We start from the raw sequence: 224,495 nt of genomic DNA, 5'->3' as shown, positions 1-224,495 counted from the left end.
CACAGGGTGAAGACCTGCGCCCGCGTGGAGGTCAGATAGGGGGCCAGGGGCCGCATGATCTGCTCCGTGATACCGGAGCGCGCGACGGCCGCGCTGACGAGAAGCGCCGTCGCCACGATGATCACCACGTCGTCGCTGAACCCGGAAAACGCCTCCTTCGCCGGGACGATCCCGGTGAGGACCGAGGCAAGGAGTGCAAGCATCGCGACCACGTCGTAGCGCAAGCGCCCCCAAACGAAGAGCCCCATCATGGCGGCGACGATTGCGAATGTGAAAGCCTGCGGCAGCGTCATGGTCGGGGCCGGCTTTGGCTTGCATGGGACGGCGCAGGCCGAGTGCGCTTCGGGCGAGACGTGGTCGACATCGGCGGTCCTGGAGGGGGCCGGACCCCGGCCCGGATGCGTTGAACAACGCGGGCCGGGGCGGAAAGTCTCCCGGGATCGAGCGGCGGGCGGCGCGAACAGCTCGATTCCTGAGCTTACCCTCGTTGTCGCATCCGCGCCGATCGAGAGAACCGGATCGCACGTGGGGCGTTGAAGTGACGAGTTCTTTTATCCCACAGCACCGGTCGACCGTTTCGGCGGACATGCCATGCTCGCTCGCGGTCCAGACTTCTCCAGACTTCCCGATCTTTCGCTAGCGCGTCTCGACGCGTCTTTCCCACGCCCGGTCCGCGGGGGTTCTCGGGCCGCAATGCCATTCGAATGATCCGGCCGGCCTCCACGATCCGGCACAGGGATGCTGCCCAAGGGAAGAGTCGATGATGCATACGTTCCTCGCGGCGTTGGCCGGCTCCGCTCTCCTGGCCGGTACCAGCCTGAATCCGCCTCCCCCCAAGCAGCCAGCGGATCGGACCTCGCTTTGGGCTCCCGTCGAGCCGCACGCGCCCGCGACTGACCGCCCCCTCTTGCACCTCGCGAAGGATGGCGGCGGAGGCGGAGATGGAGGAGGCGGTAACGGCGGTGGCAATGGTGGAGGCAACGGGGGAGGAAACAGCGGCGGTAACGGCGGCGAGAACGGAGGTGGTAACGGCGGCGGGCATGGTGGAGGCAACGGTGGAAGCGGAGGTGGAGGTCACGGAGGAGGCTCCGGCGGCAGCGGTTCGGGCGGGAGCTCATCCGGCGGGGGATCGAGCGGTGGTTCGGCCGGAGGATCCGCCGGAGCGGGCGGCGCTGGCGGTGGTTCGGCTGGGGGATCCTCCGGAGCGGGCGGCGCTGGCGGCGGTTCGGCCGGGGGTAGCGGATCAGCCGGGGGCAGCGAATCGAGCGGCGGTTCGTCGGCTGGGGGCTCGGGCGGGGGCTCCTCGAACGGCGGCTCGGCAGGCGGGGGGGCCTCCGGCAACGGCTCCGGCAGCAGCACCTCGGGTGGCGGATCGTCCGGTGCGGGCGCCGCAGCAGGATCCGGGAGCACCGGATCGGGAAGCGCCGGTGCGAGCGGCTCGACCGGCTCCTCGGCTGCCGGTGGCGCTGCGGGGCGCGGAGCGTCGGCCGTCGGAGCTACGGCCTCACCCGATGTGACCTCGAGCCTTGGCTCGGACAGCGGTGGAAACCGGCTTCCGGATGCGTTGTTGCCGCTTGGTCCGCTTGCCGGCTTCGCTGCGGCCGTTCCGGGATATGGGCTTCTGTTCGGCACCCGGCGTGATCTGGAGAACGTGAGCTACGCGCTCGCCCGGCAGGGCGATGCTCCACCTCGGATGATCGCGGCTTGCCGCAACTCGATTCGCCAAGCGGCGGAGCCGCACGGCGTCGTCGAGATCGAGGCGGTGAGCGCGGGCCGGGTGCAGCGGGACCGGCGGGGCCTGAGCGCGGCGCCAATCGAGGTGCGGATCATCTACGCACGCCAAGGCGGGCATGAGGTGCGGCAGTCGCGGATCACCTGCCGGACAGACGGGAGAGGAACAGTGGTCGCTTTACGGTGAACGGTTTGGTACCCTGGGGCGTTAACCATAGCTGGACCTTCTGCCTCGCTGCATGCGCGGGGCCACCCGCCCCCGCCTGCTGACCCACCACTGAATTTCCCGCCCAGGAGCCATTTGAAATGAGCGTTTTCAAGGAGCGCACGAGGTCCTGGACCCTCGTCGGCCTTGCGGCTGCGGCCGCGATCGGCTGGCTCGGCTTCGTCACCGTGTTCGTTCGGGCTTCGCAGACCGAGCAACGCGGATTCGAGCTCGCGCAACGGCTCCAATCGTCCCAGCGCAGCCTGAAGGCGGAGCTCGAGCACCTGCGCCGGGCGAGCGGCACGGCGGCCGAGCTCGAAGCCCGCATCGCCGAGGCCAGCCAGGAGTTCCGGCGCGTGGCCGCCGACCGCGACGACGCGCGCATGCAGCAGGCCGTCGTACGGGCACAGGTCGAGAACGAGCGTCGTAACCTGACCGAGATCGAGGCCCGGGCCGCGGAGGAGCGCCAGCGTGTCGATTCGCTGCGCTTCGAGCTGGCGAACGCCGAGCAGGCCCTCACGGCACGCCGCAAGGAGATGACGCGGGCCGCCGCGCCGACGCCCGCGGCAGCGCCTGCCCCCGTGCCGGCAGCCCCGCCCGTTGACACCTCCGCGGGGCAGGCCGAGCTCACCCGGCTCGAGGGGCTCGTCCGGGCGAAGACGGCCGACCTCGCGCGGACCGAGGATCAGATGCGCGAGGCGCAAGGCCGCAAGGCAGCGCTCGACGGCGAGCTCACCACCGTCTCGGCCCGCGTCGATGACCTCGGCCGTCAGCGCACGGCGCTGGAGTCTGGCTTGGCCGAGCTGCAGGCGAACCGGGACCGGATCGGAGCGGAGATCGAGACCGCCACGGCACAGCGCGACGCCCTTCAGACCGAGGTGGCCTCGCTTACTGAAGCCGTCGCATCCCGCAAGTCGGAGGTCGCGGCACTCGCCGACCAGCTGACGATCACACGCGGCGAGCTGACCGCGAAGCAGGGCGAGCTGTCGGAAGCGACCTTGAAGCTCGATGCCATGCGCGCCGCGCGCGAAAGCGCCCTCGTACCCTCGCCTAGCCCGGCCGAGCCGAAGGCGGAGGCCGCCCTGGCGCCCGAGTCACCGGCTCCGAAGGAGACGGCAGCCATCCTCGATCCGGCGTTCCCGGAGATCGGCACCGTGATGCCCCCGCCGCGTCCGCCGACGCGGACCCTCCAGCGCAGTCCGGCGCGTCCTGCGGTGCGCCAGGCCGCCCTGCCCCAGCGTCCGACGGTGCCGAAGACGCCCGCGCGCCGGGTGGAGCCCGAGCAGACGGCTGAAGACGCGGAGCCTGAGGAGGATGTCCGCGAGGCGCCGGCTCCTGCCCGGTCCGCGCCTGCGCGGCGCAACCGGAACCGGCCCGTCGCGGCGGAAATTCCGCGCGAAGCCGTCGAGAGCACGGCTGCCCTGGAACTCCCCGACTCCCTCATGCCGCTGCGGCCGCCAGCCGGGAACTCACGCTTCCAGTTTCCCTGAAAGCAAAAAGGGCCGCCCCTCACCGGGGCGGCCCTTTTCTCATGGGACGCTCTTCCTCCTGCGGTGGATCGACATCAGTGACGACGGGCCCAAGCCTTTGAAGGTGGTCAGGCGAGCAGCGCCGTCTCGGGCGGACCCGATGGGCCGGTGCGCGGCGGCGGACGTCCATGCTCCGGACGGCAGCCCTGTCGAGGAGCCGCTGGGCCCATCTTGCCTCGAAGCCCGCCGCGAATGGCCGTTCGGAGCGTTCCGCTCGGGTCTCGTCCTCTGCCTGATGTCCTGTCAGGTCACCCGGCCCGAAACAGTCGCCCCCACTCCCGCCTGATCTGACGACGGGACCGGTCCGACCCAACCGGGCGCCGCCGTCCGTGCGCTCCTCCCGCGTCTCGAGAGAGGAGCGCACGAGCCTTATGCCGGCTCGTGCTGCGCGTCCGCTACTTGCGGCGGTAATAGACGTCCACGGAGACGGCGGCGAGGAGGACGAGGCCCTTGATGACCTGCTGGTAGTCGATGCCGATGCCCAGGATCGACATGCCGTTGTTCATCACGCCCATGATGAGCGCGCCGATGACAGCACCCGTCACCTTGCCGAAGCCGCCGGAGGCGGATGCACCGCCGATGAAGCAGGCGGCGATGACGTCGAGCTCGAAGCCCAGGCCGGCGCGCGGCGTCGCCGTGTTGAGCCGCGCCGCGACGATGAGGCCCGCCAGCGCGGCCAGGACACCCATATTGGCGAAGGTGAGGAAGGTCAGGAACTCCGTGCGCACGCCCGACAGCTTCGCCGCCTTCTCGTTCCCGCCCAGCGCGTAGATCCGACGGCCGATGGTCGTGCGGTTCGTGATGAAGGCATAAACCGCGACGAGCGTGATCATCAGGAGGAAGACGTTCGGCAGGCCGCGATAGGTGGCGAGCAGGTAGCAGAAGCCGAGCACGAGCAGGGCCAGCAGGCCGGACTTGAAGGCGAACAGCCCAAAGGGCGCGGGGGCCACGCCGTGGCGGTTCTGGTTGGCGCGATGGCGCAGGCCGAACCAGCCGATGGCGACCACCGCGGCGATCCCGAAGAAGATGGCTGGCAGGTTGAAGCCGGGATTCCCGATCGGGTCCGCGATGAAGCCGGAGCTGATGCGCTGGAACTCGATCGGGAACGGGCCCACGGATCGCCCGCCGAGCAACGCGAGCTGGAGCCCCTTGAACACGAGCATGCCCGCCAGCGTCACGATGAAGGACGGGACCCGCAGATAGGCCACCCAGTAGCCCTGAATCGCCCCGATGATGCCGCCGACCACGAGGCAGACCGCGATCGTGGGCACGAAGTGCCAGCCATATTGCACGATGAGAACCGCCGCGAGACCGCCGACGAAGCCCACCACCGATCCCACCGAGAGATCGATGTGCCCCGACACGATCACCAGCAGCATCCCCAGCGCCATGATGACGATGTAGCTGTTCTGGAGGACGAGGTTCGTCACGTTCAGCGGGCGCAGCAGCGTCCCGTCCGTCATGATCTGGAAGAACGCCATGATCACGAGCAGAGCGAGGAGCATGCCGTAATCACCGAAATGCGTCCGCACCGCGCTTAGCGCGGGCATCCGGCGCGTTCCGGCGTCCTCCTTCACGAGCCCCGTATCCATGTCAGCGCCTCCCCGCGCGCACGATGGCGTTCATGATCTTCTCCTGCGAGGCCTCGGCCACGGGAAACTCCGCAACCAGCGAGCCTTCGTTCATGACGTAGATGCGGTCGCACATGCCCAGAAGCTCCGGCATCTCGGAGGAGATTACGAGGAGTCCCCTCCCCTCCTCGGCGAGCCGGTTCATCAGGGCGTAGATCTCGTATTTCGCGCCGACGTCGATGCCGCGGGTCGGCTCGTCCAGGATGAGCACCTGCGGATCGGCGAACAGCCACTTGGCGAGGACGACCTTCTGCTGGTTGCCGCCCGACAGGGTGACCGTGTCCTGGTGGACGCCGGCCGAGCGGATGCGCAGGCGGGAGCGGTAGTCCGTCGCCACCGCGAGCTCGCGCATGTCGTCGATGATGCCGCCCTTGGCGACCCCGCTCAGGTGCGCGAGCGTCACGTTGGTCGCGATATCGCGTTCGAGCACCAGGCCGTAAGTCTTGCGGTCCTCGGTCACGTAGGCGAGGCCGTTCTCGACCGCGCGACCGACGGTGCTGACGTCGATCTCGCGCCCGGCGAGCCGGACCTTGCCCGTGACGTTCCGGCCCCACGAGCGGCCGAACAGGCTCATGGCGAACTCGGTGCGGCCCGCGCCCATGAGCCCGGCGATGCCGACGATCTCGCCCCGGCGCACGTTGAGGGTGATGCCTTTCACGACCCGCCGGTCGGTGTGGAGAGGGTGATCGGCGCTCCACCCCTCGACCTCGAGGAGGAGGTCGCCGATCCGGGACTCGCGGGGCGGATAGCGGTCGGCCATCTCGCGGCCCACCATGCCCTTGATGATCCGGTCCTCGCTCACGGGTCCTCCCCGGCAGTCGAGGGTCTCGACGGCCGTGCCGTCGCGCAGGACCGTGATTGAATCCGCCACCTTCGCGATCTCGTTGAGCTTGTGCGAGATCAGGATGGAGGTGATGCCCTGCGCCTTGAAGCGCAGGAGGAGCTCGAGCAACGCGTCGCTGTCGCGCTCGTTGAGGCTCGCGGTGGGCTCGTCCAGGATGAGGAGCTTCACGCGCTTCGACAGAGCCTTCGCGATCTCCACGAGCTGCTGCTTGCCGACCCCGAGATCCTCGACGAGGGTATCGGGCGATTCCGACAGTCCGACCGTCTCCAGGAGCGCCTTCGTGCCCGCATAGGTCGCTCCCCAGTCGATGATGCCGCCCCGCGCACGCTCGTTGCCGAGGAACACGTTTTCGGCAATCGACAGGAGCGGAACGAGCGCCAACTCCTGGTGGATGATGATGATCCCGACGGCCTCGCTGTCGTTGATGCCTGAGAACCGGCGTTCCTCGCCCTCGAAGACGATCTCGCCCTCGTAGGACCCGTGCGGATAGACGCCGCTGAGCACCTTCATGAGCGTGGACTTACCGGCGCCGTTCTCGCCGACGAGCGCGTGGATCTCGCCGGCCTCGACGGAGAAGCTCACGTCGCTCAGCGCTCGTACGCCGGGGAAGGTCTTCGTGATTCCCCGCATTTCCAGGATGGCGGCCATGATGAACTCTCGGCGGAAGGGCCCCGCGCGGCATGCGCGAGGCCGAAATGTCGGCGACCGCCTACTTGATCTGGTTTTCCTTGTAGTAGCCGCTGTCCACGAGGACCTGCTTCCAGTTCGTGGCGTCCACGGTGACGGGCTTGAGGAGCTGGGCCGGGATCACCTTGACGCCGTTCTCGTAGGTTTTCGTGTCGTTGACCTGCACCGGACGGCCGGACAGCATGTTGTCCACCATCTCGGCGGCCACCTTCGCGAGCTCGCGCGTGTCCTTGAAGATGGTCGAGGTCTGCTGGCCCGCGAGGATCGACTTCATCGACGGAACCTCGGCGTCCTGCCCCGTGATCACGGGCATCTTCTGGTTTCCGCTGCCGTAGCCGACGCCGCGCAGCGACGAGATGATGCCGATGCTCAGCCCGTCATAGGGCGACAGGACCGCGTCGACGCGCTGGTTCGCGTAGAAGGCGCTCAGCAGGTTGTCCATGCGCGCCTGCGCCGTGGCTCCGTCCCAGCGCAGGGTCGCGACCTTGTCCATGCCGGTCTGGCCCGAGCGGACGACGAGCTTGCCGCTCTTGATGTAGGGCTCGAGCACCGACATCGCGCCGTTGTAGAAGAAGTAGGCGTTGTTGTCGTCGGGCGAGCCGCCGAACAGCTCGATGTTGAAGGGACCCTTGCCCTCCTTCAGGCCGAGCGCCTGCTCGATGTAGCCGCCCTGGAGCACGCCGACCTGGAAGTTGTCGAAGGTGGCGTAGTAGTCGACATTCGGCGAGTTCCGGATGAGGCGGTCGTAGGCGATCACCTTGATGCCGGCGCTCTTGGCCTGCTGGAGCGCGTCGGCAAGCGTCGTGCCGTCGATAGCCGCGATGACCAGAGCCTTCGGACCCTTCGTGATCATGTTCTCGATCTGGGCAAGCTGGTTCGGGATGTCGTCCTCGGCATATTGCAGGTCGACGTTGTAGCCCCGCTCCTTGAGCGCTTTGACCATGTTGTTGCCATCGTCGATCCAGCGGGCCGACGACTTCGTGGGCATCGAGACGCCGACGGTGCCCTTCTGCTGCGCCTGCGCGCCGGGCGCGAAGGCGAGAACGCCCGCCATGACGGCCAGCGAGAACGATCGAATAAAGCTCATGCGTTTCCTCCTCCGCCCCTCTCATGGAACGCCCCGGCTCGTTCAAGCGGCCGGAGTCGTCCTCGCGCTACGATAGGGGGAAGCGGCCTGACATGTCCATCGCAAGCTTTGCCGCACCGCAACCCCTGGTTCAGAACACTGGCTGAGAGCCCCCTTATGCCTTGAGGCGATAGCCCGTCCGGAACATCGCCGTCACAGCGGCAAGACACAGCGCGAGGAACAGGAACGTCATGCCGAGGCTCAAGCCGACGCTGACGTCCGCCCGTCCGAAGAAGCTCCAACGGAAGCCGCTGACCAGGTAGACCACCGGGTTGAACAGGCTCACCGTGCGCCAGAACGGCGGCAGCATGCCGATCGAGTAAAAGCTGCCGCCAAGGAACGTCAGCGGCGTCACGATGAGCAGCGGAACGAGCTGCAGCTTCTCGAATCCGTCGGCCCAGAGGCCGATCACGAAGCCGAACAGGCTGAACGTCGCCGCCGTGAGCACGAGGAAGAGCACCATCACGAACGGATGGTCGATACGTATGGGCACGAAGAGCGCGGCCGTGGCCAAGATGATGAGGCCGAGCAGGATCGACTTCGTGGCGGCCGCCCCGACATAGCCGAGCACGATCTCGAAGGGCGAGACGGGTGCCGACAGGATCTCGTAGATCGTGCCCGAGAACCGCGGGAAATAGATCCCGAAGGAGGCGTTCGAGATGCTTTGCGTCAGCAGCGAGAGCATCAGGAGACCCGGGACGATGTAGGCCCCATAGGCTACGCCGTCGATCGCGCTGATCGCCGAACCGATAGCTGCGCCGAACACCACGAAATAGAGCGACGTGGAGATGACGGGCGAGACGATGCTCTGGACGATCGTGCGCCGCCAGCGATTCATCTCGAAGAGATAGATGGAGCGGACCGCCAGCCAGTTCATGCCTGCTCCTTGAGCAATCCCACGAAGATTTCCTCGAGCGAGCTCTGCCGGGTCCGCAGGTCGCGGAAGCGGATGCCGGCCTCGGATAGGTCTCGCAGGAGCGAGGTGATCCCGGTCCGCTCGGCCTTGGTGTCGTACGTGTAGGTCAGCTCGGTCCCCTCGGCCGCGAGCTGGAGGTCATAGGCCCCGAGGCTCGCCGGCACGGCCGGAAGGGCAGCCTGGAGCTGGAGGGTGAGCTGCTTGCGGCCGAGCTTGCGCATCAGCTCCGCCTTGTCCTCGACGAGGATGATCTCGCCCTTCGAGATCACGCCGACCCGGTCGGCCATCTCTTCGGCTTCCTCGATGTAGTGCGTGGTCAGGATGATCGTGACGCCGGTGTCGCGCAGCGCCCGCACGAGCCGCCACATGTCCTGCCGCAGCTCGACATCGACGCCCGCGGTGGGCTCGTCGAGGAAGAGGACCTGCGGCTCATGGGAGAGCGCCTTCGCGATCAGCACGCGCCGCTTCATCCCGCCCGAAAGCGTCATCATGCGGTTGTCCCGCTTCTCCCAGAGCGACAGGTCCTTGAGGACGCGCTCGATATGGGCGGGGTTCGAGGACTTCCCGAACAGGCCGCGGCTGAAGCTCACCGTGTTCCAGACGGTCTCGAACGCGTCCGTGGTGAGTTCCTGCGGCACGAGGCCGATCTGGGCGCGGGCGGCCCGGTAGTCCGTCAGGATGTCGTGCCCATTCACCCTGACCCGCCCGGATGTCGGGTTGACGATCCCGCACACGACGCTGATCAGCGTGGTCTTGCCCGCGCCGTTCGGCCCAAGAAGCGCGAAGATCTCCCCACGACGGATCGTGAGATCGACGGATTTGAGCGCCTGGAACCCCGATTTGTAGGTTTTCGTCAGCCCCTCGATCGCGATGACCGCGTCGGAGGCCGCGCCGGGCTCGAATTCGTGTGGTCGCATGCCCTGCCGGTCTTTCGCTCAAGCCGATGGATGAGGAAACCTGCCGCCCCATCCGGGGGTGACGTTTGGACACCAAAGCCGAGCGGCGCGCAAGTTCGCCGTGCACCATCGAGGTGCCGCCGAGAGTGGTCTGACAGCGACCTTTGGTTGAGTGAATGAGGCGAAAAGGACGGCTTCCCAAATCACCCCGCCTAGGCCTAGCTTCGCCGCCTTCCGATCGGGAACGAGGTGGCGCATGCCGGGAGCAGAGCGGGTCGTCCTTTGCGTCGAGGATGAGGTCTTCGTGCGAATGTTCGTGGCCGATGCCCTGAACGATGCCGGGTTCCTCGTGCTGGAGGCAGGCTCGGCGGCGGAAGCGCTGTCGATTCTCCAGGATCGCGACGATGTTCAGGCGCTCGTGACCGATGTGGACATGCCCCCGGGGATGAACGGCTTCGCGCTGGCGCGCAACGTCTCGGAGCGCTGGGCGAACATACCGATCATCGTGCTCTCGGGCCGGTTCTCGCCGAGCCCCGGCGATCTGCCGGCCGGCAGCGTCTTCCTGGGCAAGCCCGTCTCGGAGGCGAAGCTCGTCGGGGAGGTGATCCGCGCCGTCGGGGGAACGGACCCGTCCAAGATGAACTGAGGCGCCGCTGCGGCACCGCGTCCCGCATCGAAGCGGCCCGCCTTGCGTTGAGCCCAGCGGGGGCTCACGCGAAAGGCGCGCAACGATGACCACCATGATGCCACGCCCATGCCTTGCTCACTCGGGCGGAGAGAACGCGTGAAGGTGTCGCCCCAGGGAGCAGGCGAGAAGCTCCTCCTCATCCACGGGCTCGGCGGCAGCGCCCGGTCCTGGAGTCCGATCCTGCCCGCCCTCGCCGCGGAGCGTGAGGTTCTCGCCGTCGACCTTCCCGGCCATGGCGGCACCCCTGCGGAGGCCGGCAGCGATACCTTTCGGGGGCTCACCGACATCGTCGACGCCTTCCTCGTCCGGGAGGGGCTCACCGGCATCGATATGGCCGGCAGTTCGATGGGCGCCCGCATGGTGCTGGAGCTCGCCCGCCGCGGCCACGCGCGAGCCGTGGTTGCCCTCGATCCGGGCGGGTTCTGGCGGGGTTGGGAGCGCACCTACTTCCACACGACGATCGCGGCCTCGATTCGGCTCGTGCGCGGGCTGCGCCCGGTGCTCCCCACCGTGGCGCGGCACGCGGCGTCGCGCACCGCGTTCCTTGCCCAGCTCTCGGCCAAGCCTTGGAGCCTGTCGTCCGAATTGGTGGCCGGAGAGCTGGAGAGCCTCGCCTCGACCCCGACATTCGATCCGCTCTATCGGGATCTCGCGACGGGCCCGGAGCAGCAAGGACCCGCCGCGGCGGGCAGCGGCCCGGTGGTGATCGGCTGGGGGCGCCAGGATCGCCTCTGTCTTCCCCGCCAGGCCGAGCGCGCCCACGCGGCCTTCCCCGGCTCGCGGCTGCACTGGTTCGAGAATTGCGGCCACTTCCCCATGTGGGATCAGCCGGACGAGGCCGCGCGGCTGGTCCTGGAGAGCACGGGGCAGGGCCGAAACGGCGTTGCAGAAATGCCGCATCGCTGAGATCGCGTCGGGCAGCCGCGCTTCGCGCATTCACGAAGCAGGCAAGCAGTGATTCACTCCCTTCAACGAAGAGGAGGCTCACATGGCGGTGCTGGTTCTGGTCGTGGCGGTGGCGTGCGCTGGGCTCATGATCATCGCAAGCCTCCCCCCGCGCCGGCCCGAGAGCCTGTTTCTCGTCCGCAACCGCGCTTGAGGCCTCAGCCGAGCGCCGCCTCCAGCCCCCCGATCAGGCGATCCACCTCCTCCACCGTGTTGTAGTGGACCATCGAGGCCCGCACCACGCCGTTACCGTCCGAGAGCCCGAGATGCTCGACGAGCCGGCGGGAGTGGAAGTCGCCGAAGCGGATGCCGATCTTCAGGGGATCCGTCGCGCGCACGACCTCGGCTGAGTCCCGGCCCTCGACCTTGAAGGAGATCGTCGGCACCCGGATCGCCCGGTCCGACTCGCGGCGCCCGACGATGCGCACGTCGTTGCGCTCCCGCAGGAACCCCAGCAGGCGCTCGCTCAAGGCCTCTTCCTGGGCGGCGACATCGTCGAAGGCGCGCGCGACCGCCGCGAAGTCGCCCGTCCCGCCCCCGAGCCGGTCGAGATAGTGGACGATGCCCGCCGAGCCCCAGGCGAGCTCGTAGTTCGTGTTGCCCGGCTCCAGCTTGAACGGCACCTTCTCGCGCCCGTAGAAGTAGTGGTACAGGCCATCGAGCTCCAGGAGCCGGTCGTACTTGCCGTACAGCATCGCGAAATGCGGGCCATAGGTCTTGTAGAAGCTGAAGACGTAATAATCGACGTCGAGGGCCTGTACGTCGATGGCACGATGGGGCGCATAGGCGACGCCGTCCACGCACAGCTCCGCCCCGGCCGCATGGACCCGCCGCGCGATCTCGGCGATCGGCATGATCGTGCCGAGGATGTTGGAGGCATGCGTGACGCAGACGAGCTTGGTGCGCTCGGTCATGAGAGCGTCGAGCTCGGCGAGGTCCACCTCGAAGCTGTCGCGGTCGACGGACCAGAACTTGAACACCACGCCACGGCTCTCCAGCGTGAGCCAAGGGCCGATGTTCGATTCATGGTCGAACACCGTCAGCACCACCTCGTCGCCGGGCTGGAAGCGGCTTGCCATCGCGGTCGCCAGGAAGCGCATGAGCACCGTTGTCGACGACCCCAGCACGATTTCCTCCGGCCGCCGCGCGTTCACGAGGCGAGAGAGCGTCGCGCGCGCCTCGGCGACACGCTCGCCGGCCTCACGGGACAGATCGTAGGAGGCGCCCGTCTGCACGCTCGTGGTGAGCATGTAATCGGCCACGCGCTCCGCCACCTCTCGCAGCACCTGCGAGCCGCCGGCATTGTCGAAGAAGGCGACGCCCGTGCGGAGGGCCGGGAATTGCGAGCGCACGTAGTCGAGATCGAGCGGCATGGGGATCGTCCTTGCGGTCACGCGCTGATGGTGAGGGGGGTGGAGAGACGGGCTTCCTCGGTGTCGTCGGCGTCGTCCGTCTCGAAGATGAACATGGCGAGGAGCGCGGGGGCGCCGATCGCGATCAAGGGAACGTGCCACACGCCGGGCCGGTAGTGCACCCCCGTCTCCGATCCGGCCAGAAAAGCGCACGCCGCGGATGGGTCCGGTGCGCCGGCACGGTCGGGCGCGACGACCACGAGATAGGTCTCGGCCCGCATCGGCAGGAAGAGCTGGCTCGACCAGGGATGCCGTTCGAAGAGAGCCGTGGCGAACGGCAACGCCGAGGCCTCGACGTCGTAGAGCGCCACGGTGGGGTGAAGGGCGCGCGGCGCATGGGCGAGCGCCGCGAGCCCGTCATGGCGCCAGGCTCGGCCCTCGTTGACGGGGCGGCTGCGCTGTCCTGGGACGCGCACCACGTCGCCGAACGGCGCGAAGGCCTCTCGGGTGAGAGGCTGCGAAACCAGCTGGACGGACATCCGCCTAACGCCTCTGGGCGGCCCACCGCGCCTCGAGGACGCCGACGGCGCGCACGAGGGGCAGAAGCATCAGGAGGTAGATCCCAGCCGCGGCGAGGAGCGGCGTCGGGTTGGCAGAGAGGGCCTGCGCCTGCGTCGCCTGCTTCAGGAGATCCGGCATCGCCACGACCGAGGCGAGCGCCGTGTCCTTGAGGACGTTGATGGAGTTCGACGTGATCGGCGGGATGACGATCCGGATCGCCTGCGGCAGCACCACCTTCGCCATCGTGGTCCAGGCACGAAGCCCGAGCGCCTTCGCGGCCTCCGACTGGCCCTTCGGCACGGCCTCGATGCCCGCCCGGAAGATCTCCGCCGAGTAGGCGCTCGCGACGAGGGAGAGCGAGCTCGCCGCGGCCGCGAAGGGCGTGAGGCGGATCCCGAGGAACGGCAGGGCGTAATAGACGACGACGAGCAGCACCAGAAGCGGGATCGCGCGGAAGACGTCGATGAACGCGATCGCGAGCTGGCGGAACGGTGTGCGGGCGTAGAGCCTGGTCAGGGCAAGGAGGAGGCCGCCTGCAAGCCCCAGGACGATGCTCACCGCGCCGAGGAGCACCGTCGTGCTCAGGCCCATAAGGAGAAGCGGCAGGGTCTGAAGGAAGACACGCTGGTTGAGGAAGGTGTCGAAGATGCTCATGCCGCCTGCGAACGCGCTGTCTGGCCTGTGATGACGTCGATCCTGATGAGGGTCGGCCCGGCGCCGGCGGCGCTGCCGGGCCGACCTTCGGGTTCAGCTCTTCGGCGCTGGCATCGGCATCACCTTCGCCGTGCTCGTCTCGGCCTCGGGGGCTTTGCCAAACCACTTCTCGTGCAGCTTGGCCATGGTCCCGTCGGTCTTCATCTCGGTGACGACCTCGTTCACCTGCTTTGCGAGCGGGGCGTCCTTGGCGAACATGACGGAATATTGCTCGCCCGTCGGGATGCGCTGGATCACCTCGAATTGCGGCTTGTCCTTCGCGTAATATTGCAGCGCCGGGATGTCCGAGATGTAGCCGTCGAGCCGGCCCGCCGCGAGGTCGAGCATGGCGGGGTTGAGGCCCTCGAAGCGGCGGATGTCCCCGAACTTGTACTTGTCCTTGTTCTGGGTAGCCCACATGTCGCCGGTCGAGCCCGTGTCGACGCCCACCGTCTTGCCGGCCATGCCCTCCAGCGCCTTGATGCCGCTCGCCTTCGTGACGGTCAGCGACTGGTCGCTGTCGTAATAGGGCTGCGCGAAGGAGACGCTCTCCAGCCGCTTCTGCGTGATCGTGATCGAGGAGACCGCGGCATCGATCTGCCCGGACTGCACGGCGGCGAAGAGGCCCTGGAAGGGGATGTTGACGATCGCGACGGGGCGCTTCAGGCGCTTGCCCACCTCGGTCATGAGGTCGATCTCGAAGCCGACGTTCTCGCCCTTCTCGTTCTGGAACTCCCACGGCACGTTGCCGATATTCGCTCCGACCCGGATGGGCTGCTGGGCCGAAGCGGACGTGGCCGCCACAAGGACGGCCGCGAGGGCCACGGCCCGGGTAAAGGTGCGCTTCAGATGACGGATCATAGGGTCCCCGCTGTGCTGTTCGGTGGGCCGACCGCTCTGTCACCAGAGGCGGGCCGCGACGGTACTGGTCCGACCGGTTCGACCAGACTAGGGTGAGACCCGAACTGGGCCGCGTCAAGCGACGATCCGATGCGAGAACGCCTTATGAAGCCGCAGCTTGCACCGTTCACCGCCAACCGTCAGCCGGTGCCCCAGGGGGTTGCCCAATATCTCATCGGGGTGATCGAAACGCAGGCGCTTCGGGCCGGCGACCGCCTCCCCTCGGAGCGGGTTCTGGCGCAGCGCCTCGGGATTTCCCGGTCCTCGATACGCCAAGCGCTGAGTGCCCTCGAATCACGCGGCTACGTGTCGGTACAGCCCGGCCGCGGGATCTTCGTCGCGACGCGCGGCGGCGATCCGACCGCGTGGCGCTTCGAGGGTTGCACGCCGCGCGACGTCTACGAAGCACGCATCTGCATCGAGAGCTTCGCGGCGGCTCGGGCCGCCATGACCTTGAGCGAAGCCGAGCTGAGTGCGCTTGCGTCGAGCGTGCACGCTCTGGAGGAGGCAGCCGGGGCGGGCGACATCGCCGGCATGGCAGCCGCCGACAGCGCGTTCCACGACCTCATCATCGGGGCGTGCGGCAATCCGATCATCCAGGCGATGTACGCGCCCGTGCGGGAGATGATGGTGGAAAGCCAGAAGCTCCCGATGGTCCGTGGCGCCGGGCTCGACGCCACGGTGGCGGAACACGAATCTCTCCTGGCGTGCTGCGAGGCGCGCGACGCCGACGGCGCCGCGATGCAGATGCGCCGTCACATCGGCATGGCCGCCGCCCGCCTTGGGATCGAGCTTTAAAGCGTCGGAGCCCCTGCCCGCTCTCAGGTCACCGCGATGGGGCAGCCGCTCGAGCCGGTGGCGCCCTTGATGGGGGTTGGCGCGAAGATATAGACGAACTGGTACTTCCGGTCCGCGAGGAGTTGATCGAACACGAGGTTCTCGTGGTTGTGGATCCCGTGTTTCGTTTGCAGTTCGGCATGGACCACGAAGGCGAGGTTCTTGTCGGGGTTCGGCACCACCTCGACGGCCCAGGTGTCGGCGCCTGTGAGGCACAGATCGCGCTCGATCACCCAGCGGGCGACCTCAAGGCCGATTCCGGGCTCGCCGGAATTGTACCGGTCGTTGTTCTTCATCCACAGCGAGCCCCAGCCCGTGTGGAAGAAGATCGCATCGCCAGGACGGATGTCGCTCTCCTGCATGTTTTGGCGCTGAAGGGCGGCCCGGACGTCCGCGAGGCTGATCTCCTCGCCCGCGTCGAGCATCCTGCCGCGTACGGCTTGGATGTCGACGAGGTGGCCGCGGGTGAAGAGTGGCTTGATCTTCTCGACGCCGTTCTTCTTCAGCCCGTTCGCGTCGAGCATCTCGGCGCCGGTGACGCCGTTGTAGAAGCGCATCTCGCTCTTGTCGCCGTCCCGGCCCATCTGGATCCCGATGTGCCCCAGGCCGTCGAACTGCGTGCCGACCTGCCCAATCTCGGTGGCCAGGAACTCGTCATTGTAGACGAGCTTGTTCTCGCCGAAGGGTCCGCCCGTCGGGGCACCGGGGATCCGCAACGCGAAGGCGCGGGTGCCGAACAGCGGCATGGCGGCCTCGTAATCGCGGCCGAGCTTGTATATCCTGCCGTCCCGGATCGAGCGGACGGCTTCCAGCACCTTCTCGGGCGTGATGTGGTTGGAGGCTCCTGCCTCGTCGTTCGCACCCCATTTCGAGGGCCACCACGGCGTTTCGGCCATCCGTGGGGGAGCAGGGTTGGGCGCCGCGGCCTGGGCCTGGGCGGGCATCACGGGAGCAAGCCCGAACTTCCCATGCGCGGCGCCGGCCACGCCGCCCACGCCGAGGAGTCCCGCCGTCTTGAGGAAGTCGCGGCGCTCCAGGGCGGGAGCGTCGACCGGTGCGTCGGAATGAGCTTGCTTGTTCTCGTCCATGGCGCGTTCCCTCCTCCGGCATCGGCTCGCGAGGGCCGATTCATGGGCCTGGCCGGGATGGTCCCACGTGCTAGGATTCTCGTCCAGACTCAAACCCGCAGCCATCCGAAGGAGGAGCGCCGTGAGCCTGTTCGAACCCGATCGGTCCAGCGAGCGCACGCCCGTGTCCGTGATCACGGGCTTCCTCGGCTCGGGGAAGACGACGATGCTGAACCATCTGCTCCGGCAGCCGGAGCTGGCCGATTCGGCGGTGATCATCAACGAGTTCGGCGAGGTCGGGCTCGACCACCTGCTGATCGAGGCCATCGACGGCGAGGTCGCGGTGCTCTCCAGCGGCTGCGTCTGCTGCACTCTGCGAAGCGATCTCGAGGCGACCCTGCGCGACCTGCTGGCGCGGCGCGACCGCGGCGAGGTGCCGCCGTTCCGCCGGGTGATCGTCGAGACCACGGGCCTCGCCGACCCGGCCCCCATCGTGCAGACGCTGCTCAACAACCCGCTGATCAGCCGCTTCGTGCGCCTCGACAGCATCGTCGCGACCGTCGACGCCGTGAATGGCGGGGCGCAGCTCGATGCCCATCCCGAGGCCGTGAAGCAGGCCGCCATCGCCGACCGGATCTTCATCACGAAGACCGATCTCGCCGACGCGGAGGCGCTCGCAAGCCTTGAAGACCGGCTTGCCGCGCTCAACCCCGGCGCGAGCCGGGAAGCCGTCGCCCACGGCATCGTGGAATCCGAGCGGCTGTTCGGGGCGGCGCTGTTCGATCCCGAGCGGAAATCCGTCGACGCCCGCCGCTGGCTCAACGAGGAGGCCTATCACCACCACAGGCACACCCACCATCGGCATGATTCCGGGATCGCGGCCTTCAGCGTCGCAGCCGACGCGCCGCTCGATTAGCACGCGGTGTCGGCCTGGCTCGCGGCCCTGCGGCAGTGGCACGGGGCGCATTTGTTGCGGGTGAAAGGGATCCTCGATTTGCGCGGCGAAGCGGCTCCGGTCGCGATCCACGGCGTCCATCACGTCTTCCATCCGCCGGTCCAGCTCCCCGGCTGGTCCGGCTCGGCGCGGCGATCCTGCATCGTGTTCATCGTCCAGGGGCTCGACCCGGAGCTCGTGCGGGAGAGCTGGCGGGAGCGCGTGGCGCCCGGGCTCGAACCCGTCACCTGAGGCGAGCGGCGCGGGCGAGCGCTTTCAGTCCGTTGGCGCGCCGTCGCCGCCCAGCGGGGGAACCCGGCCTGCCCGCTCCGACTTCCCGCTACAGCGAGGAGGCGTCATCATGCCGACGGTCTGGACGCATTTTTCGACGCAGGGCGAAGCCGAACTGGCGATGGCTCGCTTGGAATTCGCGGGCATCGCGCGAGAGCGGATCGACAGGATCGAGGATGCCGACGGACGGTGGAGCGTCGGGACCTATGTCGATCATGCCGATGAGCCTCATGTGCGCGGCCTGATGACCGATCGCTACGCGCCCACGAGAGCCGATGTGACGAATCTCGCCGTCATCGGTGCTGCGGTCGCTACCGGTCTCGCGGCCTGGTATCTTCTGCCGGCTCGGCGCCGGCAGGGCAGCTGACCTACGAGGCCGGGCTCCCACGGCTCAGCGCGACCGCGAGCTTCGCGGCGACAGAGGCATTGTTCTTCACCAACACGATGTTCGTCGCGAGGCTCCGACCTTCCGTGAGCTCGACGAGACGCCTGAGCAGGAACGGCGTGACCGCCTTGCCCGTCACACTGCTGGCGACCGCCTCCGCGACCGCCGCCTCGATATGCGCGCGGATCTCGGCCGCCGGGATTTCCGCGTCGTGCGGGACCGGATTGGCCACGAGGACCCCGCCCTCCAGTCCGAGAGCCGCCTTGACCTGGATGAAGTCCGCCAAGGCGTCCGCACCATCCAGCCTCATGGGCACGGGCAGTCCGCTCTTGCGGCTCCAGAAGGCCGGGAACTCATCAGTCCCATAGCCCACCACGGGAACCCCGCGGGTCTCCAGATATTCGAGGGTGCGGGGCAGATCGAGGATCGCCTTGGCGCCGGCGCAGATCACGGCGACGGGGGTGCGGGCGAGCTCGTCGAGGTCGGCCGAGATGTCGAGCGTCACCTCGACGCCCCGGTGGACGCCCCCGATCCCGCCCGTCGCGAAAACCTGGATCCCGGCGAGGTGCGCGCAGATCATCGTCGCCGCCACCGTGGTCGAGCCGTGACGCCTTGCCGCGATCGCAAAGGGCAGATCGGCGCGGCTGAGCTTGAGGATGTCCGTCGCGGTCCCGAGCCAGTCGAGCACCTCGTCCGGCAGACCGACGCGGATGCGGCCGTCCACCACCGCGATGGTCGCCGGCACGGCACCCTCCCGGCGCACCTCCGCCTCAACTTCACGGGCGGTCGCGACGTTCTGCGGATGAGGCATGCCGTGGGTCACAATGGTCGACTCGAGCGCGACGACGGGTGCGCCAGCGGCAAGGGCCGAGGCGACCTCCGGGGTGACGTCGAGGGGAATCGTCGGGGACATGGGCGTTCTCACAGCGTTTCGGTCACGGCATCTGCTTTATGCCGGCGGCCAGGAGGGCCGGGCCGAGGTCCGGGCGAACGCCGCCGGGGCGCTCGAGGGCCAACGCGGCTGCGGCGAGCCCGGCGCGCAGCGCTACCCGCAGGTCTTCGCCGCGGGCAAGGCCCATCGCCGTCGCGCCGACCAGGGCATCGCCCGCTCCCGTCACGTCCGCGACGGCCCCCACGGGGACAGCGGGCATGGCTTCGACGCCCCGCTCGTCAGCGACGAGCAGGCCCGACGGGCCGCGGGTGAGCACGACCGCGCGGGCGCCCCGGGCCAGCAAGGCCCCAACCGCGTCCTCGGCCGGGAGCGTCGCGCCCAGCGCCGCGCGGGCCTCATCCAGATTGAGAAAGAGCACGTCAACCCCACCCAACTGCTTCGGCAGGCGCATGACCTTGGCGACGGATACGGCATCCACCGCGACGGGCGGCCCGTGTCCGGCGCGCCGTCGCGCGAGGAACTCCCGCAACGTGGATGCCGGCAGGTTGCAATCCATGACCATGAGGGCGGCCGTCGCGCAACGCGCATCCTCGACTGTCCCGGGGCCGAGGCGATCGAGGATCGCCATGTCAGCCAAGCCGAAGGCGAGATCGCCGGAGGGACCGGTGACGGCGACGTACTCGGCCGTCCTTGCACCGGGGATCTCACGCAAGAACCCGACATCGACACCGAGCACCGCGAGATGATCGCGGATGGCGCGGCCGTTCTCATCGGCACCCACGACCGACACCAGGGCGACCGGGGTGCCGAGCCGGGCTAGGGTCTCGGCCACATTGCGGGCGACGCCGCCGAACGCGCGGGACGAAACGACCGGATTGGAGGTGCCGGGCACGAGTTCATCGGCCGCACGGTAGAGCCGGTCCACCGTCGCGCCGCCGATGCAGAGGACGAGGCCGTCCACGCTCAATCCGCCCTCCCCGCCCCTGCCGGGCGCCCATATACGCGCCTTCGCGCCGGCCGGTCCATGCGGGTTCGGCGCGCTTCGCGCCTCAATTCGATGCTCCGCGTTAAGGTGGCGCTTACCTTCGTCGACGACGTTCCTCCTCCCGCATCCAGGGAGAAATGATCGTGTCTGACGAAATCGGCATTGCCGGAAACCGCGTCCGCTCCTTCGTGGAGCGCGTCGAGCAGCTCGAGCAGGAGATCGCCGAGCTGAACGAGCAGAAGAAGGAGGTGTTCTCCGAGGCCAAGGGCGAGGGCTACGACGTCAAGATCCTCAAGGAGATCATCAAGCTGCGCAAGCAGGACCAAGAGGAGCGCGACGAGCACGAGACCCTTCTCGACGTCTACATGCGCGCCATGGACGCCGCTCCCGAAGCAGCTCCGGTGGCCGAGGCCGCCTGAAGACCGCCTGCAGATCTTGCGCCGATCCGGATCCTCCGGATCGGCCTCACGCGACAGGCTTCACGAGCGTGAACACCCCGTAGCGCATCGCACCGGTCCGGTAGGCGGCGACGAGCCGCGCGAGCGTGACGGCAAAGACCCTGTTCTGCGACTCGCGGCTCAGAAGAAAGCGCCTGTAGGCGGGGTCGGACGCCACCTTGGCCAGAACCCTCCGCGCGCAAATGGTCCAGGTCCGCCGAACGTCGCGCGAGATGTCCGCAAACCCCTCGACCACGAACCCGGCGCCAGCCGCCAGAGCGCGGTACTCCCCCTCGGTGCCCATGCCCGACATGCGTCCCTCGCGGCAGATCGGCTCGAGCAGATGCCGCATCTCCCACGGCGAGGCCGCCTCACGGGCAAGCCACGCACAGACGCAAAGCCGACCGCCGGGTCGCAGCACCCGCAGCGCTTCGGCGAAGAAGCGGGCCTTGTCGGCCATGTGCTCGGAGCTCTCGATGGCATAAGCCGCGTCGAAAGCCCCCTCCGGCAGCTCGTTCACCATCCAGTCGCGACAGGCGAAGGTGAGCCGGCCGTCGGCTTGCGCGAGCTGCGCCGCATGCCCGGCCTGCACCCGCGACAGGGTCAAGCCGGTGACAGAGACATCATGCACCCGGGCGAGATGGGCGGCGGCCGCCCCATAGCCGCAACCGATGTCGCAGACGCGATCGCCCTTTTCCACCCTGAGTTCGCGTGCGACGAGCTCGACGAGGGCGTCCGTCGCTTCCTCGGGCGTCTCGCGCCCGGTGGTCCAATAGCCATGATGGACGTGCCGGCCCCAGATCTCGCGGTAGAACGGATCGAGCTCGTCGTAATGGGCCGCGACGGCCGCGGGGCTCTGGGTTTCCTTGGGGACGATCATCGTGACGGCGCCTGTGAGACCCACAGAGGCATCATGGGCAGGCCCGCGCGTCAACGGCGCGCGCGGGCTCAGTCGGGGATTTCGTCGATATGGCGGGGCTCGACCCGTGGCCTGGCGTTCATCTCGGCCCGCAGGGCGGCGATCGCGCCATAGGCCTTCATCCGCCCGCGCATGAGGGAGCCCAGCGGCCGATGGGCCGCAAGGCCGTGGGCCGGCGTGAAGGACAGCGCGTCGTCCATGAAGGCGCGCCGGGCCGGGCTATAGGCGTCCTGCCGCGGGAAGACGATCCGCGCCACGGGGAGGAACGGGCTTTCCGATTCGGGCCATTCCACCGACGCGTCCTCGATCAGCATCGTCTCGGCATTCGTGCGCAGCTGCACCCGCAGCTCGTATTCGGCCCCATGCTCCTCGAAGAACCCCACGACCGCCTTCTTCAGCGCGGAATACTCGAATTTCGGATCGATGCGCGTGCCAGCCAACGCTTCGAGAGGCGGGCATGCCGGAAACAGGCCGAGCTTCGCCACGTAGCGCCCGTGGCGAAGGGGCGCATGGCTGAAATAGGTCTCCCCCAGCGGATGGGTGTGGGGGTGCCCGAAGAAGTCGAGGAGCGAGCTATCGGAGCCGACGAGATGGAGGGCGCCGTTGGCGGCGAAACCGAGAGCGGTGCCAGCCTTCTTGGCGCCCTCCGGCTGGTTCACGATACCCTCGAGAAAGCGCTGGACGTCGAGAAAGCCCTTGAGGTCGGCTACGGCGAAGCGCTTGCCCGAGCTGAGCAGGATGTCCTGGGTCACCTGGCCCTCGTGCCCGGCCAGCATCTCACCGTCGACCCCGATCACCTTGAGCGCGAAGCCGCGCGGGGTATGGACGCTGTCACCCATGAGCTCGCCGGGCTCGGTGGAGATGCGCGCCGCCACCGGATAGGTGCGAGCGGCCGCGAACAGGCCCTGAGCCAGAGGCTCGGGCAAGTCGTCGAGCACCCGGAGCGTGCCCTTCAGCAGCCCGTGGCTCTTGCCGTGGGACGGGCGCACGGCATGGCGATAACGGTCGTCGAGGACGCGGCTCACGGACGAGAGCGACGCGATGATCTCGTCGATCAGCTCGCTCTCCCCCGCCGGGATCGTCTCGACGTCGTCGGCATAGGGGAGGTACGCCGGATCGGCGTCGGACATGGCGGGCTGGCTGAGCGAAGCGGCTGACCGGGTCATCAACTCTCGAATGTAGGGCACCGGACTGGGGCATGGACGTAACGCGCGGACCCAGCGCGCGCGCCTGCGGCAGTCCGTCGCCCGGGCTGCCGCAAACCGGATCGTCGGCGTGGCGGTTACCCCCGGGCAACCCAAGGATCCGGATCAGCCCGATGCAGCAACCGCGTTACGAGCCGTCCAGGCAACCCCCCGCCCGCCCGCCGGCAAACGGCGCCGGCACCGACGAGCACGAGAGCTTCCTCTCGCGGCTCGGGCCCGAGCAAGGGAGCCGTGAGCACCCGATCCGCGGCCTGCCGAGCACCGCGGCCATCGTGGGCCATCCCATCCACCCGATGCTCATCCCGTTTCCGATCACGTTCCTCACCGCGGCCGTCGCGACCGACGTGGCGGCCCGGACGACGGAGGATCCATTCTGGGCCCGCACCTCGAGCTGGATGCTCGGCGCCGGGATCGTGACGGGGCTCCTGGCCGGCGCCGTCGGGGCGATCGACTACTACACGATCCGACGGGCCCGCGAGAAAAGCGTCGGAAAGCTCCACGCCTACGGCAATCCGCTCGCGATCGCTCTTGCGGCCGCAAACCTCGCCATGCGCCGCAACCGCCGCCCGGGTGACTTGCCCGGCTCGGGCGAGATCGCCCTCTCGCTCGCGACCGCCGCCGTGCTTGGCGTGACGGGCTGGGCGGGAGCCGAGCTGTCCTACCGGCACATGGTGGGAGTCGCGGGTCATGGCGACCAGCACACCGAGGAAGAGAAGCGCTACGTGCCCTGACGGGCGACCCGCGTCACACGTCGTGTCCCTCGCGCCGGATATCCCGCTCCGGATCGCGAGGGTGCGCACGCACGGAGCCGCTCGATGAAACCAGAGAACCGCACGAACACCCTCATGATCGTGGGATTTGCCGGCGCCGTCCTGGCCCTGGGAGCCCTCATCACGGTCATGCTCGTCTTCGGCTGAGCCGCCTCACGTCCCGCGTTCCTCCATCGCCTTGAGCAACGCCCCGACGCACGACCGCGGGCGCTCCGCAGGGGAGCCGCGGGGCGCAAGGAAGGAAGTGCGAGCGGATGGCGGTCGCCGACGAGTTCTATCCGCGCGACCGGTCCGGGTACCCGCCGGCGTTGACGCCCAATTATCATTCCAGGGTCCCGCTGGCACCTCGGGTGCCGCTCTCCACGCTTCACGCGTCCCTGCCCGAGGTGACAGGACCAGCCTTCCAGCCCGACGAGCTTGGGCCCCTCGATGACGACCTCATCAAGAACTACGCGGGCGATAGCGACCCGATCGGCGAGCACATCATCGTGCACGGCCGCGTCGCCGATGAGATCGGACGCGCCCTACCGCGATGTCCTCGTCGAGCTGTGGCAGGCCAACACTGCAGGCCGCTACGCTCACGCGGCGGACCGGCAGACGCACAAGGATACCGATTCCAGTTTCCGCGGCTTCGGCCGCGCCGGGACGGACTTCGCCACGGGGCTTTATGCCTTCGAGACGATCAAGCCGGGTCCCGTGGCGGCTCGTGCGGGCCATCCGCCGATGGCGCTGCACGTGAATCTCTGGCTCGTGGCGCGAGGCATCAATGTCGGGCTCTCAACCCGGATGTACTTCGCCCCCAGGGAGGCGGCGAACGCCGCGGATCCGGGTTCTGGCCCTGATCGAGCCCATGCGCCGGCCGATCTTGATAGCTCTGCGCGAGATGCGCGACGGCGTGCCCGGCTACGTCTTCGACATCCGCCTCAGGGCGAGAACGAGACCGTGTTCTTCGACGTGTACGGGCGGACGAGAGAATCGTGCCTTCGGGCAAACCAGCCTGTCGTCGTGGCGTTGGATGTCGGTCACATGGAGGGACGAGAATGGCTCACCCCGCGCTCACATCCGGATCCGTCGCCGTCGTCACCGGCGGAGCGTCCGGTATCGGCCTTGCGGCGGCGCGCCGCTTCGCAGGGCTGGGCCTGCATGTCTGCCTTGCCGACCTCGGGGCCGAGCGTTTGAGGCATGCGGCCGAGACCGTGGCCGCCGAGATAGGGGCGGGCGAGGTGATGACGGCCGAAACGGACGTGTCGCGGATCGACGACCTGCGCCGCCTGGAAGCTCAGGTGCGCGAGCGCTTCGGCGGCACGGACGTGCTTATGAACAATGCCGGCATCCAGCCGGGCAGCGCCATCTTCGGCCCGGGCGATAACTGGGAGCGGATCCTCGGGGTGAATCTCTGGGGCGTCATCCATGGCTGCCAGGCCTTCGTGCCGGTGATGATCGAGCGGGGGCGGCCGGGCCTCGTGATCAACACCGGCTCGAAGCAGGGGATCACGACGCCGCCCGGCGATCCGGCCTACAACGTCTCGAAGGCCGGCGTGAAGGCCTACACGGAAGCGCTCCAGCACGACCTGCGGAACCAGCCCGGCTCCCGGCTGAGCGCCCACCTCCTCATCCCCGGCTTCGTCTTCACCGAGCTCACTGCCCGGGGCCGCTCCGAGAAGCCGGACGCTGCGTGGACGCCCGAGCAGACGGTCGACTTCATGCTCCGAAGGCTTGAGGCCGGCGACTTCTACATTCTCTGCCCGGACAACGATGTGCCGCGTTCCCTCGACGAGCGGCGCATCCAGTGGGCCGCGGGAGACATCGTGGAGAACCGGCCGGCGCTGTCGCGCTGGCATCCCGATCACGCGGAGGCGTTCGCGACCTTCGTGAAGGACACCTAGTGCAAGCGCCGCAGGACCTTGACCCGCGATGGCTTGGCGCCAAGTCCCCTCCCCGTCCTCCCGCGAGGTGACCCATGCGCAACCCGATCGCTGACGAGCCCGGCCCGGGCCAGGAGAGCGTCTGGGATTATCCCCGTCCGCCGCTCCTCGAGCCCGTGACGGAGCGGTTGCGCGTGGTGCTCGACGGCGCCGTGATCGCCGACACGACGCGCGGACACCGGGTGCTCGAGACGAGCCACCCGCCCGTCTACTATTTCCCGCCTGAGGACATCCTGCCCGGCGCGGTCGAGCCCGTGCCGGGCTCCAGCTTCTGCGAGTGGAAAGGGGTGGCAGTCTATTTCGACGTCGTCGGGTCCGCGCAGCGGGTCGGGCGAGGCGCCTGGACCTACCGCTCTCCCACACCCGGGTTCCGCGCCATCGCCGGCCACGTCGCGTTCTATGCCGGACCAATGGACGGCTGCTTCGTCGACGAGGAGCGGGTGATCCCGCAGCCTGGCGGGTTCTATGGCGGCTGGATCACCTCCCGCGTCGTGGGGCCTTTCAAGGGACAGCTTGGGCGGCTAAGCTCCGGGGGCTGACGCGAGAAGAGCCCGTCGACAGGGCTCCCGCCGCCGGAGGGAAACGCATGATCACCAGAATGTCGCTTGCCGCCGCGGGCCTCGCGCTCGCGGCCCTCGCCTCGTCGCCGTCCCGCGCCCAGGACGCCTGCTCCAACCGGGGCCAGCTCGACACCAGCTATTGCGACGAGAACAACGACCTCGTCGCCGACGTGCCGAAGGATCCCAAGCGCTGGCGCGATCCCTCGACCCTGGTCTGGGCCTATACGCCCGTCGAGGATCCGGCGGTCTACGCGAACATCTTCAAGCCGTTCACGGAGCATCTCCAGTCCTGCGTCGGCAAGCGCATCGTCTACTACCCGGTCCAGTCGAATTCGGCCGAGATCGAGGCGATGCGGTCTGGGCGCCTGCACTTCGCGGGCTTCTCGACGGGGCCGACCGGCTTCGCCGTGAACCTCGCCGGCGCCGTGCCGTTCGCCGCCAAGGGTCTCGGCACCGAGGTGCGAGGCTACAACCTGATCGCGATCGTCAAGGCGTCGAGCCCCTTCAAGACGCTTACCGACCTGAAGGGCAAGAAGGTGGCCCATACCTCGCCGTCGTCGAACTCGGGCAACCTCGCGCCGCGCGTCCTCTTCCCGGACCAGGGCCTCGTGACCGACACCGACTACAAGCCGCTGATGTCCGGCGGGCATGACAAGTCGGTGCTCGGCGTCGCGTCGGGCGACTACGACATGGCTGCGGTGGCGTCGGACGTCTACGACCGCATGGTGACCCGCGCTACCGTGAAGGGCGACGACTTCCGCATCATCTACAAGAGTCCCGTCTTCCCGACCTCGTCCTTCGCGCATGCGCACGACCTGAAGCCCGAGCTCGCGGCGAAGCTTCGCGACTGCTTCTTCTCGTTCCGGTTCACGCCCGAGATGACGAAGGAGTTCAACGGGGACGATCGCTTCCTGCCCATCACCTACAAGGATACTTGGGCCGTGGTGCGCGACGTCGCGGAGAAGTCCGGCACGCCTTACAACAAGGCCGCGTACGACGCCGAGTCCCGCCGCGAGGCGGAAGCCGCGGCAAAGAAGGCGCAGCAGGCCCCGGCGGCGGCGCCCAAGCCTTGAGCCGGCGCCCGAACGGCGAGGCATGCCCGTGACCAGCCATCCGCACCCGGCGCCCACCGAGGCGGGAGCCCTGCCGGGCTCCCTGCTCATCCGCAACCTTCGCAAGGAATATCGCGCGGGTCAGCCCGTCCTGAAGGACATCTCGCTTGCCGTCGAGGGCCGCGGCATCACGGCGATCATCGGCCCCTCGGGAACGGGCAAGTCGACCCTAATCCGTTGCATCAACCGGCTCGTCGACCCCACGTCGGGCGAGATCTGGTTCGGCGGCAGCGACCTGGCCCGTCTGCGGGGCAGGTCGCTGCGCATGGCCCGCCGACGCATCGGGATGGTGTTCCAGGAGTACAATCTCGTGGAGCGCCTGAGCGTGATCGAGAACGTCCTGTGCGGGCGTTTAGGCTACGTGCCGGCTTGGCGCGCCTTCCTGCGGCGGTTTCCGGATTCGGATGTCGAGCGAGCCTTCGCGCTCCTCGACGCGGTCGGGCTCGGCGCCGATTTCGCGACGCGCCGGGCCGACCAGCTCTCCGGCGGCCAGCGTCAGCGCGTCGGCATCGCCCGTGCCGTGATGCAGGACCCCGCGCTCGTACTCGCCGACGAACCAACCTCCTCCCTCGACCCGAAGACCTCCGTCGAGATCATGGAGCTGATGGCGGCCCTCTCGGCCGGGGGCGGCACGCCCATCGTGATCAACATCCACAACGTCGATCTCGCCCGGCGCTTCGCCCAGCGGGTCATCGGGATGTCCCGGGGCGAGGTGGTGTTCGACGGGCCCCCCGACGCGCTCGAAGACCGCCATCTCACCGACATCTATGGCGGCGAAGGGTGGCTCTCGTGAGGGGGCTCGCGACGTCGGGGGGGCTGCGCGCCAAGGCCTTTCCGGCCCGCTGGCCCGTGCGCCTCGCCTGGATCGGGCTGGCGCTCTACTCGGTCTATGCCGCCTCGATCCTCGACGTGACCTGGCCGCGCTTCGTCCAGGGACTCGATAACGGCGCGCGCTTCCTCGGCCGGATGTTCCCGCCGAACATCGCGCCCGACAAGCTCGCCCTCCTTCAGACGGGGATGCTGGAAAGCATCCAGATCGCCGTGCTCTCCACGTTCTTCGGGGTCCTCCTGTCGCTGCCGCTCGGCCTGCTTGCCGCACGCAACCTCATGCCGGGCTGGGTGTCGTGGAGTGCGCGGGGCCTCATCGCCGTGCTGCGCTCGTTCCACAGCGTCATCGTCGCGATCCTGTTCGTGAAGGCGGTCGGGTTCGGCGCGCTCGCCGGGATCATGGCGCTCATCGTCAGCACGATGGGCTTCGTCTCGAAGCTGTTCGCGGACGCCGTCGAGGAGATGTCGATGAAGCAGGTCGAGGCGGTCAGGGCCACGGGTGCGTCGTTCATGAGCGTGCTCGCCATGGGCGTGCTCCCGCAGGTGATGGCACGCTTCATCGGCTTCTCGACCTACCAGCTCGACTCTAATCTGCGGAACTCAACGATGGTGGGATTGGTGGGCGGCGGAGGCATCGGGGCGACGCTGTTCACGGCCTACCAACGCTTCGACTACGACTTCGTCCTCACCATCCTGCTCGCGATCATCGGGCTCATCATGGTGGCCGAGGTCGGGGCAGGACGCCTGCGGAGGATCTTTCAGTGAGCGAGGCCGCGCTCTCGGGTCCCTCGCGCCGCTGGGTCCGGTTCACGCCCGTCGAGCGCGGGGCCCGCGCGCTGGTCTACGTGCTCACGGCCGTCGCGGTGATCTGGTCCCTGCGGACGATCGAGATCATCCCGGAGTTCTTGTATGACGCGCCCGAGCAGACGGCCGATCTCTTCGTGCGGATGTGGCCCTTCGACTGGGCTTTCTACCCCAAGGCCGTCCATGCGGCGCTGATCGAAACCCTGCATACGGCGACGCTCGGCACGCTTCTGGCGCTCGTCCTCGCGATCCCGTTCTCGTTCCTTGCCGCCCGCAACTTCACCCGTTCGGGGCCGCTGAACTGGATTGCGCAATTTGTGTTCGTCTCGTCCCGCTCGGTGAACTCGCTCATCTGGGCGCTGCTCTTCGTCGCGATCTTCGGCCCCGGGCCCCTGGCCGGCACGCTCGCGATCGCGTTCCGCTCCATCGGTTTCGTGGGCAAGCTGTTCGGCGAGGCGCTGGAGGAGGCGCAGCAGGGACCGATCGAGGCGCTGACCGCCGCCGGGGCGCCGCGCTCGATGATCCTCGTGAAGGGCTATTGGCCTCAGGTCGAACCGGCCTTCTGGTCCGTCGCTCTCCTGCGCTGGGACATCAACATCCGCGAATCCGCGGTGCTGGGCCTCGTGGGCGCAGGCGGCATCGGGGTCGCCCTCGATGCCGCGCTGAACAACCTCTACTGGGATCAGGTCGGCCTCATCCTGGCGGTGATCTTCGCCGTGGTGATCGCGACCGAGTTCGTCACGTCCTTCATCCGGTCCCGCATCCTCTAAGGCCGCGCGGCCATCCCGCTTACGCAGACGAGAGCGCCCATCGACGTCCGCGATGCGCTCGTGCTACGCACGGGAACCGCCGAGGCGGCGGGAGTGGCTGTGGCTGGGCGTGAACGTCGGCCGATCCAGCCTCGCACCAGGGCGCGCTGAAAGGTCTTGTCGCGGCCCTCACCGCCGCCGATCTCGTGAGTGGAGGCCCCTTTGCACATCGAGCATCTTGCGCTCTGGACGCGCGACCTGGACCGCCTGCGGGCGTTCTACGAGGCGTATTTCGGAGCGACGCCAAACGATCGCTATCGGAGCAACCGCCGCCCCTTCGAATCCTACTTCCTGACCTTCGCAACCGGCGCGCGCCTCGAGCTGATGCGCCTCGAGGGGCTGGACGAGGAACGCTCGGAGCACGCGCTGGGCTACGCGCATCTAGCGCTTGCCACGGGCTCCCGCGAGGCGGTCGACGCGCTCATCGCGCGCCTGCGCGCGGACGGGCACCGCATCCTGTCCGAGCCCCGGACCACCGGGGACGGCTATTACGAGGGCGTCGTGGCCGATCCGGACGGCAACGAGATCGAGATCACGATCTGAGCGATCAGGCCCGGGCCGGCTCCTGAACGCGGACAGCATGAGCGAGATTTCCATGGCACTCCCCTCCCCGCTCCAGGGCCGGCTGTCGCTCCCGGTGATCGGCTCGCCGCTCTTCATCATCTCGAACCCGGACCTCGTCATCGCCCAGTGCCGGGCGGGCATCGTCGGCTCGTTCCCGAGCCTCAACGCGCGGCCACTGGCGCAGCTGGAGGCATGGCTCACGCGCCTCACGACGGAGCTCGGGGACGGCGATGCGCCCTTCGCGGTCAACCTCATCGTTCACCGCTCCAACGACCGCCTGATGGACGACCTGGCGCTTTGCGTGCGGTACCGGGTCCCGGTCGTGATCACCTCCCTCGGCGCCCGGGAGGACGTGAATCAGGCGATCCACTCCTATGGCGGCATCGTCCTCCACGACGTGATCAACGACCGCTTCGCGCGCAAGGCCATCGAGAAGGGCGCGGACGGGCTGATCCTCGTCGCGGCGGGCGCGGGCGGGCACGCCGGCACCCTGTCGCCTTTCGCGCTGGTGCAGGAGGTGCGCCAATGGTTCGGCGGGCCCGTGGCCCTGTCGGGCTCCATTGCGACAGGCGACGCGGTGCTCGCCGCGCAGGCGATGGGTGCGGATCTCGCCTATATGGGCTCGGCGTTCATCGCCACGCACGAGGCGCGGGCTGATGCCCGCTACAAGCAGATGATCGTGGACTCGCGCGCCGAGGACATCGTCTACTCGAACCTCTTCACGGGCGTGCACGGCAATTATCTCAAGCCCAGCATCCTGGCCGCCGGTCTCGACCCGGACGCGCTTCCCGCCTCCGACCCCTCGAAGATGGATTTCGGCTCCACCCGCGAGGCGAAGGCCTGGCGCGACATCTGGGGCTGCGGCCAGGGCATCGGCGCGGTGAAGGATATCGTGCCCGCGGCCGACCTCATCGCCCGGCTCGCCCGCGAATACGACGCGGCGCGGGCGCGCCTCCTCGGGGTCCCCGCGCCTATCCGCTCGGCTGCGGAATAGGCCTATCGACCGAAGCGCTCGTCGTAGTCGAGCACCGCGTTGAGGAGCACCTGAGCCCCGGCCGAGCACTCGTCGAAGGTTGTGCTCTCGGCCTCGTTGTGGCTCAAGCCCCCCGCGCAAGGCACGAAGATCATCGTGGTCGGGGCGACCCGGGCGATATAGGCTGCGTCGTGGCCCGCGCCGGACACGATGTCCCGCGTCGGTAGGCCCATCCGCTCGGTGGCGGCGCGCACCGACGCGATGCAGTCGGGGTCGAAGCGAACGGCGGGTGAGTCCCAGGTCTTGCGGAACGAGACCTCCAGCCCGATCTCGGCGGCGATGGCCGGCACGGCCTCACTGAGTTCCCGCTCCATCGCGTCGAGCACCGCGTCGTCGGGATGGCGCATGTCGACGCAGAAGAAGACGTGGCCCGGGATCACGTTGCGCGAGTTCGGCTTCACCTCGAGCAGGCCCACGGTCGCGACGGCGAGAGGCGCATGCGCCAGAGCGATCGCGTTCACGCGCTCGACGACGCGACTCGCGCCGAGCAGCGCGTTGGCGCGCAGATGCATCGGCGTCGAGCCCGTATGGGCCTCGCGACCCGTGAGATCGACCTCGTACCAGCGCATGCCCTGCACGCCGGTGACCACGCCGACGGTCTTGCCCTCCGCCTCCAGGATAGGCCCCTGCTCGATGTGGAGCTCGAACATGGCGCCGAACGTTACCGCTCCCGGCGCGACGTCGCCGCGATAGCCGATGCCCTCGATGGCGTCCGCGAAGCGCACACCCTGACGGTCCTCGCGGCTGTCGGCGAAAGCGCGGTCGAACACGCCCGCATAGACGCCGGAGCCCAGCATCGCGGGCGCGAAGCGCGAGCCCTCCTCGTTGGTCCAGTTCACGAGCATGAGGGGCGCGTTCGTCTCGTAGCCGAGATCGTGCAGCGTGCGCATGACCTCCAGTCCGCCGATCACGCCGAGGATGCCGTCGAACTTGCCACCCGTGGGCTGGGTGTCGAGATGGCTGCCGATGGCGATAGGCGCCACGTCGGCACGCTTGCCGGGACGGGTCGCGAACATGTTGCCCACCTCGTCCACCGTGACGGTGCAGCCCAGCGCGTCGCATTGCGCGCGAAACCAGTCGCGCACCTCGCGGTCGAGGTCGGTGAGCGTCAGGCGGCAGATGCCGCCCTTCGCCGTCCCGCCGATGCGGGCGGTCTCCATGAGGGTATCCCAGAGGCGCTGCGGGTTGATGGTGAGGTTCTGCATGGAGCTCGCCCTCCGATCAGCGCGCGACCGCCTGCGGGGCGGTGCGGGCCTTCCACAGGCGTTGCGCCTCGGCGAAGGCGGGGAGCGGGCGGCGCGCGACGAAGCGGCCCTGGCCGCGCTCCGCCACCACCTTGCCGTTCTCGGCGGCGAGCCGGCCGCGCAGGAAGACCCGCACCGGCAGGCCGGTGAGCTCGACGCCTTCGAACACGTTGTACTCGATGCGGCTCACCTGCGTCTTGGCGGAGACCGTCTTGGTGGCCTTCGGGTCCCAGATCACGATGTCGGCGTCCGCGCCCGGCATGATCACGCCCTTCTGCGGATACATGTTGAGGATGCGGGCGGAGTTCGCGGAAGTGACCGCGACGAACTCGTTCGGGGTCAGCCGCCCGGTGTTGACGCCGGCGCTCCACAGCACCGGCATGCGGTCCTCCAACCCTCCGGTCCCGTTGGGGATCAGGCGGAAGTCGTTCAGGCCCGTGCGCTTCTGCTCCATGGTGAAGGAGCAATGGTCGGTCGCCACCACCTGCAGCGAGCCGGCCTGCAGGCCGGCCCAGAGGCTGTCCTGGTGGAACTTCGGCCGGAAGGGCGGCGACATCACCCGCTGCGCCGCGTGCTCCCAGCTCTGGTTGAGGTAGTCGGTCTCGTCGAGGACGAGATGCTGGATCAGCGGCTCGCCGAAGACGCGCTTGCCCTCGGCACGGGCCCGGGCGATCGCCTCGTGCGCCTGGCGCGAGGAGGTGTGGACGACGTAGAGAGGGCAGCCCGCCATGTCGGCGATCATGATCGCGCGGGTCGCGGCCTCGCCCTCGACCTCGGGCGGACGGGAATAGGCGTGGAACTCGGGGCCCGTCTTGCCCGCCGCGATGAAGTTCTCCTGCATCTGCGCCACGACGTCGCCGTTCTCGGCGTGAACGAGGGCCGTGGCGCCGAGCTCGGCGCAGCGCTTGAAGGAGCGGAAGAGGACGTCGTCGTCCACCATCAGGGCACCCTTGTAGGCCATGAAGTGCTTGAAGGTGTTCACCCCATGGGTGTTCACGATCTCGCCCATCTCGGCCGACACCTGGTCGGACCACCACGTCACGGCGAGGTGGTAGGAGTAGTCGCCAGCGGCTTTCTCGGATTTCGCCCGCCAGGCGCGGTAGGCCTCGACGAGGGATTCGCCCGGACCCGGGATGCAGAAATCGACGATGGTCGTCGTTCCGCCCGAGATGGCGGCTTTCGTGCCCCACTCGAAGTCGTCCGCTGAGACGCTGCCCATGAAGAGCAGCTCCATATGGGTATGCGGATCGATGCCGCCCGGCATCACGAGGGCGCCCCCGGCATCGACGATCTCGGCGCCGGCGGGCGCCTCCAGCCCCTCCCCCACGGCCACGATGCGCTCGCCCTCGACGAGAACGTCGGCGCGGCGGCTCAGATCGGCGTTCACGACGGTCCCGCCGCGGATGAGAACGGCCATGGTCGTCTCCCTTGGTTGTTGTTCCCCTCCCCCTTGTGGGGAGGGGTTAGGCGTGGGGGTCGTAATGTCGGAGCTGGCGGGCAGGTCGGGAGCACGCACGGCCGTTACAGCCAGGTTCTGGACCGTCGGCGGTTGGCCTCGCGACCCCCACCCCTGCCCCTCCCCGCAAGAGGGAGGAGTGAAGGCTCGCCGCTTACTTCTTCGCGTCGACCACCGCGTGGCTCCAGGCGCCCTCGGGCTTCTTGGTGATCACGGGCGCGTCGCCGCCCGACGCCAGCAGGGTGGCCACGGTGCGATCGTAATCGGCCGGGTCGAGCTTGCCGGAGCCGGACGTGTCGAGGAGCTTGGCAATCTCGCCGGCCATGCGCTTCTGGTGCTTCTCGGTCTGGGCCCCCGAGGCGTCGTTCTCCAGGACGATCTTGGCGGCCTCGTCCGGACTCTTGCGCACGTAATCCCAGCCCTTCTGCGAGGCGGCGACGAACTTCGCCATCCGGCTCACGAAGGCGGGGTCCTTGAGCTTGTCCTGCATCACGTAGAGGCCGTCCTCAAGGGTCGCGACGCCCTGCTCCTCGTACTTGAAGACGACGAGCTGCTCGGGCTTGAACCCGGCGTCGATCACCTGCCAGTACTCGTTGTAGGTCATGGTCGAGATGCAGTCGGCCTGCTTCTGGATCAGCGGGTCGACGTTGAAGCCCTGCTTGAGCACCTTCACACCGCCGGCCGAGCCGTCCGTCTTAAGGCCGAGCTTCGCCATCCAGGCGAGGAACGGGTACTCGTTGCCCGAGAACCAGACGCCGAGGGTGCGGCCCTTGAGGTCGCCGGGGGTCTTGATGCCCGTCTCGGCCCGGCAGGTGAGCATCATGCCCGACTGCTTGAAGGGCTGGGCGATGTTGACGAGCGGCACGCCCTTCTCGCGGGCGGCGAGCGCCGAGGGCATCCAGTCGACGATCACGTCGGCGCCGCCGCCGGCGATGACCTGCGGGGGCGCGATGTCCGGGCCGCCCGGCTTGATGTTCACGTCGAGGCCCGCCTCCTTATAGAAGCCTTTTTCCTTGGCGACGTAATAGCCCGCGAACTGGGCCTGCGTGACCCATTTCAGCTGGAGGTTCACCTTCTCGGCCTGCGCGAAGGCGGTTGTGGAGCCGAGCGCGAGGGCCGCGGCCAGTAGAGTGGTCCTGATCATCGTTGGTCTCCCCGTAAAACGCCGCCCGCGTCCCCTTATGTGCGGTACGACGGATGCCAAAAGGTCGCCCCGCGCTCGATGAGCGCGACGGCTCCATAGAATGCCGAGCCGGCGATGGCCGCCAGCGCGATCTCGGCCCACACCATGTCGAGGGACATGCGCGCCACCTCGATCGAGATGCGGAATCCCATGCCGACGGTGGGCGTCCCGAAGAACTCGGCCACGATGGCGCCGATGAGCGCCAGGGTGGAGTTGATCTTCAGGGCGTTGAAGATGAACGGTAGGGCCACGGGAAGCCGGAGCTTCAGGAGCGTGGTCCAGTAGCCCGCCGCGTAGGACTGCATCAGGTCGCGCTCGATGCGCCCCGCCGCCGTCAGCCCCGCGACCGTGTTCACGAGCATGGGGAAGAAGGTCATCACCACCACGACCGCCGCCTTCGAGGGCCAGTCGAAGCCGAACCACATCACCATGATGGGCGCGATGCCGATGACCGGCAGCGCCGACACGAAATTGCCGAGCGGCAGCAGGCCGCGGCGCAAGAAGGGCACGCGGTCGGCGAGGATCGCGACGACGAAGCCCGCGCCGCAGCCCATCGCGTAGCCCGTGAGCACGGACTTCACGAAGGTCTGGATGAAGTCGTCCCGCAGGACCGGCATGGATGCCGCAAAGCGCCGGGCGATCGCGGAAGGCGCCGGCATGAGGACCGACGGCACGCCCGCCCCGACGACGATCACCTCCCAGAGAAAGAAGAGGAAGGCCCCGAACAGGATCGGCACCGCGAGCGACGCAAGGCGATCCGCCGGGCGGCTCTTGAGGCGCAGGTTCGACAATCCGCTGAGCGCCACGATCGAGGCAAGCCAAAGCGCGACGACGAGCCCCCAGAACAGCGGCCCGGGCGCCCCGGCGACCCCGGGGCGGTGCACCAGCATGAGAACGTAGAGGCAGCCCGCAAGGACGAGAGGCGTCAGGACGGAGGCGCGACGGGCGGCGGTCATGCGGTGCGGGCCCCCATGCTCCGGTTGACGAGCCGCTCGACCAGGCCGACCGTCGCCACCAGAAGCGAGGCGAGGATCGCGGCCCCGAAGAGCGCAGCCCAGATCTGGATCGTCTGGCCGTAATAGGAACCCGCGAGCAGCCGCGCGCCGAGGCCCGCCTGGGCGCCGGTCGGCAGTTCGCCGACGATGGCGCCGACGAGGCTGATCGCCACCGCTACCTTCAGGCCCGCGAAGAGGTAGGGCAGCGAGGCGGGCAGCCGCAGCCTCCACAGCGTCTGCGCCTGCGAGGCGGAGTAGGTTCGCATCAGGTCGCGCTGCATCGGATCGGGGGAGTTCAGGCCCTTCACCATGCCGATGGTGATCGGGAAGAAGCAGAGATAGGCCGAGATGATCGATTTCGGCAGCAGCCCCGTGACTCCGATCGAGCCCAGGACCACGATGATGATCGGCGCGATGGCGAGGATGGGGATCGTCTGCGAGGAGATCACCCAGGGCATGAGGCTGCGCTCGAGGGTCTTCACGTGGACGACGAGCACGGCAAGCACGATCCCGAGCGCCGTCCCGAGGCCGAAGCCCACCAGCGTCGAGGAGAGCGTCACCCAGGCGTGGTAGACGAGGCTGCGCCGGGATGTCGTCGGCGTGTCGATCACGGTCTTCTTCAGCTCGAAGACGATCTGATGCGGCGCCGGCAGCATCGGGCGCTCCTGCCCCATGGTGGCGAGCGCGATCTCGGGTGCGCTACGCGCCTCTCCCGCTCGCTCGAAGGCGTCCGCCGTGCCGCGCCAGTTCATGGCGAGAGCCGCCGCGTACCAGAGGCCGACGATCGCGAGGACGATCACGAGCACCGGCAGCGTGTTGCCCTCCCACGGGCGGAAGGACGCGCGGCGTGCCTTGAGGCCGGGTATGGCAGCCGCCTCAGTCGTCATAGGAGTGTCCCGCCCGCAAGCCTTCGCGGACACGATGAGCGATCTGCAGGAACTCGGGCGTTTCGCGGATATCGAGGTCGCGCATCCGGCCGAGCGAGCTCGCGTCGATGATGTCGATGATGCGCCCGGGGCGAGGCGACATCACCACGATCTTCGTCGACAGGAACACCGCCTCGGGGATCGAGTGAGTGACGAAGAGCACGGTCTTGCCCGTCTTGTCCCACAGCCGCAGCAGCTGCTCGTTGAGGTGGTCGCGAACGATCTCGTCGAGGGCGCCGAAGGGCTCGTCCATCAAGAGGAGCTTCGGGTCGAAGGACAGGGCTCGGGCGATGGAAGCCCGCTGCTGCATGCCCCCCGACAATTGCCAGGGGAACTTGTTCTCGAAGCCCTTGAGGTTCACGAGCTCCAGCTGGCGCGCCGAGCGCTCGCGCCGTTCTGCCTTGGAAATCCCGAAGATCTCCAGAGGCAGCTCGACGTTGCGGCGGATGGTGCGCCAGGGATAGAGCGCGGGCGCCTGGAAGATGAAGCCGTAGTCCCGGCGAAGCCTCGCCTCGTTGGGGCTCACCCCATTGACCCGGATGTGCCCGCCGCTCGGCTGTTCCAGATCGGCGACGACTCGCAGGAGCGTGGTCTTGCCGCAGCCGGAGGGGCCGATGAAGGAGACGAACTCGCCCTCGGCAATCTGGAGATCGACGTTCGACAGGGCATAGACCGGCCCGTCCGCCGCCTCGTAGGTGAGCGACAGGCCCTTGATGTCCACCACCGGCGCGCCGGCGACGGCCCTAGGGGCCGGCTCCGTCGACGCTCTCATCGGCACGACCATTCCACTCACGACGTGCTCCCCGACGCGCTCAAGCCCGACCTCTCCCTCACCGTGCAATCCTTACCGCGGCGCACGCAAGGCCCATGCCGCCCTTGCCTGTGGGCGGCGGGCCCGGAGCCGTGCCCACCGCCTGCCGCAACGATAGGCATCAAGCCGCCGCCTTGAGCACGTCCGAGAGCGTTCCGACGATCTCGTCGATCTGCCCCTTCGAGATGATCAGCGGGGGCGAGAGCGCGATGATGTCGCCCGTGGTCCGGATCAGCACGCCGCGCTCGAAGCATTCGAGGAAGCACGAGAAGGCGCGCTTCGTCGGCTCGCCGGTTATCGGCTCCAGCTCGACGGCACCGACGAGGCCGATGTTGCGCGCGTCGATGACGTGCTTCGTGTCCCGCAGGGAGTGGATCGCGTCCGCCCAATAGGGCGCGAGCTCGGCGGCGCGGGTGAGGAGACCCTCCTCGGCATAGGTGTCGAGAGTTGCGATCCCGGCCGCGCAGGCGAGCGGATGGGCCGAATAGGTGTAGCCGTGGAAGAACTCGATGAGGTGCTCGGGGCCGGTCATGAAGGCATCGTGGATCTCCGACTTCACGAAGACCGCGCCCATGGGCACCACGCCGTTGGTGATGCCCTTCGCCGTGATCATGATGTCGGGCGTCACGCCGAAATAATCGGCGCCGAAGGGCGTGCCGAGGCGTCCGAACCCGGTGATCACCTCGTCGAAGATGAGCAGGATGCCGTGCTTGTCGCAGATCTCGCGCAGGCGCTTAAGATAGCCCTTCGGCGGCACGAGCACGCCCGTGGAGCCCGCCACCGGCTCGACGATCACCGCCGCGATGGTGGAGGCGTCGTGAAGCGTCACGATCCGCTCCAGGTCCTCCGCGAGCTCGATGCCGTGCTCCGGCTCGCCCCGGGTGAAGGCGTTGCGGGCGGGGTCATGGGTGTGGCGCATGTGGTCGACGCCCGACAGCAGCGTGCCGAACATCTTGCGGTTCGAGACGATGCCGCCCACCGAGATGCCGCCGAAATTCACCCCATGATAGCCGCGCTCCCGGCCGATCAGGCGTGTGCGCGTCCCCTGTCCCCGCACCCGCTGATAGGCGAGCGCGATCTTGAGCGCCGTCTCCACCGACTCGGAGCCGGAATTCGTGAAGAAGGCGTGGTCCATGCCTTCGGGGGTGATCTGGACGAGGCGCGAGGCGAACTCGAAGGCCTTGGGATGGCTCATCTGGAAGGCGGGCGCGTAGTCGAGCTCCGCCACCTGCTTTTGCACCGCCTCGACGATCTTGGGCCGGCCGTGGCCGGCGTTCACGCACCACAGGCCCGCCGTGGCGTCGAGGATCGGCCGCCCCTCAGGGGTGTAATAGTGCATGTCCTTGGCGCCTGCGAGGAGGCGCGGCGACTGCTTGAACTGCCGGTTCGCGGTGAACGGCATCCAGAACGCATCAAGATCGTTGGGGAGCGGGCGCGTCATCGGAACGACGTTCATGATCTGGATCCTTTTCGGTCGGCTCGTCCCCGCGTCGCGGCGAACGGTGTCAGTGTTGCCCTTGCCGGGGCCGCCCCACAAGCCTTAGGGTCGCGCCCCGGGATTGGCGGAGTCGAGCGGTGGCGGACGAAGTGTGGCCGGAGGGCCGGGCGGCTCAGCGCAAGACCCGAGCCGGCGAGGCCAACGCGGAACGCATCCTCGACGCGGCCCTCAACGTCTTCGCGGCCTACGGCTTCCGGGGCGCGCGCATCGACGGCATCGCCGCCGCCGCCGGCCTCTCGAAGCCGAACCTGCTCTACTACTTCCGCACCAAGGAAGACCTCTACACGGCGGTGCTCGCCCGCACCCTCGACATGTGGCTGGAGCCCTTGCGCGAGCTCGACGGCGCCCAGGATCCAGAGACGGCGCTTCGCGCCTACATCGCAGCGAAGCTCGCCTATTCCCGCAGCCATCCCGCCGCCTCGCGCCTCTTCGCCTTGGAGATGCTGCAGGGCGCCCCCCATCTGAACGCTACCCTCACCGGGCCTCTCCTCGCCATGGTCGAGGCGAAGGCGCGCGCCATCCAGGGCTGGATCGACGAAGGACGCCTGCGCGCGATCGATCCCAAGCATCTCATCTTCGCGATCTGGGCCACCACGCAGCACTACGCCGATTTCGGCACCCAGATCCGGGCGCTCACCGGGGCGGGGCTGGAGGAGGAGAGCTTCTACGAGACGACGCTCGCCAACCTCCAGCACATCCTGCTGGAGGGCGTGCTGCCCCGGGACCGCGCCGCGCAGGGGTCTTGAGCCCGCCATCCGATACGCCCTCCCCCACTCGACGAGGGCGGGGCGAAGGCCCCGCCCGTCCGTTCTACTCGGCGGGCTCCATGGGTTCCAGGGGCTTTCCGGCCGACTCCGCCATGGGGTTGTTCGGGTGCTGGGTCCAGTTGCGGTAGGAGCCGTCGACCACCCGGCCGGTACGCTTATCAAGGGCGTTCACGAGAGGCTCCATCGTGATGCAGCTCTCGATGGGGCACACAGTGGCGCACAGGTTGCAGCCGACGCACTCCTCCTCGATCACCTCGAAATGGCGCACCCCGTTGACGAGGTGCGTGATCGCCTGGTGCGAGGTGTCCTCGCAGGCCACGTGGCAGCGGCCGCACTTGATGCACAGATCCTGGTCGATATGCGCCTTCACGGCGTAGTCGAGGTTCAGGTACTGCCAGTCGGTCACGTTGGGCACGGCGGCGCCGACGAAATCGTCGAGACGGGCATAACCGCGCTCATCCATGAAGGCTTCGAGGCCCGTGATCATCTCCTGGACGATCCTGAAGCCGTAGACCATCGCGGCGGTGCAGACCTGCACCGTGCCGGCGCCGAGCGCCATGAACTCCGCGGCATCCCGCCAGGTCTCGATGCCGCCGATGCCGGAGATCGGCATGCCCCGGGTCGCGGGCGAGCGGGCGATCTCCGCCACCATGTTGAGGGCGATGGGCTTCACGGCGGGGCCGCACATGCCGCCATGGGTCGCCTTGCCGTCGGTATGCGGGCTCGGCACCATCCGCTCCAGGTCGACGCCGACGATGGAGTTGATCGTGTTGATGAGCGACACGGCGTCCGCCCCGCCACGACGCGCGGCTTCCGCGGGCTTGCGCACGTCCGTGACGTTGGGCGTGAGCTTCACGATGACGGGCATGCGGCTGTGCGTCTTGCACCAGCGGGTGACCATCTCGACATATTCGGGCACCTGGCCGACCGCCGCGCCCATGCCGCGCTCGGACATGCCGTGCGGGCAGCCGAAATTGAGCTCGATCCCGTCCGCGCCCGTGGCCTCGACCCGGGGCAGGATGCGCTTCCACGCGTCCTCCTCGCATGGCACCATGAGGGAGACTACCATGGCCCGGTCGGGCCAGCGGCGCTTCATCTCCGCGATCTCGCGCAGGTTCACCTCGAGCGGCCGGTCGGTGATGAGCTCGATGTTGTTGAAGGCGAGCAGCCGCCGGTCGGGCCCGTGCACCGCACCGTAGCGCGGCCCCGAGACGTTGACCACTGGCGGGCCGTCCTCGCCCAGCGTCTTCCAGACCACGCCGCCCCAGCCTGCCCGGAAGGCGCGCTCGACGTTATAGGCCTTGTCGGTGGGGGGCGCGGAGGCGAGCCAGAATGGGTTCGGCGCCTTGATGCCGCAGAAATTGACGCTGAGATCGGCCATGGCGGGCCCCTTTATTCCGCTGCCATGGGCACGAAGCCCAGAAGCGCCCGGTTGATCGAGAGGGCGGCCTGCTTGCCGTCCTCGACGGCGACGACCGTGAGGTCGCGCCCGCCGGCGGCGCAGTCGCCCCCGGCCCAGACCCCTGCGAGGGACGTCCGCCGTTCGGCGTCGACCGCGATGCGCCCGCCCTCCAGGTCGAGGACGTCGCTTTCGCCCGCCACGGGCCCCGGCACGAACGACTGGCCAATGGCGCGGAAGAGCTGATCGGCCGGCAGCTCGAAGGTCTCGCCCGTGTCGACGAGGCGCCCGTCCCGCTCCGCCGTCCCGGCGAAGGTGACAGCGGTGAGGGCGCCGTCCGCGCCGCGCACCGACAGCGGGCGCGCCCAATGGCGGACCACTACGCCTGCCGTGAGGGCGAGCTCCTGCTCGTAGCGGCTCGCGCCCATCTGCTCGGCACCCCGGCGATAGACGATGGTGACCTCCTCGGCGCCGAGCTTCTTGGCCTGGACGGCGGCGTCCACCGCCGTCATGCCGCCGCCCACCACCACGACCCGGCGGCCGATCGGCAGGGTCGAGAGGTCGGCGGTCTGGCGCAGGGTCTCGATGAAGGCGACCGCATCCTCGACGCCCGAGAGCCCCCCGCCGTCGATCCCTAGCGCGTTCACGGCCTGGAGGCCGAGCCCGAGGAATACCGCGTGGAAGTCGCGCCTGAGGTCTGCGAGGGTGAAGTCGCGGCCGAGCGCCTGGCCCGTGCGCAACTCGATCCCGCCGACGCTCAGGATCCAGTCCACTTCGGCCTGGGCGAAGTCGTTCGTCGACTTGTAGGCCGCGATGCCGTGCTCGTTGAGGCCGCCCGCCTTCGCCCGCGCGTCGAACACCACGACCTCATGGCCCAGCGTCGCGAGCCGGTGGGCGCAGGAGAGGCCTGCCGGGCCGGCACCCACCACGGCGATTCGCGTTCCGTTGGGCGCCCCCCGCCGGTAGAGCGGGCGCCCGGAGGCCATCACCGCGTCCGTGGCGAAGCGCTGAAGCTGGCCGATGAGGACGGGCTTGCCCTCGGCCTCGTTGCGCACGCAGGCCTCCTCGCACAGCGTCTCCGTCGGGCAGACCCGGGCGCACATGCCGCCGAAGATGTTGGCGTCGAGAATCGTCTTGCCGGCGCCCCGGGCATTGCCAGTCGTGATCTGGCGGATGAAGAGCGGGATGTCGATGCTCGTCGGACAGGCGGTGATGCAGGGCGCGTCGTAGCAGAACAGGCATCGTTCCGCCGCGACCCGGGCCTCGTGCGCGTCGAGCGCCTCGTGCAGATCGGAGAAAGCAGGCGCGTAATCGCACGAGGCGAGGCGCCCGGCGCGGATGTCCGGTGGTGTAGACATGGGTCCTCCTGCCCGCGATGCGGGGCGTCAGGCCGTCGATTCGTTCACCCTCAGGCCTGCCTCTCGAGGGGCCGGCTCATGATTTGACCATCTGATCAAAGCTTGCGTGAGGTGTCAAACGGCCTTTGGCACAGTCAGCCTTTGCGCGCGAGTCTGCCGAAGGCGCGGGAGATGCGGGGGCGCAACGGGAGGAAGCCGCGATAGGCCAGCTCGGCCAGCGGCAGGATCGGCGGCGAGCCAACGAGGTGCCCGAACCAGCGCCACCCCGGCAGCGCCCGCCACAGACGGGCGAAGGCCGCGGCGCCCGACACAAGCCGCCCGTCCGATTCCCGCACATGGAAGCGGGCGAGCGCGGTTGCGCACGAAAGCCCCTCCCCCGGGGGCGTGGTCGAGACGTCCACGAAAACGACGGCGTCGGCGCCCGGTCGCCGGCGGTAATAGTCGATCTCCGCCCGGCAGAGCGGGCAGGCACCGTCGTAATAGACCGTCAGGTTGGGCATGGCTCACCCATCGCGGTGCGGTGCGCCTACTTGCCGATGGCTCGACGCAGTGCGTCGTTGATCCGCTCCTGCCAGCCCGGGCCGTCCTCCTGGAAGTGCTCCAGCACGTCGCGATCGATGCGCAGGGACACGAGCTCGCGGGCGGGCGGCAGGCTGACCTTGGGCTTCGGCGGGGCCTCCGCGTCAGCGGGCTTGGTGGTCGCCGCCTTGAAGGCCGCTTCGGCAGCCTGGCGCGGATCGCTGGTGCGCCGGAAGGGTGGTCTCGACATCGTGGGTCTTCAACTCCGCTGACTGCGTCACGCCGGCCCGGCTGTCTCAAGGGGGAAAGCCGTTCAGCACGGGCGTCGATAGGAGAGACCACTCGCGCGGCGCGCGCAAGGTCGATCAGCGGTTACGCCACGAATCCTGGTCGGGTTCGTACTCACCGGGCCTTGCGCGGCGACGTTCCCACTCCGCGGGCGGCGGTCCGCCATCATCGCGATCCGATCCGAAGATGCGGTCACCGACACCGGCCACCGCCGACCAGACCCCGGAGACGAGCGGGCGGGCCTGCGGCCCGAGCGCGACCGCGAGCGTGAATCCGAGCACGAAGGGCAGGATCCAGTGGCGGACCACGCTCCATAGGATCGCGAGCACCACAAGGGGGATGAGGACGGACACGGCTTGTTCGGCAGAGATGGGCAAGGACGGACCTCTCGCATTGGGGGCCCGTCCCTTGAACGCCAACCATGGCTTTCGTCTGGCACGCGGTCCGGGCGATGCCCGATGGGTGAGCCTCCCGGACCGCTGCTTGGCTAGCTGTCGCGCCAGTCGCCGGCGCCGTGACAGCGGCGGATGGTGCGGCCCTCGTCCGAGAGGGAGTGGAGGTGGATCCACTCGTTCTCGATCAGCTCCCGCACCGAGGCGTGCTTCGTGATGACCGCGTCCATCGCGGCTTCGCCAGCCTCGATGAACACGTTGAGCCGCAGGGGCTCGTGGACGAAGCGCTCGCCGTCATGGACCGACTGGAGCGGCAAGCCGACCTTCAGGTCGCCCGCATTGCCCTCGAGCACGCCGAGCTGTCCCACCACGTTGTGGAGCACCTTGTTGCCCGAGCCGAAGGCGCGGTTGTTCACGGTCGAGCCGTAATATTGAAGGTTGATCCAGCTCGCCACCACCATCGGCGCGGTCATGATCAGCTCCAGGACCCCTTGGCTCGTGTCCTTGCCGTGATCGTAATCGTGCAGGAAGGCGCGGCCGCCGAGATCGAGCCCCTGCGTGCGCTCCCGGGGGGCCGCGATGAAGGCGGCGTTGCCGGCAAGGCCCCATTCGGGCCGGACCTGAGACCAGTCGCGGCTGCGCTCGAGCACCTTCTCGTCCGTCGCCTCGGGGCCCGTGAGCCCGAGCAGCGCCGTGCGCTCCAGGCGCGCCAGGGACGCCGCCTTGGCAAGCCAGGTTTTGAGGCGGGCGAGGTCGGAGGCGTGCGAGACGGGCACGTGCCCCTCGTCGTAGATCGTCACCTCGTCCGTGGTGGTGTCGTGGAGCGCGCCGAGGAACCAGGTGTCGTCCGGCACCGGAAGGCCCCGCTCGCGCAGGCCCTCGCGCACGCCCAGATCGTTGAGGATGGCCGCGGCGACCCGTGCATTCGCCTCGCCGGTGTGGCCGCCGCAGGCGCCGCAATCGAGCCCCGAGGCATGCGGGTTGTTCACCGTGGTGCTGCCGTGCCCGGTGAGCATGACGAGGCGAGCGAAGCCCTCCGTCATCGACATGGCCTTGAGCACGGCTTCCGCCATGGCGACGCGCTGCGCCGGCTCGAAGCCCGTGGCCCGGCCGCCGACCTTGCGCGGCTCGAGCCGCGGCCCGACGCGGCGCGCCACTGACCCGTCAAGCCCGTCAACCGTCGGGTTCGCGACGGGGCGGGTGACGCCGAGGCTGTCGGAGGCGATCTTACCCGCGAACAGGAGACCTGTCGTCTCGACATAGGAGAACGACGACACGGCCGAGAGCTTGAACGACTTCCAGGCCTTGGCGGCACGCCGGCGTATCAGCCGGAGCCCGAGGACCTCCGTCTCCTCGTCCGGGGAGGCGTCGCCGACCTGCTCGCAGACGATGAAGGCGGGCTTGAGCAGCACGGGGCACTGCGCCCCGCCCCGCTGATGGCCGATCGGCACGTACTCGATCGGAAAGCCGAAGAACCCGGCGAAGCCGACGGTCTGCGCCTGCGGGCAGGCGGTCTCGAACGCGCGCCGGAAGATTTCCGAGCGCACGTCAATGCAGAACGCGGCCTGAACCGGCTTGCGCACGGGCAAGGCCTCGGCGCGGGGGCGCGCCGCATGGCCTTTGAGCCCGTCGACGAGCCGCCGCCGGTAGGCGATCTCGTAGGCCTGCTGCAGGAGCAGGTCGACGGCGAGATCGGGATCGGCGCCGAGCGCCTCGTCGTCCGGCAGCGCGGCCGCGTCGGCCATGGCCTTCGCCCACGCGTCCTTCATGGCGGCGTCGGTGCGCGCCTCGAAGAGGGCGTAGCCCCAGGCGATGCGGATGGCGAGGAGCTCGACGAGGGTGTCGTCGGTACCGCCATGGAGCTCCGCGTTCCAGGCCAGGTAGCGGGCGTAGGCGGCCCAGCCGCCGATGTCGAACAGGGCGCGGTGCAGGTAGTCCTCCACCGCCCGGCTCGGGATGCCGAGCTTGGCCACGACCTCGCCGATCGCCTCCACCGGATCCTCCGGCAGCGCCATGATCGAGCGCCGGAAGCCCGGGACGCCCATGATCTCGGGGTTGCGATCGTAGCGGGCGATGTCGCGCCAGGCCGTGTAGGGCGAGGCGCCCCGGGTGGGCATGCGCCAGCTCGCCTGGCCCTCGTCGAAATAGGCGGCGCACCAGCGCGAGATCTCGTCGATCATGAAGCCGACGAGGGACGCCTGCCGATCGCCCTGGGCGACCGCGTCGAGCACTTCCGCCACGGTGGCGACGACGGCGGCGGGCCGGGCGCTCCACCGCGGATCGAGGGCCGCGGCCGCCTTTAGGGCGGCAACGTCGGCCGGGGCGCCCGGGCGCGCGGGCGAGGCCTTGAGCGCCGCATCAAGCGCGGCGTCGTCAATGGCGCCGGCGGCGATCGCCTCCCGGTAGAAGGCGCGGGGCATCAGCATGTCGACGCCCGCGACCCGCCGCAGCGTCGCGCAGGTGGCGGCGAAGGACTGGTTCGTAAAGCCGAGGAACGGGTTGACGGCGACGAAGTGCTTCAGCGGCCAGAGCGGCGCGATCTTGCGGCAGGCGCCGCGGATCGCGGCGTCAAGGGCGGGCCGGTCGACCATGGCGGGAGCGATGGGAGCGAGTTTCAGCGCTGCGGTCATGGCGTCAGGCCTTCACGTTCGAGGAGACCGGGGTGGTGCGGGGCCAGTGGCGCAGCACCAGGCGGTTGGCGAGGGTGTTCAGGTAGAGCCCGTGCGAGAGATGCACGTAGAGGGCCCGCCAGGCCGGGGCCTGGGCATGCCGCGCCATGAGGCTCTGGAACACCACAAGGCCCGCGAATGAGAGCACCACGAGGGCGACGATCGCGAGATCGAAGGGGCCGCGCAGGGGCAGCGTCGCGGGCAGGCTCGAGGCCATAAGATGCTCGGCCACAGCCTGGAGGGCGAAATAGGCGAGCGCCACGGAGACCGTCAGCACCACCGTCCGGCCGATCACGTAAGCGTTCGGCCGCTCGTCGATGGCGTTGGCCAGGAGATGGACGAGGCCGAGGAGGAGAATCGCGCCGAGCGCCACGGCGCCGGGCTTCTCCTGGAGCGTCGTCCCGAACAGGGCCGCCACGAGGAGCGTCACCACGAGCGCCGCGAGGAGCGCCATCACAAGGCGAGCCGGGTGGGGCTGGCCGCCGGGGCTCGGCGTCCACGAAGCGCGCGCGAGGTCGATCACACTGCCGGAGGACAGGAAGGCATGAGCCTTGTAGAGCGAGTGGGCCACGATGTGCAGGAGCGCCGCCGGGAAGGCGCCGAGCCCGCACTGAAGCATCATGAAGCCCATCTGAGCGACCGTGGAATAGGCCAGCGAAACCTTCACCGAGGTCTGGGTGAGCATCACCACGGAGCCGAAAAGCGCGGTAGCGCCGCCGACCAGGACGAGAACCTCCAGGGCGCCGCCAGACAGCGAAACGACGTCGGCAAGCCGCAGCACGAGGAAGCCGCCGGCGTTGATGATGCCCGCGTGCAGGAGCGCGGAGACGGGGGTCGGCGTCTCCATCACCTCGATGAGCCAGCCGTGCAGGGGCAGCTGCGCCGACTTTAGGAGCGCAGCGACCACGACGAGGAAGGCCACCGCCGTCACTGCGCCCGACGTCGTGCCGGCGGCCTTCATGGCGTTGGCGCCGGCGAAGAGCCCGGCGAAGTCGAGGGTCCCGAAGGTGCCGAGGAGGAGGAGAGCCGCGAGGACGAGGCAGGCGTCGCCGATGCGGCTTGCCACGAACTTCTTGCGCGCCGCGAGCTGCGCGGCCGGACGCTCGCCGTAGAACAGGAGAAGGCGGCTGAGGCCGAGGCTCGTCGCGATCCAGGCCCCGATGAACTGGACCAGGTTGCCCGAGATGATGAGGGTGAGCACCGCCGCGAGCGTGAGCGCCATCCACTTCAGGAAGCATCCCTGGTTCGGGTCGCCGGCGAGGTAGTTGCGGCTGTAGCGCAGCACCACGACGCCGATGAACGACACGAGCACGAACATCACCGCGGAGAGCGCGTCGGCATAGACCCCCAGGCCGATCCCGCGCAGGCCTAGCGTCCCGCTCACGAGCGCGCCGCCGCTCGCCACCGCCACCGCCGTGAGGAGCGCCACCGCGAACGCGACGAGCGCGGCGACGAAGGTGCGGTCGGCCGTGCGGCGCGGCGCGGCGTTCGCCTGCGCCGACGGGAGGGCGCCGGCGGCCACGAGGGCAAGCGGGCCGATGAGAACAAGCCAGGAGAGCAGGGACGACATGGGCGGTTCGCTCCGCAAGAGACGTTGCCCTGGCATTACGCGGGAGGAACCGTTTCGGAAAATTCGAAGTTTGCAACCTATCGTTAGATGAAACAGAATATGTCATGGCCTTTCTGAACTATCACCATCTCCGCTACTTCTGGATGATCGCCTCGGAGGGGAGCCTCACACGGGCGGCCCAGCGGCTCAACGTGTCGGCATCCTCGCTCTCGGTGCAGTTGAAGGCGCTGGAGGATCAGCTCGGCCAGCAGCTCTTCGAGCGGCGTGGGCGGGCCCTCCAGCTCACCGAGGCCGGGCGCATCGCGCTGGGCTACGCGGAGACAATGTTCCGCTCCGGCGAGGAGCTCGTCAGCATCCTGAAGGGGCTCGGGCGCGAGAACCGCCAAGTGCTGCGCATCGGCGCGGTGGCGACGCTCTCGCGCAACTTCCAGCTCGGGATCCTGCGCCCGCTGATCAGCCGCCCGGACGTCGAGCTCGTCGTGCGTTCGGGCGCGTTCGGCGACCTCCTGGCGCAGCTCGAGGCTCACGCCCTCGACCTGGTCCTCGCCAACCAGCCCGCCACGATCGACCTCGACGCCGACTGGCAGAACACGCTCGTTGCCGACCAGCCGGTGAGCCTTGTCGGTCGTCCGGACGATGGAACGGCGCCGCTCGACTTCCCCCGGGATCTCGCCCGGATCCCCATCGTCCTCCCAGGGAGCGGCAGCACGATTCGCACGGCGTTCGATTCGCTCCTCGACGAAGCGGGGATCAGGCCGATCGTGCTCGCCGAGGTGGACGACATGGCGATGCTGCGCCTTATCGCCCGCGAGAGCCACGCCGTCACCCTGGTCCCCCCCGTGGTCGTGATCGAGGAGCTGACGGCGGGCGTCCTGGTCGAGCGCTGCAGCCTGCCGCAGATCAAGGAATCGTTCTACGCGATCTCGCGCCGCCGCCGGTTCCCGAACCCGCTCCTGCGCGAGATCGCCGCCGCCGGGTGAGACGGCCGCACCGGATCAACCCTCGCCGGAGCCCTGGAGCTTGTCCTGGGTCTTCGTCAGGAAGTCGCTCGCGTCATGCCGCTCGTGCAGCTGGCTCGCCGGCTCGCCCGAGATGCGGTTCACCATCCGCCCGCGCTTGACCGCAGGCCGGGCACCGACGGCTTCGGTCCAGCGCTGGAGGTTGCGGTAGTCCTGCACCTGGAGGAACTCGCCGGCGTCGTAGAGGAGCCCCCTCGCGAGCGCGCCGTACCAGGGCCAGATCGCCATATCGGCGATCGTGTATTCGGACCCGGCGACGTACTCGCTCGTCGCGAGCCGCCGGTCGAGCACGTCGAGCTGCCGCTTCACCTCCATGGCGTAGCGGTTGATCGGGTATTCCATCTTGCTCGGCGCGTAGGCGTAGAAATGGCCGAAGCCGCCGCCGAGGAACGGCGCGCTGCCCATCTGCCAGAACAGCCAGGACAGGCACTCCGCCCGCGCCGCGCCGCCAGCAGGCAGAAACGCGCCGAACTTCTCGGCGAGGTGGACCAGGATCGCGCCCGACTCGAAGATCCGGATGGGCTCGGGGCCGCTGTGGTCCATCAGCGCCGGGATCTTCGAGTTCGGGTTCACCTCGACGAAGCCGCTGCCGAACTGGTCGCCGTCGCTGATCCGGATCAGCCACGCGTCGTATTCCGCCCCGGAGTGCCCTGCTTCGAGCAGTTCCTCGAGCATGACGGTGACCTTCACGCCGTTCGGGGTCCCGAGCGAGTAGAGCTGAAAGGGGTGCCGGCCTATGGGAAGCTCTTTGTCGTGCGTCGGTCCGGCGATCGGGCGGTTTATGTTGGCGAAGCGCCCGCCGCTTTCCTTGTCCCAGGTCCAGACCTTCGGCGGGGTGTAGTCAACGCTGTCCGTCATGGTCGGTCTCCGGTTGATTGCCTGCCAGAATAGGGCCGATTCGCCGGGCCAGCGTCACCCCTGCGCTCGATCACGTCTTGTCGACGACGGCCTTCGCTGGAAGCTTGAACAGCCCGACGAAGCGCTCGGCCAAGGCGCGGTCTCCGGCGAGCGACAGCGCTCCCACCGCCTCGAACTTCGCCATGGGGACGCCCCCGTAGACCACCGCCGCGATGGCCTCGGCGCTGCTCTCCAAGATGAAATCTCCTTCTGCCGCCGGCTGACGCGCCGGCTCGGCCGTGCCGTTCGCCACCCTCACGCAGAACTCCTCCGATCCGAGACGAAACCCGGCCACGATCCCCGCATCGCCCAGCGCTCCTGGATCGAACATCGCCTTGAACGAGAACATAAGGGACGCGGCGCTCAGCGGCAGGGTCGGGTCGTGCCCCGGCGAGCGGGCGGCCCAGCGCCCAAGGCTGAGGATGACGGGTTCGAGCTCGTAGCCCCAGGAGGTCAGCTCGTAGACCCCCACCGAGGCAGGTGGCGGCAGCCGGCGGCGGGTGAGCACCCCGGCGGCTTCCAGTCCCTCCAGGCGTTGGGTCAGTACGTTGGCGCTGATGCCGGGCAGGCCCGCCCGCAGGTCCGAGAAGCGCTTGGGACCGAGCATCAGCTCGCGCGCGACGAGCAGAGCCCAGCGCTCGCCGACGAGATCGAGCGCGTGCGCGGTCCCGCATGCGTCGTCGTAGCGCCGCCGGGAGGCAAGATCGTTCATTCAGTTATAAAACCTAACTTACGAGTTGCATATCGTAACAGAGCCGGTCATGCTCGGCAAATCAGGGGCAGCCGGGGGAGCTTCTCCGGCGGAAAGGAGAGCAGCGATGCGCGTGATGGTGCTGGTGAAGGCGACCCGGGACAGCGAGGCCGGGGCCATGCCCTCGACGGAACTCCTCGCGGCGATGACCCGCTTCAACGAGGAGCTCGTACAAGCCGGGATCTTGGTGTCGGGCGACGGCCTGCATCCGTCCTCAAAGGGCAAGCGCGTCGTGTTCGAGGGCCAGAGCCGCACATTGATCGACGGCCCGTTCGAGGCGATCGAGGAGCTCGTGGCGGGCTTCTGGGTCTGGCAGGTGAAGGACATGGCGGAAGCCGTTTCCTGGGCGCAGCGTTGCCCGAACCCGATGCCCGATGGCGGCGTGCTGGAGATCCGTCCGCTGCTCGAGGCTGCCGATTTCGGCGAGGTGCTCACGCCTGAGATGGCCGAAACCCATGCCCGCCTGCGCGAGCGGCAAGCCACTCGCTGATCTGCGCCAGTCGAACCAACAAGCCGGGGGAGGAACGACGATGACCGATTTTGCAGGGCGCTTCGTCTGGTACGAGCTGATGACGACGGAGCCGGAGGCGGCCGAGGCCTTCTACCGCTCGGTGGTCGGCTGGGACGCCGCTCCGTTCCCCGGCGGACCCGGCGGCGGCTACACGGTGCTGTCGGCGGGCGGGAGAGGCACGGCCGGGCTCATGGCGATCCCGCCCGAAGCCTACCAGGCGGGCGCCCGCCCGGCCTGGCTCGGCTATCTGTGCGTGGACGACGTGGATAAAGCGGCCGCGCGCCTGCGCGCGGCCGGCGGTGCGGTACATCTCGACGCGAGGAGCATTCCCGGCGTCGGGCGGATCGCGATGGCCGCCGACCCGCAGGGGGCGGCCTTCTACCTGATCGCGCCCGAGGGCGCGGGCGAACCGACGCCTCCGCCCGGCCGCGCCGGCAGCATCGACTGGCACGAGCTGCACACGACCGACTGGGAAGCGGCATTCGGCTTCTACGCCGACCAATTCGGATGGGCGAAGGGCGAGGCGATGCCGATGGGTCCGATGGGTACCTACCAGCTCTTCCACGCAGGCCCCGGAGACCCGGAGGCGGCTGGGGGAATGATGAACAGCCCCGCCTTCCCGCGCCCGGCATGGCTCTACTACTTCCACGTGGATGGTATCGAGCAGGCGGTGTCGCGCGTCGAGGCCGGCGGCGGCCGCGTGCTCCAGGGCCCGCACGAGGTGCCGGGCGGCGGATGGATCATCCAGGGGCTGGATCCTCAGGGGGCCATGTTCGCCCTGGTGGGTCCGCGCCGCTGACGACCACTGCCCCAATCCTTCCCTCCCGATTGCGAGCGATCGACATCATGTCCAAGATTACCCCGACCCTCTGGTTCGACAAAGCCGCCGAGGAGGCCTCCGCCTTCTATGTGACCCTCCTTCCCGACAGCCGCATCGAGTCGATCAACCGCTCGCCCGCGGACCCCCCATCCGGCCCGGCCGGCTCGGTGCTCACGGTCATCTTCCGCCTGGCCGGGCAGCGCTTCTGCGCTCTCAATGGCGGGCCCCGGTTCCCGCAGACGGAAGCCGTATCGTTCATGATCGAGACCGACGATCAGGCCGAGACGGACCGTCTGTGGGACGCGGTCACGGGCGACGGCGGGCAGGCTGGCCCGTGCGGCTGGGCCAAGGACCGTTGGGGCGTCTCCTGGCAGATCACGCCCAAGCGCCTGCTGGCCCTCTTCAGCGATCCCGATCCGGCACGCGCCAGAGCCGCGATGGGGGCGATGATGAGCATGGGCAAGATCGATATCGCAGGGATCGAGGAGGCCGCGCGCAAAGCCGTCGCCGCCTGAAACGAGGGCCATAGCGCGCGGCCTGTTTCGAACGCTCGCCGGGCCGGATCTGCCTGAGCGGATTTCGGCGCGCCGGCATATGCGCGGATAAGGGCGTGCATGCGGGCGCGGCCTCGCCTAGCCTTGGGCCCTCGAGTCCCCCGGCTGCTCCCATGTCGACCTATCCTCGCACCTATTATTCCGCCACGCTCGGCGATGCTCCCCTTCGCGATCCCGTGCGCGGCCGGCATCAGGCCGACGTCGCCGTGGTCGGGGCGGGTCTCGCCGGGCTCACCGCAGCGCTCGAGCTCGCTCGCGCGGGTCAGTCCGTCATCGTCGTCGAGGCCGAGCGGGTCGGCTGGGGCGCGTCGGGCCGAAACGGCGGCTTCGTGGGGCCGGGCTACGCCACCGGCCACGACCAGATCGCCCGCATGGCCGGCGAAGAGAACGCGAAGACCCTCCACCGCCTCTCCATCGAGGGCGTGCGGATCGTCGAGGAGAACCTGCGGGAGATCCCGATCCCGGAGGCGAGCCCCGTCTCCGGGCGTCTCAAGGTGCTGCGTCATCCCGGCGCGTCGGATCTGGCCCGCAGCCGGGACCGGCTTGCCCGGGATTTCGACTACCCTGTCGAGGTCGTGCCGACCGAGCGGGTTCGGGAGATGCTCCGCTCGACCAAATACTTCGAGGCACTCTACGACCCCGGCGCCTTCCACTTCCACCCACTCCATTATGCGCATGGGCTGGCCCGTGGGGTGGAGGCCGCGGGCGGCCGCATCTTCGAAAGTTCGCGGGTCGTCGAAGCCAGCCTAAACGGGCCGGAGAAGCGCCTTCGCACCCGGGACGGCGAGATCCGCGCGCGTGACGTCGTCCTGGCCGCCGGTGGCTACGCCGACCGGCTCGTGCCGCGTTTGCGCCGCAGCTTCCTGCCGATCGCGACCTACGTGCTTCTCACCGAACCCGCCCGCGAGCGGATCGCCGAGGCCGTTCGCACCCCCTTCGCGATCAGCGACGAGCGGCGGGCCGGCGACTATTACCGGCTCGTCGACGGGGGCGAACGGCTGTTGTGGGGCGGGCGGATCACGACCCGCACCTCCGAGCCGCGGCGGCTTGCCGAGATGCTGCGGCGAACCATGGTGTCGACCTATCCGCAGATCGAAGGTCTGCGCGTCGAGATTGCCTGGTCGGGGCTGATGGCCTATGCGCGCCACCTCATGCCCCTCGTGGGACGGCTGCAGCCGGGCGTCTGGCACGCCCTCGGCTTCGGCGGCCACGGGCTCAACACGACCGCCATCGCTGGCCGCGTGGTCGCGGAGGCGATCATGGGCCGGAGCGACCGCATCCGCCTCTACGAGCCCTTCGGGCTCGCCTGGAACGGCGGGCCGTTCGGGGTCGCGGCCGCGCAGCTCACCTATTGGTCCTACCAGGCCGCCGACCTCTGGCGCGAGCGCCGCGCCGCCACCCGCTGACGCCCTTTCGGAGATCCGCCATGTCTGAGAATCCCGGCACGACCGTGTTCCGCAACTGCGACTGGCTCGTCGCGTGGGACGAGGCCGAGCGGACGCAGGTCTATCTGCGCGGCGCCGATCTCGCCTTCTCGGGCGACCGGATCACGCATGTCGGAAAAGGCTTCGACGGAAAGGCGGACGCCGAGATCGACGCCGGCGGTCTCATGCTGCTGCCGGGCTTCGTGAACGTGCACAGCCATCCGGGGCACGAGCCGGGCTGGAAGGGCATGCTGGAGGAACTCGGAAGCCCGCGCCTGGGGCAGAGCTCGCTCTACGAGTTCATGCCCGTGTTCCAGGTCGGCCCCGAATATGCCCACCATGCGCGGCGCGTCGCGGTGGCGGAGCTCCTGAAGAGCGGCGTCACCACGATCTGCGACCTCGCCTATCCGCGGCCGGGCTGGGTGGAGGACTACGAGGAGACGGGCATCCGCGCCGTGCTCTGGGCCATGTTCCGCTCAGGGCCCTGGGGCACGAAGAACGGGCACTCGGTTGAGTACGACCTCGACTTCGCCCGCGGCGACGCGGCCCTGCGGCAGGCGGCCGAGCTCACGGCGGAGATCTCGCGCCATCCGAGCGGGCGCTTCACCGGCCTCATCGGCCCAGCCCAGATCGACACGGTGAACGAGGCCCAGATCCTCGACGCGCTCGCGATCGCGCGCGACCGCGGGGAGCCGATCCAGATCCATGCCGCGCAGAGCATCGTTGAGTTCCAGGAGATCGTGCGGCGTACGGGCTACACGCCCGTCGAATGGCTCGACCGCATCGGGGCGCTCGGGCCCGACACGGTGATCGGCCATTGCATCTTCCTCAACGACCACCCTTGGATCCACTTCCCCCAGGCGAACGACTTCGAGCGGCTGCGCGACAGCGGCGCCCAGATGGCCCATTGCCCCGTGGTCTTCGCCCGGCGCGGCATCGCGCTCAACACGCTCGGGCGCTACATGGATGCGGGGATCCGCTGCGGGATCGGGACGGACAGCTTCCCGCACAACATGCTCGATGAGCTGCGCATGGCCTGCTACGCGGGGCGAGTCGTGGCAGGGAGCTACACGGCCTCCTCGACCCACCACGCCTTCACGGCCGCGACCGTCGGCGGCGCGAACATCATCCGCCGCCCGGATCTCGGCCGCCTCGCCGTCGGCGCCAAGGCCGACATCACGGTCGTCGACATGACGAACCCCTACATGCAGCCCGACTACGATCCGCTCCGCAGCCTCGTCTACTCGGCGAACGACCGCGCAGTGCGCGACGTCTACGTGGACGGGCGGCAGGTGGTGCGGCGCGGCGAGCTCGTCACGTTCTCGATCGAGGAGAACATCGCGATGCTGCGGCGCGGTCAGGCGGAGGTGATCGCCGGCGCTCCCGGCCGCGATTGGGCCGGGCGGAGCCTCGACCAGCTCTCGCCACGGGTCTACCCGGTGCGGGAATGAGACGGGCGCCCCTCGTCCGGATGGGAGCGGGATCACGACGGAAGGTTGGCTCGGAGCCCCACCTTGTCATCCCCGGGCTTAATCCGGGGACCCAGACCTACGGCTCGACTGGATGGCTGGCTCAAGCCGCGCCATGACAAGCGGAGGGGGCACGCTAGTCGTAGCCCATTCTCCGCCGCCGCTCCAGGAAGCGGCTATACGCGCCCATCCCGTAGGAGAACACGAAGTACACCGCCGCCGCGAACACGTAGCCCTCAATGACGGCGATACCCTGCCAGTCGGGGTCGCGGAGCGCCGAGCGGACCGTGTCGAGGAAGTCGAGGAGCCCCACGATGATGACGAGGGTGGTGTCCTGGAAGAAGCCGATGAATGTGTTGACGAGCGGTGGGATGACGATCTTGAGCGCCTGCGGCAGGACGATCAGGCGCATTGACTGCCAGTAATGCAGGCCGAGCGCTCCGGCTGCCTCGAACTGCCCTCTCGGGATCGCCTGGAGCCCGCCGCGCACAGTCTCGGCGATGTAGGCCGCCGCGAAGATGATGATCGCCACCTGCGCGCGCAGGAGCTTGTCGATGGTGACCCCCTCGGGCATGAACAGCGGCAGCATCACCGTCGCCATGAAGAGGATCGAGATCAGCGGGACGCCGCGGATCACCTCGATGAACACGATCGATAGCACCCGGATCGCCGGCATCTTGGACATGCGCGCGAGCGCCAGGAGAAGTCCGAGCGGGAAGCCGAGCGACAGGCCCACGAAGGCGAGCATGAAGGAGAGCGGCAGGCCGCCCCATTTCGTGGTCTCGACCCGGGGCAGGCCCAGGACGCCGCCATACAGGAGCACGCCGATCACGGCGACGGCGCCGGCCCAAAGCCCCACGAGCCGACGGCTCCAGAAGCGGGGCATCATGGTGACGCCGCAGGCCGAGAAGAACACGAGCAGGGCCGCGAGCGGCCGCCAATGCTGGTCGTAGGGGAAGTAGCCGAAGACCATGAATCGCAGCTTCGTGGCGAGGAACGGCCAGCAGGCGCCCCCTGCCCTGCCCTTGCAGGCCTGCGGCCCGCCCTCCGTGATCGCGTTCGTCACGCCCCAGCGATAGGCCGCGGAGAGCGCCCAGAGGAGCAGGGCGAGGCAGACGGCCGTGATCACGGCATTGACGGGCGTCCCGATGAACGGCCCCAGACGCCTGCGCCACGTGGCGCTCGGGCGCGGGCGTCGGAGCGGGGCCTGGGCGGCCTGAAGGGCGGTCGTGGTCACCGGACGCTCCTTGAGGCTGGGATTGCGGCTGTCGAGGGCACCTAGCGCTCCTTGAGGGCGACGCGGGCGTTGTAGCGGTTCATGCCGAACGAGATCGTGAGCGACAGCCCGAGATAAACGAGCATGAACAGCGCGATCGCCTCGATCGCCTGGCCCGTCTGGTTCATCGTCGTGTTCGAGACCATGACGAGGTCCGGATAGCCGATCGCGATGGCCAGCGAGGAGTTCTTGAACAGGCTCAGATAGGTGTTCGTCATCGGCGGGATGATCACCCGCAGCGCCTGCGGCAGAACGACGAGCCTCATGGCCCCGTTGTCCCGCAGCCCCAAGGCGCGCGAGGCCTCCCACTGCCCCTTGCCTACGGACTGGATTCCACTGCGGACGATCTCGGCGACGCCCGCCGAGGCCGAGAGCGACAGGCCGACGAGAAGAGCGGTGAACTCAGGGGTGAGATGCAGGCCTCCGCTCAGCCGGAAACGCCCCTTCTCGGGCCAGTTCACGGCCATCTCGGGCTGGAGCAGGAGGCCGGCGACGACGGGCGGGACGAGGAGCGCCGCGAGGGCCAGGGGCCAGGCCGTCCCCTCGCGCCCCGTCGCGACGCGCCGGGCCCGCGCCCGCCTCACGACGAGGACGGCGGCCGCAATGCCGGCGAGGAGCGCCAGAAGGACGCCCGTATGGGCAGGGCTCCAGCGGAGCGCAGGGACCGTGAGGCCGCCGTTGCTGAGATACACATACGGCAGAGGCTGAAGGGCGTCGCGCACGTTCGGCAGGATCGCGACGATCAGCGCGTACCAGAGAAACAGGTAGAGGAGCAGCGGCACATTCCGCAGCGCCTCGACATAGGCCAGCATCAGCCACGACAGGAGCGGGTTTGAGGACATTCGCGCGATGCCGACCACCGTGCCGATCACGGTCGCGAGCACGCAGCCGATCGCCGAAACCCAGACCGTGTTGAGGATGCCCACGAGCAGCGCCATGGCATAGGTGTCGGACGGCTTGTACTCGATGAAGGCCTGGCTGATCGTGAAGCCCGCCTCGCGCCCGAGATAGCCGAAGCCCGTCGCGATGTTCTGCTCGGCGAGCTTCGCCGACATGTTGCCGAACAGGTAGAGCCCCGCCAGCACGACGGCCGCGACGGCGAGCACCTGGTAGAGGATCGCCCGGACGCGCACGTTGTAGACGAGGCGCAGGAGGGAAGCGTCGTGGATCGTGGGCACGCTCAAGGGCGAACCTCCGCGGTTCGGGATGGGACCGGGCGGGTACGCCTGGAGCCCAGACGCCGGGGAGCCATCGGCCAACAGGTGGACCCCGGGTCGGCGCTGCACTCAGGTGCAGCTTGTCCGGTGCGGTGGCGGAGGGCGCGGGAACCCTCGGCGCCAGCGCACCGGACGGCTGCGCGCGTCTAGCGGAACGGCGGCGTGTAGAGGAGGCCGCCCTCCGTCCAGAGCTTGTTCGGACCTCGCGTCATGCCGAGCGCGGTCTTCTCGCCGAGATTGCGCTCCCACATCTCGGCATAGTTCCCGACGCCCTTGATGGCGTTGAGGGCCCATTTGTTGTCGAGGCCGAGCGCCTTGCCGAAGTCGCCCGTGACGCCGAGCATGCGCTGCACCTCGGGATCCTGCGACTTCGTCTGCTGCTCGACGTTGTCGGAGTTGATGCCCTTCTCCTCCGCCGCGATCAGCGCGTTGACGGTCCAGCTCACGATGTCGCGCCAGTTGGCGTCCCCCTGCCGGACCACCGGCGCGAGGGGCTCCTTGGAGATCGTCTCAGGCAGGATGACGAAATCGTTCGGGTTGTTGGCCACGGCGCGAACGGAGGCCACGTCGGAGCGGTCGGACGTGATCACGTCGCAGCGGCCGGAGAAGAAGGCGTTGCGCCACTCGTCCGTGCTCTCGAAGACCACGGCTTCGTACTGGATGTTCTTCGGGCGGAAGTAGTCGGCGAGGTTCTGGAGCGTCGTCGTGCCTGGAAGCAGGCAGATGGCTGCGCCCTTGAGCTCCGCCGCGCTCGTCACGCCGAGCTTCTTGTGCACCATCAGCCCCTGGCCGTCATAGACGACGGTCGGGCCGAAATCGAGACCGAGGGTCGTGTCGCGGGTGAAGGTCACCGTCGTCTGCCGCGAGAGGATGTCGACCTCGCCGGACTGGAGCGCCTGGAAGCGGACGTTCGTGTTGAGCGGAATGAAGTCCACCTTGCCCGGATCGCCGAACACCGCCGCCGAGACGGCGCGGCAGATGTCGACGTCGAAGCCGCGGCGCACGCCCTTGTCGTCGGCGAAGGCGAAGCCTGCCGATGAGGGAGAGACGCCGCATAGGAGCTTGCCGCGTTTCTTCACGGCATCGAGGGTCGATTGGGCGGAGGCCGGTGCCGCCGTGAACGCCGCGAGGCCGAGGACGAGGCCTGTCGCGAGCCACCGGGTCAAGGAACGTGACATTGTCTTGGTTCTCCCCTGGCAAGGCGCTGCTGTTCCGCAGCGTCGTCCCGGAGCGTAGACCAGCGTTGCGCCGCCCGACAAGCAGCGCTCCAGGCTCTCCAGCCTGGAATTCAGGCGGCGGAGCGTCATAAAACAGGCGTTCGGACGTGTCGTGACCGTCCATGCACCCATCGCAATGCCCGGGGCTGGATGTCGGGCCGCCCATGTTCATGCTAGGCTTGGCCGATCCGCCGGGAATCGTCGCCTCCTGCCGTGATCGCCCGCCGGACCTCTCTCTCGCGACCCGTCAGGCCGGATGGCACAATCGACCGAATTCGCCACTCATCCGGCCCGGGCCCGCGTCCTCGCCGAGCTGCATGCCAGACCGGTGGTCCCGGTCAGGACCCCGACCCGCATGCTGCAATACGCCTTCGCCACCAACGCCGAGGCGTCGGCGCGCGACAGGGCCGCCCTGGCCCGGTTCTGCGAGGGCAACGGCGTCCGGCCGCCTGCGCCCGATGCCCGCTATGCGAGCCTCGCCTTCTCGGGCGGCACCCTGCGCTGGGAGAGCCACGCGGAGTTCACCACCTATCTGTGGCGCTTCGACGAAATGCCGGAGCGGACGGCGGCACCCTTCCAGCCGCCGCCCGACCAGCTCGCCGGCGTGATGCACGCGCTGCCCCAGCCCGGTCCCCTCCTCGTTGCCGTGGATCTCCACCTCCTGCCTCAGGCGGCGCTTCCCGACGATCCCGGCGCGCTCTTCGGGGACGGCGGCGTGGTCGGCTCGGTGGTCGCGGACGGGGCGGCCGCGATCGCGACGGATTTCGGCACGGATCCCCGCGGCTTCGTGCGCATCCTCGTCGCCGACTGCGGCCTCTCGGCCGGTCAGGCGGGGAGCCTCGTCCAGCGCCTGTTGGAGATCGAGACCTACCGCTGCTTCGCGTTGCTTGGCCTTCCCGAAGCCCAGACGCTGTCCCCCCGCATCGGGCGCATCGAGCGGGCTCTCGCCGAGATTCTCACCCAGATGGGCGCGAGCGAGGGCTATGAGGCGAACAAGCGCCTGCTGGACCAGCTCACGGCGCTCGCGGCCGAGCTGGAGGCGGACGCGGTCGGCAGCCTTTACCGCTTCGGCGCGACGCGCGCCTATCGCGAGATCGTCACCTCGCGGCTCGCGGCGCTCAACGAGCGGCCTCTCACGGGCGTCCCGACCTGGTCGGACTTCCTGTCGCGGCGCCTCGATCCCGCCATGCGTACCTGCACCTCCACCGAGGAGCGGCAGGCGAGCCTGTCGCGCAAGCTCGCCCGCGCGGCGCAGCTGCTGCGCACGCGGGTCGATCTGGAGCTTGAGCTCCAGAACCGCACCCTGCTCGCCGCCATGAACGAGCGGGCGCGCACGCAGCTGCGCCTTCAGCAGACGGTCGAAGGGCTCTCGGTCGCGGCGATCTCGTATTACGTCGCCAGCTTGGCGCATCTTGTCTTGGAGGGTATCCACGAGGCGGGGGCTCCCATTGATCCGTCGATTGCGACGGCGGCTCTGGCGCCGATCATCGTTCTGGGCATGGCCTGGCTCGTCCGCCGCGTCCGCCGCAAGCACGCGGCCGATTGAGAGCGGAGCGCGGGACGGTGACCGAACGGGATGACCGCATCGTGCGGCCGAGATCGCGCGCGCCCCACGCGGCATCGGAGCTCGGGGGCGTCCGCTACACGGCGGCTCCCCGATAGGGAACGGTCCGGAGGTGCGACAGCGGTGCTGCGGCCTTAAATCAGCTGCTACGGCGGAGCCTCTGCCTCCGCAGCGCCCGCACGAGCCGGATCATCGGCGGCACGGCGGCCAGCCCGAGGACAGCCCCGTGACCGATCCCACGCCGTCATGCCCCGCGCGGTCCCCTGCCCCGTCCGCAGCCGTCGCTCAGGCCGGCTCGGACATCGCGATCTTCGTCCTCGACGCGGAAGGGCGGGTCACCACCTGGAGCGAGGGCGCCGAGCGGATGACGGGGTGGAGCCACGACGAGATCATCGGGCGCTCCGTCGCGATCTTCTACCCGGAGGAGGACGTGCTCCTCGGGCGACATGAGCAGGAGCTCGGCGCCGTCCAGCGGCAGGGACGGTTCGAGGACGAGGGCCGCCGGCGGCGCAAGGACGGGTCGTCCTTCGTGGCGCAGGTCACCGTGACCCCTCTCCACGCGGACGGGCGCCTCGTCGGCTTCGCGAAGGTGGTGCGCGACGTCACCGAGCGCGTCGCGGCCGAGGACGCCCTGAAGAGCAGGGAGGCGCATCTGCGCTCGATCCTCGAGACCGTGCCGGACGCGATGATCGTCATCGACGAGGCCGGGCTCATGCGCTCGTTCAGTGCCACGGCGGAGCGGCTGTTCGACTACACGGCCGCGGAGGTGGTGGGGCGGAACGTCAGCATGCTCATGCCCGAGCCGTATCGCTCGCAGCATGACGGCTACCTGCACCGCTATCTCGCGACGGGCGAGCGCCGGATCATCGGCATCGGCCGTGTCGTCGTGGCAAGCCGCGCGGACGGCTCCACGTTCCCCGTCGAGCTCGCGGTCGGCGAGATGCGCTCGGGAGGCGAGCGCTACTTCACGGGCTTCATCCGCGACCTCACGGAGCGCCAGAAGACGGAGACGCGCCTGCAGGAGCTTCAATCCGAGCTCGTGCACATGTCGCGCTTCACGGCCCTGGGCGAGATGGCTTCGACCCTCGCCCACGAGATCAACCAGCCCCTCACGGCGATCGCGAACTACCTCAAGGGCTGCCGGCGCATCCTGGAGCGGATGGAGGGCGCGCAGGTTCCGATGCTGCGCGACGCGGTCAACGAGGCGGCCGAGCAGGCGCTGCGCGCGGGCCAGGTGATCCGGCATCTGCGCGAGTTCGTGGCGCGGGGCGAAAGCGAGCGGCACATCGAGGATCTGCCGAAGCTCATCCAGGAGGCGAGCGCGCTCGCCCTCGTCGGCGCGAAGGAGCGGGGGGTGCGCGTCACGTTCCGCCTCGACCGCTCAGCCAATCTCGTCCTCGCCGACCGGATCCAGATCCAGCAGGTGCTCCTCAACCTCATCCGCAACGCCATCGAGGCCATGGAGGGCTGCTCCTTGCGGGAGCTGGTGGTGGAAACCGCCATGGGCGCGGAGGGCTTCACGCAGGTGAGCGTCCGGGATACCGGGACGGGTCTCGCCGAGGACGTGGCGCGCCAGCTCTTCCAGCCCTTCGTGACCACCAAGGCTCACGGGATGGGAGTGGGGCTCTCGATCTGCCGCACGATCGTGGAGGCGCACGGGGGCAAGATCTGGGTGGATTCGCAGCCGGGACAGGGGACGACGTTCCATTTCACCCTGAGGGCTGTCCGTGAGGAGGAGCTGGCCGATGTCGGGTGAGTCCGTGGTTCATGTCGTCGACGACGACGTCGCCGTCCGCCAGTCCCTGTCCTTCCTCCTGGCTTCCGACGGGCTCCCGGTCCGCCTGCACGAGTCGGCGGACGCGTTCCTGGCCAAGGTGCATGACCTGTCGGCGGGGTGCATCGTCACGGACGTGCGGATGCCGGGCATCGACGGGATCGAGTTCCTGCTGCGCCTCAAGGAGCGCGGAATAGGCCTTCCCGTGATCGTCATGACGGGTCACGCGGACGTGCCGCTCGCCGTCGAGGCCATGAAGGCCGGAGCCGTCGACTTCATCGAGAAGCCCTTCGACGACGACGGCTTCCTTGCCTCCGTCCGGGCCGCTTTAACGCGTCAGGAACGGACCGCGCACCAGGACGCCCGCAGCAGCGAGATGGCGGGCCGCCTCCAGAGCCTGTCGGAGCGCGAGAGGCAGGTGCTCGACGGCCTGGTCGCGGGCAAGGCGAACAAGGTCATCGCCTACGATCTCGGCATCTCGCCGCGGACCGTGGAAATATACCGGGCCAACGTGATGACGAAGATGCAGGCCAAAAGCCTCTCCGAGCTTGTCCGCATGGCCCTGACCGCGGGCCTTCCATCGGCGAGCGGCGCCTGAGGGCGTCGGAGCGAGCGCCGGCGCCTTCAGGCGTGGCGTCGAAGGCGCCTCGCTGTCCAGGGCAGGTTCCCGCGCTCGGACACCTAAGGTCAATCCCGGAATATGTGACAGTGCGGCTTAAGGGCATAAGAGAGCGTGTTCCGCGGATCGGGCGACCGGCTGCGACACGGCTCGACAGGATCCCCGCCATGCCTCCGACCCTGGGATCGGTGATCGTCGTCGATGACGACGACGCCGTCCGAAACTCGCTGAAGTTCGCGCTGGAGCTCGAGGGCCTGTCCGTGCGCGCCTATGGCGGCGGAGCTGAGCTTCTGGCCGATGGCGACGTGCCTGAGGGTTCCTGCCTTGTCGTCGACTATAACATGCCGACGATGACCGGCATGGAGCTCGTGGACCGCCTGCGCCTGCGCAACGTCTCGATCCCGGCCATCCTGATTACCGGCAATGCCAGCGACGACGTGCGCCGGCGAGCCAAGCGGGCCGGGTTCCTGAGGGTGCTGGAGAAGCCGCTCGACGATGGTTCGCTCCTGGAGACGATCCGCGGCGCCCTCGCGCCCGCGTGAGCCTGACTCTCATGGTGCATTCCGGTCCGAGGATCGGTCAACGAGTCCGGGCCAAGGGACGCGGCAGCGAGATGCTCGCCGCTCGGCCCGCTTCCGTCCGGAGCGTCGCCAGCAAGGTCGCCTTCCCTCCCGGCCGACGGCGACCGGGTTCCTCCTGTTCGCATGTCGGGAGAGGGTACCCCGGCCTGTCCCGCTTCAAGGCGACTGGCCTCGATACCGCAGCCCTCGTTCAGGCGGACTGCGCGAGGTCGGGGCGGTAGAGGAGCCCGGCGCGCAGGCTGTCGGCGATGCGGTGGGCCTTGACGATGAGGGGCGCTGCGGCGTCGAACCGTAGCTGCTCGGCCGCCGTCTCCTCGAACAGGGCAAGCCAACGCTCGAAGTGTCGGGGCTCGATGCCGATCCCCAGATGCGCCCCGAACGGATTGCCCTTGTAGCGACCCGAGCCGTGCATCACCGATGTCCAGAAATCGTGGATGCGCGCGAGATGGCCCGGCCACGCCGCGTCCGGGATGCCTGCGAAGATCGGGCTGAGCGTCTCGTCCTGGCGCGCTCGCTCATAGAAGGCCATCAGGAAGGTGGAAAGAGCTTCGTCGGTCAGGCGATCGGAGCTGTGGGTCACGGGATCTCCGGGGCGGAGCGGTGAGGGAAGATCAGTTCGTGCGGAACGCGACCGGATCGTCGGTCGAGGCAGGACAGGAGCGCAGCGAGCAGGTTGGTGCGGATCGAGCCCGGCCGGCCCGGCAGATCGACGACGAGCGCGCCGCTCACCCGCCCCCGGCGCCATGCATCGCGCCGCTTGTAGGCGCCCGCGTTGATGCAGATCAAGGTCTTGCCTCGTCGCGCCGCCTGTGCGGTTCGGCCTTAAGCGAAGTTCCGGAGATTTCGCCGATGCGCCGCCGGGATAGACCCGCGGCGAACCCCTCGCAGCCTCTCCGGCTGATCCGCTCGAGGCACGTCGTGAAGGAGATCAGCATGGCGAACGACGCCCGAGAGCACCTCCCCTCCGGCGCCGGTGAAGTCGTCAAGGCCTGACCCCGGTCCGGGGCTACCCGCGGCCCCGTGCCTTGGGGGTTCCTCCTGTTGGCGTTCGCCCACATCCCACCCAACGGCGATTTCGTCTCCGTCCTCCTGTTCGGCGGCATGGCGGCGCTCGCAGGCCTCGGGCTTCCGCTCCTCGATCGAAAGGCCCGCCGCCGCCTCGGCGAGAGCGCCTGGCGCGAGGCGAGCGGGGAGAGCCCCGCCCTGCCCTTCGGCTCCGTGCACTCCCGATCACGCGTGGGATGGCGATGGCGGCCCCTCGCCGCCTGCGCAGCCGTCGCGCTCGCGCTCTACGTCTGGTTTGTCCTCCAGGGCCATGAAGCTTTGATCGGGGTCGATCCCCTCGCTGGCTTCAAATTCTGAGGCGCCGCCGCGCCGGCTGATCGGATAGCCGACCATGCCGTCCCATGTGGCGCCGTATCAGCCATGCAGCCGAAGCAGGGGAGCCTCGCCGCGGTCGCGGTTGCGCACGGCGGACGGACAGGCCAGCTATTCCACACAATAGATGACGGTTGAGACGAGATTAACATGTTAAGAACGTGGTTTAGCGTGCCGCTTTGGCAGAGAACCGCCGCAGGCTTCCTCCTCGGCATTCTGGCAGGCGTCGTCGTCGGTCCGGCGTCGGCCGTGTGGTTCAAGCCCTTGGGCGATCTCTACCTGAACCTGGTGCGGATGGTCGTCGTCCCGCTCGTATTCTTCACCATTGCCGCGAGCGTCGCCACCCTCGCGCAGGCCGGCAACGTGGCACGGCTCGGGCTGCGAACCCTCGCCTGGTTCGTGATCACCTCGTTGATCGCGGTGCTCGTCGGGTTCGCGTTCGGGCACCTCGTCAATCCGGGTCTCGGCTTGTCCAACCTTCCCCTGGGCGAGGTGAGGCCACGGGCCATCCCCTCCCCGCTCGAGGTGATCATCGGCATCGTGCCGACGAACCCGGTGAAGGCCTTCGCCGAGGGGAACGTGCTGCAGATCCTGTTCTTCGCAGGCCTCGTGGGCGGCGCGCTCGTGGCTCTCGGCGACAAGGCGGCGGAGGTCCGGCGTTTCGTCGATGGGGGCGCGGCCGTGATCTTCCGCATCACGCGCTGGGTGCTCCAGCTCACGCCCATCGGCACCTTCGGCCTCATCGCCTGGGTCGTCGGGCGCTACGGTCTCGCCTCGCTCGCCCCTCTCGCGAAGTTCATCCTAGCGATGTATCTCGCGTGCCTGTTCCACATCGTCGTGGTCTATGGCGGTCTGATCAAGGCGCACGGGCTGAGCGCCGGGCGGTTCTTCCGGGGGGTGCTACCGGCCCAGCAGATGGCCTTCGCCACCTCGTCGAGCCTTGCGACGCTGCCGATGACCCTTCGCACAGCGGTGGAGCGTCTCGGCGTCCCGCAAGCCTATGCGAGCTTCGCGGTCCCGCTCGGCGCGAACGTCAAGATGGACGGCTGCGGCGCCATCTATCCCGCGATCGCCTCGATCTTCATCGCGCAATATTTCGGGCTCAACCTCTCGCTGACGCAGTACGTCCTGATCGGCCTGAGCGCTGTGCTGGGCTCTCTGGGCACGGCCGGCGTGCCGGGCACGTCCATCGTCATGCTGACGCTGACGCTCAACACCGCCGGCCTGCCGCTGGAGGGCATCGGCTACATCGTCGCGATCGACCGGGTGGTGGACATGATGCGCACGGCCACCAACGTGACCGGCCAGGTGCTCGTGCCGGTGCTCGTCGCGAAGGAAGAGGGTATCCTGGACGAGGCCGTCTATGGCGGCACGGGCCAGCCTGCCCGCGAACCCGCCCTCGCTCCAGCTGAGTGAGCCCGCGGCACATGGCAGGATCGCCGCGCCAGGTGCCGCCCAGACCGAAACAAGGAGAGTGCCCATGCGCGCCGTCGTGATCACCCGCTTCGGCGGTCCCGAGGTTCTCGAATTGCGCGAGCTCGACCGCCCGCGACCCGGGCCCGGCGAGGTGCTGGTGCGGGTCGTTGCATCGGGCACGAACCCGGTCGATGCGAAGATCCGGCAGGCCGGTTCCTGGGCCGGGATCCCCTTCCCCGCGGTGCTCGGCTACGACGTGTCGGGCGTGGTCGAGGAGGTCGGCCCTGGGGTGAGCGGCTTCAAGCTGGGGGACGAGGTGTTCTACACGCCGGAGATCTTCGGCAATCCTGCCGGGAGCTACGCCGAGTACAACGTCGCGCCCGCAGGCATCGTCGCCCTCAAGCCCTCCAGCCTCTCGCATGTCGAGGCCGCGGGCGTGCCGCTAGCCGGCGGGACCGCTTGGGAAGCCGTGATCCGCCGGCTCTCCGTCCGCCCGGGCGAGACCGTCCTCATCCATGGCGGCGCGGGTGGCGTCGGCTCCTTCGCGATCCAGTTCGCGAAGGCTGCCGGCGCGCACGTCATCGCGACCGCGAGCGCGGCAAACCAGGCTTTCGTGCGAGAGCTTGGCGCCGACGTGGCGGTCGACTACCGTGCCTCCGACGCCGCGGCCCGGATCCTCGCCGAGGCAGGTGGGAGCGGGGTCGACGCTGCGTTCGACACGGCCGGCGGGAACGTGGCGCTGAGCATCGCGGTCACGCGACCGTTTGGCCGCATCGCGACCATCCTCCCGCCGGACGGCGACTTGGGCGGGCTTTATACGAAGAACCAGACCCTGTTCGGCACCTTCCTGACCCGCGAGGCCGCACGTCTAAACGAGATGGCGCCCCTCTTCGATCGCGGGCAGGCCCGGGTCCTCGTCGACGAGGTCCTGCCCCTGGAGCAGGTCGCTCGCGCTCACGAGCGCCTCGATTCCGGCCACGGCCGCGGCAAGGTGATCCTGTCGGTGACGGCGTAGGGCTTGGGCCGGCGCGCCGGAGGCCATCGCTGACAGGGCGCCCGTTCGACGCTAGACGTCCGGTGGCACCATGGAGGTTGCGGAGACCGGCCTGATGCAGCGGGAAACACGACAGACCCGGATCCGGCTTGCGCCCAGATTGCGCATCCTGACCTGGTCGGCAGCGGCGATGGTCATGCTTCTGATCGTCCTTGCGCGGGCGACCGGAACCCTCGGCGGGTGGAGCGGCTTCGACGTGATGCTCGCCGCGGCGCTCCTGCTCGCGACCTGCCTCATCGTCGAAGTCGCCGCGCGGACCGCGCCGAACCGCTCCTATCTTGCCGGCGTCGCGACAGCGCTCGTGGCGGGCGTCGGCCTCGTCGTCGTCAACGGCGCGGTGGGGCTCATCGGCGCGGAAGACCAGGTGCACAACCGGGTGTTCCTGGGCGTGACCCTCGTTGCCCTCACGATTGCTGCCCTCACGCGCGGGCGGCCGCCAGGGATGGTGCGGGCGATGAGCGCAGCGGCTCTCGTCCATGTCGCCCTCAGCGCCTTCCTCCTCGGCACAGCCGGCAGCACGGGCATCGAGGCCGTGGGGCTTTCGGTCTTCGCGGCATTCTGGCTCGCCTCGGCGTGGCTCTTTCGGCGCTCCGCCGTCAGGGCGGATTGACCCCCGGCGTTGACGGCTGCCGCCTGCCCGTTAACGTCGACTGATCGTGCGGGCAGCACGCCGGATGCGCGTCGGAAGGTGGCGAAGATGGTGCACGAGCGATGACGTCGGGCGACATGCTCATCACGGAGGAAAGCCTCCTGTCGATCGCGCGCGAGATCCTGCTGGCGGCGGGATTCACCGCAAGGGCGGCGGAGCTCACCGCGAGCCACCTCGTCGTCGCCAACCTCATGGGGCACGACTCGCATGGGGTCGGGATGCTTCCGGCTTATGTGCGTAACGTTCTCTCGGGCGACCTGCGCCTCGGCGCTGCGCTTGTGACGGTGCTGGACGAGGGTCCGCTTCTCATCCTCGACGGCGGCCACGGTCCCGGGCAGGTGATGGCACACGATGCCGTCGCGACCGGGATTGAGCGCGCGCGGCAGACGGGGCTGTGCCTCGTCGGCTTGCGCGACAGCCACCACATCGGCCGGATCGGCCATTATGCCGAGCAATGCGCCGGCGCCGGCATGGTCTCGCTCCATTTCGTGAACGTGGTCAGCTCCCCGGCCGTCGCGCCCTTCGGCGGCGATCGCGCGCGGCTCGGCACCAATCCGGTCGCCATCGGCATCCCGCGCCAGGACGCCGAGCCCATCGTCGTGGACTTCGCGACGAGCCGCTGGGCTGTCGGCAAGGTGCGGGTCGCGCAGAACGAGGGCCGGCCGGTGCCGCCCGGCACGCTTCTCGACGCCGCCGGGCGGCCGACCACCGACGCCGGCGCGCTCTTCGCCGACCCACCGGGGGCGCTCCTGCCCTTCGGCGAGCACAAGGGGTGGGGCCTGGCGCTGGCCTGCGAGCTCCTCGGCGCCGCGCTCATCGGCGGGCGGGTGCAGGCGGGCCCGCGCACGAGCCCGGCGATGCTGAACTCCATGCTCACGGTGATCATCTCGCCGGAACGCTTGCGGACCGAGGCGGCTTTCCAGGCGGGGATCGCAGCGGTCGTCGCCTGGGCCACCGAGGGCGGCGAGGTGCGCCTCCCCGGCGAGCCGGAGCGCTCCAACCTCGCGGCGCGTCGCGCCGGAGGCATTCCCATCGACGCTGCCACCTGGTCACAGATCCGGGAGAGCGCGCGGTCGGTCGGATCGTCCGTGGCGGACGCGGCGCCGTAGAGCACGCCTGAGTCCCCCGGTGTCGCGCAATGCCGCTGCCCGGGCGATGGGCGCGAGCTACATGTGGGCCAAGGCCGGGCTCCTGTGCCCGGGTGAGGTGCCGGCGGGCCCGCCGAGGGGAGAGCTTCGCCCGGCGCTCAAGGTGCCATAGCGGCGGCGAGGAGCTCGTAGGAGCTCAGGCGCGCGGCATGGTCGTGGATCGCGGACGCGACGATGAGCTCGTCCGCCCCCGTGCGTTCCGCGATCGCCGTGAGACCATCTCGCACTCTTGCCGGCGAACCCACCGCGGAGCAGGTCAGCATCCGCGAGGCGTGCGCCTTCTCCACGGGGGACCAGTACGTTTCGATGTCGTCGATCGGCGGCGGCAGCTGCCCGCGCGTGCCCCGGACCATGTTGGTGAATTGCTGCTGCACCGAGGTGAACAGATGCCGGGCGGTTGCGTCGTCCTCGGCCACGACAGCGTTCACGGCCACCATCGCATGCGGCCGGCTGAGCTGCTCGGACGGCTGAAACTGCGAACGGTACACGTCCAGCGCCTGGAGCAGAGCGTCCGGAGCGAAATGCGACGCGAACGCGTAAGGCAAGCCCAGCAGGGCAGCGAGCTGCGCGCCGAACAGGCTCGATCCAAGAATCCAGATCGGCACGCGCGTTCCCGTACCAGGAACCGCCTGGATGGTTTGGCCAGGTTGCAACGGCCCGAGCAGGGCTTGCACCTCCTGCACGTCTGTCACGAATGTGTCTGCCGCATCGGGGTCGCGCCGGAGCGCCCGGGCCGTCCTCTGGTCCGTGCCCGGCGCGCGGCCGATGCCGAGATCGATGCGCCCTGGATGCAGGGTCTCGAGCGTCCCGAACTGCTCGGCAACCACCAGGGGCGCATGGTTCGGAAGCATGATGCCGCCGGACCCCACGCGGATGGTCCGGGTGGCGGCGGCCACGTGGCCGATGACCACCGCCGTCGCGGCGCTCGCGATGCCGACCATGTTGTGGTGCTCGGCCAGCCAATAGCGACGGTAACCCCAGGCCTCGGCATGGCGGGCGAGGTCGACCGTGTTGCGAAGCGCGTCGGCCGGAGTGCTGCCGAGCGGGACGGGAGCGAGGTCCAGGATGGAGAGCGGGGGCAAGAGGGTCTCCCGGGGGCGTCCATATCGAAGCCCCTCATGTGGTGATCGCACGCGCGATTGCCGAATGTCCGCCACCTCGATTGTCCAGGAGCATGATCGCGCCTCGTTCGCTCGGTCGGCAACGCGGGCGCCGTAGGATAGGATCGGCTCGCCGAGCCACAGGGGAGATCCGGCGGATGCACGCCTTCGAGGTGATCCTGGCGCTGCTTCTGGGAGCGACGATCCTCTCCTCGCTCGCGCGCCGCATGGGGGTGCCCTACCCGACGCTGCTCGCGCTCGGCGGAGCCGTGCTTGCCTTCGTGCCGGGAGCGCCGCAGATCGACCTGCCGCCCGACCTCATCCTGGCCCTGTTCGTCGCGCCCGTTCTGCTCGACGCCGCCTATGATGCGTCGCTGCGCGACCTGAGGGCCAACTGGCTCCCCGTCGGCTCGCTGGTTCTCGTCGCGGTAGGCCTGACGACCGCGGCTGTGGCCTGTGCGGCACGCCTCATCTTCCCCGACATGCCATGGGGCGCGGCCATCGCGCTCGGCGCGGTCGTCGCCCCTCCCGACGCCGTGGCGGCGCTCGCGGTCCTGAGGCAGGTCCGGCCCCCTTACCGGATTCGTGTGATCCTGGAGGGCGAAAGCCTGCTGAACGACGCATCGGCGCTCCTGATCTACCGCCTCGCCGTCGGCGCGGTCGCGGCCGGCGGATTCAGCCCTATGGGATCGGTGCCGACCTTCGCCGTCGTCGTGTTCGGCAGCGTCTTGGCTGGATGGCTGGCGGCTTGGCCGGTGAGCCGCGTGACGGGACGGGTGAGCGACGCGCCGAGCTCCGTGATCCTGCAATTCGTCTTCACGTTCGGCGTCTGGCTGCTGGCGGAGCGCCTTGGCCTGTCGGGCGTGGTCACGATCGTGGTCTTCGGCCTGACCCTGGCGCGCCGGTCCGCGATGCCGCTGCCGGCCAGCATACGGGTGCCGTCCTTCGCCATCTGGGAAACGGTGACGTTGGTTCTGAACGTCCTCGCCTTCACGCTCATCGGGCTCCAGATCGGGCCGATTCTCGGGGCGGTCAGCCCTCCGGAACGCCTTCGCCTCGTGGGCGCGGCCCTCGTCGTGCTCGCCGTCGTGATCGGCATTCGCCTCCTCTGGACCTTCACCTACGAGGAACTGCTCCGCCTTATCTCCAAGCCGGCACGCGGACACGGGAGCCCGTTCGCCGTGGCGTTGCCGTCGACCGGTGGGGCGCTCGTCGTCGGCTGGGCGGGCATGCGCGGGATCGTCACGATCGCCACCGCTCTGGCTCTGCCGGCGAGCTTTCCCTATCGCGACTTCATCCAGCTCTCCGCCTTCGTGGTCGTGCTCGGCACGCTGCTGCTCCAGGGCCTCACCCTTCGCCCGCTCCTGAGCGTTGTCCGGCTGCCACGGGAGGACACGGTGGAAGAGGAGATCGGGATGGCCCGACGCTCGGTGCTCGGGGCGGCGCTCGCCGAGCTGGACGGCGACGGCACCCCGGCCGCGCAACGGCTTCGCCACGAATATGAGGACGCCCTGGAGCGGGTGTCGAGCGGCGGCGATCCGCGGGATTCGGATGACAACGCCCTTCGCCGCCGGGTCGTGTTCGTGGGGCGCCGAACCCTCGAGGATCTCCGCAGCTCAGGCGTCATCGGCGACGATGCCTATCGCCGCGTCGAGGAGGAGCTCGACCATGTGGAACTGAGTGCCCTGCCTGCGGCTAGGGAGGAGTGACGAAATGGACCAAATGATCACGCTGGCGCGGCGTTCATGAGCGCCACCGTCATCGTCCGGCCCGCGACGGCCGCGGACGCCCCGCGCCTCGGCCAGCTGGGCGCCTCGCTCGTCGCGCTCCATCACGAGTTCGACCCGAGCCGGTTCATCGCGCCGGGGCGGGGCACCGAGCGCGGCTATGGGCGCTTCCTCGCCGAGGAGCTCCGCCGGCCTGGCGTCGTCGTGCTTGTCGCGGAGCGGGCAGGCATGGTGGCGGGCTACGCCTATGCCGCCGTGGAGGGCCAGGACTGGATGTCGCTGCGCGGGCCTGCGGGCGTGATCCACGACATCGTCGTCGACCCGGAGCACCGCAGGCAGGGCGTCGGCGCGGCCCTGCTCGCGGCGACGATCGACGCGTTGTCGGCGCAGGGTGCGCCGCGTTTCGTCCTGTCCACGGCGGCCCGCAACGAAAGCGCTCGACGCTTCTTCGCGGCCGCGGGCTTCAGGCCCACGATGATCGAGATGACGGCGGAGCGGCGTGGCGCTGACGAGGGCGGTTCTTGAGACGCCGTCGCCTTGTCGGCGAAGCAGAGGCAGGGGTCACCAGGGAGCCCCGCCACAACGGCGACGTCGTGGCGGGAGAGAGCGTCGGTCAGGCCTTCGCGAGGTCGAACCGGTCGGCGTTCATCACCTTCGTCCAGGCCTTGACGAAGTCGCGGACGAACTTGGCGCCCGCGTCGGCGCAGGCATAGACCTCCGCGATCGCGCGCAGCTGCGAGTTGGAGCCGAACACGAGATCCGTGCGAGATGCCGTCCAGCGCGGCTCGTGGGTGTGCCGGTCGGTGCCCACGAACTCCTCGTCGCTCTCGTCGCTCACCTGCTTCCACGCCGTGCCCATGTCGAGCAGGTTGACGAAGAAGTCGTTGGTGAGCTGCCCTGGACGGTCCGTGAACACGCCGTGCGCCGACCCGCCGTGGTTCGCCCCGAGCACCCGAAGGCCGCCCACGAGCACCGTCATCTCCGGGGCGCTGAGGCCCAGGAGCTGGGACCGGTCGACCAGCAGCTCCTCCGTCGGCACCCGGAAGCGCACCTGGAGGTAGTTGCGGAAGCCGTCGGCCTTGGGTTCCAGCACGTCGAAGCTCGCCGCGTCGGTCTGCTCCGCGGTGGCATCCGTTCGGCCGGGCGTGAAGGGCACCTCGATGGCGTGGCCCGCCGCCACTGCGGCCTGCTCGATTCCCACCGAGCCGCCGAGGACGATGAGGTCGGCGACGGACACCCGCTTGCCGCCACCGGCCTTGCCGTCGAACTCGGCCTTGATGCCATCATAGACCGCCAGCACCCGGGCGAGTTGCTCCGGCTGGTTGACGTCCCAGTCTTTCTGGGGAGCGAGGCGGATGCGCGCCCCGTTGGCGCCGCCGCGGTGGTCGGAGGCGCGGTAGGTGGAGGCCGAGGCCCAGGCGGTTGTCACGAGCTCCTGGACCGAAAGGCCCGATGCCGCGATCGCCTGGCGCAAGGCCGCGACGTCGTCGGGTCCGATCGGCGCGTAGTCCGCCTTCGGGATCGGGTCCTGCCAGATCAGGTCCTCGGCCGGCACCTCGGGCCCGAGATAGCGGACCTTCGGCCCCATGTCGCGGTGGGTCAGCTTGAACCAGGCGCGCGCCCAGGCGTCGGCGAACTCCTCCGGGTTGTCGCGGAAGCGCTCGGAGATCACCCGGTACTTGGGATCCTTCTTCAGCGCCATGTCGGCGGTGCTCATCATCGTGGGCACGCGCTTGTCGGGGCTGTGGGCGCCTGGCGCCATGTCCTCGGGCTTCTGCCCGATCGGCTGCCATTGGTGGGCCCCCGCGGGGCTCTTCACAAGCTCGTACTCGTAGTCGAGCAGCATGTGGAAGTAGCTGTTGTCCCACTGGGTCGGGGTGGGCGTCCAGGCGCCCTCGAGGCCCGAGGTAATGGTGTGGTCGCCCATGCCGCTTTCATGCTTCGACGCCCAGCCCAGGCCCTGGCTCGCGATGTCCGCGCCCTCCGGCTCGACGCCCACATGCTTCGGGTCGCCCGCGCCGTGCGCCTTGCCGAAGGTGTGGCCGCCCGCGGTGAGCGCCACCGTCTCCTCGTCGTTCATGCCCATGCGGGCGAAGGTCTCGCGCATGTCGCGGCCCGAGCCGATCGGGTCGGGGCAGCCGCCGGGGCCCTCCGGGTTGACGTAGATGAGGCCGTGCTGGATGGCGGCGAGAGGATTCTCGAGCGCGAGCCCCGCCTCCTCGTCGATGCGGGTCTGGCCGAGCCACTCCTCCTCGGTGCCCCAATAGATGTCCTTCTCGGGCTCGAAGACGTCGGCGCGGCCCCCGCCGAAGCCGAAGACCGGCCCCCCCATCGACTCGACGGCGACGTTGCCGGCGAGGATGAACAGGTCCGCCCAGCTCAAGGCCGCGCCGTACTTCTGCTTCACGGGCCACAGCAGGCGCCGGGCCTTGTCGAGATTGCCATTGTCCGGCCACGAGTTGAGCGGGGCGAAGCGCTGGGTGCCCGAGGACGAGCCGCCGCGGCCGTCGCCGGTGCGGTAGGTGCCGGCCGAGTGCCAGGCCATGCGGATGAAGAACGGGCCGTAATGGCCGTAATCCGCCGGCCACCAGGGCTGGCTGTCCGTCATCAACGCCGTGAGATCCCGCTTCACCGCGGCGTAGTCGAGACCCTTGAAGGCCTCGGCGTAGTTGAAGTCGTCCCCCATCGGATCGGGCGAAGCGCCGCGCTGATGCAGGATCTCGAGGGAGAGCTGGTTCGGCCACCAGTCCCGGTTCGTGCGGCCCAGAAGCGTCCGCAGGGCGGCGGGCTGCTTCTTGGGATCGCCTGACGGCTCGTAATCGGCGTGCTGGTCCATCTCGGAGGCTCCTGCGATCGTGATCTTCGTGGCCGGCCTGCGAGGCCCACCTTGGTTCGAGCCGCCGTTTGGCGACGAACGAGTTGTGCCTAGCAGTGGACCTATCCGACAAATTAATCCAATGAATGAAACCAATGTCACTGATAGTCTTTCTCTATGAACACTCCCCTCCCCTCCTTGCGTCAGCTCGCCTATTTGGTCGCGCTCCATGAGCACCAGCATTTCGGCCGTGCGGCGGCCGCCTGCTTCGTCACCCAGCCGACGCTCTCCGTCGGTATCGCCGAGCTGGAGGAACTGCTCGGCGTCGTGCTGGTGGAGCGCTCGAAGCGCAGCCTCCGGTTCACGGCGCTCGGCGAGGACGTGGCGGCGCGCGCGCGCCAGCTCATCCGGGGTGCGGAGGACCTCTGCGCCGCGGCCCATGGCGCCCGCGAGCCGCTGGTCGGCCCGGTGCGCATGGCGGCGATCCCGACGGTCGCGCCGTTCGTTCTGCCTCGCATCCTCGGCGGCATGAGCCGCTCCTGGCCACAGCTCCGCCTCCTGGTGCGGGAGATGCTGACGGGTCCCGCGTGCGAGGGCCTTCAGCGCGGGACGCTCGATTGCGTCCTGTTGGCCCTGCCGGCCGCGTGCGGCAATGTCGAAGCGTACGACATCGCCGTCGACCGTCTCCTGCTCGCGACGTCGAGTGGGGATGCCGGGCCGGACACCCGCGCCTCCCTCGACAGCATCGATGCCGCGCGCCTCCTCGTGCTCGAGGATGGCCATTGCCTGCGCGACCACGCCCTGACCGCCTGCAAGGCGAGCCGGCCCGCCGCCGACGCTCCGCTCGTCGCGTCAACCTTGGAGACGCTGGTGCGCCTCGTCGATGCCGGGCTCGGCGTCACGCTCCTGCCCGAGATGGCGGTTGCCGCCGGGGTGCTGGCGGGGTCGCGGGTGCGAAGCCAGGCCATCGAGGGAGACGGCGTCGAACGCCGCATCGCGCTCGTCTGGCGACGGGATCACCCGCGCAAGGCGGAGTTCCGGCTGCTCGGCCGGTCGATCCGCGACGTGCTCGACTCCGCGGCCGGATGACGGGACGGAGCAGTCCGAGTTTCAACGCTCGGCGAGGGGTCTCCGCGTGCGGGAGCCTGGGATCGTCCCGATTCCCGTGGCGGCCCGGAGCCCTTAGGAGTGGCGCATCCTGGGGGCCGACGGCTCCCCTCACCGCGACAGTCCTGAGCCCACCATGTCCCATCCGGTTCTCATCGTCGGCGGCGGCCTCGCCGGCCTGACCGCCGCCCACCGCCTGCACCAGGCAGGCGTCCCGTTCCGGCTGCTCGAAGCCCGCGAGCGGCTGGGCGGCCGCATCCTGTCGGTCGATGCGAGCGGCAGGGCAGCGGCGGACGGCTTCGACCTCGGGCCATCCTGGTTCTGGCCCGGCACGCAGCCGGCGCTGAACGCGCTCGTGAACGAGCTCGGCCTCCAAGCCTTCCCGCAGAACAGCGAAGGCGAGATCGTTGTCCACCGCATGTCGCGGGAGGCGCCCCAGCGGTATCAGCTGACGGCACAGCCCGAAGCCCAGTCGATGAGGCTCGCGGGCGGGTCCGGTGCGCTCGTCGCGGCCCTGGCGGCGGGGTTGCCGGCGGAGAACATCCGGCTCGGCGCCCGCGTGACCCACCTGACGCGGGCAGCCGACGGTGTTGAGGCACGCTTCGCCACGGAGAGCAGGTCGCAGGAGACAGTGCGGGCCTCCCACGTCTTGCTCGCGGTGCCGCCGCGCCTCCTTGCAGCGGACGTGACCTTCTCCCCGGCGCTCGATGCCGCCACCCAGGATCTCTGGCGCTCGACGCCGACCTGGATGGCCCCGCACGCGAAGGTCTTTGCGCTCTACGACAAGCCGTTCTGGCGCGAGGCCGGGCTGTCGGGTACCGCGCAGAGCATGGCCGGCCCTCTCGTCGAAATCCACGACGCGACCACCGTCTCGGGTCGCGCGGCCCTGTTCGGCTTCCTCGGCGTGCCCGCGGAGCGCCGCGCGGCACTAGGCGAAGAGGCCCTGGTGGCGGCTGCCATCCAGCAACTCGTCCGCCTGTTCGGGGTGCAAGCCGCTTCGCCGATCGGGACGCTCTACAAGGACTGGAGCGCGGATCCCTTGACCGCGACCCAGGCCGACGGGTTTGCCGGCGGCCCGCCCATGGCGAGCGCGCGGTCCTGGATCGACGCGGAGTGGTGCGACCGCGTCACCCTCGCCGGCAGCGAGACGGCCGATGTCGAGCCGGGCTACCTCGCCGGCGCCGTGGACGCGGCGGAGCGCGCGGTATCCGCCATGGCAGGCCTCCGACGGATGGCGGCCCGCCGGGGGTAATCGCCCCGCCGTGGATTTACCCCGCCAAGCTCGGGCGGTGGCCGCCGCCTCGAACCAACCTCCGCGCCCGCCGTTCCATCTGCGGCGGGCATGAGCCCGGGGCGGCCGTGCCGGCCGATGGAGGAATGGTGATCATGGGTCTGTTCAAGTTCATAAAGGATGCCGGCGCGCGGCTCCTCGGCGGCGGTGCCCACGCCGCCACGCCGGATGCGCTGAAACAGTCGGTGCAGGCCAACGGCTTCGATGCAGGGCGTCTCGGCATTAACGTCGAGGGTGACCGGGTCAAGCTCTCCGGCCAGGCCATGAGCCAGGAGGAGGCGGAAAAAATCATCCTTTCGCTCGGCAACACGATCGGCATCGCCGAGGTCGATACCAGCGAGCTCCAGGTGCAGCAGGCCACCACCCCGTCCACCATGTACACGGTGCAGAAGGGCGATACGCTCTGGGCCATCGCCGAGAAGCACTATGGCAAGGGTCAGGGGGCGCGCCATACGGAGATCGTCAAGGCGAACTCCCCGCCGGTGAAGGACCCCGACATGATCCAACCGGGCTGGGTCCTGCGCATCCCGCAAGCCTCGTGAGGAGACCCACCATGCGTATCTTCACCCTCGCCCTTTCCCTCGGCCTCACGGCCGGCACTCCGGCGCTGGCGGCCGAGAGCTGCAAGGCGCAGGCGACGGGCAAGAAGCTCGCCGGCGCCGCGATGACGAGCTTCATGACGAAATGCGAGCGCGACGCGGGCGCCGCCTGCGACCTGCAGGCGGGCGAGCGGAAGCTCGCCGGTGCCGCGAAAACAAGCTTCACCAAGAAGTGCGTCTCGGACGCGGTCGGAAGCTGAGCTTCCGACCCGAGAGGCGGCTGCACACGTGGTTGTGGAGCCCGGCGGCCCGGGCCCCCGCACCTACATGGCGGCTAGCCTGGGCGGCATCTGAGCGACGTCGGCGACGGATCCTTCCGCGGGCTCCGCGTCGCTCGTCGCAAGCGGTGCGCTGATCGTGCAGACGACGCCCGAGAGCAGGAACTCGAGGTGGACCTCTCCGTCGAGTTCCCGCGCAAGGCCGCTCTCCAGCAGGCGGGAGCCGAATCCCCGGTGAGCCGGGGCCTCCACCGGTGGGCCTCCTGTCTCCCGCCAGGTCAGGAGGAGCCGCTGGTCGGCGCCGCTGATCACGACCTTCCAGTCTATGGTGACATGCCCGGTCGGCGTGGAGAACGCCCCGTATTTGGCGGCGTTCGTGCAGAGCTCGTGCAGGGCTAGCGCCAGCGCGAGCACCATGGATGGGCTCAGGTGGACCCCCGGGCCGCTCAGGGAGAAGGGCGCCCTGTCATAGCCCCGATGAGGCGCGATGGCCTCGCGGATTACCGTCTCGAGATCGGCACCCTCCCATTGCGAGCGGGTGAGGATGTCCTGAGCCCGCGACAGCGCCATCAGGCGTGAGATGAACACTTGTTTCGGCTCCGGGGAGCCCAGGTTCGGTTTCAGCGTCTGCATCGCGATCGACTGCACCGCCGCCAGGGTATTCTTGACCCGGTGATTGAGTTCGTTGACGAGGAGGCGCTGACGCTTCTCGCGGATGGAGAGTTCGTCCATGAAGCCGTCGATGGCGGCCCCGACGCGCTCGATCTCGCCGGCGCCGCCGGTCATGCCGGTCCTCGCGCTCTGGTCGCCCCTCCGCCAGGCCTCGATCGTCGCGACGAGGTGATCGACGGGGCGCCCGATGACGCGGCGGCCGAGCAGGCCGGCGAAGACCAGGGCCGCGATGGCTCCAGCCGCCGCGAGCAGAAAGCCGCGCCGCGTGGCCTGATCCAGGGCCGCGAACACGGTCGACTCGGGCAGGCCGGCGCTGACATACAGCCCGGCGCCGTTGGCGGAGGGCGGGACGTAGCCGATGATCCGCCGGGTGCCGTCCTGGCTGAGCACCTCGCGGCTGCCCGGCCGGTCGGCGCGCACAAGGTCGATGAAGGTGTCGGGGATCTGCGTGCCGATGAAACGCCCCGGATAGGGCTCGCGCGCGATGATCCTGCCGTTGCGGTCGGCGATGGTCAGCGCTCCTCCGTTCGTGAAGTCGCGCCCCCGCAGCTTGGCTCCGAGCCAGTCGAGATCGAGGCTTGCCGCGACGATCCCTATGGTGTTTCCGTCGGCCGCCTGGATGGGGACGGCGATGGGGATGTTCGCCCTCCCCGTGATCCGGCTCTCGGTGTAGTCGCCGACCACGAGCCGGCCCGTCTGCATTGCAGCCTTGAAATAAGGCCTGTCGGCGACCGACATCGGCTGCGGATCCACCCCCGGCCGGCATCGAAGCTGCCCATCGCGCGCGATGACCGCGACGGAGCTGATGCTCGGCGTGTCGGCTTGGACGGACGCCAGATAGGCCTTGCAGCCTGGGATGTCGTCCGACTGGACGATGGGCGCCTTCGCGATCGCGGAGAGCGTGCCGCTGATCCCGCCGACGATGCCTTCGAGCTCCTGAGCGGCAAGCTGCCCGAAGCGCAAGGCGAGCCCATGCACCTCGGCCTCGCGGCTGCGGCGCAGGGCGACCTCGTTGTAGGTCAGAATCGCAAGGGCCGGCGCGAGCGCCACCGCGGCAAGAAGGAACAGCCGCATTTGCAGCGACAGAAATGGGCGCCGGAACGGCAACGTGATCTCCCGAGATGGTGGAGATGAGCCGACCGGGGAAAAACCACGCGATCGTTCCGCATCGATCTTAGCCGACCCGGGGCTCATGACCTAGCGTCAATTGGACCGGACGAGTTCCCCCGAGCGGCTCGCCATATCGCCTTGAGGCGAGCGGCCGCGGTCCGCGTGCGGTTGACGGGCCGGCGCAGCCGCGACAGGCTGAACCGCATCGCGGAACCGGAGCGCAGCATGGCGAGCGAACGACCTGTCGTTCTGATCACGGGTGCCGGCCGTGGCATCGGCGCCGCCGTCGCGCGCCTCGCGGCCGCCCGCGGGTACGACGTCGCCGTGAATTACAGGTCGGACCGCGGCTCTGCCGAGGAAGTCGTGGCGGGTTGCCGCGAGGCCGGCGCGAACGCTGCGGCGTATCAGGGCGACATCGCGTTTGAGGCTGACGTGGAGCGGGTCTTCGCGGACGCGGCGGGGCTCGGGCGCCTCGTTCACGTGGTGAACAATGCGGGCATCACCGGGCGCTCCGCCCGGCTCGACGCGGCGCCCGCGGAGACGATCCGAGCCTGCATCGACCTGAACGTGACCGGCGCGCTCCTCGTGGCCCGCGAGGCGGCGAGGCGCCTGTCCAGGCGGCACGGCGGCTCGGGCGGCAGCATCGTCAACATCTCCTCGGTCGCGGCCGCGCTCGGCAGCCCGGGCGAGTATGTCTGGTACGCAGCCTCGAAGGGCGCGGTGGACGCGATGACGGTCGGCCTCGCGAAGGAACTCGCGGAGGAGGGGGTGCGTGTGAACGCCGTCTCCCCCGGCCTGATCGACACGGAGATCCACGCCCTCAGCACCGGCGACCCGGCGCGCCTCGAGCGCCTCACGCCGATGATCCCCTTCGGCCGACCGGGTTCAGCCGACGAGGTCGCGTCGGCGGTCCTGTTCCTGATGTCGGACGAGGCCTCCTACATCACCGGAGCGAATCTCAGGGTGTCCGGCGGACGATAGACCTGGCCGCGCGGGTCGGGCCTGCTCGCATCCGCTGCAACGGCCTCAAAGGTGCCCGCCTAACGGCTCCCCATGGCAGGTCCGCCGGCATGCCGACGAGTCCATCGACCTTACCCCGGTGTCCTATCCGGAGCGGCCTCGACCGCGCGAGCTTCGCTCACGAGGCGCACGATGCCGGAATGGCCCGGGGTTGCCAGCCAAGCCGTGTGGCGGCTATCTCGATTCGGAGATGCACCGAACCGGCCCGTCGCGCGGTCGGGCAGCAGGACAGGGGGACGTCCAGGATCATGATCACGAATGTTGGGAACGCCGGTGCCGGCACGGTGGACGAGAACGCTGACGGCAGGCGCCGGGCAGGAGTTCTCGACCGCCGCTCGTTTCTGGTCGGTTCGGCCGCGGGCCTCGGCGCCTTGGGGCTCGCCGGCTGCGCGACCTCCGACGGCATGAGCGTCGCTGAAGCCGCCAAGATCTACGGGCCGGTGCCCGACGAGAAGTTCCCGATCCCGGCAGCCGACATCAGCAAGTTCGACCCGAAATATTACCGGCGGACCGTTCGCTACGACACCAAGGAGGCGGCCGGCACCATCATCGTCGATCCAAGCAATTTCTACGTCTACCGCGTCGAGGGCGACGGGTCGGCGACCCGCTACGGCGCGAATGTCGGCCGCGACGGGTTCCGGTGGAGCGGGGATGCCTATGTCGGCCGCAAGGCCGAATGGGCGACCTGGACGCCGCCCAAGGAGATGATCCGGCGCCAGCCCGAGACGGCCAAGTACGCCCGCGGCATGCCGGGCGGCCTCGAGAACCCGCTCGGCGCCCGCACGCTCTACCTGTACCAGAACGGCGCTTACACGCTCTACACCATCTATGCGTCGAGCGATGTCGAGTCAATCGGCTCAGGGATCACGAGCGGCTGCGTCGGCCTTCTCAGCCAGGACATGATGCACCTGTACTCGCGCACCCCGGTCAAGACGAAGGTGGTCGTGCTCCCGGCCTGAAGCGGGCGTGCCGCGCCGGGCACACATCCCCGGCGAGCCGCTCCGCGATCGTTCGTCCGTCTTTGGTCCATTTTCGCCATGGTTCGCCGCTACGCGACGGACCCGGGCGAGGTCGGGGCAGGCCCCGCGACCTCGCGGAGGGATGGGTTCGACACATGCGGAACACCGGACGTCGCCGTGGGACTGGGCTCGTCCCCGGCCGCCTGACCATCCTCGGCATCGCGGCGGCAGTCGCGGCGCCGCTCCTATGCTCGCAGGCGCCGGCCTTGCCGGGCGACGACACCCGCACGCTGACCTTCGTCCACACCCACACGAACGAGACCGCGACCGTCACCTTTCGCCGGAACGGCAACTACGATCAGGCCGCGCTCGACCAGGTCAACTGGCTGCTGCGCGACTGGCGCGTGAACGAGCCGACGACGATGGACCCGCGCCTTCTCGACATCATGTGGCAGGCTCGCCGCGAGACCGGCTCGACGGGACCGGTCCACATCATCTCGGCCTATCGGTCGCCAGGGACGAACGCTGCGCTCCGCCACCGGTCCAAGGCGGTGTCCGAGCACAGCCAGCACATGGCAGGCAAGGCCATGGACATCCGCCTGCCGGACGTGCCCAGCGCGCGGCTGCGCGAGGCCGCCATGCGGCTCCAGGCGGGCGGCGTGGGATTTTATCCCGGGTCCGATTTCGTGCACGTCGATACGGGCGGCGTCCGGGCTTGGCCGCGCATGTCGCGGGATCAGCTCGTCCGCCTTTTCCCAGACGGCAAGACGGTCCACCTTCCCTCCCGCGGCGCGCCGCTGCCGGGCTACGAGCTGGCCCGCGCCGAGATCCTGGCGCGCGACGCGGCGGCACCGTCCGGTTCCACGCAGGTCGCGGCCGCCGGCCAGAACCTCTGGGCCGCCCTCTTCGGCCGGACGCCGGGCGCGGGCTCCGAGCCGGCCGTCGTCGACCGGGCCGCTGCCTCGTCCCAACCTGAAACGGGCAGCCCCGGAGAGGCCGCACCGCCTCTCCCGCCCGCGCGCCCGCGTACCCTCGGCGTGCTCACGACTGCGAGCATCACGCCGGTCGGAGCGGAGCCGCCCTCTCGCTCGGTGGAGGAGCCCTCCCCTGCCGAGGCCGATGCGCTGCGGGCCTTCTTCTCGCCGGCACTGGCCGCCCGACCCGAGCGAGCGCGGATCCACTATGCCCAGGCCAGGCCTCGCGGTCTCGACGAGCCCGGTCTCGCGCTGGACGGCGCCGGCATGCTGGATGTTCGCTTCACGCCCGACGGGCGCCGCGACCTCGGCTACGGCCGCTTCATCGGCCCGGCCGTTCGCCCCCTGCCGGTGCCGACAGTGGCAAAGGACGGCCTGCCAGGCTAAGGCCCCGGCTTGGCGGATGAGACCCGCCACAACCGCCATTGCTGACCGGGAAGGCGCATCCCCCTCCCCTCCCGAGGAAGAGCGGCTCGGCGGAAGCCTCGACCATCAACGGGAGGCCACCATCGTCCTGTCGCACCGCACATAGTCCTGCGAGCCCCGCTCGCTTCTCCATGTCAGACGCGGGCCGGACAGAGCCAGGCGAACGTTCGAGGTCCAGCGCTCTCGCCCGCTCCTGCACTGCGCCACGATGGCCCAGGAGCCGGCGCCCGTGACTGTGCGGTCCACGAAGGAGCAGCTGACATTGCCGGCCCGCGCCCCGCGCTCGTCGAGCACCATCGGCAGCATGCCGCGACGCTGCGCCTCGGACCGCGAGCAGGCGCTCGCGGTCGGCCCCCACAGACCGGCCACGAGAATGCGACCCTGGTCCTGAGCGGGCTTCGGCTCGCGAGCCGGCGTTTCGGGTGCCGAACGCTCGGCCGGCACAAACCTCGCGTAGTCCGCCCCGCTCAACGACGCCGTGTCCACGAACAGGCGCCTGGCGCGATCGAGCGGCATGCGGTGTGCAACGGCAGGCGGGGGCTCGATGTCCGCGGCGGGCGGGTCGGCCGCCACGATGACGACGGACGGGAGCTTATCGTCGATCTTGGTGGTGGCAGGTGCTCTGCGCTGGGCGGCGGCACGCTCGACCTGCCTGACCCCGGCTGGAGCGGGATCGGCCTTCGACCGGAGATACATGCCGTACTGGCCTTGGATCAGCAGGGCGGCGCATGCTGCGAGCATGGCTTCCGGGTAGTGGAGCTTCACGATGCCGATGAAGCGTCTGAGGGCCGAAGGCGCAAGCCCATCCGGCCAGTGGGCGGGCCGGCACCCATGCGCGCCCGCGCGGAACACGGCCTGGCGCTTATACCTCCCGAAGATGAGACCAGTGCCGCAATAGGTGCAGCGGATCTCCAGGCGCCTTGCAACATAACGTCCAAGTCCACGCGCCGCGGAGCCCATGACGCCCCCACCAGTTTTGACAATCGACGAAACCTGAAGCGATGTAAGGATACGGCGCCACCGGACGGGGGATCAACGAAGGCGCGACGATCGGATTAACCTTTCGTTAAGAACGGTTAACGGCGCATGCCGGCCGTGTGTCCGGTGGACCGGCCCTGCGCCCGCGCCGGGTCACCGTCCCTCCCCCACGAGACGCCCGTCCTCCAGCGTCACGATCCGGTCGGCAAGGTCGAGGATGCGCGGGTCGTGGGTGACCATCAGCGTCGTGGTCCCCCGCGCCTCCCCGAGCGCCTTCAGCATGCGCACCACCTGAAGCCCGCTGTCCCGATCGAGTGCCGCGGTCGGCTCGTCGGCGAAGACCACCTCCGGGTTCCCGACGAGGGCGCGAGCGACGGCCACGCGCTGCTTCTGCCCGCCCGAGAGATTGCCCGGCAGGTAGTCGAGCCGCTCGCCGAGCCCAACCAGCCGCAGGAGGTGCTCGCAGGGCTCCCGCCAGTCCGCCGCGGCGGACCCGTGCACGCCCAGTCCCATGCGCACGTTCTGCATCGCCGTGAGGCTGTCGTGGAGGTTGTGGGCCTGGAAGATGAAGCCGAGCCGGCGGCGGCAGGCGACGAGAAGCTCCTCTCGCGCACCCGCAAGCTCCTGCCCGAGGAGGCGCACGCTCCCGTCTTGCACCTCGCGCAGGCAGCCCATGAGGGTCAGGAGCGTCGTCTTGCCCGAGCCCGATGCCCCGAGAAGCACGGTGAGCCGGCCGCGCTCGATCGAGAGGTCGATGTCGAACAGCGCCTGCTTGCGCGCCTCGCCTGTTCCGAACCAATGGTTCAGGCCCCTCACGTCGATCGCGGCGGTGGATCGGTCCATGTCCGCCTCAGAACAGTTCGGCGGGGTCGGCGCGGGCGAGGCGCCTGGTCGCGATCGCGCCCGACACCCCGCACATCAGGATCGTGCCGCTGAGCACCAGAACCGGACGCGCCGGCGTCATGGCGATAGGCAGTCCCGTCACGGCCGCCACCGCCGCATAGAGGCCGAGCGCGATCAGCACGCCCGGCACGAACCCGAGCAGGGCGAGGATGAAGGCTTCCTCAAACACGATGCCGAGGAAGCAAAGCTGGCGGTACCCGATCGCCTTGAACGTCGCGTATTCGCGCAGATGGTCCGCCACGTCGGTCGAGAGCACCTGATAGACGATGATGACGCCGACGAGGATCCCGATCACGATGCCGAAGCCGAACACGATGCCCACGGGGCGCTGGGTGGTTTGGAAAGCCTGGTCCTTGGCGACGGCGTCGTCGACCGTCCGCACGATGCTGTCATAGGCCGGCAGGGTTTCGCGCAGGGCCGCCGTCACGGCGGATCGGTCGGCAGCGGGATCGAGACGCAGCACGATATGGTTCGGCGCGCCCGCGGCGCGCTGCGGGAAGAGCCGCAGGAACGTCTGGTCCGACACGATCAGATAACCGTCCGCCGAGAAGCCGCCCCTGATGCTGAAGACGCCCGCGACGGTCAGGGTCCGCCCTTTGGCCTCGAAGCGGTAGGGCTCGCCGCGCGCGATCCCGTCGAAGAACGCCGCCGGCACGTTGCGGGTGCCCCGGTCGATCAGCGCAACGTCGGCGTTCTGAAGCAGCGCACGACCCGCCTCGATGCCGGGCGTCCGGAAGGTGGGCGCGGCCGGGTCGACGCCGAACACGTCGAGGGTGCGGATCGTGCCGTCCGGCTGGCGCCAGTCGAGCTTGCCGTAGTGGAGCGGCGTCGCCGCCGCGATGCCCGGCACCGACAGGGCCTCGACCATGCGGCTGCGCGGCAGAGGGCTGCCGTCAGCAAGGGTGTTCATGTCGGCGGCCGAGACCAGGAGATCGGCGTTCATGGCGGCGTAGGGCAGCCGGATGCTCTCGACGAGGGCGCCGAGGAAGCCGAGCTGCATGAGGACGAGGATGTTGGCGAAGGCGACCCCGGCGATCGCGGCGGCGAGCCGGCCGCGATTGTGCACGAGCTGCAGCCAGCCGATCGGCAGCCGGCCGAGGAGCCGTTCGAGAAGCGCCGTCACGGCGCGCCACCCACCTGGATGCGACCCGTCACCTGAAGGTTGGTGTATCGGCGGGCCACCTCCGAGGATGCGGGGTCGAGACGGACATGGACCTTCACGACGCGCGCATCCGTGTTGGCGGCGGGGCTGGTATCTGTGGCAGTCTGGCGCCCGACCTCGAGCCCGATGCGGCTGACCCTGCCGCCAAGAGCCTCAGGGAGAGCATCGGCCGTGACCGTCACCGGGCCGCCGACGTCTACCTGCCCGATCCGGGTCTGGTAGACCTCCAGCTCCGCCGTCATCCGGCTCAGGTCGCCGAGGTTCATCACGCCCTTCGCGCCGGGCTTCTCGCCCGGCCGCACGTGGATCGTGAGCACCGTGCCGTCGGCGGGTGCGCGGATCACGCCCCGGTCGAGATCGCGTTCGGCACGGGCGAGCTCGGCGCGCGCGGCATCGAGGTTGCGCATCGCCACCAGGATGTCCGGCTGAGCGGCGTCGTCGACGCGCTCGAAGCGAGAGAGCGTGGCTCGGGCGGCCTCGACCTCGCGCAGGGCCTGATCGCGGGCGGCGCGCCGCTGGTCGTAGGCTGCGTCGGCGACGATGCCGCGCCGCCGCAGCTCCTCGGCCCGGTCGAACTCGCGCTCGGCGTTCTGCGCCGCCGACTGCGCCCGCGCCAGGGCCGCGCGGGCCTCGTCGCGGCTGGCCGTCACGGTGGCGCGCGTTTGGGCGAGCGCCGCCTCGCGCACGCCGACCGTGGCGCGGGCCGCCTCCAGGGCGGCGCGCAACGGCGCCTCGTTGTCGAGCACCGCGAGCTCGTCCCCCCGCCGGACGGTGTCGCCCTCAGCGACCCGGAGAGCTGCGATCCGGGCGTCGCCTGCCCCATAGGGTGGCGCCACGACGACCACGTCGTTCTCAGGCAGGAGGCGTCCGAGAGCCACGACCTGCCGCGTGATGGGGGCGGCGTTCTGCCGGGGCGGCGCGCGCTGGACCGGCACCGCGATCGGATCCCGCGTGCCGCCGCCCGGTTGCAGCCCGAGAGCCTTCATGGCGAGGCGCAGGCCCGGCGGCTGGACGTAGAGCCCGACGAAGGCGCCGGCGGCGAAGATCAACCAGATCAGCGGCACGATGCGCAGGGCCCCGAGCGCCCGGCGCCAGCGCGGCCGAACGAGGGGAGCCCCGGGGCGGCGGTCGACCACGAGGATCGGCAGGGCTTCGTCGTCGATGGGCCGATGCGCCGTCATGACGAACCTCGCGGGCGGCGTGCCGCCTGGACAATTGATGACCGTAAAGTCATTATCACGGCCATGACAGGTGATCAACCGATAATGACCGACGGGTCAGCAAAGCCCCGCCGGCGGCGCAAGGAGGCGCGCCCGGCCGAGATCATCGAAGCGGGGCTCGCGGAGTTCGCGGAGAAGGGCTTCGCGGCCACCCGGCTCGACGACGTGGCGGCGCGCGCCGGCATCGCCAAGGGCACGATCTACCGCTATTTCCCGAGCAAGGAGGCGCTGTTCGAGGCGGCGCTGATCTCGCGCGTGGCGCCGATGCTGGACGGCGTCGAGGCGGTGCTCGCGGACTATCCCGGGTCGAGCGCGGACCTGCTACGGCTACTTCTCGAGCGCGTGCATCGCGAGCTCGTGGACTCGGACGCCCGCATCCTCATGCGCGTCATCATCGCCGAGGGCTCGCGCTTTCCCGCGATCGCGGAGGCGCACTACACGCATTCCATCGCGAAGGGACGTGCGATCCTGGAGCGGATCGTGGCACGGGGCGTCGCGAAGGGCGAGTTCCGGCCTGGCGCCGCGGCCGACCTGCCGATGGTGGTGATCGCACCGGCCCTCATGGCCGCGATCTGGCGCACGGTGTTCGAGCCCATCGCCCCGATCCCGCCCGAGCGCTTCCTCGCCGCCCATCTCGACCTCGTCCTGCACGGCCTCATGGCGCCCGAGGGTTCGGGCAGCTGACCTCGGTCGTGTGGCAGGAGCGGACGCGAGCGGGCGCCCTTCAGCGGCTGAAGCCCGGGATGATCGGTTCCGCCGGCGCCGGCGGCGCGATGGCGTCGAAGGGGCCGCGAACGGCGCCCTCGATCGCCTGGAAGGCGCATACTTGGCGCAGCGCCGCTTCACGGCGGATGCGGCGCACCAGCTGCGCACGCCGCTAGCCGTGCTCGGCGCAAGATTGGAGACGCTGGATCCTTCCCCGGGGCGCGAGGCACGGGGCGCCGACGTGCGCCTGATGGGCCGGATCGTGACGCAGCTCCTGAGCCTCGCTCGGCTGGAGGCCGCGGACCTGCCCGGTGCACCCGCCCCCCGCCCCGTCGACCTCGTCGGCGTTGCGACGGAGACGGCAGCGGCGCTGACCCCGCTCGCGATCCGCGCGCGCAAGGAGATCGCGCTCCTGGCCCCGGATGAGCCCGTGACCGTGCAGGGCGACGCCGACGCGATCGGCGAAGCGCTCACGAACCTCGTCGACAACGGCCTACGTCACTCCCCACCCGGCGGGGTCGTCGAGGTGGAGGTGACGGCGCCAGGGATCGTTCGCGTCGCCGACCGGGGGCCTGGCGTTCCGCCGTCCGAACGCGAGAGCATCTTCGCACGCTTCCATCAGGCCAGCGCCGACGCCAGGCCAGGCGGAGGCGGGCTCGGGTTGCCGATCGCGGCCGCGATCATGCGCCATCACGGCGGGTCGATAGCTTACGCCGACCAGGAAGGCGGCGGCGCCCTTTTCACCCTCGCCTTTTGCGACCCGTCCAAGTGAGTCGTCAGGAAATCGTCACGCGCAGGGCTGAAGGGGAACGCGAGAGAGGGATAGGGCCATGGGGCTGAGGCTCGTCGTTTGATTGATGGGTGGTGGACTGGCCGTGGGCGCCGTCGTTCTCGGCGTCGAGGCCGGCGGTCCCCAGCCGTGCGAGCGCGCCCTCGCCGGGGCGCCAGAGGCGCTTGTTGCCCTACCGCCGGGTGCCCGTCACGCGTCCGCGGCGGAGCATCTCACGGCGGCTCGGCGTAACCTGTCCGAGGCGGACGAGATCGGCTGCATGAGCGAAGTCTCGCTCGTGCACGTATCCTCGGCCACTGACCCCCGCCATCGGAGCCGACGATGTCCGAAGGTCTTGCCGTGCTCCCGCCCGACCGTGCCGCGACCGTGGCAACAGCCGTCGCTCGATTGCACCCACTAGCTGCTCGCGGCCCTGCTCCTCGTAGCGTCCCCCGCCGCTGACGCTGCCGGTTTGCGCCACGCTGCATCAGCCAGCAAGGCGGAGGCGGAGGCCGCGGCGCGGGCGGGTGACGACGATGACGACACGGCCCCGGAGGGATGGACCCTGGAGGCGGGGTTCGGCAGCTTTGCAGCGCCGCGCCGCACGGGGTCGCGCCGCTACGCGCCCACCCTCGTTCCCCTGCTGGAACGAGGCTGTGACGACGTCCTGGAGGCGTCGACGCGCGAGGGCGTCACCTACCGGGTCTTCGACGACGGCTGGCTCAAGGGCGGACCGCTCCTCGATATCGACGAGAAGAACCGCCCGGGCACGCGCGCCGGGAACGGCCTGCGCGCCGGTCGATATGGAAATGCGGGCGAAGGAGCCTTCGGCAAGGCGGATCTCGGCCCTGCAACGGCCCGGCTCGAGCTCAGCGAAGGCATCCTGGCACGACGCGGCCTCAAGGCCGAGGCAACCCTCAGCCGCGACCTCACCCTCGCGGCGGGCCTGTCGCTCGACTACGGGCTGAAACTGCAAGGGGGCGACCGGCTCTATACGGCGACCACGTACGGCCTCCTCCGCGCCCGTCGCGGCCTAGGCGACACAGGGGCTGTCCCAGGTCTGACGGGCGTCGGGCCGACGCTGTCCGTTCGTCAAGCTCTGACGGAGACCCAATCGCCCACCGGCACGATCGAGGCGACCCGGCTCGTGGGTGCCGCAGCCCAGTCCGGGGCGTCGCGGCACGGCTCGTCGCGCAACGACACGCTCGTCGGTCTCTCCTGGCAGACGAGATTGTCGCCGCCGTGACCAGCGACGCGGGGCTGGAGCTCGGTCCGCCCGATCGTTGTGGGCACGTTGAGAGGCCGGCCCTCAAGGACGCCTTCCGACGCGCGGTCTCGATGGAATGCCGCGCCGGCCGATCGCGGGCGAGGTGACGCCGCCCGTCGCGGCAAGCTCTTCCTCCCAGCCGCTGCCGCGGAAAAGGACAGCGATTGCCAACCTAAGCAGCACCTGCGCCCAGGTTCCCCGGGCAACTCGACCTCATCCGGTCGATGCCGGATCCCCGGCAGGATACAACCGATGTTAATGCTGGGCTCACACGCCTTCCCTAACAGCACCTACGCGTGCCTGCCTTCGGAGACTTCGGGCTGTCCTAGCACCCGTCCCGGCTGGGTTGGCCGGATTCTTGCTGAGCAGGTCAATACAAAAGCAACGCACTGTGGCGTTTGATCCGGCTCAACCGAATCGGCGACCGCCCGTATCCGTTGCCTGGGGACACAAAGATGCGCGCGCTCGACCGCAAGCCCGATCAACGCACCGCCGAGCGCCTGCTGCGCCGGTGGGCGACCCCGTCGTCGCGGGGTGACGAGGGCACGGGTCTGGGAGCGTCGGGGCCGCGGATCCTGTTCGTCACCTCGGAGATGTCGGATTTCGTGAAGGCCGGCGGTCTCGGCGAGGTCTCGGCGGCCCTTCCGCGGGCGCTCCGGGCAACTCACGACGTCCGCGTTCTCATCCCGGGCTATCGCCAGGTGCTAGCGGGGCGGAAGGTCACGACCGTCGGACGCCTGCGCGCCGCCTACGGCCTGCCGGCTTGCGACGTCGGTCGGATCGACCTTGCCGACGGTCTCGTCGTCTATGCCGTCCTCTGCCCCGAGCTCTACGACCGGCCGGGAACACCCTATGTCGACGAGGCCGGGCAGGACTGGAGCGACAACGACGTTCGCTTCGCGCGCCTCAGCCTCGCGGCGGCCGACCTCGCGTCCGGCCTGGGCGACCTCTCGTGGACGCCCGACCTCCTGCACGTGAACGACTGGCCCTCCGCCATGGCGCCGGCTTACCTCGCCTGGCGCGGCAGCCCCGTGCCCTCCGTCCTGACCATCCACAACCTCGCCTATCAGGGTCTGTTTCCGCATGATCGCCTGGAGACGCTGGGCGTCCCGGCGAGCGCGTTCCAAATCGAGGGGGTGGAGTTCTACGGCCGGGTCTCCTTCCTGAAGGCCGGCATCTTCTACGCGTCGGACGTCACGACGGTGAGCCAGACCTACGCCGACGAGATCACCACGCCGGCCTTCGGCTGCGGGCTCGAAGGCCTCCTGCGCATCAGGGCCGCGCAGGGCCGGCTGCATGGCTTCGTCAACGGCATCGACGAGAGCTGGGACCCGAGGCGCGACCAGCACCTCGCCGCGGGCTTCGACTCGAGCGACCTTGGGGGCAAGCACGCCAATGCCGAGGCCGTCCGGGGGGCCTTCGGCCTGGAGCCCTCGACCGGCCCGCTGTTCTCGGTCGTGTCGCGGCTGGTTCACCAGAAGGGCATTGATCTCAGCATCGCCGCCACCGCGTCGATCCTCGCGGGAGGCGGGCAGATCGCCGTCTTGGGACGGGGCGAGGAGCGTTTCGAAACGGCCCTCCAGGAGCTCGCACGGGCGTATCCGGGCGCGGTCGGCGTGCGCGTGGGATTCGACGAGACGGAGGCCCGGCGGCTTTACGCGGGAAGCGATTTCCTTCTCATGCCCTCGCGGTTCGAGCCGTGCGGCTTGAGCCAGATGTACGCGCAGCGTTACGGCTCGCTTCCCGTGGCCCACAGGACGGGCGGCCTCGCCGACACGATCGAGGACGGCGTGACGGGCTTCCTGTTCTCCGACCCGTCGGCCGCGGGCTTGGCGAGCGCCGTCGGTCGCGCCGTCGAGAGCTTCCGCTCGAAGCGCCGGATGGCGCTCATGAGAACCGCGGCCATGAGCCAGTCCTTCGGCTGGCATCAATCGGCCGCCGCCTATGGTGAGCTCTACGCACACGCTCTCGGCGAACTCGCGCCACGCTGGTCCACCCGCGACGCCGCCTGATCTCCGGCGGCCAGGGTGCGGGCTGCTCACCGCAGATCGATCCCCGGATCGTGAGCCCGGGCGCGGGTGACGAGAGCGTCGTGCGTCGCCGCGAACGCGGCCGTGTTGTCGAAGATGCACCAGACCGCTCGCCCCAGGGCCCGATCGTCGCGAAGGCGTGCCGCGATCCGTGATAGGGTCTCGTCGTCGTAAGGCGAGTAATAGATGCGAGGCGAGCCGTGCAGGCGGTAATAGACGAGGCCCGGCCAGCCAGCCGGATCACCGGCACCCGCCACGGGTGCCGGGTCGGCGGCGACGCGGGCGATGCGCAGCTCGTCGAAGAGGGCGTCCACCGCGGGCGTGAACCAGGAGGCGTGCCGCGGCTCGCATACCACGTCGCCGGGGAAGCGGGCGCGCAGGGCATGCAGGAACCCGTCGGAGACGCCTTCATGAAAGGCCAGCTTCGGGGGCAGTTGCACTAGAACCGGGCCTAGCCGCTCTCCCAGCCCGGCCACCTCGAACAGGAAGCGGTCGAGGAGCGCGTCGCAGTCCGTCAGGCGACACTCGTGCGTGATGGCTTTCGGCATCTTCACCGCGAAGCGGAACGTCTCCGGCACGCTGGCGGCCCAGCGCTCGTAGGTGGACCTCTGATGAGGGCGGTAGAACGACGTGTTGATCTCGACCGCGTCGAACACCGCCGCGTAGCGCTCCAGGTGGCTGCCATCCGGCGGGAACGCGTCGGCGTGGGGCTTCGGGATGCTCCAGGCCGCCGTTCCGATGCGGATTATCTCGGCCCTGCTCACACCCTCTCCCGCTCATCGCCCGTGTGCAGGGAGAACCGGCTCGACGACTTGACCGTTCCCGAAGGCGAAGGGCACAAGCGGCAGCACACCCCGGCACATGAGAACTCCCGCATCCCCCAAGCGGCGGATGCCGCAGGGGGCGGCAGGGCGCAGACTATCGGGCGATCGACGGAGGTGAACATGAAACCCGCCCTCGCGCCGCTCCTGTTGGGAGCCCTGGCCGTTCCGGCACACGCGCAGCAAGGGACCGCGCGGCCCGATCTGCCCGTCCTGAAGGAGGTCACGACGGAGTTTCCGAAGGACCGGGAGATCGAGGCCCGCGTTCTCACGGCAACGGTCCAGCCCGGAACCACCTCGCCCTGGCACACGCATTCCGCGCCCGTGGTCGTCTATGTCCTCGAGGGAACCTTCACCCTGGAGCTGAAGGATCGGGAGGCCGTTCACCGGAAAGCTGGCGAGGCCCTGCTCGAACCTGTCAACGTGGCGATGCGCGCCGCAAACCACGGTGCCGTTCCGGCCAAGGTCGTGATCTTTCAAGCCTCTCCTCCCCACGCGGCGTTCCTCGATCCGGTGAAGTGAGGGAACAGCGGCCCCGCGCAAGCGAGGACCGTCGTAAATCTGCCGGGGCTGTCTCAGGCGGCCCCAGGGCTCGCCCCGCCGTCACATAGGCCGTTGCGGATCGGAACCCGTCGCCTGCCCGCGCAGGCGAAGATGACCTGGTATCTGCCGACCACGGACATCGACGCGCCCCTGGCGGCCTCCCTCCACGTTGGGAGGGCCGCCGGGCGAGAGTTTGCCCCCTCCCGGCGGCCTGCTACGCTCGCCCGGTCGCCGGGAGAACGCATGAGCAAGGCCCGCAATCTGTCTCTTCTGTGCCTCGCCGTGGTTGCCGCCCTCTCCGTCTGGTTCGCTTCGACGGCGGCCGTCGCCGACCTCATCGCCACCGGCCTTATGACGAGCGCGCAAGCGGGCCTGCTCACCTCGGCGGTTCAGGCAGGGTTCGTCGCCGGCACCCTCGCGAGCACGGCGCTGGGCCTCGCCGACAGGTTCCGCCCGGCATACCTGTTTGCCGCAGGATGCGTCATGGCGGGCACGGCAACCCTCCTCCTCCCCTTAGTGGCACCGACCGGCTGGACCACGCTGGCGCTCCGGTCCGTCGCGGGAGCCGCCATGGCGGCGGTTTATCCCGTCGGCATGAAGATGGCATCGACCTGGGCCCGGGGGGATCTCGGCCTGCTCGTCGGCATCCTCGTAGGCAGCCTCACCCTCGGCTCCGCGTCGCCGCATCTCGTGAACGGGCTGATCGGCACCCTGCCCTGGACGACCGTCTACCTCGTCGCGGGGGCGTTGTGCCTTGCCGCAGGGCCTCTCATCCTCGCTTTCCGGGAAGGCGGCGCTCCCTTCGCGCGGTCGGTCTTCCGCCTGTCCGACATCGGCGAGGCGTGGCGCTCGCCGCGGCTGCGCCTGACCAATCTCGGCTATTTCGGCCATATGTGGGAGCTCTACGCCATGTGGGCGTGGATCGGAGCCTTTCTCCAACACGGCCCCTTGGGCCTGCAAGGGGCCGGCGCGAGCATTCTCGTGTTCGCGGTCATCGCGGCGGGCTTGCCCGGGGCGGTGCTCGCGGGGCTGGCGGCTGACCGGTTCGGGCGATGCCAGGTCGCCGCGGTCGCCATGGTCACCAGCGGCCTGTGCGCGCTCGCCATCGGCCCGGCGGCCGAGATCGGCGCGACGCTGGCCTTGGGCATCGCGGTCCTCTGGGGCTTCTCGGCGGTCGCCGACTCGGCGCAGTTCTCCGCCCTCGCCATCGAGGCTGCGCCGCGCCATCTGACGGGAACGATGCTCACGATCCAGACCTGCGTCGGCTTCCTGATCACCATCGTGGCGATTCAGGCGCTGCCCTGGATCCTGCCGTTCACCGGGTGGGGGCGTGCCTTCGCCCTGCTCGCGATCGGCCCCTTCCTGGGCACTCTCGCCATGCTGAGGCTGAGGCGCATGCAGGAGAGGACGCCGCTGGCCGCGTGACCCGAGGGATCGTCACGGCACGAGCCCGGCCGCGATGTTGATCGTGAGCGCCACGATGGCCGTGTTGAAGACGAACGAGAGGACGCCGTGCGCCATGGCCGCCATCCGGACCCGCCGCGACGTGATCTCGACATCCGCCGTCGCGCAGGCGCAACCGATCACGAACGAGAAATAGACGAAGTCGGGGTAGAGCGGCTCCGGGGTTTTCGGGAAGACCAAGCCGCGGGCAGCGTCCGTGTGCTCCGGTGCGTAGAAGTCGTGCGCATAGTGCAGCGCGAACATCACGTGCATGAAGGTCCAGGAGAGGCCCACCGTGGCGGCGGCGAGGAGAAGGTGCAGGGCGCCCGCCCCGCCCCCACCCTTCGCGTGGGCAAGTTCCAGAACAATCGCGGCAAGGCTCGCCAGCGCCGCGAGAACGCTGAGCGCGAGTACCATGTACCGACCCTGGTCGTAGAGGGGCACCCTGGCCCGGATATCTTCCGCGTCCGCCCGGGTGATCATATGGGCGGCGAGGGTGAGATAAACGACGAGGGCGGCGCACCAAGCGACGAGAGCCCGTGTGGCGGGTCGCCACTCGTCCGGGAGCAGCAGGAAGAGGACCAGACCGAGGCCTAGAGCGGCGAGGAGCCGCGGGCGGGCCCGGAAGACGGCAATTGGTGTCAGCATGGCATCTCGCGACCGGGAGAGAACCCTTCGCCCGGCAGGGCCGGCCTGGGCAAGTGTATGGGGTTCATGGCAGGCACGGCGAGACCGCCTTTTGCGAGGCGGGCAACCGCGCTCGATACGGGGTGAAATCCGCTCGCTGAACGTCCGGGCCCTCGTGGGGGGAGCTGAAGAACAGCAGCTCTCCGACCGCCCTCAAGACGGCGCCTCAGTCGCGCGTCGGAGCCGTCCTCGGGTTGACACGGGACGAGATTACGGCCGAACGGCTGTCGGCGCGCCTGGAAGCCACTACGGTGACCTAGATTACGTCGCCGGCACGCATCGCGATATCCGCGGGTCGCGCACCGTCGAAAGCGCTCGAGATGTCCGGCCCTAGATCCGCCAGCCCGGCGACCGAACCGACCGGGCTCACGGCGGGGCAATCGAGGGCCCGGGCGGCCTCACGACTGATGAGCGGCAGGGCCGGGGCCAGCTCTCGCCGCGCTTTGCCGACACGGGGGCGGTGACGTTCGCCGGGATCTTTGCGCTAGGGTGGTCGCCCGGTGGAACAAGGGGCAGATTCAATCGCCGGTTTGGGTCATGGCGAGAGATGTGATCTGAAACTTGCAGCGATATCAGACAACTTCAGACTAAAACCTATCATGTGCATGCGGGACTGGCGCTCCATATCATCGCTTATGGACCGTGCACGCCGGTCATCAACCAACGAATTCTTTCATCTTCAAACATGGGTTCCGCATATTTCGGCTTACGATACGTGCCTGGAACAGATTCGATGATCTCAGCTGGACCATGCGGCAACTCTCAGGCCGCTGCCGCACGACGAAGCCGCAGTGCCGAAAGCGGTCCGCGCGTCGCCCGCGCCTACGCTCACATGATGTGGTGCTTTCAGGAAGAGAAGGATGCCATGAGCACACCATTCAATTTGTCTCGCCGCGGCTTCTGCCTGTGCTGCGTGTCGGCATCCGTCGTGGCGGCTGGCACATGGCTCACGCCGCGACAAGCCTTCGCGGAGGCGCTCGGCATCGTCGACCGGATCAAGGCGGCGGCAGCGACGACGCCGATCACGCTTCACCGTTTGCGAGGCGACGTCACGATCCTGGAGGGATCCGGCGGGAACGTCGCGGTTCTCAACGGCCGGGACGGCAAGGTCCTTGTCGATGCCGGCATCGCCGCCTCGCGCCCACAGATGGAAACCGCCCTGGCGGCGATCGGGCCCGCCCCCGTGACCCACCTGATCAACACGCATTGGCACTTCGATCATGCGAACGGGAACGAGTGGCTGCGTGAACTCGGCCCGACGATCCTCGCGCACGAGAACACGCGAAAGCACCTGATCGCGGTGCAGCGCGTCGAGGATTGGGACTACGACTTCCAGCCCCTCTCCACGGCAGCGCTTCCGACCGATCTCATGACGGATGAGCGCACCCTGGCCGCGAACGGCACGTCCCTGGCGCTACGACATTACGGCCCGGCGCATACCGACAGCGACATCTCGGTCCATTTCAAGGAACCCGACATCCTGCATACCGGGGACACGTTCTGGAACGGAGCCTATCCCTTCATCGACTACTCGACGGGCGGTAGCATCGATGGCTCGATCCGGGCCGCCGATGCCAACCTGGCGCTCACGACCGACCGGACGATCATCATACCGGGCCACGGTCAGCCGATCAGCAATCGGCTGGAGCTGCAGGGCTTCCGCGACATGCTGGTCCAGGCACGCGCAAACGTGAGCGCTTTGAAGAAGAACAACTATTCGCTCGAGGCCATCGTGGCAGCGAAGCCGACGGCCGCCTTCGACCCCGCCTGGGGCAACTTCGTCATCAGCCCAGCCCTCTTTACCAAGCTAGTCTACGAGGGCGTCTAGAAGCAGCGGGCGCCCTCCCGCCGCCCCTGGCTGCGAAAGCGCGCCGCGAAAACGGCAGCGGAGGATGCCTCGCCTGCGGACGCGGATCGCCGGCCCCGTGGTTGGGCTTGCGCGCGCCATGGCCGTCCGATCACCCAGAACCCTGCTGGAGACCCACGATGACAATACCGATGGCTCACGACCGACGCAGGCTGCTCGGTGCCGCCGCCCTTGGCCTCGTCGCAAGCCTCGCCGGCGGATCCAGTTCGGCGGGCGCTCAGGGCTCGCAACCGAGCCCATCCGGCCCGGTGCGACGGTCCGCATTCGGGCCGCTCAAGCAGATCAGGGCGGGCGTCCTCGATGTCGGCTACGTGGATACGGGACCGTCGGACGGCCCGCCCGCGATCCTGCTGCACGGCTGGCCCTACGACATACACACCTATGCCGAGGTCGCTCCCCTCCTGGCATCCGCCGGGTACCGGGTGATCGTGCCCTATCTGCGCGGCTATGGCACGACGCGCTTCCTGTCGGACGATGCGGTCCGCAACGGCCAGCAGTCGGTCTTCGCCACGGACATGATCGCCCTGATGGACGCGCTGGAGATCGGGCAAGCCGTCGTCGCGGGCTGCGACTGGGGGGCTAGGACGGCGTGCGTGATGGCGGCGATCTGGCCGGAGCGCTGTAAAGCTCTCGTGTCGGTGAGCGGCTACCTGATCGGCAGTCAACAGGCCAACAGCATGCCCCTCCCGCCGCGGGCCGAGCTCGCCTGGTGGTACCAGTTCTACTTCGCGACGGAGCGCGGCCGGCTCGGCTACGAGGCGAACCGGAAGGATTTCGCGAGGCTCATCTGGCAGACGGCTTCCCCGACCTGGCGGTTCGACGAGGCCACGTTCGAGCGCACGACCGATGCGCTCATGAATCCCGATCACGTCGCTATCGTCGTCGGCAATTACCGCTGGCGCCTCGGCCTGGCGAACGGGGAACCTCGGAACGATGCTCTGGAACGGCGCCTCGCGGCGGCTCCGGTGATCACGGTCCCGTCGATCACGCTCGAGGGTGACGCGAACGGGGCGCCCCATCCGGAGCCCTCTTCCTACGCCGACAAGTTCGCCGGCCCGTACACCCATCGGACTATTGAAGGTGGGATCGGCCATAATCTGCCGCAGGAGGCACCGAAGGCCTTCGCCCAGTCGGTGCTCGACGCCGCAAGGTTCTGAAGGTCTCGAACCGAGGGCGAACCTGCGGTGCTCGACCCACGCCGGAGCGCCGGCAAGCGAGCCGCTCCGCGTTGCTCGCGAAAAAGCGGCAGAGTTGCTACGCGGCCCCATGCGCAAGAAGGAAGCGCCGGCTGAGCCCACGAAAGGCTCCGTTCCGACTGAAGCGGGTTCTCCACCCGGCAATCCCCATGAGAGGCTTCACTGACCTAACACATCCGGATCCCGGCCCGCACTACAAGCCGAGCTGCTTGCACATGTAGACCCGTCGCAGTCCCTTCTCGACCGCCCGATGCGTCTCGCGGTAGCCAAGCTGCATGTAGAGCGCGACGTTCTCCGTCATCGCCTCGTTGGTGTAGAGCGTGACGGCTTGGTAACCCGCCTCGGCCGCAGCTTGCTCCGCGAAGGCCAGCATGAGCCGGCCGAGACCCGAACCTTGTGCCTCGGGCGCAACGGCAACGTTGTCGAGCAGCATCGCGCTGTCCTGCGGGATCAGCACAAGAACGCCCTTGACGACGCCGTCGGTCTCCGCGACATGCACCCGGCTCCCGTCGATCAGTGCGGCGTAATCGTCGAGCATGGGCCCGGGCTCACGCCCAATCCGCGAAATGTAGCCGCTATACGCGGCTCGGACGATCTCCTGGATGGCGCCAAGATCAGAGAGGGTGCCAAGGCGGATACGCGCGATCATGCCCGCATGCTGTCACAGGCATCGCACCTCGGGAAGCGGTAGACCATGCACGCGGGCCCGGTTCAACTTGGATCGGCAGCAGGCCTCAGCGACTGGAGAGAACCTGATCGCGAACGGCGCGACGATAGTCGGACGGCGTGGTGTTCCGATGCTTGACGAAGAGACGGGCGAGCACCTGGTTGGACGAGTACCCGACCTCGAGCGCGATCTCGGTCACGGGCAGGTCCGTGGTCTCGAGAAGCTGGCACGCTCGCTCGAGCCGCAGGCGCGTCAGGTAGGCCCGCGGCGGCACGCCGACGCTCTCCTTGAACATGCGCGCGAAATGGAACGGCGAGAGCCGCGCCTCGGCGGCGAGCTCGTCGAGGCTGATGTCCTCTGCCAGCCGCTCCTGCATCAGCTCCAGGCAGCGGCGCTTCGCCCAGGGCGCAAGGCCGCCCCTGGCCGGCGCGAGCGAGGCGCCGCTCAGCCGGCACAATTCGGCGAGGATCTCGCAACCGGCCGCGCGTGCCAGCAGCCGGGACGGTGCGCCCTCCTCGTCGCTCAACGCCCATAGGTTCCTCAGCGTCGCCTGGATGGCCTGCGAACGAAACGGCCCCCTGTAGACCTGCAGGCTTTCCAGCGAGTAGCCTCCATCGGCCGCCTCGTCGAGCACGCCCTCCCATTGCGCGGTCGGAAACGCCAGTTTGCGAATCTGAATGTTCTTGCAGACATTTATCGTGTGGGCGAAGTTCGGCGCACCGAGATAGAGATCTCCCTTCTCGCTCGTCACGTCGAAATGCCCACCTCCCGAGTCGCCGCGGGTACGACTGCCACCCATCATAATCTGAATGAGAACGAGTTCGGGCACCGCCGGGTTACACATGGGTCCACCGGGCCGCACCAAGTCGAAGAAGTCGAGGACCCCGCCCGGTGATTTTCTTGCGCGCACGTAAGACGCCTGTCCGCTCTCGCCGTGGACTTCTGTAAGAGACGAGTAGTCAGGCACGATCTGTCTCCTCTGAATGGGCTAAGGACGCTTCTCGACCGGAATGTGCAGGCGACTTGCGCCCCGCAGATACGCTTAGGAACGCTCGAACGCTCCAGCGGGACGCGCCTTAACGCCTCCCGCCCCGAGGGAGTCGGGCGACGTCACGCCACCGAGCTGATCCCACGAACGCTGCCATCGAGCATAGGGTCATCCAATTGCGAATGAAATGCAAGTGCACCGGCGACCGGCAGCCGGTGTCGCTACGCCGCAGCTGAGATCCGGTGAACGGGCCCCTGCCGCGGGGCTGAGCGTCGGATGCGGACACGTCTCCTCGCGGCCGACGCTTTCCGGGCCGCCGTGTTCAATCCCTGCCTCGCGATCAGCTCGGCCTGCGCGACGCCATCCATGTCGGCCACCCGACCCGCGGGGACGAGGTCCCACGCTCTGCGGGTCGAGCGGCGCGGCCGGGTTGGAGCTGGAGCAGCGATCGCTATGGAGCCACCTACGGCCGTTCGGATGAGCGGGAGCGTCGCCGCGACGTGTACTGAGCGGCAGGCGTGATCCGCATGGCGTCTGGCCTAAGGTTGCGGCGCCTTACAGGTTGATCTCGCGTCTCGGTGAATCAGGGTCGGTCATCCGCAAGCGGCTCGCCGTCCTGCTCCTCCTCGAGCAGGGCGGCATCGCCGTTGGCGGACAACCGCACGCGACGTCCCTCGACAGCGGAAACGAAGGCGCCCGCGATGTAGTTGTGATGGTCGCGATGCGAGCCGCTGTCCTTCCTCGTCAACTTGATACGGCCGCCCGCGACGCGGTCCACCGTGCCCACATGCACCCCGTCGGCGCCGACGACCTCCATATGCTCCCTGATCGCGCGAAGATCCGTCATGACTTGAGCGCCTCTCATTCAGTCACGAGGCACCATGGCCGAGAGCGTGGAACGCCCTCACGTGCTCTCTTGAGCAAATGGCTTTTCCATCTCACCCGAACGGCAGGGCCGAAGGGGCAGCGTCGGCTCGCTGCGGCCTGAAGCGCGCGGTGGACCTGCGCACCCGCCGATCGGATAGGCATCCCTGCTGGTTCGCGGGATGGAGTCGGGGCGACCTCAGGCCGGCTGTCCGCCACCGCCCGTGGCGCCGAAAACCTGGCCCGTGGAGAAGCTGAGCGCCGGGTCCGCGGCGGCAACGTAGAGGCCGGCGATCTCGGCCGGCTGGCCAGGGCGGCCGAGCGGGCTTTGCGACCCGAATTTCTGCAGCTTCTCCGGCGCCGCGCCCCCACTCACCTGGAGCGGCGTCCAGAACGGCCCCGGCGCGACCGCGTTCACCCGGATGCCCTTGGAGGCGAGCTGCTTTGCCATCGACTTCGTGAAGTTCAGGACGGCCGCGCGGGTCATCGCGTAGTCGACGAGATCCTCGGAGGGATCCGAGGCCTGCTCGGAGGAGGTGTTGACGATCACCGCCCCCGGTCCCATCCGAGCCACAGCTGCCTTGGTGAGCCAGAAGGGCGCGTACACGTTGGTCCGCATCGTGGCGTCGAAATCCTCGCTCGATATGTCGGCGATGGCGGGCTTCGTCTGCTGGCGCGCCGCGTTGTTGACGAGGATGTCGAGGCCGCCGAGCTCGCGGGCGGCCTCCTCGATCAAACGTGTGCAGAACGCCTCGTCTCGCAGGTCGCCCGGGATCGCGACGGCCTTGCGGCCCGCGGCCCGGATGAGCTCGACCACCTCGCGGGCGTCGGGCTCCTCGGCGGGCAGATAGTTGATCGCCACGTCGGCGCCCTCGCGGGCATAGGCGATGGCCGCCGCCCGCCCGATGCCGCTGTCGCCGCCGGTGATCAGGGCGCGCTTGCCCTGGAGGCGGCCCGAGCCGCGATAGCTTGTCTCGCCATGGTCGGGGCGCGGGTTCATCTGCGAGGCAAGGCCCGGCCAGGGCTGCTGCTGGACCGCAAAGGGCGGCTTTGGATAGTCGGCCGCCTTCCGCGTAGTCGGAGCCCCAGGCTGCTTCGCCTCCTGCGCCAGAGCCGGCGCTGCGGCGGCCGCGGCGGCCGTCGCGAGGGCCGCGCCGGCTACGAAGTCCCGGCGTGAGGTATTGTCGATTGTCACGAGGGCGATCTCCTGGCGCAGGTGTCCGGTCGCCGGTCAACCGGTCTTGTAGATGCCGGTTCCCGCCCTGCGGGCCTGCGTCGCAACTCCGGACGTACGGGCGCATCAGCCAACGAGGCTCGTCGCGTTCGTCGTAAGCCCCCACTCACCGCTGCGCTTCGTGACGAGAGCTAAGTCGAACCCTACCGAAGGATCGATGCTTGGGAGCCGTCTACGTGATGGCCTGGTGCGCATCCTTCTGATCGGGGAGGATGCATCGAGTTCCCAGAGCATCGAGCCGATGCTCAAGTCAAAGCGGTTCGACGTCCATGCCACGGACCTGAGCGACGAGGTTGTCGATCCCGGCAAGCACTACGATGACGACCTCCTCCTGCTCGACCCGACATGTCGGGCTACGAGGTTCTCCGCTCCTCGCGGGTCGCCAAGGTGACGACGCTAATCCTGATCCTGTCCGATCTGGCGGGCATCGAGGACAAGGTGAAGGGTCTATAGGCTTCGGCGCGGACGACGACCTCGCCGAGCCCTGCCAGAAGGACGAGCTGGTGGCGCGCATCCACGCCGTCGTGCGCCGCTCCAAGGGCACGCCAAGGCGGTGCTCATCTGCAGTCACCTGAAGGTGCCCATGGACGCCAAGCTCGCCGAGCTGCGCACGACGCCTCTCAATCTCGATGGCGCGGCTTCATAGCGGTGAACGTCGTCACGGTGACAGGCGTACCGGAGCCGGAACCGCGAGATCGCCATCGCCGCTTTTCGCAACACGTCGATCCAAGTCGTTGCAGGCCTATGCCCGCCGGACCTCACGAGTGAACGCGGAGGCTGGGGGAAAATGGGAACGGGACCCGAAGGTCCCGTTTCTGTTGCTAGGCTTTCCCGAGCCCCGTTTGGTCACGCCGCGAGGCGGACCGCACGCATGTCAACGTTGTCGTTGGCAGTTGTGATTGCGGACATTCGGACATAGTCCAGGCCGTACCTCAGCCTAATCGCAGCCGGACCTTTACCACGCCAGGTCGAACCCATGTCACCCCCCCCATCACGGCAGAACCCGCCTGCCGTCATGGTGGAGGTGGGGGGAATTGAACCCCCGTCCCTAACGTCTATTCTGAACTGCCTCTACGATCATAGCCGGGTTACCCCGACCCCCCCAAAGTGGGGTTTGCGCGGCGAGAGTCAAGCACGTCGCGCTCGCGATCTGCGCTTGCGCCATCGTCGTCGCAGCATGATCAGCGCGGTTGTTCACGGCCCGCGTTGACCGCTTCGCGCCCGTATCCCCTGTTGCCGTCAGGGCGGTTCCCACCGTTCCATGTCCACCGGAACGTCCGCGGCTGGGCAATCTGATCAACCTCGAACAACCGAGCTTGGCCGGAAGCGGTCCTACGGCTCGCGGTGCGCGCACCTCAAGAGCAGACGTTCTTACCCATCGACTCAACGTCGCGAGTGGGCGCAAGGTGGATAGAGGCCGTGACGTGGCGCCGACCTGACGCGGAAGGCGCCGGAAGACCATGGAAAGCTCCGTCGCCTCCATCGGTGAAAGGGGTTCCTCGGTTCGGCCTATCCCGCTCGACCACGAGAGGCGTTCCATGAGCGATCCCTGTACGGCCCTCTGCATCCTTGGCGGGTCCGCGGAAGGACCCATCTTGGCCCTGTCAGAGGGCCTGAGCTTCTGGGGCGGGGTCGATCCGGCGACGGGAAGGATCATCGACGTGCACCACCCGCAGCATGGCGCCGACCTGAGCGGCGCGGTGGTTCTCATGCCGACGAGCCGCGGATCGTGCTCCGGCTCCGGGGTCGTCCTGGCGCTCGCGCTGGCGGGCCGGGCCCCCGCGGCGCTCGTGTTCTCGGACGCCGAGGACGTCGCGACGCTCGGCGCCGTCGTCGCCGCTGAGATGTTCGGCCGTTCCCTGCCCGTGCTGCGCCTGCCGCCCGCGCAATACGCCGTGGTCTCGGCCAAGGCCTTCGCACGGATCACGGAGCAGGAGATCGTCGCGGACGACGTGACGATCCCACTGTACCCGCCGCGCGGGATGACGCTCGATCTCTCACCCCAGGACCGGGCGATGCTGGCCGGCGAGGCGGGCGAGGCCGCGCGCCAGGCCATGCGGATCCTCGTCGCCATGGCCCACCAGGGGGCTGCGGAAGCCCTGACCGACGTCACTCGTGCTCACATCGACGGCTGCATCTATGCCGGTCCCGCCAACCTCGTCTTCGCCGAGGCCATGGAGGCGCTGGGCGCGCGGGTCGTGGTGCCCACGACGACGAACGCGATTTCGGTCGACCGGGAGAACTGGCAGCGTCAAGGCGTGCCGGCCGGGTTCGGCGAGCCCGCCGCGCGGCTTGCCGACGCCTATGTCCGAATGGGCTGCCGGCCGACCTTCACCTGCGCGCCCTACCTCCTCGACGATGCCCCGGAGGCTGGGGACGCCATCGGCTGGTCGGAGTCGAATGCCGTCATCTTCGCCAACAGCGTGCTCGGCGCCCGCACCGCGAAGCATCCCGACTTCCTCGACCTCTGCATCGCTGTCACCGGGCGCGCTCCGCTGACGGGTCCCTACCTTGACGCGGAACGGCGGGCGCGGCGGGTCATCGACGTCGATCTGCCCGAGGGCGCCGACGCCGCCTTCTGGCCGCTCCTCGGCTACCTCGCCGGCCAAGCTTCCCCAGACCGGATCCCGCTCCTGCGGGGGCTCGCGAAGGCGGGCCCGAGCCGCGACGACCTGAAGGCGCTCTGCGCCGCCTTCGGGACGACCTCCGCCGCGCCGATGCTGCACGTGGATGGGATTACCCCGGAGGCGGCCGGCGCCGCAGCCCCCGACGCATCCCGCACGAGCCTCACGCGTGCCGATCTCGCGATGGGGTGGCGGCACCTCAACGGCGGGCCGGAGGAGGTGGACCTCGTCGCGCTCGGCAGTCCCCATGCCTCCCTCGAGGAATGCCGTGCCTTCGCGGCGGCGCTCGCAGGGCGGCGGCGCCATGCGAGCATGGCGGCGATCGTCACGGCGGGGCGGGAGGTCATCGCGGCGGCAGAGGCGGACGGTACGCTGGCCCGCCTGCGGGTCAGCGGCGTCGAGATGATCCCGGACCTGTGCTGGTGCTCGATCTCACGCCCCGTATTTCCGGCGGGTGCCAAGACGGTGGTGACGACCTCGGGCAAATACGCCCATTACGGGCCGGGTCTTTCCGGCTGCGCGGTCAGGCTGGCGACCCTGGATGACTGCGCCGAAGCGCTGGTCACGGGCCGAGTGCCAGCTCGACTGCCTGAGTGGCTCTCGTGAGGAGCTCCGCCCGGCGGGGGGGCCCGGCGAGGTGAGCTCCACGACCAGGGCTTGCCTCCGATCACGGCTTCGTCGCCGGCCGGTCGCAAGGTCCTGACTTGGTGCAATCCGGGGCCAGGGCTGCGCCTACGAGTCAAGGGCGGCGAAGGGGACGCCGTTGGGCATCCAGTGCCGGGGCGCGTCCGTTCACGATGTAATGCGGGCCTCCGAACACCTCGCCAGTGGGTGCTCACGCTAGGCCGTATCGGCGTGCAAAAGCGTGAGATAGGGCGCAACCAGCGCCCATTCCGCGTCGAAAATGTCAAATAGTAAGAGCTTGCGAGAGAGCGTCATCCAAGGGCCATGACAGCCTATTGGGAACGAAAGGGCATACCTCACATTGGAGGCTACCTTGACCGTGGCTTCCAGGCATTTGGTGCAGCCGATAAGGACATCAGCTACCTCGTCACGCGGTGACTCGACGGACCTGCCGGCTGACCCGTTGAAAACAGTGGTGAGCGCGGTGGGACTCGAACCCACGACCCACTGATTAAAAGTCAGTTGCTCTACCGGCTGAGCTACGCGCTCGAAGGTCGGGTTGAGATAGGGGTTCGTCCGGGCGGGGTCAACCTGAAAGCGGGACGGGCGGGCTTCTTCGGCGGGGGCGATTGCCCCGCTCGGCGGGCGCGCCATAATGTGCCCTCCCCCATCGCATCGGTCGGTCATGTCCCTGGATCCCCGCCTACCCTTCCTCGCCGAGCTCGAGCGCAAGATCCTGTGGCTGTCCACATGGACGATCCACAACGCCAACCACCTGCGCGAGAGCAGCGACGGGCTGAAGGTGGGAGGGCATCAGGCCTCGTCGGCCTCCCTCGCCACGATCCTCACGGCTCTCTACATGGCGGTGCTGCGGCCGGAGGACCGGGTGGCGGTGAAGCCGCATGCGAGCCCGATCTTCCACGCGATTCAATACCTGCTCGGCAACCAGACCCGGGAAAACCTGGAGACCTTCCGCGGCTACAAGGGCGCGCAGTCCTACCCGTCGCGCACCAAGGACGCCGACGACGTCGATTTCTCGACCGGCTCCGTGGGCTTAGGGGTCGCGCAGACGCTCTTCGCCTCGCTCGTGCAGGACTACGTGAAGGCCCATGGCTGGGCCCCGGACCGCCCCGAAGGCCGGATGATCGCCCTCGTGGGCGATGCCGAGATGGACGAGGGCAACATCTTCGAGGCGTTGCTGGAGGGCTGGAAGCAGGGCGTGCGCAACACCTGGTGGATCATCGACTACAACCGCCAGAGCCTCGACGCCGTCATCCGCGAAGGGCTCTATGCCCGCTTCGAGGCGATCTTCCGGGCCTTCGGCTGGGACGTGGTCACGCTGAAATACGGCTCGCTCCAGGAGGCCGCCTTTGCGGAGCCCGGGGGCGAGCGGCTGCGGGCCTGGATCGACACCTGCCCCAACCAGCTCTATTCCGCACTCACCTTCCAGGGCGGCGCAGCCTGGCGCAAGCGGCTCCTCGACGATCTTGGCGACCAGGGCCCCGTGACGCGGATCATCGAGAGCCGGTCGGACGAGGAGCTCGGCCGGCTGATGGGCAATCTCGGCGGCCACGACCTGCCCAACCTCATCAAGGCCTTCGAGGGCATCGACCACGACCGGCCCGTCATGTTCCTCGCCTACACGATCAAGGGGCACGGCCTGCCGCTGGCGGGCCACAAGGACAACCATGCGGGCCTGCTCACGCCTGCGCAGCTCGCCGCCTACCAGGCTTCGGCCGGCGTGCGTCCGGGCCACGAGTGGGACCGCTTCGAGGGCCTGAACCTGCCCTCGGCCGAGATGGAGCGCTTCTTGAGCGAGGTGCCGTTCAACGCGCGCGGGCGGCGGCGCTTCACCGCCCCGGCGGTGCCCGTGCCGGCGGAGCTCGCAGTGCCGAAGCAGGCCGCGATGTCGACGCAGCAGGGCTTCGGCCTCATCCTCAACGAGCTCGCCCGCTCCTCCGAGCCCCTCGCCGAGCGCATCGTCACGACTGCGCCCGACGTGACGGTCTCGACCAATCTCGGCGCGTGGGTGAACCGGCGCGGCCTTTTCGCGCGGCAGGAGCTCAAGGACCTGTTCAAGGCCGAGCGCATCCCCTCGACTTTCACCTGGGACTTCTCGCCGAAGGGCCAGCACATCGAGCTCGGCATCGCGGAGATGAACCTCTTCATCCTCCTCTCGGGCCTGGGGCTCTCGCATTCGTTGTTCGGCGAGCGTCTGATCCCCATCGGGACGCTCTACGACCCCTTCATCGCCCGCGGCCTCGATGCCCTGAACTATGCCTGCTACCAGGACTCCCGCTTCATCCTCGTCGCGACCCCGTCGGGCGTGACGCTCGCGCCCGAGGGAGGCGCCCACCAGTCGATCGGCACGCCGCTGATCGGCTTGGCGCAGGACGGGCTCGCCGCCTTCGAGCCCGCCTTCGTGGACGAGCTTGCCGTCATCCTCCGCTTCGCCTTCGACTATGTGCAGCGCTACGGCGAGGGCGAGCCGAACGAGCGCTCGTGGCTGCGCGACGAGACCGGCGGCGCGGTCTATCTGCGCCTCTCCACCCGCACCCTCGACCAGCCGACGCGTGCGATGACGCCGGAGCTCTCCCGCGACATCGTCGACGGCGCCTATTGGATGCGAAAGCCGGGGCCGAACGCGCAGGTCGTCGTCGCCTATACCGGCGCGCTCGCGCCCGAGGCGATCGAGGCGGTCGGGCTGATGGCGGAGGACCGGCGCGACGTCGGCCTTCTCGCCGTGACCTCGGCCGACCGGCTCAATGCCGGCTGGACCGCGGCGCAGCGGGCGCGGGAGCGCGGCATCGTGCACGCCCGCAGCCACATCGAGCGGCTCCTCGACGATCTGCCCCCGAACTGCGCTCTCGTGACGGTTCTCGACGGTCACCCGGCGACGCTCGCCTGGCTCGGCTCGGTGCGCGGCCACCGCACGCGCTCGCTGGGCGTCGAGCATTTCGGGCAGACCGGGACCCTGCAGGACCTCTACCGGCATTTCGGGATCGACGCGCAGGGCATCGCTGCGGCCGCCGAGACGATCGCCCCGGGGCGCCCGATCCGCCACCTGCGGGCAGTGCCGTGACCCTCGGCCGGCGCTCGGGGCCTCAGGCCCCGGGCACGCCATCCCCGGCCTGGCCGGGGCCGCTCGGGGGCCAGAAGGCCGGAGTCCGGTTGGCATAGCTCCGCCAGGCGGGTCCGAACCACGCCTCCATGTGGCGCTCTTCGTACTGCGCCTGCACGATCAGAGACGTAATCCCGAGACCGAGGCAGGCGAGCGAAAACAGCGACGGCCAGGCCAGGACGAATCCGATCTGCCCTGTCCCGACCGCGACGAAGAGCGGATGCCGTACCCGCGCATAGGGCCCGCCCGTCACGAGCGCGGCGGGCCGTCCGGCCCCGACGCCTGAGCGCCAGGCCTCGCCCAGGAAGCTGTGGATGTAGACGACCCCGCCCAGGGACGCGGCGAGGAATGCCAGCCCCAAACCAGCGACAGGCGCCGTCGTGATAGGGAGGAGCGGCCCGAACCAGCCGTCGATCCCAGGTGCCGCGACCCGTGCCAAGCATATGGCCCAGATGCCTGCGCGGAGTACGATGAACAGGGTGTGGCCGAACCACTGCGCCGTGCCGGCGCGGCCCCGCTCGGCGTGGCGGCGGCCCGTGCGGGCGCGCAGGGCCATGAGCTTCGCGGTGTAGAACACCGCGATGAAGGTGAAGTAGCAGGCGAGAGCCGCCCGCGTGAAGGTCAGCACGTCCAAGGCAGCCCTCCCCCGAAGCCTGCCGGGCATCGCCGCCCCCGGGCGGCGATGCAGGTCGGCGGGAGGATAGGCTCAAATCACAGGGAACGCGAGCGGATGGCGATGTCCCGATGCTCGTATGGCCGGGCGCATGGCCCGGCCGTACGGCGATTGCTCCCCGTCAGTGCAGGATCTGGCTCAGGAAGAGCTTCGTGCGCTCGTGCTGCGGGTTGCGGAAGAACTCGTCGGGCGTGTTCATCTCGACGATCTGCCCGTAATCCATGAAGATCACCCGGTCGGCGACCTGGCGCGCGAAGCCCATCTCGTGAGTCACGCAGAGCATGGTCATGCCCTCCTCGGCGAGCCCCACCATGGTGTCGAGCACCTCCTTCACCATCTCCGGGTCGAGAGCGGAGGTCGGCTCGTCGAACAGCATGATCTTCGGGTTCATGCAGAGCGAGCGGGCGATGGCGACACGCTGCTGCTGGCCGCCCGAGAGCTGACCCGGGTACTTGTTGGCCTGCTCGGGGATCTTCACGCGCTTGAGGTACTTCATCGCGACCTCTTCCGCGTCCTTCTTGGGCATCTTCTTGACCCAGATCGGCGCGAGCGTGCAGTTCTCGAGGATCGTGAGGTGCGGGAACAGGTTGAAGTGCTGGAACACCATGCCGACGTCCCGGCGGATCTCGTCGATCCGCTTGAGGTCGTTGGTGAGCTCGATCCCGTCGACGACGATGCGCCCCTGCTGGTGCTCCTCAAGCCGGTTGATGCAGCGGATCATCGTGGACTTGCCGGACCCCGAGGGGCCGCAGATCACGATGCGCTCGCCGCGCTGAACCTTGAGGTTGATGTCGCGCAGGACGTGGAACTCGCCGTACCACTTGTGGACGCCGAGCATCTCGACGGCCGTCTCGGTCTTCAGGGTCACGCCGGGCGACGGCGCGGTTCGTTGCGTGGTCATCGTGCTCGTCATGGGATCACCGTTTCTGTCCAGCCGCGAGACGCCGCTCGACCCCGAGCGAGTAGCGCGACATGCCCCAACAGCAGAGGAAGTAGAATACAGCCGCAAACGCGTAGCCCGTGAGGCTCGTCGTCGGCGTCGCCCAGTTCGGGTCGACGCGGGACGCCTCGATGGTGCGGATGAGGTCGAAGATGCCGACGATCGCCACCAGCGTGGTGTCCTTGAACAGCCCGATGAAGGTGTTGACGATGCCGGGGATCACGATGCGCAGGGCCTGCGGCAGGATGATGAAGTACATCATCCGCGGGTAGCTGAGGCCCAGCGCCATCGCGCCCTCGTACTGGCCCTTCGGCATGGCCTGCAGGCCGCCGCGCACCACCTCGGCCATGTAGGCGGAGGCGAAGAGGGCCACGCCGACGAGCGGCCGCATCAGGCGGTCGATGGTCACCCCTTCGCTGAGGAATAGCGGCAGCATGGTGTTGGCCATGAACAGCACAGTAATGAGGGGCACACCGCGCACGAACTCGATGAACACCACCGAGAAGAGCCGCACGATCGGAAGCTTCGAGCGCCGCCCGAGGGCGAGCAGCACGCCGAAGGGGAGCGAGAACACGATCCCGACCGCCGACACCACGATGGTGACGAGGACGCCGCCCCACAGCGAGGTCTGCACCGGGGGCAGGCTCAGGGGCTTGAAGCCCGCGAGCAGGAGCACGGACAGGATGGGCAGGACCACGAAGAAGTAGATCGCGCCGAGGCCGCGGCGGGGCGCGTTGAGCCACAGCATCCAGGCCACGCCGATCGCGAGCAGGACGAAGAACACGTCCACGCGCCAGCGCTCGGGGATCGGGTAGGAGCCGTAGATGAAGTAGTTGATCTTGTCGGCCACGAAGGCCCAGCAGGCCCCGACCGGGCGGCCCACGGTCTCGGCACGGCAGGCGTCACGGTCGACCCCGACCCAGACTGCGTCGAGGATGAAGAAGCGCAGGACGGGGGGGACGATCACGTAGAGCAGGTAGATCGTCGCGAGGGTCAGCAGCGCGTTCGGGATGCTCGAGAACAGGTTCTCGCGCATCCAGGCGAGCGGGCCGCGCACCAGGCGGGGCGGCGGGGCCGCCTCCACCTGCTCGTTGCGGACGAAGTGAAGGGTCTCGGTAGCGGCGTTCATGCGCGAGCCCTCCTAGCGTTCCACGATCGCCACGCGGCGATTGTAGATGTTCATGATGGCCGAGGTGATGAGGCTGATCGTGAGATAGACCGCCATGGTGATGGCGACGACCTCGACCGCCTGTCCCGTCTGGTTGAGCACGGTACCCATGAAGACCTGGACGAGATCGGGGTAGCCGATGGCGACGGCGAGCGACGAGTTCTTCGTCAGGTTGAGATATTGACTGGTGAGCGGCGGGATGATCACCCGCATCGCCTGCGGCACGATGACGAGCCGCAGCGTGTGCGACGGCTTGAGCCCGAGCGCGTAGGAGGCCTCCGTCTGGCCTCGCGAGACCGCAAGGATCCCGGCGCGCACCACCTCGGCGATGAAGCCCGCCGTGTAGGTGACGAGTCCGAGGAGCAAGGCCACGAATTCGGGGAACACCTGCATGCCGCCGCGCAGGTTGAAGCGCTGCTGCTCGGGGATGTCGAAGGTGATGGGGTTCGTGCCCCCGATCGCCGCGAGGACGAGCCAGATCACGATCGGCAGGCCAAGGATCGCGCCGAGGCCCACGAGTCCGACGGGATATTGCCGCCCGGTCGCCTCCTGCACCCGGCGCGCCCATGCGCGGAACAGGAGCGTCAGGACGATCCCGGCCAGGAAGGCGAAGGGGATCAACCAAGCCGTGTCGTTGAGGATCGGCTTGGGCAGGGAGAGGCCGCGGTTGTTGAGGTAGAAGCCCGCCCCGAAGTTGATCGACTGGCGCGGCGAGGGCAGCGGTGCGAGCACCGCGTTGTACCAGAAGAAGAGCTGGAGCAGGAGCGGCAGGTTCCGGACGATCTCGACATAGACCATCGAGACCTTCGCGACGATCCAGTTCGTGGACAGGCGCGCGATGCCCACGATGAAGCCCAGGATCGTGGCGAAGAAGATGCCGATGACGGCGACGAGCAGCGTGTTCAGGAGGCCGACGACGAAGGCCTCGCGATAGGTCGAGCCTGAGCTCGAATAGGGGATGAGCTGCTGGTTGATGTCGAAGCCGGCCGGGTTGGTAAGGAAACCGAAGCCGGACGCGATGCCGGCCGCGCGCAGGTTCGACACGGCGTTCGTGATGGCTTCGTAGAACAGGAAGCCGATGACCAGGACCAGAATGGCCTGGAAGAAGATGCCCCGTACCTTGGGGTCGTAGAACAACGACGCCTTGGCCGGCGCTTGGTTTGCCGCGCTCGCCACCCGAGATGCTCCCCATCTTGCGGGGCTTCCGGCCCGCCCCGCCCCATACGCCGGATACAGTTCGGGCGTCCGAACCGGAATTCGGACGCCCGTGATCGACGCTTAGCGGACCGGCAGGCCGTACTGGAGGCCGCCCTTCGTCCAAAGCGCGTTCTGGCCGCGCTGGATCTTCAGGCGCGAGCCCTGGCCGACGTTCCGCTCGAACGACTCGCCGTAATTGCCGACGTGCTTGATTATCCGGTAGGCCCAGTCGTTCGTCAGGCCGATGGCCTCGCCGTACTTGCCCTCGGTGCCGAGCAGGCGCTTGATCTCCGGGTTGTCGGACTTCAGCATCTGATCGACGTTCGCCTTGGTGATGCCGAGCTCCTCGGCGTTCAGCATCGCGAAATGCGTCCAGCGGACGATGTCGCCCCACTGGTTGTCGGCGTGGCGGACGACCGGGCCCAGCGGCTCCTTGGAGATGATCTCGGGCAGGACGATGTGGTCGTCCGGGTTCGTCGCCTTGAGGCGCTCGGCGTAAAGGCCCGAGGCGTCCGTCGTGAAGGCGTCGCAGCGGCCCGCGTCATAGGCCTTGAACGTCTCGTCGGCGGTCGCGAAGGCGACGACCTCGTATTTCAGGTTGTTCGCCCGGAAGAAGTCGGCGAGGTTGAGCTCGGTCGTCGTACCCTGCTGGGTGCAGACCGAGGCGCCGCTCAGCTCCTTGGCGCTCGCGACGCCGAGCGTCTTGCGAACCATGAAGCCCTGGCCGTCGAAGTAGTTGATCGCCGGGAAATCGAGGCCGAGCGAGGTGTCGCGCGACATGGTCGCGGTCGAGTTGCGGACCAGGACGTCGATCTCGCCCGACTGAAGCGCCGTGAAGCGGTCCTTGGCCGAGAGCGGGATGAAGCGCACCTTGTTGGGATCGTTGAAGATCGCGGCCGAGATGGCGCGGCAGAACTCCACGTCGAGGCCGGTCCAGTTGCCCTGAGCGTCCGGTACGCCGAAGCCCGCGAGGCTCGGGTTGGCGCCGCATTGCAGCGTCCCGCGCTGCTTCACGGCGTTCAGGGTCGCCTGCGCCGACGCCGCGGTCGCGGCGACGCTCGCCGCAAGACCGATGGCGATGGTCACGAGTGCCTTCTTCATGTTCGACTGTCTCCCGCTCTGTTTGTTCGACGTGAGCCCGCTGGGCCGTCCGGCGTTTGTGATCGCAGCCAAAGGCGCTGCCCCCTCGCCGGCTTGGCCGTGGGCGCCTGCTCTTTGGCAGGGGCTCAGGTTGCCGTCAATGCCGGCACCACCCGCCCCGTCCTCCGATGCGCCCCCGGACCTGTCGTGGCAAGCATCGAACGACACATCCTTTTCCCGGTCAAGCATGTTCCGCGCCACATGCCCGAAACCCTTGACGTAGGCGTGGACGGCAGGATCACATCGGCTTCCGCATCAGCACCAAGGGCATCATGGACACGAACGACCCCCGAAAGAGCCGCCTCGGCGAGAAGACCCGCTTGGTCCACGCCGGGCGGGATCCGTGGGAGCAGCACGGCTTCGTCAACACCCCGATCTATCGCGGCTCGACCGTCCTGTACCGTACCTACGACGACATCAAGCACCGGCGCGGGCGCTACAGCTACGGCACGAAGGGCACGCCGACCACAGAGGCCCTTGAGACCGCCTGGACGGAGCTCTCGGGCGCGGCCGGCACGGTGCTGGCGCCCTCCGGGCTCGCGGCCGTGACGCTCGCGCTCATGTCCTGCCTCAAGGCCGGCGACCACCTGCTCGTCACGGACTCGGCCTACAACCCGACGAGGGTCTTCTGCGACGGGTTCCTCAAGCGCTTCGGCGTCGAGACCACCTACTACGATCCGCTGATCGCCGGCGATATCGCGGGCCTCATGCGGCCCAGCACGACGGCGGTTCTCACGGAGGCGCCGGGCTCGCAGTCGTTCGAGATGCAGGACATCCCGGCGATCGCGGAGGCCGCCCGTGCCCACGGCGCGCTCACGATCATGGACAATACGTGGGCAACGCCGCTTCTTTTCCCGCCGCACGAGCGGGGCGTCGATCTCGCGATCGAGGCGGGCACGAAATATCTCAGCGGCGGCTCGGACCTGCTGCTCGGCCTCGTCTCGGCGAACGAGCTCGCCTGGCCCGCTCTCCGGCGCACCTTCGACCAGTTCGCGATGTGCGCGGGGCCGGAGGACGTGTTCCTGGGCCTTCGCGGGCTGCGCACCATGGCCCTGCGGCTCAAGGAGCACGAGGCTCAGGCGCTCGCGATGGCGCGCTGGCTCGAGGCGCGGCCCGAGGTGGCACGGGTCCTTCACCCCGCCCTCCCCTCCCATCCGGGGCACGCCCTGTGGAAGCGCGACTTCAAGGGGGCATCGGGCCTGTTCTCCATTGCCCTCCAACCGGTACCGGAACGGGCGCTCGCGGCGTTCCTCGACGGCCTCCAGCTGTTCGGGATGGGCTATTCCTGGGGTGGCTTCGAGAGCCTCGTCATCCCCTTCGACTGCACGACCTACCGGACCGCCACGCGCTGGGAGCCCGGCGGACCGACGCTCCGCTTCCATATCGGGTTCGAGGACCTGAGCGACCTGCAGGCCGATCTGGACGCGGGCTTCGCCCGCATGCGCGAGGCCGCTTAAGGTTCGGCGCCGACGATCATGGGACGAGCCAGGTCGCCTCTGGCTCGGCTCCCGTCCGCCACGCGAAGAGCGCGCGGCGGTGACCCGAGAAGGCGAGATAGAGCGTCTCAAGGCGCTCGATCCGCACGAGCACCGCGGCGAAGTTGCCCCGTCCGCCGTCCGCCCCCTCCGGCGTGGGCTGGGTGTAGGCGCCGCCCTCCGGAATCGACGCGCCGGGCGCCGGGCTCGTCGCGTAGCAGACGCGGCTGAAGGGACGCGACGACGCCCAGGCGGCGTCGGCGACGGCGTCGTCGTGATGGACCGTCGCCACACCCTCCAGACGGACCTGGAACTTCGCGGCCGCGTCGTAGACGTGCAGCGCGACCCGGGCGTCGCGGGCGAGCTCCGCCGTCTTCTCGCTGCGCCGATCCGTGTGGAAACGAAGCCTGCGGACGCCGGGGTCGAACGCCCGCAGCACGACGGTACGCAGGCGCGGACGCCCGTCGAGGCCGATCGTCGCGAGCGCCGGGGCATGGGCGGCGGACCGGCGGTCGGTGCAGCCGAGCGCGAGACAGTCGAAGGCCCTCGCCAGCGTCGCGGGCAGGTTGTCGGCGAAGGCGGCGTCCGCCTCAGGCATCGGAGCGCTCGCGCCGTTCCCGCGAGATCAGCATCAGGTTGCGGACATAGATCAGGGTGCCGAGGCTCTGGCCGAGGATGAAGACGGGGTCCTTGCGGTAGAGGGCGTAGCCGAGGAGGATCAGCCCGCCGCCGATCGACAGGAACCAGAACGACACCGGCACCACGCTGCGGCCCGCACGCTCGCTCGCGATCCACTGCACGAGGAAGCGCGCCGTGAACAAGAGCTGGCCGATAAGTCCGACCAGCACCACGACGTCGAGGTTGAGCACGAACACGGCGTGCAGGTAGCCGCCGAGCTGATGATAGAGGTCAGCGATCATGGGCCGGGGTCTCCAGGATCCGGGGCACCCGGCGGCGCCGGCGGATGAGCCACCAGACGCCGGCAAGGTCGAGGATGCCGACCCAGAGGCGGTCGAACATCCCGTAATTCGATTGGCCGGCGAGCCTCGGACGGTCCACCACGTCGACATGGGCGACCCCGTAACCCTCGCGGGTCACCAGGGCCGGCATGAAGCGGTGCAAGGCGTCGAAATAGGGCAAGCCGAGATAGACGTCGCGGCGGAACGCCTTCAGGCCGCAGCCCGTGTCGCGGGTGCCGTCCCGCAGGACGCGCCCGCGCACCCCGTTGGCGATGCGCGACTGCATGCGCTTGAAGCCGGTGTCCTTGCGCCCGAGACGCTGTCCGGCGACGAGCCCGGTCGCCTCCCCGCCCTCGTCGAGCGCCCGCACCAGAGGCGGGATGAAGGCTGGATCGTTCTGCCCGTCTCCGTCGAGGGTGACCACGACGGGAGCCCGCGCGGCGCGCACGCCCGTCCTCACCGCCGCGCTCTGGCCGCAGCTCTCGGCATGGCTCACCACGCGCAGCCATGGGCGCTCGGCCGCGAGCCGCACGATCTCGGCGCGGGTGTCGTCGGTGGAGCCGTCGTCCACGTACACCACCTCGAACGAGCCAAGGGCCGCGCAGGCGGCCTCGATCTCGGCCACCAAAGGCGCGACGTTGGGCGCCTCGTTGCGCACGGGAACCACAACGGCGAGGCGGGGGGCGGCTTCGGTCCCGAACGCGAGAGGGGTCACGGCCTCACCATATAGGCGCCGATGTCGAGGCGCCGTCCGCCATTAATGTTGAAGCCGGCGACGCGCGTCACGAGAGCGGGCCTGACCGGGAGCCCCGCCGCGGCCGCCTGGAAGGCATCCTCGAAGCGGCGCTCGACGAAGACGAGGCGGCAGGGGCCGTCGCCGAGGAACGCCGCGGCATCCTCGCCCGTGTCCAGCATGTCGAGGTCCGTCCGGGTCAGGAACACGAGGCTCGGCTCGCGGTAGCCGACCGTGGCGATCGCGGGCGCCGGGCAGTCGAGACCGCGCGACACCTCGGCGAGGCGGGGCGAGAGCTTCAGCGAGCGCAGGACCGGCTGGGTGAGCCCAAGCACCCCCGTGACGAAGAGCACCGATGCGCCCGCGCCGACGAGGGCCGTGCGCCAGACCTCGCCGCGCAGGAACGCGCGCCAGGCGAAGAGGCCGACGAGCGCCGCGGCGAGCGTGACGGCGGTCCCGGCCACGGGCAGGGTCCCGTCGAGGGTCCAGGCCGCGACGGCGAGGCCGATGGCGGCCGCGAGCGGGATGCCGGGGAGAAGGAGCGTGGAGATGCGCGCGAGCGGCCGGTGCGGGCCGACGAAGCCGCGCGCGATCGCGATGGCCGTCAGGACGGCGATCGCCGGATAGAGCGGCATCACATAGTGCGGGAGCTTCGTCGGGACGGCCTCGAAGACGATCCAGGAGGGGACCACCCAGGCGATCGTGAACGCGACCGCGTCCTCGCGCCGGTTGATCCAAGCGAAGGGAACCGCGATGGCGGCCAGGATGGCGCCGGGCCAGAATGTACCGAAGAAGACCAGGAGATAGGTGCCCGGCGGCGCCCAGTGCTGGACCTGCGCGGTCCCGACCTTGCCGACGAGATCCTGCCCAACGGAAGCCTTGAAGAAGGCGCCGCCGCTTTTGGCGAGGATCGCCACGAACCAGGGTGCCACGAGAGCCAGGGTCAGCAGGAGCCCGAATCCGGGGCGCAGGGCCAGGAGCCAGCGGGCTGAGCGCTCGCGCACAGACAGGACAACCGCCGCGAAGCCCGCGAACATCACGATCATCGGCCCCTTCACCAGGATGCCGAGCGAGATCGCGATCCAGAAGCCGAGCGCCGTGCCCGCGGGCAGGCGGGCGAGCTCACGCTGGAGATAGGCCCGGGCGAGCCCTCCCATCGCGCCGACGGAGCAGGCGGCGAGCACGGCGTCCGTCTTGGCGAGGCGCGCCTCCGCCATGAGGATGACGGAGGTGGCCATCAGGAGCGCGGAGACGAACGCGACGCGCCGTCCCGCGAAGGCCAGCGCCGCCCAATAGGTGAGGAGCACCGTGGCAAGCGCGCCCACGAGCGAGGGCAGCCGATAGACTGCGATCGTGGCCCGGGCCTCCGGCACGCCGAGACCCTCGGCGGCGGCCACCGTGGCGCTCTGGAGCCAGTAGATCCCGATCGGTTTCTTGTGCCGGGCCTCGTCCTGGAAGCGGATATCGACGAAGTCGCCCGTCTCCAGCATCTGCTTCGAGGCTTGGGCGAAGCGGGGCTCGTCGCGGTCCATGGGCTGGAGCGAGACGAAGCCGGGCAGGAAACAGGCGAGCGAGACGAGGAGCAGCACGGCGCAGGCGCGCCGGTGGCCCGTTTCGATGAAGGCGAAGAGGCGGTCGAGACCGACGGCGTGCGAGAGGCGCGCGACCGATGAGCGATCCGCCAGGGTGAGACTCGTCATCCTCGGGCTCCGGGAGGTCGCGCCGGCAACGGGCCGCCGCGCGGGATGGCCCACGGCGCAATGACGCCTGCTCGTGGACGCGGCCGGCGGCGAAACGCTCCGATCCGGCGGGGGGTCATTCCGGTATCCGGGCCGAAATGTCAAATCGGGAGAGGTCCGGACGACCGCACGAGGGCGACCGCCGGTAGCCGGGTCAGGCGATCTGCTCGCAGGGCAGCACGCGTTCGCGAAGCGGCGGCTGGCCCATTGCCGGCTCCTCGATGGCCCGATCATGGCGTGCCCGGCCCCGCGCGCCCTCGACGAAGGCGAGGAGGACGCCGTCCACGGCACGAGCCTCGAGCACGATCTCGCGGGCGATCGCAAGCCCCGTCCTCGGGCGGCGGGAGAGCACCGCGACCAGCCACTCGGCGGTGTCCCGGTCGATGCCGCCCCCGCCCGCGAGGGCGAGGTCCTTGACCGCGGTCGCGAGGTAATCGGCCCACGCCGGATCGGCCCGCGACACAGCCTGGTCGAGCCCCAGGAGCGCCTCGGCGTCCTCGCGCCCGGTGAGGCCCGCGGGCAGGATGTCGCGCTGGAGCCGGCGCACGTCCCCGAACCCGATCCGCTTGCGTGCCAATGCCTTGCCCACGAACCCGCGCAGCTTCGTGTCGCTCATGCCGATGCTCCCTCGTTGCCCACGATTGTCCTTCCCGCGCGCCGGGCGCGCGGCTCCTGGCGTGCCTCCGGCACGCCGCCGTCGTCTCCTTCTGCGGTGCTGAACGGCCGGGAAGGTGTCACGCCGACCCGTGTCCATCAACAGGTACGTTCTCCTGCGCAAACGCTGGATTCGCTGGACGGGCCAGGACTGGAATCAGGATCTTGGGAGCGCCCCCACCCGCTTCGCCGCGGGCTGGCGACCCCGCCTGGGCTCGAACCAGGGACCTACTGCTTAGAAGGCAGTTGCTCTATCCAGCTGAGCTACGGGGCCGTGAGGCGTCCCTAACATAAGCTTTTTGGCCTGTCATGGCCACGGGAACGGCCGCACCCCTGCGGATGCGGCCGCTCATGCGCCCCAAGGTGGTCCGATCAGTAGTTGCGCACGCGCGCGACGGGGCCGGTGATCACCCGGCCGGGCGCCGTCCGGTAGGAGCGGGTCACGACCCGGCGCGGCGTGACGACGTTCCGGCGCACGACGACCCGGCGGGGCTCGTAGACCTCGCGGACCACGCGGCGGGGCTGGTAATCGTCCTGCACGATCACGCGGCGTGTGCTGACGACGGGCTGGGCTGCATAGGGCGAGCCGTAGCCATAGGCTGGCGGCGCGTTGTAGCCGTAGCCGTACACGGTCTGGGGCTGGTAGCGCGGGCCCCAGCCGAAATCGTCGTCGTAGGCCGGATCGTAGCCGTAGCCGCTCCCGAAGCCGACCGAGATCCCGACCTGCGCGGAGGCGCGATCCGGGGCCGCGACGAGGGCCGTGCCGGCCACGAGGGCGGCGGCGAGACCGAGCGTAAGCGTCTTCATGGATGAACTCCCGTACGGCGGGCCTTGGGCCCGCTTCATGACAGGGAGAACGCCGCAGGAGAGCGGCGGTTCGGGAACAAACCCGGAAACTGCGCCCAAGCTCTTTGAAAGCTTGAGCTTTTCAAAACGGCCGATGCCTAGCGCTTCTCCCGGTCGAACGGGTTCTTGCTCGTGCGCAGGGACAAGCGGATCGGCACGCCGGGGAGCTCGAAGGCTTCGCGAATGCCGTTCACGAGGTATCGGGTATAGGATTTCGGCAGGGCGTCGAGCTGGTTGCCGAAGATCGCGAAGTGGGGCGGGCGGGCCTTCACCTGCGTCATGTAGCGGATCTTGATGCGCCGGCCCGACACCGCCGGCGGCGGGTTCGCCGAGAGGGCGTCGGCGAGCCAGCGGTTGATGCGTGGGGTCGAGATGCGCTTGTTCCAGACCTCGTAGGTGTCGGTGACCGCCTGCATGAGCCGGTCGATCCCCTCCCCGGCAAGCCCCGAGAGCGGCACGACGGCGGCGCCGCGCACCTGCGGGAGGAGGCGCGTCGCGTCCTCGCGCAGTTCCTTGAGAAGGCCCGGCCGGTCCGCCACGAGGTCCCATTTGTTGAGCCCGATGACGAGGGCCCGCCCCTCGGACTCGATCAGGTCGACGATGGTGAGGTCCTGCTTCTCGAACGGGATCGTCGCGTCGAGGAGCACCACGACGACTTCCGCGAAGCGCACGGCTCGCAGGGCGTCGGCGACGGAGAGCTTCTCGAGCTTGTCCTCGACCCGGGCACGCTTGCGCAGGCCCGCCGTGTCGAACAGCTTCACCCCGCGGCCGCGCCATTCCCAGTCGAGCGAGATCGAGTCGCGCGTGATGCCCGCCTCGGGGCCGGTGAGGAGGCGCTCCTCCCCCACCATCCGGTTGATCAGCGTCGACTTGCCCGCGTTCGGGCGCCCGACGATAGCGACGTGGAGGGGCTTGCCGGGCGCATCCGCCTCATCCCCATCCTCCTCGTCGTCGTCCTCGGGAAAAAACTGCGAGAGCGCGGCGAACAGCTCGCCAAGCCCCTCGCCGTGCTCGGCCGAGATCGCGACTGGATCGCCGAGGCCCAGGCCGAAAGCCTCGTAGGCACCGGACAGGCCAGCCGCCCCCTCGGCCTTGTTGGCGAGGAGGATCACGGGTTTGCCCGAGCGGCGGACGAGCTCGGCGAACGGACGGTCCGCCGGGAGGAGGCCCGTACGGGCGTCGATGACGAACAGGACGACGTCCGCGTCCTGGATCGCAGCCTCGGTCTGGGCCCGCATGCGCCCCAGCAGCGAGCCCTCGTCCGCCTCCTCCAGGCCCGCCGTGTCGATGATGCGGAAGGCGAGATGGCCGAGCCGTCCGTCGCCCTCGCGCCGGTCGCGCGTCACCCCGGGGCGGTCGTCGACCAGCGCGAGCTTCCGGCCGACCAGCCGGTTGAACAGGGTCGATTTGCCGACATTCGGTCGGCCGACGATGGCGAAGGTCGGCGTCGTCATGACAGGCGCGTGCTCCCCGGGGGCGATTCGCCGCCCACCCGATTCGGGCAACGCGCGGCGCGCGGATTCGGCGCCAGGCCCGTCCCTGCGCGCCCGCTCATTGCGTGATCTGGACCGGACCGCCCGCGGTCAGGCCCGCATAGATCTCCAGCCGGCTGCGCAGGTTCGCGGGGGTCTCGCGATCGGCGGCGATCTGGTCGAACCAGCGCCCAGCGGCGTCGAAGTCGCCGCGCCGTAGGGCGGCGAGGCCCAGCATCTCGCGTGCCGTATGGCGGAAGATGCCGCCAGGCGTCACGAGGCGCTCGAGCGCCGGGAGCGCCTGATCGGGGGCGGTGTCGAGGCGCAGCATGGCGGCACGCAGGCGCGCGAGATCCTGGAGGTTCGCCGGGACAGAGGCATTGGCCGCCAGCGCGTCGAAGGCTGTCGCGCCGTCTTGCGCGTTCTGCCGCCCCTTCTCGGCCGCGAGCCGGAACTGGGCGAGCGCCTTGTAGCCCTCCGGTCCGGATGTCGCGAGGGTTTCGAGGGCCTTCTGGGTCGCCTCGCCGTCGCCGCCTGCCGCGAGGGCCACGGCGTCCTGGTACTGCATCGCGGCCGCCTCGGCCCGGGAGCGCTCGGCATATTGCCAGTAGCGCCAACCGCCGATGCCGGCGACGAGCACGATGAGGAGCCCGACCACGAGCCCGCTGTAGCGCCGCCAGAAATTCGCGATGCGATCGCGGCGATATTCCTCGTCGACCTCGCGGAAGAACTCGTTCATGGCCTCGAAAACCGTGGCGGACGCGGGAGCCGGCGTCCTCTTCGGCGTGGCCCTATCACAGGTTCTCCCCCGTGGCGAGGGCGCGGCGGCCCCGTCAGCGCCCGGGCAGCACGTTCACGCCGATGAGCCAGGGGTGGAGCCATACCGCGAAGGCGAGATAGGCGGCCGTGCCGATCCCCACCGCCATGAGATCGTTGCGGAGGCCGCCTGCGGCGACGGCGGGCCCCAGGTGCTGGGAGGCGATGGAGCGATGCTTCACGTTGATGCGGGCCGCGACCGCCCAGGCCAGGAAGGAGCCGAAAAGCAGCATGGAGCCGAGATCGCCATTGGCGAGAAGATGAGCGAGCGCCCAGACCTTCACGCCCGCGAGCATTGGATGCTTCACCGTCGCCTTGATCCGGCCTGGCACATAGGCCGCGACGAAGAGAATGAAGGCGGCGAGCATCAGGAGGAGCGAGATGTGGCCGAACCAAAAGGGCGGGTTCCAGACGGGGATGTAGCCGCCGGCCCGATAGGCGTCGTATCCTGCGCCGACGAGCACCAGGCCGGCGAGGGAAAGAAGCGAGTACCCGCCCTTGTAGGGTCCCTCACCGAGCCGTGCGATGAGCCGTTCGCGCGGCCCGCGCGCCATGGTGAAGGCATGGGTGCCGAGGAACAGGATCAGGCCGAGAATCAGCAGCGTCATGGATGTGGTGCCCCCAGGGATGCTCTTGTTGGCATCAACCTAGCATAGGGTGGCGCCATGCGCCCGATCGACCCAAGATGACACGCTTCCTCGTCCTCGCCTGCGCGCTCGCCCTCATGACGAAGGCTGCGCTGGCCTCCCCTCCCCCGCTTGCCGCCGTGACCCTCGTCGGACCGCCCGAGACCGTATTCTCGGCCAAGCGCGACGGCTGCACGCCTGTCGACATGCCCGACGCACCCGTGCGGGCCTACCGCGACCGGGCGGGGCGGGTCGTGGTGTTCGGGCTGCATCACGAGAACCGGGCCCTGCGCGGCGAGAGCCTCGCCCGCCTCGCGATCGATTGCACGCTGGTGCTAGCATCCGGCGGGCGCGCCGATCCGGCGGCATTCGACGACATGAGCTGGATCACCGCGACCTGGACCGAGGACGGCCGGACCGTGCACGCCCTGGTCCATCACGAATACCAGGCCAACCGGCACCCCGGGCGCTGCCGGCACAAGGGCTATCTTCAGTGCTGGTACAACACGATCCTCGGCGTCACGTCGGGCAACGGCGGCGCGAGCTTCGCCCGCCCGGAGGTCCCCCGGGTCGTGGCGGGCGCGCCGTTCGGGCAGGAAGTCGAGCAGGGCCGGCACCGGGGCTTCTTCAACCCCTCCAACATCGTCTCGGACGGTCCCTGGCGCTACGTGTTCATCGCCACGACCGGCTGGACGGGCCAGCCCTCCGGCGCCTGCCTGCTGCGCACCCGGAACCCCGGCGATCCCGGCTCCTGGCGCGCCTTCAACGGGACGGACTACACGGTCCGCTACCGGGATCCCTATCGCGGCCCGGGCGCACCGCCCGGCGCCTGCAAGCCCGTCGGCCCCTTCCCGGCGCCCGTGGGCGGCGTGGTGCGCCATCGTGGGACGGGTGCCTGGATCGCGGTCTTCCAGGCGTCCCGCGACGGCGCGGACTTTCCAGAAGCGGGCTTCTACGTCACGAGCTCGGCCGACCTCCTGCGCTGGGACAAGCCGCGCCTGCTGCTCGCCGGGCGCACGCTCTATGACGATCCCTGCACCTCGGGGCCGCGCCTCATCGCTTACCCGTCGCTCCTCGACCACGAGGCGCGGTCGCGCAATTTCGAGGACGTGGGCGACGAGGCGGAGCTTTACTTCACGACGCTGCGCGTCGACGGGTGCGAGGTCACGGCGGACCGCGACCTCGTGCGCCGGCGCGTCGCGATCAAGCTCTGGGCCAGCCCGTGATGCGCTCGACGAGCTCGGCGCGGACCTCCTCGGCCCGATCGTTCGAAACCTGGCAGGTGCCCGCCGCATGGTGCCCGCCGCCGCCATAGGCGAGGCAAAGCTCGCCGACGTTCACCCGCGAGCCGCGGTCGAGAATCGACTTGCCGATGGCGAACACCGTGTTCTGCTGCTTGAGGCCCCACATGACGTGCATGGAGATGTCGCAAGCGGGGAAGAGGGCGTAGATCATGAAGCGGTTGCCCGCGTAGATCACCTCCTCGTCCCGCAGGTCGAGCACCGCCAGCGTGCCCTCGACCCGCGTGCAGCGCAGGATCTGCTCGCGGAAGAGCGCCCCCTGCTCCATGTAGAGGTCGACGCGCTCGCGCACGTCGGGCAGCGCCAGGATCTCCTCGATGGAGTGGTCGCGGCAGCGGTCGATGAGCTGCATCATGAGCTCGTAGTTGGAGATCCGGAAGTTCCGGAACCGCCCGAGGCCCGTGCGCGAGTCCATGAGGAAATTGAGGAGCGCCCAGCCCGTCGGGTTCAGGATCTCCTCGCGGGTGAACTGGGCGCTGTCGCCCTTGTCGACGGCGAGCATGAGATCCTCGCTCACCCGAGCGAAGGCGCCGCGCCCCCCATAATATTCGTACACGACCCGTGCGGCCGAGGGTGCGTTCGGGTTGATGATGTGGTTTGCCGGCGCCCGGCCGCCGGCGCGGATCACCTCGCTCGCATGGTGGTCGAAGGCGAGGTGGCAGCCTGGCACGTAGGGGAGGTTCGTCGTGATGTCGCGGCGCGAGATCGCGACCTTGCCGTCCTGCATGTCCTTGGGGTGCACGAAGGCGATGTCGTCGATGAGCCTGAGCTCCTTGAGGAGCATGCCGCAGACGAGACCGTCGAAGTCGCTGCGGGTGACGAGGCGATAGGAGGAGGCCGCCATTGTTTCTGGTCCGTCGGGATGGAACGTCGTGGCCGGCGTTGTAGCAAGCCTTCCCTAAACCCGGGTTAGCCGCACCGCGAAGGCTTGATGCATCTGCCGCCGCCTCTCCAGCGCCCTTCCTTGCCGGAGTGAACGGTTCGTTAATCGGCAGTTCAGCTTCGATAGGCCATAAGAGCCGAAACGGAACGATGTGGGAACATTCGAGTTTTCATCGGGACGGATGCGGTCCTTGAGACCGCGGCGAAAAGCAACGTAACAGCTCCAGGACCCTACCATGTCGAAGAACATCTTCAGGACGGCGTTGGTCGGCGCGGCTGCCGTCATCACGGTCACGGGCGGCATGGTCGCCACGTCTGCCCCGGCGTCGGCGCAGGGATACGTGACGGGCCCCGTCTATCGCGGTGGTTTTGCGGGTCCCCGCTACGTGGCGGCCCCGCGTTATTACGGAGGCGGCGGCTATTATGGCCACCGTCGCTACGGCTACCGCAACAACGGCGGTGCCGTCGCGGCCGGCCTCATCGGCGGTCTCGCCCTCGGCGCGCTGGCGACGAGCAGCTATAACTACAATTACGGTTATGGCTACGCGCCGGCGGGCTACGGCTATGCCCCGGCTGGGTACGGCTACGGCTACGCCCCTGCCCGCTCCTATGGCTACGGCTATGCCCCGGTCACCTACGGTTACGGCGGCTGCTTCATCGAGCGCCGGATCCGCGTCAACCGCTACGGCGAGCGCGTGATCCGCGACGTCGAGGTCTGCCGCTGAGGCGAACGACGTTCCAGGTTAGTTGCGTAGCGTCGACAAGGCCGCCGTGGGCTTCCCCACGGCGGCCTTTTCTCGTTCCTGAGCCCTATTCGGCCGCCATGGCGGGAGCTTTGAGCCGCCGGGTCCAGGCGGCGAGCGACGTGAGCAGGTCGCCGATGAACTTCTTCGTGGTCTCGTCGGTGAGGTTGCCGGCCTCGTCGAACTTCGACGGGGCCTGACCGATCATCACCTCGGGCTTGTTGATAGGATGGGCGTTCAGGAAGACGAGCATCTGACGCAGCTGGTACTGCGCCCGTGCCGTCCCGAGCAAGCCGCCGCTCGCGCCCATGATCGCCACCGGCTTGTCGTTGAAGGGCTGCTCGGGCGGGCGCGAGCCCCAGTCGATGGCGTTCTTGAGCACGCCCGGGATCGAGTAATTGTATTCCGGCGTCACGAACAGGATCGCGTCGGCGGCGGCGAGCTGCGCACGAAACCGCTCTACCGGGGCCGGATACCCGCCCGCGCGCAGGTCTTCGTTGTAGTGCGGCATGTCGCCGATCTCCGCGATCTCGATCGTCATGCCCTCGGGCGCCAGGGCCTGGGCCGCGCGCAACGCCGCGCTGTTGAGGGAGCCCCGGCGGAGGCTTCCCGAGATGCCGGCGACGCGAATGGGCGATAAGGACATGGGGGCTCCTGAAGCGTGTAGGACGGCTGCGAGCCGAACCCTACGCGCCGCCGGGCTGCCGCCGCAACCGGCCGGGCACCGGCTGCTTTCCGGATCGGTCGACGAGCGCGAGTACGGCCGGCTCAGTCCCGATCGGGCGCACCCAGCGGGAAGTAGTGGCGAAATCGACGCGCCTCGTCCACGGCCCGTGCGGAGGACGGCCGCGCCAGCAGACGCGAGCGATAGGCGAGCAGGTGCTCGTAACGCTCCGGAATGCGGTGGGTCCAGTCGGCGTAGAAGAGAGACGGCGCTGCGGCACAGTCGGCGAGCGAGAAGGTCTCGCCCGCCGCCCAGGTGCGGTCCCGCATGCGCTCGTCGAGCCAGGCGTAGCTCGTGTCCAGCATCTTGCGCGCTTCCTCGACACCGTAAGGGTCGCGATGCTCGGCCGGGCGCAGGGCGTCGTACACGAACCGGCCCTGGGGCGTCATGACATAGTTGTCGAAGAAGCGGTCGAGCATCCGGACCTCGACGGAAAGTGCCGGATCGTCCGGAACGAGCCGCACCGGCCCGGGATGATAAGCCTGGAGGTACTCGACGATGATCGACGCCTCGATCACGACCCTGCCGTTCTCGCGCAGCACGGGGAAGCGCCTCATCGGCCACAACGAGGCGAGCTCATCGGCGACGCCGCCCTCTTCCAGCATGCGGTAGCTGAACGGAATGCGGTTCTCGTAGAAGGCGATGAGCGCCTTCTGGCAATAGGACGAGAACGGGTGGGCGAAGAGCTCGATGGTCATGAAAAGGCCTTCGGTCGAGGGCCATCGACGATCCCGCTCAGGCTGCCGCTGTCCCGAGCGGTTCCGTGCTCGCGCGCCTGCGCCGCCTCGGCGCCGCCACCCACTGAGGAGCCCGGGTCGGTCCCGTCTCTCCGGCCGTCCCTAAACCGCTCTCCGCCACTCGCATGGTGGTCCATTCTGCACCTGAGGATCTCGACTTCCGCGCCCCGGGTACCCGTCTGGTCGATCACGCCGCCGTCTCCCGCCTGCCCTGCTTGATGTCGTTCCTCGCACCGGGCCGGGCCCAGTCGCTGTTCGCAAGACGCCGCAGGCCGTCCGCGGCGCTCGTGCCCATCGCCTCGGTCAGGCTCCCCTGCACCTCTCCCCAGCTCGCCAGAGCTGCGGCAAGCGTTTCGCGGCCCCACGCGGTGATCGTCACCACCCGCACCCTGGCGTCGTCCTCGTGCTGCCGCACCTCAACGAGGCCCTTCTCCTCGATGAGCGCCACGTTTCGCGTCATCGTCGTGCGGTCAGCGACGATGAACTCGGCGAGTTCACCGATCGTCTGCCCACCTTTCAGCGACAGCGTCGCGAGCAGCGTGAACTGGGTCGCGCGCAGGCCATGGGCGCGCAGCTCGCGGTCGAACGCACGGGTGATCGCCCGCGACGCCCGCCGCGAGGCGAGACAAAGGCATTGCGCCGTGTCGATCAGATCAGGGCTTGTGCTCACGAGATGGATGTATCTACACCTATGAGGCCGGTCAAGGCAGCGTCGCCGCGGGCGGCGGATAGGGAGCAACGTCATGACCATCACGATCTCTGCCTTTGCCTGGGTGCCCGACTTCGCGAAGGGCCAGGTGCGCGACCTGCGCGTCCGGTGGGCTCTCGAGGAGGCGGGCCTGCCCTACCGCGCCCGCCTCCTCGAGCAGGGCGACCAGAACGATCCTGAATATCGCGCGCTCCAGCCGTTCGGGCAGGTGCCGATCTTCGAGGAGGACGGCTTCGTCCTGTTCGAGACGGGCGCGATCGTGCTCCACATCGGCGAGCGCTCCGAGGTGCTGCTGCCCCCCGACCCCAAGGGGCGGGCCCGTGCGACGCAGTGGGTGGTCGCCGCGCTCAACTCGATCGAGCCGTTCGCCCTGCAGGTCGCTCTCATCGACATCTTCTACAAGGACGAGGAATGGGCGAAGCTCCGGCGTCCGGGCGCTGCCGACTTCCTGCGCCGGCGCCTCAACGGCCTCTCCGCCGCGCTCGGGGACAAGCCGTACCTCGACGGCGACCGCTTCACGGCGGGCGACCTCATCATGACCACGGTCCTGCGCATCCTCGACTACACGCCCATGCTCGCCGAGCACGGCAACCTCACGGCCTACAAGGCGCGCTGCGAATCCCGTCCGGCCTACGGGCGGGCGCTCGCCGCCCAGCTCGCCGATTTCGGCAAGCGCGACGCCGCCTGACGCCCGCACCACCGCGCCGGCTTTCCGGATCCGGCGCGGCTGCGCTTCGTTCATCGAACACCTCGGGGATCTTGGAATGGCAAAGCTGGTCTTCGGCATGAACCAGTCGCTCGACGGCTACGTCGACCACACGGAGTTCGCGCCAGGCCCGATCCTGTTCCGCCACTGGATCGAGCATGTGCGCGGGTTGGCCGGCAGCCTGTACGGCCGGCGCATCTACGAGATCATGCGCTACTGGGACGACGATCACCCGGGATGGGGCGCAGCGGAACGCGAGTTCGCGGAGGCGTGGCGGAACCAGCCGAAGTGGGTGGTGTCGCGGTCGCTCCAATGGGTCGGCCCCAACGCAACCCTCGTCGGCGGGGACGTCGAGACGGCGGTCCGTCAGCTGAAGGAGGGGCGCGGCGGGGAGATCGACGTCGCGGGTCCGGAGCTCGCGCACAGCCTAACCGCTCTCGGCCTCATCGACGAGTACCGCCCCTACATCCACCCGGTCGTTCTCGGTGGGGGCAAACCCTTCTTCGCCGGCCCTCGCCCACGGCTCCGCCTCGTGGCGACGGACCTGATGGACGAGAGCGTGGTGAGGCTGACCTACGTTCCGGCGTGAGGGCTGTTCACGGGACGAGCGATCTTTCCACGGCTCAAGCCCCGGCGGGAATGGCCCGCCTCTGCGGCACGGGCGCCGCTTCTACGACGCCCTCACTCCCACTCGATCGTCCCCGGCGGCTTCGAGGTCACGTCGTAGGTCACGCGGTTGATCCCCTTCACCTCGTTGATGATCCGGGTCGCGACCCGGGCGAGAAACTTCATGTCGAAGGGGTAGAAGTCGGCGGTCATGCCGTCGACGGAGGTGACGGCGCGCAAGGCGCAGACGTGCTCGTAGGTGCGGCCGTCGCCCATGACGCCCACGGTGCGCACGGGCAGCAGGACCGCGAAGGCCTGCCAGATGTCGTCGTAGAGGCCGGCGCGGCGGATCTCCTCAAGGTAGATCGCGTCGGCCTTGCGCAGGATGTCGAGCTTCTCCGGGGTGATCTCGCCGGGGCAGCGGATGGCGAGACCTGGTCCCGGGAAGGGATGGCGTCCGACGAAGGCCTCGGGCAGGCCGAGCTCGCGACCGAGCGCCCGCACCTCGTCCTTGAAGAGCTCGCGCAGGGGCTCCACGAGCCGCATGTTCATGCGCTCAGGGAGACCGCCGACGTTATGGTGGCTCTTGATGGTGACGGAGGGGCCGCCCGTGAAGGACACGCTCTCGATCACGTCCGGGTAGAGCGTGCCCTGGGCCAGGAAATCGGCGCCGCCCACCTTGCGGGCCTCCTCCTCGAACACGTCGATGAAGAGCTTGCCGATCGTCTTGCGCTTGACCTCCGGGTCCGTGACGCCGGCCAGCGCCCCCAGAAAGGTCTCCTCGGCCCGCACGTGGACGAGGGGGATGTTGTAGGCGTGGCGGAACAGGCTCACGACCTCCTCCGCCTCGCCGGCCCGCATCAGGCCGTGGTCGACGAAGACGCAGGTGAGCTGCGAGCCGATCGCCTCGTGCAGCAGCACGGCGGCGACCGCCGAGTCCACGCCGCCCGACAGGCCGCAGATCACACGGCCGGTGCCGACCTGGGCGCGGATGCGCTCGACCGCCTCCTCGCGAAAAGCCTTCATGCTCCAGTCGCCGGTGCAGCCGGCGATGTTGCGCACGAAGTTGCGGATGAGGAGCGCGCCGTGGGGGGTGTGGACCACCTCGGGGTGGAACTGGACGCCGTAATAGCGCCGCGCCTCGTTCGCCACGACGGCGAAGGGTGCATTCTCCGAGACGCCGACGGCGTGGAAGCCGTCGGGGAGCTTCGTCACCCGGTCGCCGTGGCTCATCCACACGGGGTACTTCTCGCCGACCCGCCAGACGCCCTCGAACAGCTTCGAATCCTGGATGACCTCGACCTCGGCGCGGCCGAACTCCCGGTGGTGCCCGCCCTCGACCTCGCCGCCGAGCTGCTTGGCCATGGTCTGCTCGCCGTAGCAGATCCCGAAGACCGGCACGTCCTCCTGGAAGATCATCTGCGGCGCGTCGGGCGCGAACGCCTCCGTCACCGAGGCGGGCCCGCCCGAGAGGATGACGCCCTTCGGCTTCATCTCGCGAAACGCCTTCTCAGCCGACTGATAGGGTACGATCTCGGAATAGACCCCCTCCTCCCGCACGCGCCGCGCGATGAGCTGCGTCACCTGGGAGCCGAAATCGACGATGAGGATCTTGTCGTGGGACTGGGTCATGGGCGGGAGATAAGCCAAGCCGCGGGCCGGTGCAACGAGTCTCCCCTCCCCCTTGTGGGGAGGGGTCGGGGGTGGGGGTCGGGACGCCATCCGCCGTCGGTGCAAAACCCGGCTGTACGCGCGTGCGTTCTCCCCTTCTCCCCACCAGATCCGACTTTTCGACCCCCACCCCTAGCCCCTCCCCACAAGGGGGAGGGGGAGCGGTCAGCTCATCTCCACGTGCACCACGCCCGGCACGGCGCGCAGCGCGCCGGCGAGCTGCGGGCTTGCGAGGTACCGGCCCGGAAGCCTCACCTCGACCTCCTTGTCGCCGCTGTCGAGGATGAGGACGAGGGAGATCTCCCCCTCCCCGCGCTCGCGCAGGCGCTCCTGCACGCTGACGATGGGCCGCTCGTCGCGCAGGAAAATCCGCATGCCCTTCTGGTGCTTGGCGACCGCCTCGTCGATGGGCTCGACGGACTGGATGCGCGCGCGCACCTCCTCACCCTCGACGCCGGCCTGCACCACGAGCACCACGGCGCGCCCGGGCTCCAGCACGTCGCGGAAGCGCTGGAGGCCCTCCGAGAAGATGATCGCCTCGAAGTGCCCGGACTGATCGGACAGGGCCAGGATACCCATTTTGTTGCCCGTCTTCGTCCGCCGCTCCTGGCGGTCGAGGACGGTGGCAGCGACGCGGCCGGTGGAGGCCCCGCCCTTCACGGCCTTGGCGAAGTCGCTCCAGCGCTGCACCCGCAGCCGGTCGAGAAGCTTGCCGTACTCGTCGAGCGGATGGCCAGTGAGGAAGAAGCCCACCGCGTCGTATTCCCGCTGCAGCCGCACCGCCGCGGGCCAGGGCTCGTGGGGCGGGATGCGAAGCGAAACGTCCGCGGAGGCGACGCCGCCGAACATGTCGATCATCCCGCCGCTCGACGCCTCGGCCGCCTGCTGGGCGAGCGAGAGCATGGCATCGATGGCCGCGACCGCCCGGGAGCGGTCCGGCTCGATCTCGTCGAAGGCGCCGGCGGCGATGAGGTTCTCCAGGATGCGCTTGTTCACGGTCTTGGGCGGCAGGCGGCGGGCGAAGTCGGCCAGATCCTTGAACGGTTTGTCCCCGCGCGCCCCGACGATCGCCTCGATGGCCTGCCGGCCCACGCCCTTCACGGCCGCGAGCGCATAACGGATCGCGCCCTCGTGCACATCGAACACCACGCCCGACCGGTTGATCGACGGGGGTTCGACGGTGATGCCCAGGCGCTGGGCCTCGCGGCGGAATTCCGAGAGCTTGTCCGTGTTGTCGATGTCGAGCGTCATCAACGCGGCCAGGAACTCGACCGGGTAGTTCGCCTTCATGTAGGCGGTCTGGTACGAGACCAGCGCGTAGGCCGCCGCGTGCGACTTGTTGAAGCCGTAATCGGCGAACTTTGCGAGCAGGTCGAAGATCTCGTCGGCGAGCGCCTTGGTGAGGCCGTTGGCGATCGAGCCCTTCACGAAACGGTCGCGCTGGGCGTCCATCTCGGCCTTGATCTTCTTGCCCATGGCGCGGCGGAGCAGGTCGGCGTCGCCGAGCGAATAGCCGGCGAGCTCCTGCGCCGCCTGCATCACCTGCTCCTGGTAGACGATGATGCCGAAGGTCTCGCGCAGGATCGGCTCGAGCTTCGGGTGCAGGTACCAGGACGCCTTGTTGACCTCGTCCTTGCCGAGCTTGCGCGCGCAATAGACGGGGATGTTGGCCATCGGGCCCGGGCGGTAGAGCGCCACGAGCGCGACGATGTCCTCGAAGCGGTCCGCCTCCATCTCGACGAGGGCCTTGCGCATGCCCGCGGATTCCACCTGGAAGATGCCCACCGTCTCGCCCCGGCAAAGCACCTCGTAGGTCTTCTTGTCGTCGATGGGCAGGCTCGACAGATCGACCTCGATCCCGCGCAGCTTCAACAGGTCGGTTGCCGTGCGCAGCACGGTGAGCGTCTTCAGGCCGAGGAAGTCGAACTTCACGAGGCCCGCCTGCTCGACCCATTTCATGTTGAACTGGGTCACCCGCATGCCCGTCTTCGGGTCGCGGTAGAGCGGCACGAGCTCCTCCAGCGGGCGGTCGCCGATCACCACGCCCGCGGCGTGGGTGGAGGCGTGCCGGTGGAGGCCTTCCAGCTTCTTGGCGATACCCATGAGGCGCTGGACCACGGGCTCCTCGGCGATCGCCGCCTGGAGGCGCGGCTCGCCCTCGATGGCCTGGGCCAACGTCACGGGGTTCGCCGGGTTCTGCGGCACGAGCTTCGTGAGCTTGTCGACCTGGCCGTAGGGCATCTCCAGCACGCGGCCGACGTCGCGCAACACGCCGCGGGCGAGCAGCGTGCCGAAGGTGATGATCTGCGCCACCTGCCGCTCGCCGTAGCGCTGCTGTACGTACTCGATCACCCGCTCGCGGCCCTCGACGCAGAAATCGATGTCGAAGTCCGGCATCGAGACGCGTTCGGGGTTGAGGAAGCGCTCGAAGAGAAGAGCGAAGCGCAGCGGGTCAAGGTCGGTGATGGTGAGCGACCAGGCGACGAGGGAGCCCGCGCCCGAGCCGCGGCCCGGCCCGACGGGGATATCGTGCGCCTTGGCCCACTTGATGAAGTCGGCCACGATGAGGAAGTAGCCCGGGAACTTCATCCGGGTGATGATCGAGACCTCGTAGGCCAGCCGGTCGCGGTAGTCCTGTTCGGAGAGGCCGGGCGCCGTGCCGTGGGCCTTGAGGCGCGCCTCCAGACCCTCCTCGGCCTGGCGGCGCAGCTCCTCGGCCTCGTCGAGCTGCACGGCCGGGTCGGTGCCGAAGCTCGGCAGGATCGGCTTGCGGGTCGCGACGCGGTAGGAGCACCGCATGGCGATCTCGACGGAGTTCGACAGCGCGTCGGGCAGGTCCTTGAACAGCTCCCCCATCTCGGCGCGGGTCTTGAAGCCGTGCGCGGGCGAGAGGCGGCGGCGGTTCTCGTTCGAGACGAGGGCGCCCTCCGCGATGGCAAGCAGCGCGTCGTGGGCCTCGAAGTCGTCGGGCTTGGCGAAGAACGGCTCGTTAGTCGCGACGAGCGGCACGCCCTCGGCGTCGGCGAGAGCCACGAGATCCGCCTCCACCGCCCGCTCGTCGGGCAGGCCGTGGCGCTGGATCTCCATGTAGAGGCGGTCGCCGAAGGCCGCTTTCAGCTTCGCGAAGCGCGCCTCGGCGAGATCGCGGCGCGCGAGGCGGAAGGCGCCGTCGACCGGACCGTTCGGGCCGCCCGTGAGCGCGATGAGCCCGGCCGCACCCTCGGCCACGGCGGCCATGCGCACCCGCGGCGGAGCCCCGAGCTCCACGTCGAAGTACGCTCGGCTCGCGAGGATCGCGAGGTTGCGGTAGCCTTCCGCGTTCTGGGCCAGGAGCACGATCGAGGGCGGCGGGGGCGGCAGCCGGACGGAGGGATCAGGATCCTCGAACTCCACCGAGAGCTGGAGCCCGGCGATGGGCTGGATGCCCATCCCAGCAAGCTTCTCGGAGAATTCCAGGGCGCCGAAGAGGTTGTTCGTGTCGGTGAGGGCGAGGGCCGGCTGCTTGTCCCCGGCCGCGAGCTTGGCGAGGTCGCCGATCTTCAGGGCGCCCTCGAGCAGCGAATAGGAGGAGTGCGCGTGCAGGTGCACGAAGCCGATATCCCGCAACACACGCGTCATCCGTTGGCGTCCTCCATGACGTGGCATTGTCGCGATTCAGGAGGGCGGGAGTCGAGTCCGCGGGCCGGATCGGGTGTGGATTAAGGCTGCCTGTGGCGCGGCCTCCTCGCCTCACGCTCCGACGCCGAACCCGGCGGCCCAAAGAGCCACCATGGCGACGAACACGATGAGAGAGGCGAGTTCCGCGGCGGTTTCGGCGATGAGGCGCAGCATGTCCAGCTCCGATGTATTGCTTATGTCGCCACTTTGTTCTCTTCCTGTTCCAAGGTAAAGCTTCGGGCGTGTGTGGAATGCGGGGATCGTTAACGAGAGGTTGACGCCCCCTCGCCCGCCGGCACCAGGCGCGACCGGGCGCGGGTCAAGATCTGGGACGCGTTCGCGCGGCTGGCGAGCGGCGGCAGCGGCAGTGGCGCTGGTCTTGCGCGCCTCGGCTCTCAGGCCATGTCGACGACGAGACCGTCGCGGATGGTGATCCGCCGGTCCATGCGCGCCGCGAGCTCGAGATTGTGGGTCGCGATGAGGGCGGCAAGCCCTGAGGCGCGCACGAGCGCTACGAGGATCGCGAAGACGTGGCCCGCCGTCTGCGGGTCGAGGTTGCCCGTGGGCTCATCGGCGAGCAGGACCCGCGGCGCGTTCGCGACCGCGCGGGCGAGCGCAACCCGCTGCTGCTCGCCGCCCGACAGCTCGGCCGGTCGGTGATCGACGCGGGCCTGGAGGCCGAGAAACCCCAGGAGCTCCCGCCCCCGCTCCTCCGCCTCGCGCCGGCCGAGCCCCCGGATCATCTGCGGCATCACGACGTTCTCGAGCGCCGAGAACTCCGGCAGCAGGTGGTGGAACTGATAGACGAAGCCGATCTCCTCGCGACGCAGCCGGGTGCGGCCGGGATCGTCGAGATCCGCCGTCGGCTCCCCCGCGATGTAGACCTCGCCGCCGTCGGGCTTCTCCAGGAGGCCCGCCACGTGGAGCAGGGTCGACTTGCCCGTGCCGGACGGCGCCACGAGGGCGACGATCTCGCCCGGCCAGAGCGCGACGCTGGCGCCCCGCAGGATGTCGAGGAAGCCCTCCCCCTGCGGGTAGCGCCGCTCGACGCGGGATAGGAACAAGGCGGGTTGCTGCGCCATGGTCAGCCGTAGCGCAGGGCCTGGACCGGATCGAGCCGGGCCGCGCGCCAGGACGGGTAGACGGTGGCGAGCAGCGACAGCGTCATCGCCATGAGCAGCACGGTGAGCACCTCGCGCACGCTCACCTCGGCGGGGATCTGCGTGAGGAAGCGCACCGTCGGGTCCCAGAGGTTCGAGCCGGTAAGGCGCGACAGGCCGTTCTGGAGCGACTGGATGTTGAGGGTGATGAGGAGCCCTAGGGCGAACCCCGCCACCGTGCCGACGATGCCGATCGACGCGCCCGTGATGAGGAACACCCGCATGATCGCCCCGCGGGTCGCCCCCATGGTGCGCAGGATGGCGATGTCGCTCGACTTGTCCTTCACGAGCATGATCAGCCCGGAGATGATGTTGAGCGCCGCCACGAGCACGATGAGGGTCAGGATGATGAACATCACGTTCCGCTCGACCTCCAGGGCGGCGAAGAACGTGCGGTTGCGCTGGCGCCAGTCGGTCACGAGGATCGGTCGCTCGGCCGCGAGCTCAATGGCCTGGCGCGCCTCGTCGACACGGTCCGCGTTGGCGAGGAACACCTCGATGACGTTCACGTCGCCTTCGCGGTTGAAATAGGCCTGGGCCTCGGTGAGCGGCATATAGACGAAGGCCGAGTCGAACTCGGACATACCGATCTCGAACACCGCCGTCACGGGGTAGTTCTTGACCCGGGGCGCGGTCCCGAAGGGCGTCGTGGCGCCGCGCGGGGTCACCAGCGTGATCGTGTCCCCGGCGCCGAGAGCGAGCTGCTCGGCGAGCCGGCGGCCGATCGCGACGCCGCCGCTCTCGTCGAAGTCCTGGAGCGTGCCCTGCCGGATGTTGTTGGCGATCGAGCCGATCTTCAGCATGTCGGAGCCGCGCACACCCCTGACCAGCACGCCGCCGCCGTTGGCCTGCGACGAGGCAAAGGCCTGCCCCTCGACCATGGGAACCGCCCTGACCACGCCGACGATCTTCGACAGGCGCTCGGCGAGGTCGGCGTAGTCGGTGAGCGGGCGCTCGATCGGCGCGACGAAGATGTGGCCGTTGATCCCAACGATCTTATCGAGCAGCTCCTTGCGAAAGCCGTTCATCACCGAGAGCACGATGATGAGCGTCGCGACGCCCAGCATGATGCCGATGAACGAGAAGCCGGCGATGACCGAGACGAAGCCCTCCCGCCGGCGCGTCCGCAGATAGCGTCCGGCGAGGATCCACTCGAACGGGGAGAACGGCCTGGTCGGGTCGCGCGTCTGTGCGCGGCTGGGATCGTCGGACATGGGCTGATCAGACTTTTCCACCGAGGGACGCGAATGCAAGGCCAGCCCCGACCGCGGCGCTGAGCAGGGAGGAAGCAGCGAAGACCCGGAGGGCCGCCGTTCGGGATAAGCGCGGGCCGAAGCCGACCGCCTCCGCGTCATCGCGTACGAGGTAGCGAAGCATGATGAACTTCAACGACGCACCGGACACCGCGACGAGGGCGAGCGTTGCTGCCACGCTTACGACCAGCCAACACATCTCCACGTAGACCTCGGACGGAATATCGGCACGGCTGGCGAATTCGGACAGGATCCTCGGTCCGTACCGAGCGAGGATCACGCCACCAGCAGCGCCGATACCGACCGCCACCATACTGAACAGCCAAATGACGCTGAACCATGGAGATGGGTCGGCAAGGTAGACGGAGCTGCGCGTTGGGGTTCCAACGCGGCTCGATGTTTCTTCCGGTTCGCCGTTCACGCCCATCGTGACCGTCAGCTCCCCAGCCGCTGGATCGCGTCCTCGATGGAGAGCGTCTCGCGCTCGCCACCAGCACGACGCTTCAGCTCGACCTTGCCCTCGGCGAGACTTTTCGGCCCGACGACCAGCTGCCATGGGATGCCGATCAGGTCGGCGGTGGCGAACTTGGCGCCAGGGCGGTCGTCGCGGTCGTCGTAGAGCACGTCGCGCCCGGCGGCCGTGAGCTCGTGGTAGATGCGCTCGCAGGCCGCGTCCGTGCCGCTGTCCCCCGCCTTGAGGTTCAGCACCGCCACGTCGAAGGGCGCGACGGCCTCGGGCCAGACGATCCCGTTCTCGTCATGGCTCGCCTCGATGATGGCGGCGGCGAGCCGGCTCGGGCCGATGCCGTAGGAGCCCATGTGAACCGGGCGGTCGACGCCGTCCGGCCCCGTGACCGTGGCGCCCATGGGCTCGGAGTACTTCGTGCCGAAATAGAAGATGTGGCCGACCTCAATGCCGCGCGCCGAGACCTGCTGCTCGGGAGCCACGGCGGCGAAGGCCGCCGCGTCATGCATCTCGGAGGTGGCGGCGTAGAGCGACGTCCAGCGGTCGATGATTTCCTGCAGGCCCTCGCGGCTGTCGAAGTCCGTGTCGGCGGCCGGGATGTCGAAGTCGAGATAGTCCTTGTGGCAGAACACCTCGCTCTCGCCCGTGGAGGCCAGGATGATGAACTCGTGGCTGAGGTCACCGCCGATGGGGCCCGTATCGGCCCGCATGGGGATCGCCTTGAGACCGAGACGCGCGAAGGTGCGCAGGTAGGCCACGAACATCTTGTTGTAGGAGTGGCGCGCGCCGGCCTGGTCGAGGTCGAAGGAATAGGCGTCCTTCATCAGGAACTCGCGGCCGCGCATGAGGCCGAAGCGCGGGCGCACCTCGTCCCGGAACTTCCACTGAATGTGGTAGAGGTTGAGGGGCAGGTCCTTGTAGGAGCGGACATAGGACCGGAAGATGTCCGTGACCATCTCCTCGTTCGTCGGGCCGTACAGCATCTCCCGGTCGTGCCGGTCCTTGATGCGCAGCATCTCCTTGCCGTAGGCGTCGTAGCGCCCCGACTCGCGCCACAGATCCGCCGACTGGATCGTGGGCATCAGGATCTCGACGGCGCCGGAGCGGTCCTGCTCCTCGCGCACGATGCGGTTGATCTTATTGAGCACGCGCAAGCCCAAGGGCAGCCAAGAATAGAGCCCGGCCGACTGCTGGCGAATCATCCCGGCCCGCAGCATGAGGCGATGCGAGACGATCTCGGCCTCCTTCGGGGTCTCGCGGAGGATCGGCAGGAAGTAGCGGCTCAAACGCATGATCACGCCTTCGGCTGGTGGGCTCGTTCGACCGCCCGCACTCAACACATCGCCAAGCCTCTGACAAGCGCCGAGGGCGGCGACCATGCGCCCGAGTCCTGGCTCCGCTTGCCCTTTTCGACGCCACTTGGCAGAAAAATGCGCCAAACGATGCACAAACACGTGACAAGCCGGCGAACATCACCCTATAAACGTCGCGTGAACCGCCCCTGAAAAGCAAAAACGCTGGGGCACGGTCCGAGTCTCGGGAGGAAGAGACAGCGCCCCATCAACGCCCACCGCGAGGGCGATCGGCTCGCCAGAAGCCGGGGTCAAAAGCAAGAATTGGTTTCTGAGAGCAAGGCGAGAGCCTTGCTTTTTTTATTGCCCGCCGTCCGGCCTCACAGTCCCGCGAGCGGGAACGCCCAGGCCGCGAAGACGAGGACGGCCCCGGAGATGATCGTCGTCCAGATCGCCTTGAGGCGCAGGTTCGGCGCGCTCGGAGCGCCTGGCTCGCTCCCATGGACCACCTCCCCCGACTCCTGCTGGCTCCGGACCCCGATCGGCAGGGTGACGAAGAGAAGCGTCCACCAGATCACGAAGTAGAGGGCGGTGCCGCCGAAGATCCCGAGCCCGAAGAACCCCACGACGATCGCGATGGCGACGATCGAGAGAGCCGTGACCACCGCGAAGGTGAGGCCGAGCGAACCGGTGACGTGCTTCATCGGGTCCATGGCGGTCAGGCTTGCTCCAGTTCGACGAGGGTGCCGCAGAAATCCTTAGGATGCAGGAAGAGCACGGGCTTTCCGTGCGCCCCGATCCTCGGCTCGCCGGACCCGAGCACCCGCGCACCCGCCGCGACGAGCCGGTCACGGGCGGCCAGGATGTCGTCCACCTCGTAGCAGACGTGATGGATGCCGCCGGATGGGTTCTTGTCGAGGAAGCCCTGGATCGGCGAATCGGCGCCGAGCGGCTCGAGGAGCTCGATCTTGGTGTTCGGCAGGTTGATGAACACCGTCGTGACGCCGTGATCGGGCTGCGCCTGCGCCGCCGTGACATCGGCGCCGAACGTTTCACGATAGACCCGGGCGGCGGCCGCGATGTCCTTGACCGCGATCGCCACGTGATTGAGCCGTCCGATCATCGCCGCCTCCCCTCCCCTGTCTCGCTGCCGCGTCCTCCCGGGCCGGAGCCGAAGCCCCGACCCGGAAACGGCTCTGCTTCATACCTCGACGACGAGGACGTGGCACGCCGGCTTTTTGCCCCAGACCTGATTCACGGCGGCTCGGATCGACTTCTCGACCGCGTTCTCCACGAGATCCGAATCGCGCCGCTTGGAGGCCGGCAGGCTGCGCAGCACCTCCGAGACGGCATCGGCGATCACGTCCATCATGTCTTCGCCCCGGCGCCCGCGCGCGGGCAGACCCATGGCGTCGATGGCCGGATCGCCGGCCATGTCGCCGCGCCGGTCGAGGGCGAGAGCGACCGTGATGATGCCGCCGAAGGCGAGCTTGCGGCGCTCCGGGATTGCCTTGTCCCCGGCTCCGATGACCACGTCACCGTCCTTGAACAGGCGGCCGGACGGCACCTCGTCGATGACCTGCGCCTCGCCCGGCGAGAGCCGGACCATGTGGCCGTTATAGGCGGTCACCACCTTCTCGATGCCCTTCGAGCGCGCGAACCGCGCGTGCTCGGTGAGGTGCACCGCCTCGCCGTGGGCCGGGATGAGGGCTTTGGGCCGCGTCCACTCGTACATGAGCGCGAGCTCGTCGCGGCGCGGGTGGCCGGAGACGTGGACGAGGCCGTTCCGATCGGTGATCACCTCGATGCCGCGGCGGGCGAGGCTGTTCATGATCGCGCCGACGCCCCGCTCGTTGCCGGGGATGGTCCGGGACGAGAAGATCACCCGGTCACCGGAGGTGAGCGTGATGTCGGGATGCTCTTCGGAGGCCACGCGCGCAAGCGCGGCGCGGGGCTCGCCCTGCGAGCCTGTGAGGACCGCGACCACCTTGTTGCGCGGCAGGTGCCCATAGGCGTCGGCGCCGCGGAACTCGGGAACGCCCTCCAGGAGGCCAAGCTCGCGCGCCACGGTGACGACGCGCTCCATGGCGCGCCCGATGACCACGACCTCGCGCCCGCAGGACGCCGCCGCTTCCGCGACGGCGCGGATGCGGGCCACGTTCGAGGCGAAGGTGGTGATGGCGACCCGCGCGGGCGATTCGCGGATGATGTCGGCCAGGGTCTCGACGACCTGGCGTTCGCTCGGGCTGCGGCCTTCGCGCAGAACGTTCGTCGAGTCGCAGATGAGGGCCATGACACCCTCGTCCCCGAGCGCCCGGAAGGACGCCTCCGCCGTCGTGCTGCCGAGCACGGGCGTGTCGTCGAGCTTCCAGTCGCCCGTGTGGACGACGAGGCCGTGCGCGGTGCGGATCGCGACGGCGTTCGATTCGGGGATCGAGTGCGCGACGGGCACGTACTCGACCTCGAACGGGCCGGCCTGGACGCGCTGACCCGGCACGATCTCCTTGAGCGGGATCTTGGGCGCGCCAGGCTCCGAAAGCCGTCGCGTCTCGAGGAGCGCCTTGGCGAAGGGCGTCACGTAGACCGGCGCCTTGAGCCGCGGCCAAAGATCGACGAGCGCCCCGATATGATCCTCGTGGGCGTGGGTGATGAAGATGCCGACGAGCTTGTCCCGCTGCTCCTCGATGAACGAGAGATCCGGCAGGATAAGGTCGACGCCCGGCAGCTGCTCCTCGCTTGCGAAGCTCATGCCGCAATCGACGAGGATGTATCGCCGTTGGCGCGGGGGGCCGAAGCCGTAGAGAGCGGCGTTCATGCCGATCTCGCCAAGGCCGCCGAGGGGGAGGAAGACGAGCTCTTCCTGGGGGGATGAAGCCATGGGTATGAAGTCCTTCAAACAGCGTCGTTTCGAACGTCGGATTGCATCGTTAGGTTCGGAAAGTAGAGGTCGCCTGCGTCGATGAGCTCAAGACCGTCGGCGGTCTCAAGCTGCAACCGGCCGTGCGGATCGAGGCCGACGAAGCGGCCGTGCCGCTCGCCCCCGGGGAGGCGAACCCGCGCTTCCGTGCCAAGGCCTGCCGCGCGCTCTAGCCAGCCGGATCTGAGGGCGGCGAAGTTGCGCCCGCGGTCCCATTCCGCAAGGCGCGCCGCCATCGCCGCGGAGAGCGCCTCGAACAGGCTCGCGCGATTGGCACGCGGTGCATGGGCGGCGAGATGGGTGGTCGGATAGGGCGTGCCCTCGGGCGAGTCGGTGACGTTGACCCCGCAGCCGATGGCGACCGCGAGGGCGCCGGGGGTGCCGACGGTGCGGCCTTCGAGAAGGATGCCGGCGATCTTGGCGCCGCCCACGAGCAGATCGTTCGGCCATTTCAGGGTGACGGAGCCAGCCCCGGAGGTGTTCGCCATCGCTGCGGTGACGGCATCGTGGAGGGCAAGTCCGATCACGAAGCCGAGTTGCGGGGCCTCATTGAGGGCGCAGGGGTCTACGAGCAGGAGGCTCGAATAGAGATTGCCCGGTGGCGAGGCCCACACCCTGCCCTGCCGTCCGCGCCCGGCGAGTTGCCGGCCGGCGACGAACCAGAGCCTGCCGGGATCACCGTCCCGCGCCGCCGCCATGGCACCGTCGTTCGTCGAGCCCGTCTCGTCCTGGAGGATGAGACGGAAGCCGTGGGTTTCAGCGAGCGGGGATAGGCGCACCGTCAAAACAGCGAGCGGGCGGCGACGGTCGCCGCGCCGACCAGGGGAGCCGGAATGAGCCAGAAGAGCAGCATGAACGCCGTCGAGACCGCGAGCACCGCCCGGATGTTCGCTGGCAGGGGCTCGAAGTCGCCCGTCGGCTCGTCGAAGTACATCACCTTCACGATGCGCAGGTAGTAGTACGCGCCGATCACGCTGGCGACGACACCGATCACAGCCAGTGCCGTGAGGCCTGCCTGGACCGCGGCCGCGAAGACGTAGAGCTTCGAGAAGAAGCCGGCGAGCGGCGGGATTCCCGCGAGCGACAGCATCATCATGGCAAGGCAGAAAGCATAGCCCGGATGCGTCCGCGCGAGCCCGCTCAGGTCGTCGACCCCCTCCAGGTTCACGCCCTGGCGCCGCATGCCGAGGATGCAGGCGAAGGCGCCAAGCGTCATGACGAGGTAGATTGCCATGTAGATAAGCACGCCCTGGATGCCGTCGACGGTCCCGGCCGCGACTCCGATGAGGGCGTATCCCACGTTGCCGATGGACGAGTACGCCATCAGCCGCTTGATGTTGCGCTGGCCGATGGCCGCGAAGGACCCGAGCAGCATCGACGCGATGGCGAGGAAGATCACGATCTGGCGCCACTCCCCGAGGATGTTCGGGAAGGCGCCGACGAACAGGCGCACGGCAAGCGCCATGGCCGCGATCTTGGGCGCCGAGGCGAAGAACGCGGTCACCGGGGTGGGCGAGCCCTCGTAGACGTCGGGCGTCCACATGTGGAAGGGCGCGGCGGAAATCTTGAACGCGATGCCGGCCGAGACGAAGACGAGCCCCAGGATGGCGCCGAGGCCCGGATCGCCGCGCAGGACCGTGGCGATCACGTCGAACTGCACGGTTCCGGTGAAGCCGTAGACGAGGGATGCGCCGTAGAGGAGCATGCCCGACGAGAGCGCGCCGAGGACGAAATATTTCAGGCCCGCTTCCGTCGAGCGCGCGTCGTCGCGATGGAACGCCGCAATCACGTAGCTCGCGAGGCTCAGGAGCTCGAGGCCCATATAGAGCGCGATCAGGTCGCCCGCCGAGATCATGACCATCATGCCCGTGGTGGCGAGCAGGACGAGCAGGGGGTACTCGAAGCGATCGATGCCCTCGCGGCGGAAATAGTCGCCCGAGATGAAGAGCGCCGCGGCGGAGGCGATCAGCGTGAGCGCCTTCATGAACTTGGCGAAACCGTCGAGCACGAAGGAGCCCGAGAAGGTCACCACCCGCTCGTTCGGCATCGCCAGCACGACGACGAGGGTCACCAGGAGCAGCGCGAGCGTCGCGAGCCGGACGGTCCCCGCCGAGCGCTCGCCGCGGACCGCCCCGAAGAGCACGAGCGCCAGAACGCCCACCGAGAGAAGGATTTCAGGCAGGGCGGGCCAGAGCGCCGGGACCGGAATCGCGTAGTTCATGGGGCTCTCACTTCACGCCGAGGGCGACGGTCTTCGTCGCCGAAAGCGCCGCCTGGGTGGTGCTGATCAGGTGGTCCGTCGAGGCCGCGAAGGCGTCGAGGATCGGCTGCGGCTGGAAGCCGTAATAGATCACGAGGAGGAGAAGCGGCGCGAGGGTCGCGATCTCCCGCGGGTTCAGGTCCGCGATGGAGCGCAGCTCCGGCCGGCTCATCTCGCCGTAGACGACCCGGCGGTAGAGCCAAAGCGCGTAGGCCGCCGAGAGGATCACGCCCGTCGTGGCGAAAAACGCGACCCAGGGATTGGCCCGGAATGCGCCCGCGAGCGACAGGAACTCGCCCACGAAGGACGAGGTGCCCGGCAGCCCGACATTGGCCATCGTGAACACGAGGAAGGCCACGGCGTACATGGGCATCCGGTCCACGAGCCCGCCATAGGCTGCGATGTCGCGGGTGTGCATGCGGTCGTAGATCACGCCCACGCAGAGGAAGAGCGCGCCCGAGACGAGGCCATGCGAGATCATCACGAACATGGCGCCCTGGATGCCCTGCGCCGTCAGCGTGAACAGGCCCATGGTGACGAAGCCCATATGCGCCACGGACGAGTAGGCGATGAGCTTCTTCATGTCCTCCTGCATCAGGGCGACGAGCGACGTGTAGATGATCGCGATCACCGAGAGGGAATAGATCAGCGGCGCGAAATAGGCCGAGGCATCTGGGAACATGGGCAGCGAGAAGCGCAGGAAGCCGTAGCCGCCCATCTTCAGCAGGATGCCCGCCAGGATCACGGAGCCCGCGGTGGGCGCCTCGACGTGGGCGTCGGGCAGCCAGGTATGGACCGGCCACATCGGCATCTTCACCGCGAACGACGCGAAGAAGGCGAGGAAGAGCCAGGTCTGAAGGTGCGGCGCGAACTTGTGCGTCATCAGGCGCACGATGTCGCTCGTGCCCGCGTCCCAATACATTGCGATCATGGCGACGAGCATGAGGAGGGAGCCAAGCAGCGTATAGAGGAAGAACTTGAACGCCGCGTAGATGCGCCGCTTGCCGCCCCAGATGCCGATGATGAGGAACATCGGGATGAGGCCGGCCTCGAAGAAGACGTAGAACAGGAACAGGTCGAGCGCCGTGAAGACGCCGATCACCATCGATTCGAGAACGAGGAAGGCGACGAAATATTCCTTGAGGCGGTGCTCGATCGACTCCCACGAGGCCAGGATGCAGAACGGCATCAGGAAGGTGGTGAGGATCACGAAGGGCAGCGAGAAGCCGTCTACCCCGAGCTTGAAGCGGATCGTCTCGGTGAGCCACGAATGGCTCTCGACGAGCTGAAACTCCGACGTCGAGAGGTCGAAGCGCGCCCAGGCGACGAGCGAGACCAGGAAGGTGATCACCGTGGTGGCGAGCGCCGCCCAGCGCACGTTCGAGCGGACGGCCTCGCCGTCGCCCCGGAGGGACAGGATGAACGCGGCGCCGACCAGCGGCAGGATGAGGAGCCCGGAGAGAATACCGAAGCCGAACATCAGCGGGCCCCTCCGAACAGGTACCAGGTCACGATGGCCGCGACGCCGATGAGCATCACGAAGGCGTAATGGTAGACGTAGCCCGTTTGCAGGCGGACGGCCCCGCGGGTCACGTCGAGCACGCGGGCCGAGATCCCGTCCGGCCCCAGGCCGTCGATCAGCCGCACGTCGCCGGTGCGCCACAGGAAGCGGCCGAGGCGCATGGCGGGCTTCACGAAGACGAGGTCGTAGAGCTCGTCGAAGTACCACTTGTTGAGGAGGAAGCGGTACAGGAACGGGTGACGGGCCGCGAGCCGCACGGCCGTCTCCGGCCGGCGCAGATACATATAGAAGGCCGTCACGAAGCCGATCACCATCGCGACGAAGGGCGACCAGACCACCCAGGCCGGGACGTGGTGCATCTCCTCCAGGATGTGGTTGTTCGGCGCCGTGAACAGCGCGCCCTTCCAGAAATGCGCGTAATCGTGGCCGATGAAGCGCTCGTGGAAGAGGAAGCCAGCCGCGATCGCCCCGAAGGCCAGCACGCCGAGCGGGATGAGCATGACGAGGGGGCTCTCGTGGGGCTGGTGCGCCCCGTGGTGGCCGTGCTCGTGATCGGCTGCCGCCGCATGCTCGGCGTCGCCTGAGCGGACGTTGTGGTCCACGCCCTCATGATCGTGATGGGCGCCGTGCGCGACCGGATGATGATCCGTCCCGTGCGAGCCCCAGCGCGCGTGCCCCTCGAAGGTGAGGAAGAACAGGCGCCAGGAATAGAACGAGGTGAAGACCGCCGCGATCACCACGCACAGGAAGGCGAAGTCCGAGCCCGGGCGGTGCGAGGCATAGGCCGCCTCGATGATCGCGTCCTTCGAGTAATAGCCCGCCGTGAAGGGGAAGCCGGTGAGCGCGAGGGTGCCGATGGCCATCGCCGCCGCGGTGAGCGGGATGTAGCGGCGCAGCGCGCCCATGTGGCGGATGTCCTGCTCGTGGTGCATCGCGTGGATGACCGAGCCGGCACCGAGGAACAGCAGCGCCTTGAAGAAGGCGTGCGTGAAGAGGTGGAACACGCCCGCCCCGTAGGCGCCGACGCCCAGGCCCACGAACATGTAGCCGAGCTGCGAGCAGGTCGAGTAGGCGATCACCCGCTTGATGTCGTTCTGCACGAGGCCGACGGTCGCCGCGAAGAAGGCCGTGATGCCGCCGATCACGGTCACCACGGTGAGCGCCGAGGGAGCGTACTCGAAGATCGGGGAGAGGCGCGCCACCATGAACACGCCGGCCGTCACCATGGTGGCGGCATGGATGAGGGCCGACACGGGGGTCGGGCCTTCCATGGCGTCCGGCAACCAGGTGTGCAGCATGAACTGAGCCGACTTGCCCATGGCGCCCATGAACAGGAGCAGGCAGGCGAGCGTCAGCGCGTTCCACTCGATGCCGACGAACAGGAATTTCGCGTTCTGGAAGTCGGCCACCCGGGGGAAGATGCCGTCGAAGGTGACAGCGCCGAAGATGACGAAGACGAGGAAGATGCCGAGCGCGAAGCCGAAATCGCCCACGCGGTTGACGATGAAGGCCTTCATCGCCGCGGCGTTCGCGGACGCCTTCTTGTACCAGAAGCCGATGAGGAGGTAGCTCGCGAGTCCCACGCCTTCCCAGCCGAAAAACATCTGCACGAGGTTGTCGGCCGTCACCAGGGTGAGCATCGCGAAGGTGAACAGCGACAGGTAGGCGAAGAACCGCGGGCGGTGCGGATCCTCGTGCATGTAGCCGATGGAGTAGAGGTGGACGAGGGTCGAGACCGTGTTGACGACGACCAGCATCACGACCGTCAGCGTGTCGATCCGGAACGCCCAGTCGACCACCATCCCGCCGGAGACGAACCACGTCGCGACCTGGACGCGTCCGCCCCCGGAGCCGAAGCCGACCTGGAAGAAGGCGATCCACGACAGGAACGCCGCGACGGCGAGGAGCGCGGTGGTGACGATCTCGGAGGGGCGCGGGCCGATATAGCGGCCGAACAGCCCGGCGATCAGGAAGCCGAGCAGCGGCAGGAAGACGATCGCGTGATACATGGCCGCGCTCTCAGCCCTTCATCATGTTGATGTCTTCCACCGCGATGGTGCCGCGGTTGCGGAAGAAGACGACGAGGATGGCGAGCCCGATCGCGGCCTCGGCCGCCGCGACGGTGAGGATGAACAGGGCGAAGACCTGGCCGACGATATCGTTCAGGAAGATCGAGAACGACACCAGGTTGATGTTCACGGCGAGCAGGATGAGCTCGATCGACATCAGGATGACGATGACGTTCTTTCGGTTGAGGAAGATCCCGAACACGCCGAGCGTGAACAGGATCGCCGCGACCACGAGATAATGGATCAGGCCGATGGTCATGGGAGCCTCACACGCCTTCCCGGGACGGAACCTTGCGCACCTCGATGGCGGTCGCCGTGGTGCGCAGGGTCTGGGCGGCGATGTTCTGGCGGCGCACGCCGGTGCGCTCGCGCAGGGTCAGGACGATGGCGCCGATCATCGCGACGAGGAGGATCAGCCCCGCGATCTGGAAGAGAAAGGCGTAGCGCGTGTAGATCACGACGCCCAGCGCCTCCGTGTTCGTCATCACGGCCTGGGTGGGGATGCCGACCGCGGGCGTGCGCACGAGGTTGGGATCGATCGACCAGGTGCCAAGGATCAGGAGCAGCTCCACGAGGAAGATCACGCCGATGACCGCGCCGACCGGAAGATATTGGAGGAAGCCCTGCCGGAGCGCCGCGAAGTCCACGTCGAGCATCATGACGACGAAGAGGAACAGCACCGAGACCGCGCCCACATAGACCACGATGAGCAGCATCGCGAGGAACTCGGCCCCGATGAGGAGGAAGAGCCCGGCGGCGTTCACGAAGGCGAGGATCAGGAAGAGCACCGAATGAACGGGGTTCTTCGCCGCGATCACCATAAAGGCGGAGGCGATCGCGATCCCTGAGAAGAGATAGAAGAAGGCGGCGGTGACCATGTTGCGCTCGATCCCGGCCCCCGGGCGGGGGCGCCTCGTGGCGACGGGCCCGGTAGCCGGGCGGCTGTGTCTATAGACCCCGATTCCGGGCCGCACAACCGCGGTCCGGAACGGGAACGGGGAGAAAACGCCCGGATCCCCCGGGCGGGCCCTCAGCGATACGGCGCGTCGCGGACGATGTTGCGGGCGATCTCCCGCTCCCAGCGATCGCCGTTCTCGAGCAGCTTGTTCTTGTCGTAGAGCAGCTCCTCGCGTGTCTCGACCGAGAACTCGAAGTTCGGCCCTTCGACGATGGCGTCCACGGGACAGGCCTCCTGGCACAGCCCGCAATAGATGCACTTCACCATGTCGATGTCGTAGCGCGTGGTGCGCCGCGTGCCGTCGTTGCGCCGGGGGCCGGCCTCGATCGTGATGGCCTGGGCCGGGCAGACCGCCTCGCAGAGCTTGCACGCGATGCAGCGCTCCTCCCCGTTGGGGTAGCGGCGCAGGGCGTGCTCGCCCCGGAAGCGGGGCGACTGGACGCCCTTCTCGAACGGATAATTGAGGGTCGCCTTCGGCTTGAAGAAGTACTTCATGGTGAGCACGAAGCCGTCCACGAACTCCCTCAGGAAGATCGACCTTGCAGCATGATCGAGCCTCATCGCCCGGTCTCCATGTCCCGACCGCCCCGCGCGGTCCATACGGCCGGCCTCAGGGCCGGCGCTCACATCAGATCCGGCGACCGAGGGACCACCCTCACCCGCCGACGGCCCGCCCGAGCCAGTAGCCCAGAACGGGAAAGAACCCCATCGTCGCCGCGCCCAGCAGGCGGCGAAACCAGACGATCCGCCGCTCGAAATCGGCCCGCTCGTCCGGGGTGACCGAACGGTCGAGCGACCTGAGCTTGCCCTCGACCACGCCGGCGACGATCCGGGAGTCGACCCAGCCCACGAGAAGGCCGACGAGCGCGCCGATCAGGCCTGCCGGCGCCAGCGCGTCCACGTCACCCCCCGACGCCGGGCGCCCATCCCATGAGCTTGAGCACGCCGGCCGTCACGACGAGCAGCACGAGCGACATCGGAAGGAACACCTTCCAGCCCAGACGCATGAGCTGGTCGTAGCGGTAGCGGGGCACCATCGCCTTCGTCATCGCGAAGATGAAGAAGATGAGGCTCATCTTGAGCACGAACCAGATCACGCCCGGGATCCAGGTGAAGGGCGCGAACGGGATCGGGGACAGCCAGCCGCCGAAGAACAGGATCGTCATTAGCGCGCACATGGTCATGATGGCCACGTACTCGCCGAGCATGAAGAGAAGATAGGGAGTGGAGGAGTATTCCACCATATAGCCCGCAACGAGCTCGGATTCGGCCTCCGGCAGGTCGAAGGGCGGGCGGTTCGTCTCGGCGAGCGCCGAGATCAGGAAGATCACGAAGACGGGGAAGAGCGGCAGCCAGAACCAGCCGAGCATGCCCCAGGCACCGTCCTGCGCGAGGACGATCTTCGTGAGGTTCAGCGAGCCCACGCACATCAGCACGGTGATGATCACGAAGCCGATCGAGACCTCGTAGGACACCATCTGGGCCGCCGAGCGGAGCGCGCCCAGGAACGAGTACTTCGAGTTGGCAGCCCACCCGCCCATGATGACGCCGTAGACGCCCATGGACGACATCGCGAAGATATAGAGGATGCCGACATTGATGTCGGCGATGGCCCAGCCCTCGGCGACCGGGATGACGGCCCAGGCGGCGAGCGCGAGCACCGACATCATCAAGGGTGCGATCAGGAAGATGCCCTTGTTGGCGCTCGCCGGGATCACCGGCTCCTTGAGGACGAACTTCAGCAGGTCGGCGAAGGACTGGAGCAGCCCCCAGGGCCCGACCACGTTCGGCCCGCGGCGGAGCTGGACGGCAGCCCAGATCTTCCGGTCGGCATAGAGGATGTAGGCGATGAAGACGAGCAGCGCCGACAGGAGCACGAAGCTCTGCAGGACGACGAACAGAACGTAGAGAAGGGTTTCCATGGCTCGTCCTTACTCCGCCGCCTCGAGCTTCGCGCCGTGCGCCAGCGCGGAGCACTCGGCCATGATGCCGGACGCCCGCGCGATCGGGTTCGTGAGGTAGAAATCCTCGATCGGGCCGCGGAACGGCTCGCGCCCGGGCTGGTCGCCGAGGCCCGCGAGCATGTCGATGCTCTCGGCGAGGTTGCCCGCGGCGATGCTGTCGATGTCCGCGAAGTGAGGCGCCGCCGCGTAGAGGCGCTGGCGCAGCTGCATGAGCGAGTCGAAGGGGAGCTTGGCGCCGAGCCGCTCGGAGAGCGCCCGCAGGATCGCCCAGTCCTCCCTCGCCTCCCCGGGCGGGAAGGCCGCGCGGTTGGCAAGCTGGACCCGGCCTTCCGTGTTCACGTAGGTGCCGGTCTTCTCCGTGTAGGTGGCGCTCGGCAGGATCACGTCGGCCCGGTGGGCTCCGCGGTCGCCGTGCGTGCCCTGGTAGACCACGAAGGCGCCAGGCGCGACGTCGATCTCGTCGGCGCCGAGGTTGAACAGGACGTCGACCGCCCCCGCCTGCGCCATCTCGCGGGCGGTGAGGCTGCCCTCCTCCGGCACGAAGCCGAGATCGAGGGCCGCGACCCGCGACGCGGCCGTGTGCAGGATGGCGAGCCCGTTCCAGCCCTCGGCTGCGCCGCCGAACTCGCGCACGAGCCGGGCCGCCATGGCGAGGATCGCCAGGCCGTCGGGACGGGTGAGCGCGCCCTGCCCCACGATGACGAGCGGACGCTCGGCCTTGCGCAGGATCTCGGCGAAGGAGTGCGAGCCCGAGAGCACGTCGGCCAGGGTGTCCGGACCGGCGCCGAGATGCTGGACCGGATAGGTGAGGTCCACGTTCTCGCCGATGAGGCCGATCGGCAGCGGCGAGCGCCGCCAGCGCTTGCGCAGGCGCACGTTGACGAGCGACGCCTCGATCCGCGGGTTGGCGCCCACGATCAGGACGGCGTCGGCGTCCTCGATGCCGATGATGCTCGGGTTGAAGATGTAGGAGGCGCGCCCGTAAGCCGGGTGCAGCACCGTGCCGTCCTGGCGCGCGTCGAGGTTCTTGACCCCGAGCCCGTCCATGAGCGCCTTCAGGGCGAAGATTTCCTCGGCCCCGGCGAGATCGCCCACGAGCGCGCCGACGCGCTCGGGCGCCACGCCGCGCAGGCGCGCCGCGATCGTCTCGAAGGCCTCGTTCCAGGTCGCCGGGCGCAGCTTTCCGTTCTCGCGGACATAGGGGCGGTCCAGGCGCTGGCGCCGCAGCCCGTCCACGATGTGGCGGGTCTTGTCGTGGATCCACTCCTCGTTGATGAGCTCGTTCACCCGCGGCAGGATGCGCATGACCTCGCGGCCGCGGCTGTCGACCCGGATGTTGGAGCCGACCGCGTCCATGACGTCGACCGACTCGGTCTTGGTGAGCTCCCATGGGCGGGCGTTGAACGAGTAGGGCTTGTTGAGGAGCGCGCCGACGGGGCAGAGGTCCGCCACGCAGGACTGGAGCTCCGAGCCCATGGCCCGCTCGAGATAGGACGTGATCTCCATGTCCTCGCCGCGGCCGATCGTGCCGAGATCCGGCACGCCGGCGATCTCGGTGGCGAAGCGCACGCAGCGGGTGCAGTGGATGCACCGGTTCATCGAGGTGCGGACGAGCGGACCGAGATACTTGTCCTCGACGGCCCGCTTGTTCTCGGCGAAGCGCGAGGTGTCGACCCCGTACGCCATCGCCTGGTCCTGGAGGTCGCACTCGCCGCCCTGGTCGCAGATCGGGCAGTCGAGCGGGTGGTTGATGAGGAGGAACTCCATCACCCCTTCGCGCGCCTTTTTCACCGTCGGCGACTTGGTGAGCACGACCGGCGGCTCGCCGTTGGGGCCCGGCCGGCAGTCACGGACCGCATAGGCGCAGGACGCCACGGGCTTTGGCGCGCCTTTCAGCTCGACCAGGCACATGCGGCAATTGCCGGCGATGGAGAGGCGCTCGTGGAAGCAGAAGCGCGGGATCTCCGCGCCAGCCATCTCGGCGGCCTGGAGCAGCGTGTACTCCGCGGGAACCTCGACCTCGATGTCGTCGACGATGATCTTGGGCATGGTGTCTACTTCAATGCGGTGTTTCGACGAGATCGAGCCGGCGCTCGATGCGGTCCAGGCGGGCTTCGACGCGGTCGATGCGCCGATGCACGAGGGCGAGGTTCTCCTCGACGGCTGTCATTCGAACCTTCAGCTCGCGCACATCCTCCGACATGCGATCGACCTTTTCGTCGATCCGCCGGAGCATCACCAGCACGAGGCTTTCAGGCTCGGTCGGCATCATCCCTACTCCGCCGCGACCCGCACCGGCTCGCTATGCGGGTTCGCCGCGTAGTCGTCGATGCGCTTCTCGATCTCGTGACGGAAGTGGCGGATGAGGCCCTGGACCGGCCAGGCGGCGGCGTCGCCGAGCGCGCAAATCGTGTGGCCCTCGATCTGGTAGGAGACGTCGAGGAGCATGTCGATCTCGCGCCGCTGCGCCCGGCCCTCGGACATGCGCGACAGCACCCGCCACATCCAGCCGGTGCCCTCGCGGCAGGGCGTGCACTGGCCGCAGGACTCGTGCTTGTAGAAATAGGCGAGCCGGGTGATGGCGCGCACCACGTCGGTCGACTTGTCCATGACGATCACCGCCGCCGTGCCGAGGCCCGACTTGAGGTTGCGCAGGGTGTCGAAGTCCATGTGGGCGTCGGCGATCTCGTGCGCGGGCACGAGGGGCACCGAGGAACCGCCGGGGATCACGGCGAGCAGGTTGTCGAAGCCGCCGCGGACGCCGCCGCAATGCTTCTCGACGAGCTCGCGGAAAGTGATGCCGAGCTCCTCCTCGACGTTGCAAGGCCGGTTCACGTGGCCCGAGATGGAGAAGAGCTTGGAGCCCGTGTTGTTGGGGCGACCGAGCCCCGCGAACCAGGCCGCGCCCCGGCGCAGGATCGTCCCCGCCACCGCGATGGACTCGACGTTGTTCACGGTCGTCGGGCAGCCATAGAGGCCCATATTCGCCGGGAACGGGGGCTTGAGGCGCGGCATGCCCTTCTTGCCCTCGAGGCTCTCGATGAGGGCCGTCTCCTCGCCGCAGATGTAGGCGCCCGCGCCGTGGTGGACGTAGAGGTCGAAGGGATAGCCGTGGATGTTGTCCTTGCCGATGAGCCGGGCCTCGTAGGCCTCGTCCACCGCACGCTGGAGCGCGTCGCGCTCGGCGATGTACTCGCCGCGGATGTAGACGTAGGCTGCGTGCGCCCCCATGGCGAAGGACGCGAGGAGGCAGCCCTCGACGAGGAGATGCGGGTCATGCCGCATGATCTCCCGGTCCTTCGCGGTGCCAGGCTCGGACTCGTCGGCGTTCACCACGAGGTAATGCGGGCGCCCGTCGGAGGCCTTCGGCATGAAGGACCATTTCAGGCCGGTCGGAAAGCCTGCGCCGCCACGGCCGCGCAGGCCCGACTTCTTCATCTCGTCGATGATCCAGTCCCGCCCCTTCTCAAGGAGGAACTTGGTGCCGTCCCACGCGCCGCGGCGGCGCGCGGCCTCGAGGCCCGGGGAGTGCAGGCCGTAGAGGTTGGTGAAGATGCGGTCGCGATCGTGAAGCATGACGCTCGTCAGCCTTTCAAGCCTGGGGCGTTTCAGGACCCGGAGGTCTTCTCGGTGCCGCTCGTCTGCACCGATGCGGAATCAGGGGACGCGGGTGCGTCCGCGACCGTGCGGCCGTCTTCCGGCTTCACGGGCGTATTGACGTAGGATTTCCTGGAGCGCGGCGGCGCCACGGTCTCCGAAGCGGGCTTGCCCTCAGCCACCGTCGTGCGGCTCGGCTCGGCGGCCGCGGCCTGCTTGCCGGTAGAGACAGGCTTCTCGCCAGCCGCGGCGCGGACCGCCGGGGTGTCGCCGACGGGCCGCTCGACCACGCGGCCGGCATCGGGCTTCGCGGGCTTCGGGTTGGTCGCGGCCTGCTGGGTGGCGCGCTCGCCCTCCGCCTTGGCGTTCGCTTCCGCCGCCGGCGCGGTCTCCTCGAACCGCTTGCGCCATGCGCCGATCATCGAGCCGTCGTAGAGCGAGGGCTCGACGAGGGTGACGGACTCGCCGAGCGGCTCCGAGGCGTTGCGCCCCTGCTGCGGCCCGCGCTTCGGGGTGCCGCCGGCCGCCAGCTCGTCCATGATCCGCGACAGGATCTCGGGCGTCAGATCCTCGTAATAGTCGTTGTTGATCTGAACCATCGGCGCATTGGTGCAGGCGCCGAGGCACTCGACCTCAAGCCAGGAGAAGTTGCCGTCCGCGGTCACGTGACGCTGCTCGCCGACACGCCCACGCAGCATATCCATGAGGTCGTTGGCGCCGCGCAGGGCGCAAGGCGTCGTGCCGCAGCACTGGATGAAGTGGCGGCCCACCGGCTCCAGGTTGAACATGGTGTAGAAGGTCGCGACCTCCAGCACCCGGATATAGGGCATGCCGAGACGCTCGGCGACCGCCTCGATCGCCTTCTGCGGCAGCCAGCCCCCGCAGTCGCCCTGTACCTTCCACAGAAGGGGGACGACGGCCGAAGCCTGCCGGCCTTCCGGGTACTTGGCGATCTGCTCCTGAGCCCAGGCCTCCGCGTCGGCGGAGAGCGTGAAGCTCTTGGGCTGGATCTCGTCGGCTGCAAGCCTGCGGACGGCCATGCCGTTCTATCCTTCTGTCGGACCGCCCGTCAGCGATCCACCTCACCGAACACGATGTCGATCGACCCCAGGATGCCGGCCACGTCCGCCAGCATGTGCCCCTTGCACAGGAAGTCCATCGCCTGAAGATGGGCGTAGCCCGGCGCCCGGATGTAGCACCGGTGCGCCTTGTTGGTCCCGTCGGCCACGAGATACACGCCGAACTCGCCCTTGGGCGCCTCGATCGGCACGTAGACCTCGCCCGCCGGCACGTGAAAGCCTTCCGTAAAGAGTTTGAAATGATGGATGAGCGCTTCCATCGAGCGCTTCATCTCCTTGCGGGACGGCGGCGCCACCTTGCCGTCGTTGGAGCGCACGGCCCCCTGGCCCTCGGGCGCCCGCAGCTTCGTGATGCACTGGCGCATGATGCGGACCGACTGGCGCATCTCTTCCATGCGGATGAGCTGGCGATCGTAGTTGTCGCCGTTCTTGCCGACGGGGATGTCGAAGTCGAGCTCCTCGTAGCACTCGTAGGGCTGCGCCTTGCGCAGGTCCCATGCCGCGCCGCAGGAGCGCACGATCGGGCCCGAGAAGCCCCAGCGCCAGCAATCCTCGATGGTGATCGTGGCGATGTCGACGTTACGCTGCTTGAAGATGCGGTTTTCCATGACGAGGTTGTGGAGGTCGTCCACGATCCTCAGGAAGGGGTCGCACCAGGCCTCGATGTCGTTGATGAGGTCGGGCGGCAGGTCCTGGCGCACGCCGCCGAAGCGGAAGTAGTTGGCGTGGAGCCGCGAGCCGGAGGCGCGCTCGTAGAAGCCCATAAGCTTCTCGCGCTCCTCGAAGCCCCAGAGCGGCGGCGTCAGCGCGCCGACGTCCATGGCCTGGGTCGTCACGTTGAGCAGGTGCGAGAGGATGCGCCCGATCTCGGAATAGAGCACCCGGATGAGCTGGGCGCGCTTAGGGATGTCGACGCCGACGAGCTTCTCCACCGCGAGGCAGAAGGCATGCTCCTGGTTCATCGGCGCGACATAGTCGAGCCGGTCGAAATAGGGGATGCACTGGAGGTAGGGCTTGTACTCGCAGAACTTCTCGGTGCCGCGATGGAGGAGCCCGATATGCGGGTCAACCCGGTCGACCACCTCGCCGTCGAGCTCCAGGACGAGACGGAGCACGCCGTGCGCCGCCGGGTGCTGGGGCCCGAAATTGATCGAGAAGTTGCGGATGTCGTGCTCGGCCACAGGGTTCTCCGGGCTCTACTGCTTGGCCTTCTCGTCTCCGGGCAGCACGTAGTCGGTGCCTTCCCAGGGCGAGAGGAAGTCGAAGTTGCGCAGCTCCTGCTGCAGCCGGACGGGCTCGTAGACCACCCGCCCCTGCTCGTTGTCGTAGCGGACCTCGACGAAGCCGGTCAGGGGGAAGTCCTTGCGCAGCGGGTGCCCCTCGAAGCCGTAATCCGTCAGGATCCGGCGCAGGTCGCCATGGCCCGAGAACAGGACGCCGTAGAGGTCGTAGGTCTCGCGCTCGTACCAGTTCGCCGCCGGATAGACCTCCATGAGCGAGGGCACCGGGGTCGCGTCGTCCACCTGGACCTTGACGCGAATGCGCTGGTTCAGGCGCGGCGAAAGGAACTGGTAGACCACGTCGAAGCGCTTCTCGCGGCCCGGGTAATCCGCGCCGCAGATGCTCGTGAAGCAGAAGAACAGGCACTTCGGATCGTCGCGCAGGAAGGTGACCACCCGCACGATCTCCTCGGGAACCGCCGTCACGGTCAGCTGGCCGTAGGCGATGTCGGTCGCCAGCACGGCCTCGCCGAGAGAGGCCCTGATGTGATCGGCGAGTTCGTTCTGGTCCGTGGCCATGCTTAGCGCTCGATGGTGCCGGTGCGGCGGATCTTCTTCTGCAGGAGGAGCACGCCGTAGAGCAGCGCCTCCGCGGTCGGCGGGCAGCCCGGCACGTACACGTCGACCGGGATGATGCGGTCGCAGCCGCGCACCACCGAATAGGACCAGTGATAGTAGCCGCCGCCGTTCGCGCACGATCCCATGGAGATCACGTAGCGAGGCTCGGGCATCTGGTCGTAGATCTTGCGCACCGCCGGCGCCATCTTGTTGCACAGCGTGCCGGCGATGATGATCACGTCCGACTGGCGCGGGCTGGCGCGCGGCGCGAAGCCGAAGCGCTCGGCGTCGTAGCGCGGCATGGACATCTGCATCATCTCGACCGCGCAGCAGGCGAGGCCGAACGTCATCCACATGAGCGAGCCGGTGCGCGCCCAGGTGATGAGGTCGTCGGCGGAGGTCACGAGAAAGCCGCGGTCGGCGAGCTCGGCGGAAACCGACGTGAAGAACGGATCGGTCTCGCCGATGCGCTTGCCGGTCATCGGATCGATCGTGTCCTCCGGCTGCGGCGCGACGATGCGCGGCTTGTCGGCGTTGATCAGTCCCATTCGAGGGCTCCCTTCTTCCACTCGTAGACGAAGCCGACCGTGAGGACGCCGAGGAACAGCATCATCGACCAGAAGCCGAACCAGCCCAGATCCCCGAACACGAGCGCCCAGGGGAACAGGAAGGCGACCTCGAGATCGAAGATGATGAACAGGATGGCGACGAGGTAGAACTTCACGTCGAACTTCATCCGCGCATCGTCGAACGCGTTGAAGCCGCATTCGTAGGCCGACAGCTTCTCGTTGTCGGGCCGGCGATAGGCCACGAGAAACGGCGCGATCATCAGGGCGGCGCCGATGAACAGCGCTACGCCGAGGAAGATCGCGAGAGGCAGGTAGTCCGCCACGATACTATTCATGCAGCACCTTGATGCGGCGGGAGCGAGGGCCCCCTCCCAGGCTTCGACCACGGATCCGGCACAGGGTCTCAGTGCCCGGAAACCAGGACGGAGACGAACGAGACGGCTCGTGGTGGCCCGGGACGCTTACCCCACGTGGCGGGCCTATACAAGTACGTCCGGCGGCCCGTGAACCGGTTGCGCGCTCACGCCTTCCACCGCTTCGACTTGAGGTGTAGATGAGGCCCCGGGCGGGGAGCGGCAAGGAGTCGAGCGCATGTGTCGCAAGGGGTTCGTCGGGCTCTCGGCAGCGGTTCTCGCGATGCTGACGGGGCCTGGTGCGGCGCAGGTGGCCGACCTCCGCCAGGCGAGCTGCGCCCAGTTCCTCGAGATGCCGGCGGCCGAGCGCACGCAGCTCGCGCTATGGCTGCATGGCTATTATGCAGGTGCTGCGCAGCGCTCCTCCCTCGACAGGGGCAAGCTCGAGGAGGGTGCCGGTGCCCTCCAGCAGGCCTGCTCGCAGAATCGCGCCATGCCCTTGATCGGCATCGAGGCACGGGCGGCGCTCATGGGGGAGCCGAACCCGCTGGCACCACCCCCCTCCCCTCCCGCCGCTCCGGCGCCCCAAGTGGCGCCCGCCAGTCCGGCCGCGACCGCCCCTGCTGCGCCAGGGCGCCCGACCCCGCTGCGCTGAGGCCGGCGCCGCCCCGGGAACGGCGGGTTCAGCTTGGCGTTATCGGGAGCGGCATCCACGAACGGCGGCTCTCATGACACCACTCCGACTCGCTCTGTCAGGCCTCGGCCTCCTTCTCGCGGTCGCTCCCGCGACGGCCAATCCCTACAGCATCTATTTCGAGCGCCAGCGCGGCACCACGCTGATCCTCGAGCACAATCCCGTCCCGGCCGGCATCGCGGTGGCCCGGGTGGCGCGATCGAGCACCGTCACGAGCCGCCGGGCCATGCGGCCTCACAGGGTCGCGAAGCACCGCGTCATGCGACGCGCTCGCGTGGTTCACCGGGTTCACCGCTATGTCGGGATCGCGGGCGGCTGCCGCGACGGCGGCTATGTCCAGAGAATCGTGGCGGGGCGGCCGGTGCCCCTGCAGAGCGAGGTCTGCAGCGACGTCTCGATCCGCCTCACGGGCCCCTACGTGGTCCGCTGACGGCCGGACGTCATGGCGCAAGCGGCGGGTGCCGGGCTGGACGCTCATGATCGGGAAGAGGAGAAGACCGCGAAACGGTCGGAATACCCCTGCGGGGTACGTGGCGCGGGCGACGGGGCTCGAACCCGCGACCTCCGGCGTGACAGGCCGGCACTCTAACCAACTGAGCTACGCCCGCGCAGGGCGGTCGGAGCGATCTCGCTCGCGACGGAGGCTCAATTAAGCGGCGGCCCTCCCCGTGTCAACAGGCGTGCGGCCTGCCGGGGAGAAATCCTCGAAGGACCGCCCTCAACGGGCCGGCACGGCCCGGCGGGGGCGGCCGCCGCGAGCCGGCGGGGCCGTGGTCAGCCGGTAGCGGCTGAGCTCGGCGTCGCTCAGGATGTGCGCCGATTCGTGCGGGATGCTGCTCGCGAGGTCGATCAGGGCCGGGCTCACGCCCATGGCCCCGGCATATTCGCGCATCGCGTCCTCGAAAGCTCCCGGACGAACCTGGGGATCGATCATGCCGCCGCCGACGATGTCGCGCTGCGCGACGCCGACGCTGCGGGCCGCGTGAACCGCAAGGCGGCTCCCGGGCACGATCCGGCGCTCGGCTCCGGCCATGAACAGGTAGACGCAGGCCGAGGCGCAGGAGCCCGGGCCGATCGCGCCTGGGCCGATGCGCCCCACCAGGGTGCGCATCCCGAGCCGGCGGACCAGGAAGCCCAGGCGCAGGGAGCCCGCCACGTTGCCGCCGGGCGATGAGACGACGAGGACGTTGGACAGGCGCGAGCGATCGACGCCGCCCACGAAGCGCGCGAAGCGCTGGTGCTCGTCCACCTCGATCGTTCCCGTGGCCATGATGGCGGCCGGGCAGGCGGCGCCGCACGTCCCGTTGTCGATCGGCACCGCACGGTAGCTCATGGCCCGTGCCCCGGGGCTGATGCCGAGGGCAAGGGTCGACAGGAGCGCTGCCAGGACGATACGCATCGGAAAGCCTCTCCGCTCAAGCCCAGGGCTCCATGGGCCCACGCTGCAAGCGTAGATCACCTAAGGTAAGCCTGGAAGTGCGAAGCTGCTGACGGGTCGCCGCAGCGGATGGAGATCGAGGCCAGGGATGGTGGGCGGTGACGGACTCGAACCGCCGACCCGCTGCGTGTAAAGCAGCCGCTCTACCAACTGAGCTAACCGCCCATCCCGGACGCCGGGGCCGAAGCCTGCCCGGCGACAATCGTCACGTCATTAAAGTCGAGCGACCCGCCAGCGCAAGGGCGCCGACGGTTCGCGATCTCGGACCCGGCCTGTCGGCGCCGGGTTTCAGGCGTTGAGCTGGTCCTTGAGACCCGCGCCGGCCTTGAACTTGGGGGTCTTGCTCGCCGCCACCTGGACCTTCTCGCCCGTGCGGGGATTGCGGGCCTCGCCCGCGGCGCGCTCGGCCACGGTGAACGTGCCGAAGCCCACGATCTTGACCTCCTCGCCGCGCTTGAGCGCGTCGGTGATCACGGCGATGGTCGCGTCAAGAACCTCTGCGGCCTGCCCCTTGCCGAGGTTGGCCTTGTCGGCGATGGCGCTGACGAGCTCGCCTTTGTTCATTCGCTTGTCCTCCTGTGGGCCACGCCGGCGCGGCAAAATGGGCCCGAGCGCCGGTCGAAGGCACGGTGTTTTGCCGAAAAGAGACCGAAGGGCAACCCCAAACGGGCGTTGAGACCCCGATGCGGTCCCGCTCTCCACGAAAAAGGCCCCCGGACGATCCGTCCGGGGGCCTTCGTTCTGTCGCGACGTTGCGCGTGGGTCAGTGGGCGACAAAGCCCGGCTGATCCTCGTCGCTGGTCGAGGGCTTGGGCGCCGAGGCGACGGCGCGCTCGTCCCACTCGATCGGCTCGGGCCGGCGCACGAGGGCGTGCTCGAGCACCTGCTCCATGCGCGAGACCGGCACGATCTCCAGGCCGTTCTTCACGCTCTTCGGCAGCTCGACGAGATCCTTCGCGTTCTCCTCGGGGATGAGCACTTTCTTGATGCCGCCCCGAAGCGCCGCGAGGAGCTTCTCCTTGAGCCCGCCGATGGGCAGGACACGACCCCGCAGGGTGACCTCGCCGGTCATGGCGATGTCGCGCCGCACGGGGATCCCCGTGATCACCGACACGATGGCCGTGGCCATGGCGATGCCGGCCGAGGGCCCGTCCTTCGGGGTCGCCCCCTCGGGAACGTGGACGTGGATGTCCCGGCGCTCGAACATCGGCGGCTCGACGCCGAAGTCAAGGGTCCGCGAGCGGACGTAGGACGCCGCGGCCGAGATCGACTCCTTCATCACGTCGCGCAGGTTGCCCGTGACGGTCATCTTGCCCTTGCCGGGCATCATGATGCCTTCGATCGTGAGCAATTCGCCCCCGACCTCCGTCCAGGCCAGGCCCGTGACGACGCCGACCGCGTCCTCGTCCTCGACCTCGCCGTATCGGAACTTCGGCGGGCCGAGATAATCCGGCAGGTTCTCCGCGGTGACGTTCACCGAGGCGATCTTCTTGATGAGGATTTCCTTCACGGCCTTGCGGGCCAGGTTGGAGATTTCGCGCTCGAGGTTACGCACGCCCGCCTCGCGGGTGTAGCGCCGGATCAGCATCGCGAGGCCGTCCTCGCTGATCGTCCACTCCTTGGGATCGAGGCCGTGCTTCTTCATCGTGCCGTCGATGAGGTGCTGACGGGCGATCTCGACCTTCTCCTCCTCGGTGTAGCCGGCGATGCGGATCACCTCCATACGGTCGAGGAGCGGGCCCGGGATGTTGAGCGTGTTCGCCGTCGTCACGAACATCACGTTCGACAGGTCGTAGTCGACCTCGAGGTAATGGTCGTTGAACGTCGAGTTCTGCTCGGGGTCCAGCACCTCGAGGAGGGCTGCCGACGGGTCGCCGCGGAAGTCCATGCCCATCTTGTCGATCTCGTCGAGCAGGATGAGCGGGTTGGACGTCTTGGCCTTGCGCATCGACTGTATGATCTTGCCGGGCATCGAGCCGATATAGGTCCGCCGGTGACCGCGGATCTCCGCCTCGTCACGGACGCCGCCGAGCGACATGCGCACGAACTCGCGGCCGGTAGCCTTGGCGATCGACTTGCCGAGCGAGGTCTTGCCGACGCCCGGAGGGCCGACGAGGCACAGGATCGGGCCCGTGAGCTTGTTCGCGCGCTGCTGCACGGCGAGGTACTCGACGATGCGCTCCTTGACCTTCTCGAGGCCGTGATGATCGGCGTCGAGGATGTCCTGGGCGCCCTGGAGATCCTTCTTGATCTTCGAGCGCTTGTTCCAAGGGATGCCGAGCATCCAGTCGAGATAGTTGCGCACCACGGTGGCCTCGGCCGACATGGGCGACATCTGACGCAGCTTCTTGAGCTCGCCCAACGCCTTGTCGCGGGCTTCCTTCGTGAGCTTCGTCTTCTCGATCTTGTCCTCGAGCTCGGCCAGCTCGTCGCGACCCTCGTCGTCGCCGAGCTCCTTCTGGATGGCCTTCATCTGCTCGTTGAGGTAGTACTCGCGCTGGGTCTTCTCCATCTGCCGCTTGACGCGGGTCCGGATGCGCTTCTCCACCTGCAGGACGGAGATCTCGCTCTCCATCAGGCCCAGCACCTTCTCGAGGCGCTCGGCGACGGTGGGCGTCTCGAGGATGCCCTGCTTGTCCGAGATCTTGACCACGAGATGCGAGGCGACCGTGTCGGCAAGCTTCGAGGGCTCGTCGATCTGCGTCACGGCCGAGACGATCTCAGGCGAGACCTTCTTGTTGAGCTTCACGTAGTTCTCGAACTCGGAGATCACCGAGCGGGCGAGCGCCTCCGCCTCGATGCGATTGCCGAGCGCGTCGACCGAAACCTCGGCCTCGGCCTCGTAGAACTCCTCGTTGGGAACGTAATGGCCGACCTTGGCGCGGCTCGCGCCCTCGACCAGAACCTTGACGGTGCCGTCCGGCAGCTTCAGAAGCTGCAGCACGCTCGCCAGCGTCCCGACCTTGTAGATCGCGTCCGTCGCGGGATCGTCGTCCGTGGCATTGATCTGCGTCGCCAGGAGGATGTGGCGATCCGTCCGGACCACCTCCTCCAGCGCGCGGATCGACTTCTCGCGGCCCACGAAGAGCGGCACGATCATGTGCGGAAACACGACGATGTCGCGCAGCGGCAGTACCGGATAGGTCCCCACGGTGCCCGGCACGACGGGCTGGCGTGATTTGGGCTGTGTCATTGAGTGACATCCTTTCGGGAGCGCCCCCTCGACCTCTCGCACAAGCAGGTTCTGGGACGGGTAACCGCGCCTCTCAGGCCGACGCGAGGCGACTGGGCGCGGTATGCGGTTCGACGCCTCGAGAGTGAGCACGTCGGGGCCGCACGGGTACTAAGGTGGCAAGGGTTCGCCTTGCTTTCAAGCGTGCGCCCTGGGGCGCACGCCGTTGTGAAGATCCGCCGGGAGGCGCCCTCAGGCGCTCGCGCTCGCGGGGGCATCGGCGGGCCGATCGGCATAGATGTAGAGCGGCTTCGCCTTGCCCTCGATCACCTCGGGCCCGACCACCACCTGCTCGACGGAGTCGAGGCCCGGCAGGTCGTACATGGTGTCGAGGAGGATGCCCTCCATGATGGAGCGCAGGCCGCGGGCGCCGGTCTTGCGCTCAATCGCCTTGCGGGCGATGAGCGAAAGAGCCTCCTCCTGGAAGGTGAGGTTCACGTTCTCCATCTCGAAGAGGCGCTGGTACTGCTTCACGAGCGCGTTCTTCGGCTCCTGGAGGATGCGCTTCAGCGCGGTCTCGTCGAGGTCCTCCAGCGTCGCCAGGACCGGCAGGCGGCCGACGAACTCGGGGATGAGGCCGAACTTGAGCAGATCCTCGGGCTCGACCTCGCGGAACACCTCGCCCGTGCGCCGGTCGTCCGGCGCCGAGACCGAGGCCCTGAAGCCGATGGAGGTGCCCTTGCCGCGGGCCGAGATGATCCGCTCAAGCCCCGCGAAGGCGCCGCCGCAGATGAACAGGATGTTCGTCGTGTCGACCTGCAGGAACTCCTGCTGCGGATGCTTGCGGCCGCCCTGGGGCGGCACGGAGGCCACGGTGCCCTCCATGATCTTCAGGAGGGCCTGCTGCACGCCCTCGCCCGACACGTCGCGGGTGATCGACGGGTTGTCGGACTTGCGGGAGATCTTGTCGATCTCGTCGATGTAGACGATGCCGCGCTGCGCCCGCTCGACGTTGTAGTCGGACGCCTGGAGCAGCTTGAGGATGATGTTCTCGACGTCCTCGCCGACATAGCCCGCTTCCGTCAGGGTCGTGGCGTCCGCCATCGTGAAGGGGACGTCGAGGATGCGGGCGAGCGTCTGAGCGAGCAGGGTCTTGCCCGAGCCGGTCGGCCCGATCAGGAGGATGTTGGACTTCGCGAGCTCGACGTCGCTGTGCTTCGTCGCGTGGGCCAACCGCTTGTAGTGGTTGTGCACGGCGACCGAGAGCACACGCTTGGCGTGGTCCTGGCCGATGACGTAGTCGTCGAGAACGTGACGAATTTCCTTGGGGGTCGGCACGCCGTCGCGGGATTTCACCAGGGAGGACTTGGACTCCTCGCGGATGATGTCCATGCACAGCTCGACGCATTCGTCGCAGATGAACACGGTCGGTCCGGCGATAAGCTTGCGAACCTCATGCTGGCTTTTGCCGCAGAACGAGCAGTACAGCGTGCTCTTCGAGTCGTTGCCGCCAGCTTTGCTCATACTAGGTCTCCGATCGCGACGCAGGCGGCGGAGCCGCCGCGCCGGTATGAAGGATAGGACCGCGCGATTTAATAAACGCTATCGGCGGGGGAACAAGAAGCTCGCCCGGGCCGCGGTTCCAGACTCACGATGTGATCACGCGACGGGCGCGGGATCAATAGGGAGGGTTCCTAAAGCCAAAGAGCCGCACCAGGGCGGCTCTTTGGTTCGTAGGTGTGGATACCGGGCAACGATCCGGCTCTAGATCGGCGAGCTTTCGGGCCGTTTCGTCAGCACGTCGTCGACGATGCCGAACTCCTTGGCCTGCTCGGCCGTCATGAAATTGTCGCGCTCGAGCGCCTGCTCGATCGCGGCATAATCCTTGTTGGTGTGCTTCACGTAGATTTCATTGAGGCGCCGCTTGAGCGCCTCGATCTCGCGCGCGTGGATCAGGATGTCGGTCGCCTGGCCCTGGAAGCCGCCGGAGGGCTGGTGCACCATGATGCGCGCGTTGCCGAGCGCGAAACGGTGGCCCGGCTCGCCGGCGCAGAGCAGGAGCGAGCCCATCGAGGCCGCCTGGCCGACGCAGAGCGTCGCCACGGGGCAGCGGATGAACTGCATCGTGTCGTAGATCGACAGGCCCGAGGTCACCACGCCGCCCGGCGAGTTGATGTAGAAGGAGATCTCCTTCTTCGGGTTCTCGGCCTCGAGGTGGAGCAGCTGCGCCACGATGAGCGAGGCCGAGTAGTCCTCCACCGGACCGGTGAGGAAGATGATGCGCTCGCGCAGGAGGCGGGAGTAGATGTCGAACGCGCGCTCGCCGCGGTTCGACTGCTCCACCACCATCGGCACCAGGTTGTTGTAGACCTCGATCGGATCTCTCATCGTCGGCTCTCGCTCCTGAGCGGGCGTTCAAGGCCCTTGGACGTGACGGACTGACTCGGTCGACGAGATCACGCCGGCTCTGCGGCGCTCTCGGCCGCGGGCTTGGCGGCCTCGTCCTCGTCGCGGAAGAGATCTTCCTTGGCGATGGGGGTCTCTTCGACCTTCACTTGCGACAGGATATGGTCGACGACCTTCTCCTCGAAAAGGGGCGCGCGGATTTGCGCCAGGGCCTGCGGATTGTTGCGGTAATAGTCCCAGACCTCCTTTTCCTGGCCCGGATATTCCCGGACGCGGGCGATGAGGGCCTGCGTGACCTCGTCGTCGGAGACCTTGACCTCGGCCTGCTCGCCGATCTGCGCCAGCACGAGGCCCAGGCGCACGCGGCGCTCGGCGATGCGGCGGTACTCGGCCTTAGCCTCGTCCTCGGTGGTGCCCTCGTCGGCGAAGGTGCGGTTGTTGTTCTTCAGGTCGGCGACGACCTGCGACCAGACGGCGGCGAATTCCTGCTCGACCAGGCTCTGCGGCAGCTCGAAGCTGTACTTGGTGTCGAGAGCGTCGAGGAGCTCCTTCTTGAGCTTGCGGCGCGACTGGGCGTCGAGGTCGCGCTGGAGCGTGGAGCGGATCGCATCCTTGAGGGCGTCGAGCGACTCCATGCCGAAGCCCTTGGCGAGCTCGTCGTCGATCGTGAGAGCGCCCGGGGCGAGCACGTCCTTCGCTGTCACCTCGAACTGCGCCGCCTTGCCGGCCAGATGCTCGGCCATATAGTTCGGCGGGAAGGTGACGTTGACCGTGCGGGTCTCGCCCTTCTTGATGCCGACGAGCTGCTCCTCGAAGCCGGGAATGAAGGTGTTCGAGCCGAGCTCGACCTGGATGTCCGTGCCCGAGCCGCCCTGGAAGGCCTCGCCGTCCATGGTGCCCGTGAAGTCGACCGAAACGCGGTCGCCAGTCGCGGCCACGGCGTCGTCGCCCTTCGACTCCCAGGCCGCGTTCTGCTTGGCCATGCGGGTCAGCGTCTCGTCGACGTCGGTGTCCTCCACCGTGGCGACGGGCTTAGTGATCGTCACGTCGGAGGTGTCGGCGAGCTCGAAGGCCGGCAGCACCTCAAGAGCGACCGTGAAGGCGAGATCGGCCTTCGCCTCGAGGGCGGCGGCGATCTCCTCCTGGTTCTCGGGGAACTTCACCTCGGGCTCGTTGGCGAGCTTGAGGCCGTTCTCGTCGACGATCTTGCGGTTGGCTTCGGTGACCGCGTTCTGCACCACGTCGGCCATGACCGAGCGGCCATAGAGGCGACGCAGGTGCGCGACGGGCACCTTGCCCGGGCGGAACCCGTTGATCCGCACCCGATCCTTCATGGTGGCGAGCTCGCCGGAGAGCCGCTGCTCCAGCTCCGAGGCCGGGAGCACGACCCGGAATTCGCGCTTGAGGCCCTGCGACAGGGTTTCGGTCACCTGCATCGTCTCAATCCGTTCTCGTTCGACTCATTCGATCGAACGGCGTTCGAATCGGCGAGCGACGCCCTCTCGGCTGGAGGGACCGCGCTTGAGCCGACCGGAGCCGTCCGGAGACCAACCCGAAGGCGGATTGGTGCGGGCGGAGGGACTTGAACCCCCACGACTTGCGTCACTGGAACCTAAATCCAGCGCGTCTACCAATTCCGCCACGCCCGCACTTGAGGCGGCGAGCCGCCCCTTCGGGACGCGGCTCTATAGCACGCCGAAAGAGGCGCGCAGCAAAAAAGTGAGGCCCTTCAGGAGACCTCAAGCGTCTTTCAGGAGCGCCATGATCAGGAGCCCCACGAACCCGCCCGAGACGGTGAGGACGGTGACAGCCTGCGACGCGCCGCCCTTGGTCAGGAACGCGAACAGGAGAAGCAGGAGCGCAGCGAACAGCGAGACGCGGGCCATGACAAGCTCCCTGGAGCTGGGCCTTATCCGTCCCGGCGCGGGACGGTATCGTTCCGTCCCGGCACAAGCCGCGGGCCCCTCGGGCCAACTGCGCAAGCCCCATGCCCGTGAGCGCAACCTTCCCCACCGGCGCACGTTCGTGGCATGAACCTGCCAGGCTTATCGCCAAGCCCCATCCGAGATCCCAGAATGCACCGACTGCCCCCTCCCCTTGCGACCCGCCGGGCCGTGATGCTCGGCCTTGCGGCTTCGACGGTCGTCCTGCGCCCGGCGCGGGCGCAGACGGGCGGGGGGTGGACGAACCTCGTGGCGGCTCCACGGGAGATGCGGCTTCGCCCGGACTCCGCCGCGGCCGCGCAGGTCTGGACTTTCGGGGACACGGCTCCGGGCACCGTCTTGCGCGTCAAGGCAGGCGAGCCGCTCCGCCTTCGGATCGAGAATCGTACGCCGGCGCCGCTCGCGTTCCATGTGCTGGGCCTGCGGGGTCCCAACGCCGCGGACGGGGTCGGCGGGCTCACGGGCGAGCCTGCGGCACCCGGCGGTGTCGTCGAGATCGCCGTGCCGGCTCCTCAGCCGGGCACCTACCTCATTCGTCCCCTGCTGCTCGGCGCGAGCGGGGAGCCCACGGAGCGGGGGCTCGCCGCCATGCTGATCGTCGATGAGCGCAAGCCACCGGCCGTCGAGCGGGAGGTGGAGCTCGTCATCGACGACTGGCGATTGGCGGAGGACGGATCGCTCGCGCCGTTCGGGGCGGTGCCCGAGGCTGCGTCCACGGGCCGGCTCGGGAACTGGCTCACCATCGGGGGCGAGGCGGTCCCGCGCCGGATCGAGGCGCCGCTCGGCTCCCGGCTGCGCCTGCGGCTGGCGAACGCGTCGAACGCCCGAATCATGCCGATCCGCTTCGAAGGCGTGCGGGCCTACGTGGCGGCCATCGACAGCGTGCCGACCGACGCGTTCGAGCCCCTGCGCGCCACGCTCCCCTTCCCGCCCGGGCGCCGCTACGACGTCATCGTCGAGATGCCGGAGGCGACCGAGCCGCAAGCGAGGCTCCTCGCCGCGATCGGCCCCGGCGTTCCCCTCGCGAGCTTCGTCTCGACAGGAGCGGCGCAGGGCGGCACGCGCCCGCCCGTCGCGGGCATCGCCGAGCGCCCGTCCCTTCCCGCGGAAATCCGCCTCCAGAACGCGACGCGTCGGGATGTCGCCCTGGGCGGCGGCGCGCGCCCGGCGCCGGACGGAACGCCCCGCTACGCCGGCGACCCGAAACGGATTTGGACGGTCAACGGATCCGCCGGCACGCCGGGCATGCCGCCGCTCCTGAGAGTGGCACGGGGCACGCCCGTGGTGCTTGCGGTCACGAACGACACGGCGACCGTGCAGGCCCTTCACCTGCACGGCCATGCCTTTCGCCTGCTCCACAACCTCGACGACGGCTGGGAGCCCTACTGGCTCGACACGCTCCAGGTCCCCGAGGGGCGCACCTCACGGATCGCGTTCGTCGCCGACAATCCCGGCAAGTGGCTTTTCGGCTCGACGATCCTGGAACGCCTCGACACGGGGCTGTGGACCTGGTTCGAGGTCACTTAAGGCTTATCGGCCAGACCCCTGAGGGCGGCTGGCATGATCTCCGGCAGATCCTCCGCAATGAGGCCCGGCCCGAGGCGCAGACCCGCATCGCCGTGCAGCCAGACGCCGGCGCAGGCCGCCTCGTAGGGCGGCATGCCCTGCGCCATCAGGCCGGCGACGAGGCCCGTCAGGACATCGCCCGAGCCCGCCGTGGCGAGATAGGGGCTCGCATGGGCATTGATCGCGGCGCGGCCGTCCGAAGCCGCGATCACGGTGTCCGCTCCCTTAAGGACGAGAACTGCGCCCGAATGCGCCGCGGCTGCGCGGGCCCTCTCCACCTTGGAGACCCCGCGTGTCCCGTCGGCTCCCCGCGTCAGGCGCTCGAACTCGCCCCCGTGAGGCGTGAGGACCGCGGGCGCACCGCCAAGGGCGGAGGCGAGGCCTGCCAGGTCGCCCTCGAAGCTCGTAAGGGCATCCGCGTCGAGGACGAGGCCGCGTCCCGAGGCTCCCGCGACGCGAATCGCCTCGCGCGTGGCCTCGCCGACGCCGTAGCCCGGCCCAAGGGCCACGACGGAGAACCGCGGGTCCTCCAGGATCTCGCGGAGCTCCGCCGCCCCGTCGCAGGGGCGCAGCATGATTGCCGTGAGGTGGGCCGCGTTCACGAGGACCGCGCTCCGGGGCGAGCCCAGGGTCACGAGCCCGGACCCGACCCGAAGCGCCGCACGCGCTGCGAGCCGCGCCGCGCCCGTCCGGGTCATGGGCCCGGAGAGGACGAGCGCGTGGCCGCGGCGATATTTGTGGCTGTCCTCCTCGAGCGACGGGAGAGCGTGCTGCCAGGTCTCGGGGCCGTTCACGGCGAGCCTGGAGTCGAGCCCCGCGACGACGCTCCCCGGGATGCCGATGTCCACCACGTGGAGCTGGCCGCGCAAGGTGCGGCCGGGGAGCAGGAAGTGTCCCGCCTTCGCGCCGGCGAAGGTCACGGTCCGCGCGGCTCGCACCGCGACGCCACACACCTCGCCCGTATCGCTGTCCACCCCTGAGGGCATGTCGACCGCGAGCACCGGCAGCCCGGATCTGTTGATCGCCTCGACGACGGCCGCGGCCTCGCCGTCGAGGGCGCGCGTGAGCCCGGTGCCGAACAGCGCATCCACGATCAACGCACAGTCCCGAACGCCGCCGGACGCGCCATGGACCGGCCCGGTCCAATCGGCCGCGGCGAGTGCCGCATCGCCGGTGAGACGCTGTCGCTCGCCTAGGAGGTGGACCGTGACCGCGGTCCCGTGCCCGGCGAGCAGCCGCGCGGCGACGAAGCCGTCGCCGCCGTTGTTGCCCGGGCCGCACATGACCGCCACTGGTCCGCCTCCCATCCGGCGAACGGCTTCGGCGACCGCTGCCCCGGCCCGCTCCATGAGCTCGCGGCCGGACGTCCCGGCCGCGATGGTCAGGCGGTCGGCCTCGCGCATCTGCGCCGCCGTGAAAAGGCGCATCATGGCCGGTCTTTCCCGAGCGGAGTGCTATCCCCAGGTGGCCGTTCGAGGCCGTTGCCCGGGGGTCTGGCACCCTGCCTCGCGAACAAGCAACGTGTGATCAGAAAGTAGGCAATCATCTGCTTCCCCAACGATCATCCCCGTGGCAGCGGTTCGAGCTTGGTGCTAAGAGGCCGAAGGTCACAAGGGCTCCTTCCCGGGGGGCCGCACATAAGCGAGCGGGCGATGAAGAAGATCGAAGCCATCATCAAGCCATTCAAGCTCGACGAGGTGAAGGAGGCGCTCCAGGACGTCGGCCTGCAGGGCATCACGGTCATCGAGGCCAAGGGCTTCGGGCGGCAGAAGGGGCACACGGAGCTCTATCGCGGCGCCGAGTACGTGGTGGACTTCCTGCCGAAGGTGAAGCTCGAGATCGTGCTCGGCGACGAGATGGTCGAACGCGCCATCGACGCCATCCGCAAGGCCGCCCAGACGGGCCGGATCGGAGATGGCAAGATTTTTGTATCCTCCGTGGAGGAAGCGATCCGCATCCGGACAGGGGAAACCGGGGCGGACGCGATCTGAAGGTTGGGGGTTCCCCCAAGAACGCCGGGCCGACCGGCATCCGGCGAGCCAAAACACGCATCAAGAGGACCAGCAGAATGAAGACCGCCAAGGACGTGCTCAAGGCGATCAAGGACAACGACGTCAAGTACGTCGACTTCCGGTTCACCGACCCGCGGGGCAAGTGGCAGCACGTCACCTTCGACGTGACCATGGTCGACGAGGACCTCTTCGCCGACGGCATCATGTTCGACGGCTCGTCCATCGCCGGCTGGAAGGCGATCAACGAGTCCGACATGACGCTCATGCCCGACCCCGAGACGGCCTGCATGGATCCGTTCTTCTCGGCGGCCACCATGTCGATCGTCTGCGACATTCTCGAGCCCGCCACGGGCGAGCCCTATGGCCGTGACCCGCGCGGCATCGCCAAGAAGGCCGAGGCCTTCCTGAAGTCCACGGGCATCGGCGACACCATCTATGTCGGCCCCGAGGCCGAGTTCTTCGTGTTCGACGACGTCCGCTTCATGGCCGACCCGTACAACACGGGCTTCAAGCTCGACAACGTCGAGCTGCCGACCAACGGCGACACCGACTATGAGGGTGGCAACCTCGGCCACCGCATCCAGACGAAGGGCGGCTACTTCCCGGTCCCGCCGCTCGACTCCGCGCAGGACATGCGCGGCGAGATGCTCGCCGCCATGGCGGCCATGGGCGTCACGGTCGAGAAGCACCACCACGAGGTGGCGTCCGCCCAGCACGAGCTCGGCATGAAGTTCGACACGCTGGTCCGCATGGGCGACCAGATGCAGATCTATAAGTACGCGATCCACAACGTGGCCCAGAGCTACGGCAAGACCGCGACCTTCATGCCCAAGCCCATCTACGGCGACAACGGCTCGGGCATGCACGTCCACCAGTCGATCTGGGCCAACGGCAAGCCCGTCTTCGCGGGTAACAAGTACTCCGACCTCAGCCAGGAGTGCCTGTGGTACATCGGCGGCATCATCAAGCACGCCAAGGCGCTCAACGCCTTCACCAACCCGTCGACGAACTCCTACAAGCGTCTCGTCCCGGGCTACGAGGCCCCGGTGCTGCTCGCCTACTCGGCCCGCAACCGCTCGGCGTCCTGCCGTATCCCGTGGACGACGTCGCCGAAGGCCAAGCGCGTCGAGGTTCGCTTCCCCGACCCGACCGCGAACCCCTACCTCGCCTTCGCGGCGATGCTGATGGCCGGTCTCGACGGGATCCAGAACAAGATCGATCCCGGCGCGGCGATGGACAAGGACCTCTACGACCTGCCGCCCCGCGAGCTGAAGAAGATCCCGACCGTCTGCGGTTCGCTCCGTGAGGCGCTCGTGAGCCTCGACAAGGACCGCACCTTCCTCAAGGCCGGCGGCGTGTTCAACGACGACTTCATCGACAGCTATATCGAGCTGAAGATGACGGAGGTCGCTCGCTTCGAGATGACCCCGCATCCGGTCGAGTTCATCATGTACTATTCCTGCTGACCTCTCGGCAGCAGCTTGATCCTCCCGGGTCGCGGTGCCGCGATCCACTGGCCGGAGCCGCGAGGCTCCGGCTTTTTTGTTTCGACGCCGACGAGCGAACCGCGACGGCGCCGTCGCCGGCAGAGTTGCGTCGGATGCATGATGGAAGGCATGAACGCGCTCGCTCACGCGTTCATGCGGTGCGCGCCGCAATGACGCATGCGATGGACGCAGCCCTGACGTTGAACTTTTGGTGATGGGGCGCCCCGGAACAAGTGGTTGCGGGCACCGTTGATTGGCCAGCGGGACACAATCAACGTCCATCACGGAGTTTTCCTTATGAAGAAGCTGATCATCGCAGCCGGCGCCACGGTACTTCTCGCGTCTCCGGTTCTCGCCCAGGCGAACCTCGCGCCCTACGCCGACTCGCTGGAGCGTACGCAGGGCAATCAGTCCCACATCGGTGGCGACAACCAGCAGGCCGGCGGCCCCTCCGAGGCTCGTCGTGACGGGTACGGCGTGCCGTACGGCTACGGCGCCTCGGTCGGCGGCCGTGTCGTGCGCGGCGCCCCCGGCGTCGTGATCGTCGATCCGGTCGAGACGGGCAGCATCGTCGGCGTTCCGGCCGATCCGTCCGTCCCCGGGTCCTCGACGGCAAGCCCGTTCTCCCGCACCCAGGGCAACAACGCGCACACGGGCGGCGATCTGGTGCCGTCGTTCCAGCAGGGCGACAACCAGCAGGCCGGCGGTCCGGCCAACGAGCTGATCCGTCAGCGCTGATCCGGCCCTGGAATGAAGACGAGGCGCGCCATCCGGCGCGCCTTTTTTCGTTGAAGCGTACGGGCCGGAATGGATCCAACCCGGCCCAGCCGCGTCTCCCCCTGAGGAGCACGGTCAAAAGCTTGGCCGCATTCGCGCCGCCATGTCACAACGGCGCGAGGCCCCGAACGAAAGTCACGCCCCTTGGCCAGACGCATCAAGACCGCAACCGCCGAGCCCAAGCTCCCGTCGCGCGACGAGGTCGTCGCATTCCTGAAAAGCACCAAGGGCAAGGTGGGAAAGCGCGAGATCGCCCGCGCCTTCGGCATCGAGGGTGCCGACAAGACGTGGCTCAAGGGGATCCTGAAGGAGCTTGAGGCCGACGGCGTGGTCGAGCGTCGCGGGCGAAAGCTGCATCAGGCCGGCCGGCTCCCGCCCGTGGTGCTGGCCGACATCGTCGGCCGCGATCCCGACGGCGAGCTCATCGCCGAACCCGCCGACTGGATCTCCGAGGACGGGGCCAAGGCGCCGCGCATCCTCATCGTGGCGGGGCGGCGGGCGCGGCCAGGAGCGCCGGTGGCGGGCGTCGGCGATCGTGCCCTCGTGCGCGTCGAACCGGCAGATGACGGCGGCCCGGCCTATGCCGGGCGAGTCATGAAGATCATCGCCAAGAAGGCCGCGCAGATCCTCGGCGTGTTCCGGGCGATGCCCGAAGGGGGCGGACGATTGATCCCCGTGGAGAAGCGCTCGCATGGACGCGAGATCGTCATCGCGCCGGGCGACGAGGGCGGAGCGCAGGAGGGCGATCTCGTCGCCGTCACGACAGTTCAGCCCGGGCGGCTCGGCCTCACCTACGCGAAGGTGCGCGAACGCCTCGGCTCCCTGGCGAGCGAGAAGGCCGTGAGCATGGTGGCGATCCATGTCCACAACATCCCCCATGTCTTCAGCGCCGCGGCCTTGAAGGAAGCCGAGAGCGCGAAGCCCGCAAGCCCCGAGGGGCGCGAGGACTGGCGCGATCTGCCTCTCATCACGATCGACCCGGCGGACGCCAAGGACCACGACGACGCGGTCCATGCCGCTCCGGATACGGACCCCGGCAATCCCGGCGGCTTCGTCGTGACCGTCGCGATCGCCGACGTATCGGCCTATGTCCGGCCGGGCTCGGCCATGGACCGGGAAGCTTTGGAGCGCGGCAACTCGGTCTACTTCCCCGACCGCGTCGTTCCGATGCTGCCCGAGCGCATCTCGAACGACCTGTGCTCCCTGCGCCCCCACGAGGACCGGCCGGCCCTGGCCGTTCGCATGATCGTCGGCGCGGACGGGCGCAAGAGGCATCACGCGTTCCACCGCGTGCTCATGCGTTCGCATGCCAAGGTCGCCTATGCCCAGGCTCAGGCCGCGATCGACGGGCGGCCCGACGAGGTGACGGCACCGATCCTGGACGGGATCCTGCGCCCGCTGTGGGCGGCCTATGCCTGCGTCCGGAAGGCGCGCGACGCCCGCGAGCCCCTCGATCTCGACCTGCCGGAGCGCAAGATCCTCCTCAAGCCCGACGGAACCGTCGACCGCGTGGTCGTGCCGGAGCGCCTCGACGCGCACCGGCTCATCGAGGAGTTCATGATCCTCGCCAACGTGGCGGCGGCCGAGGCGCTGGAGACGGCCAAGACCCCGCTCATCTACCGCACCCACGACGAGCCCTCGCTGGAGAAGATGCGCAGCCTCGGCGAGGTGATGGCCTCGATCGGGCAGAAGGCACCCCAGACCGGAGCCCTGCGGCCCGGGATCTTCAACGGGATCCTCCGGTCGATCGCGGGCTCGGAGCATGAGACCTTCGTCAACGAGGTGGTGCTGCGCACCCAGGCGCAGGCCGAGTACACGGCCGAGAACTACGGCCATTTCGGCCTGAACCTGCGGCGGTACGCCCATTTCACCTCGCCGATCCGGCGCTACGCCGACCTCGTGGTCCACCGCGCCCTGGTGCGCGCCTTCCGGTTCGGGGAGGGCGCCCTGCCGGCGGACGTCACCACGGAGCAGCTCGCCGAGATCGCGGCCGGGATCTCGGCCGCCGAACGGCGCGCGATGGCCGCCGAGCGGGAGACGGTGGATCGCCTCATCGCCCAATATCTCGCCGATCAGGTCGGCGCGATCTTCGAGGGGCGGATCTCGGGCGTCACCAAGGGCGGGCTGTTCGTGAAGCTGTTCGAGACCGGCGCCGACGGCTTCGTCCCGGCGGCCACCATCGGCGACGATTATTACCGCTACGACGAAGCCCACCATGCCCTGACCGGCGACCGCACGGGCGAGAGCTACCGGCTCGGCGATCCGGTCAGCGTGAAGCTTGTCGAGGCAGCGCCCGTGGCGGGCGCGCTGCGCTTCGAGATCCTCTCGGAGGGCCGCAAGGGCAAGCCCTCCGGGGCGCGCCGGCCTGGGCGCCCGTTCTCAGGCCCCAAGCCGGGGCGCGGCAACAAGGCGCCTTTCGCGCCAAGGCGCGATGTGAAAGTCCGGATCAAAGGACGAAAGGAGGGCACGTGATGCCCGACATCATCAAGCCTCAGCGCGACGTCCACTGGATGGTCGGGATCGGACGCGGCCTGAAGGGCCGGTGCCCGGCCTGCGGGCAGGGGCGGCTTTTCGGGCGGTTCCTGAAGGTCGTCGACTCGTGCCAGGCCTGCGGCACCGAGCTCCATCACCACCGCTCGGACGATCTGCCGCCCTATCTCGTCATCGCGATCGCGGGGAAGATCGTGGGCTTCGGCGTGTACTGGACCGAGATGTCCGACAATCCGCCGCCGGCACTCGTGTCGATCGCCGTCTGGCTGAGCGTCGCGCTTGTCGCATGCATCCTGCTGCTTCAGCCCGTGAAGGGCGCTGTCGTCGGGCTGCAATACGCGCTAGGCATGCACGGCTTCGGCGCGCCCTCCCCGATCGGCTCGCCGTACGACACGGAGACCGGGCTTGAACGACCCCACGCCGCAGACCCTCGCAGACCAGCTCACGTCGACCGAGCGTGAGCGGCGCTGGCCGAACGTCCGCCCCGCCGACGCCGCGACGCTGATCATCCTCGATCGGCGACGGAGCGTGCCGCAGGTGCTCATGGGCCGGCGGCATGCGGGCCACCGCTTCATGCCGGGCAAATTCGTGTTTCCGGGCGGGCGGATCGAGGCCGTCGACCGCCGCATGCCCGCCGCCAACGCGCTGAACAAGCGCGCCGAGGCCGCCATGAGCCTCATGGTCGGCCGTCCCTCCCCGGCCCGCAACAGGGCGCTGGCTCTCGCCGCGATCCGGGAGACCTTCGAGGAGACCGGCCTCATGATCGGAACGAAGGATTACGGCGCGCCGGAGATCGAGGACGGCGGGCCGTGGGGGAGCTTCCGCGAGCAGGGCATCTTCCCAGACTTGGAGGCGCTCCAGTTCGTCGCGCGGGCCATCACGCCCCCGCGCCGCCCCAAGCGCTTCGACACTCGCTTCTTCGCCGTCGACCGGACGGCGGTGGTCCATGAGGTGCCGGGGGTGACGGGGCCCGATTCCGAGCTCGTCGAGCTCGTCTGGGTGGACCTGCCCAAGGCCCGGGAGCTCGATCTCCCCGCCATCACCACCGTCATCCTCCAGGAGCTCGAGGCGCGGCTCGCGGCGGGGTTCATCCCGGAGCTGCCGGTTCCGTTCTACCGCGAGGTCCGCGGCCGGTTCGTGCGCGAGGCGCTCTAGGCCGGGATGGAGGGAGCCACGGGACGGGAGCGGTCCGCCGCCATCGCGGCGGCGATCGCCTGCATCACCCTCGTCGGCATCGGCCTGAGCCTGTCCGTGCCTCTTCTCTCGCTCGAGATGGAGCGCATGGGGGTATCCAAGGTCTGGATCGGCGCCAACACCGCCGTCGCAGGGCTTGCCAGCATCGTCGTGGTCCCGTTCGTGCCGCGGCTCGCCGCACGTGTCGGCGTCCTGCCCATGCTCGTGGCCGCGGTACTGACGCTCACGCTCGTCCTGCCGCTCTTCAAGGTCTTCCCGTCCTTTCCTCTCTGGTTTCCGCTCCGCTTCGTGTTCGCGGCCTCGCTCGGGGTGCTGTTCGTCCTCTCCGAGTACTGGATCAACGCCGCGGCCCCGCCTGCGCGGCGGGGCTTCGTCATGGGGATCTACGCGACGGTGCTGTCGCTCGGTTTCGTGATCGGCCCGGCCCTGCTCAGCCTCGTCGGCACCTCGGGCTGGCCGCCCTACCTGATTGGCGCCGTCCTCTTCCTCGTAGGCCTCGTGCCGCTCATGGCGGCGCGGGGGGTATCGCCCGCGATCGAGAGGGGCGGCCGGCGGACGATCCTGTCGTTCCTGCTCGCGGCCCCTGCGGCGACCCTCGCGGCCTTGGTCTTCGGCATGGTGGAAACCGGCTGCTTCGCGCTGCTGCCGATCTACGGACTGGCGAACGGTTTCGACCCGGAGGGCGCCGCCTTCCTGGTGGGCGTGCTCTCCATCGGAAGCGTCGTCCTGCAGGTGCCCATCGGGGTGCTCTCGGACCGCGCCGACCGGCGCCTCGTCCTCCTGGGCATCGCCGCCCTCGGGCTTGCCGGCGCCCTTCTCATCCCCGTCGCGATGCAGCGGACGGCGTTGCTCTATCCGTTGCTCGTGGTCTGGGGTGGCGTGGTCGGGGGGCTCTATACGGTGGGGCTGGCGCATCTGGGAGCCCGCTTCCACGGCGCCGAGCTCGCGACCGCCAACGCGGCTTTCGTTGTCCTCTACAATGTGGGCCTCGTCGCCGGGCCGCCCGTCGTCGGCCTCTTCATGGACGCGAGCCGGGACGGATTCGCTATGCGACAGCCCTGTTTCTCGCCACCTATCTCGCGATCGTCCTGACGCGCATGCGGGCTTGACGCAATGAGCCCGATGGGGCATCTGTCGCCCAGGTTTTGAGGCCGGGCACGCCCGGCCCTTTCTCGTTTGGCGGCAGTCGCCGCGCCTGCTCAAGAGGGTTCCAGCGATGGCCAAGGCCAACACGATCAAGATCCGCCTCGTCTCGACCGCCGACACCGGCTACTTCTATGTGACGAAGAAGAACTCCCGCACGATGACGGAGAAGATGTCCGTCAAGAAGTACGACCCCGTCGCGCGCAAGCACGTCGAGTTCAAGGAAGCCAAGATCAAGTGAGCCTATCGGGCTCGAGCCTGGTTCAGCTCCATGGAAACCGCCTCAGCGATGGGGCGGTTTTTTCATGTCTGCGTGCCCCGTTGGACCAGCCGGAGCCCGCACGAGGCGAGCCGCGCGGGCCTGGACATCGACCGCCCGAGGGCCCACCTCTGCGTCATGTCCCCTGCCCTTCTCCTCGGCGCCGTCCTCCTCGCCGCCACGCCCGTCCAGGCGGAGCGGACCGTCGGCACGCTGCGTGATCTCGGGCCGGCGCTGACGGCGTGCTGGCGGGCGCCGCCGGAGACCGACGGGTCGGAGGTGACGGTGCGCTTCAGCCTCAAGCGCGACGGGTCGCTGCTGGGCCAGCCGCGGATCACCTATTCGAAGCTCGTGGGCGATTCCGGGCGCCAGCGGGCCTTTGTGTCGGCCGCCCTCGGCGCCCTGGCGGAATGCCTGCCCGTGCGGCTCTCGGAGAGCCTCGGCGGCACCATTGCCGGGCGGCCGCTCACCATCCGGTTCGGGGCTCGCGGCGGGGTCACGGCGCAGCAGGACTCCTACATTCCGCTCGGCGGCTATTACGACGAATGAACGGGGGCGCTCCGCCCCGAACGGCTCACAGGACCGTGCCGCCGGCTCCCGGTGCCGTGCGCTCCAGGGCACGGCCGAACCCCTTCTGGCCCACCACCCGGCCGTTCTCTGCGACTACCTCGCCGCGGGCGACGGTCATCACGGGCCAGCCTGTCACCGCGAAGCCCTCCCACGGCGTGTAGTCGGCGCCGTGGTGGAGGATCTCCTGGCGGATCGTCTCGCGCCGGTTGGGGTCCCACAGCGCGATGTCGGCGTCGAAGCCAACGGCGATGGAGCCCTTGCGCGGGTAGAGGCCGTAGATCCGAGCGTGGTTCGTGGAGGTGAGCGCCACGAAGCGCTGGAGGCTGATCCGCCCCGTCGACACCCCTTCCGAGAACAGGATGGGCAGCCGGGTCTCCACTCCCGGGATGCCGTTCGGCACCCAGCGGAAGGACGAGCGGCCCTTCGGCGTGAGCTTGCCCGCCGGATCGTCAAAGCGGAACGGGCAATGGTCCGAGGAGAAGGTGTCGAACACTCCCTGCTCCAGCCCTTCCCAGATCGCAGCCTGGCTCGCCGCGTCCCGAGGCGGAGGCGAGCAGACATATTTGGCGCCGCTCATGTCCATGTCGACGGCCTGGAGATCGTCGGCCGTGAGCGTGATGTATTGCGGGCAGGTCTCGGCATGGACCTTGAGGCCCCGCGACCGTGCCCAGCGGATCTGCTCCATGGCTTCCTTGCCGGAGACGTGCACGATCATGATCGGCACGTCGACGAGCTCGGCATGGGAGATGGCCCGGTGCGTCGCCTCGCGCTCCACGATCTCGGGGCGGGAGACCGCGTGGTAGTAGGGCGCGGTCCTTCCCTCGCGCTCGAGCCGCTCGGTCATGAAACGGATCGCGTCGTAGCCCTCCGCATGGACCATGACGAGGGCCCCCTCGCGCCGTGCCACGTCGAACACGTCGAGGAGTTGGCGGTCGTTGAGAACAAGGTCGTCGTAGGTCATGAAGACCTTGAAGGACGAATAGCCGCTCTTCAGCAGCGCCGGCAGCTCCTGGCCCAGCACCTCCGGCGTGGGGTCGGAGACGATGAGATGGAAGGCGACGTCGATATGGCAGGCCCCGTCGGCCAGGCGGACATAGTCGTCGACGCAGGCCCTGAGCGACATCCCGCGCTGCTGGAGCGCGAAGGGCATGATGCAGGTGTTGCCGCCGGCGGCGGCGGACGCGGTGGCCGAGGCGAAATCGTCCGCCATGACGATCCCCGGCCCGGAGGGCTGGCTCACATGGACGTGACTGTCGATTCCGCCGGGAAGGACGAGCAGGCCCGACGCGTCGATCTCCCGCGCGGCGCCCTCGACACGATCGGCCACCGCCACGATGCGCCCGGCGCGGATGCCGACATCGGCGCGGAACACGTCGGACGCGGTGGCGACGGTGCCGCCCCGGATGGCAAGATCGTAGTCAGGCATGGGCTGTCCTCCGGGGCATGCGCGGCGCTTCCGCAAAGCGGGAGTCGCCCGCCGCATGATACCGATCCAGACGCCCTGTCCCAGCGTTCCGCGCACGTATGATCGCGAATTCGCCGGACCCGGCCCGGTCAGCCCGTGTGGAGGAGGTGCAGCGCGTAGAAGCCGTCGGGATCGAGCCAGGTGCGCCGCGTGGTCCAGCCGGCACGGGCGCTGAGCTCCCCGAAGGCGTCGGCGCTCATCTTGTAAGACATGTCGGTGTGGATGCTCTCGCCCTCGGCGACGATCACCGGGTGCCCCGCGACATGATAGGTCGCGGCGCGGGTCGCCGTCAGGTAGGCCTCCACCCGGGGCGGGTCGCGCTCGATGCGGACCTCGTGCCGGAAGCCGTCGAGGTCGAAGTCGGCGCCGAGCTCGCGGTTCATGCGCTTGAGCAGGTTGAGGTGCAGGGCCGGCATGAGCCCGTCGGCGTCGCCATAGGCGCGGCGCAGGGTGGCCTCGTCGTGGTTCGGGTCATGCCCGAGCAGGAGCCAGCCCCGGCCGATCGTCGCGTGAACGCGCTTCAGGAACGCGACCACGCCCTCGGGCGCGAAGTTGCCGATGGTCGAGCCCGGGAAAAAGCCGAGAACCGGCGTGCCGTCGGTGTCGCTCGGGAGCGCGATAGGCTGGGTATAGTCGGCCACGATGGGCTGGACCGCCACGGACGGGTAGTCGGCCGCGACCCGCTTCGTCGCGGCGTCGAGATACTCGGCCGAGATGTCGATGGCGATGTAGCGGGCGGGGCGGTCCATGGCGTCGAGGAGCACGCGCACCTTGCGGCTCGCGCCCGAGCCGTACTCGACGAGGGCGGCGCCGGCTCCCACGATTCCGGCCACCTCGGGGGCGGCGGCCGTGAGCAGCGTCATCTCGCGTCTGGTCAGGTAATAGTCCCGGGTGCCGCAGATCCGGTCGAAAAGGTCGGACCCGGTCTCGTCCCACAGGTAGATCCCAGGAAGCGCCTTCGAGGGCCGCGACAGGCCTGCCAGAACGTCGTTGAGAAAGCGGGACGCGGCGGGGGCACTGACGATCGGGTGCTTGGCGAGCATGTCGGGCGGCTCCGGCGTGCGAGGGCACTCGACAACGCCTAAGCTCGGCAAGGGATTGCGGCCCACCCTGGACGGATTGCCGCGGCCTCTACAACGCCAAAGGCCGCCCCGGCGTGAACCGGGGCGGCCTTCGGACGAGGTGGCCGGTCGGGCGTGGGTATGAGGAGGCCATGCTCCACGCCCGGACCGGCCGAGCCCACGAAACCCAGGAGATGCGGCGGACCTGAGCATCGGTGGGCATCACTGGCGGGGTCCGTTTCCGAGCCCCGCCCGATGAGATCAACGTAACGTTACGCCGGCCCAAAGCAATGGCTTCGGGCCGGCCGGCGCCGTTCATCACTCGTCAAGGTTAAGCGTTAGGATTGCGGCGCCTGGAGTCAAGGGTGAACCCTGCGGCAGGTCGGCTTCTCGCGCCCGCGAATCTATGCGGCGGCTGCGACGACTCGGTTCCGGCCGTCGCTCTTCGCCCGGTACAAGGCCTCGTCCGCGCGCTTGAGAACCTCGCCGGCGTTCTGGTCGTTCGCCTGCCGCGCCGCGACCCCGATGGAGACCGTGACGTTGAGCGTGCGGGTGCCGCGATGGATCGCGAAGGGCTCGCACTCCACGCGCTCGCGGATGCGCTCGGCCACGAGCTGCCCGCCGTCCAGGGCGGTGTCGGGCATCACCACGACGATCTCCTCGCCGCCGAAGCGCGCCACCACGTCGATTCCGCGGGTGTTGGCGCGGACGCGGGTCGCGAACTCGCGCAGCACCTCGTCGCCCGCGTCGTGGCCCCAGGTGTCGTTCACGCTCTTGAAGCGGTCGACGTCCAGGACGAGCACGGAAAGCTGGCGCCCCCGCATGGAGGCTTCGTCGAAGAGCGCCGAGAGATGGCTGTCGAGGTAGCGCCGGTTGTGCAGGCCCGTGAGCGCGTCGGTGACGGCAAGCTCCAGGGAGGCCTGAACGCTCTCGCGCAGCCGCTCGCCGAAGCGTTTGCGGCGCACCTGCGTGCGCACTCGGGCGACGAGCTCGTTGCGGTCCACGGGACGGACCAGGAAGTCGTGCACGCCGATGTCGAGCCCCCGCAGGATCCGGGTCCGGTCCTCCGCCTCGGCGATCATGAGCACGGCGACGTGCCGCGTGCGCTCGAGCGAACGGATCTGGCTGCACAGGCGCAGGCCGTCGTAGCCCTGCAGATCGAGGTTCACGATCACGAGATCGAACGAAGCCTCCGTCACGCGCAGGAGCGCGTGGTTCGGATCCGTCTCGACCTGGACTGCGTGGAACGGCGACAGCGCGGATTGCAGGCGCTCGTGGGAGCTCGCCCGGTCGTCCACGATGAGAATTGATGCGTTCTGCCCCGTCTCGGCGGTGGCGGCGAGCAGCGGATCGCCGATTCCGTAATCGCGGGACGCGAGCGCCCGGGTGCGAAGCTCGTCGGTGACGGATTTCAGGCGCACGAGGCTGCGGACGCGGGCCATGAGGGCCGTGTCGTCCACAGGTTTCGTGAGGAAGTCGTCGGCGCCGACGTCGAGGCCCTTCAGGCGGTCGCTCGGCTGATCGAGCGCGGTCACCATCACGACCGGCAGATGGGCCGTCGTGGGCGACGCCTTGAGGCGTCGGCAGACCTCGAAGCCGTCTATGCCGGGCATCATCACGTCCAGGAGGACGATGTCGCACAAGCCTTGCTCGCAGATCTCGATGGCGTCCGGGCCGTTCATGGCCGTGACGACGTCGAAATATTCGGCCGTGAGCTTGGTTTCGAGAAGCTTGACGTTAGGGAAGATGTCGTCGACGACAAGGATGCGAGCCGGCATGGAGAGGGCTTCCCTTAGGCGGCGCCGACATAGGTGCGGACGGTTTCGAGGAACTTGGCGACGGAGATCGGCTTCGAGAGGTAGGCCTCGCAGCCGCCCTCGCGGATGCGCTCCTCGTCACCCTTCATGGCGAAGGCGGTGACGGCCACCACGGGGATGGCGCGCAGCTCGTCGTCCTCCTTGAGCCACTTGGTGACCTCGAGCCCCGAGACCTCGGGGAGCTGGATGTCCATGAGGATCAGGTCCGGGCGGTGCTCGCGGGCAAGCTCGATCGCCTCGATCCCGTTGGCGGTCTTGAGGGTCGCGTAGCCGTGCGCCTCCAACAGGTCGTTGAAGAGCTTCATGTTGAGCTCGTTGTCCTCGACAATGAGCACTGTCTTCTTCATGGCTACCGTCCCATTGCCCCGGCTGCCCTTGCGCGGGTACTTCACCCGGACGCCGTCCCAATCCATGATCACCTTAGACGGGACCTGTTGACGAATGGCAAATCGCACCTTCCAGAAGCCGACGCAATTTACGGATCCTGAAAGCCTCGCAATCGAAGCGCTTGGCTTTCTCGCCGGCGAGCCGCAGCGGCTCATGCGTTTCCTCAACCTGACGGGGCTGGAGCCCGAGAACGTGCGCGACGCGGCGCGCTCGCCGGGCTTCCTCGCCGCCGTCCTCGACTATGTGGCGGGCGACGAGACGCTGCTCGTCGCATGCTCGCAAGCCCTCGACCGGACGCCGGAGACGATCGTGGCGGCCCAGCGCGCGCTCTCGCCGACGCGCTCCGAGCCGTGACCGGCGGAGCCGCGCCGCTGTGCCGGGACTGCCTCCGCTTCGCGGCGGCGGCGGCCCGGCGCTGCGCGGCCTGCGGCTCCCCGCGCCTCCTCGCCCACCCCGAGCGCGACCGGCTCGCCATCGCCCATGTCGATTGCGACGCGTTCTACGCGGCGGTGGAGAAGCGAGACGATCCGTCGCTGCGGGACCGGCCCGTGATCGTCGGCGGCGGACGGCGCGGCGTCGCCGCCACCTGCTGCTACGTGGCGCGCACCTACGGGGTGCGCTCCGCCATGCCGATGTTCAAGGCGCTGGAGGCCTGCCCCGACGCGGTGGTGATTCGGCCCGATATGGAGAAGTACAAGCAGGTCGGCCGCGAGATCCGGACCCGCATGCTCGACCTGACGCCCCTCGTCGAGCCCCTCTCCATCGACCAGGCGTTCCTCGATCTGAACGGGACGGACCGCCTCCACGGTGCGAGCCCCGCCTTGACCCTCGCCCGCTTCGCGCGAGCGGTCGAGCACGAGGTCGGCGTGACGGTGTCGGTGGGGCTCGCGCCCAACAAGTTCCTCGCGAAGATCGCCTCGGACTTCGACAAGCCGCGGGGCTTCTCGATCATCGGGCAGCAGGAGGCGGCGGCGTTCCTCGGCGACAAGCCCGTCGGCATCCTGCCCGGCATCGGCGCAGCCGCCGGGGCTCGGCTCGCGCAGGCTGGCATCACTCTCGTGCGCCACCTCCTCGGGCGTCCCCTGGCCGACCTCTACCGCGTCGCCGGCTCGGACGCGCCCCGCCTCGCCCGCCTGGCCCGGGGTGAGGACGACCGGCCCGTGCGGCCCGAACGCGAGACGAAAAGCGTGTCGGCCGAGACCACCTTCGACGAGGACCTGCGCAGCCTGGAGGATCTCGAGCCCATTCTCTGGCGCCTGGCCGAGAAGGTGTCGGCGCGGCTCAAGCGCTCAGGGCTGGCCGGCGGCAGCGTCACGCTCAAGCTGAAGGACACCGGCTTTCGCCTTCGCACCCGCCAGACCTCGGGCCTGCCGCCGACCCAGCTCGCGACCCGCCTCTACGAGCCCGCCCGCGCTCTCCTGCGCGCGGAATGCGACGGCACGGCGTTCCGCCTCATCGGCATCGGCGCTTCTGACCTAACGGATGGTGCGGAGGCGGACCGGGGCGACCTCGCGGACCTAGAGGTGGGCCGGGCAGCGCGCCGCGAGGCCGCGATCGACCGGCTGCGGGAGAGGTTCGGCGACGGCGCGGTGCTGCGGGGGCTGTCCCTGCGGGACCGGCGCCGCTAGTTCCCCCGTGCTATTTCCGGCACTCGCCCGTGCCCGTGGGCTCATAGGCCGTGAGATCGCCCTTGAGGGCGAACTCGCCGTAGTCGAGCCGCAGGGCACGGCTGACGCCGTTCTCGTAGAGCTCGAAGGAGATCACGTAGACGGGCGTGCGCTCGCCGGAGCCAGGCGAGAAATAGCTCAGCGTCACGGGCCAGCGCGCCGTCCTGGTAAGGGACTCGTGCCGGGCCGCCTCCTCGACGGCGGCGCTCGCGCCGGGCTCGATCCGCCGGCCGATCACGGCCAGCGTGTCGTAAACCTTGCGGCCGTCGTCCGAGCCGTCGAACACCCGGACGCTGAGGCTCGTCTGCCCGGCCTTCGCCGCGTCGATCAGGGTCTGGATGTGGGCGGTGGGGAAGATCACCGGGCCGTTCGCCACGAACTTGTCGCGCTCTGGCTGGCGGAGATTCACCTGGAGATCGCCGTTCTGGCGCCGCTCGGCGTCGCCGTCGACCGTGGAGGCCGTCCCGTCGCCGCGGTTCTCGATCCGAAAACGGAGCTCGCGCCCGTCGGCGCTCTCGAAGGTGGCGCTCGCCATGTCCGATGTCCGCTCGCCGGCCTCGCCGCTCTGAAGCTGCGTGACCTGGCGGTATTTCAGGGCATAACCGTCGCATGCGTCGCCCGAGAAATCGAAGGCGATCCGACCTTGCGCGCTCTCGACCGTACGGCTCCCCGTGCTCGAGGTCAGGGCGAGGTCGTATACCGCCCGGTGCGGCACGAGCGGCATCCGGCCGTCCCGGGGACGCTCCTGCGCGGCAAGCGGGCTCGCCGCCAGCAGCAATGCGGCGGCGATCAGGCCGGAAATGCGGCGTTGCGACATCGGGCATCCTCTACGCAGGTTCGGCCTCCCCGACATAGGCTCAAGCCGCGGCGGCTGCAACGACCGCTCTTGCCGCGCGTCGAGCGATGGGCCAGAACGCCCCGTCCTGCAGGGAGCACCCCAGATGAGCGCCGTCGACACCAAGCTCGCCGAACTCGGCATCACGCTGCCCAAGGCCGCCGCGCCGGTCGCGGACTACGTCCCGTTCGTGCGCACCGGCAACCTCATCGTGATCTCGGGCCAGATCTGCCTCGGTCCCGACGGCAAGCTCAGCCCCGCCCACACGGGCAAGCTCGGCGCGGAGATCTCGCCGGAGGCCGGACGCGAGGCCGCCCGCCTGTGCGCCATCAACCTTCTGGCCCAGCTCAAGGCCGCCGTCGGGGATCTCGACCGGGTGGTGCGCTGCGTGCGCCTGGGCGGCTTCATCAACGTGGTGCCGACTTTCGCGGCGGTGGCGCAGGTGATGAACGGCGCCTCCGATCTCATGGTCGACGTGCTGGGCGAGGCAGGGCGCCATGCCCGCTCCACCATCGGCGTCGCGGAGCTGCCCCTCGACGCCGCCGTCGAGGTCGAAGGGATGTTCGAGGTCCGATGAGCGCGCCCGACTGGCTGGTCGCCCAGCCCATCGCCCACCGGGGCCTGCATGAGCGGAGCCGGGGCGTCATCGAGAACACGATCACGGCCGTGCGGGCGGCGATCGCGCACGGCTTCGCCATCGAGTGCGACGTGCAGGACTCGTCGGACGGCGAGGCCATGATCTTCCACGACTACACGCTGGAGCGCCTCACCGGGGAGAGCGGCGCGGTGCGCGAGCGGCGCGCCGACGCGCTCGCCGCCATCGCGATCTCCGGCAGCACCTCCGACCGGATCCCGACGCTTGCCACCTTTCTCGACGAGATCGCCGGTCGCGTGCCCCTCGTGGTTGAGATCAAGAGCCGCTACGACGGCGACATGACCCTGACCCGGCGCACGGTGGAGATCGTTTCGGCCCATCCCGGGCCCGTGGCGATCAAGACGTTCGATCCGGCGGTCCTGGCGGAGGTCCGGCGCCTCGCGCCGGGGATCCCGCGCGGCATCGTGGCGGAGGCTCACTACGAGCATCCCGATTGGCGGCGCCTCACGCCGAAGATGAAGCACGCCATGGCCAACCTGCTCCACTTCGCCGAGACGGAGCCGGACTTCGTGTCCTGGCGCGTCGCCGACCTGCCTCACGCGGCGCCTCATCTGAGCCGCCTCCTCGGCCGGCGACCCGTCATGACCTGGACCGTCCGCACCGACGAGGACCGGCGTCGCGCGGCCGAGCACGCGGACCAGATGGTGTTCGAGGGGTTCGTGCCCTGACGGGCTGAAGCGGTGACGCAGCCGGGATCCGTTCCGGGGTCGGCTGCGTACCTCCATCAGGTTTCAGACACCCGGACGGACGATGTGCCCGAAAGCCTCCTGAAGGTCGCCACCGCCATCAAAGCCGTTCCGGCCGATCAGTGGGACGCCTGCGCGAACCCCGCCCGGGACGACCCACCGGCCGGCGAGGAGACCTTCAACCCGTTCGTGTCGCACGCCTTCCTGTCCTCCCTCGAGGAGGCGGGCTGCGCCGCGCCGAAGGCCGGGTGGACGCCCGTCCACGTGCTCCTGGAGACCGACGGCCGGCTCGACGCCGCGGTGCCGGCCTATGTGAAAACGAACTCGCAGGGCGAGTACGTGTTCGACCATGCCTGGGCCGACGCCTACGAGCGCGCGGGCGGGCGCTATTATCCGAAGATCCAGGTGTCGGCGCCCTTCACGCCGGTGACGGGCCCGCGCCTCCTGATCCGCCCCGGGGTGGAGCCCGTCGCCGCGACGGAGCGCCTGGTGGCGGGCCTGCGGGCACTGCGCGAGCAGGTGAACGCCTCCTCGATCCATTGCACGTTCTGCCGCGAGCCCGAATGGGAACGGCTTGCGGATGCGGGGTTCCTGAAGCGCACCGACCAGCAGTTCCACTGGATCAACGAAGGCTACGGCTCGTTCGACGACTTCCTCGGGGCGCTCGCCTCCCGCAAGCGCAAGGCGATCCGCCGCGAGCGCCGGGATGCATTGGGCACGGGCATCAATATCGAGTGGGTCACGGGCGCGGACATCCGCGAGGAGCACTGGGACGCCTTCTTCGCCTTCTATATGGACACCGGCTCGCGCAAGTGGGGGCGGCCCTACCTGAACCGACGCTTCTTCGCCCTGATCGGCGAGCGCATGGCGGATCGCGTCCTGCTCGTCATGGCCAAGAAGGGGGAGCGCTACATCGCGGGCGCGATCAACTTCATCGGCGATGCGGCGCTCTACGGGCGCAACTGGGGCTGCGTCGAGGACCATCCGTTCCTGCATTTCGAGGTCTGTTACTACCAGGCCATCGACTTCGCGATCGCGCGCGGCCTCGCGCGGGTGGAGGCAGGGGCGCAAGGGGAGCACAAGCTCGCCCGCGGCTATCGCCCGGCCTTCACCTATTCGGCGCACGACATCGCCGACCCGAGCCTGAGGCGGGCGGTGGCGGCGTATCTGCGCCAGGAGCGATCCTATGTGGAGGCCGCCGCCGAGGAGCTCGGCGAGGCCGCCCCGTTCCGCCGCGGGGAGCCCGCCCCCTAGACGGGCGCCGTGGCGCGCGGCACAAAAGCCCGCGACAGATCCCCGGAGGCCACGATGGCTGGTTACGATCCCGACAACGTGTTCGCGAAGATCCTGCGCGGGGACCTTCCCTGTCACCGGGTCTACCAGGACGAGCGGACCCTCGCCTTCATGGACATCATGCCCCGGGCGGACGGGCACGTGCTCGTCATCCCCAAGGAGCCGGCGCGGACGATCCTCGACGTCAGCCCCGAGGGTCTGGCCGCCACCATCGCGAGCGTCCAGCGGGTCGCCCGTGCCGTGAAGGCCGCGATGGGCGCAGACGGGCTCACGATCCAGCAGTTCAACGAGAGCGCCGGCGGCCAAGTCGTCTTCCACCTGCACTTCCACATCATCCCCCGCATGGAGGGCGTTGCCATGCGCCCGCATTCGGGAGCGATGGCCCCGAACGACAGGCTCGCGGAGCTTGCCCAGACGATCTCTCGTGCGATAATCTGAAACTCAGTTTCTATCGGTTGTTATATGATTTTGAGTTATATATCCCTATATAAGATTATCTGCTACGTGATTTCTATATTCTGATTGAATGTCTTATCCGCCCAGAGTAGATAGGAGGAAGTAGGCACGTTGTGTCATACGATAAGCTCTGCGGCGAGCTGATGGGCGAGGATGGGTTAGGAGGCGGATTATGACGGATTGGGCCAGCTGGAAGGACGGTACGAAGTCGTACGGTGAATTCACGGATCTGTTCCTGCAGCACGCCGGCAACGACCGCGAGATGGACAAGACCGAGTTCGAGGGCTTCATGAAGGCTCTCGGCGTGAAGGATGGGTCGTTCGAGGCCGTTCCTAAGAAGGACGACGGCAAGACCATCAACCTGTCCGAGCTCGTGGCCCGCATGGACACGGTCGACCGCCGCGACAAGGGCGATACTGACGGCGTCTTCATGCGTTCCGAGCTCGACGCCTTCTTCAAGGCCGACGACAAGGGCGGCGGCTCGGGCAGCCTCAAGTTCGCGGACGTGAACAAGGATAAGGACGGCATCAATTCGATGTTCATCTCCAAGGACGAGCTCAAGTTCGCGGTGATGAAGTACGACACCAACGGCGACAACAAGCTCGACGGCGACGAGGTCAAGGCGCTCGCCAAGGCGACCGGCGCCGACGCCAGCAAGCTCGCGGGCTATGCGGGCTGCGACGGCTACCTCGACGGCAGCGACCTCGACGCAGCGTTCGGCAGCGTCGACAAGGCGTCGGGCGGCGACGACGACGGCCAGCTCAACGCCGACGAGCTCAACACCTTCTTCGGCATTAGCAAGGCGGGCGACGCCCCCGGGGCCGGCGGCACCGGCTTCAATTTCGCCTCTGTCGACGCGAACGGCGACAAGTCCGTGACGGGTGGCGAGATCTACACGAAGCTCTCGGCCCTCAGCTCGCCCGGCGACGACAAGGCGTGGCAGGGCGACGAGATCAAGGATCTCGCTTCGAAGAGCGGCATCAGCCTCGACGTGCTGACCAAGACGGCCGGCACGGACGGCTATCTCGACGAGACCGATATCACCAACGCCGTCAAGGCGCAGGACAGCGACGGCGCCCTCGACGAGGCGGGCTTCAACGCGCTGTTCGGGCTCGGCAACGGCGGGACCGGCACCGGCACGACGACGCCGACCTTCAAGTTCTCGGACATCAACAAGGACAAGGACGGCATCAACTCGATGCTGATCTCGAAGAGCGAGCTGAAGGACTTCCTCGCCGCCACGAAGACCGACGGCGGCGACGGCAAGTGGCAGGGCGACGAGATCAAGGACCTTGCCAAGGCGCTGGGCGTCGACGTGAACACGCTGACCGCCATGGCCGGCACCGACGGCTATCTCGACAGCGCCGACATCGACGCCGGATTCAGCAAGATCGACAAGGCGAGCGGTGGCGACGACGACGGGCAGCTGAACGCGGACGAGCTGAACAGCTTCTTCGGCATCAGCAAGGCCGGCGGTGGCTCCGGCACGGGAGCCGCCTTCTCTTTCGGCTCGGTGGACGCGAACGGCAATAAGTCCGTCAACACGGACGAGATCTTCACCAAGATGGCGGCGATCAGCCCGCCCGGCGACGACAACGCCTGGCAGGGCGACGAGATCAAGGACCTGTCCTCCAAGAGCGGCCTGAGCCTCGACGTCCTGACGAAGATGGCCGGCACCGACGGGTATCTCGACAAGGCCGACATCGACAAGGCGGTGAAGGCGCAGGACAGCGACGGCGAGCTGGACGAAGCGGGCTTCAACACCCTCTTCGGGATCAACAACGGCGGTAACGGCGGCGGGAGCAACTACACCAATACGGGCCTCGCCTTCACCGACGTGAACAAGGACAAGAGCGGCATCGAGTCGATGTTCGCCTCCACCGGCGAGGTGTTCGATTTCCTGATCGCCACCAACACCCATGGCGGCGACTACGTCTGGGAGGGCGACCAGGAGATGAAGGCCCTGTCCGACGCGCTGAAGATCGACGTCTCGCTGCTCAAGGCGGCGGCAGGCGACGACAACAAGCTCGACGCCAAGGACGTCGCCGACCTGGTGGCCAAGGTCGACGGGAAGAACGGCGACGGCAGCCTCAACGCCGATCAGCTAAAGACCCTGTTCAAGGCGAGCTGAGCCGGGCTGACGCCCTCTGCGAACGAGAAAAGGCCGGGTCTCGCACCCGGCCTTTTCCATGTCGGCATGACGGTCGATGCACCCGAGATCAGGCAGGGCGCGCCTTCGCGATGGCGTCGAAGGCCTTCAGCTCGGCGAGGAGCGGCTCCAGCTCCGACAGGGGCACCATGTTGGGGCCGTCGGACGGCGCGCGGTCGGGGTCGCCATGGGTCTCGATGAAGAGGCCCGCCACGCCGACCGCCACGGCCGCGCGCGCCAGCACGGGCACGAACTCCCGCTGGCCGCCCGAGGAGGTGCCCTTGCCGCCGGGCTGCTGCACCGAATGGGTGGCGTCGAACACGACGGGAGCGCCCGTGGTCGCCGCCATGATCGGCAGGGACCGCATGTCCGACACGAGCGTGTTGTAGCCGAAGGATACCCCGCGCTCGGTGGCGAGCACGTTCGGGTTGCCGGCCCCCGTGACCTTGGCGACTACGTTCGCCATGTCCCAGGGGGCCAGGAACTGCCCCTTCTTCACGTTCACCACGCGTCCCGTGGTGGCGGCCGCGACGAGAAGGTCCGTCTGGCGGCAGAGGAAGGCCGGGATCTGGAGAATGTCGACCACCTCGGCGGCCGGCCCGCATTGCTCGGCCTCGTGGACGTCCGTGAGCACGGGGAGTCCGAACCGCTCCTTCACCTCGGCGAAGATCGCGAGCGCCTTCGCGAGACCGAGCCCACGCGCCGCGGCGCCGGACGTCCGGTTCGCCTTGTCGAAGGACGACTTGTAGACGAGGCCCATCCCGAGGCGGCCGGCGATCTCGCTAAGCGCCGCCGCCATCTCGAGCGCGTGCTCGCGGCTCTCCATGGCGCAGGGCCCGGCGATGAGGCTCAAGGGCAGCCGGTTGCCGAAGCGAACGGAGCCCGCGGAGACGATGGGGTTGGCAGTGCTTGTCATGGGCGACGGGTTAGCGCGGAAGGCGCCGCCTGTCACCTCGGGGCTATTCCGCTCGACGGTCAGGCCTCGATGGCGTGAGGCAGGAAGCGGGAGCGATTCGTGGTGATCGGCCCCTCGCTCTCCCGGATGCAGAGGCCAGCGGGCTCCTCGCCCACGAGCCATGAGCCGATCACCGCGAAGCCGCCGCTGCCGTGCGCCAGGCGGGCAAGCCCCTGCCGGACGAACCCCTCCCCGCCGTACGGCCCCTCGTCGCGCTGGAGCACGGCGGCGTCGCGCACGAGCAGCACGTTCGCGCCCTCGCGGGAATAGAGCGGCTTCCTGGCGAAGCTCGGCCCGAGCGAGGCCTTGCGGGGATCGCTCTCGAAGTACGAGGGGAGCAGGTTGGGATGATTCGGCGCCATCTCCCACAAAAGCGGCAGGATGCCCTTGTTGGAGAGCACCGCCTTCCAGGGCGGCTCGAGGAAGCGGCATCCGGAACCGGCGATCGCGCCCGCATAGGCGTCAGCGAACATCCACTCCCACGGGTAGAGCTTGAACAGGAGCCGGATCGCGCCCCGGCCGTCCGCGAAGCTGCCGTCGTCCCGCAGCGCGATCTCGCCGATATCGACGAAGCGGGTGCGAAGCCCCGCCTGGAGAGCGCAATCCTCGACATAGGCCACGGTCCCGCGATCCTCGGGCGCATCCGAAAGGCAGGTGAGATGGAGCAGGCTGCCCCCGCCGAGGCGGGCGAGCGTGGCGACGAGCCGATCGTGGACGGAGTTGAACTGGTCGGTCCCGGGCGGCAGGTCGCCGGACGCCAGGAGATCCTCGAGCCAAGACCACTGGAAATAGCCCGTCTCGTAGAGCGCGGTCGGCGTGTCGGCGTTGTATTCCAGGAGCTTTGCCGGACCCGTCCCGTCATAGGCGAGATCGAAACGGCCATAGAGGGAAGCGTCGCCCCGCCTCCAGCTCTCCGCGACCGCGTCCCACGCGATCGGCGGGATGGCGAGCCGCGTCAGGAGCCGCTCGTCGCCGACGACCCGATCGACGAGCTCCCGGCAGAGGGCGTGCAGATCGGCCGTGGCGGCCTCGATATCCGTCTCGATCTCGTCAAGCGAGAACGCCCAATAGGCGCTCTCGTCCCAGTAGGCCTCGCCGTCCAGGGTGTGAAAGCCGAACCCGGCGGCGGCGGCCCGCTCGCGCCAGTCGGGCCGCTCGGCGCCCGCGATCCGTCGCATCGGCTTACGTACCCGACGAGGTGGCGACCGCCCGCCCCGTGGAGCCGAAGCCGCCGCGGCTCACGATCTGGGGGCGGCTCGGCATCGAGCGCACTTCGCTTACCGGCACCCGCGTCACACCCGCGGCACCCGGCGAGCGCACGATCGTGCCGGAACTCGTCCGGTAGGTGCCGCCGCTGCTCATCCCGCGGCTGGCGCTTCCACCGCCTCCTCCCCCACCGCCGGAGGCCTGCTCCTCGCGCGGGGGCGGGGCCAAGCCCGCGCCGTAGAGCGGGCGGGCGCCGAGCCCTTGCGCAAGGTTGCGGGCCATCATGTAGCCGACCATCGTCGGGATGAAGTACGACCCCGCGCCGACGCCCGCGCCGCTCTCGCAGCGCCCGCGACCGTGCTGCGTCTCGCAGTCGGAAAGCGCCTCGTAGCGCGGCGCCGTGCGGGCGTGCTCGGCTTTCGCCTGCGCGAGACCCGCGCGGCAGTCCTCGGCGCTGCGCTGCCCCATCCGGGCGCATTCGGCGTCGCTGCCATAGGTGACCACCTCGTCCTCGCGCTGCGAGGGATCGACGCGGCCCAGGGCCCAGGCGGTCGCGCCGACCCCGGCGAGCATGACGAGCGAGACCACGCGGGAGCGCTTCATGCCAGGCTCCTAGTAGGTCATGCAGGCGGCGTTCAGGACGCCGGCCGCGAGCGATGCCGCGCCGAGAAAGAGCGCCGAGGCCACCTCCCCGGCCGCGATCCGCTCGGAGAGGTTCGGCACCACGAGGCGCACGAGCCAGTAGACCACGATCTGGACCACGAGGGCGACAAGCCCCCAGACCACCGCGTCCAGGATGTTGGCCGAGTGCACGATGGCGCTCGCGAGCGGCAAGGCGAAGCCAAGAAGGCTCAATCCGAGGGCCAGCGCCGCCGCGACGCCGTTCGCACGAACGAGGGCGAACTCGTTATGCGCGGTCGTCAGCGTATAGACCCCGAGATAGGTCACCACGAGGCCGACGGCCACCGCGAAATAAAGAGCGAACGCCGGCAGGCCGGCAATCGAGTTGACCATCATTCTTGCCCCGAAGCTCTTCTTCTCTCAGAGCTTAAGGGCGGCGGCAGCAAAAATCGACTCCCGACCCGTCAGGATGCGGCGCGCTCGGGATCGAGGTCCGACAGGCTCTGCTCGAAGGCGATGGCAACGCCATGCGCGGCGCTCGCCGGCACCACGATCCGCGAGCCGATGCGCTGATGCGGCACGCCTCCGGAGAGGTGCCGGGCGACGCGGTCGATGTCGCCGACGGTGACCGTGTAGGCGCACAGGGCAGGCGCGTCGGCGGTCTCGACGGAGCCGTACAGCTCCGCGGCGTCGTCGGGGGTCAGCACGTCGAGGCGACCGCGGGAGAGCGGGAACGAGAGATCGCGCCCGGTCCCGGTTGCTTCCGCCCCGGTGAAGGCGCGCAGGAAGTCCTCGTGACGGGCTGGGTCGCCGGCGGCGAGGACCACGGCGGAGATGCCGAGCGCACCATTCCGATGCGTCTGGAAGGCCGGGTTCCAGAAGTTCTCCGGATGATGCTGCTGGCAGACGAAGAAGCCCGCGTGCGGGGCGGCCTCGTCCCGGGCGAAGGCGAGGGTGAAGGCCACCTCCACCTCCGTCCCGTCCGGCCGCCGGCCCCGGCGCTCGAAGGAGAAGGGCTCGAAATCGCCGATTCCGGCCGCCTTGAACACTCCGGCGTCCGCCTGCCCGTCGGCGCTGTCGAGCACCAGCATGGAGAAGCCCTCCCGCCGGGCAAGCGCGTCGCAGACGAAGGCGCCGAACGAGAAGCGGCGCGGCTCGTGCCCCGGGGGCTCGCCCTCGGACCCCTTCGTGATCAGCTCGATGAAGGAGCCGTCGAACTGGACGAGCCGGTTCTCAGTGCCCCAGGGGTGCCGGTTGCGGGCGCCGACCTGGAAGCCCATGGCCTCGTAGAGACGCGCTCCGGCGTCGAGATCACGGATGCCGACGACGAGATGATCGATGCCACGGGTCATGGATTGGTTCTTCCCCTCCGCGCGCCCTATACGATTCGCAGGCCTGCGCCGAGCGGGGCTAACGCTTGAAGGCCCAGCTCAGTGCCTGCTGGTCGACGAGGCGGAAGCCGCCGCCGACGAGCGCCGAGACGATGGCTCCCGTCGGCCCGGCGCCGAGCTCGGGCGTATGGATCTCGACGATCAGGGTGCGCACGCAGTCCGGCACGGGGCGGGCGAGGATCGCAGCCTCGGCGCCCTCGATGTCCATGAGAACGGCGCTCGGTTGGTGCGTCTCGCAGAGCCGGGCGAAGCCGATGGCCGGAACCCGCACGGCCCCCGCCCCCGTCCCCAGGCGCGAGTACCAGAAGTCGGGCGACACCTCGAAGGCGACCGCCGCGTCGGGGTAATCGTCCGGGACCGCCGCCGCGTTCACGATCTCAGCCGTTCCGCCGTTGAGGGCGACCTGGGTCCCGATCACCCCGTGAAGCGCCTCGTTCGCCTCCACGACAGCCACGGGACGCCCGGTGAGCTTCGCCCCGAGCGCCGCCGCGACGCCGATGCCGCCGCCCACGACCATCAGCCGTTCGCCCGCGCCTACATGCCGGGCGAGGAGCTCCAGGTCGGAGGTCTCGTAGTCGTCGACGGCGAGAAGGTAGAGAATCTTCGGGCCGACCTCAGCCGGCGCCTCGACCAGGAGGTCGAAGGCGGGAAGCCGCAGCCGCACGGGGCCCGCAAGCCGCTCGACGAGGGCCGCGATCCCGGCGATGCGCTCGGCATCGCCCGGCAGGTCCTCCGGGTAGACCGCGAGACCGCGCTTGCGGTGCGCTTTCCGGCGCTCGTCGATGGGCATCATGGGCGCTTCCCCGCAGGCGTCAGACGAGACGGCTCTGCACCATCGCCGCTTCGATGAAGCTCGCGAAGAGCGGGTGCGGCTCGAAGGGGCGCGACTTCAGCTCGGGGTGGTACTGGACGCCGATGAACCACGGGTGGTCCGGATACTCGATCGTTTCCGGCAGGATGCCGTCCGGCGACACGCCGGCAAAGGACAGGCCGCGGGGCTCGAGGCGGTCGCGATAGGCGAAGTTCACCTCGTAGCGGTGGCGGTGGCGCTCGGAAATCTCCGTCGAGCCGTAGATCGCGGCGATCTTGCTGCCGGGCTCGAAGCGGGTCGCGTAGGCGCCGAGGCGCATCGTCCCGCCGAGATCCCCCTCGGCCGAACGGCGCTCCAGCTCGTTGCCGCGCAGCCACTCGGTGAGGAGGCCCACCACGGGCTCGGAGGTCGGGCCGAACTCGGTGGAGTTCGCGTCCTCGACGCCGGCAAGGTTCCGGGCCGCCTCGATCACGGCCATCTGCATGCCGAAGCAGATGCCGAAATACGGGATCTTCTTCTCGCGGGCATAGCGCGCCGCGCGGATCTTGCCCTCGGCGCCACGCTGCCCGAAGCCGCCGGGCACCAGGATGCCGTGAACGTTCTCCAGGAATGGCGCCGGGTCCTCGCTCTCGAACACCTCGGACTCGATCCAGTCGAGGTTCACCTTCACCCGATTGGCGATGCCGCCGTGGGTGAGCGCCTCGATGAGCGACTTGTAGGCGTCCTTGAGGCCCGTGTACTTGCCGACGATCGCGATCGTGACCTCGCCTTCGGGGTTCTTCACCCGGTCGGCGATGGTTTCCCATCGCACGAGGCTCGGGGCGGGCGCGTCGGTGATGCCGAACGCCGCCAGAACCTCGTCGTCGAGCCCCTCGGCATGGTAAGACAGCGGCACCTCGTAGATGGTGCCCACGTCGCGCGCCTCGATCACCGCCGTCTCGCGCACGTTGCAGAACTGCGCGAGCTTACGCCGCTCCTCCTTCGGGATCGGCCGGTCGCAGCGGCAGAGCAGGATGTCGGGCTGGATGCCGATGGAGCGCAGCTCGGCGACCGAGTGCTGCGTGGGCTTGGTTTTCAGCTCGCCCGCGGACGGGATATAGGGCAGCAGCGTCAGGTGCACGTAGAGGCACTGGCCGCGGGGCAGCTCCTGGCCGAGCTGGCGGATCGCCTCGAAGAAGGGCAGGCCCTCGATGTCGCCCACCGTGCCGCCGATCTCGACGAGCACGAAGTCGTAGCCCTCGTTCCCTTTCAGGACGAAGTCCTTGATGGCGTTCGTGACGTGCGGGATGACCTGGATCGTGGCGCCGAGATAATCCCCGCGCCGCTCCTTGGTGATGATGTCGAGGTAGATCCGGCCCGTCGTGATGTTGTCGTGCTTCGTGGCGGGCACGCCCGTGAAGCGCTCGTAGTGACCCAGATCGAGGTCCGTCTCGGCCCCATCGTCGGTGACGAAGACCTCGCCGTGCTGATACGGGCTCATCGTGCCCGGGTCGACGTTGAGGTAGGGGTCGAGCTTGCGCAGGCGGACCTTGTAGCCCCGCGACTGAAGAAGGGCGCCGAGGGCCGCGGACGCAAGCCCCTTGCCCAGCGAGGACACCACGCCGCCGGTGATGAAAACGTACCGCGTCATGGACTTTCACCCATACTGGCCGGGCCCGATTCGCCAAGTGGAAATCCGGCGATCGTCGCGCGCACCGGCGCACACCACAAAAGAGAAGGGCCGGTCGCCCGGCCCTGAGGGGTCGTCTTACCGCGACTGCGGCACCACCGGCGCCGCGGGCGGCGGGAGGGGGCTCGACGGCGCCGCAGCCGGCGCCCCGGGCTGCGCGCCCTGCATCTGACGCAGCTGGTCGAGAACGTTCGGTCCGGCCCCAGGAGCGCCGGGCGCCGCGGGCTGGCCCGCCGGAGCCGTCGGTGCGGCGGTGTCGAAGATCGAGCGCGGGCCGCGGCTGTGGCTTGCCATGACGGAGAGCACGAGGCTCGTGAGGAAGAACAGCCCCGCGAGGATCGCGGTCGCGCGGGTGAGCGCGTTGGCCTGGCCGCGCCCGGTCATGAAGCCGGACACGCCGCCTCCGCCCCCGCCGCCAAGCCCGAGGCCGCCGCCTTCGGAGCGCTGCAGGAGCACCACGCCGATCAGGGCGAGCACGATGATCAGGTGGACGATGATGAGGACTGTCTGCATCTCAAAACCTAAAGCGGCCGGACCATGGGTCGGGCCGCCGTCGTTGGGTCGGCGCGCCTGTAGCACGGGCACCGGGCGGGATCAAAGCCGAAAGCGCGGCAAGCCGGGTGCGGAACCCAGCATCCGCGGCCCCGCACGCCCCAGGAGATGGGGAGCCCGCCCGCCGGGCTCAAGCGCCGTAGACGCGGGCGATGCCGAGGAAGTCCGCCGCGACGAGGCTCGCGCCGCCGACGAGCGCGCCGTCCACGTTCGCGACGGCCATCAGTTCCGCGGCATTGGAGGGCTTTACCGAGCCGCCATAGAGAACTCGGACGCGACCGGCCTCGGCCTCTCCCACGAGCGTGCCGAGCTCCGTCCGGATCAGGGCATGAACCTCGGCGACGTCGGCAGCGGTCGGCGTCAGGCCGGTGCCGATCGCCCAGACGGGCTCGTAGGCGACCACGAGATCGGCCGCCATCGCGCCAGCCGGGATCGAGCCCCGCAGCTGGGAGGCCACCACGGTCAGGGTCTCGCCCGCCTCGCGCTGCGCCTGCGTCTCGCCGACGCAGACGATGGCGACGAGGCCGGCGCGGCGCGCGGCCTCGGCCTTGGCGCGCACGACGGCGTCGGTCTCGCCGTGGTCGGCGCGGCGCTCGGAATGGCCCACGATGACGTGACTGGCGCCGGCGTCAGCCAGCATCTCGGCCGAGATGTCGCCCGTATGGGCGCCGGAGGCCTTGGCGTGGCAGTCCTGCCCGCCGACGCCGACGGCCCCCTTCGCCGCCCCCGCGAGGGCAGCGACGAGGGTCGCGGGCGGGCAGACCAGGAGATCGGCACGGTTCCGCAGCCCGGCCCCGTAGCCAGCCATGATCTCTGACAGGACCTCGGACGAGGCCCGGAGTCCGTTCATCTTCCAGTTCCCCGCCACGAGCGGCCGCGGACGTTCGTTCGCCATGCTGTTCATCCTCCGTTACCTGGGCCGTAGCAGAGGGGTCGCGGCGCCGCAACAACCCGTCCTCGCGGTCAAAATCGCGCCATCGCGCGCCGCCGGCCTTTCCCCGGGACCGCCGATGGGCTATCCGCCCGGGTCAAGACACACGAGAGCACGGGTACCGTCGTCATGATGCAGGGCCTTCGCAAGGCGGGGCAGAGCTGGCTCGGCAAGATCGTCGTCGCCGTCCTGTTCGGCCTCCTGATCGTCAGCTTCGCGATCTGGGGCATCAACGATATCTTCCGGGGCGGCGTGCGGACCGCGGTCGCCAAGGTGGGCGACGTCGAGATCTCCGCCGACACGTTCCGCACGGCCTACCAGGCCGAGATCCAGCGCCTTCAGCGCCAGACCCGTCAGAGCATCACCCCGGACCGCGCCCGTGCGCTCGGCCTCGACCAGCGGGTCCTGGCCCGCCTGATCAGCGAAGCCGCGCTCAACCAGCGCGCCAACACGCTCAACCTTGCGGCCTCCGACGAGCTCGTGGCCCGCTCCGTGCGCGAGGACGAGGGGTTCCGCGGCCCGAACGGCACCTTCGACCGCAACCGCTTCAACGAGATCCTGCGCGACAACAATCTCTCGGAGCAGGCCTTCGTGCGTGAGCAGCGCTCCGCCCTCGCCCGCCTCCAGCTCGCCGACGCTCTGACCGCCGCCCTCCCCGTCCCCATGGCGGCCCGCGAGGCCGTGCACCGCTACGGCGCCGAGCGGCGGACCACGGAATTCGCGGTGCTTCCGGCCACCGCCGCAGGCGAGATCCCGGCGCCGTCCGAGGAGCAGCTGCGCGCGTTCCACGAGGAGCGCAAGACGACCTTCCGAGCGCCCGAGTACCGGGCGATCAGCGCCCTCGTCCTCACGCCCGAGACTCTGGTGAGGCCCGAGGCCGTGAGCGAGGCCGATGCCCGCGCCCGCTACGAGCAGGTGAAGGGCGCCCGGTTCGGCACCGCGGAGCGGCGCACCATCGAGCAGATCGTGTTCCCCGACCCGGCCGAGGCGCAGGCGGTCGCCGAGCAGATCAAGTCGGGCGCCCTCACCTTCGAGGCTGCGGCCCGCGAGCGGAACATCGACCCCGCGAGCCTGGCGCTCGGCACGTTCGCGAAGGGCGAGCTCATCGACCAGAGCGTGGCCGACGCCGCCTTCGCCCTGCCGAAGGGCGGCGTGAGCGACCCGGTCCAGGGCCGCTTCGGCACCGTGCTCCTGCGCGTGGCCGACGTTCTGCCCGAAAGCGTCCGCCCCTTCGAGGAGGTGGCCGATCAGGTCCGTCGCGAGCTCGCGACCGAGCGGGCGCGGACCGCGATCGCGGAGGTTCACGACCAGATCGAGGATCAGCGCGCGGGCGCCCGGCCCCTGCTGGAGATCGCGAAGGAGAAGGGGCTCTCGATCACGACGATTCCCGCCGTCGACCGCGCCGGGCTCGACAAGGCCGGCAAGCCGGTCCTCGGTCTTCCTGAGCGCGAGGCGGTGCTGAACGCCGCGTTCGCCTCCGACATCGGCGTCGACAACGAGGCGCTGCGCACCCGTGACGGCGGCTACGTCTGGTACGACGTGACGGGGATCGAGCCTGCCCGCGACCGGAGCTTCGAGGAGGTGCGCGCGGACGTCGAGGCGCAGTGGCGCGCCGACGAGATCGCGCGGCGCCTGCGCGAGCGGGCCACGGCCATGGTCGAGCGGATCGAGAAGGGCGAAGCCTTCGCGGCGGTGGCCTCCGAAGCCGGGGCCGACGTCCAGACGGCGGACGACCTCGCCCGCGGCACGCCTAAGGGAGAGCTCACCGGCCCCGTGGTGGCGCAGATCTTCGCCACGCCCGTGGGCAAGACGGCCCAGGCGGCGCTCGACGACGGACGGCGCGTGGTGTTCCGGCCCACGGCCGCCACCGTCCCGCCCTACCTTTCCACCGCGCAGGCGAGCGAGACGGTCGAGAACCAGCTGCGGACGGTCTTCACGGACGACGTCCTGAGCCAGTATATCTCGCGCATCCAGACCGAGGTCGGCGTGTCGATCAACCAGGACGCCTTGCGGCGGGCGGTCGGCGGCGAGGCCTGACCGATGATCGAGCCGGACCTCGACGCGTTCCGGGCGGACTATGAGGCGGGCCGCGCGAGCGTTCTGCGGGCGCGCCTCGTCGCCGATCTCGAGACCCCCGTCGCGGCCTTCCTGAAGCTCAGGGCGGGCCGGTCGGGGGCGGCGTTCCTCCTCGAATCCGTCGAGGGCGGCGCCGTGCGGGGGCGCTATTCCATCATCGGCCTCGACCCCGACATCGTCTGGCGCTGCCGCGACGGGCGGGCTGAGATCGACCGGGACGCGCTGCGGCGCGAGAACCGCTTCGTGCCCGAGGACGCCCCGCCGCTCCAGAGCCTGCGGGCCCTGATCGCGGAAAGCGCGATCGAGCTCGGCCCGGACATGCCGCCCATGGCCGCGGGCCTGTTCGGCTATCTCGGTTACGACATGGTGCGGGATATGGAGCGGCTCGGGCCCCCGAAGCCCGACGCCCTCGGCGTTCCGGACGCCATCATGGTGCGGCCCACCATCGTGGCCGTGTTCGACGCCGTTCGCGACGAGCTCTCGCTTCTGGCGCCCGTGCGGCCGAAGTCGGGTGTCGGCGCACGCGCGGCCTACGAGGCGGCCCTGGCGCGGATCGACGCCGTGGCGGAGGCGCTGGAGCGGCCGCTCTCCCTCGACGAGCGGCGCCAGCCCGGCGACATCGCGGCGCCCACGTCCGTGTCGAACACCACGCCCGCCGCGTACGAGGCGATGGTGGCGCGCGCCAAGGAGTACATCGCGGCCGGCGACATCTTCCAGGTCGTCCTCTCCCAGCGCTTCGAGGCGCCGTTCACGCTACCGGCCTTCTCGCTCTACCGGGCGCTACGCCGGATCAACCCGGCGCCGTTCCTCTGCTATCTCGACTTCGAGGACTTCCAGATCGTCTGCTCGAGCCCCGAGATCCTCGTGCGCCTGCGCGGGGGCAAGGTGACGATCCGCCCGATCGCCGGCACCCGCCCCCGGGGGGCGACCCCCGCCGAGGACCGCCGCCACGCCGAGGACCTCCTCGCCGACCCGAAGGAGCGGGCCGAGCACCTGATGCTCCTCGATCTCGGCCGCAACGACGTCGGGCGGGTGTCGCGGATCGGGTCCGTCCAGGTCACCGACAGCTTCTTCCTGGAGTTCTACAGCCAGGTGATGCACATCGTGTCGAACGTCGAGGGCCGCCTTGCGGAGGGGCACGACGCCCTGTCGGCGCTCTGCGCCGGCTTCCCGGCCGGCACCGTGTCGGGCGCCCCGAAGGTGCGGGCCATGCAGATCATCGACGAGCTGGAACGCGAGAAGCGCGGGCCCTATGGCGGCTGCATCGGCTATTTCGGCGCCGACGGCGAGATGGACACCTGCATCGTCCTGCGCACGGCGGTGGTGAAGGACGGTCGTATGTCGGTTCAGGCAGGCGCCGGCATCGTCCACGACTCGGTCGCCGCCTCCGAGCAGCAGGAATGCGTCAACAAGGCCAAGGCCCTCTTCCGCGCCGCCGAGGAGGCCGTCCGCTTCGCGCTCGTCAGCCGGCGGGGGCAGTAGCCCCACCAACGTGAGCCTTGCGCGCGCGGACACGATCTGCGAACCCTCAGGGGGAGCAGTCCGTCCGCAAGCCGTCCCATGACCCGCGTCCTCATCGTCGACAACTACGACTCGTTCACCTGGAACCTCGTCCACCTCATCGGGCCCCTGGCCTCGAAGGTCGACGTGGTGCGCAACGACGAGATCAGCGTCGACGCGGTTCTCGCGGCCCGTCCGGACGCCGTCGTGCTGTCGCCCGGCCCATGCACCCCCAACGAGGCCGGCATCTGCCTCGACCTCGTGCGCGAGGCGTCCGGCCACATCCCGATGTTCGGCGTCTGCCTCGGCCTCCAGACCATGGGCCAGGCCTTCGGCGGCCGGGTCGTGCGCGCGCCGGCCCCGATGCACGGCAAGGTGTCCGTGATCAGCCACGACGCGCGGGGCCTGTTCCATGGGGTGAACGGCCCCTTCGAGGCGACGCGCTATCATTCCCTCGTCGTGGAGCGCGGCTCGTGCCCCGACGCCCTCGCCGTCACGGCCCAATCCGACGACGGGCTGATCATGGCGCTCTCGCACCGGAGCCTGCCAGTGCACGGCGTGCAGTTCCATCCCGAGAGCGTGCTCTCGCAGCACGGGGACACGATGGTCCGCAACTTCCTCCGCCTCGCCGCGGATTGGAACGCGGCAAGGGATGACAGGCCGCCCTCGGGCGTGCATTGAAGGCCATGGACTCGTTCAAGCCCTATCTCGCGAAGGTCGCCACCGGCGCGGCCCTTACCCAGGAAGAGGCGCGCGCCGCCTTCGACGCGCTGCTCTCCGGCGAGGTCACGCCCGCCCAAGGTGGCGCGTTCCTCATGGCCCTGCGCGTGCGGGGCGAGGCCATCGACGAGATCGTCGGCGCCGTCGCGGCCCTGCGGGGCCGGATGATCCGGGTCGAGGCGCCCGGCGGGGCGATCGACATCGTCGGCACGGGCGGCGACCATTCGGGTAGCTACAACATCTCGACGCTCGCCGCGATGATCGTCGCGGGCTGCGGCGTGCCGGTGGCAAAGCACGGCAACCGCGCCGCCTCCTCGCGCTCCGGCGCGGCCGACGTGCTGGCGGCGCTGGGCGTGCGCCTCGGCCTCGATCCGGAGGGGCTGGAGCGCTGCCTCGGCGAGGTGGGGCTGTGCTTCATGTTCGCGCAAAGCCATCACGCCTCGATGCGCCATGTGGCGCCCGTGCGTGTGGAGCTCGGCACCCGCACGCTGTTCAACCTCATCGGGCCGCTCTCGAACCCGGCCGGCGTGAAGCGCCAGCTGCTCGGCGTGTTCTCGCCCATGTGGCTGGAACCGCTGACCGCCGTGCTGGCGCAACTCGGCTCCACCCGGGTCTGGACCGTGCACGGCTCGGACGGGCTCGACGAGATCACCACGACGGGACCGACGGAGGTCGTCGCGCTGGAGAACGGACGGACGGCCCGCTTCACTATCGATCCCCGCGAACTCGGCTTCGAGCTGGCGCGCCCGGAGGACCTCAAGGGCGGCGACCCGGCCGACAACGCGCAGGCGCTTCGGGCCGTCCTCGACGGCGCCCGCACGCCCTACCGCGACGTTGCGATCCTCAACGCCGCGGCCGCCCTCGTGGTCGCGGAGGCGGCGTCCGACCTGAAGGAGGGCGTCGCCCGGGCCACGGCCGCGGTGGAGAGCGGCGCGGCGCGCGGCGCGCTGGAGCGCCTCGTGCGCGTCTCGAACGCCTGAGGCCCGGCATGGCGGACGTTCTCAGGCGGATCGAGGCCTACAAGCGGCGCGAGATCGAGGCCGCGAAGGCGGCCGTGCCGCTCGCCGAGCTGGAGCGGCGCGCAGCCGCCCTCCCCCCGCCCCGCGGCTTCACGGCCGCGATCGAGCGCAAGCTCGACGCGGGCGATTACGCGCTCATCGCCGAGATCAAGAAGGCAAGCCCTTCCAAAGGCTTGATCCGGCCCGACTTCGATCCGCCCGCCCTGGCGCGGGCCTATGCCGAGGGCGGCGCCGCCTGCCTCTCGGTCCTCACCGACGCCCCCTTCTTCCAGGGCCATCCCGATTACCTCGCCGCCGCCCGCGCAGCCTCCGGGCTGCCGGCCCTGCGCAAGGACTTCCTGTTCGAGCCCTATCAGGTCGTCGAGGCGCGGGCCTGGGGCGCCGATTGCATCCTGGTCATCATGGCGAGCGTCAGCGACACGGAGGCCGCGACCCTCGTTCGCACGGCAGCCGATCTCGGGATGGACACCCTCGTCGAGGTGCATGACGAGCCCGAGCTCGACCGGGCTCTGCGTCTCGACGTGCGGATGATCGGCATCAACAACCGCGACCTGCGCTCCTTCGAGGTGTCGCTGGAGGTGAGCGAACGGCTCGCGCCGCGCATCCCGGCCGACCGCATCATCGTCGGCGAGAGCGGAATTTTCGCTCACGGCGATCTCTCGCGCTTGAGCGAGGCGGGAATCAGGACCTTCCTCGTGGGCGAGAGCCTCATGCGCCAAGCCGACGTGGCCACCGCCACCCGCCGGCTCCTCGAGGGCGCGGAGGCTGCATGAGCGACCTCACCCATCTCGACGCCAGCGGCGCCGCCAACATGGTGGACGTATCCGAGAAGGACGCGACCCACCGCACAGGCATCGCCGAAGGCCTCGTGGTGATGCAGCCCGAAACCCTCGCGATCATCCGCCAGGGCGACGCCAAGAAGGGCGACGTGCTCGGCACCGCGCGCCTTGCCGGGATCATGGCGGCGAAGCGCACCCACGAGCTCATCCCCCTGTGCCACCCCCTCCTGCTCACCAAGGTGCGGGTCGATTGCGAGATCGACGAAAGCCTGCCGGGCGTGCGGATCACGGCGGAGGTGCGCGTCTCGGGGCAGACGGGCGTCGAGATGGAGGCGCTCACCGCCGCCTCGGTCGCCTGCCTCACGATCTACGACATGGTCAAGGCCGTGGACCGCGCCATGCGCATCGAGGGCGTGCGGCTCCTCAAGAAGAGCGGCGGGCGCTCGGGCACCTACGAGGCGGCCCCGTGAGCCTGCTTCCCGTCGGGGAGGCCCTGCGGCGCGTGATCGCGAGCGTGCCGGGGCCCCTGGACGGGGAACGGCTTCCCCTGCATGCATGCCGCGGCCGGACCCTCGCCGAGGACGTCCAAGCCCAACGCACGCAGCCTCCTTTTCCGGCCTCCGCCATGGACGGCTACGCGGTGCGCGCCGCCGAGGCGAGCGCGGGGGCGCGTCTCGCGCTGATCGGCGAGAGCGCGGCCGGGCGGCGCTTCGAGGGGGGGCTCGACCCGGGGCAGGCGGTCCGCATCTTCACCGGAGCTCCCGTGCCGGCAGGCGCCGATGCGATCCTGATCCAGGAGAACGCCACCCGCGACGGCGACGTGGTCGTCGTCCGCGAGCAGCCGGCCCCCGGACGCTTCGTCCGCCGCGCCGGCCTCGATTTCACGGTGGGCGACGTCCTCCTGCCCGCAGGGCGCAGGCTCGACGGGATCGCGCTTGCGCTCGCTGCCGCCGGAGGTCACGCCACGCTGCCCGTGCGCCGCCGGCCGCGGGTCGGGATCCTCGCGACGGGCGACGAGCTGGTGCGCCCAGGTGACGCGATGGGGCCCGATCAGATCGTGGCGTCCAACCCTTATGCGGTCGCGGCGCTCGCGGAGGCCGCGGGGGCGCAGGCCATCGATTTCGGGATCGCGCCGGACGATCGCGCGGGCCTTCGCGCGGGGATCGACGAGGCACTTGCGGCCAGGATCGACGTGCTCGTCACCCTCGGCGGCGCCTCGGTGGGCGAGCACGATCTCGTACGTGAGGTGCTCGGCGAGGCCGGGCTCGACCTCGGCTTCTGGCGCATCGCCATGCGGCCGGGAAAGCCGCTGGTCCAGGGCCGGATCGGCAACACCGCCTTCCTGGGGCTCCCGGGCAACCCGGTCTCCTCGATCGTCTGCGCGATCCTCTTCCTCGTGCCCCTCTTGCGCGCGCTGCAAGGCGACCCGGACGCCGGCGCCGACCCGACCGAGCCCGCTATGCTTGGGGCCGACGTGCCGGGGAACGACGCGCGGCAGGATTACCCGCGCGTCCGCCTGGAGCACCTCGACCCGGCCGCCTTCCCCCGTGCCGTGCCGCTCGCCGCGCAGGACTCGTCGATGCTGCGCCTGCTTGCCGACGCCGAGGCCCTCCTCGTCCGGCCGCCGCACGCGCCCCCCGCCAGCGCCGGAGACGCCTGTCGCATCATCCGCCTCGACCGGTTCACCTGAACGAGCACCCAAAAAGCACAGCTTGCGGAACACAGCGGGAACGTTTAGGTTGTTCCTGCTTTGTTTACGGAATCGGTTCCGCGCCCGCGGAGCCCGGCGATGGAAGGTCCGATGCTCACCCGCAAGCAGCATGAACTGCTCCGCTTCATCCACGAGCGCCTGCGCGAGACCGGGATCCCGCCGTCCTTCGACGAGATGAAGGACGCGCTGGACCTGAAATCGAAGTCGGGCATTCACCGGCTGATCATGGCCCTCGAGGAGAGGGGCTTCATCCGCCGGCTCCCGAACCGGGCGCGCGCGCTGGAAGTCCTGCGGATGCCCGAGGCCCCCTCGACGGCGCGGGGCCGCTTCAATCCGAGCGTGGTCGAGGGCGGCCTTGCGCGGGCTCCGAAGCCCGCGCCGGCGCCCGCTCCCGGTCCGGCTCCGAGCCAGCATCTGGCTGACGACGGCAAGTCGGTGATGGTGCCCGTGATGGGCCGGATCGCGGCCGGTACGCCCGTCTCCGCGATCCAGAACCGCAGCCATTCCATCGCGCTCTCGCCCGACTTCCTCACCGGCGGCGAGCACTACGCCCTGGAGGTTCGCGGCGACTCGATGATCGAGGCCGGCATCCTCGACGGCGACGTGGTCGTCATCAAGCGCCAGGACACGGCGAACACCGGCGACATCATCGTGGCGCTCATCGACGAGGAGGAGGCGACTCTCAAGCGCTTCCGCCGTCGCGGGTCCTCGATCGCGCTGGAGGCCGCCAACCCGGCCTACGAGACGCGCGTGCTAGGTCCCGACCGGGTCCAGATCCAGGGGAAGCTCATCAGCCTCGTGCGTCGCTACAACTAGGGCTCGCCGAGAACCGCCTCGGGCTCCTCGTCCGGGATCTCGGCCGGAGGCTGCTGTCGCGGCGGGCTCGCATTCGGGCGCGGCGCGATCGGGCGGGCCTGCGGCGGGCCTGTGAGCCAGGGGCGCGTGCGATCCGGCGCGCGGACGGTCGCGATCTCGGGGCGGCCGTCGCGAAAGATCACGCTCGTCGCGCCGTGCCGGTCGAGGAAGGCGCGGTCGAGGATCAATGGAGCCGCGCAATCGGGCGGCGCACGCAGGCGCGTGATCATGATGGCGGCCCGGCGGCAATCCTCCGGGAAGGCGCGGCGGTCGGCCACGTAGGCGACGGCCCTTCCGTCCGGGAGGGAGACCACGCAGCCCAGGGGATCGCAGCGCGTGCCGCCGCGCAGGGTCGGGTCGTCCGGCTCCCGCGCGTCGCCGTCTGCTCGAAGCCATTGAGCCATGACGAAGGCCGACGGTTTTCCGGCGATCGCGAGGCGCCCGTCGGCGGTCCGGACGGCGGCACCGGCCCCCTCGCGGTCGACATAGAGCTCCGGCTTGTCCGGAATCGTCGAGAGCCACAGGCCGCTCAGGGCGGGCACGAAGCCGAGCCATCGCAGCGGCGAGCCGATCAGGACCGCGATCACGAGGCCGAGGGTCATGAGCCCGAGCGCGCCGGGGCCGAAGGCCGCGGTCACGAGCGCCGATCCATCGAGCTCCGCGACAGCCGCCGCGCTCCGCAGGACGCCGTCGACGGCAAACCCCATCAGCTCCCACACCCATCGGTCGAGGCCGAACGGATAGGCCAGCATCCCAAGGACGGCCGCCGGCATGACGACGAGGGACACCAGGGGGAGCGCCAGCGCGTTCCCGAGCATCCCGTAGGGGTTCGCGGCCTGGAAATGGAAGCTCGCGAAGGGCGCCGTGGCAATGCCCGCCACGAGCGTCGTCGACAAGAGCCCGATTGCGGCCCCGAGCAGCCAGCGGCCCGCCCGCCGCATCAAGCCGCCCGGCTCCGTGGGCGGGCGCCGCCTCGACCACCACTCCCCGGCTGCGACGAGGGCACCCACCGCGGCAAACGACATCTGGAAGCTCGGGCCGAGGATGGTCTCGGGCTCCAGCGCCATCACGATGAGCGCGGCGACCGCGAGGTTGCGCAAGGTCACGGCGGGGCGGTCGACGAGCACCGCGCCGAGCATGACGAGGATCATGATGAGGGAGCGCACCGTCGCGACCTCGGCGCCCGAGAACAGGCAATAGGCGGAAGCCCCCGCCATGCCGCAGGCGGCCGCGATCTTCTTGCAGGCCAGGCGGAGCGCGGCGGCGGCGCTCAGGGCGAGGGCACCGCGCACGAGCCAGAAGATCGTGCCCGCGGCAAGCACCATGTGGAGCCCGGAGATGGAGACGATGTGGTAGATCCCAGCCGCCCGCAGGGCGTCGTTCGTCTCCTCCTCGATGAGGCCTCGCTTGCCCGTGACGAGCGCCGCCGCGACGGCGCCGGCCTGTCCGCCGATCACGCCGGCGATCCGTTGCGTCGCCTCATTGCGCGCTCGGTCCACGAGGGCCGCGATCCGCAGGTCCCAATCGGGCGGCCCGGGCGGCGCGACGCGGCGGGGTGGGCCGAGCAGGGAGCCGATGCCGCCGAGCCCCTTGAAATAGGCGTCGCGCGCGAAATCGTAGCCGCCGGGACGCGCGGCTTCGGGGAGCGGCAGGATCCGCGCGCGCCCCTCCAGGAAGTCGCCTGCCGCAAGCCCGCGGGCCTCGCGCACGGTGACCCGCACTCGCCGGGGCAGGCGCTCGGGGGCGATCCCCTCGATCGCGTGGATCCGGAGCGTGAGGCGCGCGCCCTGCCCCCGCATCTCGGCTTCCTCCAGGAAGCCCGACAGCTTCGCGACGGTGATGCGCTCCACCAACGGCACCTCGACGGCACGCAGGCGCAGGACCCCGGCGGCAAATCCCGCAAAGAGGGCCGCACAGCCGATCGCCGCCGCAAGCCCCCACACCCGGTGACGCAAGGCGACCGCAATTGCCGTCGCGAGGCCGAAACCAGCGACGGGCGCCCAGAGCGACGGGCTACCCTCCGCGGCGAAAAACAGGAGCACGCCGACGCCGAACGCGACCGCGATCCAGGGAAACAAGCGCCTTCGCTCCACCTCCTCGCCGAGCCAGGCGACCAGGAGGGCGCCGACGTCCGGCATGCGCGCGGGGAATGCACGTCCGGCGCCGCTGCTCCACGCGACGCCGAGCGCCTCGGACGCGCGGGTCCGTGCGGCGGAGGCGGGGCTGGAACGGGTGTGCGGCATCGGCGCCGTCCGTTGGGAACACCCGCATTATAGGGCGCCGCAACGCCGCGTCGCCCCTCCCCGTCACTAAGGCCTGAGGTTGAGCCGAACGCAGGAACCCGCCGGCATCCGCCGACTTAACGCCGCGTGCGCGCCGTGATAGGCAGCCCACGGCCCGAAGGCCCCCGCCCCTCGCAGCAGATCGTGTCCATGTCCGGTTCCGTCGTCACCCGTTTCGCGCCCTCGCCCACGGGCTTCCTCCATATCGGGGGTGCCCGCACGGCGCTCTTCAACTGGCTTTACGCGCGCCGCCTTGGGGGCAAGATGCTCCTGCGCATCGAGGACACGGATCGGGAGCGCTCGACGGACGCGGCGATCGGGGCGATCCTCGACGGCCTGTCCTGGCTCGGCCTCGATTGGGACGGCGACGTGGTCTACCAGTTCTCCCGCGCGGCGCGACACCGCGAGGTGGCCGAGAGCCTGCTCGCGGCCGGCCGGGCGTATCACTGCTATGCGTCGCAGCAGGAGCTCGAGGAGATGCGCGAGGCCGCCCGGCGTGAGGGACGGCCCCTGCGCTACGACGGTCGCTGGCGCGACCGCGACCCCTCCGAGGCGCCGGCCGGCGTGAAGCCCGTCATCCGCCTCAAGGCGCCGACCGAGGGCGAGACCGTGGTCGAGGACCAGGTGCAGGGCCGCGTCGTGTGGCAGAACAAGGACCTCGACGATCTCGTCCTCCTGCGCTCCGACGGCACGCCGACCTACATGCTGGCCGTCGTGGTGGACGACCACGACATGAACGTTACCCACATCGTGCGCGGCGACGACCACCTCACCAACGCGGCGCGGCAGACCCAGATCTACCAGGCGCTCGGCTGGTCCGTGCCCGTCATGGCGCATATCCCGCTCATCCACGGCTCGGACGGCGCCAAGCTGTCGAAGCGCCACGGCGCGCTGGGCGTCGACGCCTATCGCGGCCTGGGCTACTTGCCGGAGGCGCTGCGCAACTACCTCGTGCGCCTCGGCTGGAGCCACGGCGACCAGGAGATCTTCTCCACAGAGGAAATGATCGCCGCCTTCGACCTGTCGAGCATCGGCCGCTCGCCGGCGCGCTTCGACTTCGCGAAGCTCGAGAACGTCAACGGCCACTATATGCGCGGCGCCACGGACGAGCGCCTGGTGGAGGCGCTGGAGACGATCCTGCCGGAGCTCGACGCCCCGGCCGGGGTCGGCCGGACCGCGTTCGAGCCCGCCTTCCGGGCCCGCCTCCTCGCCGCCATGCCGGGGCTCAAGGAGCGCGCCAAGACCTTGCGCGAGCTGTGGGACAACGCCTCCTTCCTCTACGCGCCCCGGCCGCTCGTCCTCGACGAGAAGGCGGCGGGCATCCTCAGCGAGGGCGGGCGCGAGCGGCTGTCGGGCGTCATCGGCCGCCTGGAGGCGCTGCCGGAGTGGTCGGCCGCGAGCACGGAGGGGGCGGTCCGCGCCCATGCCGAGGCGATCGGCGTGAAGCTCGGGCAGGTCGCCCAGCCGCTGCGCGCGGCGCTCACGGGAAAATCGCAATCGCCCGGGCTTTTCGACGTGATGGCGGTGCTCGGGCGCGAGGAAAGCCTGGAACGCCTCAAGGATCAGGGCGTTCCAAGGGCCTGATCCCACCTTTTGACGCGCTTGCGGGGCTTCTACGGATACGCTACCGAAGCCCCACGTCGTCACCCATACGACCAGAACCGCCCGGCCCTAGGGGAAGCCTCCCGCCAAGGACCCAAGGCACAGGTTCTGGCGCCCCATGTCATGAAAGGGCCATCGTCCATGACCGGCAAAACGAGCACCGTCAGCGTCGACGACAAGCAGGTTGAAATGGCGGTGAAGCCGGGCAGCATCGGCCCGAGCGTCATCGACATCAGCAAGCTCTACGCCCAGACGGGGATGTTCACCTACGATCCCGGCTTCACCTCCACGGCGAGCTGCGAGTCGAAGATCACCTATATCGACGGTGACCAAGGCGTCCTCCTCTATCGCGGTTACCCCATCGAGCAGCTCGCCGAGCACGGCGACTTCCTCGAGACCTGCTATCTGCTGCTCTACGGCGAGCTGCCGACCCCGACCCAGAAGGCGGACTTCGACTACCGCGTCACGCGCCACACCATGGTGCACGAGCAGATGACCCGGTTCTTCCAGGGCTTCCGCCGCGACGCGCACCCGATGGCCGTCATGGTGGGCTCGGTGGGCGCGCTCTCGGCCTTCTACCACGACTCAACCGACATCTCGGACCCGCATCAGCGCATGGTCGCGTCCATGCGCATGATCGCGAAGATGCCGACCCTTGCCGCGATGGCCTACAAGTACACGATCGGCCAGCCGTTCATGTATCCGAAGAACGACCTCGACTACACGTCGAACTTCCTGCGAATGTGCTTCGGCGTTCCCTGCGAGGAATACAAGGTCAACCCGATCCTGTCGCGCGCGCTCGACCGGATCTTCATCCTTCACGCGGATCACGAGCAGAACGCCTCGACCTCGACGGTGCGCCTCGCGGGCTCCTCGGGCGCCAACCCCTTCGCCTGCATCGCGGCGGGCATCGCCTGCCTGTGGGGCCCCGCCCATGGCGGCGCCAACGAGGCGGCGCTGCAGATGCTGCAGGAGATCGGGACGCCGGACCGCATTCCCATGTACATCGCCAAGGCGAAGGACAAGAACGATCCGTTCCGCCTGATGGGCTTCGGCCACCGGGTCTACAAGAACTACGACCCGCGCGCCAAGATCATGCAGAAGACCACGCACGAGGTCCTCTCCGAGCTCGGCATCAAGGACGACCCGCTCCTCGACGTGGCGGTGGAGCTGGAGCAGATCGCCCTCAAGGACGAGTACTTCGTCGAGAAGAAGCTGTATCCGAACATCGATTTCTACTCGGGCATCACCCTCAAGGCGATGGGCTTCCCCACGTCGATGTTCACCGTGCTGTTCGCGCTCGCGCGCACCGTGGGCTGGATCGCCCAGTGGAGCGAGATGATCGAGGACCCGTCGCAGAAGATCGGGCGCCCGCGCCAGCTCTATGTCGGCGAGCCCCAGCGCGACTACGTCCCGATCGCGCAGCGCTGAAGCGCGCGCGTCGACATATATGGAAAGGGCCCCTCGCGGGGCCCTTTTTCGTGTCATCGGACGAGGGCCGGTTCTATTCCACGGTGACGGACTTCGCGAGGTTGCGCGGCTGGTCCACGTCCTTCCCCATGAAGACTGCCGTGTGGTAGGCGAGCAGCTGGACCGGGACCGTGTAGATCAGCGGCGCCACCGCCGGGTGCACCTCCGGGAGCTTCACGGTGGCGAGCGTCTCAAGGCCCGCCTCGGCGGCGCCGCGCTCGTCGGTGAGCAGCACGATCCGCCCGCCCCGCGCCGCCACCTCCTGCATGTTCGACGCCGTCTTCTCGAACACCGCGTCGTAGGGCGCGATGACGATCACGGGCATCCGCTCGTCGATCAGGGCGATCGGGCCGTGCTTGAGCTCGCCCGCGGCATAGCCCTCGGCATGGATGTAGGAGATCTCCTTGAGCTTCAGCGCGCCTTCCATGGCGAGCGGATAGGAGGTGCCGCGGCCGAGATAGAGCACGTCCGTCGCCTTCGCGATCTCGCGCGCCAGAACCTCGATCTGCCGCTCGCCCTTGAGCGCCTCCGCGAGCAACCCCGGCACGCCGATGAGCGCGTCGACGATGCCGCGCTCGTCCTCGGCCGACAGCGTCCCCCGGGCGCGGCCCGCCGCGACGGCGAGGCACAGAAGCACGGTGAGCTGGCAGAGGAACGCCTTGGTGGACGCGACGCCCACCTCGATGCCCGCCAGCGTCGGCGCGACCGCCGTGCTCTCGCGGGCGATCGTGGAGGTGGGGACGTTCACCACCGCCAGCACGTTCTGGCCGCACTGCTTGGCGTAGCGCAGCGAGGCCAGCGTGTCGGCCGTCTCGCCCGACTGCGAGATCACGAGGGTGAGCCCCCCCTTCTCCAGCGGCGCCTCGCGGTAGCGGAACTCCGACGCGACGTCGATCTCCACCGGGAGGCGGGCGAAGCGTTCGAACCAATACTTGCCCACCATGCCGGCGAGGTAGGCCGTGCCGCAGGCCGCGATTGAGATCCGGTCGAGCCGCGCGAAGTCCACGGGCATGTCGACGGGGCAGACGCGGCCGCGGGCCATGTCGATGTAATGGGCGAGCGTGCGGGCCACGACCTCGGGCTGCTCGTAGATCTCCTTCGCCATGAAGTGCCGGTGGTTGCCCTTGTCGGCCGCGTAGGCACCCGTGGGGATCTGCTGGCGCTGGCGCTTGACGGGCGCCCCCTCCGCCGTGCGGATCTCGACGCCCGAGCGCGACAGGACCGCCCAGTCGCCCTCTTCCATGTAGGTGATCTGGTCGGTGAAGGGAGCGAGCGCGAGGGCGTCGGAGCCCAGATACATCTCGCCGTCGCCATGGCCGATCGCGAGCGGCGAGCCGCGCCGCGCCCCGATGAGCAGGTTCTCCTCCCCGTCGAACAGGAACGCCAGCGCGAACGCGCCGCGAAGCCGCGGCAGCACGGCCGCGACCGCCTCCGCCGGGCCCTTGTCCCCGCGCATCTCGTGCGTGACGAGCTGAGCCACCACCTCGGTGTCCGTCTCGGTCTCGAAGCGCACACCCTTGGCCTCGAGCTCGGCCTTCAGCTCGCGGAAGTTCTCGATGATGCCGTTGTGGACCACCGCCAGCCGGTCGGTGGCATGGGGATGGGCGTTGATCTCGTTGGGGCGGCCGTGGGTCGCCCAGCGGGTGTGGCCGATGCCGATGGTGCCAGACAGCGGCTCCTGCGAGAGCCGCAGCTCCAGGTTCACGAGCTTGCCCTCGGCGCGGCGCCGGGTGAGCCGGCCATGCTCCAGGGTGGCGACGCCGGCCGAGTCGTAGCCGCGATATTCGAGCCGCTTGAGCGAGTCGACCACCTGGCCCGCGACCGCGCTCTTGCCGAGGATCCCAACGATGCCGCACATGACCGGAGTGCTCCTAACGTGACGCTTCCCCGTCTTCTAGACGACGGCCGGAGGCGGATGCCAATCAAAACGAGTGAAAGATTATGTCGTGAATCCGATGGGTTAGCACCAGGCGGGCGCCGGAGGAAGCCGACACCCGCCACGCGCCCTACGTCTTCGCCTTGCGCGCCTGCGCGTCCGCCCGGAATGCCGCCGCCCAGCCGTCCTTGACGGCCTGCCGCCCACGAGCCACGGCAAGGGCGTCTGCCGGCACGTCGTCGGTGATCACCGAGCCCGAGCCCACATAGGCCCCCTCCCCGATCCGCACCGGCGCGATCAGCGCGCTGTTGGAGCCCACGAAGGCGCCGGCGCCGATCTCCGTGCGGTATTTGAAGAAGCCGTCATAGTTGCAGGTGATGGTGCCGGCGCCGATATTCGCGTCCGCTCCAATTGTCGCGTCTCCGATATAGGTGAGGTGGTTCACCTTCGCCCCGGCGCCGACATCCGCGTTCTTCGTCTCGACGAAGTTGCCGACCTTGGCCTTGGGCCCGAGCACCGTGCCCGGGCGAAGCCGCGCGAAGGGGCCGACGCTCGCCTTCGGTCCGACCCTCGCCCCCTCGAGATGCGAGAAGGCGTGGATGACCGCCCCGTCCTCCACGACGACCCCGGGCCCGAAGATCACGTTCGGCTCGATCACGACGTCGCGGCCGATGCGCGTGTCATGGGCGAGGAACACCGTCTCGGGGGCGACGAGGGTGGCGCCGTTCGCCATGGCGGCGCGGCGCAGGCGCTCCTGGATGCTGCGCTCCGCCCCGGCGAGCTGAGCGCGGTCGTTGACGCCCTGCACCTCCTCCTCGGGCGCCGTCACCACCGCGACGGAATGCCCGGCAGCCCGGGCGATCTCGACCACGTCGGTGAGGTAGTACTCGCCCTTGGCGTTGTGGTTCTGAACCTGATCCAGGAGCGCCAGCGCCACGTCGCCGCGAAGCCCCATGAGGCCGGCGTTGCACAAGGTGATGGCGCGCTCCTCGTCGGACCCGTCCCGCTCCTCCCGGATCGCCACGAGCTGCCCGCCCTCGCGGACAAGACGCCCGTAGCCCGTCGGCACCGCGGCCTCGAAGCCGAGGACCGACACGGCGGCGCCCTCGCGCAGGGGCGCGAGGAGGCGCGCGAAGGTTTCGGGCCGCACGAGCGGGGTATCGGCGAAGGCGATGATCACGGCTTCGGGTCCGCGCTCGAGGGCAGCGCGGGCGCGCAGGACGGCGTGGGCGGTGCCGAGCCTGTCGCCCTGCACAACGATCTCCGCGTCCGCCGCCACGGCGCGCGCGGCGCACTCCACGTCGGCGCGATCGGGCCCGATCACGACCGCGAGGCGATCGGCCCCGGCCGCGCCGACGGCGCGAAGAACATGGCTCAGCATCGACGCGCCGGCGATCTCGTGCAGGACCTTCGGCCGGTTGGATCGCATGCGCGTGCCCTCGCCAGCGGCGAGAACCACGGCGAGGCAGCCAGCGGCGGACGATGAGGCGGATTGGGCCATGGAGCGGAATGCCTGATTGGGTCGGGTGAAAGCAGCTATCCCAAGACGGGAGTCCAGCGCAATGCGTCGCACCGGGGAGGCGAGCTCCCGCCGTGGGGACGGGCGCGAGCCGCCGTCCCTAAGGCCGGTCGGCCCGCATTCCGGCGCAATGCGTTGACCTTCCGGAGGGGTGCCCCTACGTGCATGGCTGCGCCCCCTCCCGAACGACAGCGGCTTCGTGTAGAAACGAGCGGCACCGTTCTCCGCACAGGTTCTCTCGTGGTCACGCGTACCCGTTTTCCGGACGATCGCCCCTCCTCGCCGTGCCCCTGGCTGCCGAGCCGCCGTGAGCTCCTGGCGCTGGCCGGCGGCGCCGGCCTCGGCGCGGCTCTCGGCGGCACCCCGGCCCAGGCCCAGCAGCCGCAGGGGCTCGGCGCCGTCATCGCCTCGGTCCTCGGCGAGGGCCAGCGCTTCGACCACGGCCGCGTCGTCGAGGTCGCCCGCGTGCTCGCGCGTCGCCCGTTCGTGCCGCCGCCCTCCGACCTCCCCGACGTGCTGTCGGGCCTGACCTTCGAGCAATATGTCTCGATCCGCGCGCTCCCGCAGGCCATCGTGTGGGGCGGCGAGGGACGCGGCTTCGTGGCCGAGCCCCTGCACCGCGGCTTCGTGTTCACCACGCCGGTCCTGCTCTTCGCCGTCGAGGACGGCATCACGCGGCGGGTGGTCTACGACCGGTCCAAGTACGACCTCGGCCGCATCAACGCGCCCGCCAATCTCGGCGACATCGGCTTCTCGGGCTTCCGCCTCCACGTCGCGGGCCCGAACGGCGCGCTCAACGAGTTCGCCCTCGTCCAGGGCGCGACGTTCTTTCGCGCCATGGGACGCGGCCAGAATTACGGCGTCGTCGCGCGCGCCCTGACGCTTCGGCCCGCCGAGGCCCGGGGCGAGGAATTCCCCGCGTTCCGGGCGTTCTGGCTGGAGCGGCCGCTTGCCGGCGTGAGCGCGCTCGTGGTGCACGGGCTCATCGATTCCGAATCGGTGTCCGGCGCCGTGCGCATGACCTTCCGCCCGGGCGACATGACCATCGTCGATGTCGAGACCACCCTTTTCCCCCGCGTGCCGCTCGAGCATGTCGGCATGGGCGGCATGGGCGCGTCCTACCTGCATGGGGGCATGCGGCGTCGCGGGGGCGACGACGTGCGCCCGAGCGTCCACGACGTCTCGGGACTGCAGATGCTCACGGGGACCGGCGAAAACCTGTGGCGCCCGGTTCAGAACCCCGAGACCCTTCAGATCTCCGCCTTCCTCGACCGGAACCCGCAGGGCTTCGGCCTCGTGCAGCGCGAGCGCGACTACGCTCAGTTCCAGGACGACGACCAGCGCTGGGAACGGCGATCGAGCCTGTGGATCGAGCCCGTGGGCGAATGGGGCCAGGGCGCGGTCCAGCTCATCGAGATCCCCTCCGACTCGGAGGTCAACGACAACGTCCTCGCCTATTGGCGTCCGCGCAACGCGATGCCGCCCGGGGCCGAGGTGGCGGTGGCCTATCGCCAGTTCTGGGGCTGGGCCCCGCCTGTTCGCCCCCCGGTTGCGATCGCGACCAACAGCCGCGTGGGTCGAGGCGGCGGGGGCCGGCGGCGCCGTTTCGTCGTGGATTTCACCGGCGACACCGTGATGGCGGTACCGCTTGCGGACATCCGCACCGTGCTCACGGCCGCTCCGGGCACGATCCCGAGCTCGCGCCTGTGGCTCTATCCGGATCGCAAAACCGTCCGCGTCTCGTTCGAGCTTGACCCTGGCCCTGAAAACGCCTCTGAGATCAGGCTGGTGCTGGAAGCGGCCGGAAAGCCGCTGACCGAGACATGGCTGTATCGTTGGACACCCTGACCCACTCCGAGGCCGCAGCGCCCGCGGCGCCGGCGCCGCAGGCCGAGGCCGCCCTGCCGCCCGAGAACCGCCTCTCGATGCCGGTGCAGTCCCTGCGCCGCTGGTCGTCCGAGGAGGAGCGCCGGTTCACCGCGCCGGGGCTCTACCGGGTTCCCCGGTTCGCGCGCCTGTTCGTGTTCGGGGGCGCCGCGGCGCTCACCGTCTATGGCGCCTGGGAGATGTACCAGGTGGTGTCGGTGAGCCGCACGACCGCCCTTCAGTACGTCCTGCTCGCGCTTTTCACGGTCAACTTTTCCTGGATCGCGCTTGCCTTCACGAGCGCGCTCCTGGGATTCGTCGCGCTGCTGCGCCGTCCGCCGGCGCCCGAGCCCTATCCGGGCGCCCTGCACGCCCGCACGGCGATCGTGATGCCCGTCTACAACGAGCTCACCGCGCGGACCTTCGCGGCGCTGCAGGCGATCCACGAATCCGTCGACGCCACGGGGCTCGGCGACCATTTCGACTATTTCATCCTCTCCGATTCGACCCAGGCCGACGCATGGGTCGCCGAGGAGCGCGCCTTCATGGCCTTCCGCGAGCGGATCGGGCCCGGCGCCCGCATCTATTACCGCCACCGCGAGAAGAACCACCACCGCAAGGCGGGCAACATCGCCGACTTCGTCACCCGCTGGGGCGGCGCGTACGAGCACATGGTGGTGCTCGACGCCGACAGCCTCATGACCGGCGACTGCATCGTACGCCTCGCCATCGCGATGGAGGCCGACCCCGACGCCGGCATCATCCAGACCCTTCCGCTCATCATCAACCGCAACACCTTCTTCGCGCGTCTCCAGCAATTCGCCGCAAAGGTCTACGGCCCCGTCATCGCGACGGGCCTGTCGGTCTGGATGGGGCGCGACGGCAATTATTGGGGCCACAACGCGATCATCAGGACGCGGGCCTTCGCGTCTCACGCGGGTCTCCCCGACCTCAAGGGCCGACCGCCCTTCGGCGGGCACATCCTGAGCCACGACTTCGTGGAAGCCGCCCTCATCCGCCGCGCCGGATGGACCGTCTACATGCTGCCCGACCTCGGCGGCTCCTACGAGGAGAGCCCGCCCTCGCTCATCGACCTGTCGGTGCGCGACCGGCGCTGGTGCCAGGGCAACCTCCAGCACTCGCGGGTCATCACGGCGAGCGGCCTCAAGCTCGCCTCGCGCCAGCATTTCGCGACCGGCATCGCTTCCTACCTGGCCTCGCCCCTGTGGCTCCTCCAGCTCGTGGTCGGCATCGTCCTCGTCCTGCAGACCACCTATATCCGGCCTGAATATTTCACCCGCGAGTTCAGCCTCTTCCCGGTCTGGCCGCGCTTCGACCCCGAGCGCGCTCTGGCGCTGTTCGGCCTCACCATGGGCATCCTGCTCGCGCCGAAGGCGTTCGGCCTCGTGCTCATGCTCCTCGACTCGAAGGGGCGGCGGGCCTGCGGCGGCGCGTTCCGCCTCGTGATCTCGGCTCTCATCGAGGTGGTCCTGTCGGCCCTCGTGGCGCCGATCCTGATGCTCATCCAGTCGGGATCCGTGTTCCAGATCCTGCTCGGGCGCGACACGGGCTGGAACCCGCAGCGCCGCGACGACGGCTCGATCCCCATGCGCGACATCGTCCGCCGGCACCGCTGGCACACGGCCATGGGCGTGCTCGCGGGCGTGTCCGCCTTCCTGATCGCCACGTCCCTGTTCCTGTGGATGTCGCCGACGATCCTGGGCCTCGTCCTCGCGATCCCGATCTCGTGGCTCAGCGGCCAGCTCACGGCGGGGCTCGCGTTGAAGCGCTTAGGTCTGCTCATGACCCCGGAGGAGCATGCCGTGCCGCCGATCGCGACCCGTGCCAACGCCCTCCAGCGCGAGCTCGCCGAGGCCGGGTTCGACGATACGGATGCGCTCGTCGCCGTCTACGAGAACGAGCGCCTGCGCCGCGCCCACGAGGCCATGCTGCCGCCGCAGCCCTCGCGCCCCCGCGGCCAGATCGAGCCCGAGCGGGCGCTGGCCCAGGCGAAGCTCGTCGAAGCCGAGACCCTGGAGGAGGCCGTCTCCTGGCTCAAGCCGAAGGAGCGGATGATCGTGCTGCACGATCGCGCCCTCCTCGACGTGCTGAGCCGTCTGAGCCGGGCTGAGGCCGTCAGCCCGCCCTGAAAGCCTCCCGCCCCGACGTGAGCGCCTCGTCGAGGAGGTCGAGGCGGTCCTGCCCCCAAAAGACCTCGCCGTCGAGCACGTAGGACGGCGCCCCGAACACGTCCATGGCCACGGCGGCCTCGCGGTTCGCGTCATAGAGGGCCGCCACGGCCTCGCTCTCGGCGGCTCTCATCGAAGCCTCCGGCTCGTGCCCCGTCTCGGCGAGCAGGGCGCCAAGGAGCTCCCGGGCGCCGAGATCGCGCTCCTCGGCCCAGGTTCCCGCGAAGACCCGCCGCATGAACGCGTCGGGATTCGCACCCTGCCCGGCGAGCGCGATGACGATCCGGTCGGCGATGCTCGCGTCGAAGGGCGAGTGTTTCGGCTGGGGATTGAGCGGCAGCCCCCGGCGCTCCCGCCACCGTTGCAGCTCGACCAGGCGGTATCGCTGGCGCGCGGGGTGGCGCTGGGGCAGCGGCAGCCCCCCTGTGGCGTCGAACACGCGCCGCACCGGCATCGGCCGGAACTGCACGTCGAGCCTGTGCCGCTGCGCGATCTCCATGAACGCCGCATGCCCGAGATAGGCCCAGGGCGACGCCGTCGTGAAGAAATACTCGACATTTCGGGACATGACGGGTTCCGCATACGCTCGATTCGGAACGGTGAGGCTGCCCCGATTCCGGTCCGGCCGCTACGGGCTCAGCCCACGGCCGTCAGGCGCGGCGCCGCAGTCCCGCTCTGCACCTCGCGTCCGACGATGCCGGCGTTGCGCCACACCGGCAGGACGGCGTCGACGAAACGCCCGGCCCGCTCCCGCAGAATCCCCATCTGCGCCGCGTGATCGGTCGCGGCCGAGTCGTCCCCGCGGACCACCTTTCGCATGGCCGTCAGCCGCTCGAATGCGGCCATAGCCAGAGCCTCGCCGCTCGCCTCGACGCCCGCGAGCACGAGGCCCAGAAGGAGTAGATCGTCGGACGAAGCCTCCAGGGCTCCGCCGAGCTCCGGGGCGGCGACGAACCGGTAGGGTCCGTTCCAGGATTGCGCCAGCACCTGGTTCAGGCGGCGTGCGGGCTCCGGGTCAGGCGAAGCAAGCCGGGCGGCGCCGAGCTGATCGGTCGCGTCGAGCAGGATGATCATGCGCAGGAGCGTCGGCAAATCGGCCCTGCCGCGAGCGGCGACCTCCAGCTCGCCGATCGTCGCCGGGCCGGCGGACAGACGGTCGAGCAACGGCTCGAACACCTCGCGCCTGCCCTCCATCTTGCCGGACCCCACGGGGAAGGTGAGGTCCACGGCATCCGCAGGCTTGCGCAGGGAGACGCGCTGCGCCCGGGTCGCCACGATCAGGTCCTCGCGGCCGGGTCGGGTGCTCCCCTTCTGGAACACGTCGACGCGGAACGAGCGGTTCGCCCAGTAATCCTTGAGCGTCTCGCGCCGGATCGGATCCTCGATCCCCCTGAAGAACTCCTGCAGCTCTGCGGGCACCGAGAGCCGAAGATCGTTCTCCGCGAGCCGGCCCGAGCCCACGAAGACGAGCTTCGCTGCATCGAGCTCAGTGGCGACGTCCTCCAGATAGAACAGGGTCCAGTCGGCATTGAGGTATTCGTGCGCGAGATAGGCACCGGACTGGTTCTCGTGGTGCCCAAGGCGGCGCATCACGGACGGGCTGTCCTTGAGGAACGCGAAGCCCTTCTCGGCGAGCCTCGCCGCGAAGGCGACCCCGGCGCGAGCCCGCGCATCGCTCGTCCCGGGGGCACGCGCCGCCTCGGCGCGCACGAGACGCTGGAGCGGCTGGACGGCGGCACAGCCCGGCATCGCGTTGTACGAGATATAGACGAGGCCGCCGGGCTTGAGCTTTCGGCGGAGGAAGGTTGTGACGGCGGCTCGGGCGTGGGGCGAGATCCAGCTATAGACCCCATGGAGCGTGACCATGTCGAACTCGGGCAGATCAGCGAGCGGCAGCTCGGCGAGTTCCTCGAAGCTCAGATCGCGAAGATGGAGGTTCGAGAGGCCCGCCTTGTCGCCGAGCCGCTGCGCGTGGGCCACCTGCTCGGGATTGAAGTCGAAGCCGTAGATGTCGGCGTCAGGGTTCGCGGCGGCAAGCAGCACCGTCCCGAAGCCCTGCCCGCAGCCGAGCTCCGCATAAGCGACCCGGTCTGTCGGCGGCGCCCCATGGCCGCAGGTCAGCGCGGCGAGACGCAGCTGAGCTGGCGCCATGCGGCGGAAGAAGCCGTAGGTGTAGGGGATATCGGCGACGTACCCGTTGCTCCATGCGGCCATAGCCCATCATCCTCGTAGCGGCGCCATGCGAGCGGACGCGTTAGCAACACTGATGAATGAGCTATTACCGCAAGTGTTTGCTGCCGCGATAGGTATGACAATCGCCAGGGTAAACGAGGGCGGGGCTGGCGAGCGGGAGATGCGCGCCGGGCGGGCGCTTCGTGCGGCCGAGCAGCGGCACCAGACATGACGGCTTGAGCTGTAGTTGTCCCCTCCCCGCTCAGGCGACCGGGCGAGCGGTGCGCATGGGAGCGCGACGGCGGAACGTCTTTACCCGAGCGGCGGCGCGCTCCGGCCGCTCGATCGGAAGCGTCGCGAAGGCGGCGTTCTGCCGTGTGCTTGATTTGCCGCTTAGAACGCCGAAAGCCCCGTCGTGTGTGGGAC

209 protein-coding genes, 5 tRNA genes, 1 other RNA gene and 4 pseudogenes (1 of these 219 running past the window's edge) are annotated in these 224,495 nt (G+C 69.0%); 92 read left to right on the top strand and 127 right to left on the bottom strand.

What is annotated here, in order from left to right; all coding sequences use genetic code 11:
- Positions 1–293, bottom strand: the start of a protein-coding gene (locus F0L46_RS02395; protein WP_149815420.1) for an SLC13 family permease. 1,495 nt of this gene lie to the left of the window's left edge; 293 of the gene's 1,788 nt are visible here — the first part of the coding sequence; it begins with the start codon at positions 291–293; its stop codon lies beyond the left edge, outside the window.
- Positions 294–1,567: 1,274 nt separating this feature from the next.
- Between F0L46_RS02395 and F0L46_RS02385 the strand changes: the two genes are divergently transcribed.
- Together F0L46_RS02385 and F0L46_RS02380 are read left to right on the top strand one after the other, a co-directional pair.
- Positions 1,568–1,918, top strand: a complete 351-nt coding sequence (locus F0L46_RS02385; RefSeq protein ID WP_149815419.1) for a hypothetical protein — start codon at positions 1,568–1,570, stop codon at positions 1,916–1,918.
- A gap of 119 nt (positions 1,919–2,037) precedes the next feature.
- Positions 2,038–3,426, top strand: coding sequence for a coiled-coil domain-containing protein (locus F0L46_RS02380; RefSeq protein ID WP_149815418.1), 1,389 nt, complete (start codon positions 2,038–2,040; stop codon positions 3,424–3,426).
- Between the two features lie 434 nt (positions 3,427–3,860).
- Here F0L46_RS02380 and mmsB read toward each other — a convergent pair whose 3' ends face one another.
- The 5 genes from mmsB to F0L46_RS02355 all read right to left on the bottom strand — a co-directional run bounded on the left by mmsB (position 3,861) and on the right by F0L46_RS02355 (position 9,586).
- On the bottom strand, positions 3,861–5,015 hold the full coding sequence (gene mmsB, locus F0L46_RS02375; RefSeq protein ID WP_210247590.1) for a multiple monosaccharide ABC transporter permease: 1,155 nt from the start codon (positions 5,013–5,015) through the stop codon (positions 3,861–3,863).
- 43 nt (positions 5,016–5,058) lie between these two features.
- Entirely contained in the window at positions 5,059–6,588 is a 1,530-nt protein-coding gene (gene mmsA / locus F0L46_RS02370) for a multiple monosaccharide ABC transporter ATP-binding protein (protein ID WP_149815416.1), read from the bottom strand.
- A gap of 61 nt (positions 6,589–6,649) precedes the next feature.
- Entirely contained in the window at positions 6,650–7,681 is a 1,032-nt protein-coding gene (chvE, locus tag F0L46_RS02365) for a multiple monosaccharide ABC transporter substrate-binding protein (protein WP_438646655.1), read from the bottom strand.
- A gap of 187 nt (positions 7,682–7,868) precedes the next feature.
- The gene (locus F0L46_RS02360; protein WP_149815414.1) at positions 7,869–8,630 is read right to left on the bottom strand and encodes an ABC transporter permease; all 762 of its coding nucleotides are present in this window, start codon (positions 8,628–8,630) and stop codon (positions 7,869–7,871) included.
- Positions 8,627–9,586: an ABC transporter ATP-binding protein gene (locus F0L46_RS02355; RefSeq protein WP_149815413.1), complete on the bottom strand. Its 960-nt coding sequence runs from the start codon at positions 9,584–9,586 to the stop codon at positions 8,627–8,629. Before F0L46_RS02355 ends, F0L46_RS02360 begins: the two co-directional genes overlap by 4 nt.
- A 235-nt stretch (positions 9,587–9,821) precedes the next feature.
- Here F0L46_RS02355 and F0L46_RS02350 point away from each other — a divergent pair, with 235 nt between their 5' ends.
- Together F0L46_RS02350 and F0L46_RS02345 are read left to right on the top strand one after the other, a co-directional pair.
- A complete protein-coding gene (locus tag F0L46_RS02350; RefSeq protein ID WP_149815412.1) occupies positions 9,822–10,211 on the top strand; it encodes a response regulator in 390 nt (129 codons plus the stop codon).
- A gap of 138 nt (positions 10,212–10,349) precedes the next feature.
- Positions 10,350–11,159: an alpha/beta fold hydrolase gene (locus tag F0L46_RS02345; protein ID WP_240539821.1), complete on the top strand. Its 810-nt coding sequence runs from the start codon at positions 10,350–10,352 to the stop codon at positions 11,157–11,159.
- Between the two features lie 197 nt (positions 11,160–11,356).
- On the opposite strand, the gene F0L46_RS02340 is transcribed toward F0L46_RS02345, so the two are convergent.
- From F0L46_RS02340 to F0L46_RS02325, 4 genes are all read right to left on the bottom strand, one after another.
- Entirely contained in the window at positions 11,357–12,571 is a 1,215-nt protein-coding gene (locus F0L46_RS02340) for a cysteine desulfurase-like protein (RefSeq protein ID WP_149815410.1), read from the bottom strand.
- Between the two features lie 17 nt (positions 12,572–12,588).
- Positions 12,589–13,089: an ureidoglycolate lyase gene (locus F0L46_RS02335; RefSeq protein ID WP_149815409.1), complete on the bottom strand. Its 501-nt coding sequence runs from the start codon at positions 13,087–13,089 to the stop codon at positions 12,589–12,591.
- A gap of 4 nt (positions 13,090–13,093) precedes the next feature.
- A complete protein-coding gene (locus tag F0L46_RS02330) occupies positions 13,094–13,765 on the bottom strand; it encodes an amino acid ABC transporter permease (RefSeq protein WP_149815408.1) in 672 nt (223 codons plus the stop codon).
- Between the two features lie 93 nt (positions 13,766–13,858).
- Positions 13,859–14,665: a transporter substrate-binding domain-containing protein gene (locus F0L46_RS02325; RefSeq protein WP_149815407.1), complete on the bottom strand. Its 807-nt coding sequence runs from the start codon at positions 14,663–14,665 to the stop codon at positions 13,859–13,861.
- A 144-nt stretch (positions 14,666–14,809) separates the two neighbouring features.
- Between F0L46_RS02325 and F0L46_RS02320 the strand changes: the two genes are divergently transcribed.
- Positions 14,810–15,502: a FadR/GntR family transcriptional regulator gene (locus F0L46_RS02320; protein ID WP_188311821.1), complete on the top strand. Its 693-nt coding sequence runs from the start codon at positions 14,810–14,812 to the stop codon at positions 15,500–15,502.
- A 23-nt stretch (positions 15,503–15,525) separates the two neighbouring features.
- Here F0L46_RS02320 and F0L46_RS02315 read toward each other — a convergent pair whose 3' ends face one another.
- On the bottom strand, positions 15,526–16,629 hold the full coding sequence (locus tag F0L46_RS02315) for a cyclase family protein (RefSeq protein ID WP_149815405.1): 1,104 nt from the start codon (positions 16,627–16,629) through the stop codon (positions 15,526–15,528).
- Positions 16,630–16,750: 121 nt separating this feature from the next.
- On the opposite strand from F0L46_RS02315, the gene F0L46_RS02310 reads away from it, so the two are divergent.
- The 3 genes from F0L46_RS02310 to F0L46_RS02305 all read left to right on the top strand — a co-directional run bounded on the left by F0L46_RS02310 (position 16,751) and on the right by F0L46_RS02305 (position 18,200).
- Complete coding sequence (locus F0L46_RS02310) at positions 16,751–17,524, top strand: CobW family GTP-binding protein (RefSeq protein ID WP_240539820.1); 774 nt, start codon at positions 16,751–16,753, stop codon at positions 17,522–17,524.
- Between the two features lie 6 nt (positions 17,525–17,530).
- Positions 17,531–17,794 (top strand): CobW C-terminal domain-containing protein, encoded by a 264-nt coding sequence (locus tag F0L46_RS26750; RefSeq protein ID WP_240539819.1) that lies wholly within the window; start codon positions 17,531–17,533, stop codon positions 17,792–17,794.
- 109 nt (positions 17,795–17,903) lie between these two features.
- Entirely contained in the window at positions 17,904–18,200 is a 297-nt protein-coding gene (locus tag F0L46_RS02305; RefSeq protein ID WP_149815404.1) for a hypothetical protein, read from the top strand.
- 1 nt (position 18,201) lies between these two features.
- Here the strand turns inward: F0L46_RS02305 and F0L46_RS02300 are convergent, their stop codons facing one another.
- Together F0L46_RS02300 and F0L46_RS02295 are read right to left on the bottom strand one after the other, a co-directional pair.
- A complete protein-coding gene (locus F0L46_RS02300) occupies positions 18,202–19,131 on the bottom strand; it encodes a pseudouridine-5'-phosphate glycosidase (RefSeq protein WP_149815403.1) in 930 nt (309 codons plus the stop codon).
- 22 nt (positions 19,132–19,153) lie between these two features.
- The gene (locus F0L46_RS02295) at positions 19,154–20,071 is read right to left on the bottom strand and encodes a carbohydrate kinase family protein (RefSeq protein WP_188311820.1); all 918 of its coding nucleotides are present in this window, start codon (positions 20,069–20,071) and stop codon (positions 19,154–19,156) included.
- 167 nt (positions 20,072–20,238) lie between these two features.
- On the opposite strand from F0L46_RS02295, the gene F0L46_RS02290 reads away from it, so the two are divergent.
- Positions 20,239–20,514, top strand: a complete 276-nt coding sequence (locus F0L46_RS02290) for a DUF2312 domain-containing protein (protein ID WP_240539818.1) — start codon at positions 20,239–20,241, stop codon at positions 20,512–20,514.
- A 46-nt stretch (positions 20,515–20,560) separates the two neighbouring features.
- Here F0L46_RS02290 and F0L46_RS02285 read toward each other — a convergent pair whose 3' ends face one another.
- Both F0L46_RS02285 and F0L46_RS02280 read right to left on the bottom strand, forming a co-directional pair.
- A complete protein-coding gene (locus F0L46_RS02285) occupies positions 20,561–21,412 on the bottom strand; it encodes a class I SAM-dependent methyltransferase (RefSeq protein WP_149815400.1) in 852 nt (283 codons plus the stop codon).
- Between the two features lie 68 nt (positions 21,413–21,480).
- On the bottom strand, positions 21,481–22,617 hold the full coding sequence (locus tag F0L46_RS02280; protein WP_149815399.1) for a catalase family protein: 1,137 nt from the start codon (positions 22,615–22,617) through the stop codon (positions 21,481–21,483).
- A 152-nt stretch (positions 22,618–22,769) separates the two neighbouring features.
- On the opposite strand from F0L46_RS02280, the gene F0L46_RS02275 reads away from it, so the two are divergent.
- The 10 genes and pseudogenes from F0L46_RS02275 to F0L46_RS02230 all read left to right on the top strand — a co-directional run bounded on the left by F0L46_RS02275 (position 22,770) and on the right by F0L46_RS02230 (position 31,022).
- The gene (locus tag F0L46_RS02275; protein ID WP_240539817.1) at positions 22,770–23,387 is read left to right on the top strand and encodes a DUF2231 domain-containing protein; all 618 of its coding nucleotides are present in this window, start codon (positions 22,770–22,772) and stop codon (positions 23,385–23,387) included.
- A gap of 468 nt (positions 23,388–23,855) precedes the next feature.
- Positions 23,856–24,080: pseudogene (locus F0L46_RS27140) on the top strand (hypothetical protein); the annotation flags it as partial.
- A gap of 386 nt (positions 24,081–24,466) precedes the next feature.
- Entirely contained in the window at positions 24,467–25,312 is an 846-nt protein-coding gene (locus F0L46_RS02265; protein WP_149815398.1) for an SDR family NAD(P)-dependent oxidoreductase, read from the top strand.
- Between the two features lie 74 nt (positions 25,313–25,386).
- On the top strand, positions 25,387–25,890 hold the full coding sequence (locus F0L46_RS02260) for a DUF427 domain-containing protein (protein ID WP_149815397.1): 504 nt from the start codon (positions 25,387–25,389) through the stop codon (positions 25,888–25,890).
- Positions 25,891–25,949: 59 nt separating this feature from the next.
- On the top strand, positions 25,950–26,984 hold the full coding sequence (phnD, locus tag F0L46_RS02255) for a phosphate/phosphite/phosphonate ABC transporter substrate-binding protein (RefSeq protein WP_149815440.1): 1,035 nt from the start codon (positions 25,950–25,952) through the stop codon (positions 26,982–26,984).
- 28 nt (positions 26,985–27,012) lie between these two features.
- Positions 27,013–27,816 (top strand): phosphonate ABC transporter ATP-binding protein, encoded by an 804-nt coding sequence (gene phnC / locus F0L46_RS02250; protein WP_240539815.1) that lies wholly within the window; start codon positions 27,013–27,015, stop codon positions 27,814–27,816.
- Positions 27,813–28,616 (top strand): phosphonate ABC transporter, permease protein PhnE, encoded by an 804-nt coding sequence (phnE, locus tag F0L46_RS02245; protein ID WP_188311819.1) that lies wholly within the window; start codon positions 27,813–27,815, stop codon positions 28,614–28,616. The genes phnC and phnE (F0L46_RS02245) overlap by 4 nt, the downstream gene beginning before the upstream one ends.
- On the top strand, positions 28,613–29,425 hold the full coding sequence (gene phnE / locus F0L46_RS02240; protein WP_149815394.1) for a phosphonate ABC transporter, permease protein PhnE: 813 nt from the start codon (positions 28,613–28,615) through the stop codon (positions 29,423–29,425). Before phnE (F0L46_RS02245) ends, phnE (F0L46_RS02240) begins: the two co-directional genes overlap by 4 nt.
- A 201-nt stretch (positions 29,426–29,626) precedes the next feature.
- A complete protein-coding gene (locus F0L46_RS02235) occupies positions 29,627–30,007 on the top strand; it encodes a VOC family protein (RefSeq protein ID WP_149815393.1) in 381 nt (126 codons plus the stop codon).
- A 52-nt stretch (positions 30,008–30,059) separates the two neighbouring features.
- The gene (locus tag F0L46_RS02230) at positions 30,060–31,022 is read left to right on the top strand and encodes an NAD(P)H-dependent flavin oxidoreductase (RefSeq protein WP_149815392.1); all 963 of its coding nucleotides are present in this window, start codon (positions 30,060–30,062) and stop codon (positions 31,020–31,022) included.
- A 2-nt stretch (positions 31,023–31,024) separates the two neighbouring features.
- Here F0L46_RS02230 and F0L46_RS02225 read toward each other — a convergent pair whose 3' ends face one another.
- The 7 genes from F0L46_RS02225 to aptA form a co-directional block, all read right to left on the bottom strand.
- The gene (locus F0L46_RS02225; RefSeq protein ID WP_149815391.1) at positions 31,025–32,266 is read right to left on the bottom strand and encodes a Zn-dependent hydrolase; all 1,242 of its coding nucleotides are present in this window, start codon (positions 32,264–32,266) and stop codon (positions 31,025–31,027) included.
- Between the two features lie 16 nt (positions 32,267–32,282).
- Positions 32,283–33,722: a dihydropyrimidinase gene (gene hydA / locus F0L46_RS02220; RefSeq protein WP_149815390.1), complete on the bottom strand. Its 1,440-nt coding sequence runs from the start codon at positions 33,720–33,722 to the stop codon at positions 32,283–32,285.
- Positions 33,723–33,915: 193 nt separating this feature from the next.
- Positions 33,916–34,905 carry an ABC transporter substrate-binding protein gene (locus F0L46_RS02215; RefSeq protein ID WP_149815389.1) on the bottom strand — a complete coding sequence of 330 codons (990 nt, stop codon included), beginning with the start codon at positions 34,903–34,905 and terminating at the stop codon, positions 33,916–33,918.
- A 35-nt stretch (positions 34,906–34,940) separates the two neighbouring features.
- A complete protein-coding gene (locus F0L46_RS02210; RefSeq protein WP_149815388.1) occupies positions 34,941–35,900 on the bottom strand; it encodes an ABC transporter permease in 960 nt (319 codons plus the stop codon).
- On the bottom strand, positions 35,897–36,826 hold the full coding sequence (locus F0L46_RS02205; protein WP_149815387.1) for an ABC transporter permease: 930 nt from the start codon (positions 36,824–36,826) through the stop codon (positions 35,897–35,899). The genes F0L46_RS02210 and F0L46_RS02205 overlap by 4 nt, the downstream gene beginning before the upstream one ends.
- A complete protein-coding gene (locus F0L46_RS02200) occupies positions 36,816–37,637 on the bottom strand; it encodes an ABC transporter ATP-binding protein (protein ID WP_240539814.1) in 822 nt (273 codons plus the stop codon). The genes F0L46_RS02205 and F0L46_RS02200 overlap by 11 nt, the downstream gene beginning before the upstream one ends.
- Positions 37,638–37,797: 160 nt before the next feature.
- Positions 37,798–39,132 carry an omega-aminotransferase AptA gene (gene aptA, locus F0L46_RS02195; protein ID WP_438646654.1) on the bottom strand — a complete coding sequence of 445 codons (1,335 nt, stop codon included), beginning with the start codon at positions 39,130–39,132 and terminating at the stop codon, positions 37,798–37,800.
- A 119-nt stretch (positions 39,133–39,251) separates the two neighbouring features.
- Between aptA and rutR the strand changes: the two genes are divergently transcribed.
- Positions 39,252–39,920 (top strand): HTH-type transcriptional regulator RutR, encoded by a 669-nt coding sequence (gene rutR / locus F0L46_RS02190; RefSeq protein WP_240539813.1) that lies wholly within the window; start codon positions 39,252–39,254, stop codon positions 39,918–39,920.
- Positions 39,921–39,984: 64 nt separating this feature from the next.
- On the opposite strand, the gene preA is transcribed toward rutR, so the two are convergent.
- The 7 genes from preA to F0L46_RS02155 form a co-directional block, all read right to left on the bottom strand.
- Positions 39,985–41,322, bottom strand: a complete 1,338-nt coding sequence (preA, locus tag F0L46_RS02185) for an NAD-dependent dihydropyrimidine dehydrogenase subunit PreA (RefSeq protein WP_149815386.1) — start codon at positions 41,320–41,322, stop codon at positions 39,985–39,987.
- An 11-nt stretch (positions 41,323–41,333) separates the two neighbouring features.
- Positions 41,334–42,698 carry an NAD(P)-dependent oxidoreductase gene (locus F0L46_RS02180; protein WP_149815385.1) on the bottom strand — a complete coding sequence of 455 codons (1,365 nt, stop codon included), beginning with the start codon at positions 42,696–42,698 and terminating at the stop codon, positions 41,334–41,336.
- 134 nt (positions 42,699–42,832) lie between these two features.
- Positions 42,833–43,198, bottom strand: coding sequence for a thiol-disulfide oxidoreductase DCC family protein (locus F0L46_RS02175; RefSeq protein WP_149815384.1), 366 nt, complete (start codon positions 43,196–43,198; stop codon positions 42,833–42,835).
- Positions 43,199–43,224: 26 nt separating this feature from the next.
- Positions 43,225–43,467 (bottom strand): BrnA antitoxin family protein, encoded by a 243-nt coding sequence (locus F0L46_RS02170; RefSeq protein ID WP_149815383.1) that lies wholly within the window; start codon positions 43,465–43,467, stop codon positions 43,225–43,227.
- A 115-nt stretch (positions 43,468–43,582) separates the two neighbouring features.
- On the bottom strand, positions 43,583–43,882 hold the full coding sequence (locus F0L46_RS02165; RefSeq protein ID WP_149815382.1) for a hypothetical protein: 300 nt from the start codon (positions 43,880–43,882) through the stop codon (positions 43,583–43,585).
- Between the two features lie 110 nt (positions 43,883–43,992).
- Entirely contained in the window at positions 43,993–46,527 is a 2,535-nt protein-coding gene (locus tag F0L46_RS02160; RefSeq protein ID WP_149815381.1) for a YbcC family protein, read from the bottom strand.
- A gap of 4 nt (positions 46,528–46,531) precedes the next feature.
- A complete protein-coding gene (locus tag F0L46_RS02155) occupies positions 46,532–48,136 on the bottom strand; it encodes an NADH-quinone oxidoreductase subunit L (RefSeq protein ID WP_149815380.1) in 1,605 nt (534 codons plus the stop codon).
- A gap of 104 nt (positions 48,137–48,240) precedes the next feature.
- On the opposite strand from F0L46_RS02155, the gene F0L46_RS02150 reads away from it, so the two are divergent.
- The gene (locus F0L46_RS02150; RefSeq protein ID WP_149815379.1) at positions 48,241–49,116 is read left to right on the top strand and encodes a LysR family transcriptional regulator; all 876 of its coding nucleotides are present in this window, start codon (positions 48,241–48,243) and stop codon (positions 49,114–49,116) included.
- Between the two features lie 15 nt (positions 49,117–49,131).
- On the opposite strand, the gene yghU is transcribed toward F0L46_RS02150, so the two are convergent.
- Both yghU and F0L46_RS02140 read right to left on the bottom strand, forming a co-directional pair.
- The gene (gene yghU / locus F0L46_RS02145) at positions 49,132–50,013 is read right to left on the bottom strand and encodes a glutathione-dependent disulfide-bond oxidoreductase (RefSeq protein ID WP_149815378.1); all 882 of its coding nucleotides are present in this window, start codon (positions 50,011–50,013) and stop codon (positions 49,132–49,134) included.
- A 70-nt stretch (positions 50,014–50,083) separates the two neighbouring features.
- Positions 50,084–50,764 carry a winged helix-turn-helix transcriptional regulator gene (locus tag F0L46_RS02140; RefSeq protein WP_149815377.1) on the bottom strand — a complete coding sequence of 227 codons (681 nt, stop codon included), beginning with the start codon at positions 50,762–50,764 and terminating at the stop codon, positions 50,084–50,086.
- Positions 50,765–50,870: 106 nt separating this feature from the next.
- Between F0L46_RS02140 and F0L46_RS02135 the strand changes: the two genes are divergently transcribed.
- The 5 genes from F0L46_RS02135 (at position 50,871) to F0L46_RS02115 (ending at position 55,563) form a co-directional block, all read left to right on the top strand.
- Positions 50,871–51,293 carry a YciI family protein gene (locus F0L46_RS02135; protein ID WP_149815376.1) on the top strand — a complete coding sequence of 141 codons (423 nt, stop codon included), beginning with the start codon at positions 50,871–50,873 and terminating at the stop codon, positions 51,291–51,293.
- A gap of 40 nt (positions 51,294–51,333) precedes the next feature.
- Positions 51,334–52,113 carry a VOC family protein gene (locus F0L46_RS02130; protein WP_149815375.1) on the top strand — a complete coding sequence of 260 codons (780 nt, stop codon included), beginning with the start codon at positions 51,334–51,336 and terminating at the stop codon, positions 52,111–52,113.
- A gap of 47 nt (positions 52,114–52,160) precedes the next feature.
- Positions 52,161–52,649 (top strand): VOC family protein, encoded by a 489-nt coding sequence (locus tag F0L46_RS02125; protein ID WP_149815374.1) that lies wholly within the window; start codon positions 52,161–52,163, stop codon positions 52,647–52,649.
- Between the two features lie 152 nt (positions 52,650–52,801).
- Positions 52,802–54,094 (top strand): NAD(P)/FAD-dependent oxidoreductase, encoded by a 1,293-nt coding sequence (locus F0L46_RS02120; protein ID WP_149815373.1) that lies wholly within the window; start codon positions 52,802–52,804, stop codon positions 54,092–54,094.
- 20 nt (positions 54,095–54,114) lie between these two features.
- On the top strand, positions 54,115–55,563 hold the full coding sequence (locus tag F0L46_RS02115; RefSeq protein WP_149815372.1) for an amidohydrolase family protein: 1,449 nt from the start codon (positions 54,115–54,117) through the stop codon (positions 55,561–55,563).
- 154 nt (positions 55,564–55,717) lie between these two features.
- Here F0L46_RS02115 and F0L46_RS02110 read toward each other — a convergent pair whose 3' ends face one another.
- From F0L46_RS02110 to F0L46_RS02100, 3 genes are all read right to left on the bottom strand, one after another.
- Positions 55,718–56,818, bottom strand: coding sequence for an amino acid ABC transporter permease (locus F0L46_RS02110; protein ID WP_149815371.1), 1,101 nt, complete (start codon positions 56,816–56,818; stop codon positions 55,718–55,720).
- A gap of 41 nt (positions 56,819–56,859) precedes the next feature.
- Positions 56,860–58,035: an amino acid ABC transporter permease gene (locus tag F0L46_RS02105; RefSeq protein WP_240539826.1), complete on the bottom strand. Its 1,176-nt coding sequence runs from the start codon at positions 58,033–58,035 to the stop codon at positions 56,860–56,862.
- Positions 58,036–58,220: 185 nt separating this feature from the next.
- A complete protein-coding gene (locus tag F0L46_RS02100) occupies positions 58,221–59,252 on the bottom strand; it encodes an amino acid ABC transporter substrate-binding protein (RefSeq protein WP_149815370.1) in 1,032 nt (343 codons plus the stop codon).
- A 295-nt stretch (positions 59,253–59,547) separates the two neighbouring features.
- Here F0L46_RS02100 and F0L46_RS02095 point away from each other — a divergent pair, with 295 nt between their 5' ends.
- From F0L46_RS02095 to F0L46_RS02080, 4 genes are all read left to right on the top strand, one after another.
- Positions 59,548–60,837 carry a DUF3422 family protein gene (locus tag F0L46_RS02095; RefSeq protein ID WP_149815369.1) on the top strand — a complete coding sequence of 430 codons (1,290 nt, stop codon included), beginning with the start codon at positions 59,548–59,550 and terminating at the stop codon, positions 60,835–60,837.
- 244 nt (positions 60,838–61,081) lie between these two features.
- Positions 61,082–62,611, top strand: a complete 1,530-nt coding sequence (locus F0L46_RS02090; protein ID WP_240539812.1) for a PAS domain-containing sensor histidine kinase — start codon at positions 61,082–61,084, stop codon at positions 62,609–62,611.
- A complete protein-coding gene (fixJ, locus tag F0L46_RS02085; RefSeq protein ID WP_149815368.1) occupies positions 62,601–63,227 on the top strand; it encodes a response regulator FixJ in 627 nt (208 codons plus the stop codon). Before F0L46_RS02090 ends, fixJ begins: the two co-directional genes overlap by 11 nt.
- 188 nt (positions 63,228–63,415) lie before the next feature.
- Positions 63,416–63,790, top strand: a complete 375-nt coding sequence (locus tag F0L46_RS02080) for a response regulator transcription factor (RefSeq protein WP_149815367.1) — start codon at positions 63,416–63,418, stop codon at positions 63,788–63,790.
- 229 nt (positions 63,791–64,019) lie between these two features.
- On the opposite strand, the gene F0L46_RS02075 is transcribed toward F0L46_RS02080, so the two are convergent.
- Both F0L46_RS02075 and F0L46_RS02070 read right to left on the bottom strand, forming a co-directional pair.
- The gene (locus tag F0L46_RS02075) at positions 64,020–64,409 is read right to left on the bottom strand and encodes a group III truncated hemoglobin (RefSeq protein ID WP_276315502.1); all 390 of its coding nucleotides are present in this window, start codon (positions 64,407–64,409) and stop codon (positions 64,020–64,022) included.
- Positions 64,406–64,615: a hypothetical protein gene (locus F0L46_RS02070; RefSeq protein ID WP_149815366.1), complete on the bottom strand. Its 210-nt coding sequence runs from the start codon at positions 64,613–64,615 to the stop codon at positions 64,406–64,408. The genes F0L46_RS02075 and F0L46_RS02070 overlap by 4 nt, the downstream gene beginning before the upstream one ends.
- 231 nt (positions 64,616–64,846) lie before the next feature.
- On the opposite strand from F0L46_RS02070, the pseudogene F0L46_RS02065 reads away from it, so the two are divergent.
- From F0L46_RS02065 to F0L46_RS02045, 5 genes and pseudogenes are all read left to right on the top strand, one after another.
- Positions 64,847–65,191 (top strand): annotated as a pseudogene (locus tag F0L46_RS02065) (NnrU family protein); the annotation flags it as partial.
- 186 nt (positions 65,192–65,377) lie between these two features.
- On the top strand, positions 65,378–66,622 hold the full coding sequence (locus tag F0L46_RS02060) for a dicarboxylate/amino acid:cation symporter (RefSeq protein ID WP_240539811.1): 1,245 nt from the start codon (positions 65,378–65,380) through the stop codon (positions 66,620–66,622).
- 64 nt (positions 66,623–66,686) lie between these two features.
- Positions 66,687–67,637 (top strand): zinc-dependent alcohol dehydrogenase family protein, encoded by a 951-nt coding sequence (locus F0L46_RS02055; protein ID WP_149815363.1) that lies wholly within the window; start codon positions 66,687–66,689, stop codon positions 67,635–67,637.
- 175 nt (positions 67,638–67,812) lie between these two features.
- The gene (locus F0L46_RS02050) at positions 67,813–68,286 is read left to right on the top strand and encodes a hypothetical protein (RefSeq protein ID WP_149815362.1); all 474 of its coding nucleotides are present in this window, start codon (positions 67,813–67,815) and stop codon (positions 68,284–68,286) included.
- Positions 68,287–68,387: 101 nt separating this feature from the next.
- Complete coding sequence (locus F0L46_RS02045; protein ID WP_240539810.1) at positions 68,388–69,434, top strand: malate/lactate/ureidoglycolate dehydrogenase; 1,047 nt, start codon at positions 68,388–68,390, stop codon at positions 69,432–69,434.
- 137 nt (positions 69,435–69,571) lie between these two features.
- Here the strand turns inward: F0L46_RS02045 and F0L46_RS02040 are convergent, their stop codons facing one another.
- Positions 69,572–70,555, bottom strand: a complete 984-nt coding sequence (locus F0L46_RS02040) for an LLM class flavin-dependent oxidoreductase (protein ID WP_149815361.1) — start codon at positions 70,553–70,555, stop codon at positions 69,572–69,574.
- Between the two features lie 176 nt (positions 70,556–70,731).
- Between F0L46_RS02040 and F0L46_RS02035 the strand changes: the two genes are divergently transcribed.
- Together F0L46_RS02035 and F0L46_RS02030 are read left to right on the top strand one after the other, a co-directional pair.
- Positions 70,732–72,282: a cation:proton antiporter gene (locus F0L46_RS02035; RefSeq protein WP_149815360.1), complete on the top strand. Its 1,551-nt coding sequence runs from the start codon at positions 70,732–70,734 to the stop codon at positions 72,280–72,282.
- A gap of 36 nt (positions 72,283–72,318) precedes the next feature.
- Positions 72,319–72,825: a GNAT family N-acetyltransferase gene (locus tag F0L46_RS02030; protein ID WP_149815359.1), complete on the top strand. Its 507-nt coding sequence runs from the start codon at positions 72,319–72,321 to the stop codon at positions 72,823–72,825.
- Positions 72,826–72,913: 88 nt separating this feature from the next.
- Here the strand turns inward: F0L46_RS02030 and katG are convergent, their stop codons facing one another.
- Positions 72,914–75,136, bottom strand: coding sequence for a catalase/peroxidase HPI (gene katG / locus F0L46_RS02025; RefSeq protein WP_149815358.1), 2,223 nt, complete (start codon positions 75,134–75,136; stop codon positions 72,914–72,916).
- A gap of 156 nt (positions 75,137–75,292) precedes the next feature.
- On the opposite strand from katG, the gene F0L46_RS02020 reads away from it, so the two are divergent.
- The 4 genes from F0L46_RS02020 (at position 75,293) to F0L46_RS02005 (ending at position 78,312) form a co-directional block, all read left to right on the top strand.
- Positions 75,293–76,204, top strand: a complete 912-nt coding sequence (locus F0L46_RS02020; RefSeq protein ID WP_149815357.1) for a LysR substrate-binding domain-containing protein — start codon at positions 75,293–75,295, stop codon at positions 76,202–76,204.
- Positions 76,205–76,358: 154 nt separating this feature from the next.
- Positions 76,359–77,474, top strand: a complete 1,116-nt coding sequence (locus F0L46_RS02015; RefSeq protein WP_149815356.1) for a flavin monoamine oxidase family protein — start codon at positions 76,359–76,361, stop codon at positions 77,472–77,474.
- A 134-nt stretch (positions 77,475–77,608) separates the two neighbouring features.
- Positions 77,609–78,055: a peptidoglycan-binding protein LysM gene (lysM, locus tag F0L46_RS02010; RefSeq protein ID WP_149815355.1), complete on the top strand. Its 447-nt coding sequence runs from the start codon at positions 77,609–77,611 to the stop codon at positions 78,053–78,055.
- Positions 78,056–78,066: 11 nt separating this feature from the next.
- The gene (locus F0L46_RS02005) at positions 78,067–78,312 is read left to right on the top strand and encodes a hypothetical protein (protein ID WP_149815354.1); all 246 of its coding nucleotides are present in this window, start codon (positions 78,067–78,069) and stop codon (positions 78,310–78,312) included.
- 63 nt (positions 78,313–78,375) lie between these two features.
- Here the strand turns inward: F0L46_RS02005 and F0L46_RS02000 are convergent, their stop codons facing one another.
- Entirely contained in the window at positions 78,376–80,076 is a 1,701-nt protein-coding gene (locus F0L46_RS02000; RefSeq protein WP_188311817.1) for a sensor histidine kinase, read from the bottom strand.
- A gap of 261 nt (positions 80,077–80,337) precedes the next feature.
- On the opposite strand from F0L46_RS02000, the gene F0L46_RS01995 reads away from it, so the two are divergent.
- The 3 genes from F0L46_RS01995 to F0L46_RS01985 all read left to right on the top strand — a co-directional run bounded on the left by F0L46_RS01995 (position 80,338) and on the right by F0L46_RS01985 (position 83,452).
- Positions 80,338–81,093 (top strand): SDR family oxidoreductase, encoded by a 756-nt coding sequence (locus F0L46_RS01995; RefSeq protein WP_149815352.1) that lies wholly within the window; start codon positions 80,338–80,340, stop codon positions 81,091–81,093.
- Positions 81,094–81,380: 287 nt separating this feature from the next.
- Positions 81,381–82,091 (top strand): L,D-transpeptidase, encoded by a 711-nt coding sequence (locus F0L46_RS01990; RefSeq protein WP_149815351.1) that lies wholly within the window; start codon positions 81,381–81,383, stop codon positions 82,089–82,091.
- Between the two features lie 155 nt (positions 82,092–82,246).
- Complete coding sequence (locus tag F0L46_RS01985; protein WP_149815350.1) at positions 82,247–83,452, top strand: peptidoglycan L,D-endopeptidase MepK; 1,206 nt, start codon at positions 82,247–82,249, stop codon at positions 83,450–83,452.
- Positions 83,453–83,557: 105 nt separating this feature from the next.
- Here the strand turns inward: F0L46_RS01985 and F0L46_RS01980 are convergent, their stop codons facing one another.
- The 4 genes from F0L46_RS01980 to F0L46_RS01965 all read right to left on the bottom strand — a co-directional run bounded on the left by F0L46_RS01980 (position 83,558) and on the right by F0L46_RS01965 (position 87,715).
- Positions 83,558–84,256 carry a hypothetical protein gene (locus F0L46_RS01980; RefSeq protein ID WP_210247586.1) on the bottom strand — a complete coding sequence of 233 codons (699 nt, stop codon included), beginning with the start codon at positions 84,254–84,256 and terminating at the stop codon, positions 83,558–83,560.
- A gap of 366 nt (positions 84,257–84,622) precedes the next feature.
- Positions 84,623–85,312, bottom strand: a complete 690-nt coding sequence (locus F0L46_RS01975; RefSeq protein ID WP_149815348.1) for an ATP-binding cassette domain-containing protein — start codon at positions 85,310–85,312, stop codon at positions 84,623–84,625.
- Positions 85,313–85,319: 7 nt separating this feature from the next.
- Positions 85,320–86,495 (bottom strand): ABC transporter permease DevC, encoded by a 1,176-nt coding sequence (devC, locus tag F0L46_RS01970; RefSeq protein WP_149815347.1) that lies wholly within the window; start codon positions 86,493–86,495, stop codon positions 85,320–85,322.
- Positions 86,492–87,715, bottom strand: a complete 1,224-nt coding sequence (locus tag F0L46_RS01965; RefSeq protein ID WP_149815346.1) for an HlyD family efflux transporter periplasmic adaptor subunit — start codon at positions 87,713–87,715, stop codon at positions 86,492–86,494. The genes devC and F0L46_RS01965 overlap by 4 nt, the downstream gene beginning before the upstream one ends.
- Positions 87,716–87,799: 84 nt before the next feature.
- Here F0L46_RS01965 and F0L46_RS01960 point away from each other — a divergent pair, with 84 nt between their 5' ends.
- Positions 87,800–88,438: a TetR/AcrR family transcriptional regulator gene (locus F0L46_RS01960; RefSeq protein ID WP_149815345.1), complete on the top strand. Its 639-nt coding sequence runs from the start codon at positions 87,800–87,802 to the stop codon at positions 88,436–88,438.
- Between the two features lie 40 nt (positions 88,439–88,478).
- On the opposite strand, the gene F0L46_RS25990 is transcribed toward F0L46_RS01960, so the two are convergent.
- Entirely contained in the window at positions 88,479–88,616 is a 138-nt protein-coding gene (locus F0L46_RS25990; RefSeq protein WP_188311816.1) for a hypothetical protein, read from the bottom strand.
- A gap of 21 nt (positions 88,617–88,637) precedes the next feature.
- Here F0L46_RS25990 and F0L46_RS27170 point away from each other — a divergent pair.
- From F0L46_RS27170 to glgA, 4 genes and pseudogenes are all read left to right on the top strand, one after another.
- A pseudogene (locus tag F0L46_RS27170) lies at positions 88,638–88,697 on the top strand (hypothetical protein); the annotation flags it as partial.
- A gap of 12 nt (positions 88,698–88,709) precedes the next feature.
- Entirely contained in the window at positions 88,710–89,231 is a 522-nt protein-coding gene (locus tag F0L46_RS01955; RefSeq protein ID WP_240539825.1) for a sensor histidine kinase, read from the top strand.
- 469 nt (positions 89,232–89,700) lie between these two features.
- Complete coding sequence (locus F0L46_RS01950; protein ID WP_149815343.1) at positions 89,701–90,474, top strand: MipA/OmpV family protein; 774 nt, start codon at positions 89,701–89,703, stop codon at positions 90,472–90,474.
- A gap of 476 nt (positions 90,475–90,950) precedes the next feature.
- Positions 90,951–92,507 (top strand): glycogen synthase GlgA, encoded by a 1,557-nt coding sequence (glgA, locus tag F0L46_RS01945; RefSeq protein WP_149815342.1) that lies wholly within the window; start codon positions 90,951–90,953, stop codon positions 92,505–92,507.
- A gap of 26 nt (positions 92,508–92,533) precedes the next feature.
- On the opposite strand, the gene F0L46_RS01940 is transcribed toward glgA, so the two are convergent.
- Positions 92,534–93,289 carry a DUF72 domain-containing protein gene (locus tag F0L46_RS01940; RefSeq protein ID WP_149815341.1) on the bottom strand — a complete coding sequence of 252 codons (756 nt, stop codon included), beginning with the start codon at positions 93,287–93,289 and terminating at the stop codon, positions 92,534–92,536.
- A gap of 48 nt (positions 93,290–93,337) precedes the next feature.
- Here F0L46_RS01940 and F0L46_RS01935 point away from each other — a divergent pair, with 48 nt between their 5' ends.
- The gene (locus F0L46_RS01935) at positions 93,338–93,868 is read left to right on the top strand and encodes a cupin domain-containing protein (RefSeq protein ID WP_149815340.1); all 531 of its coding nucleotides are present in this window, start codon (positions 93,338–93,340) and stop codon (positions 93,866–93,868) included.
- A gap of 264 nt (positions 93,869–94,132) precedes the next feature.
- Positions 94,133–95,314: an MFS transporter gene (locus F0L46_RS01930; protein WP_149815339.1), complete on the top strand. Its 1,182-nt coding sequence runs from the start codon at positions 94,133–94,135 to the stop codon at positions 95,312–95,314.
- Between the two features lie 12 nt (positions 95,315–95,326).
- Here the strand turns inward: F0L46_RS01930 and F0L46_RS01925 are convergent, their stop codons facing one another.
- On the bottom strand, positions 95,327–95,980 hold the full coding sequence (locus F0L46_RS01925; RefSeq protein WP_149815338.1) for a DUF1345 domain-containing protein: 654 nt from the start codon (positions 95,978–95,980) through the stop codon (positions 95,327–95,329).
- A 904-nt stretch (positions 95,981–96,884) separates the two neighbouring features.
- Here F0L46_RS01925 and F0L46_RS01920 point away from each other — a divergent pair.
- Positions 96,885–97,847 (top strand): MBL fold metallo-hydrolase, encoded by a 963-nt coding sequence (locus tag F0L46_RS01920; protein ID WP_149815433.1) that lies wholly within the window; start codon positions 96,885–96,887, stop codon positions 97,845–97,847.
- Between the two features lie 158 nt (positions 97,848–98,005).
- The gene (locus F0L46_RS01915; RefSeq protein WP_149815337.1) at positions 98,006–99,043 is read left to right on the top strand and encodes an alpha/beta fold hydrolase; all 1,038 of its coding nucleotides are present in this window, start codon (positions 98,006–98,008) and stop codon (positions 99,041–99,043) included.
- A gap of 232 nt (positions 99,044–99,275) precedes the next feature.
- Here the strand turns inward: F0L46_RS01915 and F0L46_RS01910 are convergent, their stop codons facing one another.
- The 4 genes from F0L46_RS01910 to F0L46_RS01895 form a co-directional block, all read right to left on the bottom strand.
- Positions 99,276–99,731: a GNAT family N-acetyltransferase gene (locus tag F0L46_RS01910; RefSeq protein WP_149815336.1), complete on the bottom strand. Its 456-nt coding sequence runs from the start codon at positions 99,729–99,731 to the stop codon at positions 99,276–99,278.
- An 85-nt stretch (positions 99,732–99,816) separates the two neighbouring features.
- Positions 99,817–100,716 carry a helix-turn-helix domain-containing protein gene (locus F0L46_RS01905; RefSeq protein WP_240539809.1) on the bottom strand — a complete coding sequence of 300 codons (900 nt, stop codon included), beginning with the start codon at positions 100,714–100,716 and terminating at the stop codon, positions 99,817–99,819.
- Between the two features lie 604 nt (positions 100,717–101,320).
- Positions 101,321–101,584: a DUF2171 domain-containing protein gene (locus tag F0L46_RS01900; RefSeq protein WP_149815335.1), complete on the bottom strand. Its 264-nt coding sequence runs from the start codon at positions 101,582–101,584 to the stop codon at positions 101,321–101,323.
- Positions 101,585–101,800: 216 nt separating this feature from the next.
- Positions 101,801–102,796 carry an SDR family oxidoreductase gene (locus F0L46_RS01895; protein WP_188311815.1) on the bottom strand — a complete coding sequence of 332 codons (996 nt, stop codon included), beginning with the start codon at positions 102,794–102,796 and terminating at the stop codon, positions 101,801–101,803.
- 226 nt (positions 102,797–103,022) lie between these two features.
- Here F0L46_RS01895 and F0L46_RS26740 point away from each other — a divergent pair.
- Positions 103,023–103,469, top strand: a pseudogene (locus tag F0L46_RS26740) (response regulator); the annotation flags it as partial.
- A 170-nt stretch (positions 103,470–103,639) separates the two neighbouring features.
- Here the strand turns inward: F0L46_RS26740 and ssrA are convergent.
- Positions 103,640–103,971, bottom strand: a transfer-messenger RNA (tmRNA) gene (gene ssrA, locus F0L46_RS01885).
- Between the two features lie 402 nt (positions 103,972–104,373).
- Here ssrA and lhpI point away from each other — a divergent pair.
- Positions 104,374–106,065 (top strand): cis-3-hydroxy-L-proline dehydratase, encoded by a 1,692-nt coding sequence (gene lhpI, locus F0L46_RS01880; protein WP_149815333.1) that lies wholly within the window; start codon positions 104,374–104,376, stop codon positions 106,063–106,065.
- Between the two features lie 491 nt (positions 106,066–106,556).
- Here lhpI and F0L46_RS01875 read toward each other — a convergent pair.
- Positions 106,557–106,632: transfer RNA gene (locus F0L46_RS01875), tRNA-Lys, on the bottom strand.
- 136 nt (positions 106,633–106,768) lie between these two features.
- Here F0L46_RS01875 and F0L46_RS01870 point away from each other — a divergent pair.
- Positions 106,769–109,165, top strand: coding sequence for a thiamine pyrophosphate-binding protein (locus F0L46_RS01870; protein WP_149815332.1), 2,397 nt, complete (start codon positions 106,769–106,771; stop codon positions 109,163–109,165).
- A gap of 22 nt (positions 109,166–109,187) precedes the next feature.
- Here the strand turns inward: F0L46_RS01870 and F0L46_RS01865 are convergent, their stop codons facing one another.
- The 5 genes from F0L46_RS01865 to F0L46_RS01845 all read right to left on the bottom strand — a co-directional run bounded on the left by F0L46_RS01865 (position 109,188) and on the right by F0L46_RS01845 (position 114,283).
- The gene (locus tag F0L46_RS01865) at positions 109,188–109,832 is read right to left on the bottom strand and encodes a methyltransferase family protein (protein ID WP_240539823.1); all 645 of its coding nucleotides are present in this window, start codon (positions 109,830–109,832) and stop codon (positions 109,188–109,190) included.
- A 166-nt stretch (positions 109,833–109,998) separates the two neighbouring features.
- Positions 109,999–110,790 (bottom strand): amino acid ABC transporter ATP-binding protein, encoded by a 792-nt coding sequence (locus F0L46_RS01860; RefSeq protein WP_438646653.1) that lies wholly within the window; start codon positions 110,788–110,790, stop codon positions 109,999–110,001.
- A 4-nt stretch (positions 110,791–110,794) separates the two neighbouring features.
- Positions 110,795–111,946 carry an amino acid ABC transporter permease gene (locus F0L46_RS01855; RefSeq protein ID WP_149815329.1) on the bottom strand — a complete coding sequence of 384 codons (1,152 nt, stop codon included), beginning with the start codon at positions 111,944–111,946 and terminating at the stop codon, positions 110,795–110,797.
- A gap of 12 nt (positions 111,947–111,958) precedes the next feature.
- The gene (locus tag F0L46_RS01850) at positions 111,959–113,161 is read right to left on the bottom strand and encodes an amino acid ABC transporter permease (protein WP_149815328.1); all 1,203 of its coding nucleotides are present in this window, start codon (positions 113,159–113,161) and stop codon (positions 111,959–111,961) included.
- Between the two features lie 102 nt (positions 113,162–113,263).
- A complete protein-coding gene (locus F0L46_RS01845; protein ID WP_149815327.1) occupies positions 113,264–114,283 on the bottom strand; it encodes an amino acid ABC transporter substrate-binding protein in 1,020 nt (339 codons plus the stop codon).
- A 311-nt stretch (positions 114,284–114,594) separates the two neighbouring features.
- Between F0L46_RS01845 and metC the strand changes: the two genes are divergently transcribed.
- The gene (gene metC, locus F0L46_RS01840; RefSeq protein ID WP_149815326.1) at positions 114,595–115,779 is read left to right on the top strand and encodes a cystathionine beta-lyase; all 1,185 of its coding nucleotides are present in this window, start codon (positions 114,595–114,597) and stop codon (positions 115,777–115,779) included.
- A gap of 16 nt (positions 115,780–115,795) precedes the next feature.
- On the opposite strand, the gene F0L46_RS01835 is transcribed toward metC, so the two are convergent.
- The 10 genes from F0L46_RS01835 to F0L46_RS01790 all read right to left on the bottom strand — a co-directional run bounded on the left by F0L46_RS01835 (position 115,796) and on the right by F0L46_RS01790 (position 123,624).
- Entirely contained in the window at positions 115,796–116,395 is a 600-nt protein-coding gene (locus F0L46_RS01835; protein ID WP_149815325.1) for a pyridoxamine 5'-phosphate oxidase family protein, read from the bottom strand.
- A complete protein-coding gene (locus tag F0L46_RS01830) occupies positions 116,388–116,717 on the bottom strand; it encodes a lipid-A-disaccharide synthase N-terminal domain-containing protein (RefSeq protein WP_149815324.1) in 330 nt (109 codons plus the stop codon). Before F0L46_RS01830 ends, F0L46_RS01835 begins: the two co-directional genes overlap by 8 nt.
- Complete coding sequence (locus F0L46_RS01825) at positions 116,707–117,471, bottom strand: glycosyltransferase family 2 protein (RefSeq protein ID WP_149815323.1); 765 nt, start codon at positions 117,469–117,471, stop codon at positions 116,707–116,709. Before F0L46_RS01825 ends, F0L46_RS01830 begins: the two co-directional genes overlap by 11 nt.
- A complete protein-coding gene (locus F0L46_RS01820; RefSeq protein WP_149815322.1) occupies positions 117,468–119,189 on the bottom strand; it encodes an ArnT family glycosyltransferase in 1,722 nt (573 codons plus the stop codon). Before F0L46_RS01820 ends, F0L46_RS01825 begins: the two co-directional genes overlap by 4 nt.
- A gap of 193 nt (positions 119,190–119,382) precedes the next feature.
- Positions 119,383–119,844, bottom strand: a complete 462-nt coding sequence (locus tag F0L46_RS01815; RefSeq protein ID WP_149815321.1) for a hypothetical protein — start codon at positions 119,842–119,844, stop codon at positions 119,383–119,385.
- A gap of 235 nt (positions 119,845–120,079) precedes the next feature.
- Positions 120,080–120,156, bottom strand: a tRNA-Arg gene (locus tag F0L46_RS01810).
- A 98-nt stretch (positions 120,157–120,254) separates the two neighbouring features.
- The gene (locus F0L46_RS01805) at positions 120,255–120,689 is read right to left on the bottom strand and encodes a hypothetical protein (RefSeq protein ID WP_149815320.1); all 435 of its coding nucleotides are present in this window, start codon (positions 120,687–120,689) and stop codon (positions 120,255–120,257) included.
- A gap of 137 nt (positions 120,690–120,826) precedes the next feature.
- The gene (der, locus tag F0L46_RS01800; protein ID WP_149815319.1) at positions 120,827–122,182 is read right to left on the bottom strand and encodes a ribosome biogenesis GTPase Der; all 1,356 of its coding nucleotides are present in this window, start codon (positions 122,180–122,182) and stop codon (positions 120,827–120,829) included.
- A 97-nt stretch (positions 122,183–122,279) separates the two neighbouring features.
- Entirely contained in the window at positions 122,280–122,939 is a 660-nt protein-coding gene (locus tag F0L46_RS01795; RefSeq protein WP_149815318.1) for a tetratricopeptide repeat protein, read from the bottom strand.
- A gap of 94 nt (positions 122,940–123,033) precedes the next feature.
- Positions 123,034–123,624, bottom strand: a complete 591-nt coding sequence (locus F0L46_RS01790) for an NnrU family protein (protein WP_149815317.1) — start codon at positions 123,622–123,624, stop codon at positions 123,034–123,036.
- A gap of 77 nt (positions 123,625–123,701) precedes the next feature.
- Here F0L46_RS01790 and F0L46_RS01785 point away from each other — a divergent pair, with 77 nt between their 5' ends.
- Positions 123,702–124,868 carry a hypothetical protein gene (locus tag F0L46_RS01785; protein ID WP_149815316.1) on the top strand — a complete coding sequence of 389 codons (1,167 nt, stop codon included), beginning with the start codon at positions 123,702–123,704 and terminating at the stop codon, positions 124,866–124,868.
- Here the strand turns inward: F0L46_RS01785 and F0L46_RS01780 are convergent.
- Complete coding sequence (locus F0L46_RS01780; RefSeq protein WP_149815315.1) at positions 124,846–125,787, bottom strand: exopolyphosphatase; 942 nt, start codon at positions 125,785–125,787, stop codon at positions 124,846–124,848. The genes F0L46_RS01785 and F0L46_RS01780 overlap by 23 nt on opposite strands.
- Before the next feature lie 274 nt (positions 125,788–126,061).
- On the opposite strand from F0L46_RS01780, the gene F0L46_RS01775 reads away from it, so the two are divergent.
- A complete protein-coding gene (locus tag F0L46_RS01775; RefSeq protein ID WP_240539808.1) occupies positions 126,062–126,550 on the top strand; it encodes a hypothetical protein in 489 nt (162 codons plus the stop codon).
- 85 nt (positions 126,551–126,635) lie between these two features.
- Here the strand turns inward: F0L46_RS01775 and F0L46_RS01770 are convergent, their stop codons facing one another.
- From F0L46_RS01770 to F0L46_RS01760, 3 genes are all read right to left on the bottom strand, one after another.
- Positions 126,636–127,214 carry an NADPH-dependent FMN reductase gene (locus F0L46_RS01770; RefSeq protein ID WP_149815314.1) on the bottom strand — a complete coding sequence of 193 codons (579 nt, stop codon included), beginning with the start codon at positions 127,212–127,214 and terminating at the stop codon, positions 126,636–126,638.
- 122 nt (positions 127,215–127,336) lie between these two features.
- Positions 127,337–127,990, bottom strand: coding sequence for a glutathione S-transferase family protein (locus tag F0L46_RS01765; protein WP_149815313.1), 654 nt, complete (start codon positions 127,988–127,990; stop codon positions 127,337–127,339).
- 226 nt (positions 127,991–128,216) lie between these two features.
- A complete protein-coding gene (locus F0L46_RS01760; protein WP_188311813.1) occupies positions 128,217–128,699 on the bottom strand; it encodes a MarR family winged helix-turn-helix transcriptional regulator in 483 nt (160 codons plus the stop codon).
- Between the two features lie 73 nt (positions 128,700–128,772).
- Here F0L46_RS01760 and F0L46_RS01755 point away from each other — a divergent pair, with 73 nt between their 5' ends.
- On the top strand, positions 128,773–129,426 hold the full coding sequence (locus F0L46_RS01755) for a glutathione S-transferase family protein (protein WP_149815311.1): 654 nt from the start codon (positions 128,773–128,775) through the stop codon (positions 129,424–129,426).
- Between the two features lie 76 nt (positions 129,427–129,502).
- Positions 129,503–130,033, top strand: coding sequence for a dihydrofolate reductase family protein (locus F0L46_RS01750; protein ID WP_149815310.1), 531 nt, complete (start codon positions 129,503–129,505; stop codon positions 130,031–130,033).
- Positions 130,034–130,125: 92 nt separating this feature from the next.
- Here F0L46_RS01750 and guaA read toward each other — a convergent pair whose 3' ends face one another.
- The 26 genes from guaA to F0L46_RS01620 all read right to left on the bottom strand — a co-directional run bounded on the left by guaA (position 130,126) and on the right by F0L46_RS01620 (position 158,657).
- Positions 130,126–131,682, bottom strand: a complete 1,557-nt coding sequence (guaA, locus tag F0L46_RS01745; protein WP_149815309.1) for a glutamine-hydrolyzing GMP synthase — start codon at positions 131,680–131,682, stop codon at positions 130,126–130,128.
- A 204-nt stretch (positions 131,683–131,886) separates the two neighbouring features.
- Positions 131,887–135,339, bottom strand: coding sequence for a DNA polymerase III subunit alpha (dnaE, locus tag F0L46_RS01740; RefSeq protein ID WP_149815308.1), 3,453 nt, complete (start codon positions 135,337–135,339; stop codon positions 131,887–131,889).
- Positions 135,340–135,773: 434 nt separating this feature from the next.
- The gene (locus F0L46_RS01735) at positions 135,774–136,460 is read right to left on the bottom strand and encodes an ABC transporter ATP-binding protein (RefSeq protein ID WP_149815307.1); all 687 of its coding nucleotides are present in this window, start codon (positions 136,458–136,460) and stop codon (positions 135,774–135,776) included.
- A 2-nt stretch (positions 136,461–136,462) separates the two neighbouring features.
- Positions 136,463–137,752 carry a lipoprotein-releasing ABC transporter permease subunit gene (locus F0L46_RS01730; RefSeq protein ID WP_149815306.1) on the bottom strand — a complete coding sequence of 430 codons (1,290 nt, stop codon included), beginning with the start codon at positions 137,750–137,752 and terminating at the stop codon, positions 136,463–136,465.
- 7 nt (positions 137,753–137,759) lie between these two features.
- Complete coding sequence (locus F0L46_RS01725; RefSeq protein ID WP_149815305.1) at positions 137,760–138,218, bottom strand: hypothetical protein; 459 nt, start codon at positions 138,216–138,218, stop codon at positions 137,760–137,762.
- Between the two features lie 8 nt (positions 138,219–138,226).
- Positions 138,227–139,549, bottom strand: a complete 1,323-nt coding sequence (proS, locus tag F0L46_RS01720) for a proline--tRNA ligase (protein WP_149815304.1) — start codon at positions 139,547–139,549, stop codon at positions 138,227–138,229.
- Between the two features lie 380 nt (positions 139,550–139,929).
- A complete protein-coding gene (locus F0L46_RS01715; protein WP_149815303.1) occupies positions 139,930–140,262 on the bottom strand; it encodes a DUF1467 family protein in 333 nt (110 codons plus the stop codon).
- Between the two features lie 5 nt (positions 140,263–140,267).
- On the bottom strand, positions 140,268–140,672 hold the full coding sequence (gene mce / locus F0L46_RS01710; RefSeq protein WP_149815302.1) for a methylmalonyl-CoA epimerase: 405 nt from the start codon (positions 140,670–140,672) through the stop codon (positions 140,268–140,270).
- Between the two features lie 78 nt (positions 140,673–140,750).
- A complete protein-coding gene (locus tag F0L46_RS01705; protein ID WP_149815301.1) occupies positions 140,751–142,427 on the bottom strand; it encodes a ribonuclease J in 1,677 nt (558 codons plus the stop codon).
- 14 nt (positions 142,428–142,441) lie between these two features.
- Positions 142,442–143,164, bottom strand: a complete 723-nt coding sequence (locus F0L46_RS01700; RefSeq protein ID WP_149815300.1) for a biotin--[acetyl-CoA-carboxylase] ligase — start codon at positions 143,162–143,164, stop codon at positions 142,442–142,444.
- An 83-nt stretch (positions 143,165–143,247) separates the two neighbouring features.
- Entirely contained in the window at positions 143,248–144,687 is a 1,440-nt protein-coding gene (gene nuoN / locus F0L46_RS01695) for an NADH-quinone oxidoreductase subunit NuoN (RefSeq protein ID WP_149815299.1), read from the bottom strand.
- Positions 144,688–144,694: 7 nt separating this feature from the next.
- Complete coding sequence (locus tag F0L46_RS01690; RefSeq protein ID WP_149815298.1) at positions 144,695–146,206, bottom strand: NADH-quinone oxidoreductase subunit M; 1,512 nt, start codon at positions 146,204–146,206, stop codon at positions 144,695–144,697.
- Complete coding sequence (nuoL, locus tag F0L46_RS01685) at positions 146,206–148,257, bottom strand: NADH-quinone oxidoreductase subunit L (protein WP_149815297.1); 2,052 nt, start codon at positions 148,255–148,257, stop codon at positions 146,206–146,208. The genes F0L46_RS01690 and nuoL overlap by 1 nt, the downstream gene beginning before the upstream one ends.
- Positions 148,258–148,267: 10 nt before the next feature.
- Entirely contained in the window at positions 148,268–148,576 is a 309-nt protein-coding gene (gene nuoK, locus F0L46_RS01680) for an NADH-quinone oxidoreductase subunit NuoK (protein ID WP_149815296.1), read from the bottom strand.
- A gap of 7 nt (positions 148,577–148,583) precedes the next feature.
- Positions 148,584–149,195: an NADH-quinone oxidoreductase subunit J gene (locus F0L46_RS01675; RefSeq protein ID WP_149815295.1), complete on the bottom strand. Its 612-nt coding sequence runs from the start codon at positions 149,193–149,195 to the stop codon at positions 148,584–148,586.
- A gap of 152 nt (positions 149,196–149,347) precedes the next feature.
- Positions 149,348–149,836: an NADH-quinone oxidoreductase subunit NuoI gene (gene nuoI / locus F0L46_RS01670; protein ID WP_149815294.1), complete on the bottom strand. Its 489-nt coding sequence runs from the start codon at positions 149,834–149,836 to the stop codon at positions 149,348–149,350.
- A gap of 94 nt (positions 149,837–149,930) precedes the next feature.
- The gene (locus tag F0L46_RS01665) at positions 149,931–150,176 is read right to left on the bottom strand and encodes a hypothetical protein (RefSeq protein WP_149815293.1); all 246 of its coding nucleotides are present in this window, start codon (positions 150,174–150,176) and stop codon (positions 149,931–149,933) included.
- A gap of 1 nt (position 150,177) precedes the next feature.
- On the bottom strand, positions 150,178–151,197 hold the full coding sequence (gene nuoH, locus F0L46_RS01660) for an NADH-quinone oxidoreductase subunit NuoH (protein ID WP_149815292.1): 1,020 nt from the start codon (positions 151,195–151,197) through the stop codon (positions 150,178–150,180).
- 9 nt (positions 151,198–151,206) lie between these two features.
- A complete protein-coding gene (nuoG, locus tag F0L46_RS01655; protein WP_149815291.1) occupies positions 151,207–153,288 on the bottom strand; it encodes an NADH-quinone oxidoreductase subunit NuoG in 2,082 nt (693 codons plus the stop codon).
- A gap of 10 nt (positions 153,289–153,298) precedes the next feature.
- Positions 153,299–153,511: a hypothetical protein gene (locus F0L46_RS01650; protein ID WP_306461766.1), complete on the bottom strand. Its 213-nt coding sequence runs from the start codon at positions 153,509–153,511 to the stop codon at positions 153,299–153,301.
- A gap of 2 nt (positions 153,512–153,513) precedes the next feature.
- Entirely contained in the window at positions 153,514–154,815 is a 1,302-nt protein-coding gene (gene nuoF / locus F0L46_RS01645; RefSeq protein WP_149815290.1) for an NADH-quinone oxidoreductase subunit NuoF, read from the bottom strand.
- A 32-nt stretch (positions 154,816–154,847) separates the two neighbouring features.
- Positions 154,848–155,876, bottom strand: a complete 1,029-nt coding sequence (gene nuoE, locus F0L46_RS01640) for an NADH-quinone oxidoreductase subunit NuoE (protein WP_149815289.1) — start codon at positions 155,874–155,876, stop codon at positions 154,848–154,850.
- A gap of 29 nt (positions 155,877–155,905) precedes the next feature.
- Positions 155,906–157,096, bottom strand: coding sequence for an NADH-quinone oxidoreductase subunit D (locus F0L46_RS01635; protein ID WP_149815288.1), 1,191 nt, complete (start codon positions 157,094–157,096; stop codon positions 155,906–155,908).
- Between the two features lie 15 nt (positions 157,097–157,111).
- Complete coding sequence (locus tag F0L46_RS01630) at positions 157,112–157,714, bottom strand: NADH-quinone oxidoreductase subunit C (RefSeq protein ID WP_149815287.1); 603 nt, start codon at positions 157,712–157,714, stop codon at positions 157,112–157,114.
- A 2-nt stretch (positions 157,715–157,716) separates the two neighbouring features.
- On the bottom strand, positions 157,717–158,301 hold the full coding sequence (locus F0L46_RS01625) for a NuoB/complex I 20 kDa subunit family protein (RefSeq protein ID WP_149815286.1): 585 nt from the start codon (positions 158,299–158,301) through the stop codon (positions 157,717–157,719).
- Positions 158,292–158,657 (bottom strand): NADH-quinone oxidoreductase subunit A, encoded by a 366-nt coding sequence (locus tag F0L46_RS01620; RefSeq protein ID WP_149815285.1) that lies wholly within the window; start codon positions 158,655–158,657, stop codon positions 158,292–158,294. Before F0L46_RS01620 ends, F0L46_RS01625 begins: the two co-directional genes overlap by 10 nt.
- 256 nt (positions 158,658–158,913) lie before the next feature.
- On the opposite strand from F0L46_RS01620, the gene F0L46_RS01615 reads away from it, so the two are divergent.
- Positions 158,914–159,330: an HdeA/HdeB family chaperone gene (locus tag F0L46_RS01615; RefSeq protein WP_149815284.1), complete on the top strand. Its 417-nt coding sequence runs from the start codon at positions 158,914–158,916 to the stop codon at positions 159,328–159,330.
- 73 nt (positions 159,331–159,403) lie between these two features.
- Positions 159,404–159,799 (top strand): hypothetical protein, encoded by a 396-nt coding sequence (locus tag F0L46_RS01610; protein WP_149815283.1) that lies wholly within the window; start codon positions 159,404–159,406, stop codon positions 159,797–159,799.
- A 101-nt stretch (positions 159,800–159,900) separates the two neighbouring features.
- Here F0L46_RS01610 and F0L46_RS01605 read toward each other — a convergent pair.
- From F0L46_RS01605 to F0L46_RS25985, 10 genes are all read right to left on the bottom strand, one after another.
- Positions 159,901–159,977, bottom strand: a tRNA-Asp gene (locus F0L46_RS01605).
- Between the two features lie 110 nt (positions 159,978–160,087).
- Positions 160,088–160,768: a COG3904 family protein gene (locus tag F0L46_RS01600; protein WP_149815282.1), complete on the bottom strand. Its 681-nt coding sequence runs from the start codon at positions 160,766–160,768 to the stop codon at positions 160,088–160,090.
- A 128-nt stretch (positions 160,769–160,896) separates the two neighbouring features.
- A tRNA-Val gene (locus F0L46_RS01595) sits at positions 160,897–160,972 on the bottom strand.
- A gap of 123 nt (positions 160,973–161,095) precedes the next feature.
- Positions 161,096–161,371 (bottom strand): HU family DNA-binding protein, encoded by a 276-nt coding sequence (locus tag F0L46_RS01590; protein ID WP_149815281.1) that lies wholly within the window; start codon positions 161,369–161,371, stop codon positions 161,096–161,098.
- Between the two features lie 199 nt (positions 161,372–161,570).
- Positions 161,571–164,000 (bottom strand): endopeptidase La, encoded by a 2,430-nt coding sequence (lon, locus tag F0L46_RS01585; RefSeq protein ID WP_149815280.1) that lies wholly within the window; start codon positions 163,998–164,000, stop codon positions 161,571–161,573.
- A 231-nt stretch (positions 164,001–164,231) separates the two neighbouring features.
- Positions 164,232–165,503: an ATP-dependent Clp protease ATP-binding subunit ClpX gene (clpX, locus tag F0L46_RS01580; protein ID WP_149815279.1), complete on the bottom strand. Its 1,272-nt coding sequence runs from the start codon at positions 165,501–165,503 to the stop codon at positions 164,232–164,234.
- 240 nt (positions 165,504–165,743) lie between these two features.
- Positions 165,744–166,367 (bottom strand): ATP-dependent Clp protease proteolytic subunit, encoded by a 624-nt coding sequence (locus F0L46_RS01575; protein WP_149815278.1) that lies wholly within the window; start codon positions 166,365–166,367, stop codon positions 165,744–165,746.
- A gap of 68 nt (positions 166,368–166,435) precedes the next feature.
- Positions 166,436–167,821, bottom strand: coding sequence for a trigger factor (gene tig, locus F0L46_RS01570; RefSeq protein ID WP_149815277.1), 1,386 nt, complete (start codon positions 167,819–167,821; stop codon positions 166,436–166,438).
- Between the two features lie 128 nt (positions 167,822–167,949).
- A tRNA-Leu gene (locus F0L46_RS01565) sits at positions 167,950–168,034 on the bottom strand.
- A gap of 90 nt (positions 168,035–168,124) precedes the next feature.
- Entirely contained in the window at positions 168,125–168,271 is a 147-nt protein-coding gene (locus F0L46_RS25985) for a hypothetical protein (RefSeq protein WP_188311811.1), read from the bottom strand.
- A 189-nt stretch (positions 168,272–168,460) separates the two neighbouring features.
- On the opposite strand from F0L46_RS25985, the gene F0L46_RS01560 reads away from it, so the two are divergent.
- The gene (locus tag F0L46_RS01560; RefSeq protein ID WP_149815276.1) at positions 168,461–169,855 is read left to right on the top strand and encodes a multicopper oxidase family protein; all 1,395 of its coding nucleotides are present in this window, start codon (positions 168,461–168,463) and stop codon (positions 169,853–169,855) included.
- Here the strand turns inward: F0L46_RS01560 and F0L46_RS01555 are convergent.
- Positions 169,852–171,321, bottom strand: coding sequence for an NAD(P)H-hydrate dehydratase (locus F0L46_RS01555; RefSeq protein ID WP_149815430.1), 1,470 nt, complete (start codon positions 171,319–171,321; stop codon positions 169,852–169,854). The two genes, F0L46_RS01560 and F0L46_RS01555, sit on opposite strands and share 4 nt — an antisense overlap.
- A 225-nt stretch (positions 171,322–171,546) precedes the next feature.
- On the opposite strand from F0L46_RS01555, the gene F0L46_RS01550 reads away from it, so the two are divergent.
- The 9 genes from F0L46_RS01550 to F0L46_RS01510 all read left to right on the top strand — a co-directional run bounded on the left by F0L46_RS01550 (position 171,547) and on the right by F0L46_RS01510 (position 179,805).
- A complete protein-coding gene (locus F0L46_RS01550) occupies positions 171,547–171,885 on the top strand; it encodes a P-II family nitrogen regulator (RefSeq protein ID WP_149815275.1) in 339 nt (112 codons plus the stop codon).
- A 77-nt stretch (positions 171,886–171,962) separates the two neighbouring features.
- Positions 171,963–173,372 (top strand): type I glutamate--ammonia ligase, encoded by a 1,410-nt coding sequence (gene glnA / locus F0L46_RS01545; protein WP_149815274.1) that lies wholly within the window; start codon positions 171,963–171,965, stop codon positions 173,370–173,372.
- A 318-nt stretch (positions 173,373–173,690) separates the two neighbouring features.
- A complete protein-coding gene (locus tag F0L46_RS01540) occupies positions 173,691–174,131 on the top strand; it encodes a hypothetical protein (RefSeq protein ID WP_149815273.1) in 441 nt (146 codons plus the stop codon).
- 183 nt (positions 174,132–174,314) lie between these two features.
- Positions 174,315–176,642 carry a ribonuclease R gene (gene rnr, locus F0L46_RS01535; protein ID WP_149815272.1) on the top strand — a complete coding sequence of 776 codons (2,328 nt, stop codon included), beginning with the start codon at positions 174,315–174,317 and terminating at the stop codon, positions 176,640–176,642.
- Complete coding sequence (locus tag F0L46_RS01530) at positions 176,642–177,121, top strand: DUF983 domain-containing protein (protein WP_188311810.1); 480 nt, start codon at positions 176,642–176,644, stop codon at positions 177,119–177,121. The genes rnr and F0L46_RS01530 overlap by 1 nt, the downstream gene beginning before the upstream one ends.
- The gene (locus tag F0L46_RS01525) at positions 177,066–177,815 is read left to right on the top strand and encodes an NUDIX hydrolase (RefSeq protein WP_149815271.1); all 750 of its coding nucleotides are present in this window, start codon (positions 177,066–177,068) and stop codon (positions 177,813–177,815) included. Before F0L46_RS01530 ends, F0L46_RS01525 begins: the two co-directional genes overlap by 56 nt.
- 6 nt (positions 177,816–177,821) lie before the next feature.
- Positions 177,822–178,946 carry an MFS transporter gene (locus F0L46_RS01520; protein ID WP_149815270.1) on the top strand — a complete coding sequence of 375 codons (1,125 nt, stop codon included), beginning with the start codon at positions 177,822–177,824 and terminating at the stop codon, positions 178,944–178,946.
- A gap of 124 nt (positions 178,947–179,070) precedes the next feature.
- Entirely contained in the window at positions 179,071–179,238 is a 168-nt protein-coding gene (rpmG, locus tag F0L46_RS01515) for a 50S ribosomal protein L33 (protein ID WP_149815269.1), read from the top strand.
- A gap of 156 nt (positions 179,239–179,394) precedes the next feature.
- The gene (locus F0L46_RS01510) at positions 179,395–179,805 is read left to right on the top strand and encodes a UCP034077 family protein (RefSeq protein WP_149815268.1); all 411 of its coding nucleotides are present in this window, start codon (positions 179,395–179,397) and stop codon (positions 179,803–179,805) included.
- 25 nt (positions 179,806–179,830) lie between these two features.
- Here F0L46_RS01510 and hydA (F0L46_RS01505) read toward each other — a convergent pair whose 3' ends face one another.
- From hydA (F0L46_RS01505) to F0L46_RS01490, 4 genes are all read right to left on the bottom strand, one after another.
- On the bottom strand, positions 179,831–181,252 hold the full coding sequence (hydA, locus tag F0L46_RS01505) for a dihydropyrimidinase (RefSeq protein ID WP_149815267.1): 1,422 nt from the start codon (positions 181,250–181,252) through the stop codon (positions 179,831–179,833).
- A 128-nt stretch (positions 181,253–181,380) separates the two neighbouring features.
- On the bottom strand, positions 181,381–182,334 hold the full coding sequence (gene egtD / locus F0L46_RS01500) for an L-histidine N(alpha)-methyltransferase (RefSeq protein WP_149815266.1): 954 nt from the start codon (positions 182,332–182,334) through the stop codon (positions 181,381–181,383).
- Positions 182,335–182,756: 422 nt separating this feature from the next.
- A complete protein-coding gene (locus tag F0L46_RS01495; RefSeq protein ID WP_149815265.1) occupies positions 182,757–184,130 on the bottom strand; it encodes a PleD family two-component system response regulator in 1,374 nt (457 codons plus the stop codon).
- Positions 184,131–184,144: 14 nt separating this feature from the next.
- Complete coding sequence (locus F0L46_RS01490; protein ID WP_149815264.1) at positions 184,145–184,516, bottom strand: response regulator; 372 nt, start codon at positions 184,514–184,516, stop codon at positions 184,145–184,147.
- A 94-nt stretch (positions 184,517–184,610) separates the two neighbouring features.
- Here F0L46_RS01490 and F0L46_RS01485 point away from each other — a divergent pair, with 94 nt between their 5' ends.
- Together F0L46_RS01485 and F0L46_RS01480 are read left to right on the top strand one after the other, a co-directional pair.
- Complete coding sequence (locus F0L46_RS01485; protein ID WP_149815263.1) at positions 184,611–184,910, top strand: DUF3572 domain-containing protein; 300 nt, start codon at positions 184,611–184,613, stop codon at positions 184,908–184,910.
- Positions 184,907–186,184, top strand: coding sequence for a DNA polymerase IV (locus F0L46_RS01480; protein ID WP_240539807.1), 1,278 nt, complete (start codon positions 184,907–184,909; stop codon positions 186,182–186,184). Before F0L46_RS01485 ends, F0L46_RS01480 begins: the two co-directional genes overlap by 4 nt.
- Positions 186,185–186,194: 10 nt before the next feature.
- Here F0L46_RS01480 and F0L46_RS01475 read toward each other — a convergent pair whose 3' ends face one another.
- On the bottom strand, positions 186,195–187,040 hold the full coding sequence (locus F0L46_RS01475; protein WP_149815261.1) for a cell envelope integrity EipB family protein: 846 nt from the start codon (positions 187,038–187,040) through the stop codon (positions 186,195–186,197).
- A 124-nt stretch (positions 187,041–187,164) separates the two neighbouring features.
- Here F0L46_RS01475 and F0L46_RS01470 point away from each other — a divergent pair, with 124 nt between their 5' ends.
- From F0L46_RS01470 to F0L46_RS01450, 5 genes are all read left to right on the top strand, one after another.
- The gene (locus F0L46_RS01470) at positions 187,165–187,635 is read left to right on the top strand and encodes a RidA family protein (RefSeq protein ID WP_149815260.1); all 471 of its coding nucleotides are present in this window, start codon (positions 187,165–187,167) and stop codon (positions 187,633–187,635) included.
- Complete coding sequence (locus F0L46_RS01465) at positions 187,632–188,381, top strand: glycerophosphodiester phosphodiesterase family protein (protein WP_149815259.1); 750 nt, start codon at positions 187,632–187,634, stop codon at positions 188,379–188,381. The genes F0L46_RS01470 and F0L46_RS01465 overlap by 4 nt, the downstream gene beginning before the upstream one ends.
- Before the next feature lie 84 nt (positions 188,382–188,465).
- A complete protein-coding gene (locus F0L46_RS01460; RefSeq protein WP_149815258.1) occupies positions 188,466–189,653 on the top strand; it encodes a GNAT family N-acetyltransferase in 1,188 nt (395 codons plus the stop codon).
- A gap of 54 nt (positions 189,654–189,707) precedes the next feature.
- Positions 189,708–190,130: an HIT family protein gene (locus F0L46_RS01455; RefSeq protein ID WP_149815257.1), complete on the top strand. Its 423-nt coding sequence runs from the start codon at positions 189,708–189,710 to the stop codon at positions 190,128–190,130.
- Between the two features lie 190 nt (positions 190,131–190,320).
- On the top strand, positions 190,321–192,279 hold the full coding sequence (locus F0L46_RS01450) for an EF-hand domain-containing protein (RefSeq protein ID WP_149815256.1): 1,959 nt from the start codon (positions 190,321–190,323) through the stop codon (positions 192,277–192,279).
- A gap of 88 nt (positions 192,280–192,367) precedes the next feature.
- On the opposite strand, the gene kdsA is transcribed toward F0L46_RS01450, so the two are convergent.
- From kdsA to tpiA, 9 genes are all read right to left on the bottom strand, one after another.
- Positions 192,368–193,213, bottom strand: coding sequence for a 3-deoxy-8-phosphooctulonate synthase (kdsA, locus tag F0L46_RS01445; RefSeq protein WP_149815255.1), 846 nt, complete (start codon positions 193,211–193,213; stop codon positions 192,368–192,370).
- A 59-nt stretch (positions 193,214–193,272) separates the two neighbouring features.
- Positions 193,273–194,430, bottom strand: a complete 1,158-nt coding sequence (locus F0L46_RS01440) for a glutathionylspermidine synthase family protein (RefSeq protein ID WP_149815254.1) — start codon at positions 194,428–194,430, stop codon at positions 193,273–193,275.
- Between the two features lie 4 nt (positions 194,431–194,434).
- Positions 194,435–195,061: a DUF1190 domain-containing protein gene (locus tag F0L46_RS01435; RefSeq protein ID WP_149815253.1), complete on the bottom strand. Its 627-nt coding sequence runs from the start codon at positions 195,059–195,061 to the stop codon at positions 194,435–194,437.
- A 9-nt stretch (positions 195,062–195,070) separates the two neighbouring features.
- A complete protein-coding gene (locus F0L46_RS01430; RefSeq protein ID WP_149815252.1) occupies positions 195,071–195,475 on the bottom strand; it encodes a DUF350 domain-containing protein in 405 nt (134 codons plus the stop codon).
- Between the two features lie 68 nt (positions 195,476–195,543).
- Positions 195,544–196,431 (bottom strand): VOC family protein, encoded by an 888-nt coding sequence (locus F0L46_RS01425; protein WP_149815251.1) that lies wholly within the window; start codon positions 196,429–196,431, stop codon positions 195,544–195,546.
- A gap of 58 nt (positions 196,432–196,489) precedes the next feature.
- A complete protein-coding gene (locus F0L46_RS01420) occupies positions 196,490–197,263 on the bottom strand; it encodes a class I SAM-dependent methyltransferase (RefSeq protein ID WP_149815250.1) in 774 nt (257 codons plus the stop codon).
- Between the two features lie 19 nt (positions 197,264–197,282).
- Positions 197,283–198,911: a CTP synthase gene (gene pyrG, locus F0L46_RS01415; protein ID WP_149815249.1), complete on the bottom strand. Its 1,629-nt coding sequence runs from the start codon at positions 198,909–198,911 to the stop codon at positions 197,283–197,285.
- Positions 198,912–199,028: 117 nt separating this feature from the next.
- The gene (secG, locus tag F0L46_RS01410) at positions 199,029–199,463 is read right to left on the bottom strand and encodes a preprotein translocase subunit SecG (protein WP_149815248.1); all 435 of its coding nucleotides are present in this window, start codon (positions 199,461–199,463) and stop codon (positions 199,029–199,031) included.
- Positions 199,464–199,632: 169 nt separating this feature from the next.
- Entirely contained in the window at positions 199,633–200,397 is a 765-nt protein-coding gene (gene tpiA / locus F0L46_RS01405; protein WP_149815247.1) for a triose-phosphate isomerase, read from the bottom strand.
- 165 nt (positions 200,398–200,562) lie between these two features.
- Between tpiA and F0L46_RS01400 the strand changes: the two genes are divergently transcribed.
- The 8 genes from F0L46_RS01400 to lexA all read left to right on the top strand — a co-directional run bounded on the left by F0L46_RS01400 (position 200,563) and on the right by lexA (position 209,054).
- Positions 200,563–202,470 carry a peptidylprolyl isomerase gene (locus F0L46_RS01400; RefSeq protein WP_149815246.1) on the top strand — a complete coding sequence of 636 codons (1,908 nt, stop codon included), beginning with the start codon at positions 200,563–200,565 and terminating at the stop codon, positions 202,468–202,470.
- 3 nt (positions 202,471–202,473) lie between these two features.
- Positions 202,474–203,991 carry an anthranilate synthase component I gene (gene trpE, locus F0L46_RS01395; RefSeq protein ID WP_149815245.1) on the top strand — a complete coding sequence of 506 codons (1,518 nt, stop codon included), beginning with the start codon at positions 202,474–202,476 and terminating at the stop codon, positions 203,989–203,991.
- Between the two features lie 78 nt (positions 203,992–204,069).
- Entirely contained in the window at positions 204,070–204,690 is a 621-nt protein-coding gene (locus tag F0L46_RS01390; protein ID WP_149815244.1) for an anthranilate synthase component II, read from the top strand.
- Between the two features lie 5 nt (positions 204,691–204,695).
- A complete protein-coding gene (gene trpD, locus F0L46_RS01385) occupies positions 204,696–205,709 on the top strand; it encodes an anthranilate phosphoribosyltransferase (protein ID WP_149815243.1) in 1,014 nt (337 codons plus the stop codon).
- An 8-nt stretch (positions 205,710–205,717) separates the two neighbouring features.
- Positions 205,718–206,521 (top strand): indole-3-glycerol phosphate synthase TrpC, encoded by an 804-nt coding sequence (gene trpC, locus F0L46_RS01380; protein ID WP_149815242.1) that lies wholly within the window; start codon positions 205,718–205,720, stop codon positions 206,519–206,521.
- Positions 206,518–206,997 (top strand): cyclic pyranopterin monophosphate synthase MoaC, encoded by a 480-nt coding sequence (gene moaC, locus F0L46_RS01375; protein ID WP_149815241.1) that lies wholly within the window; start codon positions 206,518–206,520, stop codon positions 206,995–206,997. The genes trpC and moaC overlap by 4 nt, the downstream gene beginning before the upstream one ends.
- A complete protein-coding gene (locus tag F0L46_RS01370) occupies positions 206,994–208,217 on the top strand; it encodes a molybdopterin molybdotransferase MoeA (protein WP_149815240.1) in 1,224 nt (407 codons plus the stop codon). Before moaC ends, F0L46_RS01370 begins: the two co-directional genes overlap by 4 nt.
- A gap of 111 nt (positions 208,218–208,328) precedes the next feature.
- The gene (gene lexA, locus F0L46_RS01365; RefSeq protein ID WP_149815428.1) at positions 208,329–209,054 is read left to right on the top strand and encodes a transcriptional repressor LexA; all 726 of its coding nucleotides are present in this window, start codon (positions 208,329–208,331) and stop codon (positions 209,052–209,054) included.
- On the opposite strand, the gene F0L46_RS01360 is transcribed toward lexA, so the two are convergent.
- Positions 209,051–211,336 carry a ComEC/Rec2 family competence protein gene (locus F0L46_RS01360; RefSeq protein WP_149815239.1) on the bottom strand — a complete coding sequence of 762 codons (2,286 nt, stop codon included), beginning with the start codon at positions 211,334–211,336 and terminating at the stop codon, positions 209,051–209,053. The two genes, lexA and F0L46_RS01360, sit on opposite strands and share 4 nt — an antisense overlap.
- 189 nt (positions 211,337–211,525) lie before the next feature.
- Between F0L46_RS01360 and gltX the strand changes: the two genes are divergently transcribed.
- Complete coding sequence (gene gltX, locus F0L46_RS01355) at positions 211,526–212,959, top strand: glutamate--tRNA ligase (RefSeq protein ID WP_149815238.1); 1,434 nt, start codon at positions 211,526–211,528, stop codon at positions 212,957–212,959.
- A gap of 159 nt (positions 212,960–213,118) precedes the next feature.
- The gene (gltA, locus tag F0L46_RS01350) at positions 213,119–214,408 is read left to right on the top strand and encodes a citrate synthase (protein WP_149815237.1); all 1,290 of its coding nucleotides are present in this window, start codon (positions 213,119–213,121) and stop codon (positions 214,406–214,408) included.
- A gap of 73 nt (positions 214,409–214,481) precedes the next feature.
- Here gltA and glmS read toward each other — a convergent pair whose 3' ends face one another.
- Positions 214,482–216,305: a glutamine--fructose-6-phosphate transaminase (isomerizing) gene (gene glmS / locus F0L46_RS01345; RefSeq protein ID WP_149815236.1), complete on the bottom strand. Its 1,824-nt coding sequence runs from the start codon at positions 216,303–216,305 to the stop codon at positions 214,482–214,484.
- A 148-nt stretch (positions 216,306–216,453) separates the two neighbouring features.
- Positions 216,454–217,824, bottom strand: a complete 1,371-nt coding sequence (glmU, locus tag F0L46_RS01340; RefSeq protein WP_149815235.1) for a bifunctional UDP-N-acetylglucosamine diphosphorylase/glucosamine-1-phosphate N-acetyltransferase GlmU — start codon at positions 217,822–217,824, stop codon at positions 216,454–216,456.
- A gap of 258 nt (positions 217,825–218,082) precedes the next feature.
- Here glmU and F0L46_RS01335 point away from each other — a divergent pair, with 258 nt between their 5' ends.
- Positions 218,083–219,690: an OpgD/OpgG family glucan biosynthesis protein gene (locus F0L46_RS01335; RefSeq protein WP_240539805.1), complete on the top strand. Its 1,608-nt coding sequence runs from the start codon at positions 218,083–218,085 to the stop codon at positions 219,688–219,690.
- Positions 219,666–221,858 (top strand): glucans biosynthesis glucosyltransferase MdoH, encoded by a 2,193-nt coding sequence (mdoH, locus tag F0L46_RS01330; RefSeq protein ID WP_149815233.1) that lies wholly within the window; start codon positions 219,666–219,668, stop codon positions 221,856–221,858. Before F0L46_RS01335 ends, mdoH begins: the two co-directional genes overlap by 25 nt.
- Here mdoH and F0L46_RS01325 read toward each other — a convergent pair.
- A complete protein-coding gene (locus tag F0L46_RS01325) occupies positions 221,845–222,465 on the bottom strand; it encodes a 2-hydroxychromene-2-carboxylate isomerase (protein ID WP_149815232.1) in 621 nt (206 codons plus the stop codon). The two genes, mdoH and F0L46_RS01325, sit on opposite strands and share 14 nt — an antisense overlap.
- 68 nt (positions 222,466–222,533) lie before the next feature.
- Positions 222,534–224,111 (bottom strand): class I SAM-dependent methyltransferase, encoded by a 1,578-nt coding sequence (locus F0L46_RS01320; protein ID WP_149815231.1) that lies wholly within the window; start codon positions 224,109–224,111, stop codon positions 222,534–222,536.
- Positions 224,112–224,495 lie beyond the last annotated feature (384 nt).

It is taken from the genome of Salinarimonas soli (assembly GCF_008386575.1).
GTDB classification, from domain to species: domain Bacteria; phylum Pseudomonadota; class Alphaproteobacteria; order Rhizobiales; family Beijerinckiaceae; genus Salinarimonas_A; species Salinarimonas_A soli.
The sequence above is the reverse complement of the archived record's forward strand: the minus strand, read 5'-3'. Positions and strand labels throughout refer to the sequence as shown.

What these genes read in the sequence shown, in the direction of transcription:
- F0L46_RS01900 (WP_149815335.1), bottom strand. Translation starts at nt 101,584, where the DNA reads ATGACGGATCTTCGCGCGATCAGGGAGCATATGGAGGTCGTCGGCGCC.
- F0L46_RS01495 (WP_149815265.1), bottom strand. Translation starts at nt 184,130, where the DNA reads ATGCCGGCTCGCATCCTTGTCGTCGACGACATCTTCCCTAACGTCAAG.
- F0L46_RS01860 (WP_438646653.1), bottom strand. Translation starts at nt 110,790, where the DNA reads ATGACGAGCACGATGACCACGCAACGAACCGCGCCGTCGCCCGGCGTG.
- F0L46_RS02325 (WP_149815407.1), bottom strand. Translation starts at nt 14,665, where the DNA reads ATGATCCGTCATCTGAAGCGCACCTTTACCCGGGCCGTGGCCCTCGCG.
- lexA (WP_149815428.1), top strand. Translation starts at nt 208,329, where the DNA reads ATGCTCACCCGCAAGCAGCATGAACTGCTCCGCTTCATCCACGAGCGC.
- nuoG (WP_149815291.1), bottom strand. Translation starts at nt 153,288, where the DNA reads ATGCCCAAGATCATCGTCGACGACATCGAGGTCGAGGTTCCCGCGGAG.
- F0L46_RS01955 (WP_240539825.1), top strand. Translation starts at nt 88,710, where the DNA reads ATGGGCCGGATCGTGACGCAGCTCCTGAGCCTCGCTCGGCTGGAGGCC.
- F0L46_RS02050 (WP_149815362.1), top strand. Translation starts at nt 67,813, where the DNA reads ATGCTTCTGATCGTCCTTGCGCGGGCGACCGGAACCCTCGGCGGGTGG.
- trpC (WP_149815242.1), top strand. Translation starts at nt 205,718, where the DNA reads ATGGCGGACGTTCTCAGGCGGATCGAGGCCTACAAGCGGCGCGAGATC.
- F0L46_RS02020 (WP_149815357.1), top strand. Translation starts at nt 75,293, where the DNA reads ATGAACACTCCCCTCCCCTCCTTGCGTCAGCTCGCCTATTTGGTCGCG.
- F0L46_RS01795 (WP_149815318.1), bottom strand. Translation starts at nt 122,939, where the DNA reads ATGAACGAGTTCTTCCGCGAGGTCGACGAGGAATATCGCCGCGATCGC.
- F0L46_RS01735 (WP_149815307.1), bottom strand. Translation starts at nt 136,460, where the DNA reads ATGGCGCAGCAACCCGCCTTGTTCCTATCCCGCGTCGAGCGGCGCTAC.
- F0L46_RS01780 (WP_149815315.1), bottom strand. Translation starts at nt 125,787, where the DNA reads ATGGCGGCCTCCTCCTATCGCCTCGTCACCCGCAGCGACTTCGACGGT.
- F0L46_RS01390 (WP_149815244.1), top strand. Translation starts at nt 204,070, where the DNA reads ATGACCCGCGTCCTCATCGTCGACAACTACGACTCGTTCACCTGGAAC.
- F0L46_RS01815 (WP_149815321.1), bottom strand. Translation starts at nt 119,844, where the DNA reads ATGAGCGACACGAAGCTGCGCGGGTTCGTGGGCAAGGCATTGGCACGC.
- F0L46_RS02320 (WP_188311821.1), top strand. Translation starts at nt 14,810, where the DNA reads ATGAAGCCGCAGCTTGCACCGTTCACCGCCAACCGTCAGCCGGTGCCC.
- moaC (WP_149815241.1), top strand. Translation starts at nt 206,518, where the DNA reads ATGAGCGACCTCACCCATCTCGACGCCAGCGGCGCCGCCAACATGGTG.
- F0L46_RS02160 (WP_149815381.1), bottom strand. Translation starts at nt 46,527, where the DNA reads ATGACCGCAGCGCTGAAACTCGCTCCCATCGCTCCCGCCATGGTCGAC.
- F0L46_RS01930 (WP_149815339.1), top strand. Translation starts at nt 94,133, where the DNA reads ATGAGCAAGGCCCGCAATCTGTCTCTTCTGTGCCTCGCCGTGGTTGCC.
- F0L46_RS02080 (WP_149815367.1), top strand. Translation starts at nt 63,416, where the DNA reads ATGCCTCCGACCCTGGGATCGGTGATCGTCGTCGATGACGACGACGCC.
- F0L46_RS02055 (WP_149815363.1), top strand. Translation starts at nt 66,687, where the DNA reads ATGCGCGCCGTCGTGATCACCCGCTTCGGCGGTCCCGAGGTTCTCGAA.
- F0L46_RS02035 (WP_149815360.1), top strand. Translation starts at nt 70,732, where the DNA reads ATGCACGCCTTCGAGGTGATCCTGGCGCTGCTTCTGGGAGCGACGATC.
- F0L46_RS01820 (WP_149815322.1), bottom strand. Translation starts at nt 119,189, where the DNA reads ATGACGAGTCTCACCCTGGCGGATCGCTCATCGGTCGCGCGCCTCTCG.
- F0L46_RS01770 (WP_149815314.1), bottom strand. Translation starts at nt 127,214, where the DNA reads ATGTCCTTATCGCCCATTCGCGTCGCCGGCATCTCGGGAAGCCTCCGC.
- F0L46_RS01920 (WP_149815433.1), top strand. Translation starts at nt 96,885, where the DNA reads ATGAGCACACCATTCAATTTGTCTCGCCGCGGCTTCTGCCTGTGCTGC.
- tig (WP_149815277.1), bottom strand. Translation starts at nt 167,821, where the DNA reads ATGCAGGTGACCGAAACCCTGTCGCAGGGCCTCAAGCGCGAATTCCGG.
- F0L46_RS02350 (WP_149815412.1), top strand. Translation starts at nt 9,822, where the DNA reads ATGCCGGGAGCAGAGCGGGTCGTCCTTTGCGTCGAGGATGAGGTCTTC.
- pyrG (WP_149815249.1), bottom strand. Translation starts at nt 198,911, where the DNA reads ATGACGCGGTACGTTTTCATCACCGGCGGCGTGGTGTCCTCGCTGGGC.
- F0L46_RS01830 (WP_149815324.1), bottom strand. Translation starts at nt 116,717, where the DNA reads ATGATCGCTGACCTCTATCATCAGCTCGGCGGCTACCTGCACGCCGTG.
- F0L46_RS01360 (WP_149815239.1), bottom strand. Translation starts at nt 211,336, where the DNA reads ATGCCGCACACCCGTTCCAGCCCCGCCTCCGCCGCACGGACCCGCGCG.
- proS (WP_149815304.1), bottom strand. Translation starts at nt 139,549, where the DNA reads ATGCGTTTGAGCCGCTACTTCCTGCCGATCCTCCGCGAGACCCCGAAG.
- F0L46_RS02130 (WP_149815375.1), top strand. Translation starts at nt 51,334, where the DNA reads ATGACCGATTTTGCAGGGCGCTTCGTCTGGTACGAGCTGATGACGACG.
- F0L46_RS02200 (WP_240539814.1), bottom strand. Translation starts at nt 37,637, where the DNA reads ATGAGAGCGTCGACGGAGCCGGCCCCTAGGGCCGTCGCCGGCGCGCCG.
- F0L46_RS01705 (WP_149815301.1), bottom strand. Translation starts at nt 142,427, where the DNA reads ATGGCTTCATCCCCCCAGGAAGAGCTCGTCTTCCTCCCCCTCGGCGGC.
- F0L46_RS02210 (WP_149815388.1), bottom strand. Translation starts at nt 35,900, where the DNA reads ATGACCGCCGCCCGTCGCGCCTCCGTCCTGACGCCTCTCGTCCTTGCG.
- F0L46_RS01730 (WP_149815306.1), bottom strand. Translation starts at nt 137,752, where the DNA reads ATGTCCGACGATCCCAGCCGCGCACAGACGCGCGACCCGACCAGGCCG.
- F0L46_RS02330 (WP_149815408.1), bottom strand. Translation starts at nt 13,765, where the DNA reads ATGAGCATCTTCGACACCTTCCTCAACCAGCGTGTCTTCCTTCAGACC.
- F0L46_RS02150 (WP_149815379.1), top strand. Translation starts at nt 48,241, where the DNA reads ATGGCCTTTCTGAACTATCACCATCTCCGCTACTTCTGGATGATCGCC.
- F0L46_RS02230 (WP_149815392.1), top strand. Translation starts at nt 30,060, where the DNA reads ATGGCACTCCCCTCCCCGCTCCAGGGCCGGCTGTCGCTCCCGGTGATC.
- glmS (WP_149815236.1), bottom strand. Translation starts at nt 216,305, where the DNA reads ATGTGCGGCATCGTTGGGATCCTCGGCAAGAGCGCGGTCGCGGGCCAG.
- nuoK (WP_149815296.1), bottom strand. Translation starts at nt 148,576, where the DNA reads ATGACCATCGGCCTGATCCATTATCTCGTGGTCGCGGCGATCCTGTTC.
- F0L46_RS02170 (WP_149815383.1), bottom strand. Translation starts at nt 43,467, where the DNA reads ATGTCGAGACCACCCTTCCGGCGCACCAGCGATCCGCGCCAGGCTGCC.
- F0L46_RS01520 (WP_149815270.1), top strand. Translation starts at nt 177,822, where the DNA reads ATGGAGGGAGCCACGGGACGGGAGCGGTCCGCCGCCATCGCGGCGGCG.
- trpE (WP_149815245.1), top strand. Translation starts at nt 202,474, where the DNA reads ATGATCGAGCCGGACCTCGACGCGTTCCGGGCGGACTATGAGGCGGGC.
- F0L46_RS01960 (WP_149815345.1), top strand. Translation starts at nt 87,800, where the DNA reads ATGACCGACGGGTCAGCAAAGCCCCGCCGGCGGCGCAAGGAGGCGCGC.
- F0L46_RS01775 (WP_240539808.1), top strand. Translation starts at nt 126,062, where the DNA reads ATGTCGAAGAACATCTTCAGGACGGCGTTGGTCGGCGCGGCTGCCGTC.
- nuoI (WP_149815294.1), bottom strand. Translation starts at nt 149,836, where the DNA reads ATGAGGCTCGATCATGCTGCAAGGTCGATCTTCCTGAGGGAGTTCGTG.
- lysM (WP_149815355.1), top strand. Translation starts at nt 77,609, where the DNA reads ATGGGTCTGTTCAAGTTCATAAAGGATGCCGGCGCGCGGCTCCTCGGC.
- F0L46_RS01630 (WP_149815287.1), bottom strand. Translation starts at nt 157,714, where the DNA reads ATGGCCACGGACCAGAACGAACTCGCCGATCACATCAGGGCCTCTCTC.
- F0L46_RS02000 (WP_188311817.1), bottom strand. Translation starts at nt 80,076, where the DNA reads ATGCGGCTGTTCCTTCTTGCCGCGGTGGCGCTCGCGCCGGCCCTTGCG.
- F0L46_RS02045 (WP_240539810.1), top strand. Translation starts at nt 68,388, where the DNA reads ATGACGTCGGGCGACATGCTCATCACGGAGGAAAGCCTCCTGTCGATC.
- F0L46_RS02260 (WP_149815397.1), top strand. Translation starts at nt 25,387, where the DNA reads ATGCGCAACCCGATCGCTGACGAGCCCGGCCCGGGCCAGGAGAGCGTC.
- F0L46_RS02155 (WP_149815380.1), bottom strand. Translation starts at nt 48,136, where the DNA reads ATGTCGTCCCTGCTCTCCTGGCTTGTTCTCATCGGCCCGCTTGCCCTC.
- F0L46_RS02355 (WP_149815413.1), bottom strand. Translation starts at nt 9,586, where the DNA reads ATGCGACCACACGAATTCGAGCCCGGCGCGGCCTCCGACGCGGTCATC.
- glgA (WP_149815342.1), top strand. Translation starts at nt 90,951, where the DNA reads ATGCGCGCGCTCGACCGCAAGCCCGATCAACGCACCGCCGAGCGCCTG.
- F0L46_RS01455 (WP_149815257.1), top strand. Translation starts at nt 189,708, where the DNA reads ATGGCTGGTTACGATCCCGACAACGTGTTCGCGAAGATCCTGCGCGGG.
- tpiA (WP_149815247.1), bottom strand. Translation starts at nt 200,397, where the DNA reads ATGGCGAACGAACGTCCGCGGCCGCTCGTGGCGGGGAACTGGAAGATG.
- F0L46_RS01610 (WP_149815283.1), top strand. Translation starts at nt 159,404, where the DNA reads ATGACACCACTCCGACTCGCTCTGTCAGGCCTCGGCCTCCTTCTCGCG.
- F0L46_RS02015 (WP_149815356.1), top strand. Translation starts at nt 76,359, where the DNA reads ATGTCCCATCCGGTTCTCATCGTCGGCGGCGGCCTCGCCGGCCTGACC.
- F0L46_RS02360 (WP_149815414.1), bottom strand. Translation starts at nt 8,630, where the DNA reads ATGAACTGGCTGGCGGTCCGCTCCATCTATCTCTTCGAGATGAATCGC.
- F0L46_RS01560 (WP_149815276.1), top strand. Translation starts at nt 168,461, where the DNA reads ATGCACCGACTGCCCCCTCCCCTTGCGACCCGCCGGGCCGTGATGCTC.
- yghU (WP_149815378.1), bottom strand. Translation starts at nt 50,013, where the DNA reads ATGACGGACAGCGTTGACTACACCCCGCCGAAGGTCTGGACCTGGGAC.
- F0L46_RS01470 (WP_149815260.1), top strand. Translation starts at nt 187,165, where the DNA reads ATGAGCGCCGTCGACACCAAGCTCGCCGAACTCGGCATCACGCTGCCC.
- F0L46_RS01325 (WP_149815232.1), bottom strand. Translation starts at nt 222,465, where the DNA reads ATGTCCCGAAATGTCGAGTATTTCTTCACGACGGCGTCGCCCTGGGCC.
- F0L46_RS01675 (WP_149815295.1), bottom strand. Translation starts at nt 149,195, where the DNA reads ATGGTCACCGCCGCCTTCTTCTATCTCTTCTCAGGGATCGCGATCGCC.
- F0L46_RS01715 (WP_149815303.1), bottom strand. Translation starts at nt 140,262, where the DNA reads ATGGACCCGATGAAGCACGTCACCGGTTCGCTCGGCCTCACCTTCGCG.
- F0L46_RS01975 (WP_149815348.1), bottom strand. Translation starts at nt 85,312, where the DNA reads ATGGACCGATCCACCGCCGCGATCGACGTGAGGGGCCTGAACCATTGG.
- hydA (WP_149815390.1), bottom strand. Translation starts at nt 33,722, where the DNA reads ATGGCCGTTCTCATCCGCGGCGGGACCGTCGTGAACGCCGATCTGAGC.
- F0L46_RS02300 (WP_149815403.1), bottom strand. Translation starts at nt 19,131, where the DNA reads ATGTCCCCGACGATTCCCCTCGACGTCACCCCGGAGGTCGCCTCGGCC.
- F0L46_RS02135 (WP_149815376.1), top strand. Translation starts at nt 50,871, where the DNA reads ATGCGCGTGATGGTGCTGGTGAAGGCGACCCGGGACAGCGAGGCCGGG.
- guaA (WP_149815309.1), bottom strand. Translation starts at nt 131,682, where the DNA reads ATGACCCAGTCCCACGACAAGATCCTCATCGTCGATTTCGGCTCCCAG.
- gltA (WP_149815237.1), top strand. Translation starts at nt 213,119, where the DNA reads ATGACCGGCAAAACGAGCACCGTCAGCGTCGACGACAAGCAGGTTGAA.
- F0L46_RS02285 (WP_149815400.1), bottom strand. Translation starts at nt 21,412, where the DNA reads ATGATCGTCCCCAAGGAAACCCAGAGCCCCGCGGCCGTCGCGGCCCAT.
- F0L46_RS01925 (WP_149815338.1), bottom strand. Translation starts at nt 95,980, where the DNA reads ATGCTGACACCAATTGCCGTCTTCCGGGCCCGCCCGCGGCTCCTCGCC.
- F0L46_RS01615 (WP_149815284.1), top strand. Translation starts at nt 158,914, where the DNA reads ATGTGTCGCAAGGGGTTCGTCGGGCTCTCGGCAGCGGTTCTCGCGATG.
- F0L46_RS01990 (WP_149815351.1), top strand. Translation starts at nt 81,381, where the DNA reads ATGATCACGAATGTTGGGAACGCCGGTGCCGGCACGGTGGACGAGAAC.
- F0L46_RS01845 (WP_149815327.1), bottom strand. Translation starts at nt 114,283, where the DNA reads ATGAAGAAGGCACTCGTGACCATCGCCATCGGTCTTGCGGCGAGCGTC.
- katG (WP_149815358.1), bottom strand. Translation starts at nt 75,136, where the DNA reads ATGGACCAGCACGCCGATTACGAGCCGTCAGGCGATCCCAAGAAGCAG.
- F0L46_RS02140 (WP_149815377.1), bottom strand. Translation starts at nt 50,764, where the DNA reads ATGAACGATCTTGCCTCCCGGCGGCGCTACGACGACGCATGCGGGACC.
- F0L46_RS01750 (WP_149815310.1), top strand. Translation starts at nt 129,503, where the DNA reads ATGGCAAAGCTGGTCTTCGGCATGAACCAGTCGCTCGACGGCTACGTC.
- F0L46_RS01725 (WP_149815305.1), bottom strand. Translation starts at nt 138,218, where the DNA reads ATGGGCGTGAACGGCGAACCGGAAGAAACATCGAGCCGCGTTGGAACC.
- dnaE (WP_149815308.1), bottom strand. Translation starts at nt 135,339, where the DNA reads ATGACGCGTGTGTTGCGGGATATCGGCTTCGTGCACCTGCACGCGCAC.
- F0L46_RS01465 (WP_149815259.1), top strand. Translation starts at nt 187,632, where the DNA reads ATGAGCGCGCCCGACTGGCTGGTCGCCCAGCCCATCGCCCACCGGGGC.
- F0L46_RS25985 (WP_188311811.1), bottom strand. Translation starts at nt 168,271, where the DNA reads ATGGCCCGCGTCTCGCTGTTCGCTGCGCTCCTGCTTCTCCTGTTCGCG.
- rpmG (WP_149815269.1), top strand. Translation starts at nt 179,071, where the DNA reads ATGGCCAAGGCCAACACGATCAAGATCCGCCTCGTCTCGACCGCCGAC.
- mmsA (WP_149815416.1), bottom strand. Translation starts at nt 6,588, where the DNA reads ATGGCCGCCATCCTGGAAATGCGGGGAATCACGAAGACCTTCCCCGGC.
- chvE (WP_438646655.1), bottom strand. Translation starts at nt 7,681, where the DNA reads ATGGCGGGCGTTCTCGCCTTCGCGCCCGGCGCGCAGGCGCAGCAGAAG.
- F0L46_RS02340 (WP_149815410.1), bottom strand. Translation starts at nt 12,571, where the DNA reads ATGCCGCTCGATCTCGACTACGTGCGCTCGCAATTCCCGGCCCTCCGC.
- preA (WP_149815386.1), bottom strand. Translation starts at nt 41,322, where the DNA reads ATGGCCGATCTCAGCGTCAATTTCTGCGGCATCAAGGCGCCGAACCCA.
- F0L46_RS02225 (WP_149815391.1), bottom strand. Translation starts at nt 32,266, where the DNA reads ATGCAGAACCTCACCATCAACCCGCAGCGCCTCTGGGATACCCTCATG.
- F0L46_RS01530 (WP_188311810.1), top strand. Translation starts at nt 176,642, where the DNA reads ATGCCCGACATCATCAAGCCTCAGCGCGACGTCCACTGGATGGTCGGG.
- metC (WP_149815326.1), top strand. Translation starts at nt 114,595, where the DNA reads ATGGACACGAACGACCCCCGAAAGAGCCGCCTCGGCGAGAAGACCCGC.
- F0L46_RS01690 (WP_149815298.1), bottom strand. Translation starts at nt 146,206, where the DNA reads ATGTTCGGCTTCGGTATTCTCTCCGGGCTCCTCATCCTGCCGCTGGTC.
- der (WP_149815319.1), bottom strand. Translation starts at nt 122,182, where the DNA reads ATGACGACGCCGACCTTCGCCATCGTCGGCCGACCGAATGTCGGCAAA.
- F0L46_RS02125 (WP_149815374.1), top strand. Translation starts at nt 52,161, where the DNA reads ATGTCCAAGATTACCCCGACCCTCTGGTTCGACAAAGCCGCCGAGGAG.
- mmsB (WP_210247590.1), bottom strand. Translation starts at nt 5,015, where the DNA reads ATGCCCGCGCTAAGCGCGGTGCGGACGCATTTCGGTGATTACGGCATG.
- kdsA (WP_149815255.1), bottom strand. Translation starts at nt 193,213, where the DNA reads ATGACAAGCACTGCCAACCCCATCGTCTCCGCGGGCTCCGTTCGCTTC.
- mdoH (WP_149815233.1), top strand. Translation starts at nt 219,666, where the DNA reads ATGGCTGTATCGTTGGACACCCTGACCCACTCCGAGGCCGCAGCGCCC.
- F0L46_RS02100 (WP_149815370.1), bottom strand. Translation starts at nt 59,252, where the DNA reads ATGTCACGTTCCTTGACCCGGTGGCTCGCGACAGGCCTCGTCCTCGGC.
- F0L46_RS02180 (WP_149815385.1), bottom strand. Translation starts at nt 42,698, where the DNA reads ATGTCTACACCACCGGACATCCGCGCCGGGCGCCTCGCCTCGTGCGAT.
- F0L46_RS02175 (WP_149815384.1), bottom strand. Translation starts at nt 43,198, where the DNA reads ATGCCCAACCTGACGGTCTATTACGACGGTGCCTGCCCGCTCTGCCGG.
- trpD (WP_149815243.1), top strand. Translation starts at nt 204,696, where the DNA reads ATGGACTCGTTCAAGCCCTATCTCGCGAAGGTCGCCACCGGCGCGGCC.
- F0L46_RS02380 (WP_149815418.1), top strand. Translation starts at nt 2,038, where the DNA reads ATGAGCGTTTTCAAGGAGCGCACGAGGTCCTGGACCCTCGTCGGCCTT.
- F0L46_RS02005 (WP_149815354.1), top strand. Translation starts at nt 78,067, where the DNA reads ATGCGTATCTTCACCCTCGCCCTTTCCCTCGGCCTCACGGCCGGCACT.
- F0L46_RS02095 (WP_149815369.1), top strand. Translation starts at nt 59,548, where the DNA reads ATGGCACAATCGACCGAATTCGCCACTCATCCGGCCCGGGCCCGCGTC.
- F0L46_RS01870 (WP_149815332.1), top strand. Translation starts at nt 106,769, where the DNA reads ATGTCCCTGGATCCCCGCCTACCCTTCCTCGCCGAGCTCGAGCGCAAG.
- F0L46_RS01700 (WP_149815300.1), bottom strand. Translation starts at nt 143,164, where the DNA reads ATGGCGGCGGCGCGGGACGGTGATCCCGGCAGGCTCTGGTTCGTCGCC.
- F0L46_RS02315 (WP_149815405.1), bottom strand. Translation starts at nt 16,629, where the DNA reads ATGGACGAGAACAAGCAAGCTCATTCCGACGCACCGGTCGACGCTCCC.
- nuoH (WP_149815292.1), bottom strand. Translation starts at nt 151,197, where the DNA reads ATGGAAACCCTTCTCTACGTTCTGTTCGTCGTCCTGCAGAGCTTCGTG.
- hydA (WP_149815267.1), bottom strand. Translation starts at nt 181,252, where the DNA reads ATGCCTGACTACGATCTTGCCATCCGGGGCGGCACCGTCGCCACCGCG.
- F0L46_RS01805 (WP_149815320.1), bottom strand. Translation starts at nt 120,689, where the DNA reads ATGAAGACGCTTACGCTCGGTCTCGCCGCCGCCCTCGTGGCCGGCACG.
- F0L46_RS01835 (WP_149815325.1), bottom strand. Translation starts at nt 116,395, where the DNA reads ATGCCTGAGGCGGACGCCGCCTTCGCCGACAACCTGCCCGCGACGCTG.
- nuoN (WP_149815299.1), bottom strand. Translation starts at nt 144,687, where the DNA reads ATGAACTACGCGATTCCGGTCCCGGCGCTCTGGCCCGCCCTGCCTGAA.
- F0L46_RS01540 (WP_149815273.1), top strand. Translation starts at nt 173,691, where the DNA reads ATGAAGAAGCTGATCATCGCAGCCGGCGCCACGGTACTTCTCGCGTCT.
- F0L46_RS01490 (WP_149815264.1), bottom strand. Translation starts at nt 184,516, where the DNA reads ATGAAGAAGACAGTGCTCATTGTCGAGGACAACGAGCTCAACATGAAG.
- F0L46_RS01910 (WP_149815336.1), bottom strand. Translation starts at nt 99,731, where the DNA reads ATGATCGCGCGTATCCGCCTTGGCACCCTCTCTGATCTTGGCGCCATC.
- F0L46_RS01485 (WP_149815263.1), top strand. Translation starts at nt 184,611, where the DNA reads ATGGCAAATCGCACCTTCCAGAAGCCGACGCAATTTACGGATCCTGAA.
- F0L46_RS01790 (WP_149815317.1), bottom strand. Translation starts at nt 123,624, where the DNA reads ATGACGCTGCTGATTCTCGGCCTGATCCTGTTCCTCGGCACCCATGCC.
- lhpI (WP_149815333.1), top strand. Translation starts at nt 104,374, where the DNA reads ATGAGCGATCCCTGTACGGCCCTCTGCATCCTTGGCGGGTCCGCGGAA.
- F0L46_RS01475 (WP_149815261.1), bottom strand. Translation starts at nt 187,040, where the DNA reads ATGTCGCAACGCCGCATTTCCGGCCTGATCGCCGCCGCATTGCTGCTG.
- F0L46_RS01650 (WP_306461766.1), bottom strand. Translation starts at nt 153,511, where the DNA reads ATGATGCCGACCGAGCCTGAAAGCCTCGTGCTGGTGATGCTCCGGCGG.
- F0L46_RS01915 (WP_149815337.1), top strand. Translation starts at nt 98,006, where the DNA reads ATGACAATACCGATGGCTCACGACCGACGCAGGCTGCTCGGTGCCGCC.
- F0L46_RS02265 (WP_149815398.1), top strand. Translation starts at nt 24,467, where the DNA reads ATGGCTCACCCCGCGCTCACATCCGGATCCGTCGCCGTCGTCACCGGC.
- glnA (WP_149815274.1), top strand. Translation starts at nt 171,963, where the DNA reads ATGAAGACCGCCAAGGACGTGCTCAAGGCGATCAAGGACAACGACGTC.
- F0L46_RS01450 (WP_149815256.1), top strand. Translation starts at nt 190,321, where the DNA reads ATGACGGATTGGGCCAGCTGGAAGGACGGTACGAAGTCGTACGGTGAA.
- F0L46_RS01440 (WP_149815254.1), bottom strand. Translation starts at nt 194,430, where the DNA reads ATGCGACGGATCGCGGGCGCCGAGCGGCCCGACTGGCGCGAGCGGGCC.
- F0L46_RS01590 (WP_149815281.1), bottom strand. Translation starts at nt 161,371, where the DNA reads ATGAACAAAGGCGAGCTCGTCAGCGCCATCGCCGACAAGGCCAACCTC.
- F0L46_RS01985 (WP_149815350.1), top strand. Translation starts at nt 82,247, where the DNA reads ATGCGGAACACCGGACGTCGCCGTGGGACTGGGCTCGTCCCCGGCCGC.
- F0L46_RS01600 (WP_149815282.1), bottom strand. Translation starts at nt 160,768, where the DNA reads ATGCGTATCGTCCTGGCAGCGCTCCTGTCGACCCTTGCCCTCGGCATC.
- F0L46_RS02115 (WP_149815372.1), top strand. Translation starts at nt 54,115, where the DNA reads ATGTCTGAGAATCCCGGCACGACCGTGTTCCGCAACTGCGACTGGCTC.
- F0L46_RS01320 (WP_149815231.1), bottom strand. Translation starts at nt 224,111, where the DNA reads ATGGCCGCATGGAGCAACGGGTACGTCGCCGATATCCCCTACACCTAC.
- clpX (WP_149815279.1), bottom strand. Translation starts at nt 165,503, where the DNA reads ATGAGCAAAGCTGGCGGCAACGACTCGAAGAGCACGCTGTACTGCTCG.
- F0L46_RS01620 (WP_149815285.1), bottom strand. Translation starts at nt 158,657, where the DNA reads ATGAATAGTATCGTGGCGGACTACCTGCCTCTCGCGATCTTCCTCGGC.
- F0L46_RS01510 (WP_149815268.1), top strand. Translation starts at nt 179,395, where the DNA reads ATGTCCCCTGCCCTTCTCCTCGGCGCCGTCCTCCTCGCCGCCACGCCC.
- nuoL (WP_149815297.1), bottom strand. Translation starts at nt 148,257, where the DNA reads ATGTATCACGCGATCGTCTTCCTGCCGCTGCTCGGCTTCCTGATCGCC.
- mce (WP_149815302.1), bottom strand. Translation starts at nt 140,672, where the DNA reads ATGATCGGACGGCTCAATCACGTGGCGATCGCGGTCAAGGACATCGCG.
- F0L46_RS01400 (WP_149815246.1), top strand. Translation starts at nt 200,563, where the DNA reads ATGATGCAGGGCCTTCGCAAGGCGGGGCAGAGCTGGCTCGGCAAGATC.
- phnD (WP_149815440.1), top strand. Translation starts at nt 25,950, where the DNA reads ATGTCGCTTGCCGCCGCGGGCCTCGCGCTCGCGGCCCTCGCCTCGTCG.
- F0L46_RS01765 (WP_149815313.1), bottom strand. Translation starts at nt 127,990, where the DNA reads ATGACCATCGAGCTCTTCGCCCACCCGTTCTCGTCCTATTGCCAGAAG.
- F0L46_RS02030 (WP_149815359.1), top strand. Translation starts at nt 72,319, where the DNA reads ATGAGCGCCACCGTCATCGTCCGGCCCGCGACGGCCGCGGACGCCCCG.
- F0L46_RS02275 (WP_240539817.1), top strand. Translation starts at nt 22,770, where the DNA reads ATGCAGCAACCGCGTTACGAGCCGTCCAGGCAACCCCCCGCCCGCCCG.
- F0L46_RS01430 (WP_149815252.1), bottom strand. Translation starts at nt 195,475, where the DNA reads ATGATGGTCAACTCGATTGCCGGCCTGCCGGCGTTCGCTCTTTATTTC.
- gltX (WP_149815238.1), top strand. Translation starts at nt 211,526, where the DNA reads ATGTCCGGTTCCGTCGTCACCCGTTTCGCGCCCTCGCCCACGGGCTTC.
- F0L46_RS02120 (WP_149815373.1), top strand. Translation starts at nt 52,802, where the DNA reads ATGTCGACCTATCCTCGCACCTATTATTCCGCCACGCTCGGCGATGCT.
- secG (WP_149815248.1), bottom strand. Translation starts at nt 199,463, where the DNA reads ATGCAGACAGTCCTCATCATCGTCCACCTGATCATCGTGCTCGCCCTG.
- glmU (WP_149815235.1), bottom strand. Translation starts at nt 217,824, where the DNA reads ATGGCCCAATCCGCCTCATCGTCCGCCGCTGGCTGCCTCGCCGTGGTT.
- F0L46_RS01435 (WP_149815253.1), bottom strand. Translation starts at nt 195,061, where the DNA reads ATGAAGCGCTCCCGCGTGGTCTCGCTCGTCATGCTCGCCGGGGTCGGC.
- F0L46_RS01425 (WP_149815251.1), bottom strand. Translation starts at nt 196,431, where the DNA reads ATGACCCGTGGCATCGATCATCTCGTCGTCGGCATCCGTGATCTCGAC.
- F0L46_RS01555 (WP_149815430.1), bottom strand. Translation starts at nt 171,321, where the DNA reads ATGCGCCTTTTCACGGCGGCGCAGATGCGCGAGGCCGACCGCCTGACC.
- F0L46_RS01755 (WP_149815311.1), top strand. Translation starts at nt 128,773, where the DNA reads ATGACCATCACGATCTCTGCCTTTGCCTGGGTGCCCGACTTCGCGAAG.
- nuoF (WP_149815290.1), bottom strand. Translation starts at nt 154,815, where the DNA reads ATGCTTCACGATCGCGACCGCATCTTCACCAACCTCTACGGCCTGCAC.
- F0L46_RS01420 (WP_149815250.1), bottom strand. Translation starts at nt 197,263, where the DNA reads ATGATGCCCATCGACGAGCGCCGGAAAGCGCACCGCAAGCGCGGTCTC.
- F0L46_RS01575 (WP_149815278.1), bottom strand. Translation starts at nt 166,367, where the DNA reads ATGAGAGATCCGATCGAGGTCTACAACAACCTGGTGCCGATGGTGGTG.
- F0L46_RS01995 (WP_149815352.1), top strand. Translation starts at nt 80,338, where the DNA reads ATGGCGAGCGAACGACCTGTCGTTCTGATCACGGGTGCCGGCCGTGGC.
- F0L46_RS02280 (WP_149815399.1), bottom strand. Translation starts at nt 22,617, where the DNA reads ATGACCCGGTCAGCCGCTTCGCTCAGCCAGCCCGCCATGTCCGACGCC.
- F0L46_RS02215 (WP_149815389.1), bottom strand. Translation starts at nt 34,905, where the DNA reads ATGATCAGGACCACTCTACTGGCCGCGGCCCTCGCGCTCGGCTCCACA.
- egtD (WP_149815266.1), bottom strand. Translation starts at nt 182,334, where the DNA reads ATGCTCGCCAAGCACCCGATCGTCAGTGCCCCCGCCGCGTCCCGCTTT.
- F0L46_RS02335 (WP_149815409.1), bottom strand. Translation starts at nt 13,089, where the DNA reads ATGTCCGTCCAGCTGGTTTCGCAGCCTCTCACCCGAGAGGCCTTCGCG.
- F0L46_RS01855 (WP_149815329.1), bottom strand. Translation starts at nt 111,946, where the DNA reads ATGAACGCCGCTACCGAGACCCTTCACTTCGTCCGCAACGAGCAGGTG.
- nuoE (WP_149815289.1), bottom strand. Translation starts at nt 155,876, where the DNA reads ATGGCCGTCCGCAGGCTTGCAGCCGACGAGATCCAGCCCAAGAGCTTC.
- lon (WP_149815280.1), bottom strand. Translation starts at nt 164,000, where the DNA reads ATGACACAGCCCAAATCACGCCAGCCCGTCGTGCCGGGCACCGTGGGG.
- F0L46_RS01625 (WP_149815286.1), bottom strand. Translation starts at nt 158,301, where the DNA reads ATGGGACTGATCAACGCCGACAAGCCGCGCATCGTCGCGCCGCAGCCG.
- aptA (WP_438646654.1), bottom strand. Translation starts at nt 39,132, where the DNA reads ATGAACGTCGTTCCGATGACGCGCCCGCTCCCCAACGATCTTGATGCG.
- F0L46_RS01965 (WP_149815346.1), bottom strand. Translation starts at nt 87,715, where the DNA reads ATGACGGCGCATCGGCCCATCGACGACGAAGCCCTGCCGATCCTCGTG.
- F0L46_RS02305 (WP_149815404.1), top strand. Translation starts at nt 17,904, where the DNA reads ATGCCGACGGTCTGGACGCATTTTTCGACGCAGGGCGAAGCCGAACTG.
- F0L46_RS02205 (WP_149815387.1), bottom strand. Translation starts at nt 36,826, where the DNA reads ATGACGACTGAGGCGGCTGCCATACCCGGCCTCAAGGCACGCCGCGCG.
- F0L46_RS01550 (WP_149815275.1), top strand. Translation starts at nt 171,547, where the DNA reads ATGAAGAAGATCGAAGCCATCATCAAGCCATTCAAGCTCGACGAGGTG.
- fixJ (WP_149815368.1), top strand. Translation starts at nt 62,601, where the DNA reads ATGTCGGGTGAGTCCGTGGTTCATGTCGTCGACGACGACGTCGCCGTC.
- F0L46_RS01785 (WP_149815316.1), top strand. Translation starts at nt 123,702, where the DNA reads ATGACACGCTTCCTCGTCCTCGCCTGCGCGCTCGCCCTCATGACGAAG.